Genomic DNA, 220,496 nt, shown 5'->3' with positions numbered 1-220,496 from the left:
CGTCGACATCGAGGTCATGGTTGTTCTCGGCGTTGGCGATCGCCGATTCCAGGCACTTCTTGACGTCGACCGCGATCCGCTTGCGCGAGAACTGCAGGTCGGCGAGCGCAGCGGACGCCTTGCGGCCGCGGATCAGCTGCGCCACCAGGTTCAGCTTCTGCGGGCTGACGCGCAGCATGCGGGCGACGGCCTTGGCCTCATTGTCCGCGAGGCTACGTTCGCGCTTTGGTTTGCTCATCGTCTATTCCTCAAGCCTTCTTGGCTTTCTTGTCGCCCGAGTGGCCGTGGAAGGTCCGGGTCGGCGAGAACTCGCCGAACTTGTGACCCACCATTTCCTCGTTGATCGCCACCGGCACATGCTTCTGGCCGTTGTAGACACCGAAGGTCAGGCCGACGAACTGCGGCAGGATGGTGGAGCGGCGGCTCCAGATCTTGATGACGTCGTGACGGCCGGACGCGCGGGCGGCATCTGCCTTCTTGAGCAGAGAACCCTCGACGAACGGGCCTTTCCAGACTGAACGAACCATGTCCGGCGTTCCTTACTTCTTCCGCTTGTGGCGGCTGAGGAGAATGAATTTGTTGGTCGACTTGTTGGTGCGGGTCTTCTTGCCCTTGGTCGGCTTGCCCCACGGAGTAACCGGGTGACGACCGCCCGAGGTACGACCTTCACCACCGCCGTGCGGATGGTCGATCGGGTTCATGACGACGCCGCGGTTGTGCGGACGCCAGCCGAGCCAGCGGGTACGACCGGCCTTGCCGATCGAGATGTTCATGTGGTCCGGGTTCGAGACCGCGCCGATCGTGCCGCGGCAACGGCCGTGCACCAGACGCTGCTCGCCCGAGTTCAGGCGGACGATGACGTAGTCCTGGTCGCGGCCGACGATCTGGGCGTAGGTGCCGGCGGAACGCGCCAGCTGACCGCCCTTGCCGATCTTCAGCTCGATGTTGTGCACGATGGTGCCGACCGGCATGTTGCCGAGCGGCATGACGTTGCCCGGCTTGACGTCGACATAGTTGCCGGCGACGACGGTGTCGCCCGCCGCCAGACGCTGCGGCGCCAGGATGTAGGCCAGCTCGCCGTCCTGATACTTGATCAGCGCGATGAACGCGGTGCGGTTCGGATCGTATTCGAGCCGCTCCACGACCGCCGGCACGTCCACCTTGTCGCGGCGGAAGTCGACGGTGCGGTAGGCCTTCTTGTGGCCGCCGCCGCGGAAACGCACGGTGATGCGACCGGTGTTGTTGCGACCGCCATTACCGAGCTTGCCCTCGGTCAGGGTCTTCACCGGCTTGCCCTTGTAGAGCGCCGAACGATCGACCATGACCAGCTGGCGCTGGCCCGGCGTCGTGGGATTGTAGGTTTTCAATGCCATCGTCGTTGCGCCTTATAGTCCGGTAGTCACGTCGATGCGGTGGCCCTCTTCCAGGGTCACGATCGCGCGCTTGGTGTCCGACTGCGAGCCGAGATTGCCGCGGAACACCTTGGTCTTGCCCTTGCGAACGAGGGTGTTGACGCTCTTCACCTTGACGTCGAACAGCTTCTCGACCGCTTCCTTGATCTGCGGCTTGGTCGCCTTGCTGGCGACCTTGAACAGCACCTTGTTGTGCTCGGAGGCGAGCGTCGCCTTTTCGGTCACGACAGGAGCGACGATCACGTCGTAATGGCGCGGGTCGATGTTCTTCATTTGAAGCGCGCCTCCAGCGCATCAACCGCAGCCTTGGTCAGCACCAGCTTGTGGCGGCGGAGAATGTCGTAGACGTTGATGCCCTGGATCGGCAGCACGTCGATGTTCGGGATGTTGCGGGCCGCGGTCGCGAAACCGGCGTTGAGCTCGGCGCCGTCGATGATCAGCGCGTTGGTGAGCCCGAGGCCGGAGAAGTGACCGAGCAGCGCCTTGGTCTTGGCGGCCTCGAGCGCGGCGTTGTCGATCACGATCAACCCGCCGTCCTTGGCCTTGGCCGACAGCGCATGCTTGAGCGCCAGCGCGCGCACCTTCTTCGGCAGGTCGGTCGCATGGGAGCGAACCACCGGACCGAACGCACGGCCACCGCCGCGGAACTGCGGCACGCGGGCCGAGCCGTGACGGGCGCCGCCGGTGCCCTTCTGCTTGTACATCTTCTTGCCGGTGCGCCAGACGTCGGCGCGGCCCTGGGCCTTGTGGGTGCCGGCCTGACGCTTGTTCAGCTGCCACTGCACGCAGCGCTGGATGAGGTCGGCGCGCGGCTCCAGGCCGAAGATCGCGTCAGAGAGCTGAACGGATCCGGCGTCCTTGCCTTCAAGGGTCGTGACTTTCAGTTCCATCTCACGCGCCCTCCTTCTCGGCCGCAGCCTCGACAGCCTCGCCGCCGGCAACCTTGAACTTGCCGGGCTTCGGGGCTTCCTTCGGCAGCGGCTTCTTGACGGCGTCGCGCACCGAGATCCAGCCGCCCTTGGAGCCGGGAACGGCGCCTTCGACGAGGATCAGGCCGCGCTCGACGTCGGTCTGCACCACGCGCAGATTGAGCGTGGTGATGCGGTCGACGCCCATGTGGCCGGGCATCTTCTTGTTCTTCCAGGTCTTGCCGGGGTCCTGACGGCCACCGGTCGAACCGATCGAACGGTGCGAGATCGACACACCGTGGGTGGCGCGCAGACCGCCGAAATTCCAGCGCTTCATGCCGCCGGCGAAGCCCTTACCGATCGAGGTGCCGGTCACGTCGACGAACTGGCCGACCACGAAATGGTCCGCCTGGATTTCCGCGCCGACCGGGATCAGCGCGTCCTCGGACACGCGGAACTCGGCGACCTTGCGCTTCGGCTCGACCTTGGCGACCGCGAACTGGCCGCGTTCGGCCTTGGGCATGTACACGGTCTTGCGGGCGCCCGAGCCGAGCTGAAGCGCGACATAGCCGTTCTTCTCGGTCGTGCGGTGGCCCAGCACCTGGCAGTTGCCCAACTTCAGCACGGTCACAGGGATATGTTCGCCGGTCTCCGTAAAGACCCGCGTCATCCCGACCTTTTGTGCGATCACTCCGGAGCGCATCGGCGTGCTTCCTGTCTTTCTGTCCGCAAGCGGCGGACGTAAAAATCCAAAACCTTAGAGCTTGATCTCGACGTCGACACCGGCGGCCAGGTCGAGCTTCATCAGCGCATCGACGGTCTGCGGGGTCGGGTCGACAATGTCGAGGAGGCGCTTGTGGGTGCGCATCTCGAATTGCTCGCGGCTCTTCTTGTCAACGTGCGGCGAACGGTTGACGGTGAACTTCTCGATGCGGGTCGGCAGCGGAATCGGTCCGCGAACCTGCGCACCGGTGCGCTTCGCCGTGTTCACGATCTCGCGGGTCGACGTATCGAGGATTCGATGGTCGAACGCCTTGAGACGGATGCGAATATTTTGGCCGTTCATTGCCGTATTCTTTCTTTAGTGAGTGGCGAGTAGCGAATAGCGAATGGTGACCCACCCGCTACTCGCCATTCCCTATTCGCGTAGTTACTCGATGATCGCGGCGACGACGCCGGCGCCGACGGTGCGGCCGCCTTCGCGGATCGCGAAGCGCAGCTTCTCTTCCATCGCGATCGGCACGATCAGGTGCACTTCCATCGCGATGTTGTCGCCCGGCATCACCATCTCGGTGCCTTCCGGCAGATGCACGACACCGGTCACGTCGGTGGTGCGGAAGTAGAACTGCGGACGGTAGTTGGTGAAGAACGGGGTGTGACGACCGCCCTCTTCCTTGGTGAGGATGTAGGCCTCAGCCTTGAACTTGGTGTGCGGCTTGACCGAACCGGGCTTGCACAGCACCTGGCCACGCTCGACTTCCTCGCGCTTGGTGCCGCGGAGCAGCGCACCGATGTTGTCGCCGGCCTGGCCCTGATCGAGCAGCTTGCGGAACATTTCGACGCCGGTGACGATGGTCTTCTGGGTGTCGCGGATACCGACGATTTCGATTTCCTCGCCGACCTTGATCACGCCGCGCTCGACACGGCCGGTGACGACGGTGCCGCGGCCCGAGATCGAGAACACGTCTTCAACCGGCATCAGGAACGGCTGGTCGATCGGACGCTCCGGTTGCGGGATGTACTCGTCGACATTGCGCATCAGCTCGAGGATGGCGTCGTGGCCGAGCTTCTTGTCCTTGTCTTCGAGGGCGGCGAGCGCCGAGCCCTTGATGATCGGAATGTCGTCGCCCGGAAATTCGTACTTCGAGAGCAGCTCGCGGACTTCCATCTCGACGAGCTCGAGCAGCTCCGGATCGTCGACCATGTCGCACTTGTTGAGGAACACGACCAGCGCGGGCACGCCGACCTGGCGGGCGAGCAGGATGTGCTCGCGGGTCTGCGGCATCGGGCCGTCAGCAGCCGACACGACCAGGATCGCGCCGTCCATCTGGGCAGCGCCGGTGATCATGTTCTTCACGTAGTCGGCGTGGCCGGGGCAATCGACGTGAGCGTAGTGGCGGTTCTGCGTCTCGTACTCGACGTGAGCGGTCGAGATCGTGATGCCGCGCGCCTTCTCTTCCGGCGCCTTGTCGATCTGGTCGTAGGCGGTGAACGTCGCGCCGCCGGTTTCTGCGAGCACCTTGGTGATCGCTGCGGTCAGCGAGGTCTTGCCATGGTCGACGTGACCGATGGTGCCGATGTTGCAGTGGGGCTTGTTACGCTCGAATTTAGCTTTGGCCATTTGACTCTCCGTTCAATCGTTGACTGCCATCAACGACAATCAGGCAAACTTCTTCTGGACTTCAGCCGACACGTTCGCCGGAGCTTCGGCGTAGTGATCGAACTGCATGGTGAAGGTCGCGCGCCCCTGGCTCATCGAGCGCAGGTTGTTCACGTAACCGAACATGTTCATGAGCGGCACCATCGCATTGATGACGTTGGCGTTGCCGCGCATGTCTTGGCCCTGGATCTGGCCGCGCCGGGAATTCAGGTCGCCGATGACCGAACCGGTGTAGTCTTCCGGGGTCACGACCTCGACCTTCATGATCGGCTCGAGCAGAACGGACTTGCCCTTCGTCAGCGCCTCGCGGAACGCAGCCCGCGACGCGATTTCGAACGCCAGCGCCGAGGAGTCGACGTCGTGGTACTTGCCGTCGACCAGCTGCACCTTGACGTCCACCACCGGGAAGCCGGCGACCACGCCGGAGCCCATCACGCTGTTGAGGCCCTTTTCGACGCCGGGGATGTATTCCTTCGGCACCGCACCGCCGACGATCTTCGATTCGAACTCATAGCCCTTGCCGGGCTCGTTCGGCTCGACGACGATCGACACTTCGGCGAACTGACCGGTACCGCCGGTCTGCTTCTTGTGCGTGTACTTGACTTCGGCCTTCTTGGTGACGCGCTCACGGAACGCCACCTGCGGCGCGCCGATGTTGGCGTCGACCTTGTAGGTACGCTTGAGGATGTCGACCTTGATGTCGAGATGCAGTTCGCCCATGCCCTTGAGGATGGTCTGGCCGGACTCGGTGTCGGTCGACACGCGGAACGACGGATCCTCCGCCGCGAGCTTGGCCAGCGCCACGCCGAGCTTTTCCTGGTCGGCCTTCGACTTCGGCTCGATCGCGATCTCGATCACCGGCTCCGGGAATTCCATTTTCTCGAGGATGACCGGCTTGTCGGGATCGCACAGCGTGTCGCCGGTGCGCGCTTCCTTCAGGCCCGCCAGCGCGACGATGTCGCCGGCATAGGCTTCCTTGATGTCTTCGCGGTTGTTCGCATGCATCAGCAGCATGCGGCCGATACGTTCCTTCTTCTCGCGGGTCGAGTTCACCACGCCGGTGCCCGACTGCAGAACGCCGGAATAGATGCGGCAGAACGTGATGGTGCCGACGAACGGGTCGTCCATGATCTTGAACGCGAGCAGCGCCAGCGGCTCCTTGTCGTCCGCCTTGCGTACGACTTCGTTACCGTCCTCATCGGTGCCCTTGATCGCGGGCACGTCGATCGGCGACGGCAGATAGTCGACGACGGCGTCGAGCAGCGGCTGCACGCCCTTGTTCTTGAACGCGGAGCCGCACAGCACCGGGTAGAACGCGCCGGTCAGCACGGCCTTGCGGATCAGGCGCTTCAGGGTCGCCTCGTCCGGCTCCTTGCCGTCGAGATAGGCGGCCATGGCGTCGTCGTCGAGCTCGACGGCGGCTTCCACCATCTTCTCGCGGTATTCCTTGGCCTGCTCGACCAGATCTTCCGGAATGTCGACATAGTCGAACTTGGCGCCGAGCGATTCATCGTTCCAGATGACGCCCTTCATCTTCACGAGGTCGACGAGACCCTTGAAGTTGCTCTCGGCGCCGATCGGAAGCTGGATCGCGATCGGCTTGGCGCCGAGGCGGTCGACGATGTCGGACAGGCATTTGAAAAAGTCGGCGCCGGTCTTGTCCATCTTGTTGGCGAAGACGATGCGCGGAACCTTGTACTTGTCGCCCTGGCGCCAGACGGTCTCGGTCTGCGGCTCGACGCCCTGGTTGGAGTCGAGAACGCAAACGGCGCCGTCGAGCACGCGCAGCGAACGCTCGACTTCAATGGTGAAGTCGACGTGGCCGGGGGTGTCGATGATGTTCAGGCGCTTGCCGTTCCAGAACGCGGTGGTCGCAGCCGAGGTGATCGTGATGCCACGCTCCTGCTCCTGCTCCATCCAGTCCATCGTCGCGGCACCTTCGTGCACTTCGCCGATCTTGTGGCTCTTGCCGGTGTAATACAGGATGCGTTCGGTGGTCGTGGTCTTGCCGGCGTCGATATGCGCCATGATACCGAAGTTGCGGTAGTCCTCGATGGCATGTTGGCGGGGCATGAGACTGTTCCTTAAATTCCGTTATTCGCCTTACCAGCGATAGTGCGAGAACGCGCGGTTGGCTTCCGCCATCCGGTGCACGTCTTCGCGCTTCTTGACGGCGTTGCCGCGATTGTTCGAGGCGTCGAGCAGCTCCGCCGAGAGACGCTCCGTCATGGTCTTCTCGTTGCGCTCGCGGGCGGCCGAGATCAGCCAGCGGATGCCGAGCGCCTGACGGCGCACCGAACGCACTTCGACCGGAACCTGGTAGGTCGCGCCGCCGACGCGGCGGGAACGGACCTCGATGGTCGGCATGACGTTCTCGAGCGCCTGCTCGAACACGCCGAGCGGCGGCTGCTTGGTCTTGGCTTCGATCATGCCGAGCGCACCGTAGACGATGTTTTCGGCGACCGACTTCTTCCCGGCGTACATCACCGAGTTCATGAACTTCGTAATGATGACGTTCCCGAACTTCGGATCCGGAAGAACTTCACGCTTCTCAGCAGAGTGGCGACGCGACATCTGATCGTTTCCCGCTTACTTCGGACGCTTTGCGCCGTACTTCGAACGGCGCTGCTTACGGTTCTTGACGCCCTGGGTATCCAGCACGCCGCGGAGGATGTGGTAGCGCACGCCGGGCAAGTCCTTGACGCGACCGCCGCGGATCATGACCACCGAGTGCTCCTGCAGGTTATGGCCTTCACCCGGGATGTAGCCGATCACCTCGAAGCCGTTGGTCAGGCGCACCTTGGCGACCTTGCGAAGCGCCGAGTTCGGCTTCTTCGGGGTCGTGGTGTAGACGCGCGTGCACACGCCGCGCTTCTGCGGCGACTGCTGCAGCGCCGGCACCTTCTTACGCGACTTCTGCACTTCACGCGGTTTTGCGATCAGCTGGTTGATCGTCGGCATGTAGCCTTCACCCTTTAGTTCGCGAAGCCTTGAATGGCTGCGCCAATTCTTCTCGGGAAAAGCCGTCCCGTACGGCCCGCTCGACGCGAATCAAATACCCGCGCAAAGCGAAATCGCGCCAACCACTCATCGCTGAGCGGAAAGCGCTTCGACGCCACAGAGGACCGCGATCCCGAACCGATCAGCGTTCGCTGTTCAGTCCGCCACCGAGGTCATGCATCCGAAATCAATCTCAAGAGGACGAGCTCAAGAGAACCAATATCGTCCTGGCATTGCCTAGCTATCATCGACAGCGTTTGAGCGGCATTCGTCGAGGTTGGTGCCCGTCCGGCTCCTGAAAAAGGGCCTTCGGGGTGTTCCGTTCCGACGCTGGCGAGCTCACCGCCTGTCGTTAAGTGGGCGCCTTGTATAATCGAGAGATAGTGAAGTCAAGCAAAACGACAAGCAAAGAAATGCCTCTGGCACTTGCGGATTTCGCATTTCTCCGACGCTCGGGGCAAGGCGAAATGTGGCAGCCGCCACGCCTCCCCTCGCTCCAATCCGAATCTCCGGCCTATCAGCGGAATCATATTTCATCCGGGTAAAATAAGAATAGAAACAACTCTCCCCAACTTAGTCCCGAAGGCAAACTTCGAAACTAAGCCTTTATTTGCCATTCGCAGCGCAAAAATCGCGGTCACGGCCACGGAAAGCTCTCATGCGGTACACCGACATCGCGATCATCGGCGGAGGTCTTGCGGGCTCGACCGCAGCCGCCATGCTCGGCCGTGCCGGGATACCGAGCCTCCTGATCGACCCTCACCAGGTCTATCCATTCGATTTCCGCGTCGAAAAGATCGGCGGCGACCTCCAGCTTGCGCGGTTCGCCAGGACCGGGCTGGCCGAATCCGTGCTCCGTTCGGCGACGCTGGACGGCGAGAACTGGATCGCGCGATTCGGCCACCTGCTCGATCGGCAGCCGAGCCGGCAATACGGCATCATGTACGACGACCTGATCGCGGCGATCCGGGCCGAAATCGCGGGGTCGGCGGAATTCGTCTGCGACAAGGTGGTCGAGGTCGCGACCAGCTCCGAGCGGCAGAAGATCGTGCTCGCTGGTGGCGAGGAGATCTCGGCGCGCCTCATCGTGCTCGCCAACGGCCTGAATGTCGGGCTGCGCCGGATGCTCGGCATCGAACGGCTGGTCACCAGCCACTGCCACTCGATCTCGCTCGGGTTCGATTTCGTCCCCGTCGGCCGCCCCGCCTTCCCGTTCGCGGCCATGACCTATTTTTCGGAGCGGCCAAGCGACCTCATCCCGTACATCACGCTGTTTCCGGTCGGAAACCGGATGCGCGCCAACCTCTTCACCTACCGCCCGGCCGACGATCCCTGGCTGCGGGCGATGCGGCGCAATCCGGTCGAGACGCTGAACGCCGCGCTGCCGCGGCTGCGCCGATTGACCGGCGAATTCGGCATTGCCGGCGACATCAAGATCAGGCCCGCCGACGTCTATGTCAGCACCGGCTATCGGCAGGCCGGCGTCGTGCTGGTCGGCGACGCCTTCGCCAGCACCTGCCCGGTCACCGGCACCGGGACCGACAAGGTGTTCACCGACGTGGCCCAGCTCTGCAACGTCCACATCCCGACCTGGCTCGCCACCGACGGCATGGGCGAGGAGAAGATCACCGCGTTCTACGACGATTCGGTCAAGACCGAATGCGACGCCTGGTCGAATGCCAAGGCGTTCGATTTCCGGCAGGTGTCGATCGGCACCACGCCGTACTGGCAGGCCCAGCGCTGGGCGCGTTTCCTCGGCTATCTCGGCCGGGGCTGGTTGCGCCGGCTGCACGGCCCGCCGGCGCCGGCAGCGACCCGACCGGCCAATCAATTCCGGCAACGTCCGCACGCCGCGGACCGGGCGTAAGACGAGATCATCAGGCGCTGCGCATCCGCACCGCGGGCGTCACGCCTCCTCGTCTTCGTCCTCGTCTTCTTCATCATCATCGTCATCATCCGCGTCGGCGTCATCCTCGTCGTCCGCGTCATGATGCGAGAGGCCCTGGTCGTCCCACAGCTTGCGGTAGACGCCGTTGCGGGCCAGCAGTTCCTGGTGCGAGCCGCGCTCGATCGCCCGGCCGCCGGATATCACGATGATCTCGTCCATCTCGACCACCGAGGTCAGGCGGTGCGTCGACCAGATCATGGTGCGGCCTTCGGCGACCTTGAGCAGCGTGCGGTTGATCGCGGCTTCGGTGGTCTGGTCGAGCGCCGAGGTGGCCTCGTCGAGCAGCAGCACCGACGGGTTGCGGATGATCGCGCGCGCGATCGCGATGCGCTGCCGCTGCCCGCCCGACAGCGTATCGCCGCGCTCGCCGACCGGCGTGTCGTAGCGTTGCGGCAGGCTCATGATGTAGCGATGGATCTCGGCCTTCTTCGCGGCGTCCTCGACTTCCGCGTCGGTGGCGCCTTCCTTGCCGAGCCGGATGTTCTCGCGGATCGACATGTTGAACAGCATGTTCTCCTGGAACACCACCGCCATGTTGGCCCGCAGCGACTCGCGCGTCACCCGGCGGATGTCGACGCCGTCGATGGCGACGCGGCCTTCGTCCGGCACGTAGAGCCGCAGGATCAGGTTGATCAGCGTGCTCTTGCCGGAGCCGCTGGGGCCGACGATCGCAATGCTCTTGCCGGCCTTGAGCTTGAGGCTGAGATTGTCGAGCACCGGCGTCTGCGCTCCCTCATACTGGAAGGTGACGCGGTCGAACGAGATGTCGTTGGTGATCCGCGGCAAGTCCGGCGCCCCGGGACGGTCGGCGCCGCGGGTCGGCTCGTCGAGCAGTTCCTGGATGTGCCGCACCGCCGCCGCCGACGAGATCGACACCGGGATGAAGTGCATGAGATGGGCGATGTTATACGACACCTCCCAGAATGCGCTCTCGAAGGTCACGAAGGTGCCGACCGTGATCTGGCCCTTGGTGGCGAGATAGGCGCCGATCGCCAGCACCACGAGGTGCAGCAGCAGCACCGCGATGGTGACGGTGCGCTCCACCATGGTCGACAGGAACATCGCCGAGGCGGCCTTGGCGCGGACGTCGCGGTTGCGCAGCGTGAACCAGCCGAGCGCCCGGCGTTGCAGGTTGAACGCCTTCACCACCGCTTGCGCGGCGACGTTCTCCTGCACGGTGCCGAGCAGCGCGGCTTCGTTCAGCTTCTGCTCGTAATTGGCCTGCACCGCCTTCGGCGTCAGGATCCGCGGCCCGATCAGCGTGATCGGAAACACCAGCAGCGCGACCGCGGCGAGCTGCCAGTTCAGGAACAGCATCAGGATGATGCCGGCGATCAGTTCGAGGCCCGGCAGCGCCGCGCTGTTGGCGAAGGTCTTGACCGAGCCCTCGAAGGCAGAAAGGTCGATCGAGAAGCGCGACAGGATCTCGCCGCGCTTGGTGCGCGCGAAATAGGCCGACGGCAGGTTCTGGACGTGCTCGAAGATCCGGGTCCGGACGTCGGCGATGATGCCGGCGGCAAGCCGCGCATCCCAGCGCTCGTACCAGACCGCGATGATCGAGGTGACGATGCCGGCCACCGCAAGCACGCCGAGGATCTTGTAGAGGGCCCCGAAATCCTCCTCGCCGAGCGCATCGTCGATCAGGAATTTCAGGCTGAGCGGCATGATGACGTTGAACAACGTCTCGACCAGCACGCCGAAGGCGACGAAAGCGAACGGCTTCCGGTAATTCGCCAGGATCGGCCTGATGAAGCCGAAGATCGTGGAGAGCGCGCCGGCGGCTTCCTTGGCGGTGTAGACGACGAGATCCTCGTCGTCATCATCGTCATCGAGCTCGAACTCGTCGTCCTCGTCCTCGTCATCTTCGTCGTCGTCAGCCGGAGCCGCGGCCGGCTTCGCGGAGGCCGCCGCCGCGGGCGGACCGGCCACGGCTACGGGCTTCTTCTTCAGCTCGGGATCGTCAGCCGGTCGATTCGGATCGTCCGATGCAGGAGGCCTTGATGCAGGAGGTCTTGGCGCCATGAAACCAACCGATGCTCCACGGCCGGCATGACCGCAAATCGAAACCGCAGGCGGCGAGCGCCGCGGCGCGATCCTATGCGATCAGGATGAATTCGGCAAAGCGTTTGGAACGGCCGCACCGCCCCACGATCGCGAGGACGCGCTGTCGCAGCCTTACAGTTGGTTGACGCAAGGTCGATCGCTTGCGTCAGAGCCGTCGATCGTTGCCGCTAGTCGTCGAGGTCGGACTCGACCTTGTCGAAGAACGAATAGCGCAGGCTGTCGGAGTCGGCGTACCACTGCCCCGGCCCCTTGTTGGCGGCCAGCGTCAGCGTCCACAACGCGTCGGTGCAGTCGCGGCGGTGCATCGACAGGTCGAAGCCGTTGCCGAAGAACAGTTCCGACCACTCCCACCAGGTGCCGAGCTTCTTCACCCCGCGCAACAGGTCGTAGCGATCGATCACCGCCGGCGCCATGTCCGAGGTCACTGACGCGAACACGACGCCGGTCTTGACCACGCGGTTGAGCTCGCGGACGCCGCGCACCACCTGCTTCTCGCCGAGATGGCACAGCGAGGTCTCGAACACGAAGTCGAACTCGTTGTCCTTGAATGGCATGTCGGCGATCGAACCGAGCTTGTTGTACTTCCTCAGCGCCTTCGGCGTCTTGCCGTGGATGTAGCGGTTGTTCTCGATGCCCCAGGCATCGATGCCGCGCTCGCGCAGCGCGCCGATCAGCTCGCCGCTGGCCGAGCCGGCGATCAGCAGCTTGTAGCCCTTCGCCCTGCCCCACACGGTCTTGATCAGGTCGGTCAGATAGGCCGGGTCGGTGAAGTCGCGCCAGACTTCGCTGTAGGGGCCGGCGCCGCGATAGTTCTCGAAATAGCTGCGGTCGATCTTGTCGGACCGCGCGCCCTCGTCCTGCGCGCGGGCGCGGCGCAGCCGCATCATCTCGGTGACGACGATGTCGGTCGCGGCATCGGAAGAATCCAGCAGCCCGTTCAGCGTCGAATCGAACAGATAGTCGCCGACGACCACGATGCCGGGATGCTGTTTCGGCTCGGGGCGATGGTTGGTCATGACGTCGCGCACCGGCAGGCCGCCCGGCAGCGCGTTGACCGAGGACAGCCAGCGATGGATCTTGCCCTCGAGGAAGTGCTCGCGGGCATCGCCGAGCGAGGCCGGCAGCGACTTCAACGCGGCGTCGATCAGCTCCTGGTCGGAGAGATTTGCGAAGGCCAGCGCATCGGAGCCCGCGATCAGCCAGTTCAGCACGCCGTGCCTGCCGACGTCGTGGCGCGCGCCCTCGTTGTAGACGCAGCAGCCGCCGAACGCTTCCGACATGAACCAGGCGCCCGGGATCTTCTCGCCCCAGAACGGCTCGTCGAACAGGATCGAGACGCGCAGATAATGCGCCGGCCGGTCGAAATAGGCGACGTGCTTGACCATCGACTTGCGCAGCTCTTCGCCGTCCCAGCGCATGGTCGCGAGCCAGGAGTGCGGCAGGCACACCAGCACGAGGTCGAAGTCGCGCGTCTCCGGCCCCTTGCCGTTCATCATGTTGAGCTGGTAGCGGCCCTGCTCGGTCTTGCCGACCTTGAGCACGCGATGGTTGAGCTGGATGTCGGCATTGACTTCGGAGCGCAGGCAATCGATCAGCTGCTCGTTGCCGTTCTGGATCGAATACAGGCCGATATAACCGTCGACGTCCATCACGTAGTTCTTCAGCGCGTTGAGGCCGTTGGTGTTGTGGCTCTCGGTCGCGAGATCGGAGCGCGCCATCACCTTGAAGAACCGCTTGGCGGTCGCGTCCTCGACCTCCTCGTCGAGGACCTGCTCGGCGGTCTTGTAGGCCCACGGATGCTCGTTGTCGTGGGATCCGACGCCTTCGTAATATTCGATCGGCGACACCAGCTCGGTGCAGCGCTTGCGGAACGCCTCGATCGCGGCCGCGGTCTTCGCCCCGTATTTGCGGCGCATGCCGGGAACGTCGGCCAGCAGCTCGCCGTCGAGCTGCACCTGCTCGGCATCCATCGGGATCGTCTGCAGCCCGAAATGCTGGATCAGCTCGCGCAGCGGGTCCGGACCCGTCATCGAGTAGTCATAGATCTCGGCAACGCCGGCCTCATACATCGCAGGCGCGCTGTCGAATTTGCGCGTGACGATCTTGCCGCCGAGGCGGTTCGACGCCTCGAAGATGGTGATGCGGCAGAGGTCGCCGAGTTTGCGCTTCAAATACCAGGCGCTCATCAGCCCCCCGGGGCCGCCGCCTACAATAGCCAAGTCGAGCATATCGATTCCGTCGTCTCCGGCGCGAGCCAAACGGCCGGTCTAAGTCACCCTAGCAAAGGCACTTTTTTGCCTGAAGGAAAGATGAACAAACTGCGTCCCTGCACCGCAGCAGGGAAAGAAAGCAGCAAAAAGGCCGGCTAAGCGCCGGCCTTCTCGCCATATCCGTAGTCTTGCGGATGCCTATTCCGCGGGCGGCAGCGCCAGCGGCTCGGCTTCCGGAGCCGTCGGCACGATCGCCGCCTGCTGCTTCTCGCGCTCGTCGAGGATCAGCTTGTCGCGCTTGACCGCGACTTCGCGGATCCGCGCCATCGAGGCGCCGGTGCCGGCCGGGATCAGGCGGCCGACAATGACGTTCTCCTTGAGGCCTTCGAGCGGGTCGATCTTGCCGTTGACGGCAGCCTCGGTGAGCACGCGCGTGGTCTCCTGGAACGACGCCGCCGAGAAGAACGAGCGGGTCTGCAAGCTCGCCTTAGTGATGCCGAGCAGAACCGGCGTACCCGTGGCGGGCTTCTTGCCCTCCTCCTTGGCCTTGGTGTTGAGCGCGTCGAACTCGATCTTGTCGACCTGCTCGCCCGAGATCATGTCGGTGTCGCCCTGGTCGGTGACCTCGACCTTCTGCAGCATCTGACGGACAATCACCTCGATGTGCTTGTCGTTGATGAGCACGCCCTGCAACCGGTAGACCTCCTGGATTTCGTTGACCAGATAGGCAGCGAGCTCCTCGATGCCCTTGATCGCCAGGATGTCGTGCGGCGCCGGATTGCCTTCGACGATGAAATCGCCCTTTTCGACGATGTCGCCGTCCTGAAGGTGGATGTGCTTGCCCTTCGGGATCAGGTACTCGCGCGGCTCCTCGGTCTTGTCCATCGGCTCGATCGAGATGCGGCGCTTGTTCTTGTAGTCGCGGCCGAAGCGGATCGTTCCCGCGGTCTCCGCGATGATCGCCGCATCCTTCGGCTTGCGAGCCTCGAACAGTTCCGCCACCCGCGGCAGACCGCCGGTGATGTCACGCGTCTTGGCGCTCTCGGTCGAGATACGCGCCAGGATGTCGCCGGGCATCACCTTGCCGCCGATGTCGACCGACAGAATGGCGTCGACCGACAGCATGTAGCGGGCATCGCCGCCACGCGCGAGCTTCATCACCTTGCCGTCCTTGCCCTTGACCACGATGGCCGGGCGCAGGTCCGAACCGCCGCGCGTCGTGCGCCAGTCGATGACCACGCGCTTGGCGATACCGGTCGATTCGTCGAGCGTTTCCGAGATCGACTGGCCTTCCACCAGATCCTCGAAACCGATCGTACCCTCGACTTCGCTCAGCACCGGGCGGGTATAGGGATCCCACTCGGCGATGCGCTGGCCACGCTTGACCATGTCGCCTTCGTCGACATGCATCTTCGAACCGTACTGGATACGGTGGGTTGCACGCTCGGTGCCGTCGGCATCGACGATCGCAACGACCATGTTGCGGACCATCGCGACCAGGCTGCCTTCGCTGTTGCGGGCGATGGCCTTGTTCTTGATCACGATCTTGCCGTCGAAGTTCGATTCGACGAACGACTGCTCGTTGAGCTGGGCGGCGCCGCCGATGTGGAACGTGCGCATCGTCAGCTGCGTGCCGGGCTCACCGATCGACTGCGCCGCGATGACGCCGACGGCCTCACCGTGGTTGACCGGGGTGCCGCGGGCCAGGTCGCGGCCGTAGCACTTGGCGCAGATGCCGTTGATCAGCTCGCACGTCAGTGCCGAACGGATCTTCACTTCCTGGATGCCGGCCTGCTGGATCGCGTCGACGTGGCTCTCCTCCATCAACGTGTCGCGCTTGACGACGACCTCGTTGGTGGCGGGATCGCGCACGTCATCGCAGGCCACGCGGCCCAGGATGCGCGAGCCGAGCGAGGCGACCACGGTGCCGGCGTCGACGATGGCGCGCATCTTGATGCCGAGCGTGGTGCCGCAATCGGTCTGCGTGATGATGCAGTCCTGCGCGACGTCGACCAGACGGCGGGTCAGGTAGCCCGAGTTCGCGGTCTTCAACGCGGTGTCCGCGAGGCCCTTGCGGGCGCCGTGGGTCGAGTTGAAGTACTCGAGCACCGACAGACCTTCCTTGAAGTTGGAAATGATCGGCGTCTCGATGATCTCGCCCGACGGCTTGGCCATCAGGCCGCGCATGCCGGCGAGCTGGCGCATCTGGGCCGGCGAACCACGCGCACCGGAGTGCGCCATCATGTAGATCGAGTTGATGTCGGCATCCGCGCCCGCCGCCGTCTTCTTGGTGGACGAGATCTCCTTCATCATCGCCTTGGCGACTTCTTCACCGGCCTTCGACCAGGCGTCGACGACCTTGTTGTACTTCTCGCCATGGGTGATCAGGCCGTCATTGTACTGCTGCTCGAAATCCTTCGCCAGCGTACGGGTCTGGTCCACGATCTTCCACTTCGACGCCGGCACGACCATGTCGTCCTTGCCGAACGAGATGCCCGCCTTGAAGGCGTTGTAGAAGCCGAGCGCCATGATGCGGTCGCAGAAGATCACAGTCTCCTTCTGACCGCAGTGACGGTAGACCTGGTCGATCACGCCGGAGATCTCGCGCTTGGTCATCAGCTTGTTGATGATGTCGTACGAGATCTTGGTGCTCTTCGGCAGCAGATTGCCGAGCATGACGCGGCCGGCGGTGGTTTCGATCCACCGCTTCGACATCTTGCCTTCCTCGTCCATGCCTTCCCACCGGTACTTGATCTTGGTGTGGAGGTGGATGACCTTCGAATGCAGGGCGTGCTCGAGCTCGGCCATGTCGCCGAAGATCTTGCCTTCGCCGGGCAGGCCTTCGCGCATGATCGAGACGTAGTAGAGGCCGAGCACGATGTCCTGCGACGGCACGATGATCGGCTGGCCGTTCGCCGGATGCAGGATGTTGTTGGTCGACATCATCAGGACGCGCGCTTCCAGCTGCGCTTCGAGCGACAGCGGAACGTGCACGGCCATCTGGTCGCCGTCGAAGTCGGCGTTGAAGGCGGCGCAGACCAGCGGATGCAACTGGATCGCCTTGCCTTCGATCAGCACCGGCTCGAACGCCTGGATGCCCAGGCGATGCAGCGTCGGCGCGCGGTTGAGCAGCACCGGATGCTCGCGGATCACCTCGTCGAGGATATCCCAGACCTCCGGACGCTCCTTCTCGACCAGCTTCTTGGCCTGCTTCACCGTGGTGGACAGGCCCTTGGCGTCGAGCCGCGAGTAGATGAACGGCTTGAACAGCTCGAGCGCCATCTTCTTCGGCAGGCCGCACTGATGCAGGCGCAGCTCGGGACCGACCACGATCACCGAACGGCCCGAATAGTCGACGCGCTTGCCGAGCAGGTTCTGGCGGAACCGGCCCTGCTTGCCCTTCAGCATGTCGGCGAGCGACTTCAAGGGCCTCTTGTTGGCGCCGGTGATGACGCGGCCGCGGCGGCCGTTGTCGAACAGCGCGTCGACGGCCTCCTGCAGCATGCGCTTTTCGTTGCGGATGATGATGTCGGGCGCGCGCAGCTCCATCAGCCGCTTCAGGCGGTTGTTGCGGTTGATGACGCGGCGATACAGGTCGTTGAGGTCCGAGGTCGCGAACCGGCCGCCGTCGAGCGGCACCAGCGGACGCAGGTCCGGCGGAATCACCGGAACCACCGTCATGATCATCCATTCCGGCTTGTTGCCGGAGACGCGGAAGGCCTCGACGATCTTCAGACGCTTGGCGAGCTTCTTGTGCTTGATGTCGGAGTCGGTCTCCGCCATGTCGGCACGCAGCGTCGCCTCGAGCTTCTCGAGCTCGAGACCCTTCAGCAGCTCGCGGATCGCCTCGGCGCCGATCATGGCGGTGAAGCTGTCCTGGCCGTATTCGTCCTGGGCCTTCAGATACTCGTCTTCCGACAGCAGCTGACGGTCCTTCAGCGCAGTCAGACCCGGCTCGAGCACGACGTAGTATTCGAAGTACAGGATCCGCTCGAGATCCTTCAGCGTCATGTCGAGCAGAAGGCCGATGCGCGACGGCAGCGACTTCAGGAACCAGATGTGGGCAACGGGAGCTGCCAGCTCGATATGGCCCATGCGCTCGCGCCGGACGCGCGACAGCGTCACCTCGACCGAGCACTTCTCGCAGATGATGCCCTTGTACTTCATCCGCTTATACTTGCCGCACAAGCACTCGTAGTCCTTGATCGGCCCGAAGATGCGCGCGCAGAACAGGCCGTCGCGCTCCGGCTTGAAGGTACGGTAGTTGATGGTCTCCGGCTTCTTGATCTCGCCGTAGGACCAGGACAGAATCTTCTCCGGAGACGCGATCGAAATCCGGATCTGGTCGAAGACCTGGGCCGGCGTCGTCGGATTGAAAAGATTCATAATCTCTTGATTCATGGTCTTCTCCTCGCGTGCCGATCGTCACCGGCAGCAAATTCGAAAGTTTTATTCAGCGCGCACCCCACTCAACGTCCGGGCGGGGCGCGAAGGCCCGGCGCTTGCGCGCCGGGCGTCAATCACAAGCGTTACTCGGCGGCTTCCGACGTCGGCGCCGGTCCCACCTTGGAATTGTGCAGGTCGACGTTGAGGCCGAGCGAGCGCATTTCCTTGACCAGCACGTTGAACGATTCCGGAATGCCGGCCTCGAAGGTGTCGTCGCCGCGCACGATTGCCTCGTACACCTTGGTACGGCCCGCGACGTCGTCCGACTTCACGGTCAGCATCTCCTGCAGCGTGTAGGCGGCGCCGTAGGCTTCCAGCGCCCAGACCTCCATTTCGCCGAAGCGCTGGCCGCCGAACTGCGCCTTGCCGCCCAGCGGCTGCTGGGTCACGAGCGAGTACGGACCGATCGAACGCGCGTGGATCTTGTCGTCCACGAGATGGTGCAGCTTGAGCATGTAGATGTAGCCCATCGTCACCTTGCGATCGAACGCATCGCCGGTGCGGCCGTCATAGACGGTCGACTGGCCGGAGGCGTCGAAGCCCGCGAGCTTCAGCATCTCCTCGATGTCGGCTTCCTTGGCGCCGTCGAACACCGGCGTCGCGATCGGCACGCCGTGGCTCAGATTGCGGCCGAGTTCGACCAGCTCGTTGTCGTTCAGCGACTTGATGGTTTCATCCTCGCCGTAGATCTTCTTCAGGGTCTCGCGCAACGGCTTGAGATCCTGCTTCTGATAGTAGGCGTCGATGGTCTGGCCGATGCGCTTGCCGAGGCCGGCGCAGGCCCAACCGAGATGGGTCTCGAGGATCTGACCGACGTTCATGCGCGACGGCACGCCGAGCGGATTGAGCACGATGTCGGCATGGGTGCCGTCCTCGAGGAACGGCATGTCCTCGATCGGCACGATCTTCGACACCACGCCCTTGTTGCCGTGACGGCCGGCCATCTTGTCGCCGGGCTGGATCTTGCGCTTCACCGCGACGAAGACCTTGACCATCTTCATCACGCCGGGCGGCAGCTCGTCGCCACGCTGCAGCTTCTCGACCTTGTCGAGGAAGCGCTGCTCGAGGCCCTTCTTCGACTCGTCGTACTGCTTCCGCATGGCCTCGATCTCGGCCATCAGCTTGTCGTTCGGCGAGGCGAACAGCCACCACTGCGACTTCGGATACTCGTCGAGCACCGCACGGGTGATCTTGGTGTCCTTCTTGAAGCCCTTCGGGCCGGCGATGCCCTGGCGGTTCTCCAGGAGCTCGGCGAGACGGTTGTAGACGTTGCGGTCCAGGATCGCCTGCTCGTCGTCGCGGTCCTTGGCCAGACGCTCGATCTCTTCCCGCTCGATCGCCAGCGCACGCTCGTCCTTGTCGACGCCGTGGCGGTTGAACACGCGGACTTCCACGATGGTGCCCTGCACGCCCGGAGGCACCCGCAGCGAGGTGTCGCGGACGTCGGAGGCCTTCTCGCCGAAGATGGCGCGCAGCAGCTTCTCTTCCGGCGTCATCGGGCTCTCGCCCTTCGGCGTGATCTTGCCGACCAGGATGTCGCCGGCGCGGACTTCCGCACCGATGTAGACGATACCGGCTTCGTCGAGGTTCTTCAGCGCTTCTTCCGAGACGTTCGGAATGTCGCGGGTGATTTCCTCGGGCCCGAGCTTGGTGTCGCGGGCCATCACCTCGAACTCCTCGATATGGATCGAGGTGAAGACGTCGTCCTTCACGATCCGCTCGGAGAGCAGGATCGAGTCTTCGAAGTTGTAGCCGTTCCACGGCATGAACGCGACCAGCACGTTGCGGCCGAGCGCGAGTTCGCCGAGATCGGTCGACGGACCGTCAGCGATGATGTCGCCCTTCTTGACGATGTCGCCGACCTTCACCAGCGGACGCTGGTTGATGCAGGTCGACTGGTTGGAGCGCTGGTACTTCATCAGCCGGTAGATATCGACGCCCGACTTGGTCGGATCGAGATCCTCGGTGGCGCGGATCACGACGCGGGTGGCGTCGATCTGGTCGATCACGCCCGAGCGGCGCGCGGCAATCGCCGCGCCGGAGTCACGGGCGACCACGCCTTCCATGCCGGTGCCGACGAACGGCGCCTCGGCGCGAACCAGCGGCACCGCCTGGCGCTGCATGTTCGAGCCCATCAGCGCGCGGTTGGCGTCGTCGTTCTCGAGGAACGGGATCAGCGCCGCGGCGACCGAAACCAGCTGCTTCGGCGACACGTCCATGTAGTCGACCTTGTCCGGCGTCACCGGCAGCACTTCGCCGGCGTGACGGCAGACCACCAGATCGTCGGTGAAGCGACCCTTGGCGTCGAGCGGCACGTTGGCCTGCGCGACGCGATAGCGGCCCTCTTCCATCGCCGACAGATAGACCACCTCGTCGGTGACCCGGCCGTCCTTGATCTTGCGATAGGGCGTCTCGACGAAGCCGTACTTGTTGACGCGCGCGAACGTCGCCAGCGAGTTGATCAGGCCGATGTTCGGACCTTCCGGCGTCTCAATCGGGCAGATACGGCCGTAATGCGTCGGATGCACGTCGCGGACTTCGAAGCCGGCTCGCTCGCGGGTCAGACCGCCCGGGCCGAGCGCCGACAGCCGCCGCTTGTGGGTGATCTCCGACAGCGGGTTGGTCTGGTCCATGAACTGCGACAGCTGCGAGGAACCGAAGAACTCGCGCACCGCGGCGGCCGCGGGCTTGGCGTTGATCAGGTCCTGCGGCATCACGGTGTCGATATCGACGCTCGACATGCGCTCCTTGATCGCGCGCTCCATGCGGAGCAGGCCGATCCGGTACTGGTTCTCCATCAGCTCGCCGACCGAGCGCACCCGGCGGTTGCCGAGGTGGTCGATGTCGTCGATCTCGCCCTTGCCGTCGCGCAGGTCGACCAGCGTCTTGATCACCGCCAGGATGTCTTCCTTGCGCAGCGTGCGATGGGTGTCGGGCGCATCGAGCTCGAGGCGCATGTTCATCTTGACGCGGCCGACCGCGGAGAGGTCGTAGCGCTCGGCATCGAAGAACAGCGACTGGAACATCGCCTGCGCCGAATCCAGCGTCGGCGGCTCGCCCGGACGCATCACGCGGTAGATGTCGAACAGCGCGTCCTCGCGCGTCATGTTCTTGTCGGCCGACAGCGTGTTGCGGATGTAGGCGCCGACATTGACGTGGTCGATGTCGAGCAGCGGCAGGTCCTTGTAGCCCTGCTCGTTCAGCACCTTGAGCGACTTCTCGGTGATCTCCTCGCCGGCCTCGGCGTAGATCTCGCCGGTCTTCGGGTTGACGAGGTCCTCGGCAAGATAGTTGCCGACGAGTTCCTCGTCCGACATCCGCAGCGCCTTGAGGCCCTTCTCCTGCAACTGGCGCGCCTGGCGCACGGTCAGCTTCTTGCCGGCCTCGAGCACCACCTTGCCGGTGTCGGCGTCGATCAGGTCGTTGACGGTCGAATAGCCGCGGAAGCGGTTGGCATCGAACGGCACGCGCCATCCGTCCTTGGTCCGCTTGTAGGTGATCTTCTTGTAGAAGGTCGACAGGATCTGCTCGCCGTCGAGACCGAGCGCGTACATCAGCGAGGTCACGGGAATCTTGCGGCGGCGGTCGATGCGCGCGAACACGATGTCCTTGGCGTCGAACTCGATGTCGAGCCAGGAACCGCGATACGGAATCACGCGCGCGGCAAACAACAGCTTGCCGGACGAATGGGTCTTGCCCTTGTCGTGGTCGAAGAACACGCCGGGCGAACGGTGCATCTGCGAGACGATGACGCGTTCGGTGCCGTTGACGACGAAGGTGCCGTTCATCGTCATGAGCGGGATATCGCCCATGTAGACGTCCTGCTCCTTGATGTCCTTGACCGACTTGGCGCCGGTTTCCTCATCGATATCGAACACGATGAGGCGCAGCGTCACCTTGAGCGGCGCAGCGAAGGTCATGCCGCGCTGGCGGCACTCGTCGACGTCATATTTCGGCTGCTCGAACTCGTAGCGCACGAATTCCAGCATCGAGGTGCCGGAGAAGTCCGAGATCGGGAACACCGAGCGGAACACCGCCTGCAGGCCCTCATCGAGGCGACCGCCGGCCGGCTCGTCGACCATCAGGAACTGGTCATAGGACGCCTTCTGAACCTCGATGAGGTTCGGCATCTCGGCGACTTCCTTGATGTGACCGAAAAACTTGCGTACGCGTTTGCGACCGGTGAATGTCTGCTGCGCCATCGTGGCCTCTCATTTTCGTCGCCTTTGTGGGGCGAACCTTCCGGGAGCGACTGCCATCGGCCCCGGGTTGAATTTCGAATCGTCCCGAAGGAACGAAGCGCAAAGTCAGGAATTAAATCCCCGGCCCGGCCCCCATTGCCTCCAAAACGCAAAACGACGCGCGGGGCGCATCACTGCACCCGCTCGTCCAAACGCTCCGCTTTACGGACTGAAAAAGCCCGAAATCTGACTGTCTCCCAACGGCTTCCGCCAGGGACCCTGCCGCCCCCGCCGCCTACCGTGTTTTTCCGCTGCCAACCCGATATGGGATGGCAATAAAGGAGATTCGAGGGTTAAGTCCACGGATCCCCACACTTTTTTGTGTCCAACGCGCCACGCGACAACCTGTCGCACGGCGTTTGCATGGCCCGGGAGCGCCCAGAGGCGCTCCCGGATCGCGTATTACTTGAGCTCGACCTTGGCGCCAGCCTTCTCGAGCTGGGCCTTGATCTTGTCGGCTTCTTCCTTGTTGACGCCTTCCTTGACGGGCTTCGGAGCGCCTTCGACGAGGTCCTTGGCTTCCTTCAGGCCCAGGCCGGTGATGGCGCGGACTTCCTTGATGACTTCGATCTTCTTGTCGCCGGCCGAGGCCAGCACGACGGTGAAGTCGGTCTTCTCTTCAGCCGGAGCAGCGGCAGCGCCACCAGCAGCCGGGCCGGCAACCGCGACGGCGGCAGCGGCGGACACGCCCCACTTTTCTTCGAGGAGCTTGGCGAGTTCGGCCGCTTCGAGCACGGTGAGGCTCGAGAGGTCGTCGACGATTTTCTGCAGATCAGCCATTGTTCAGTTCCTTAAACGTTTGGTTCGAACCAGGTTTGAGATTAGCGAAGGGGTCAGGCCGCTTCGCCCTTTGAGGCATGAGCCTGAATGACGCGTGCGAGCTTGGCCGCGGGCGCGTTGGAGAGCTGAGCAAGCTTGGTCGCCGGCGCCACGATGAGGCCAACGATCTTGCCGCGCAGTTCGTCGAGCGACGGCAGTGAGGCAAGCGCCTTCACGCTGTCGACATTCAGGACGGTTTTACCCATCGAGCCGCCGAGGATGACGAACTTCTCGTTCGCCTTGGCGAATTCGATGGCAACCTTTGGCGCCGCAACCGGATCGTTCGAGGTAGCGATCACGGTCGGCCCCTTCAGCAGGGAGCCGATGGCAGCGACGTCAGTGCCTTCAAGAGCAATTTTGGCGAGACGGTTCTTCGAGACCTTCACCGACGCACCCGCCTGCTTCATCTGCATGCGCAGCTTCTGCATCTGGGCCACAGTGAGGCCGGAATAATGAGCAACGATCGCAACCGACGTGGTCTTGAAGACCTCGTTAAGTTGTTCGACCGACTCTTTTTTTGCCGCTCGTTCCACAGCAAGCTCTTTCCGGTTGGCGGCCTTTCCGCGAAGGTCGGGACCGCCGGGTTGCACCCATCGTCCCGCCCTAAACCTGATCCGCAGGGTACAAGACCCTTCGGACATGCCGGGCAAGACGACATCTAGAAGCCTGCCCTCCCAGAGCCTTGCGGCCATGGGCTGTCGAGGTTCGAACCAAACCAGCTTCCCAGCCGCGACGGGTCGCGACGTGGAGCGCAAAATCCGGTCTTCACCCGTCTATGCAGGCCATGCGATTAAGCCGTTGAAAACACGAAGTTCTCGCGGGCGCCTGCAGTCTTGGACAGGATCGAGGCGCTTCAGCATGCTGAAGGCCCCTGCTCCCATTCCGTTCAGAGGCGACGGGTCTCCTTCCTTTCGAGCATCCTTGCGGGCATGCGGAAAGGAATGATCTCCTATCATCTCAGGTTTTCGGAATGCGAGCACGGACATGCCAGCAAGTGCCAGCACGCCCGGAAGGCGCTATGTAGCCGGTCCTGCCCGGCTTGCCAAGAGCAAATATTGGACCAAATTCATAGGGCGCCCGGGAACCGGTTCCGAGGCCCTAACCGCCAGCGCTCAGGTGCCGCCCACCTTATATGGCAGCGGCTTGCCGGCAAAGAACGCGTCGAGATTGGCGAGCACGCAGTCCTGCATCGCGACGTGCGATTCCAGGGTGTGGCCGCCGAGATGCGGCGACAGCACGACATTCGGCAGCGCCGTCAGCGCGCCGGGCGGATGCGGCTCCTGGGCGAACACGTCGAGGCCGGCGCCGGCGATTGTCCCATCGGTCAGTGCCGCGACCAGCGCGGTCTCGTCGAAGACGGACCCGCGCGAGATGTTGACGATAAAGCCGTCGCTGCCGAGCCGGCGCAGGATATCGGCGTTGACCGCATGCTCGGTCTCGGCGCCGGCGCGCACGGCGACCATCAATACGCTGCACCAATCGGCGAGCGCCTCCAGCGTCGGCAGGTAGTGATAGGGCACGTCGTGCTTCGAGCGGCTGAAATAGCCGACCTCGGTCTCGAACGCCGCGACGCGGGCGGCGATCTTGCGGCCGATCTCCCCCATGCCGTAGACGCCGACCTTGCGGCCGCGCATGCCGGCCTGCGGCCGCATCATCGGCGAGGGCTTTGCCCCGGCCCAATCGCCGCTGCGGACATAATTGTCAGCCACCAAGAGCCGCCGCACCGACGCCAGCATCAAGGTGACCGCCGTGTCGGCGACGGAGGCCGCATTGGCACCCGGACTGTGGCCGACCACGATGCCACGGCGGGCGGCGGCGGCGAGGTCGACGCCGTCATAGCCGGTGCCGTAGCAGACGATCGCGCCGAGCTGCGGCAGCATATCCATGGCCTCGCCTCGGAGCGACGTGCCACCCGCGGTGATCATGGCCCTGACGTCGGCGAGCTCGGCCGCCGGGAAAGCTTCGTCCAGCCGCTTGCCGGCTGCGTTCAACAGCTCATAGCGCTCGCCGAAGCGGATCAGTTGGGCCTTGGGAAAGCGCGAATAGACCAGGACCTTATCGGGCATTGTTCTTATTCCCTGCGAGAGGCTTCAGACATTGTCTTGACACGCATCTTCACGCGAACCGGCAGCTGCTTCGCGCTTTGGCAAAAAAAAAGGGCGGAACCGGTTGCCCGATCCCGCCCCTCTTTATCTCGTCACGCTCGAAGGCCTCAGCCGAGGATGGTGCCCGGCTCGACCTTCACGCCCGGGCCCATGGTGGAGGACACCGCAACGCGCTGGATGTAGGTGCCCTTGGAACCCGCCGGCTTCGCCTTGGAGACGGCGTCGGCCAGCGCCTTGACGTTCTCGACCAGCTTGTCCTCGGAGAACGAGGCCTTGCCGATGCCGGCCTGCACGATGCCGGCCTTCTCGACGCGGAACTCGACCGAGCCGCCCTTGGCGCCCTTCACGGCGTTGGCGACGTCCATGGTCACGGTGCCGATCTTCGGGTTCGGCATCATGCCGCGCGGGCCGAGCACCTTACCGAGGCGGCCGACCAGCGGCATCATGTCGGGGGTGGCGATACAACGATCGAAATCGATCGCACCGCCCTGCACCTTCTCGACCAGGTCTTCGGCACCGACGACGTCGGCTCCGGCGGCCTTGGCTTCCTCAGCCTTGGCGCCGCGGGCGAACACGCCGACGCGCAGCGTGCGGCCGGTGCCGTTCGGCAGGTTGACGACGCCGCGGACCATCTGGTCGGCGTGGCGCGGGTCGACGCCGAGATTGATCGCGATCTCGATCGTCTCGTCGAACTTCGACTTGGCACGCTCCTTGACCATCTTGATGGCATCCGCGAGCGGATAGAGCTTCTCGCGATCGACGCCCTCGCGGGCCTTCTTCAAACGCTTTCCGATTGCCATGGCCCGTTACCCCGCAACTTCCAGACCCATCGAGCGGGCAGAGCCCTCGACCATCTTCATGGCCGATTCGATGGTGTCGCAATTCAAGTCCTTCATCTTCTTCTCGGCGATCTCGCGCACCTGCGCCTTGGTCACCTGGCCGGCCTTGTCGCGGCCCGGCGCCTTCGATCCGGACTGGATCTTGGCAGCCTGCTTGAGGAAGTAGGACATCGGAGGGGTCTTCATCTCGAAGGTGAAGGACCGGTCCGCATAGATGGTGATGATCACCGGGATCGGGGTGTTCTTCTCTTCCTTCTGGGTCTGCGCGTTGAACGCCTTGCAGAACTCCATGATGTTCAGACCGCGCTGACCAAGCGCGGGACCGATCGGGGGCGAAGGATTCGCCGCACCGGCCGGGACCTGAAGCTTCAGGTATCCGGTCACTTTCTTTGCCATTTATCACTCCTGTTGTGCCGGACGGGGCCGGCGGTTTCAGGTTCCGTGGTTCGGTTGAAGGGGCTGGCGACCGCCTCCTCCCTCCCACGGCCTCTCAATTGACGCGGGGCATATACCCCACGCCGTCCGGTCAGACCACCTTTTCGACCTGACCGAATTCCAGTTCCACCGGGGTCGCGCGGCCGAAGATCGACACCGCGACCTTCACGCGCGAGCGCGCCTCGTCGATTTCTTCCACCACGCCCGAGAACGAGGCGAACGGGCCGTCGGCCACGCGCACATTCTCGCCGATTTCGAACGACACCGACGCCTTCGGACGCTCCACGCCCTCCTGCACCTGGTGCAGGATCCGCATCGCCTCGGATTCCGAGATCGGCATCGGCTTGTTTTCCGCGCCGAGGAAGCCGGTCACCTTCGGGGTGTTCTTGATCAGATGGAACGCCTCGTCGGTCAGCTTCATCTTCACCAGCACATAGCCCGGGAAGAACTTGCGCTCGGCGTCGATCTTGCGGCCGCGGCGCACCTCGGTGACCTTCTCGGTCGGCACCAGCACCTGCTCGAACAGCTCTTCCAGCCCGCGCTGCTTGGCCTGCTCGCGGATCGATTCCGCGACCTTCTTCTCGAAGTTCGAATAGGCGTGAACGATGTACCAGCGCTTGTCCATCAATTGAGTTCCCATGCTCATCAGTGGATGCCCAGTATCAGGGTGATGAGATAGCGGATGATCTGATCCGCGGCGAAGAAGAAGATCGAGGCCAGCGCCACCATCACGAACACCATGATGGTGGTGATGGTCGTCTCGCGGCGCGTCGGCCAGGTGACCTTGGCGGTCTCCGAGCGCACTTCCTGCAGGAATTTGAACGGGCTGAAAGCCATCGTGAGATCCGCGTCCGTCTCCGGACGATTGCAACGTTTCAAGGAATCCGAACAGCCGACCTTGCGGACCCAGCCCTCGTTTGGAAGGTTGAGCCGATAGACGAGCTCGAATGTTCGGGGAATTAGGCCGCGCCGGATATCCGCCATCAAAGCGGGCCGGCTGCGAGTGCCGGGTATCTACTGCGGGATCGGCCAAACGTCAAGGTCGCCGGGGTCGCGCCCGGCCCGGCCGGCTTTCGCTCGGACGGAACGGGCCACCTGAAATCAAGGACTTAGCCAGGGGCGCGCGCGAAGCTTGCCCCGCCTAGGCCAAGACGGGCTTCGGCGGCAGCAGCAGCGAGACCCGCAATCCGCTCGGCTCTCCCGGATTCAGTTCGATGCGGCCCCCGTGGCGCTTGGCGATATCCTGTGCAATCGACAGCCCGAGCCCGAAGCCGCTGCTGTCCTGCCGTGCGCTGTCTGCCTTGAAGAAGGGCTCGAACACCTTGTCGCGCAGCGCCGGCGGAATGCCGGGTCCGTCGTCAACCACCTCGATCTCGATGTGGTCGGATGCCGTGGGCCGCAGCGCCACCATGACCGTGCTGCCGTGCTTGACCGCGTTCTCCACGATATTGGTGACGGCGCGCGACAGCGCGCGGGGCCGGCAGGCATAAGGCAAGCGCGCCGGCCCCGCATAAGATACCGCGTGGCCGGTATCGGCGAACTCCGAACAGATGGTCTGCAGGAAACTCGGCAGGTCGATGCACGAGACCGCCTCCGAGCGCGCATCCTCGCGGAGATACTCCAGCGTCTCATTGATCATGCGCGTCATCTTGGCGACATCGCCCAGCATCGCCGGGCGCAGGTCATCGTCGCCGACGCGCTCGGCGCGCAGCCTGAGTCGGGTCAGCGGCGTCCGCAGGTCGTGACTGATTGCGGCCAGCATCCGGGTGCGGTCGTCGAGCAGCGCGCGGATCCGGGTGCGCATCTCGTTCAGGGCGTCGGCGACCAGGGCGATCTCGAGCGGACCACGCCGCCGCAGCACCTCGGGAGCCCGCGGCGAGCGGCCGAACGAGGTCGCGGCGCGCGCGACGTCCGCCAGCGGCGCGATCACCCAGCGCACCGCATAGATCGACAGCAGCAGCATGGAGATCAACACGATGATCGCCCCCGCGGCGACCGGGCGGACCAGAGTGGACCAGAGGCCGCCCTTGACCGCGACGTCGGCCATCAACGCGTTGCCGTCGTCGAGCCTCACGATCACCTGCGACGACGAGCCTGCCGGATGGCGCAGGTCTTCCAGCAACTCAATTCCGGGCTCGGCCGCCAGTTGCCGAAACGCTCTCATGGAAAACGGCCGCGTCTCTGCGGCGGTTCGAGGCACGAGTTCGCTCAAGGCGACGCGCCGGACGTCGAGACCGCCGCGCCTGGCTGCGGCGAGCAGGTCATCCGCATCGGCCGGCGTCTTCGAGGACCGCACAAGCTGCGTGAGCTCCGCGACCCGGCCCGCAAGAAACTTCTGCGTGTCGGTGATCGAGGGAGAATCGAACAGAAAAATGACGGTCACCGCAGCGAGCGTGATGCCGACCAATTCGGAGAGCGCGACGAGGCTCATGAGTTGCGCAGCGACGCTGCGCGGCATCAGCCGCTGCGCCCATCCCATCATATCTGCTCGACCGCCGGCGTGAACTGGTAGCCGCCGAGCCGCACCGTCTTGATCATGGAGCGGTCCTTCGGATCCGGTTCGATCTTCTGCCTGATGCGGCTGATATGAACGTCGACGCTGCGCTCGACCGATGCGATCAGGCCGCCGAAGGCCTGCTCGATCAGTTGCTCGCGTGACAGCACCCGTCCCGGGTTGCGGCAGAACGTCAGCAACAGGTCGAATTCGGCGCCGGTCAGCGTGATCCGGACGCCAGCGGGGTCATGCAGTTCGCGCGTGGTGGGATTGATGCGCCATCCGGCGAAGGTCATGGGACGCGGTCGGGAGCGCGACGCCGAGCCGCTCTCGACACGGCGTAGCAACGCACGGATGCGGGCCACCACCTCGCGCGAGTTGAAGGGCTTGGTGACATAGTCGTCGGCACCGAGCTCGAGGCCGAGGATGCGGTCGATGTCCTCGCTCCGCGCCGTCACCATGATGATCGGTATAGAGGACGAGGTGCGCAGGCGCCGGCAGATGCTCAATCCATCCTCACCCGGCAACATCACGTCGAGCAGGATGAGGTCAAAGCTCTGGCGCTTGAGTAGCCCGTCCATCTCCGCGCCGGAACCAACCAGCACCGGCTCGAAGCCGTTGTCCTCGAGCACCTCGGCCAGCATGCGCGCGATATCGCCGTCGTCCTCGACGCAGAGGATGCGTGCATTGGCGACGGGGAAGGTCACGAGATCGTCTTCCAGGATTTGCATCACGGGATTTTAGAGGCGTCTGCCGCGGCTGCGCAGCGCGCAAATATTGCGTTTTGTTAAGCGTGCGCGGCCAAATGTGGCCCAAATAGGTCGCGGGGTTTCGCGGCCTACATCTGACTTAATATCTCTTAATCCCGACCTCGGCGGCCCTGCTCTATCGTGCCTGCGATCGTTCGTGGGGTGCGCGATCGTTCGAGGGGTGATATGAAAGTGGAGTTTCCGCCGGGCGCTGCCGCTGCTGCGCAGAGCACGGGCCCGGCGCGACGCGATGGCAAGCCCGATCCATCGGTCTCACTTGCCGGTGCGGCGCTTGCGATGATCCTGTTGTCGGGCTGCGCCAGCGCACCGATGACACGGGGCGGATCATTGGCATCCTACGACAATCTTGCGCAGTCCGATGGTTTGCTGGCGAAATCGCTGGTTCGCGTCAACAAGGACGACGTGCTTGCCGCGAAGACCGTGCGGATCGTCCCGACGACGTTCGCGCAGTCAGCTTCGCCGACACTTTCGCCAGAGCAGCGGCACCTGGTCGCCAACGCGATCGACCGGACGCTCTGCGTCGGCCTCAGCGATCGGCTTCAGGTCGTTGGCCCCGATCAGCCCGCCGATCTGACCGCGCACGCGCTGGTCACGCAGGCGGCGCCCACGGACGAGGTCGCGGCGGGCGCCTCCAAGGTGGTGAGCTTCCTGCCGACCGCACTCGGCGCGGGCGTGCCGATACCGGTGCCGCGCTTGCCGGTCGGGCTTGGCAGCCTGACGGTCGAGGCCGAAGTGCGCGACCAGGCCAGCCGCCAGCAGGCGGCGATGATCTGGGCCCGCGGCGCCAATTCATTCACCAACTCGCCGATGGTCTCCAGCGCCGGCGACGCCTACGATCTCGCCTCCTCATTCAGCGAGGACTTCAGCAAACTCGTCGTCACCGGCGCGACGCCATTCGGCAAGGCGCCGGAGCTGCCGTCGTTCGACAAGCTCGGCGCCTCGCTCGGCGGCAAGCCGAAATACGCGGCCTGCGAGGCGTTCGGCCGCAATCCCGGCCTGGTCGGCATGGCAGCCGGGAAACTTGGCTTGCCGCCGGAATGGTCGGACAAGGCGCCCGCGACGGCCGGCCAATAGCAAGGCGTTATCCCGCGAAGCTCTTCTGCACCGCCTGATCCAGCGTGGCACCGCCGACATAGCGCTGCCGCAGCTCGCGCTTCAGCAGCTTGCCGCTCGGATTCTTCGGCAGGCTCTCCACGAAGATGATCCGCTTCGGCACCTTGAAGTGGGCCATCGACGCCGCGCAGTGCGTGATGACGGCCTCGGCATCGAGGTTGTGGCCGGCCTTCACCACGACGATCGCGGTCACCGCCTCGATCCAGCGCGGATCGGGCAGCCCGACCACCGCGACTTCCGACACTCCAGGCAGCCGATAGATCGTCTCCTCGACCTCGCGGCTTGCGACATTCTCGCCGCCGCTCTTGATCATGTCCTTCACGCGATCGACGACCGTGATGTAGCCGCCGGCATCGACGGTTGCGAGATCGCCGGAATGAAACCAGCCGCCGGCGAACGCCGCCGCCGTCTTGGCCGGATCGTTGTAGTAGCCGGACAACAGATGCGGCGAACGGTGCACGATCTCGCCGACCTCCCCGACCGCAACGTCGGTCATGTCTGGCCTGACCACCCGCGTCTCGACATTGATCGCAGGCTTGCCGGCGGAGCCAGCGTTCGGCAGCTGGTCATCAGGCGACAGCACGGTCGCGAGCGGCGCGATCTCGGTCTGGCCGTAGAAATTCCAGAACTTCACCTCGGGCAGCCGGCGCTGCAATTCGAGCAGCACCTCGACAGGCATGATCGAGGCGCCGTAATAGCCCTTGCGCAGCGTCGACAGATCGGTGCGGTCGAAAGCGGGCGAGCGCAGCATCGCGATCCAGATCGTCGGCGGCGCGAAGAACGAGTTGATCTTGTGCGCCGCGATCAGCGCCAGGACATTGTCCGGCACCGGCTTGCCGGTGATGAGACTGGTGGCGCCGAGATAGATCGCGGGCCCCAGGAACACGTCGAGCTGCGCGCAATGATAGAGCGGCAGCGCGTGCAGCACGATGTCGTCGGTCGCCATGCCGCCGTCGATGATGCAACTGACATACTGCCACATCACGGCTTCATGGGTGAGGATCGCGCCCTTCGGCAGCGACTCCGTGCCACTGGTGTAGATGATCTGCGCGGGATCGCGGCTGTCGACCGAGGCATCCGGCGCCGAGGCGTCGCCGTGCAGGAGGCTGTCGAAGGTCGTGATGCCTTCGGGTGCTGTGGCCGGATCCTCGCCCGGCAACCAGATCAGGGTTTCGACCGCCGAGCCCTTGGCGGCCGCAGCGTGCGCCGTCTCGACGAAATCGGGCCCGACCGCGAGCAGCTTGGCACCGGAATTGGCGAGGATGAAATTGATCTCGTCGGGATTGAGCATGAAGTTGATCGGAACCAGGATGGCGCCGATTCGCGCCACGGCGAAGCGCAGCGCGGCGAAGCCGTGCGAATTGCGCGACAGCACCGCGATGCGATCGCCCTTCGCGACGCCGAGCGCGAGCAAGCCGCGTCCCAGCCGGTTGCAGATCGCGTCCATCTCCGCAAAGGTCCATCTCACCTCGCCGCAGATCAGCGCGGTCTTGTCGGGATAGCGCTTGGCCGACCGGCGCAGCAGATCGCCGATACTGTGCTCGCGGGCGCGCTGGATGGTTGCTGCGATGTTGTCGCTCATTTGTCCCTCCCGAATGTGCTTTTTGTCGTTGTCTCGTTGTCGCCGCGCCGCCGCTACTGCCGCGCCGCGTAGGCGTGTTCCATGTAGGTGTGCTCGACCGAGCGATCGAGCGAGGCGATCTTCTCGAAGCCGCGCCGCCAGTCCTGCAAGTGCCGCCGCGTCCACAGCACGCCGGCCTCCCTGTCGCGCCGCCTGATCGCCTCGAGGATGTGGCGATGCGCCTCGACAAGCCGGGCGCCGCCCTCAGGCACGCCACCGACGATCATCTCGGTGGTCGGGAAGAACAGCTGCGCGGCCGGCTCGCGGGCGAGCTGCAACACGCGATTCTGCGAAGCCTTGGCCATCAGCACATGGAATTCCGCATCGAGCTCGGCGAGACCGGCGGGATCGCCGACCACATCCGCGCTGCGCGCGAGATTGCCGGCGAGCTCGGCGATGTTCTCGTCGGTCGCGCGCTCCACCGCGCCCTCAACGCTTGCGACCTCCAGCGTCATCGAGGTCTCGAACAACTCGCGGAACGTGACCTCGTGCAGGATCAGCGCGCGCGACAATCGCGTGGCGAGCTTGTTGTAGCGCGGCAGGCAGGCCTGCAATCGGCGGCTGGAATCGCGGCGGATCAGCCCGCCCTCCTCGAGCACGCGAATGCCTTCGCGCACCGTCGAGCGGTTGACGCCGAACTGTTCGACCAGCTGCTGCTCGGTGCCGATCGGCTCGCCCGGCTTGATCCGGCCGTTGATGATCTCGCGTTCGATCGCGTCGGCGACCTTTTGATAGGCCGGCGCGACATCGATCCGGCGGAACAGCGGCGTGGCGGCCACTTTGGGCTCCCGATTGTCGTTTGTCGGACAAAGTGTAGGCGAAGGCTGTTCGAGCGTCAAATGCGTCATTTTCGGCCGGATTGTCGCACCACGCTGGCCAGAATTGACACCGGAACCGGGCAAACCTAGCTTTGTCGGACAAACAGATAAGAACATCCGGGGAGGTCCATCGTCATGAGATCCATCGCAACGAGTCTGTCCGCGGCCGGGCTGCTCGCCGCCATGCTGGCGGGGCCCGCGCTTGCGCAGCAGACGCCGCTCAAGATCGGCGTGCTGACCGATTTCCAGTCGGTCTATTCCGACATCGGCGGCGCCGGGAACGTCGAGGCCACCAAGATGGCGATCGAGGAGTTCGGCGGCTCGATGTTCGGCAAGCCGATCGAGCTCGTCACCGCCGATCCCCTCAACAAGGCCGACGTCGCCGCCACCATCACCCGCAAATGGTACGAGGCCGAGGGCGTCGACATGATCATCGACATGCCGACCTCGGCGACCGCGCTCTCCGGCATGGAGATGTCGAAGCAGTTCGAGAAGATCATGATCGTGACGGATGCGGCGAGCTCCGACATCACCGGCAAATCGTGCTCGCCCTACACGCTGCACTGGACCTACGACACCTACGCCAACGCCCACACCGTCGGCAGCGCGATCGTGAAGAACGGCGGGGACACCTGGTTCTTCATCACCGCCGACTATCTGTTCGGCCACTCGATCGAGCGCGACACCGGCGACGTGGTCCGTGCCGCCGGCGGCAAGGTGGTCGGCAGCGCGCGGCATCCGCTCAACACGCCGGATTTTTCGTCTTTCCTGCTGCAGGCGCAGGCGTCGAAGGCCAAGATCATCGGCCTCGCCAATGGCGGCGGCGATACCATCAACGCGATCAAGCAGGCCGCCGAATTCGGCGTCGTCGCCGGCGGGCAGAACCTCGCCGGCGTCGTGATGTTCATCTCCGACATCCACAGCCTCGGGCTGAAGCTCGCGCAGGGCCTGATCATCACCGAGGCCTACTACTGGGACCTCAACGACCGCACCCGCGCCTTCGGCAAGCGCTTCTTCGAGCGCATGAAGCGGACGCCGACCATGAACCAGGCCGCGACCTACAGCGCCACCCTGCACTACCTCAATGCGGTGAAGGCCGCCGGCACCAGGGAGACCAAGCCGGTCTTGGCCAAGATGCGCGCGACCCCGGTGCGCGACGCCTTCACCGACAACGGCGTGGTGCGCGAGGACGGCCGCATGGTGCACTCGATGTTCCTGTTCGAGGTCAAGAAGCCCGAGGAATCGAAGGCGCCGTGGGATTACTACAAGGTGCTCGCCGAGGTGCCCGGCGATCAGGCGTTCCGGCCGATGAAGGACGGCGGCTGCCCGCTGATCAAATAGCTGAGAACGATCATGGCCGGGGTCCAAGACCTCGGCCAAGACATTCAAATTATTAGCTAAAAGCTGGCAGGAGTGGCAGGGCTCGAACCTGCGACCCCCGGTTTTGGAGACCGGTGCTCTACCAATTGAGCTACACTCCTGCAGGGAACCGGCGTCGCCGCCGGTTCGCGCCGTTTCAAGCACAGGGCATGGCCGGTTTGCAAGGGCGAAGCGGTGAAGCTTCTGTTCATTGCAAAACTTCTGCGCCAAAGTTCGGCGATCACCCCGCGTCGGCGCCACGCCGCAAGAATCAAGAACCAGGGAGAGACCATGAACGTCCAGACCGCCACCAAGCACGCCGCCAGCCCAACCACCCCGTCCCTTCCCCTCGCCAAGCCCGACTCGATCGGGCTGTCGAGCACGCGGCTGCAGGCGATGTCCGACACCTTCAAGCGCGAGGTCGACAAGGGAACCGCGCCCGGCTTCACCGTGCTGGTGGCCCGCCGCGGCCAGATCGGCTGGTTCGAGGCCATCGGCCGGCAAAGCCCGACCGCCGCGGCACCGATGACCCATGACTCGATCTTCCGCATCTTCTCGATGACCAAGCCGATCGTCTCGGTCGGCATCATGCAGCTCTTGGAGGACGGCCACTTCCTGCTCGACGATCCCGTCGCAAAGTTCATTCCGGAGTTCGCCGAGACCAAGGTCGGCGTCGAGCATAACGGCAAGCTCGAGCTCGTTCCCGTGCAGCGGCAGATGACGATCCAGGACCTGCTGCGCCACACCTCGGGTTTGACCTATGACCACACCGGCAGCGGCCCGGTGCAGGAGCTCTACAAGCAGTCGCGGCTGCGCAGCCGCAAGATCACCAATGCCGAGCACGCCACCATGCTCGCCGCCATGCCGCTGGTCTGCCAGCCTGGCGCCGAGTGGAACTACAGCCGCTCCACCGACATCCTCGGCCGCATCATCGAGGTCGTCAGCGGGAAGACGCTCGGCGCGTTCCTGACTGAGCGCATCCTCGCGCCGCTGCAAATGAACGAGACCGCCTTCCACACCGCCGAAGCCAATGCCGGCCGGCTCGCCGAGGCGTTTGCCAACGATCCCTGGACCAACGAGAAGGTGCAGCTGTTCAACATGCTGGAGAAGCCGGCGATGGAATCCGGCGGCGGCGGGCTGGTGTCGACCACGATGGACTATGCCCGCTTCGCGCAGATGCTGCTCAACGGCGGCACACTCGACGGCACCAGGATCATCGGCCGCAAGACGCTTGCCTTCATGGCCTCCGATCACCTTGGCGCCGGCGTCAAGGTCCAGGGCACCTTGGTGTCGCCCGGCCACAGCTTCGGTCTCGGATTCGCAGTGCGCACCCAGCAGGGCATCGCGCCGTTCTCCGGCTCGGTCGGCCAATATTTCTGGAGCGGCATGGCCGGCACGTTCTTCTGGATCGATCCGAGCGAAGACCTGATCGCGGTCTTCATGATGCAAGGCCCCGGCCAGCGCGAATACACCCGCTCGCTGGTGCGGAACGGGGTGTACGCCGCGGTGGAGTGAGGCGGATACGCCTCGCTCCACGTCCAACATTGTCATGCCCCGCGGATGCGGGGCATCCAGTACGCCGCGGCAGTCGTGATGAACCGAGAGGCCTCGGCGTACTGGATCACCCGCTTTCGCGGGTGATGACGAGTTGAAGGTATGGCGCGCTTTGCGCACCAACACGCGTCAGCTGATCGTCGCGCCACCGTCGATCACGACGGTCTGGCCGGTCATGAAGTCGCCGGCGCGCGAGCCCATGAGCACCGCGGCGCCGGCGATCTCGTCCGGCACGCCGATCCGCAGCAGCGGCGAGCGTGCGGTCGAGGCCTTCAGATTGTCGGGATTGTCCCACAGCGCCTTGGCGAAATCGGTCTTGATCAGGCCGGGCGCGATGCAGTTCACGCGGATGTTGTGCTTGCCGTATTCGCACGCGAGGTTGCGCGCGAGCTGCATGTCGGCGGCCTTGGAGATCGCGTAGGCGCCGAGGATGGTCGAGCCCTTCAATCCACCGATCGAGGAGACAATGATGATGGAGCCGTCCTTGCGCTCGATCATCTGCGGCACCACCATCGAAATCAGCCAGTTGTTGGCGACGATGTTGTTGTCGAGGATTTTCCGGAACTGATCGTCGGAGATGCCGGCGAGCGGGCCATAGTAGGGATTGGATGCCGCGTTGCAGACCAGCACGTCGATCTTGCCGAAGGCGCGGTTGCTCTCATCGACCAGGTTCTGCAGATTTTCCTTCGACGAGATGTTGGCCGCGATCGCAACCGCGGTGCCCTTGCCGTAAGTGTCGTTGATCTCGCTCGCGACCTGCTCGCAGACGTCGGCCTTGCGCGAGGAGATCACCACCTTGGCGCCGTGCTCGGCCATCCGCTCGGCGATCGCACGTCCGATGCCGCGCGTCGAGCCGGTGATGACGGCGACTTTTCCCTTCATGTCGAACAAGGTCATGGTTTTCTCCCTGATGTAAGGTGTTTGAATTCTATTTTGAGCTTAAGCAGCGTTGTCGTGTTGCGATAGCGTCATCACGCGAGCTTGCCCGCCGGCCGCACCTCGGGCCCGGACGGCTGATGCATCGCGGCGTGGCGGGGATCGGCGATCCAGGGCTGCTGGTTGACCATCGGCAGCCGCCAGGTCGACACGTTGGGCGCCGCGATGTGATCGAGCCGCGTCACCGAGACATTGTCGATGTCGAACGACAGGCCACGGTCCGGCTGGCCGCCCAGCGCAAGACCGACCGCGGCCCGGATCACGCCGCCATGGCCGACCGCGATGATGTCCTTGCCGGCCTCCGCAGCGGTGATCCGCACGATGGTGCGGCAGACGCGGGTGTAGAGATCCATGAAACTCTCGCCGCCGGGGGCCGGCTCGTTGACGTCGGCGAACCAGAGATTGCCCGGCGGACGACTGGCGAGGAAGGCGGCGCGGTTCATGCCCTGCCAGCGTCCGAGATGCAGCTCGGCGAAGTCGCGCTCCTGCGTCATGCTGCCGGGCTTCGGATAACCGGCGGCCCAGATCGCATCAGCGGTCTTGTGCGTGCGCTTCAGATTGCTCGAATACCACACGGCATTGCGCGGCAGCATCTTTGCGACCGCCTCGAACACTTCGACGTCACCGGTGTCGCAGTCGATATCCTCCTGCCCGTAGATGTTGCCGCCGTCGCTGCGCACCGGCGCGTGACGAACCCACCACCACCGCGTCACCGTCACGTCAGGCTTCTCTGGATTGGACATCGGATGAGCCCTTCAATAGTGTCCCGTCACGCTGTACGTCACGCCGCACCTCGTCTCAAGTGCATCGGACGTTTGAAATTTTGTTTGAATTCCGTCGCGCGGCAGACGCACGGAGGATCACGTGAACAGGGAGAAACCTATGGGCCGCCTCGAAGGCAAATCCGTCATCATCACCGGCGCCGGCAGCGGCATCGGCCGCGCGGCGTCGCTGCTGTTCACCAGGGAAGGTGCCAAGCTGATCGCGGTCGATCGCAGCGACGGCGTCAACGAAACCGCAAAACTGGTGCGCGACGCCGGCGGCACCATTGAGGCCGTCACCGCCGATGCCGGATCGGAGAGCGACGTGAAGGCCTTCATCGAGAAGGCGGTCTCGACATACGGCAAGCTCGATGCGATCTGGGCCAATGCCGGCGTGAGCGGCGGCCTCGTGCCGCTCGCCGACCAGACGCCGGAACATTGGCAGGAAGTGCTGCGCGTCAATCTGATCGGCCCGTTCCTCGCGATCAAGCATTCGATCCCGCACATGACCAGGCAGGGCCATGGCTCGATCGTCTGCACGGCCTCGGTCGCGGGCCTGAAGTCCGGCGCCAGCGGACATCCCTATGGCGCGAGCAAGGCCGGCGTCATCAGCCTGGTGCAGACCACCGCCTACTCGCTCTCCGGCACCGGCGTGCGCATCAATGCGATCTGCCCCGGCCTGATCGAAACCGGCATGACCAAGCCGGTGTTCGACCGCGCCAAGGAGCGCGGCACCCAGGACAAGATCGGCCAGCTCAATCCGCTGAAGCGCCCCGGCCAGCCGCACGAGCTCGCCGCGATGGGATTGTTCCTGGCAAGCGACGAAGCATCCTACGTCAACGGCCAAGCGATTCCGGTCGACGGCGGCCTCACCGCCTCGATGCCGTATACGGGCAAGCCGATCTAGCAGGGGTGCTCTCCGTTCGCGGTGCCGATTCCGGATCACGCGACAGCGGCGCCTACCACCGTCGTCCCGGCCGAGTGCGCAATTGCGCACGGGGGCCGGGACCCATAACCACCGCATTCCGTTGTGAACGAGATTTGTGGCCCCGGCGTCGCCCAACAATGCGCATTTGGGGTAACGGGTCCCGGTCTTCGCCGGGACGACGATGAAGATCAGTCTCGATTCAATTGCCACGCTTTCGGTGTCATCACCCGGCTTGACCGGGTGATCCAGTATTCCAGAGACGGCGGTGCTTGAGCCGAGAAGCCGCGGCGTACTGGATCGCCCGGTCGAGTGTTTAGACCGGACAGATCACTGACAGGTGTTCGGAGACATAGCTGACACGTCAAAATTGGCTGGATTGGTCGATTCGGGAGCCGTCCATGCCGTGGAGCGAGGTGTCAGTGATGGATCAGCGACGAGAGTTTGTGCGGCTTGCTCTGCAGGAAGGCGCGAACCGGCGAGAGCTGTGCCGGCGCTTTGGGATCAGTCCTGATGTCGGCTACAAGTGGCTGAGGCGGTGGCATGCCGGCGATCGGGAACTGGCCAATCAGTCCCGTCGACCGAAGACGATGCCCAAGCGCAGTGCGATCGCGCTGGAGGCGCAGGTGGTGGCGGTCCGCGACAAGCATCCGGCCTGGGGAGCGCGCAAGATCGCCCATTGCCTGAAGCGGGACGGGCAAGCTGTGCCAGTGGCCTCCACGGTGCATCGGATCCTGTGCCGACATGAGCGGATCAAGCCGAGTGAGAAGGCACCGCCCGGTCCGCCAGGCCATCGCTTTGAGAAGGAGGCTCCCAATCAGCTGTGGCAGATGGACTTCAAGGGCCACATGCCTCTCGGCAACGGGACGCGGTGCCATCCGCTGACCATGGTGGACGATCACTCGCGCTATGCTCTGTGCCTGAAGGCATGTGCCAATGAGCAGCGCCCCAACGTGCAGAAGCATCTGACCGATACCTTTCGCCGCTATGGCCTACCGGACGCCTTTTACATCGACAACGGCTCGCCCTGGGGCGATACGTCCGGCGCTCGCTGGACCGCGCTGAAGGTCTGGCTGCTCAAGCTCGGCATCCATGTGGTGCATGCCAGGCCGTGTCACCCGCAGGGCCGCGGCAAGAACGAGCGCTTCCATCGCAGTTTGAAAGCGGAAGTGTTTGCCCTGCGCTCGTTCCGCACTTTGCCGGAAGTCCAGCGTGCCCTGGATAGCTGGCGCACACTCTACAATTTGGAGCGGCCTCACGAGGCGCTCGGCATGGCTGTCCCAGCCGACCGCTACCGGCCGAGTTCTCGCGCCATGCCGAACCGTGTTCCGAAGGTCGAATACGATACCGGAGAGATCGTTCGCATCGTCTCCTCGACACGGAGCTACGTCGCCTTCCGGGGGCAGATGTGGAAAGTCCCGCAAGCCTTCTGCGGCGAGCCTCTTGCGATCAGACCGCTCAACCGCGACGGCAACTACGGAATCTTCTTCGCCAGCTGGCAGGTCGCATCAATCGACTTGACCAATGGCAGACCTGTCAGTGATGTGTCGGAACAGGCGTCAGCCATGTCTCCGGTCTAAACATCGAGCCGGGCGATGACAGTAGTGGTGGGGATATAGCTTCGCGTTCTCGCGACATGAATTGCCCGAGCTTTGCATTTCGTTCCGCCCTCTTCTCGAAGAGGGCGCAGGGAAAGCCGGGTGCCGATCGCACCCATGGGCCCCGAGCAATGGGGTAGAAAGCACGGGGGTAGGACCACAGGTGTAACCGGAGCAATCCGGCTTTCCCTGCGCGATGGCTTACGGCTTATACGTGCTCTCCCCGGCGAGACTTGGCTTTGTTGTCACCGTCTTCACAACGCGCATTTGCGCAATCGGAAGAGACACCTACCGCTAGGGCGTCAGGCCTGCACGATTTCGCCGTCCGCCTTGCGTGCTCTCGTCAGGCCACGCGCAGCGTCCACCGCATCTCGACCCGCGTTCGTGACGACCGCGAAGCGCCCCTCGTGTCGGGTGAGACGGGTACACCATACACCGAGTTGTCATTACGATAAACCGAATTATTTTTGCTGGGCAGGATTGACAGGTTTTGCTGAGTTGCCCGTCGTGTCGAATGAGCAACACCGGTCCGGCTTCGCAGGTCTGTCGCTATCGCCGCGCAACGCCCCCGGTCCCGGCCCGGATATTGCTTGGACCCGGCAGGCAAACCAGCTGTTATACTTCGCTGGCAAGATCGCCGTCGCAATTCCCAACACACTCCCGGCAAACGAACAGGCAATGCAAAATCCACGTTCCGACCGTATCCGCAAGCTATTGGCCGACCTCGTCGCCTTCGACACCATCAGTGACCGCAGCAACCTGCCTCTGATCGACTACATCGAGCGCTATCTCGCCGCGCTTGGCGTCGGCAGCCAGCGCATTGTCGACGACACCGGACAGAAGTCCTCGCTGTGGGTGACGATCGGCCCCGATGACAAGGCCGGGCTTGCTCTATCGGGGCATACCGACGTCGTGCCGGTCGCGGGACAGGACTGGAGCCACGACCCGTTCGAACTGGTCGAGCGCGACGGCCGGCTGTACGGCCGCGGCACCACCGACATGAAGGGCTTTGTCGCGGTGTGTCTCGCGATGGTGCCGGAAATGCTCGCGACCGACCTGAAGACGCCGATCAATCTTGCGATCTCCTATGACGAGGAGATCGGCTGCGTCGGCGTGCGGCCGATGCTGCGCGAGGTCGCGCGCAAGCCGATCCGGCCGCTCGGCTGCTTCGTCGGCGAGCCGACCCAGATGCAGGTGATCATCGGGCACAAGGGCAAGCACGGCGTGCGCGCCACCTTCCGCGGGCTCGCGCGACACTCCTCGATCGCGCCCGACGGCGTCAACGCCATCGAGTACGCGGCCGACCTGATCGCCGAGATCCGCCGCCGCGCCGGGCAGCTTGCCGCGAAGCGCGAGCGCGACAGTCTCTACGACGTGCCGCACTCCACGCTGCTGACCAGCGTCGTGCATGGTGGCGCCGCGCTGAACATCGTGCCCGATCACTGCACGGTGGATTTCGAATGCCGCGGCATCGGGATCACCGAGTCGCGCGAGGTCACCGATGCGATCGTCGCCTGGGCGAAGGCCGAGATCGAACCAAAGATGCGCGCGCGGCATCCGGATTGCGGCATCGACTTCGAGGAGATCCTCGATTACCCCGCGCTCGACACCGCGGCCGACGCGCCGATCGTCACTCTCGCCAAGCAGTTTGCCGGCCGCAACGACCACGCCAAGGTCGCCTTCGGCACCGAGGCCAGCCTGTTCGTGAGCATGGCCGACGTGCCGTCGGTGGTGGTCGGCCCCGGCTCGATCGCGCAGGCGCATACGCCGGATGAGTTCGTCGAGATGTCGCAGCTCGAGGCCTGCGGAGATTTCGTCGCCAGGCTGATTGCGCATTGCGCGAAGTGAGGCTGGACGTGTAGGGCGGATTAGTCTTACTGCGTCATAATTCTGCCTCCGCCGTCATTGCGAGGAGCGAAAGCGACGAAGCAATCCATCCAACCGCGTTTGCGGACCGATGGATTGCTTCGCTTCGCTCGCAATGACGGCTAGATTCGTTCACGGCTTCTCAGAATCGGCCGAAAACAGCGCGTGTGACGCAGTATCCGCCCTACAAATTCCCTACAGCCCATCCGGCGGCAGGCCCGGTCCCGTTGCGGCGGGGCGGAGCTTGTCGCGCTTGCGCTCGCGGTAGAAGGCATAGAGGCCGGAGGCCACGATGATCGCGGCGCCGGCTAGCATCGCACCGTCGGGCTTATGGCCGAAGGCGAGATAGCCGGTCAGCATCGCCCATGGCAGCGCGGTGTAACGGAACGGCGCCACCGCCGAGATGTCGCCCGTGCGCAGCGACACGATGATGCACTGATAACCGATCAGGATCAGGACCGCGGCGAGTGTGAGCAGGCCGAGCGCCTGGCCGGACGGCGCCTTCCAGCCGCCGAGCGGCACCAGTACGGCGGCGCCGGCCGTCGTCACCGTGACAGTCGTGAGCAGCGTGATGAACACGGTCGGCAATTGCTTCGGGATGCGGCGGGTGGCGAGATCGCGCACCGCGCAGAAGCCGACCGAGGCCAGCGCCAGCAGCGACGCCTGGCTGAAGCCTTCTGCACCGGGACGGACGATCACCAGCACGCCGATGAAGCCGGCCGCGATCGCAAGCCAGCGCCGCCAGCCGACCGGCTCGCCGAACACCAGCGCCGCGCCGAGCGTGATCACGAGCGGCAGCGCCTGGAAGATCGCCGACGCATTGGCGAGCGGGATCTGCGCGATCGCCGAGAGATAGGTCAGCGTGCCGCCGATCTCGCCGAGCACGCGCAGGCCGACCGGCCAGATCAGTAGCGCGCTGAAGCTACGCAGCGCATCGCGGTACCACGCGAGCGCCGCGACCAGCACCATCGCGACCAGGCCGCGGACCAGCAGGATCTCCCCGATATTGAGCTCCGCCGCCACCGCCTTGGTGATGGTGTCGTTGACCGTGAAGCTGGCCATGGCCGCAGCCATGAACAGGCTGCCGCGTAGATTCGAAGAGAGGGGCAAAACGAAAATGTCCGATCAGGACCAGGCGGGAAATATCGATCGGACTGAATTGCCAAAGCGGCGCAGCGAACTCAAGTCACAGATGACTACAGTGTGGAAACATGCCGCAGCCCGCAACAGCGGCGCGACCCCTGTGGATCGCGCCGCTTTGTCGGATCAGACCGCGCCGGCCTTCTGCGCGTATTCCCATGACGCCTTCGACAGCGGCACGGTGCGCGCGGCCGATTCGAGGGCCTTGGCATTCGCGGCGGTGCCGTCGCGGACGCGGCCCGCGATGCCCTGCGTGATGCCGGCGAGGCGGAACAGATTGTAGGAGAAGTACCAGTTGAGATCCGGCACGGCCATGCCGGTGACGTTGCAATAGATCTGCGCGGCCTCGTCCTGGCTCGGGATGTTCAACGCCTTGAGATCGGCATTGGCGAGGCCCGGCATGGTCCACTGCATCAACAGATAGGTGAAGTCGGCCATGGGATCGCCGAGCGTCGACAATTCCCAGTCCAGCACCGCCTGCACCCGCGGCTCGGTGGCGTGGAAGATCATGTTGTCGAGGCGATAGTCGCCGTGCACGACCGAGACCCGCTTCTGCTCGGGCACCGTCTTCGGCAGCCACTCGGCGAGCTTCTCGAATTCCGGAATGTGCTGCGTCTCGGACGCGCGGTACTGCTTGGTCCAGCGATCGACCTGGCGCGCAAAATAATTGCCGGGCTTGCCGAAATCGCCGAGGCCGATCTTCTCGGGATCGAGGACGTGCAGCTTGGCCAGCGTCTCGATCTTGCTGGTGAAGATTTTCCGGCGCGCGTCCGGCTGCTGGCTCGGCAGCGTCGGATCCCAGAATACCCGCCCTTCCTCCATCGACATGATGTAGAAGGCCGAGCCGATCACCGCATCGTCGGTGCACAGCGCGTAGGCTTTGGCGACCGGGAAGTTCTGCTTGCCGAGCGCCGCGATGACGCGGAACTCGCGATCCACCGCATGAGCCGACGGCAACAGTTTACCGAACGGCCGGCGGCGCATCACATAGTTGCGGCCGGGGGTTTCGAGCTTGTAGGTCGGGTTGGACTGGCCACCCTTGAACTGCAGGACCTTGAGCGGACCCTGATAGCCCTCGACGTGCTGCTTCATCCAGGCATCGAGGTTCGCCTCGTTGACACGATGGCGCTCCTCGACTTCCCGTGTTCCGGAAAATTCCTCGTCTTTCCTGACGCCGTCCGCCACGATGACGCTCCCTCAACTCGATTTTTCAGGGAGCGCGTTGGGCGCTCCCGCGATCAGGCTGGCCAGCCAGCCTGATTTGTCTTTTTCATTCTGAGCACGATGTGCGCGCGAACGCCATGCGTTCCGCATCATGCTCAATGTGACGTGTTTGCATACTTCCGAACTTCGAGCCTGGCAATGGCGCGATTATGCACCTCGTCCGGACCGTCGGCGAGACGGAGCGTGCGGATGTGGGCATAGGCGCGCGCGAGCCCGGCGTCGTCGGAGACGCCGCCGCCGCCGAACGCCTGGATCGCCTGGTCGATGATCTTCAGCGCCATGTTGGGCGCTGCGACCTTGATCATCGCGATCTCGGCCTGCGCGGTCTTGTTGCCGACCTTGTCCATCATGTCGGCGGCCTTGAGGCAGAGCAGACGGTTCATCTCGATGTCGGTGCGGGCCTCGCCGATGCGCTGCTCCCAGACCGAATGCTCGATGATCTTCTTGCCGAACGCGGTGCGCGAGGCGAGCCGCTTCACCATTTTCTCCAGCGCCTCTTCGGCCTGGCCGATGGTGCGCATGCAGTGATGGATGCGGCCCGGGCCGAGACGGCCCTGCGCGATCTCGAAGCCGCGGCCCTCGCCGAGCAGGATGTTCTCCTTCGGCACGCGGACGTTCTCCAGCAGCACCTGGGCATGGCCGTGCGGCGCGTCGTCGAAGCCGAACACCGGCAGCATCTTCTCGACCTTGATGCCGGGGGTATCGAGCGGCACCAGGATCTGCGACTGCTGCTGATGCTTGGCGGCGTTGAAGTCGGTCTTGCCCATCAGGATCGCGATCTTGCAACGGGGATCGCCGACGCCCGACGACCACCATTTGCGGCCGTTGATGACGTAGTGATCGCCGTCCTTCTCGATCCGGGTCTCGATGTTGGTGGCATCGGAGGACGCCACCGCCGGCTCGGTCATCAGGAAGGCGGAGCGGATCTCGCCGTCCATCAGCGGGCGCAGCCATTTGCGCTTCTGCTCCTTGGTGCCGTAGCGGATGAACACTTCCATGTTGCCGGTATCGGGCGCGGAGCAGTTGAACACTTCCGAGGCCCAGGAGATGTGGCCCATCTCTTCCGACAGCAGCGCGTATTCGAGATTGGTCAGTCCCGCGCCGTGGAATTCGTCATCCTCATGCGAGGACGGCGGCATGAACATGTTCCAGAGCCCTTCGGCCTTCGCCTTCTTCTTCAGGTCCTCGAGGACCGGGATCACCTTCCAGCGCGGCCCTTCGGCGTCCTGCTTCTCATAGATCGGCACCGCCGGGCGGACGTGCGTTTTCATGAAAGCCTGAACGCGCTCCAGCCATTCCTTCTGCTTGGGCGACATCGTGAAATCCATGGGACGCTCCTCGTTTCCTAGACTTGGGCCGTTTGGGTCTTGGCCTTTTGAACAACATTGTCCGCCCCGCCCCCGCGGCTCGCAAGGGCGTTCGCGGACGGATGGCGCTGGTGTGCCAGAACGCCGCCCCGCGATCTGCGGATTGACATTTCCGGCTCTTCAAACGATAGTTTCATACAAATGTTTGAAATGCAACTCCCTGTCGTCTTCGTCGTTCCGGCGCATCGCGCCGCGGAATAACGGAAAGGCTCTCAGCCATGGCCAGCGATCACACCCGATCCGCCATTCTCGCCGCCGCCGAACGGCTCTATGCCGATCGCGGCTTCGGCGATGTCACGCTGCGCGACATCGTCGCGGAGGCGAACGTCAACCTTGCGGCGGTGAATTATCATTTCGGCTCCAAGGACGAATTGATCGCGGAGCTGTTCGTCACCCGCAGCATCCAGACCAACCGCGAACGCCTCAATGAATTGAAGGCGGCGGAAGAAGCAGGCGGCGGCCGCGCCGCGATCGAGGACATCATGCGCGCCCTCGTCGGCCCCACTCTGCGCGGCTGCCTCGGGCCGGACCGCGAGGGCTCGACCGCAGCACGCTTCATGATCCGCGCCTCGATCGAATCGGTGCCGCCGATCCGCCGCATCAAGAACCGCGAGGTCGATCATTTGCGCAAGTTCGCCGCCGCGATGCGCCGCGCGATGCCGGGCCGCGACGATACCGAACTGTATTGGGGCCTGCACTTCGCGCTCGCGATGGCGCACCACACCATCCGCGAGAAGGAACGCCTGCTGCGGCTGTCGGAAGGCAAATGCGATCTCGACGACGTCCGCGCAATCGTCGATCGGGTGGTCACGGTATCGGTGATGGCGCTGACGATGGGCGACGCGCCGAGCAAGCCGGCCGCGCGGCCGGTGCTGGTGCACGGCCGGCTGACGCGGCAGGATTTGTAAGAGCCGCCTACACCATCGCGATGCAGTCGATCTCGATGTCGAACGGCCCGGTCCATTCCGGGATGCAGACGAAGATCCGCGCCGGCAGCTCGTCAGCGAAATATCTGCGGTAGATCGCGTTGAAGGTCGCGAAGTGTTTTGCCGAGGTGCAGAAGATGTTGCACTTCATCACATTGTCGAACGAGGCGCCGGCGACCGCGAGGCACTGTTTGAGCTGCTCCATGACGAGCTCGCTCTGCCGCTCGATCGATGCGCCGGCCGCGATCTCGCCGGTTGCCGGATCGAACGGCGGCAGGCCGGAGACGAACACCATGTTGCCGGCGCGGGTGACCGCGGACGCCGGCGCCTTCCAGCGCTCCAGCCAGCTCGAGATCGGTTCGACGCGGATCACTTCCCGTTTCATGATTGGCACCTGCGATGAGGGATCGATGGCGCCAATCTAGCAGGCTGGTGTCAATGATGCTTCGATACAGGTCGAAGTGTGCTGAACCCGATTGCTCTATCACCGTCATCCTGAGGAGGCCGCGCAGCGGCCGTCTCGAAGGATCGACCGCCACCAGCCGGGCCGCGCATCCTTCGAGACGCGCTACGCGCTCCTCAGGATGACGGTCTGAGAAATTGTAGTGAGCGGCCCCCCACGTCATCGTGCTGGCGAAAGCCAGGACGACACTGAATACATTCACACTCTCTCAGGATGACGGGAAAACTGCAGCGCGCGCGGTTTCGAATCCTACTCCTACAAAATCCCCTGCGCCTTCAGGCCTTCGACCTTGGCCTCATCATAGCCGATGGTCGCCAGCACGTCCTTGGTGTCGGCGCCGAGCAGCGGCGGGGCGCGGTAGTCGGTGATCGGGGTGCCCGAGAAGGTCAGCGCGTTGCGGATCAGCGACAGGTTCGGCTCGAAGGGATGGTCGACCTTCACCCGCATGCCGCGCGACTGCACGTGTGGATCGCTGAACACCTGCTCGAAGTTGTTGATCGGGCCGGACGGCACGCCGGCCTCCTCGAGCTTCTCCAGCCAATAGGCCACCGGCTGCTTCAGGAACAGGCCGGCGAAGATCGCCATGATCTCCTTGCCGTGCACGACGCGGTCGTTGTTCTTGACGAAGCGCTTGTCGTTGGCAAGCTCGGGTTCGCCGAGCACCGCGCAGGTGCGCTGGAACTGGCCGTCATTGCCGACCACCAGCATCAGCTCGCCGTCGGTGCAGCGGAACACGCCGGCCGGCATGCCGCCATTGCCCCAGGTGCCGCGGCGCGGCGGCATGTTGCCGTTGACAAGATAGATCTGGAGCCAGTGCGACAGCGAGGCGATCACGGTGTCGAACAGGCAGACGTCGACATGCTGCCCTTCGCCGTTGTTGGCGTCGCGATGGTAGAGCGCCGACAAAATGCCGATCGAGGTGTTCATGCCGGTCATGTAGTCGACGATCGAGGGGCCGACCTTCATCGGGCCCGCGCCGGGCTCGCCGTCGATATGGCCGGTGACGCTCATCAGCCCGCCCATCGCCTGCAGGATCGCGTCATAGCCGGCACGCGTGGCATAGGGGCCGGTCTGGCCGAAGCCGGTGACCGAACAATAGATGATGCCGGGGTTGATCTGCTTGATGGTGTCGTAGTCGAGGCCGTAGCGCTTGAGGTCGCCGACCTTGTAGTTCTCCATCATCACGTCGACCGACTTGGCCAGTTCGCGGATGATCGCCTGCCCTTCGGGCTTGGCGATGTTGACGGTGACGGACTTCTTGTTGCGGTTGGCGCAGAGGTAGAACGAGTTGTTGTTGTTCGCCTTGCCCTCGGGATCTTTGAGATAGGGCGGGCCAAAGGCGCGGGCGTCATCGCCGCCGCCGGGCCGCTCGATCTTGATCACCTCGGCGCCGAGATCCGCCAGCATCTGGGCCGACAGCGGGCCCGCGAGCACCCGCGTCAGGTCGAGAACTTTGATGCCCGAGAGTGGCAGAGCCGACATGAAGCATTCCTCCGATTTCTTGCTCAATCTTGATTGTCCGGCGCCGGACCGGGCCCTGCCCGTGTTCGCGGCCGCCAGCGCTTGCCGATACACCATTTTGCTGTCGCGAGCACTGCATTGTCGGCATGAAGCCATCTCCGGGCGGCCTATGTGCGGCGCACCGGCCGGAACCGGCCCTGCCCCGTCCTGCCGCCACGCGAAATTGTGAAGATCGCCGACACCGATTTGTCTCAGCGCCGGCGCTATCCTGCCGCGACGAGGAGGAGGACGCGATGCGGACGATCATGACGGTCGGACTGCTGACATTGGTTGCGGCCGCGATGCCGCCCGCCGAGGCGCGCGGCGGCCACGGCCATGGCGGCGGCCACAGCCACGGCATGCATGCCGGCGGCGGCAGTCGCGGCGGCGGATTTGCCGACGACAAGCGCCATGGCAACGATGCCTATACCAAGGCAGCCTCCGACGAGGAGGACCGCCTGCTCAACAGCAAGCTGAAGAGCATCTGCCGCGGCTGTTAGCGCGTGATCCGGAAAAGTGCGAAGCGGTTTCCGAAGAGATCATGCTCGCGTGCTTCGTACCGGCAGCGGAAATCAGGACGCGATCGCCTGCCGCGGTTGGGCGGTGGCCCCGATCAGCTTGCCGATCTCGGGCTTGCAGCCACCGCAATTGGTGCCGGCCTTCAGGCAGCGGCCGATCGCCTCGACGCTGGCGGCGCCCTTCTTGATCTCGGCTGTGATCTGGTGCCGCCCGACGCTGAAGCAGGAGCAGACGATCGGGCCGACATCCTCGCCCGCGCCGAACGGCCGTCCCGCCAGCAGCGACATCCGCGCGTTGGCCGAGAGCTGCTGTTCGGCAAACAGCCCGGTCAGCCAGGCCCGCGACGGCAGCGCGTGATCGGGCGCGATGAAGACGCAGCCCTCGAGCCGGCCGTCGCGCACTGCCGCGTAACGGAAGCGTCCCGCCGCGGGATCGCGATAGGCGATCCATTCGATCTCGACGCCGTCGAGGCCGAGCTGCGTCCTTGCCCAGTCGCGCCAGCTCTCCGGGCGGGCATCTAGCGCGAGCTCCAGCCGCGTGCCATCGCCGGCCTTGCCGTAAACCCAGTAGCCTGACGCCGGACGCTTGATCGCACCGCGGCTCAGGATGAAGGCGTGCCATTGCGGCGCGTAGGGATCGGCCTTGACCGGCGTGTGCTTGGATTCCGGCTGGCCGGACAAGGGATCAACCGCTGGGTTGACCAGCGCGTTGACGCGGCCCTCGCCGGCGAACTCCTCGTTCCAGTGCATCGGCACGAACACGCAGCCGCGGCGCTGGTCGGCGCTGACCACGACGCGCGCGATCATCTCGCCCCAGCTGCTGGTCAGCCGCACCAGCCCTTCGTTCTGCAGGCCGGCCTGGCGTGCATCCTCGGGATGGAATTCGGCATAAGGCTCGAAGATATGCGACAGCAGCCGTCCGGTTTTTCCAGTCCGGGTCATGGTGTGCCACTGATCTCTGATACGGCCGGTGTTGAGCACCAGCGGAAAGTCGCGGCTGGTGGCGTTGCGCGCCGCGCGCGGCGCGACCGGCACGAACCGCGCCTTGCGGTCGGGCGTGAAGAATTGCTGGCTCTCGAACATCCGCGGCGTGCCGGAAGGATGCTCCGACGTCACCGGCCACTGCATCGGCGCCAGCGCGTCATAGCCGTCGTCGTCGAGCCCAGCCAGCGCCGAGATGTCGAAATCGCGCTTGCCGTCATTCTCGAAGCCCGACAATTCGGCATGCTCGCGGAACACCTCGGCGGCCGACGCGTAGCCGAAGCCGGAATATCCCATGCGTTGCGCAACGTCGCAGATGATGCGCCAGTCGGCGCGCGCCTCGCCCGGCGCCGCCAGGAACGGCCGCTGCCGCGAGATCCGCCGCTCGGAATTGGTGACGGTGCCGTCCTTCTCGCCCCACGCCAGCGCCGGCAACAGCACGTCGGCAAGCCGCGTGGTGTCGGTATCGCGCATGCAGTCCGTCACCACGACGAGCTCGCAGGCCTCGAGCGCGGCGCGGGCGCGGTCGGCATCCGGCAGGCTCACCACCGGATTGGTCGAGATGATCCACACCGCCTTGATGCGGCCGTCGGCGATCGCGTCGAACATGTCGACCGCCTTCAGCCCGCCCTTCTCCGCAATCACGGGCGCGCGCCAGAACCGTTGCACCAGCTCGCGATGCGAGGGATTCTCGAGCTCCATATGCGCGGCGAGCTGGTTGGCGAGCCCGCCGACCTCGCGGCCGCCCATCGCATTGGGCTGCCCGGTCAGCGAGAACGGCCCCATGCCGGGACGGCCGATGCGCCCCGTCAGGAGATGGCAGTTGATGATGGCGTTGACCTTGTCGACGCCGCTCGATGACTGGTTGATGCCCTGCGAATACAGCGTGACGACGCGCTCGGTCTTGGTGAACCAGTCGAAAAACAATCCGACCGCGCCTTCGGTCAGGCCGCAGGTCGCAGCGGTCTGCGCCAGGCTCTGCCCGCCGACCTGCTTGAGCGCATCGACGATCCCGGTCGTGCAATTGCCGACAAAGGCGCGATCGACCGCATTGCTGCCGGCCAGAAAGGCGAACAGCCCGTTGAACAGCACGGAATCGCTGCCCGAGCGCAGCGGCAGATGCAGATCGGCGCCCTCGCAGGTCGCGGTGCGGCGCGGATCGATCACCACGATCTTGCACGCCGGGTTCTTCTCCTTGGCCGCCAGCATGCGCTGGTGCAGGATCGGATGGCACCAGGCGGCGTTGGAGCCGACCAGCACCAGAAGCTCGGCCTGCTCGAGGTCCTCGTAGCAGCCCGGCACGGTATCGCTGCCGAACGCGCGTTTGTGACCGGCGACGCTGGAGGCCATGCACAGCCGCGAATTGGTGTCGATATTGGCGGTGCCGACAAAACCCTTGGCGAGCTTGTTGATGACGTAATAGTCCTCGGTCAGGAGCTGGCCGGAGACATAGAACGCGACCGCGTCGGGCCCGTGCTCGCGGATGATCCGGCTATAGCCGTCGGCGACGCGATCGAGCGCGTCGTCCCACGCCGCCGGCGCGCCATCCACCATTGGTTCGAGCAAGCGCCCGTCGAGATCGATGGTCTCGGCGAGCGCCGAGCCCTTGCTGCAGAGCCGGCCGAAATTGGCCGGATGCTCCTTGTCGCCTTCGACCCGGACAGTGCCCGCCGCGTCCTTTGACGCGATGACGCCACAGCCGACACCGCAATAGGGACACGTGGTCTTGACCGGCATTGCCGCTTCGTTCCCTGACCGCTCAGCTCACCGCAGCCGCCTGCCGCACCGCCAGCCAGACCACGCCGTTCTCGACCTTGGCCGGATGGGTATGCGTGCAGCCCTCGTCGGGCGCGACCGCCTGGCCAGTGGCCAGCTCGATGACGAAATTATGCAGCGGACAGGTCACGCGCTTGTTGTGCACGATGCCCTGCGACAGCGGCCCGCCCTTGTGCGGGCAGCGGTCGTCGAGCGCGAACACCTCGTCGCTCTCGGTGCGGAACACCGCGATGTTGCCGCCAGGGGTGCGCACCACGCGCGAGCCGAGCCGCGGAATGTCGTCGAGCGCGCCGATTTCGATCCAGCTGGTCATGCGAGCTCCAATTCGGCGAGAGGCGCGAACTCGTTGCGGTCGACGCCGTGGCTGGCGCGCTCGGCCCACGGATCGGTCTGCGCGAACTGCTGCGAATAGGCGAAACGGGCGAACAGCGCCTTGCGGTTCGCGACGTCGTCGACCACCCGCTTCCGGATCTGCTCGAGACCGACGCGGTCGCACCATTTGTACATGCGCTCGAGATACCAGCCCTCCTCGCGATAAAGCTGGGTCAGCGCCACGATCACCTCGAGCGTCTCGTCCTCGGTCTCGACCTTGGTCAGAAACTCGGTGCCCTTGATGTGCAGGCCGGCGGCGCCGGCGAAATGGATCTCGTAGCCGGAATCGACGCAGACCACGCCGACGTCCTTGCAGGTCGCTTCCGCACAGTTGCGCGGGCAGCCGGAGACGCCGAGCTTGACCTTGGCCGGGGTCCAGGAGCCCCACATGAATTTCTCGAGTTTGACGCCGAGACCGGTGGAATCCTGGGTGCCGAAGCGGCACCATTCGGAGCCGACGCAGGTCTTCACCGTGCGCAGGCCCTTGGCGTAGGCGTGGCCCGACACCATGCCGGCGTCGTTGAGATCGGCCCACACCGCCGGCAGGTCCTCCTTCTTGACGCCGAGCAAATCGATGCGCTGGCCGCCGGTGACCTTCACGGTCGGGATGTTGAACTTCTCGGCGACATCGGCGATGGCGCGCAGCTCGCTCGGCGTGGTGACGCCGCCCCACATCCGCGGCACCACCGAATAGGTGCCGTCCTTCTGGATGTTGGCGTGGACGCGCTCGTTGATGAAGCGCGACTGCTGGTCGTCGCGATATTCGCCGGGCCAGGTCGCGAGCAGATAGTAGTTCAGCGCCGGACGGCAGGAATGGCAGCCGTTCAGGGTCTTCCACTCCATGAAGCGCATCACGGCCGGAATGGTCTTGAGCTGCTGCTCGACGATGACGCGGCGGACGTCGTCATGGCTGTGATCGGTGCATTTGCACAGCGGCTTGACCTTCGGCGCCGCCGAATAGTCGCCGCCGAGCGTGAACGCCAGCACCTGCTCGACCAGGCCGGTGCAGGAGCCGCAGGACGACGACGCCTTGGTATGGGCGCGGACGTCGTCGAGCGTGAACAGCTTCTTCTCCGAGATCGCCTTGACGATCGCGCCCTTGCAGACGCCGTTGCAGCCGCAGATCTCGGTCTCGTCGCTCATCGCGGCGACCGAGTTCTGGCCGCTGACGCCGCCGTCGCCGAGATTGGCGGCGCCGAACACCAGGCGCTCGCGCATATGCGAGACGTCGGTGCCGTCGCGCAGATGCTGGAAGTACCAGGGACCGTCGATGGTGTCGCCGTAGAGCACCGCGCCGACGATCTTCTTGTCCTTCAGGATGATGCGCTTGTAGACGCCGCGGTTGGCGTCCTGCAGCACGATCTCCTCCTTGTCCGGCCCCGGCGCGAAGTCGCCGGCCGAGAACAGGTCGATGCCGGTGACCTTCAGCTTGGTCGAGGTGACCGAGCCGTCATAGGTGGCAAAGCCCTTCATCGCGAGATGGTTGGCGCAGACCTTGGCCTGCTCGAACAGCGGCGCCACCAGGCCGTAGACCTGGCGGCGATGCTGCACGCACTCGCCGACCGCGTAGATGCGGCCGTCATAGGTCTGCATGGTGTCGGAGACGACGATGCCGCGCTCGCAATAGAGCCCGGCCTTCTTGGCGAGCTCGAAATTCGGGCGGATGCCGACCGCCATCACCACGAGATCGGCCGCTAGCTCGGTGCCGTCGCCGAAGCGCACGCCGGTGACGCGCTCCTCGCCCAGGATCGCCTGGGTCTGCGCCGGCATCTTGAACACCATGCCGCGCTCTTCCAGCGACTTGCGCAGGAGGCCGCCGGCGACCGGATCGAGCTGGCGCTCCATCAGGGTGTCGAGCAGATGCACGACCGTGACGTTCATGCCGCGCTTCATCAGCCCGTTGGCGGCTTCGAGGCCGAGCAGGCCGCCGCCGATCACGACCGCGTTGCGATAGTCGGTCGAGGCCTTGATCATGCGATCGACATCATAGATGTCGCGGAAGCCGATCACGCCCGGCAGGTCCTTGCCGGGCAGTGGCAGCATGATCGGATTCGAGCCGGTCGCGATCAGCAGCCGGTCATAGGGCACGCGATCGCCGGCGTCGGTGACGACTTCGCAGGTCCGGCGATCGATCATCGAGATCGTCTCGCCCTTGCGCAGCGTGATGTTGTTGTCCTCGTACCAGTCGACGGTATTGAGCATGATGTCGTCGACGGTCTTCTCGCCGGCGAGCACCGGCGACAGCAGGATGCGGTTGTAATTGCCGTAGGGCTCGGAGCCGAACACGGTGATGTCGTAGAGATCGGGCGCGCGTTCGAGCAGCGCCTCCACGGTGCGGATGCCGGCCATCCCGTTGCCGATCACCACGAGCTTCTGCTTGGTCACTTTGTCGAGCATGGTCTGCCTTTCAATTCCGACGACGGTGCTCAGCGACGCGGCGCGCGTCGTCGATCGACACCGATCAGGTTTGGAGTTGTTAGGAAGCCCAGCCGCGGGCGCAGACCGTCCTCAATGACGATCGATGTTCCGTTATTGACTGATATTCAAAACGCGTGCCAGTTCGCGGCGGACGAATCTCGCTGCAAAATCAATGGGTTTCTGGCGACCTCGAATCTGGCCGGCCGCGCGGCGCGACCGCAGCTGGCCGATTTTTTAGCCACGCCGATGATCTCTTGTGCAGCACAGCATCTGCGGCCGTGGTGACGATCGCGAACCCGCGATCGATGTGCCATCGCGCGCACATGGCGCATCGCACAAGAAAGCATCAGGGTGCGCGTTTGCGCGGCGGCCCTTGCTGCGAGCCACGCCAATCGCGCGCACCGAACGCGGTCCGCGATCTCTTTGCAACGTCTTGCGACTGCAAGGCAAAGCGACGCGATCGATTCGATGGCACGGTAATTGCTGACCTCTGTAGTTGACGGAGTGCGTCTCAACGACGAGCGCACTCATGCATTCACCCACATTCGATTTTATCTGCGCCCGGGATGGCCGCTGTTCAGCGGCTGCCTCTGCCGCATCACCGCGAGACGTGTGCGATGAAGCTAGCCGAGTTCAAGAAGGCAGGTCACTGGCCGACCCTGCTCGCTGCGTTCCTGTATTTCGACATCAGTTTCATGGCGTGGGTCGCGCTCGGGCCGCTGATCGTCTACATCGCACGCGATATGAATCTGGCGGTGAACGAGAAGTTCACTCTGGTCGCGATTCCCGTGCTCGCCGGCGCGCTGCTGCGCGTGCCGATGGGCATTCTCGCCGACATCATCGGCGCCAAGCGCACCGGCATCATCGCCCAGCTCATCGTGATCGCAGCGACCGCGTCGGTCTGGCATTTCGGATTGACCAGCAAGCTCGCGATCGAGCTGTTCGGGCTTGCGCTCGGCGTCGGCGGCGCCTCGTTCGCGGTCGCCCTGCCCCAGGCGAGCCGCTGGTATCCGCCGCAATATCAGGGCGTGGTGATGGGGATCGCCGGTGCCGGCAACATGGGCGTCGTGCTCGACACGCTGCTGGCCCCGAGCATCGCCGAACATTGGGGCTGGCAGGCCGTGTTCGGCTGCCTGTTGATCCCGATGCTGATGGTGCTCGCCTATTATGCGGTCGCGGCCAAGGACGCGCCGGGCGAGCGCAAGCCGATCTCGCTGAAGGCCTATGGCGCGCTCTTGAAGGATTCCGACAGCCGCTGGTTCATGTTCTTCTACTTCATCACCTTCGGCGGCTTCGTCGGCCTCGCCAACGCGTTGCCGCTGTATTTCACCGTGCAGTATCACGTCTCGGGCGTGGCGGCCGGCATGCTGGTCGCGCTGATCGTCGCGTTCGGTTCGGGCTTTCGCCCGGTCGGCGGCATGATCGCGGACCGCATCGGCGGCATTCGTTCACTGTCGATCCTGTTCGGCGTCGTGGTCGCCGCCTATCTGGTGATCGCCTTCATGCCGGAGGGCCCGACCGCGCCGACGCAGGCCGGCTGGGCGCTGACCGAGCTGCCGCGGATCGCCTGGGTCTCGGTGCTGCTGTTCTCGATCGGCGTGCTGGCGCTCGGCATGGGCAATGGCGCGGTGTTCCAGCTGATCCCGTTGCGCTTCCGCCACGAGATCGGCCTGATGACCGGGCTGGTCGGCTGCGCCGGCGGCGTCGGCGGCTTCTTCCTGGCGCAGACGCTCGGTTACGCCAATGGCATGACCGGCGGGTTCGGCGCCGGCTTCCTGTTCTTCGGCGCCCTGGCGTTGCTTGGCTTCATCGGACTTGCCATGGTCAAGGTCCGCTGGCGCACCACCTGGGGCGCGGTGTCGGGAGCGCGCGTCTGATCGCCCGCTCCGGAGAGGACGGGCCCGGACGTGGCATTGCAGCGCGATCTGCAAAGGGATCTCGGCGTTCGCTTCGGCTTTGCCAGCGAGACCGGCAAGCGCGCCGCCAATGAGGATTACGTCGCGGCCTGCCTCGGCCAGCCGGGCACACTGCATCGCGACGTGGTCGCCGCGGTCGCCGACGGCGTCGGCGGCCACAAGGGCGGACGCGAGGCTGCGGAGGTCGCGGTCCGCAGCTTCATCGACGCCTATTATTCGCTGCCGGAGACGCTCGGCGTCCGCCGCCGTGCCGCGCGGGCGCTGGAAGCCGCCAACAGCTGGATCTACGGCCAGGGCCGCGTCGATGTCGCGCGCAGCGGCATGGCCTGCGCGTTCTCCTCGATCATCCTGTCGCGGCGGCAATGCCATGTGATCCATATCGGCGACACCCGCGCCTATCGTCTGAGCGAGGGGCGGCTGGAACGCCTGACCCAGGATCACATCGCCGGCCGCGGCGACCTCGCCCACATGCTGAGCCGCGCCATCGGCTTCGAGGAATTCGCCCGCTTCGACACCACCTCGGTCGGACTTCGGCAACATGACCGTCTCCTGATCTGCAGCGACGGCGTTCATGGCGCGATCGGCGATCCCCGCCTCCAGCAGCTGCTCGAGGAGCGCACGCCGCCGGACGAATCGGCGCGCAGTATCGTCGATGCCGCGCTCGCGGCCGGCAGCAGCGACAACACGACGGCGCTGGTGCTCGACGTCGTCGACCTGCCGCCGGCGGATCGCGACGACCTCACCCACGCGATCGCGACGCTGCCGATCCTCGACCTGCCGGAGAGCGGCGAGGTGATCGACGATTTTGCGCTCGGCGACGTGCTGTCCGACGGGCGCTACAGCCGCCTGTTCAAGGCCGTCGACACGCGCGCCGGCCGCGAGGTGGTGCTGAAATTTCCGCATCCGCGGGTCGCAAGCGAAGGCTCCTATCGCCTCGCCTTCGTGCGCGAGGCCTGGGTTGCCGCGCGCGTGCGCAGCCTGTGGATCGGCGAGATCATCGAGGTGCCGGCGGAGCGCCAGACCAGGCTCTATTCGGCGATGCCGCTCTATGAGGGCGAGACGCTGGAGCAGCGGCTCAGCCGCGCGCCGCGGCTGTCGCTGACCGAGGGTATCGCGATCGCAACCAAGCTGGTGCGCGCCGTGACGGCGCTGCACCGCGCCGGCATCATCCATCGCGACATCAAGCCGGACAATGTGATCCTGCTGAAAGACGGCGGGCTGCGCCTGGTCGACCTCGGCGTCGCGCGCGTGCCGCTCTTGGAGGATTTTCCCGCCGAGGACATCCCGGGCACCGCAAGCTACATGGCGCCCGAGCTGTTCGGCGGCAACGCCGGCGACGAGGCGTCGGATCTGTTCGCGCTCGGCGTCACGGTGTATCGCATGTTCACCGCGAACTATCCGTTCGGCGAGATCGAGCCGTTCTCGCGGCCGCGGTTCGGCAAGCCGGCACCGCTGTCACGCTACCGGCCGGACCTGCCGGCCTGGCTCGATGCCGTGATCGGCAAGGCGCTCAGCGTCGAGCCCGCGCAACGCTTCGGCGACGCCATCGAGTTCGCGCATGAGCTGGAAAACGGCGCGACCTGGGCCGGCCCCGCCGTCGCCACCCGCAAATCGCTGCACGACCGCGATCCCGTGACGTTCTGGAAGGTGCTATGCGCGATCCTGGCGCTGATCGTCGTGGTGCTGCTGGCGCGGCATTAGGCTTCCGTCGTCATTGCGAGGAGCGATAGCGACGAAGCAATCCATCCAACCGCGTCTGCGGGCAGATGGATTGCTTCGCTTCGCTCGCAATGACGGCTGGATTGGTTCACAGTCGCTCAGGATCAGCGGAAAGGCGCTTGTGGCGCAGTAAGAATAACCTAAGACCCCGCGCGGCGGATGGTGATCCGGGTCTCGTCGGTCATGTCCTTGAGCTCCTTGTTCGGCTCGCGATAGAGATGCCGCTCGATCTCGACGGTCCGGCCGTCGGTGGTCTTGCTGCATGTCTCGTCGACGAAGACTCCGCCGACCTCCTGCTTGTCGGCGCCCGGCTTCGCCTCGACGCAGCTCCAGCCGTCCTCGCCGTAGCGCGACTTCGCTTGCAGGCCGAGCAGGAACGCCTTCTTGCGCAGATAGAGCCGCGCCTTCGGATCGGTCTCGATGGTCAGCGCGGCGATCTTGGCATCCTTGTCGATCATCACCGTCAGGATCGCGGGATGGCCGGCGACCATGGTGCCTTCGTGCGCGGTCTCGCGATCATACTCGAAGCGAATGCCGCGCAGCTGGTCCGGCCCTTCCGGGCAGTTCGACCATTGCGCCCATTCCGCCAGTCGGTGGGTGGTCTTCTCGCCGGCGCAGGTCAGGTTGATGTAGCCGGCGTCCGGAACGCTTGAAATCGCCATGCCGACATTGATGTCGCGCAGGTCTCCCGCGGTCGCCATCGCCGGCACCGCGGCCGTGACGGACGCAGCAAAAACCAAACCACGAATTGTCGATCTCTGCTTGCTCATGGCTTTGCCTTCTCGCTTGGGTCGGACGGCGCGGCGGCATGGCCGGCCTCCTTGTAGATGTTGCAGACGCGCGAGCCGTCGCCGAAGAAGGTGATGCATTCGTCGTAGTTCGGCTCGCCCTTGCCCTTGACGTGGGCGAGCACGTAGTCGGCGACCGCCTCGATCTCGTTCGGCCGCAGGAACACGTTCGCCTCCGGCGGCATGCGGTCGGCGACGTCCTGTCGGCTCATCTCGTAGCATTTCGTGGTGTCGTAGGAGCCGCGCACGAAGAACGGCATGCCGGTGCCCGGCCGCCCGCATGTCACGGTCTCGATGATCTGCTCGCGCGTCAGCTCGGTCTTGCGCAGCGACAGCGCGTCGCCGCCATAACCGCCGCCGCCGTTGCCGTGCCATTTGTGGCAACCCATGCAATTGCCGCGCTTGAACACCGCCTTGCCCGCATCGGTCGGATCGCTCGCCGACTGGGCCTGCGCCGTCGCCACGAATCCCATTACCAGCGCGCAGCCGAGCCACGCGCCAACCAGCCAGTTTTGCTTCATGTGTCTTGTTTCTTCTCTCGGCCAAATCGAACGCGGGAGACTCCGTTTCGGAGCCTCCCGCGCTTGCGACGTCAAAGGGCGAACACGTAGAGCATCGAGCCCGGCTGCATCCGCTTCAGCTCGGGGGTGGCATCGATGAACCACTTGTCCCAGGCTCCGCCGAGGCCGACCAGGATCGCGACATACTGCTTGCCGTCCACCGAGAACGTGATCGGGGGCGCGTTGACGCCACCGCCGGTGTTGAACTGCCAGAGCTGCTGCAGCGACTTCGCGTCGTAGGCGATCACCTCGCCGGACGGCTGTCCGGAGAACACCAGGTCAGGCGTCGCCAGGATGCCGCCGAGGTTCGGGAATTGCGTCTCCGCCTTCCCTGCCACCTTGCCGGTGGTGACGTCGATCGCGGTCACGCTGCCGGTGATCTTGACGTTCTGGCTCGGCCCGCCGCCGGTGAAGAACTCGCGCGCCTTCACCTTGTCCGGCGTCATCTCCTCGACCTTGATGTGGTTGCAGCTCTCGATCACCGGGATGTACCAGAGCTTCAGGTTCGGATTATACGCGGTCGGCGGCCAGTTCTTGCCGCCCATGTTGCCGGGGCAGATATCCGTTTCCTTGTTGGTGCGGCTCGGCGTGACCGACGCATTGTACTTCTGCACGCCCTGCTTCGGATCGTACTCCACCGGCTTGCCGGACTCGGGATCGAGCCCCTTGGTCCAGGTCACCTTCTTGACGAAGGGCAACCCCCAGACGAACTTGCCGCTGTTGCGATCGACCGCGTAGGCAAAGCCGTTGCGGTCGGCCTCGAGCGCGAGCTTCAGCGTCGTGTTGTTCGGACCGGGAACGTCGACCAGCACGTTCTCCGCCACGCTGTCATAGTCGTAGGGATCGTTCGGCGTGTGCTGGTAGTGCCACTTGATCTTGCCGGTGTCGGCGTCGAGACCAAGCGACGAGTCGGTATAGAGGTTGTCGCCGGGCCGGTATTCATTATCCCAGTCCGGTCCGGGATTGCCGACGCCCCAGACAATGGTGTTGGTCGAGGGGTCGTAGCTGCCGGTGACCCAGGTCGAGCCGCCGCCGCTCGCCTTGGCGTTCTTGTCGTCCTTCCAGGTCTCCGCCCCCGCCTCATCCTTGCCCGGGATGGTGTGGGTGCGCCAGACTTCCTTCTGGCTGTTCAGGTCGGTGGCGGCGATCCAGCCGCGAATGCCGTATTCCGCACCGGCCACGCCCGAAATCGCCTTGTCCTTGACGATCAGCGGAGCGCCGGTGATCACCTCGCCCTTGTCGGGATCGGCGACCTGACGCTGCCAGGCGACCTGCCCAGTCTCCTTGTTGGTCGCGATCAGGCGGCCGTCGAGCGTGTGCGAGATGACGAGGTTGTTCCACAACGCGACGCCGCGGTTGTCGACGCCGCAGCAGGCCACCGCGCCGGCCCAGTCGTGGTCGGTCTTGGGATCCATCTTCCAGACCAGCACGCCTTTGCCGCCATGCGCATCGATCTTGTAGACCGAGCCCCAGCCGTCGGTGACGTACATGAACCCGTTCTCGACGATCGGCGTTCCCTCCAGGCCGCCATGCGACCAGATTCCACCGCCCTCGACGCCGCCAAGCGCCATGGTCCAGGCGACCTTCAGGTTCTTGACGTTATCCTTGTTGATGTCGGTCAGCGACGAGAAGCGGGTCGCCGAATAGTTCTTGTGATGGTGCAGCCAGTTGCCTGCTTCCTTGTCAGCATTGAGCAGGCGATCCTGGTTGACGTCGTCGGCGAGCGCGAAAGAGCCCGCCAAGGTCGCTGCGGATGCTACGGCCGCCGCGAGCATATGAGATTTTACCCAATTCAACCTTGTCATGGATGTATTTCCTCCGGATCCAGCATTCTTCATTGATCGTATCGCCCGTCACATACGGGCGATCGCGCGAGAAGCCTTGAGTCCCGGCGATTGGCTGTGCCACCCGCCGCATTCCCAGTCACTTGTCTTGAGTTACTTGTCTTGAGTTACTTGTCTTGAGTTACTTGTCTTGGGTCACTTCTGGACCGTTACCTCCGTCTCGATGGTTCCTGCTTTCTGAAAAACGATCGCGCATTTGAACGTCTCGCCGGGAGCGAGCACCTGACGCAACTGCAGCAGCATGACGTGATAGCCGTCGCGCTTCAACTCGAGCGTAGCCTTTGCAGGCACCGGAATGTTCGGAATCGAACGCATGGCTGGTGTGCCTTCGCCGCGATCGACGGTGTGACGTTCGGAAAAATTCGCCACCGGACAACGGACACGGAGCAGCGCGTCGGCGCTGTCTGCCTCATTCTTGATCGTCATCGTCAAGGGAAGGTCCCCGCCCGCTTTGTCGACCGCCGGTACGCGCGCATCCACAATTGCCAGGGATTCGTTCGCGACGGCGTTGGGCATCACTCCGAACGTGCCGATCAGGCAGAATAATGGCAACGCGATCCATGAGCTGCACTTAACCGACCGGCACGCAACGACGCCATGCAACTCCCGCTCGAACGACATCAAGTTTTCTCCCATCGTGATTTTTGCGGCATTGTTTCATGCTTCGTCGCGCGCTGCCAGCGATTGAACGTCGGGAACTCGGCTTCCTGCGATTCGTGCTACATTTTTGCGCATGAGCGTTCTCGATACGCTAACGCAGGCAGAGCGCGATGCAGCACATACTGCACCGCGTGAGGTGATCGCATGTGCGCAACCAGCTCTGGTGGTTTGACGTCTTCGCATCGGATCACTGCGGCACCGGGTGCAGCCGCGCCAGCTGGTCGAGCGACAATCCGGCCTCGCGATCGCTCAACGGAAACCGGACAATAATGTCCTGACGCGCCACCTGCCCCCACAGCGCGTCCGACGACCATTTCTGCGGCTCAGGCCCGCGCGGGCCGTCGATCCAGATGAAATACCATTCCGCCATCGTGGCGCGCTCCCTTGCGGAAGATTGACCCTCCGCCGGCCAATCCGCAACGCCCGATTTCACAGCGTGGGAGCCAGCCGCGGTTCAGGATCTGTCGTAAGGCGTCCCGTCCTTGTGCAGGAAGCGGCCGTCGGAGCTCGGGCTCATCATGTCAATATCGGAGCAGGTGATGACATCGGCGCGCGAACGCGAGCCGACTTCGAGATAGGTCGCCGTCATCTGCGACCTGTTGATCATGTGATGCCCGTTGCCGGAGTTTTTCGGAAATGCCGCGCAATCGCCGGCGCGCAGCACCGTCTCGCCGCCGTCCTCCACCAGCACCAGCTCGCCCGCGAGCACATAGACGAACTCGTCCTCGTCCGAATGCCAGTGGCGCTGGCTCGACCAGTTGCCGGGCGGCAACCGCATCAGATTGACGCCGAAATCGGCGAGCCCGCCGGCATCGCCGAGCCGTTGCCGCACCCGCTCCGCGGACAACGCGGCGAACTCGGCCGGATAGCCGGTCCCCTTGCGTTCCGGCACGTTTGTCAGGTCGATCTTCGGCATGGCAGATCCTTCGCCATCAGGATATCGTCGTAGTAGCGGCCGTCGATCTTCAACGCGCGCTGCTCCAGCCCGTACGCGACGAAACCCATGCTCTCGTAGAGCCGAACCGCCGGCTCGTTGCCCTTCACGACGACGAGCTGCACCAGCTCGACCGTTTCAGCTGCAAGTTCGAGCGCGGCTTCGACCAGAAGCCGGCCGACACCGCCGCGCCGCGCCGCCGGCCGCACATACATGCTGACCAGCGCGCCCTTGTGCCGTTGCTTCGGCCCTTCCGCCGCCACGAAGCCGACGATCCCTGCGATTTCGTCGCCCCGGAACGCGCCGAGGATCACCGCGCCGCGCGTCAGCCGCTCCGCGAACCATTCGACGGGGTGCACGCTCTCCGTCTCATAGGCGCTGCCGAACGCCTCCGGACTCATGCGCAGCGCTTCGAGGCGGATGTCGCGATAGAGCGCCGCATCCGCGGGCAACAGGCGCCGGAGCTCGATGGATTGCATGTTCATTCGGTACCGCTACGCTCAGGCGTTATCGGCCGCAGGCCCATCGACGGGCCTGAGGCGATCATCGATATAGCGTCGCAGCGCCGCTGCGGCGTTCAGCATGTGCGCACGCATCCTGCGTGATGCGGTCTCGCCATCGCCTTCCGCGATCGCCTGCATGATGGCGTCGTGCTCATCCCGCGACTTGCGGATACGGTCGCCCTGCCGCAATTGCGTCCGGCGGAAGGCGCTGAGCCGCGCACGCACGTCCTGCGCCTGCTCCGCCATGAACGAGTTATGCGTCGCGCTGTAGATGCATTCATGGAATTGCCGGTTGAACGCATCATAGGCATCGACGTCATTCGCCTCGACCATCGCCCGCGAGGATTCGTGGAGCTCGATCAGATGGCTGCGCTCGAGCGGGGTCATGCGATAGGTCGCAAGCCTGACGCACATCGCCTCAACCTCGGCGCTGGTCTCGAACATGTCCATGATGCGCTCGGGCGTCATCCGCGCCACGACCAGGCCGCGGCGGCCGCGCACCTCGACCAGGCCGCTGACCACGAGCTGGCGAAGCGCCTCCCGCACCGGCGTGCGGGAGGCGCCAAAGCGATCGGCGAGCTGCTGCTCCTCCAGGGCCGAACCGGCAACCAGCGCGCCCGACGCGATCTCGTCGGTCAACGCGTTCCGGATCCGATCGGAGAGCAATCCCCCATCGTCTTCCGGATCGGTCGCGACCTTGAGCAAACCTGCCATTTAGCCTCCTGTGATCGCGCGCACCGCGAAGTAAAGGACAGACGGCGCGACCAGGCATCCCAATCCCGTATGGAACGTCGCCGTCAACGCCCCGTATGGCACCAGCCGCCGGTCGGTCGCGGCGAGCCCTCCGGAAACCCCGCTGACCGTCCCCATCAATCCGCCGAACACCATGGCGCTGCGCGGATTGTCGAGGCCGATCATCCTGGCGACGAACGGCGTGCCGATCATCACGATCACCGCCTTGAACACACCGGTCGCAATCGAAAGGGCGATAACCGGCGAGGATGCACCGATGGCCGCCCCGGTGACCGGTCCCACAATGTAGGTGACCGCGCCGGCACCGATCGTCGTCAATGATTCGGCATCAGTGTAGCCAAACGCCGCGGCGACGAGAACGCCGAGAATGAACGGGACCACGGTTCCCAGGCCGAGCGCGACCGCGCCGATCACGCCGGCCTTGCGCGCATGCACGACGTCGACCTCGAAGGCGGTGGCAACGATGGCAAAGTCGCGCAGCATCGCGCCGCCCATCAACCCGATCCCGGCCAGCGCCGGCAGGTCGGCGACGCCCTTCTCGCCGCCGGTGAAGAGGCCACCGAGAAAGGCCAGCGCGAGCCCCAGCATGATCGCGATCGCCGAGCCGTGAATGCGCCCGAAGGTGAAATATTTCGAGATCGCTCCGGAGATCCACATCAGGATCCCGACCGCGGCGAACGCGGTGATCAGCGAATTCGCGACGAGCACGTGAGACAGCATGGTCATGCGATCCTCCCGGACTTGAACTGAGGCACCGGCGCGGCAAGCGTCTCGGCCTCGCGCGCCTCGATCTCGTCCATCGTCTCGACCCGGCCGCTGAGCCGGCCGATCAGGGCGACCATCGCGAAGCACACCGCGACGGCACCGGCGCCGGCGATGATGACGATCGGACCGCCCTTCGCTGCGGCGACGACGTTCTGCTGCGCGGCCATGGCGACCACGATCGGAATGTAGAAGCTGCCCCAGAACTCGACGCCGGTCTTGAGCCCGTGGCTGAGCAGCTTGCGGCGCACCAGCCAGAGCCGGGCCGCGATCAGAAAAATCATCGCAATGCCGACGCCGCCGACATTGGCCTTCACGCCGAGGGCGACGCCGAGCAGGTCGCCCAGGAAGCCTCCCAGCAGGGTGCAGATCGCGAGCAGCGCGACACCGGAAATGGTCACGGGCGCCTCCCCGCGGTGAGCAGGGCGCCGGCAGCAGGACTTGGACGCTTCGTATGCATTCGCATCGTGAATTTCCTCCTGTGTATGCGAATATCCGTCGCTTATTGATTATCGTATACATTAATTGACAGAGCGACGCAATACGCATACATTGATCGGCATCGAAGCCCATCTCGCATGCCGAGGAGCCCGAAATGAGCGATTGGGGTATGCAAAAGGCCGCGCTGCGCGAGCGCCTCGCCGCCGGTCGGCGGCACGCCGACGGAAAGATCGTCCCGATCCCGCGGCTGCCTGCGTTCCTGAACGCAGTGATCCGGTCAGGTGATCGGGTGTGCCTCGAGGGTGACAACCAGAAGCAGGCCGACATCCTCGCCTCGGCGCTCGCAGACCTGGACCCTGCCGAGATCAGCGATCTCCACATGGTGCAGTCGGGCGTGGTGCTGCCGTCCCACCTCGACATCTTCGAGAAGGGCATCGCGCGGCGGCTCGACTTCTCCTATTCGGGCCCGCAATCGGCGCGCATGGCGCGGATGCTGTTCGGCGGCAAGATCGAGCTCGGCGCCGTCCATACCTATCTCGAGCTGTTCGCGCGCTACTTCATCGATCTGACGCCGAACGTCGCGCTGATCGCAGCCGTCAGCGCCGACAAGGACGGCAACCTCTATACCGGGCCGAACACCGAAGACACACCGACGGTGGTCGAGGCGACCAGCTACAAGAACGGCCTCGTCGTGGCCCAGGTCACCGAGATCGTCGACAAGGTGCCGCGGGTCGATATCCCCGGCGACCTCGTGCATTTCGTGGTCGAAGCCCGCCGGCCGTTCTATGTCGAGCCCCTGTTCACGCGCGATCCGGCGGCGATCACCGAGACCCAGATCCTGACCGCGATGCTCGCCATCAAGGGCATCTACGCGCCCTACGGCGTGCGCCGGCTCAATCACGGCATCGGCTTCAACACCGCCGCGATCGAATTGCTGCTGCCGACCTATGGCGAGAAGCTCGGCCTCAAGGGCAAGGTCTGCACCCACTTCGCGCTCAATCCGCATCCCACGATGATTCCGGCGATCGAAGCCGGATGGGTCGAGCAGATCCATTGCTTCGGATCGGAGGTCGGCATGGAGGATTATGTCGCGGCGCGCCCCGACGTGTTCTTCACCGGACCGGACGGCTCGCTGCGCTCCAATCGCGCGTTCTGCCAGACCGCAGGCCTCTATGCCTGCGACATGTTCATCGGATCGACCCTGCAGATCGACCTCGAGGGCCACAGCTCGACGGTGACGTCCAGCCGCATCGCGGGCTTCGGCGGTGCGCCGAACATGGGCTCCGACCCGCGCGGCCGCCGCCACCCGAGCGAACCCTGGCTCAAGGCCGGCGCCGAGGCCGCGCCGGATTCCGATGCCGCGCTGCGCCGCGGCCGCAAGCTGGTGGTGCAGATCGGCGAGACCTTCGGCGAGCGCAACGCCCCGCTGTTCGTCGAGCGGCTCGACGCGTTGGAACTGGCAAGCGCGCTCAAGCTCGATCTCGCGCCCGTCATGGTCTACGCCGACGACGTCACCCACATCGTCACCGAGGAAGGCATCGCCAACCTCCTGATGTGCCGGGACAAGGACGAGCGCGAGCAGGCGATCCGCGGTGTTGCCGGCTACACCGACATCGGCCGCGCCCGCGATTCCAGGCTGGTCGAGAAGCTGCGCGCGCGCGGCGTGATCCGGCGCCCGGAAGATCTCGGCATCGATCCGCTCGACGCCGATCGCCGCCTGCTCGCCGCCCGCTCAATCAAGGATCTCATGCTGGCGTCCGGCGGACTCTATCGTCCGCCCAGCCGCTTTCGCAATTGGTGAGGAGTTTTGCATGGAAACGCTCAGCTTCCGACTATCCGCCCCGAAACGCGCCGGTGGCACCCGCATGCAGGCGATCGTCGGCGTCGTCGCCTCCGGCAATCTCGAGGTGCTGCTGGAACGCGCAGCACCCGCCGACAGCTGCATGATCGACATCACGACCGCAGCCCACGGCTTCGGCGCGGTCTGGGACGCCGTGGTTCGCGATTTCGCGGCCCGCCGCCCTGCCGGCGGCCTGCGCATCTCCATCAATGACGGCGGCGCCCGGCCCGACACGGTCGCGCTGCGCCTCGCCCAGGGCGTCCGCAAGATCGAGGAGCCGGAACGATGACCGCAGCCACTGCCAACACGGATTCGCTGAGCTGGTACGAGGCGAGCGCCCGGCAGCGCATTGATGCGCTGCTCGATCCCGGCAGCTTTGCCGAGTTTATCGGCCCCGAGCAGCGCGAGATCAGCCCGCATCTTTCGATCTTCGACCTGCCTGAGCAGTTCGACGACGGCATCGTCGTCGGGCGCGGCCGCCTCGACGGCTCGCCGGTGCTGGTCGCGGCACAGGAAGGACGCTTCATGGGCGGCGCCTTCGGCGAGGTGCATGGCGCCAAACTGACCGGTCTGTTGCGCGCCGCGCGTGCGCTTCAGCAGGACGTGCTGATCCTGTTCGACACCGGAGGCGTGCGGCTTCAGGAAGCCAATGCCGGCGAGCTCGCCATCGCGGAGATCATGCGCGCGATCATCGAGGCGCGGCGCGCCGGCGTCAGCGTGATCGGTGTGATCGGCGGCCGCGCCGGATGCTATGGCGGCGGCAGCCTGATCGCCGGCACCTGCTCGCGCCTGATCGTCTCCGAACAGGGCCGGATCAGCGTCAGCGGCCCCGAGGTGATCGAGACCAACAGGGGCATTGAGGAGTTCGACTCGCGCGACCGCGCGCTGGTCTGGCGCACCATGGGCGGCAAGCACCGCTACCTGATCGGCGGCGCCGACATATTCGTCGACGACGAGGCATTGGCGTTTCGCCGGGCTGTGATCGACGCGCTCGAGGTCACACGCGGTTGCAGTTTGGCTGTTCTCGACGCCGAGCAGACACGCCTGGAGCGACGGCTGCAACGCTTCGGCGCGGCCAAGGACGCGGTCGAGATCTGGCAGGTGCTCGGCATCGACCAGCCGGCCGACATCCCCGCGCTTCCGACCGACGCATTTCTTCGCGCGGCGACCAACAGGGAGAACGCCGATGACGCTCGATGACATCCTGGCCGGCCTGTTCCCGAACGGCAGCAACATCGACATCAGCGGCGCGATGATTGCGGGATCGGCGATCCTTCCCGGTGCAGGCCCGGTCCACGTGCTCGGCATGACCCAGGGACAGCCGCTCGGCGTCGACGAGGCGATTGTGCTGGCAAGGCGTGTGCTCGAGATCGTCAAATCAGGCGATCGCGCGCCGATTCTGCTCCTGGTGGATTCGTCGAGCCAACGCATGAGCCGGCGCGACGAACTGCTCGGCCTCAGCGAATATTTGGCGCATCTCGCCAAGGCCTTGATGCTGGCGGAAGCGGAAGGACACCGCACCGTCGCCCTGCTCTACGGCGGCAGCGCAGCCGGCGCGTTCATCGCCACCGCCCTCGCAGCCGGCACGCTGGTCGCGCTGCCCGCCGCGCATCCCGCGGTGATGGATCTGCCGTCGATGGCGCGGGTCACCAAGCTTCCGATCGACGTGCTCAAGGCCAAGGCGGAAGCGACCCCGGTGTTCGCTCCGGGCCTCGAGAACATGGTGCAGACCGGCGGCATTCAGGCGGTCCTGGACGAGCACGCGCCGTTGGCGCCGCAGCTCGCCGCGATCCTCGAGCGTCCGCAAGGACCGGACCCGCGCGGCCGGCTCGGTGCCGAGCGCGGCGGACGGCGAAAGGCTGCAGAAATCGCCGACCGCGTCGTGACGCTCGCAGCGTCCGCGCCGCAGGAGATGCAACATGGCTGACGCATTGGATCGCCACACCATGGTGAAGGTCTCGGCCGCGGGATGGAGCGCAGCGATGCGCCGCTATCCCGAACTCGCCGTTGAACCGATCATCGCAGAATGGGCGCGCGCGGATCGTCCGCTCATCGTCCGGCGGCCGGCTTGCAGCGATGGGGCGGGCATGATTCCGCTCGGCCTGCCGCTGCCACCGAGCCACGGCAAACGACGCCTTGCGCTGGCGCTCGCGCCCGGCGACATCGTCGCATCCGCCCCGCCGCCCCTGCTCGCCGATGCCGCCGCCACAGCGCCGACGCAGTGGCGCGAGACGATCGCACACCTCGTCCGGCTTGTGCCGGAGACCCGAACCTTCGGCAGCCTGGCGTGGCAGCATCTCACCGGGCTGCCCTATCTGTCGGACAATTCAGACCTCGATCTGCTCTGGCCGCTGGCGTCAGCGCGGCAGGCGCAGAGCCTGCCGTCCGACATCGCTGCGATTGCAGCGCAGGCGCCGATGCGGCTCGACGGCGAGATCGTCGGTTGCGCCGGCGGTGTGCAGTGGCGCGAACTGACCGGCAGCGACGAGGACGAAGTTGTCGTGAAGGGCCCTGACGGCGTCACCGGCGCGACGCGCGCAGCGTTTCTGTCGGGGCGGACGTCGTGAACGCCGCGCTGAAATGGCAATCACGGCCGCGACGGGAGGCTGATGCGGAGCAGATCGGTCGGCTTGCCGCGCTGTGCCTGAAGCTCGAGGTCGCGACCTATCCGAAGCCGGGGCTGGTCAGCCATGTCGACAACGGCGCGCACGGGGATATGGACGCCGCGCTGCTGTGCCTGAGCGCCGACACGCTGGCGCCCTTCTTCCGCGATCTGGCGGCCGCCGGCGCCGAGGGTGCCGGCATGAACCGGTTGCGCGCCATCGGAGTTGCCGCGGAACGCGCCATGATGGCTGCGACCTCCGGCGTCAACACCCACCGCGGCGCGATCTTCGGACTGGGCCTGCTGTGCGCCGCAGCCGGATATCGCGGCGCGCTCGGCATCCGCAAGTCGCTGGGCGAACTGGTATCGCAACGTTGGGGCGATGCGATCCTCTCCGGCCCGGTCTCGCTGCGCAGCCATGGCGCGGTGGCCGCACGCCGCCACGGTGCCGGCGGCGCCCGATCGGAAGCAGCAGGTGGCTTCCGCTCCGTCTATGACATCGCCCTTCCCGCCCTGCATGCGGCGCGGACGCTGGCACCACATGATGAGGAAGCGGCACGGGTTCAGACCTGCATGACGCTGATCGCCGACGTCGCCGATACCAATCTCCTGCATCGTGGCGGCGCGGAAGGATTGCATTTCGCGCAAGCCAGCGCATCGGCATTTCTGGCCAGCGGAGGCGTCGGATCCTGTGGCTGGCGCGCGCGCGCCACCAACATTCATCGCGCATTCGTGGCGCGTAATCTGAGCCCCGGCGGCTCGGCCGACCTGTTGGCCATGGCGCTGTTCATCGATCGGCTGGAACGCTGATGCTTGCATTGATCTGCGGCGGACAAGGCACCCTCTCCGACACGATCTTCGATCTGGTCGACGGTCAGCCTGCGGCGGAGCCGGTATTTGCCGCCGCAACGGCCTGTCTCGGCGAGGACCCGCGGACGCTGGTCAGGGCAGCAAGCGCCGACCAACTGTCCGCCAATCGCGTCAGCCAGATCCTGACCGTCACATCGGCGCTCGCGATCCATGCCTGCCTCGGCGACCTGCTCACGCGGGAGACCGCCGTCACCGGCTACAGCGTCGGCGAGATGGCGGCCTGGAGCATTGCCGGAATCTGGACCGCCGACGAGGCCTTGCGGCTGACCGAGATTCGCGCACGGCTGATGGACAGCGCCGCGGGACCGGACGGCCGCCTCGGCTATGTCCGCGGGCTCGACGGGGCCACGCTCGACCGGCTGCTCGAAAAACACCGCTGCGAGATCGCGATCAAAAATCCGGACCTCCTGTTCGTGGTCGGCGGCGCCGAGCCGGATGTGATCGCGCTCTGCGAAGAGGCCGCAACAGCGGGCGCGCGCAGCGGGCTTCTCGCCGTGAAAATCGCTTCGCACACGTCACGCCTTGAGCAGGCCAGCGAGCCGCTGCGCCAGGCGCTCGACGCCGGCAAGCGCTTTCCCATCTCGGGTCGGCGCATCCTGCTCGCGGGTGGCGATGGTGAGCGCATCTTCACGCCAAGCCGTGCGACAGCGATGCTCGCACGCCAGGTCGCGCAACCGATCGACTGGGCAGCGACGCTGACGGCGCTCTCCGAACTGGGGATCACGCGGGTGCTGGACCTCGGTCCGGGGCATGCGCTCGCCGAGATGACGCAGGCCTTCCTGCCCTCGATCCGCTGCTACGCGGCCGACGGGTTTCACAGCATCGACGGCTTGCGAAGCTGGACGGCTCTCGACTAGCCGGCGACGCCGCGATCGAGATCAGTGGTTCTCCGAAGCCCTGAGCCCAGCGCGCATCCTGCGCCGATTTTATCCGTGTCCTTACGGTATGGCGCCATACCAGATCACGAGCGCGAAGATCACCAACAAGGCGACGGTGATGATCGCTTCGCTCGTGGGCATGTGCCTTATGGCCGCCTCCGCACGCGGGAGCAGGATGCTGTGATGGGGCGGTGGTTCTCATCAGCACAACGGCGCTCGTTTGAAATATTTGCGGGCGGCGTTGGCTCTAGCCCCAGGAAGGAAATGCAAAATCCCGGTAGCCTTAGCTTGCACAAGACGTGCGGCTGGAACATGCCCCAAAAGGGCTATCACCTTGAAACAATCGGGGGCTTTACATTCCGGAAGATCGGGAGTTCGGCCGCCCCTTCGCTCGCGATGTCGGCCGGCGTCGCGAGATCGCCAAGCGCCATGCCGTAGGCAACGCGGCCCCTAGCGCCACGAGCCGTCCGGCCCAAGCGGCAACGTCGGAGGGTCGCGCTTGTCCTCGTCAGGCTTCACCTTGAAGCCCTGCCGAAACGCGAACCAGATGAAGCCGACCAACCCGACCACGCAGATCGGCGCGAGAAACCAGTCAGGCATGTCGCAATCCTCCAGCAGCCTACCGACGTAAGTCTCGGCGATCCCGCGCTTAGTTCAAAATGCGGGATGCCCCGTCCGAATGAACCGTAGCGCCATTGTCCGGACGAATCCGAGGCGTTGCCGCAAGTGATGTCCGGCCAAGGTCGAACTGAGCCTAAGATGCCGCGAAAAACGCCATCCTGACTAACTTTATGAGTCTATCCAGATAAGCCTGTGTCGAAAACACGTCTTTCCCGAGTAAGACTGAATCGCTTGCGGAAGAAGTCTTCGATTGCCTGATTCCGGGTTGGCGGCCGGCCAGCGCAGAACTGGCGGGTGGACCGACTATAGCCAACTGGTCCGTTTTGGATGAAGCCATTGGCCTGGAAGCTGACGCGCCTCGCATCCAGCCCACTTGCCACAACCCGGGACAGCCACCCTCGTCGCGCGAAGAGCGAGAGCTTCCCAAGCAACGGATACCGCACCGGACAAGGCCTAGGAACGTCCCTAGCCGGCGGAGATTACCTCCCGCAATTGCTACCCGAGCCAGGAGGTTTTCCGTGAGGGATTTTGGCAGTGTGCAGGAAAATCTGGGAGACCGCGGCTTTTTCATCGCCCCGCTCGACGATCTCGTGACCTGGGCTCGATCCGGCTCCCTGATGTGGATGACGTTTGGGCTCGCTTGTTGTGCCATCGAGCAAATGCAGGTCTCGATGCCAAGATATGACATTGAACGTTTCGGAGCCGCACCTCGCGCGTCCCCACGACAGTCGGATGTGATGATCGTGTCGGGAACGCTCTGCAACAAGATGGCGCCGGCCCTGCGCAAAGTCTACGATCAGATGCCGGAGCCGCGCTACGTCATCTCGATGGGGTCCTGCGCCAATGGCGGCGGATACTATCACTTTTCCTACTCTGTCGTTCGCGGCTGCGATCGAATCGTACCGGTAGACATCTACGTCCCGGGGTGTCCGCCGACCGCCGAAGCTTTGCTCTACGGCATCCTCCTCTTGCAAAACAAGATCAGACGAACCGGCTCGATCGAACGTTAGAGCAGCTGTCCAGGGCGACCGCTACGTTCCGGTACAGAACGAAATGGCGATCGTCGATCGGCACAGCGATCGCTTGTCGGCTCCGCAGCAAGGCATAGCCCTTTTACTTAAGTTAACGCGTGGCGACACAGTGCGCGCTAAAACGTCTACGATCGAAAATGGCGAGATGGACGATGATGGTGAAACGGCGACGCCGATTCAAACAGCCAACGTCGCTAGCTCATCGACTGGCGCAGGAAATGGGACGCCTGCGCGAATTGGCGCGCGGGTTGCCGCCCGGAACGGAGCAAAGCATGCTCCTGCGCAAGGCCCATCAGGCCGAAACGGCGTTGCGCATCGACACATGGCTGGCTTCCCCGGGCACCTCACATCCAGTCGGCAAAATGTCCTTGATGGGCCGCACTCAACCGAAGCGCCGCTGATGCCCCCGCATTGTGGCTCGGCTAGAGACCCGTCGAGCGCAGCGGCGTTTTGACGTCGACCGTGGGAGGCCGGTCGCGCCGATTCACATAAGTGAATGCGGAGCCACGAGGCCGAGCACATCGTGGGTTGCTTGCTCGGTTTCGACCCTTCTGCAGGCGGACGGCCCTGGCACTGGCCCCCACGGCCCCCAATGGTGCCGGGGCCGTTTCCATTTGGCCGCGCAGCAACATGCCGCTTCATCCAACCTGGCCAGACATCGCCATCCGCCTCGCTGTGACAGTTCTGGCTGGCGCGATCATCGGCTTTGACCGCGGTGTCCGTGGACATGCCGCTGGCTTGAGAACCACAATCCTGGTCGGGCTTGCCGCCTCACTGTCGATGATTCAAGCAAACCTCCTGCTCAGTGTCGACGGAAAAGGCTCAACCTCGTTTGTCGAGATGGATCTCATGCGCCTTCCGCTCGGCATCCTGACCGGCGTCGGATTCATCGGCGGGGGCACGATTCTCAAGAAAGGCGACCTTGTCACCGGCGTGACAACGATTCATCCGCTCTTCCCGGCGCTGTCGATGCTCTCGCGATGGATTTCGTGCGCTGCGCCATCGGTCACCGAGACGGAATACCCAGCACCCAGGCATTCCTGTCGTTCCGCGGCAAGATCGATGGCGAGACGTCTTGCGATCGCGATGGCCTGATCCCGATCGGCGACCGGCCGGCCCATTGAATCGATCACGCGCTCACCGTTCACGAGGTGGAAGTAATATCCGGGCATCCAGTATTCTCCGCGGATCAGTGCGTATTTGATTCCTGCCATTTCTCCAGATCAGGCCTATGCTCGCCGGAGCGCTGTTCTTTCTCCGGATGCCCCTTCCATGGCGTGTTGGTCTGTCAATCGCTGGAACGACCGGAATCCCGCGTTATCGGTATTCCCCTCATCGGCACCTCCTGACGAGCAGAAACGTCAACGTCTTTCCTGCCACGATGTGTTCAAGGCCCCCCTGCGACCGCGCCCGCGATTACCATCGCGAGCGCGTCCAGATCGATCTCACCGTTCACCGACAATTCCGGAGAGCTCTGCACGCGAAGACGATCCGGGTGGTTCGCGGCCTGCCGTTTCAGTTCGGCGACGATGGAGTCCTTCAGCTTCTCTTCGAGCATCGATGAATGCCTCCCTATGACTGGGCTTCGTCCCGACCATGGACCTGCTCGGGCGGTGCCGTGGCTTCGATCGCGGTGAAGGGCTCGATAATGCGGTAGCTGTGCTTCGAGCTTGCAGGGACGAGCCAGGAATCCCCCTTCTGCAAGCGGACGGTCTGCCCCTCGAGCATGAGTTCAGCCACGCCGGCCATGACATATCCGACCGTCTCGTAATCCCGTTGCTCGACGGCACTCTGTTGAGGCTGCTCATTGTCCCAAAGCCGCATCGCGACGCGCTTGCCGGATGCGAGATAAGTCTGTCCCATCGCGCCTTTCGGAGCGGTGGCTTGGGAGACTTTCTTGATCGTGCTGTCGTTCATGCCGTTCTCCAAATCGATGGTCCGCAGCGACCGGCCCGGTCCGGCGCCGGCCGTGTGCACCGTCAGAGCCGGCCGGAGGCCGACACGCGCCATACGGTGTTGCCGACGTCGTCCGCGATCAGCAATGCACCGGACTTGTCGATCGCCAGTCCTACGGGGCGACCGCGGGATTTCTCGTTCTCGTTCAGGAAACCGGTCACGACATCCTGCGCTGGCCCGTTCGGATGGCCGTCAGCGAACGGCACGAAAACGACCTTGTAGCCGTTGAGCTGCGGCCGGTTCCAGCTGCCGTGCTCGCCGACAAAGGCGCCACCACGATAGGACGCCGGCAGTCCATCGCCGGTGTAGAATGCGAGCCCCAATGGCGCCACGTGCGAGCTCAGCGCGTAATCCGGAACGACGGCCTTGGCGACCAGGTCGGGCCGTTGCGGCTGCACCCGCGGATCGACATTCTGGCCGAAATAGCTGTAGGGCCAGCCATAGAAGGCTCCATCCTTCACGGACGTCAGGTAATCGGGCACGAGGTTCGGGCCGAGCTCGTCCCGTTCGTTGACGACGGCCCACAGCGCATGGCTTTGCGGCTCGAAGGTCAGGCCGTTCGGGTTGCGCAGGCCGCTCGCAAAGATTCGCCAGCGCCCCGTGGCCCGATCGACTTCGAGGATCGCTGCCCGGTTCTTCTCCGCCTCGATTCCGTTCTCTGTGATGTTGCTGTTGGAGCCGATACCGACATAGAGCAGCGAGCCGTCGGGGCTCGCAACCAGACTTTTGGTCCAGTGATGATCGATCGGCCCGCCGGGCAGCGCCGTCAGCGTCTGCCCCGGCGCCGTGATCTTGGTGTCGCCCTCGTGATACGGATATCGAACGATCGCATCGGTGTTCGCCACGTAGAGGTCGTTGCCGACCAATGCGATGCCGAACGGCGAGTTGAGGTGATCCAGGAACACGCCCTGCACCTCCGGCTTGCCGTCACCGTTGGTGTCACGCAGCAGCGTGATCCGGTTGCTGGCGCCGGTATCACCGCCGGAGGTCGCCCACGACTCCACCCACTTCATGATGAAGTCCTTCGGACGCTTGATCGGCTCGGTCCCCGGTGCCTTGGATTCAACAACCAGAATATCGCCGTTGGGAAGAACGTAGAGCGACCGCGGATGCTGCAAACCCGTGGCAAGCGCGTTGATCTGCAGGGTATCCGGCACTTTCGGCTTTTCACCCTGCTGCCATCCGACCACGGACGCGATATGCATCGGCGGCAGCAGATATTGCTGCTGCGCCGGCAGATCGGGACGGGCACCGACCTGGGTTTTCGGATCGGGCGCCGTCTCCTTGCTACAACCCGCGACGCAGAGCGCCATGCCGAGCGTGACCGCAAGCCCGATATGGCTGCCGTTGATTGGTACGATCCGCATCAGTCGATAACTCCAATCCTGTAGCGATGGACCATCGCCCCGCCGAGCCAGCCCGTGAACAGCATGACGAGGACAGTCAGCGCAGACAGCACAAGCCCGGCCGGAACGACCGACGTCCAGGCATCGCGGCTGTGAACCAATGCGTTGAACAGCGCGAGCAGCATCACCACGACGTTGCCGGCCATGTGGTACCAGGAATACGCCAGGCGGCGGATCCGGCGATCGCCCAGGAAGTCGATCAGGCCGGCGATCGCCGCAAGGCCGCCGATGATCAGCCCGGCGAACAGCAGCCAGGCCGAAAAGTCGGCCCACATCATCTCGGCCGTGCTCCAATAGGCGATATCGGTGACCAGCGCGCCGGTGAAGCACACGATCGGAAACGGCACCAGCATCGGATGAATCGGATGCATCGCGATCCGGGCTGTCGACACTGGATTGGCTGCACGCGTCGTGGTCCCGGCGACCTCTTGCGTCTGTACTTCCTGCTGCATTGCGCGTCTCCGAAAAATCGTCAACGACGCCTGCGAAATCGAGTTCCTAGGGCCGCGAAGCGGCTCAGACGCGCGATTGCGGAACCAAAGTGCGCCACAAGTCTAACGGGCCGGAAGCAGATCGGAACGCGGCGGTATGGAGCTCGGAAACGGCTTGGCCACCATGATGGTCGCACGCTCGTTGGTTTCCAATGCGATCTTCTGGGCAAGCATCACATCGCCCGCCACCAGCGAACCGATGGGCCGAAAACACCACCCCACGGCGACACTGCCTGTGTTGTCTATTTCGTAGACATTGGTCGAGGTCCCATAGCAAATGCGGTACCGCTTGCCGGAGTCGGAGCCGATCACGTCGAAGCGCTTGTATCGTTCGAATTCTGACCGTTGCTCGGACGTGAGCCATCGCGAGAGTAGCGCAATCCCGCGGGCCTCCTTCCTCTCATAGGCCTGCCACCGATCTCGTACCGCTCGCAACGTCGCCCATAGCGTTCCGACGTTGCGCCGGAGTGCCCCAAGAACCGCCGCATTGCGCGAACGGACCGTCATGCGATCAGCCGCCCACAAGCCTTGGGTAGAACAAGGTTTCCTTTGCGGCCGGATCCAGCGATCGCACGAGCACGGTCTCCCCGTCCGCTCGCCTTGCCGCCGCCGTGTAGCCTTCCGATATCAGCTCACCGAAGCGCGTCTCGGCCCGGGTCAACTGCTCGCGATCGGCGGGATCAAATTCGTAGCGGGTGTCGCCTGTCTGATCCATGATGAAAAGCTCTGCCATCCGGGTCTCCCTGATTGCCGTCGTGACAATTTTGACGGGATGCCGAAGTTCCTAGTCCAGCGCATCGGCTCGTCGACACAGGCTCACGGCGGCGCGCTTACATGTCAGGTCGCCGTAACGCTGCCGTTTCAGGCTGCAATCCAACAGCAGGAAAAACGACCCCAGCTCAGGGGTGGGAGCTGGGGTCCTTTGCGGCGTTCTGAGTTGAGCCGACGCCGGTTAAGGCGACTGTCAACGAATGTCAGGCTGCACCTTCGCGCCGGTTCCGGCATTAGCCTTTGTAAATGCGCGACGCAAAATCAGCCGTCTTTCCGTGCGCGCTTGCTCGTTGGCGCCATATGCCGGAGCGGCATGAAGCGCATCCCTGGCCACGATCCTCAGCTCTTCGATCGACGGACTGCCTCGACGCACCGCCTCCAGCAGGCTCGAGGCAACGCATGTCCTCGTTGCGCTATCGAATCGGGACAATGCTGCGCAGGTTTCATCGAGCACCGCGCGAAGCACAGCGGCCGTCCGTTCGTCGATCATTCCCGCCTCTCCTGCCGCTCATGCCAGGTTACACGCTAGCCGCAAAGGGCGGTCCTCGACTTCACGTATGTTAAGGCTGTCGTCGAATTTGGGCTCGGCGACGCCGCTCGACCGATGGCACGTTCGTCCAGCCGCGATGAGGGTCCGGGATCGGCGTATGCCGGCCAGGCAAGAAGAGCTGCAGTTACACGACGGTTACGCAAGCAGGAGGCCGATCGGCTGCCTGCGCGATACGCTTAGTCGCGACGCTTGGTATGCAGGTAATCGGACGTGAAGAGAGCCATATCCTGCAAGGCCTTCAGGTCGTTTATCGTAAGTGTCCGGTCCCGCAACACGATCAGCCCCGAACTACGCAGCTCTTGCAGGGTTCGATTGACATGAACCACGGACAGGCCGGTCGCGTCGGCCAAGTCCATTTGCGTCACCGGGAATGCATAGGAATTGTCATCGACCATTCCGACCGGCAGCAGTCGTTCGTGGAGCTCGCACAGGACATGCGCAACCCGTTCCAGCGCAACACGCCGCCCGACATTGACCGTCCATTCGCGTTGGACCGCGCTGTTGACCATGGTTTCGCACCACATGGCCTCGGCGAGCGAACGGTTGCCCGCCAACAACCGCTCGAACGCATCGCGCTTGATCTCGGCATAGCTGACCGGCGTTAGTGTACCGATGGAATGATCCATCACCGACAAAAGGTAGACGCAGGCATCGCAGGTATCGCCCGGCAGGATGAAGCTCACGATCTGGCGGCGGCCGTCCGCGAGCGTCTTGTAGCGGCAGAGCCAGCCCGACAGGATGATCCTGACACCGTCAACGGCATCGCCCTCGCTGATCAGGTCCTCGCCGGCTCCGGCTCGCCGCAGCCCATCCCGGATCGCCTGCTGCAGCAATGCGATTCCCTGCTCCGACATTTGCCGCAAGGCGCTGAGCCGCCGGATCACCGGCTGCGCGAGATTCCCTTCGATGATCGGGGGATGCATCTAGCTCCCCATGTTCGGGGTATGGACGACCCGCGCGCTCATCGGAATGGCGATCGTGGCGTGAAGTCCCGACGAATTGAACGCCAGCGTGGTCTTGCCCTTGAACTCGAACGCCAGCGTGCGCTCCAGCAATTCCGATCCGAATCCCTTGCGACGAGGCGACGAGACCGCGGGCCCCCCTCGCTCGCGCCAATCGAACATGAGCTGTTGCGGATCCGAATCGCCGTCGAAGCGCCATGAAACATCGATGCGGCCCGTCGCCTGGCTCAATGCCCCGTACTTCAATGCATTGGTTGCAAGTTCATGGATCGCCAGCGCAAAGGTCTCGGCCGCCTTGGGTTGCAATCGCACCGGCGGCCCGGAAACCTGGAGCTGTTCGCCTTCATGGGCATTGTAGGCGAGCAGTTCCTCGACCACGAGATATTCGAGATCGACGCCACTTTCCGGATCACGAGTCACCAGCGACTGGGTCCGCGCGAAAGCGTTGAGGCGGCCGTCGAGGTGCGATGAATATTCTTCGACGCTCGAGCTGGTCTCGGCCGATCGACGAGCGATCGAACGCACCACGCCGAGCGTGTTGCGGACCCTGTGCTGGAGCTCGGCGAGCAGCAGCCGTTGCCGCTCTTCCGCCCGGGTGATCGCAGTGACGTCGATGAAGGTGATCACGACGCCGGCGATGAAGTTATCGATGCTTCGGTACGGCAGGATACGCACGATATAGCGTGTCCCGCTGTCGGGCGCCGTCAGCTCGCGCTCGGCGCTGGCAAGCGTCCGCAGCACGCGCCGCACGTCCTCATAAAGCTCCTCGATCGGAATACGCGCCTTGATATGCGCGATCGGGCGGCCGACGTCGGTTTCGACGAGATGCAGCAACTGGGTGATCGCAGGCGTGAAATTCATCACCTTCAGATCGTTGTCCAGGAAGACCGTTGCGATCTGCGTGCTTTCGAGGAAGTTCTTCAGGTCGCTGGTGGCGCGGGTCAGTTCCTGCACGCGATGCGCCAGTTCGCCGTTGACCGTGGTCAGCTCCTCATTGACCGACTGCAATTCCTCACGCGAGGTTTCCAGCTCCTCGTTGGCGGATTGCAGCTCTTCATTGAGCGACTGATATTCCTCGTTGGAGGACTTCAGTTCCTCGTTGGTGCTTTCGAGCTCCTCGATCGTGGCCTGTAGCCGCTCGCGGATGGCACGCAGTTCGCTCTCGAGCCGCTCGACATGCTCGGTCCTGATTTGGACGTTGGGATTATTTTCGGCATGCTCCACGGCCCGGATCGGACCATCCTTGAACAGGACGACGAAATTGCGCTGGCTGGCGGGGCCGTCCTGGATCGGCTCGATCGTGATATCGACCAACACGCGATGCCCGTTGACACCGAGCTGCACATGCTCGGCATGCGCGGTTTCATTGGTTTCGGCTGCGCGTCCCAGCGCCGTGCGCAGTTCAAGCCTGAGATCACGATGCACAAGTTGAAGCAAATCAAGCGTCGCGGTACCTGCGGTCGGCTCGATATAGCGGCCGGTCCGTCCGGAAAAGTGCAGGATGTGGAAGCTGTCGTCGGTAATCACATAGGCCGGCGCATAGCGCTCGGCGATGCGTTGGGCGCGGCGCTCGAGGCCGACATCCGGACCCAGGGCGCGTACAGGCGGGATGTCGACGGTGGCCCGTCCGGCGGCCGTCGTGATGGGAAATTCCGGCGGAAGCCGGGTCCCGGTCTCGAGCTTCCTGAAAATGCGCGCGCGACGGTCGACCGGTGCAAACAACTTCGGATGCCGGGTGACATTCTCGGAATTGCCCAAGAACAGGAACCGGTCCGGCAGCAGGGCAAAGTGGAACAGCGGGATCACGCGGTTCTGAAGTTCTGCGTTAAGGTAGATGAGAAGGTTGCGGCACGAAATCAGGTCGAGCTTGGAGAACGGCGCGTCCTTGATCACGTTGTGCTGCGAGAAGATGCACATCTCGCGCAACTCCTTCACGACGCAATAGGTATCACCCTCCCGCACGAACCAGCGCGCCAGCCGCTCCGGAGACATGTCGTTTTCGATACTGGTGCGATAGCGCCCGACGCGCGCCGCGGCGAGCGCACGTCCGTCGATATCGGTCGCGAAGATCTGGACCTGGGGCACGGAGTCCAGACCGGCCATGTGCTCGCGCAGCAGAATGCCGATCGAATAGGCCTCCTCACCGGTGGCACAACCCAGCACCCAAAGGCGCACCTGCTGGCCTGCTCCCTTTCCTTCGAAAATTTTCGGGATGACCTGCGTTTCCAAGACATCGAATTCCTTCTTGTCGCGGAAGAATTCGGTCACGCCGATCAGAAGGTCGTTGAAGAGATGCTGCGCCTCGTCCTTGTCGTTCCTGAGGAAATCGACATAGGTTGAGATTTCGTCGATCTGCACCACCTGCATGCGGCGCTGGACGCGCCGCAGGAAGGTGTTCTGCTTGTAGCCGTGGAAGTCGTTGCCGGTCTTGTTGCGGAGAATATCTGCGATCCGCGCGAGCGAATTTGCCGCGGCCGCGAGGACTTCGTCGAAGCCCTGTTTCTCGTCAAGTCGGCGCAGATGGCGGGCGTAGACCTCGATGTGTTCCGGAATCTCGTCGGCGGGCAACACGAAATCGGCGATTGCCGCGGCCGAGTTGCCTTCCTCGTGCTGGTCGGACGGGGCGTTGGCGATGCGTTCAGCGATCGCCAGGCCGCCGTGGTCTTTCAACGTTGCCACGCCCAGGGTGCCGTCGCCGCCCGTGCCGGCCAGCACAACGCCGATCGATTGCTCGGCGCGCTCTTCCGCCAGCGATACCAGAAAGCTGTCGATGGTCGCCCGCTCGCCGTGGGCCTGCGCCGCCGGCCTCACGACGAAGCGGTCGCCGTGAAGTGTCGTGATCATGTCGGCCGGGCAAAGGTGGATCACGCCGCCTTGGGCGACCGTCCCATCCTTGATTTCGGACAGCTCTGCACTTTCCCGCTGCAAAACGGCACGCAACCGTGCGTCTTCCACGGCATCCCTGTACTGCATCACAAGCACGATGGCCTGGTCAGGATTGAGCCTCAGCTTGGAGAAAAACCGCTCGATGCTGTTGAGGGCGGCAGCCGAGGCGCCCACCCCCACGATCAGCGGCGCCTTGGACCGGCGCTCCCCGTCTTCGGTCTGCGTTTGCCCGACATCATCCATGATAGCAGCGGCTTCCGTTCTTCCGTGGGGCCTCGCCCCGCACCTACCTTTGATAGCAGAATTTGGCCCTATCCCAATGAGAATAAGCAGGAATCCATCGCTGGATCCTGGGAGCTCCGCCGGTCGCTGAATGGGGTCCGCGCCGGAACACGCCGGCTCGGCCGACCGGGTGTCGAACAGGCGTCCGAATCCGGAGCTGGGCGGTCACTTGCTTCCTCCACCCGGTGCTAAGGCGACGTAACCTTGCCCTCGAGATATGCGACCCGTTGCACGATCAGGGTGCGATGCCGCTCCCACTCGACCAGGGTTTGCTTGAGCAAAGACACCAGACGCTCGGCCTGCTCGGTATTATGGCCGGCCATCCGCAGCCAATCCAGAAGATCCTGCTGATTTCGGACACGTGTCCAGCCGTCCTCAATGTCGAGGTCCGCCTTCACCAGGAGCGCTTGCTCGAGCCGCAACATTTCGACCCAGTTCGCGTGATCGGCGATCGCCATCACCGTTCCTTCCGCGTCGGCGGCTTGGGATCGAGCGATTGTAGCACGACCCGGCGGATCATATCGGCATATTCGCGGTATTCGGCGGCGCGGGCGTCATACATTTCGGCCACTGCCAGGCGTCCGCTTTGGCGGCCATCGTCCGCCATCCGCTGTACGAGTTCGGCGCGCTCCCCAATGATCCGCAGCGCGACTCGAAGGGCCTCATCGACCCGGCTTTCCTGCTCCTTGGCGAGCGCATCGGCGGTATAGGCATGGCCGACCTGGCAGCGAAAGCGCAGCGGATGGCCCGCCTTGAGTTCTGAGAGGACACCCCCGCAACCCGGACAGGTCAGCGGCGCGGGATCGGCGACGTTGGCCAGGGTATCGCTGCCGACGCGTTCCCCGGCAGCAATCTGGACCTCCAGCTCGATCTCCGGCGGGATCGGGAGGGATGCGCCCGCCTGCTCCCGAACCAGATCGGAAAGCACATCGCCAAGCCGCGCCCCCGGGACGCAGAGATCAACCGTGGTCGCTTCCAGAGCCCGCAACGGCATTTCATCGGAAATCGCGTCCTTCGGGTCCTGGACCAGGGCAAGCCCGCCGCAACGCTTGATTACGGACAGTCCGGACGCCCCGTCGGACAACAGCCCGCTCAACACCACGCCGATAACGCGCGCTCCATAATGCAACGCCGCAGAGCGGAACAAGGGATCGATCGCGGGCCGTACCAGATTCTCGCGGGGCCCACGTCCAAGCACAATGTGGCCGTCGTGGATCAAGAGATGATGGTCTGGCGCGGCCAGATAGACATGGCCGTTTTCGATCACCATGCCGCTTTCCGCCTGCCGGACCGGCAGCTTGCCGGCCGCGCTCGCAACCGTGGAAAGAATGCCGATACCATGCGCAGGTATGTGCAATACGACGAAGATCGCGGCCGGCAAATCAGCCGGCAGCCGGCCGAGAATATCTCGCAACGGCGCCGTCGCCCCGGCCGAACCACCGATGACGATGATGTCATGATTGTGCATGGAACCTGACCTTGTCGATCTCATTTGCAACAAGGTGGGCTTTCGCCCTATGTTCCAATTTTGCGGTCATTCCCGACGGATATGTTGGTTGATATGTCGGAATCTGTAGCGCAGTTGCGCGATTTGCCATTGCTGGCCGGGCGCCGCATCCTCGTCGTCGAGGACGAATATTTCCTCGCCGACGGTATCGACCGCGCGTTCCAAGCGCTCGGGGCCGTCGTCGCAGGCCCCGTCGGAACGATCGGAGACGCCCGCCGCATCCTGCATGTCGGCGGCGTCATCGACGGTGCCGTGCTTGATGTGAACATTCGCGGTGAAATGATCTATCCGGTCGCGCGCGAATTGCTGGCACGATCCGTGCCGTTCGTATTCACATCCGGCTACGACAGGATTGTCGTTGGCAGCGAATTTGCGCACGTGCCGCTATTCGAAAAGCCAATCGATGTCCGCGCCATGGCTGATGGACTGGCCCGTGCGATCCTGCGACGGTGAGTTTGCCCGCGATCGCGCATCCGGACGATGGCGGAGCCAGGACCGGTGACAGTGCGACGCCGCTGCGACGCCGCGCCGGAAAGCGAGAACCGGACCGACCGGACGCCGGTCTATTCTTGGTGCCGGACTCCGGGTTTACGGCTGCTCCTCCTCGGGCAGGTCCCTCGCCCCGTCCCGGGGAACAGAAAGGCGCTGATCACCGAGAAATGTTCCCGGCTGACACGTCCTGAGGAGCCTCAGCGACCGCGCTATGATCGCTCTGGTTTGATCGATGGTCGCAGCGTCGTGCGCGACCATCCTGTCGGACAGGTGGATGTGACGGGTTTGAAAGAGCAGTGTCATCGGCGCCCGCGGGAACCGGCTGTTATCAGGCATCCAAATAAAACGGCGGAACCTGCGCCGCGGTTTCTCCGCTTCGCGAAGAAACCCGCAGGCTGTTTGCAAAGGCTACGTTCTGCGCGTCCGTTGCCGGCAAACCTACTCGCGCGCTCGGTTCATCTGCGTGCGGAGTGTCTCTATGGCTTCCGCACAATTGTGCGGCTTTGTGACCATGGGGACATCCGCATACTTCTCCGGCAGTGTGCGCCGATCATACCCGGTGTAGAGCGTGACTGGCTTCCCCATATCGAGGAGTTCGTCGATCAACCTGTAGGTCGACATACCATTGACGTTGATGTCAATCAGTGCTCCCGAAGCCGACGCCGTATGGTGTCGCGCTTCCTCAACCGAGTTGAAGGGGCCCACGACCAGGAAGCCCGCCTTGCGCGCGAGCGACGCACAGTCTTCAGCAATAAAATACTCGTCTTCCACGATCAGAATCGAACGCATGGCACTCGTCCTCGCCGAATGATGTTCGCGGATGATCCGAGTTAACTCCTCATCGGCGCCGGGGTTGCGCGCGCTCTAGGGAACCCTGCTGCTCTGCGGAATATGGCTATTGCCCTTGTAGCCATCACTTTTGATGCTTTGGACATATTCCAGGTGCGGCAGGCACCGGTCCACACCGGATTCAACAGGACCATTTTTAATACGCAAACGTTGACTGTCATTGTTGCACTCAGACGAGGTCCGCATGGCGGGTTACCGGCTCATAGCCCCGACCGCCCCCGACTCCGGTGATTACCGATGCCAAGAAGACGATCATGGAAAGGTAAGGCCCAAGTAGCGAGACAGTCGCAGAATGCGAAGAATGCCTATCAACGCTATCTCGATCTGGCCCGCACCACGGCATTGAGGGGCGACCTTGTGGCGGCTGAAAACTATCTTCAGCACGCCGAGCATTATCTTCGATCGATGCGGGAGCGGCAGTCCGCCGACAGCCCGCACAAGCAATAGGTCGAAGCACGTTGAACGCCCACGCCGCGCTTGGCGGCGCGTAGTGGTGAGCAAGTGATCTCCCGACCTCCGAACTGTCCACGAAGAGCTTGCCTTCTTGGGCGGCCTCTTTTCTTTCCAAGGCAGCTTGAGGCCTCGCTCACATGAGCTTCTTCAGTTGCTTGGCCGCGGCAACCGCCTCGGCTAGGGCGTCGCCGGCGTCAACCTCCTCGCGGCCCGTGAGATAGCCGACGGCGAACGCCTTGCGCGAAGCGGCATTGGCTCGCGCGAAATCATGCGCCCAGGACATATGCACGCGGATGTCATTGAGACTGCCCAGCGCCCCCTGCAACGCCTTGAGGCCGCGATCGATCTTGTGTCGTGCTTTGCGCCGGCGGTCGCCTGGATGGAGGCTTGCAAAGAATTCGTGCCCATAGCGCAGCTTTTTCACCGCGATCCTGAGCTTGTGGCGTTGCATCGCATCCAGCCGCCGGAGCCGTCGCGCCCGCTTGACGACCTTGCGCGTTCTCCTCTCGAGCTCTTGCTCCGCAAACGGTCGGACCGGCCGCTCTCGCAGCATGCGCCCAAGATCATCCTTGTCGTTGCGCCATTCGCCATCGATGAACCATAGCGCACAGTCAAGCAACAGGCGGCGAAACCGATCGCCCTCAACGGCGGCTCGCGCCTGGACGAAACCTGCACTGCGTGCCTTTTCGAGATCGTGTGCCAAGACCTCGAATTCGCCACTGTTCGGGTGGCGTTCGAGATATGGAGCAACCGTCTTGCTGACAAACACGTCCGTGTCGCGGCCCGGTCCGAGTTGCGCGGCCAGCCATTTCAGCTCCTTCTTGATGCCTCTGGTTTCGGCGCCTTGCAGCACGTCCTTGAACAACGAGAGCGCCGCACGCAAGCGGCGCACGCCGACGCGCATCCGGTGGATCCCTTCGCCGTCGCCTTGGCGCACCGCGAGCTCGTTGCCCGCGACCTCGCGAAGACAGGAAAAACCGATGACGGAGAAGGCATCGGCCACCGTCGCCTGCGGAGCAAGCGCGATCGCTTCGCCAAATACCGGAGCATTGACCGTCTCTTCCATCAGCGCGTAGCCCCGCTCGGCCTTGGCACGAGCACCGAAGGTAATAGAAGCCTCTCGTGCAAGCCTTCTCGCCAGCCGCGCGATATCGCGTCGTTCGCCCTGCTTCAGCTCGATCTCGATCTCGGCGATCTCGACACTGTCGTCCACGGTCGCGACGCGTCCCTCGTCGAGCGCGAGTTCGATATCGCTGTGGCCGACCTTCAACGCCATCGCAGTTCGTTCAACGGAGGTCTCGAAGATGGGCTGCAGATGGTGGGCGATCGCACTGGTGAAAATGGGTGCCAGGGCGGTGTCGCGTATCAGTTCAAGCCTTGGCTGGTCGCGATCGATCTCCGCCTCCCACTCCGATCGTGCCATCGGCTCGATCGCGTTCGCTTTGACGGTTTGCAGCCGTCGTTCGCCGATACGGCGAACACGCAAACTGGCGTCGTGCCGACGCAACGCAAGATCGGGCGTATCGAAATAGGTTGAGACGAGTTGTCGCCGCTCGACATTATCGCCCGCCATCTTCTTGAGCCACGGCAGCGCCCGCAGCCTTCGCAGACTCGTCTTCGATGTGGCAAGCTTGAGTTCAACTTCGGTAGCCACGAGTCACCACCAGTCCGAGCAAACGATCCGGGCGGCGAATGCCGCCGGTCAGTGCCTCCATCGCGCCGTCCTGCCCTCGGCCGTGTCGACGTCAGCCGAATGGCCTCTCGCGCCATCGTCACGAACCGCCCGGCGGGCGCGAGACTCACTTCTGCGCCAATCGATCAGGCTACCCGCGATGACGACGTCGATCTGCCTGTCCGTCAGTCCATGACGAACGACGATCCGACCGTCGATCTCGAGATCGTCGCCGGCCCGAAGCCGGCGCTGCAGCCCATCCATGCCCGTCAATTCGCGATCTTGGCCCGGCTATCGCCAATGTGCCCTGTGGCCTGGACGGCACGCCGTTGGCCGCAATCATCTCACCATCATTCGGCAAGTATCTCGGTGACCTCGTACAGATGAGGATCGATGTCGTCGGCAAGTCGTTCGAACCGGCCCCACGCCTTGCGGAATTCCGGCGATTGGTGCGCGGCCCGCAGCAGGTCACGGCTTTGCCACTGGACGTAATTCACGATCCGGCGCCCGTCGAGGCTGCGGTGCAGGCTGATCGAGATGAAACCTGGCTGACGCTGCATGAAGCGTGCACGCTCCGTCATCAGCGATAATGCTTCCGCCTGCTTTTCCGGTTCAGATTCGATGATCGTGATTTGCGTGACCGGCTGCTGGTCGAACTCGATCTGCGGCATGGCGATCTCCTTTCGCGCTTATCGATCAATCTCCCCAAAACGATGTCCAGCGAGCCGATGATCGCCGCGACGTCGGCCAGCAAATGGCCGCGGCAGAGCAAGTCCGTTGCCTGCAACTATGCGACGCGCAGGGCGAACAGCGCCTCCCACCCGTTCGAGGCCTGTTGCAAAGCTATCCCGCGCGCACCCATCGGCGTCGAAGCAAGAACAGCAAGATATCGAACGTGGTCCGAACCGCGATCGTTCCTAAGGCCACCCGGCCTCACCAGGCCGCTCGCGAGAGGTTGCACAGTCATCCCATCCCACGGCCAGCCCATGAACATGCGCATTTGCATTCCACGGGGATGAGGACGAAACGCTCAATGCGCATCTGGCCAACAGGACAGCGCATGCCTCGGTTTGGATTTGATCAAGGTGCCCCCCCGGGGCTCCTATCAACGTCGCCTCGCGCTGCTTGCGACCTTTGGGCGACCTCATCGAAAAAGTTCAAGCCTGAGTCGTTGTACGAGTTCGCAATCGGTCGTTGTACGCGCGTTGTATGATATTCTTCAAAACGACCACCTTTCGCGCGGGCAAATTCGCGAAACGGCTTTTAGAATAGATACTTAGTGGAATGGAGCGGGTGAAGGGAATCGAACCCTCGTATTCAGCTTGGAAGGCTGCTGCTCTACCATTGAGCTACACCCGCATCTCGCGTTCCCCTAACACGGCCGGGCGACGGCCTCAACTGCCTCGACCTGGGTCCCTGCGCGCCGGTCAACGAGAATATTTCGGCGCAATCCTGCCGGTTCCTGGCGCAGATGGAGCGGACGCAGGCCTTAACAGCGGCGGATTCGCTGCCTATATTGATAGTCCCATCAACAAAGAAAGGAGGTGATCCAGTGTCTTGTCTCAAGCGCTGTCACCTCGCTGGGATCGCCCGCTAGGCGCTGTGTAATCAGCCTGGCATCGGGGCGCTCTCAGCCCTGGACCAGCGAGACATCAATATCGGGGGCGCGGCGGAAGCGATTCCGCCGCGCCTTTTTGCCGGTCGGTTCCGCGCGACCATAGCGCGATGAGATTTGATTGAATCGTCATCGCGCTTTAGCTCCCTCGTTTGGGCATGATTTCCGCGCAAACGCCTTTGGCGTTTGTCGCGAGGGAAAACCGCTTCGCACTTTTCCGGATCATGCCTTAGGCGCCCGCGGGATAGCTTGTCGCAGCACAAAACCATCCGATCGGCGACATATGAATGTCGGCGTGGGTGGTTTTGAGACGTCCTTCGGACTGCCGCACCACAAATCAGGAGCTCACGCGATGCTTTATGCCATCCTGGCCTACCACGTCGAAGCCGAAGTCCAGGCGTGGAACGCCGAACAGGACGCAGCCGTAATGAGCGGCCTGCGCGAGGTCCACCAACGGCTCAAAGGCCGGCTCGGCCCGGCGGCCCGGCTCGGCGAGACCCGCAAGGCCAGCACGCTGCGCGGGCCCGGCCATGGCGTCGTGATCGACGGACCGTTCGCGGAAACCAAGGAGCAATTGCTCGGCTTCTATGTGATCGACTGCGCCGACGAAGCGGAGGCGATCGCGGCGGCGCGCGACCTGCGCAGCGTCAACCCCTCGGCCGTCTACGAGATTCGCGCGCTGAAGCTCTTTATCCCGGGCGCGGCGTTTCCCGAGACCGCAGGCCCGAGCGACGCGTAGAGCATGATCCGGAAAAGTGCGAAGCGGTTTTCCCTCGCGACAAACGCCAGCGGCGTTTGCGCGGAGATCATGCTTAAACAAAGTTGTTTCAGCGGCTGGAGCGTTTCGGCAGCTTCGGCAATTTGCTCGGGTCGAACTTCGGCAGCGGCAAATCCGGCGGCGGCTCCGGCGGCACGTCCTGGCTCGGCATCAGCGTCACCTCGAAAGCGAGATCGGGCACGGCATCGGCCCTGCCGGTGCAGGTCGCGATCGCGCCGCTGAAGACACCCTCGAGCCGCACCACGAGATCGTCGGTGCCGAACACGGTCGCATGCCCTTCGGAATGCCGCCTTGTGGTGAGAACCGCGGAGAAGCGTTCGCCGTCGACCTCATAGGTGCCGCTGTAAAGCATGATGGCATCGCTGCCCCACAGCCTGCCGTCGGCCACGTGGACGATGCCGGTGCCGTCAGCGAGCGACGTGCGAAACCACGCCGCATAGGTGCCGTTCTTGAGCATGGAGCCTGTCTCCACCTGCTCCGTTTCACCGCACGCGATTCTCGGCACCGTGGCGTTAACAGGGGGTGAAGGAACCTGGAATGAACGGGTTTGCTGCGCTCATTGCCCGTCGATCTGCCGTCCCATGATGGCGATCGCCTTCTGATAGACCCCTGCCGCGTTCCATGCCTCGATCGCCGCGAAATTGGGTTCCCCGGGCTGATAGCCGGCGCCGGCGCGCCAGCCGTTGGCGCGCAGGAAGTTCGCCGTCGAGGCCAGCGCATTGGCGGCGACGTCGAGATTGCCCACCCCATAGGCCAGCACGTTCTTCGGCATGAACTGGGTCTGGCCGATCTCGCCGTGCATCGAGCCGCGGGTGCTGCCGGACAGGCTGCCGCGGTCGATCAGCTTCAGCGCGGCATAGAGCTGCTCGGTGAAGAATTCCGGACGGCGGCAGTCATAGGCCAGGGTCGCGATCGACGACAGCATGTTCTGGTTGCCGCGCTGGCTGCCGAAGCCGCTCTCCATGCCCCAGATCGCGATCAGCGGTCCCGGCGGCACGCCGTAGCGCTGCTGGATCGAGGCGAACATCGCCGCCTGCGACTGCTTCAGCGAACGACCGCGCGCCACGATGGTCGCAGATCCGCGCTTGGCCATGAACTGCTCGAGCGAGAGGCCGAAGCTTCGCTGGCCGCGATCCGCGGCGATCGTCGCGCTGGCGTAATGCGCCTGCATCAGCGCGTCGATCGCGGTGGCGCCGACGCCCTTGGCTCTTGCCTCGCCGGCGAATTGCTCCTTCCAGGCTTCGAACCCGCCGGGCCCGTTGCCGCACTGCGCCGCTTTCGCCTCTGTGCCCAGCGTTGCAACCATCACGACGGTGGCGAGCGCCGACGCCGCAATCTGCCAGCCCCTGATCATCCGAAACCTCCTCCGAAAAAATGTGCCGCCGTCCCCGCGGGCGCGGCGCCGACGATGGCCGGATCGACATGACCCGGCGATGAACGATCCGCCTCAGATTCGGCCGCGAACCGTCACGATATGTCGGCCGCGGCGGATTGGCCATCCCGGCCAGACCACGCGAACCCGGGCATTTCGGCCTGCACCTGGAAGGCGACCCGGCGCGGCCTGGCCGGGCCGCGCGCAACTGCCTTGGCAACACGGCGCTTGACATTAACGTTAATGACAAGGTGCTAGGCCGGGCTTCGACAGGAGATTGCGATGAGGATTCAGGAAGCGGCCCGTCATCTTGGCGTGAGTGCCCGGGCGCTTCGGCATTATGAAGCGGCGGGGCTCATCGTGCCGCGCCGGACGTCGAACGGCTATCGCAGCTATTCGGCGTCGGAGATCGAACGCGCCGGCTGGGTGCGAGACCTGATCGCCTCGGGCTTCTCGACGCGGGAGCTGCGCAATCTTCTGGCCGCACTTGATGGCGGCGGACGTGCGCGCGTCAGCTGCTCGGCGGTGATGCAGGACAAGCTCGACCAGATCGATCGTGCGATCGCGACGCTGCGCAGGCGGCGCCGCGCCTTGTCGCGACGATTGACCGGATCGTGACCGCCGCAACACATGCAGACGTGAGGGCTCCATAATGAAGGTACTCAACATCCTGGCGAGGCGCTACCTGCCGTTGGAGGAGCTGGATCAGGCCGTTACGTTCCACGAGACCTTGATCGGCCAGACGGCGCGGCTTCGCTTCGACTATCCGGAGTATAACCTGAGGCTCGCGCAGGTCGCCTCGATCCTGTTCATTGCCGGAACCGAACAGAGCCTGAGGCCGTTCACGGCGACGCACCTGACATTCATGGTCGACGACATCGACGCCTTCGCCGCACATCTGCCCGGCGTCGGCGCAAAGATCCTGGACGGGCCCAAGCCGGTACCGACCGGCCGTAACATGCTGGTGGTGCATCCGGACCAGACGCGCGTCGAGTATGTCGAGCATCGCGACAAGCATCCGGCCGATGTGCTGCCGTGAGCCGGCAGCACAGGGATGGTTATCGAGATGCCCGACCGCGCTGCCGCTCGCAAGACGCCGCTAAGGCACGTCGCCTCGCCGGATCGGACCAACGGTCTGCGGGCGGTTGAGGAAGAACTCGCGGTTGCCGAGTGCGGCCTCGGCATACTGGTCGATCGCCACGATGATCGCCTGCACGTGGTGAAAGCACCAGCCTTCCCGCGTCGCCATGTGCCGGACCTCGGCCAGCGCCTTGATCCAGGGCGCGTGATCATCGCTGTCATGGAAATACCGAAGCGGCTCTCTCATCTTTCCTCCGGCAGATCACGTCATCGAGCTCGGCGCGCTTGCGCGACAGCAACAGCTGCGCGGATGCGCTGTCGCGCCCGGCCCGCCTGAGCTGAATCACCGATGAGTCGAGTGCGCGCAGCTCGGCGCGCAGCTGTTGCATCCTGACCGCGTCGTCACGCACGCGCTTCGCCGGCGACCAGCTCTCGCTTCGCCGCGCGAACGAAGATCGGTGCCGCGGCGCGCCGGCGCGCGGCAACGCTTGCATGCACGACGATCGGCTCGCGGTCGCCGAGCCTGCCCCGCTCCTCGACCAGACGGCTCATCACCAGGCGCATCTTCAGCAGGTCGCCGGCGACGAAAGCGCAGTCCTCATCCCGGTCGATCTGCTGGCGCATGATGGCTTCGGCCTCGAGCATGCTGACGCGCAGCGCTCTGATCTGCCTGCGAATTTCGCTGATACGGTTGTCCATGACGACCTCCTATTCACGGTGGAGGGCAATTAGAACAAAACAAGAACATGGAGTCAAGCAGTCAAGTCAAGCGGAGACGTCACCGATCATCGTCATCCGAACGCGAGCAGACCAGTTCCTGCCGCAGGAACCGGCGTGCTGACCAATTCAGCGAGACGCTTCGGACATCGTGCCGGATCATTGTGAGCGCCCCACTGCGAGCAACACCGCGAAGCTGAGCAGGCATCGCGACAGAGCGTCACAGCTGGCGGCCTCATTCGTTGGCAACGCGGACAAACAGCCGACACATGGCTGTGGAACGATATGTCAGCGAACTTGTCTAGTCTGGTAGACAAGTTAGAATGGAGTCGATTCTGTTTCTATCATTGCGCTGTCCATGACCAAGTCCTCCAAGCTGGTTGCCGCGAAGCGCGGCAAGGTTCTTCTGGTTCGACGCCGATCTGACGGGCTGTGGATGTTCCCCGGCGGCCGCAGGCGCGCGCGCGAGACCGGCAAGGACTGTCTGAAGCGCGAGATCAAGGAAGAGCTGCCGAAGCTCAAACTCGGCCGGCTCAGCCTCTGGAAGGAAGTCACGGCCAAGAACAAGCGCTCCGGCCGCAGGATGAGCGATGCGATCTTCATCGCCAAGAACGCCAAGGGACGGCTGGCGATCGGCGACAAGAAGGAGATCGACCGCGCCGCCTGGCAGAAGCCGCGCGGCCTCCGCCTGACGGCAACCTCGCGCTACATCCGTGATCGGCTGTTTCCGAGAAAGCAGCAACGCCGACGATAGACGGCGGGTGCCTTGCCGCCGCGGGCTTTGGCAGCTGGCGGCTGCCTCGGCATTCCCTGCTGATTTCTTGAGCTTCGCACCCAGGCGACGCGTGCTAGGAATGACGTGATCGGTCCGTACCGGACCACGTCGTCAGCCAGAATACCGTTGGAATGATCTTCCCCTCCAACCGCCACAGGCGGCTATTCAAAATTGTCTCCGCGCGCTGGCAACGCCGCGCGATCTTCCTGCTGGGCGGCATCGCGGTCGGTGCGGCGGCGGTCGCGCTCGCGCAGCTCGCCGACCTCGCGCAGGCCGCCTTCTCCGCGCTGGTCTCGCATCTCCGTTATGCCGCGCTGGTGCTGACGCCCGCAGGCTTCGCCCTCTCGGTCTTCCTGACCAACCGCTTCTTTCAGAACGCGCAAGGCAGCGGCATCCCGCAGGCGATCGCCGCGCGCAACCTGACCGACCAGACCGCGCGCGAAAACCTGGTTTCGCTGCGCATTGCGATCGGCAAGATCCTGCTGACCCTGCTCGGCCTGCTCTGCGGCGCCTCGGTCGGACGCGAGGGACCGACGGTGCAGATCGGCGCGTCGATCATGTTCGCGCTCGGCCGCTTCTCGCCCCGCCGCCAGCCCGGCCTGATCCTGGCCGGCGCGGCCGCCGGTGTCGCGGCGGCCTTCAACACCCCGCTTGCCGGCATCGTGTTCGGCATCGAGGAGATGAGCCGCGCCTTCGAGACGCGAACCTCCAGCCTGATCATCGGCGCGGTGATCGCGGCTGGCCTGACCTCGCTCGCGCTGATGGGCAACTACACGTATTTCGGCACCAGCGCGACCATGTTGCGCAACGGCATCGACTGGCTCGCGGTGCCGCTCTGCGGCGTGGCCGGAGGTCTGGCCGGCGGCCTGTTCAGCCGCATCCTGATCGCAATGGCGCGCGGATTCGCCAATCCGGTCGGGCGCGCGGTCAAGCGCTACCCGGTCGGCTTTGCCGCGATCTGCGGATTGGCCGCGGCGATTTGCGGGATCGCGTCGGACGGTGCGATCTACGGCACCGGATATCAGCAGGTCAAAGCCGCACTCGAGGCCGGCTCGCAACTGCCGGCGAGCTTCAGCGTGTGGAAATTCCTCGCGACGATCTTTGCCTCGATCAGCGGCATGCCGGGCGGCATCTTCGCGCCCTCGCTCGCGGTCGGCGCCGGAATAGGCTCCAACATCGCGTCGCTGTTTCACGGTGCGCCGCTACCCGCCATCATGCTGCTCGGCATGGTCTCGTATTTCGCCGGCGTGGTTCAGGCCCCGATCACGGCCTTCGTGATCGTCACCGAGATGACCGACAATCACGCGATGGTCGTCCCTTTGATGGCCGCGGCCCTGATCGCCCATGCGAGTTCGAAGCTGATCTGCAAGGAAGGCGTCTATCACGCCCTCGCCAAGGGGTTCGTCGAGCGGGCTGCGCCGCCGACGAGCCCTCACCCCCGATAGGCAAACAGCTCGATCGGCTCGCTGAAGCCGCGCACCGCATGCTCGCCGACATGTTCAAGCGCGACATCGCGCGCGACGAGGTCGGCGAAGGCGCGCGACAGCAGCACGTTTCTTCCGAGCTGCTTGGTGAGGGCTTCGAGCCGCGAAGCCATGTTCACCGCAGGGCCGATCACGGTGAAGTCGAGCCGGCTGCGCGATCCGATATTGCCGTACATGACATCGCCGACATGGACGCCGATCCCGTAGTTCATCGGCGCCCGGCCCATCATGCTGTTCTTCTCGCTCAGCGCCGCCATCGCCTCGCGCGCCTCGGACACCGCGCGCAGCAGGTTGGCGCAGGCGTTGGGGTCGCTGAGCGGGAAGATCGCGAGCAGCCCGTCGCCGATGAATTTCAGGATCTCGCCGCCATGCCGCGCGATCGGCTCCGACATCGCGTCGAAATAGTCGTTCAAGAGATCGATTACGTCGTCGCGCGGCCAGCTATCCGAGATCCGGGTGAAATCCCTGAGGTCGCAGATCATGATCGCGGCGCGCACCGTGGTGCCGCTGCCGCGCCGCGTCGCGCCGGCCAGGATCATCTCGCCGGCATGGGTGCCGACATAGGTCTCGAGCAGCGTCCGCGCCAGGCGGTTCTTCATCCGGATCTCGCTGACCAGCGCCAGCACCGGCAGCACCTGCTTCAGGCGGGCGACGTGGGCATCATCGAAGCCGCCGGGACGGTCGGTCGCAAACGTCACGACATGGCGCTTGCCGAGCGTATGCAGCAGCGGCCACGCCACATAGTCGGTCAGGCCCTGCGCTCGCATCTCGTCGTAGAGCGCGTGCTGCCGGCCGGGCGCCTCGAGCCGCTCGCGGACTTCCGCGGCGCCCTCCTGGATTTCGTAGACGGAGCTGCCGATATATTCCGAGCGCTCCCTGACCTCGTAGTCGACCCGCGAGATCTCGGCCTCGCGCTTGCCGTCGGTCCAGATGATCCGGGCGCCGAGCCATTGCGGATGCTGGATCAGGAGATTCATCGTCGCCCGCTTGATGGGAACGCCCGTGTTCTGCAACCGGATGCACAGCTCGGCGAAGATGTTGTCGATGAAGCGCTGGTCGCGGGTCTCGTTGGTCAGCCAGGCCACAACGTCGCCGTCGGACTGCGGCGTGACGGAATCGATGTTGGGCGCGTTCATGGCTGGCTCCGGAGCGGCGGGTTGGCAGGCCGATATGTCGTGCTTCCCCGCGGCAACGTCAACGCTGCCAGCGGCATCGTGATCGTGTGAAATCGGCACAGCCGTGCGCCGCGTGACGCGCTGATGACGGGAGCGCTGGGCCGGCGAGCCTGCCCTACCCGACCAGCCGGTCGACCTCGGCTTTGCCGGCCTTCATGACCAGCGGGATGTGCTCGCCCTGGCCGAGCAGGCACGACACATCGCGCAGCGGATTGCCCTCCACCACCAGCAGATCGGCGAACGCCTCCGGCGCGATCCGGCCGAGCTTGCCTTCCATGCCGAGCACCTCGGCGCCGATCATGGTCGCGCTGGCGATCACCGCCTGCGGGCCGAGCAGTTCGGCGCGGATCCGGAACTCGTCGCTCTGCAAACGGTGCGACGGTCCGAGCAGATCAGAGCCGTAACCCATCTTGACGCCGGCCTCGCGGTAAATCGCGAGCGAGCGCAGGCCGGCATCGCGCACCTCGGCGATCTTGGCGACGCTCGCCGCAGGCAGGCCGTACTTCGCGCCCTCATTGGCCAACGCCTCGTAGGTGACAAGCGTCGGCACCGCATAGGCGCCCTGCTCGGCCATCAGCCGCGCGGTCGGCAGGTCGACCAGATTGCCGTGCTCGATGGTGCGCACGCCGCAGCGGATGGCGCGCTCGATCGCCTCCGCGGTGTAGGCGTGCGCCAGCACATAGGTGTGCCGCGCCTTCGCCTCCGCAACGATGGCGCGGATCTCGTCCTCCGAATAACCATAGGCACCGATCGGATCGGTCGGCGAGGCGACGCCGCCGGAGGCCATGATCTTGATCTGGTCGGCGCCCATCTGCAGCTCCTCGCGCACCGCCTTGCGCACCGCATCGACGCCGTCGACGACGCGCGCGATGGCGCCGACCCGCACGCAGCAGGAGCAGGTCGGATCGGCCAGATAATCCGAGCGGGCCCTCCCGTCGCCGTGCCCGCCGGTCTGGCTCAGCGCGCGGCCGGAGACGAAGAGCCGCGGCCCGTCAGTGAGACCGGTGTCGATCGCCTGCTTCAGCGCATAGCCGGCGCCGCCGGCATCGCGGACGGTGGTGAAGCCGCGCTTCAGCATGCCGCGCAACAGCATGGTCGAGCGCAATGTCACCAGCACGTTGGCCATCCGGGCCTGCTGCGACAGATCGAGCTCGACCGCCACCGCATGCACATGCAGGTCGATCAGGCCGGGCATCAGGGTCTTGCCCCTGAGGTCGATGACGCGATCGGCCGACGCATCGATCGGACGGTCGGAGACCTCCTTGATCAGGCGGTCCTCGACCAGCACGTGGTGGCCTTCGAGGAGGTCGGGCCGCAGCGGATCGAGCAGCGCGGCATTCTTGAAGAGGATACTTGTCATAAGGGTCTCCTGTCAGGACGCAGCCCGCGTGATCACACGGCTTCGCTTGCGATGTCTTCCAGCGATCGATTGCGGGTCGGCACGCCCATCAGCACGACGGTCAACGCGCCGATCAACAGCACGCTCGTGGTGACGCCGAACACGCCGGCAAAGCCGAAGTTCGGATAGAGGTAGCCGACCAGGATGGGGGCTGCGATCGCGCCGATGCGGCCGATCGCGGATGCGAGCCCGGCCCCGGTGGTCCGGATCGAGGTGGGAAACACCTCGGCCGTGTAGGCATAGACGCCGGCATAGGTGCCGTTCATGAAGAACGACAGCAGCAGCCCGGCCGTCATGATCTCGCCATCGCTCTTGGCAAAGGCGAGCCCGAGCGCGCTGACGCCGCCGAGCAGCATATAGGTCGCGATCGTCGCCTGCCGCCCGATCCGCTCATTGAAGAACGCGGCGGTGAAATAGCCCGGCACCTGCGCGCAATACATCGCCAGCGAATAGCCAAAGCTCTTGGTGATGCTCATGCCGTTCTGGACCAGCAGGCCGGGAATCCAGACGAAGAAGGAGTAGTAGCTGAAGGTGATCGACAGCCACATGATCCAGGTCATGGTGGTGATGCGGGCCTGGCGGCCGGCCAAGAGCGCGGCGAAATTGCTCACGAGCGTTCCCGACGAGACGGCAGGTGCGGCCGGCTCTGCGACCGGCGGCGCCAGCACGCGGCCCTCGCGCGCAAAGCTTGCCTCGACCTTGTCGAGTACCGCCTCGGCTTCCCGCACCCTGCCCCGGCTTTCCAGCCAGCGCGGCGATTCCGGCAGCGATCTCCGCCACCACAGCAACATCACGACCGGCACCGCCGTGATCACAAGCACGATGCGCCAGCCGTTCTCATAGGCCGGCACGATGAAATAGCCGAGCAGAGCGGCGGCGACGAAGCCGAACGAGAAGAAGCCCGCCAGCGCGCCGGTGAAGGCGCCGCGGTAACGCCGCGCCACGAACTCCGCGAGATATGGCGCGATGATCGCGCTCTCCGCCCCGGTGCCCATGCCGGCGACGACGCGCGCGGCAAAGAACGCCGGCCAGCTGTCCACTGCCGCACTGACCAGCGAGGCCGCGCTGTAGAGCGCCAGCGCCGACATCATCACCGCGCGGCGGCCGATCAGATCGCCCAGCGTCCCCGCCAGCAGCGCGCCAAAGAGATAGCCGACGAAGGTGCTGCTGCCGAGCACGCCGGTCTCGACATTGGTCAGCCCCCAGGCGGTGCGCAGCACCGGCAGGATGAACGCCAGCACCGCGGCATCCATCGCGTCGAACAGATAGCCGAGGCCACCCATCAGCAGCAGGTGCACATGGAAACGTGCGAACGGCAGGCGCTCGATGCGCGCCGAGATCATCGACATGAAAGCCCCCTCCGCCTCCGCGGTCGGCACGCGCCACGGGGTCGGCGAGCGGAATGATAGACAAATCAATATTATGGGAATAATTTATAATCGTTATCTAGTACATCACCACTGTGAATATTTGCCGTGTCCTTCCGCACCCTCGACCTCAACCTGCTGAAAGTCTTCGAGGCGCTGATGACCGAGGGCAGCGTGACGCGCGCCGCGAGCGCGCTGACGATGACCCAGCCCGCGGTCAGCAACGCGCTGGCGAGGCTGCGCGACGCGCTCGGCGATCCCCTGTTCGTGCGCACGGCGAGCGGCATCCGCCCGACGCAGCGCGCGGCGGCGCTGTGGCAACCGATCGGCGATGCGCTGGAGCATGTCCGCCACGCGCTCGACGAGGACGCCTTCGATCCGCGGCGCACCGAGGCCGAATTCAGCCTGTCAATGTCGGATTATGTGTCCTCGCTGGTGATGCCGCGGCTGCTCAATCGTTTTGGTGAGATGGCGCCCTCCGCGCGCATCCACACGCTGCCCAACACCATCCTGGAGATCGGCGACCGGCTCGAGGACAACCGGGTCGATTGCGTGCTGAGCGTCTATGTCAACGAGGCGCAGCAGCCTCCGGCCGCGATCCGCTCACGCTCGCTGTGGACCGTGGAGTATGCCTGCATGATGCGGCGGGACCATCCGCTCGCGAACAGGAAGCGGCTCAATGCCCGCAGCTTCCTCAACGCCAAGCATGTCGATGTCAGCCTCGCCGGCAAGACGCTGCCGACCTACGACCAGTTCCTCGCCTCGCGCGGGCTGTCGCGCAACCTGGTCACGACGGTCAATCACTACAACGCCGCCTACGAGATCGTGCGCCAGTCCGACCTGATCGCCGTGCTGCCACGCGATCTCAGCGCGCAGTCCCGCCACGCGCCGCATCTGCACGCGATGCCGGTGCCGCTGCCGGCGCCGCCGCGCATCGTCAGCCTGTTCTGGCACCAGCGCAACGACACGGTTCCCGCGCAGCGCTGGCTGCGCGAGACGCTGGTGGAGCTGTTTGCGCGGATGGAGTGAGCGGCGAAAACCAGCCGGGCTCGCGGCCATCCTTCATCCCCGTAACGACACGGGGATGCCGATTAACGCTCTTGCGGCCGGAATTCTTCTTGGGCCCGCTTTCCGATTGACGATATCCGGGGCCCGGGTGGTAGGCTGCCGCCATTTCAGGTGGCCATTTGAATGCACGAGTTATTGAAACAATATCAGCTTCTGTTGCTGGTACTTTTGATCTTCCTGCCGCTTGAGCGACTGTTCAGTGCGCGGCCTCAGAAGATCTTCAGGCGCGGTCTGCTGACCGATATGGGCTTCCTGTTTCTCAACGGGTGGCTGGTGCTGGTCGGCGTGATCGTCGTCGTCGCCGTGGCCACGCTGGTGAATCAATTGATCGTGCCTTCGGCTGTGAAGCAGGCGGTTGCCGACCTTCCCTATCTGGTTCAAGTGCTTCTTGCGCTCCTGATCGGGGATCTCGGCGTCTACTGGACCCACCGCATCCTGCATGCCGTGCCGGCGATGTGGCAGATTCATTCCGTGCATCACGCCGTCGAAGAACTGGACTGGCTCGCTGCGGTTCACCAGCACCCGCTCGATGTGATCTTCATGAAGGCCGGTTCGCTGTTTCCGCTGTTCGCGCTCGGTTTCTCCGTCGAAGCGATCGGGAGTTACGTTCTCATCTATTCCTGGCAGGCGTGGCTCGCGCACGCCAATGTGCGCCTGAGCTACGGACCTCTGCGCCACGTGCTGGTGTCGCCGGAATTCCACCACTGGCACCACAGCAGCGAACAGCAGGCCAGAGACAAGAATTTCGCCGGACTGTTCTCGTTCTACGATGTGCTGTTTGGAAGCATCCATCTCCCGAAAGGCCAGAAGCCGCAGACGTTCGGCGTCGATCATCCGATGCCTCCGGGTTATCTGGCTCTTCTGGCTTACCCGTTCATGGCATGGGCCGGAAAGCAAAAGCGCGACGATCCGGCGGGCACCTAGGCAAGGGAATGGGATCGGTTCACGCGCGCCGCTTCACGGCGTGATCCTGCCGTCGAGCACGGCAAGCCGGAATGGCCGTATCTCGACGGTGTGCCAGACGTTCTCCGTGACATAGGGCTCGCGGGCCAGCCACGCGTCGAGATCCGCACGAGACGGAAACTCTGCAAGAATAACCGATCCGATCATGTCGCCGGCGGCGTCGAGGATGGCACCGGCCGCGCGCAGCTCGCCGCACTCGACCATCGGCTTGATGCCCGCAAAGTGCGCCGGGCGCACCGCGAGGCGGCGGGCCTTGGCGTCCTTGTCGGTCCCGTCATGGGCCAGCACGAGAAATTGCACGATGAATCTCCTTTCCTCAGAGCCGTTCAGCCTTTGCCCGGCAAGGTCATTCACCGGTTGCCCGGCCAGGATCGCCGGCGCGATGGACGAGCTCATAATGCCGCGCAAAGGAATCGTAGTCAGACAAAAGCTCGTGCGCGCGCGGCTCGATCTTGGCGACATCGATATTGCTTCCGGCGAACTGCTTGATGTCGTCAGCTGATGCCCAGTAGGTCACGGCCAGAAACTCGACCTTGTCGCCGAGGGTCCGGTTCAATAGCTCGGCGCCGCGATATCCGCGTATCTGCTGCAGCTGTGGGAACACCGTTTCGGCGACGTGCCTGAGATAGTCAGGCGCATCTCGCGCATCGGCGCGGCCACACCACAATCGTGCGATCATTGCTAGCTCTCTCCTTCGAACCGCGCCCTGATCTCCGGCCTCACGCGCGAGACTAGGGTGCCGCCGCGCCGCGCGTATTGGCAAAAATTGCATTGAGCCGGATGGACAAGATAGTTGACTCCGGCAAGTATTTGCCGGAGCGTCGAAACAGCGCCCGATCCCGGGCTCAAAGCGAGCATCGGCCATGGCCCGCCCCGATCCCCACAATACCGCGCGCTACTGGAACGACCCGGCGATGCCCGGCCTGTCGCTGATGTGCGCCGATTTCACGACCCAGGAATTCGCACCTCACGTTCACGACGGCTTCGTGGTGGCCGCAACCGAATCCGGCGGCGCCGAGATCAAGAGCCGCGGCGTGGTCGGCCGCGCCCAGACCTCCAAATTGCTGGTCTTCAATCCCGGCGAACCTCATTCGGGCTGGATGGGCCGCAGCAGCGAATGGCGCTATCGCGCATTTTACGTGCCGAAGCGCGCGATCGACGATCTCACCCGCGGGCTCGGCACTGACCGGCCCGGCTATTTCTGCCGCAACGAGTTCGGCGACGCGGACCTGATCGGCCGCTTGCTGCGCCTGCACCGCGAACTCGAACGCGGCACCGACCGCCTCCGCACCCGCGCGCTGTTCCTGGAGGGGTTCGCGACGCTGTTCGAGCGCCACGCCGACGGCAATCCGCCGCCGCCTGCAGCCCCGAAGGATCGAAGCCTGCTCGCATCGGTCGATGCGATTATGCAGGATCGCTATGGCGAGCACCTGACGCTCGACGATCTGGCGGACCAGGTCGGGCTGACGCCGTTTCAGCTGATCGGCCTGTTCAAGCGGACGGTATCATTGACGCCGCACGCCTATCTGACTCAGATCCGCCTGGCGCGCGCCTGCGATCACCTCGCGAGGGGCGATGCCATCGCCCATACCGCGATCGTCTGCGGCTTCTACGACCAGGCGGCCTTCACCCATCATTTCAAGCGCTGCTACGGCATCACACCCCGGCAATATGCCCGCGCCGCGGGCCGACATGACGAACCCGCAATTTTTGCCAATACAACGGCGCGGCTGCATCCGAGATAGGCGTGATCGAATTCGAACAAGCTCAAGGTGCACATCGCATGTCGCGGTTCTTCTACCATGAACATCCGGACACGCTGACGCTCGAGACCTGCGTCATCAGGGCCGAGCCGGGCCGCGTCATGCTGGCGGAGTTGCCGTTTTTCACCGGCGGCGGCGGCCAATTGCCGGACAAGGGCTCCATCCGCTGGAACGGTGGAGAGGCCGCCGTCACCGGCTTCGAACCCTCCTCTGGTGGAGGAATCTGGATCCTGCTGGCCAATCCGGTTGAGCCCTCGGGCAGCGTCGAAGCCGTGGTCGATCCCGAGTTCCGCCAGATGATGCGCGAGCTCCACACCGGCACGCACCTGCTCAACGCCATCGTCTACCAGCAGTTCAACGGTGCATTGGTCACCGGCGTGCAGATGAATCCGGACGGCACGGCCCGCATGGACTTCGACCTGCCGGACGCCGACAATGAGCGCCTGCGCGCGCTCGACGGCCCGATCAACGATGCGATCCGCCAGGACCTGGCGGTTAGCGACAGCTACATGCCGATCGACGATGCCATCGATCAGCATGGGCTGATCAGGACCCGCAGCGTTGCGCCGCCGCCGACACTAGACGGCAAGATCCGCATCGTCGAGATCGCCGGCCTCGATCGGCAGGCCTGCGGCGGCACCCATCTGCCCTCCACCGGAGGATCGCGCCTCGTCCGGGTGCTGAAGATCGACAACAAGGGCCGCCATAACCGTCGCGTCAAGATCGGGCTGGTCGGACTGGCGCCCGGCATCTGATTGCAACCTGCGCGCCTCCGCGCTCGGCGCAGGCGGGCTACATCACCGGCCAGAATATCCGGATCGACGGCGGCGCCTCCCGGCGCGTTCTGATCAGACAATCTTGCTGGCTTGCCTAGCCGTAGCTCGCGAAGCGAGACAGAGTGGCAATGACGGGTACAGCCCGCCTTCGCTCACTTCGCTACGATGGAATCTTGCTGGCTTGCCTAGCCGTAGCTCGCGAAGCGAGCGAAGGCTGGTGGGGGAGGCAGGACTCGAACCTGCGAAGCCATGAGGCGGCTGATTTACAGTCAGCTCCCTTTGCCACTCGGGACACTCCCCCGTCCAACAGCATCAGACCGGCCGCGCGAGTGGCGGCGGACCGGGTCATCGAAATGACGCTGATAACCGCGTCAGCCCCGAAGCGGGTACGCGGTCGGGCGCGTTTATGGGCGAAGGCGGTCCCCAAAGTCAACCAAGCGGGCGCCCAATTTGCCGGTTAAATTGCCATTCCGCGATATCAATGACACAAGCCTCACATGAGCGAGCGCGACCGCAAACCCAATTTCCGAGGCAAGGGCGGTAAGCCCTTCCAAAAAGGGCCGAAATTCGGCCGCCCGCCCGGCCGCCGGGAGCGCGAATCCGGTTCCGACGGACCGGTGATTCTATATGGCTGGCACACGGTGGCGGCGGCGCTGGCCAACCCGGACCGCCAGATCCGCAAGCTTTACCTCACCGAGAACGCCGCCAAGCGCCTCGCCGACGAAAACATCGCCACCCGCGTCACGCCGGAGCTGGTCCGGCCCGGCGATATCGACCGCCGCCTCACTCCCGATGCCGTGCATCAGGGCCTGCTGGCGGAGGCCGATCCCCTGCCCTCGCCCGGCATCGACACGCTGGCGCTGGAGGGCATCGTGCTGGTGCTCGACCAGATCACCGACCCGCACAATGTCGGCGCCATCCTGCGCTCGGCCGCGGCCTTCGCGGTGAAGGCGATCGTCACCACTGCGCGCCACAGCCCGGAAGCGACCGGCGTGCTGGCGAAGTCCGCCTCCGGCGCGCTCGAGCTGGTGCCTGTTGTCACGGTGCAGAACCTGGCGCGCGCGCTGACCGAACTGAACGAGCGCGGCTTCCAGACCGTCGGCCTCGACAGCGAGGGCACCGAGGATCTCGGCAAGGTTCCGCTGCAAGCGCCGCTCGCGCTGGTGCTCGGCGCCGAGGGCAAGGGCCTGCGCCAATTGACCCGCGACACCTGCCGCGTCGTCGCCCGCCTCGACATGCCCGGCGAGATCAAGAGCTTGAACGTGTCGAACGCCTGCGTGCTCGCGCTCTATATCGGCGCGAGCCGGCTCGGGCTGATGTGAACGAAAGCGCCCGCTCGCGTGAGCGAACGGGCGCTGATCTCTCGAACCGATGATCGGATCAGTAGTAGCGGCGCAGCACCGGATGGCCGTAGCGATGCGGCGCGTAGCCGTAGCGATAGCCATAGTGCGGGCGGTAGCCGTAGTGATGGCGGTAGCCGTAATGACGGTAGCCATAGTGGCGATAGCCGTAATACGGGCGGCCGTAGCCTTCGCGGTAATACGGACGCGGGGCCCAATTGCCCGGGCCGGTATAGGTCGGGCCCTGGTTGACGTAATAGTACTGCTGCGGCGCGCTGGGATAGGCCGCATCCGGGTCGGGCAGACGCTCGACCGCGCCGTAACCATAACCGCCGTAACCGCTATAGCCACCGCAGCCGCCGCAGCCGTAATTCACGACGGGCGCGGAATAGCCGCACGGGTTGAAGCCGCACGCCATTGCGGGCGCGGTCACCATGACGGCCACGGCCGCAATCAGTCCCTTGATCATTTGACGCATTACTCTCTCCTGTAGATCTTGCCTGTAGGTCTCTCTGTTCGTCGCGTAGCTCTTGGTGGCTATGAAGGGCCCTCTGCCTGAGGGCTCGATTTAGGGGCCTCTCGGTCGCGGTGACCGCATCGGCGGCCCCGGCAACGGCCGCGGCCCATTGAACTCGGGCGCGTAGATCACCGGCGGCGGATCGACCGGCACGTTGGACTGCGCCGGCAGCGGCGCGGAGTGCGCCGACCATGATTCGTGATAGCTCTCGGCCGGCTTGGGCAGCTTGCGGTTGGCCGGCGGCTCGATCTCGAGCCGACCGTAGCCCGGCATGCGGCCGAGGCTCGGATAATAATGGCCGACATTCGGCTCGGGATCGATCGGGCGGCCGCCATAGACGGTCGGCACCATCGAGTCGTTGCGGGCGAGCCCCATCGCACTTTCGACCACCGCATAGGAGGCGTCGACGCCGTTGATGATGATGGGTACGCCGGGCCGCGAGGGCACGACGATGTCGAAGCCGCCGCCGGCCAGCGCCGTCGAGGTCATCGCAGCCAATATCGCCAGCGCAAGACTTGCGCGCATGTTCACCCAGCCGTCCCGAATTGTTCCATCCGCAGCCTAATCCAATGGCTTGGCGGAAGGGTTAAGGACGCGGGCCAAACTGGCGGTAAGCCTAACGCGTAAGCATCGGCATCCGGTCAATGCAGCCGGGTGGGATCAGAAATCGTTAACGGCCGCCCGGTAAGCACCTGTGCGTCAGGCGAAGGCGTTCTCGATGATCGAATGAATGCCGATCGCGATCGTGACCGCGCCGACCGCCACCTGCAGGCCGCGATTGGCCCAGGTCAGCCAGCGTGCCGAGGCCGCCAGAGGCACCGCAATCACGCTGGACAGCACGCCCATACCGATCATCGAGCCGATACCGAATAGCGCGACATAGCCGAGGCCAACAGCAGGATTCGGGGCTTGCGACACGGTCAGCACCAGCAAGGCCGCCGAGCCCGCCATGCCGTGCATCAGGCCGACCAGCAGCGTGCGCCAGCGGAAGCCGTGCGCATGGCTGTGCGCGGCGCGGACGTGCGGCAGGGTCTCGCCGGCATGGCTGTGGGCGTGGAAATGCGTGGCACCGTCGCCATGCGAATGGGTGTGGAAGTGCACGCGGTCGCTCCACAGCCGCCACCAGACATGGGCGCCGAGGCCGACCAGCATGATGCCGACCGCGGTCTCGATCGGCGCCGCGACCGTTTCCGGAATCGCGCGCCCGAGCAGAATCGCCGCACCGGCAAAGATGAACAGCGTGAGCGTGTGGCCGAGACCCCAGGTCAGGCCGTGCTTGACGATGTCACCGACATGGGTGCGGCGCGCGGCGATGCTGGACACGGCTGCGATGTGATCCGGCTCCAGCGCATGCTGCATGCCGAGCAGAAAACCAAGACTCAAGATTCCGAACATCAACCCTCCGCGCCGGCGCGTGACGACAGATCAAACACCAGATCGCTGATCTTGTCAGGCCAGCGCATCCTCAGACAAGCACCTCGTCAAACAGGCCCTGCATCGCCGCCCAGGAGCGGCGATCGGCCCGCGCATCGTAGAGCGCCGACTTCATGATCGAGCCGTCCGCGGTCGGATTGGTGAAGCCATGCAGCGTGTTGCCGTAGCTGATCACCTGCCAGTCGGCAACCTTGCCGGCGCGCATCTCGCTCTCGAACGCGGTGACCTGATCGGGCGGCGCCAACGGATCGTCGGCGCCGGTCAATACCAGCACGCTCGCTTTCACCCGACCTTCCGCCGCAGGCTGCGTGGTCGAGAGCACGCCGTGGAAGCTGACGACGGCCTTGAGCTCGGCGCCATCGCGCGCGAGCTCGAGCGCAACGGTGCCGCCGAAGCAGAAGCCGATCGCCGCACATCTGGTGGCATCGACCTCGGGCAGTGCGGTAAGTGTCGCAAGCGCGGCGCGCGCCCGGGCGCGGAGTTTCGCCGCATCGGTGCGCAACTCGCCGATCAGCGCCATCGCCTGCGGCAGATCGGCAGCCTGTCGCCGATCGCCGAACATGTCGGCCGCGAACGCGACATAGCCGTGCGCGGCAAGCCTGCGCGCCCGCTCCATCGCGAAATCGCCGAGCCCGAGTCCCTCGTGGAACACCAGCACGCCCGGACGCTTTGCGCCGCGGTCGTTGAATGCGAGATAGCCGCGCAGATTGGCGTCGCCGCCGGCGTAGTCGATGTCACCTGTGTGCATGCAATTCTCGTCAAAAGCAGCATGATCCGGAAAAATGGGCACCGGTTTTCCGATACGGATCATGCTCAAACAAAATCGACCGTGATCCGGAACGCATCATGCGCGCGCGACCGGAACTTCACACTGGTTTGAACGCGGGGCAAGGCTGCGCCGGAACAGGCGCGGCACAGCGAGATTAGCTCACCACGATGACGAGAGGAGATCTTGCATGACACAACTGAAAATTCTTGGTGCGGCAGCCCTGCTCGCGACAGCCATGGCCGGCCCCGCGATGGCGCAACAGGCCATCGGCACCGCCGTGCGCTGCTCCAATGCCACACCGGACGCCCGATGCCAGACAATGACACCGGGCACCACCGCGACCGCGTATCATCACCGCGCCTACCGGCGCGATCGCGACTGGCAGAACCCGAGCTGGCAAGACAGCTACAATCGTTATGATCCCGGCCCGGCCGACGTCGCCGCCGGCGTGGTCGGCGGCGCGGTCGGCACCGCGGCTGCGATCGCCACCGCCCCGTTCGGCGGTCCCGACTATTATCGCGGCGCCCCGATGGGCAGCGAGGAATATGCGCGGCAGAACGGCCTTGCCTGCACCCCCGGCACCTGGTTCCGCGGCAGCGACGGCCTCCGGCACCCCTGCCAATAGCTCAGGCGAACGTGCAGCGATGCAAGGGGCGGCCTTCGGGCCGCCTTTTTGCCGTCCGGCCGGAGGCGAAATGCTCTGGCCGAGCCGAGCGGGCGCCACGCCTGAGCCAGCATCGAAAGCTGGTGCCGGCTGAGGGGATTGAACCCCCGACCTTCAGTTTACAAAACTGCTGCTCTACCGCTGAGCTAAGCCGGCGAAATGGCGTGATTTGCGCGCTCGCATAGCAGACTTGGTGCGGCAGAGCCAGAACCAAGGCCAAGCCTCGCCCCAAGCTTTGAGGCTTGCACTCACCGCAAAGGTTCCGCAAGATTGGGAACCGGGAGCCACAAACAGATTCGGGCGAACACCTGATGACGGAACAGCAGCTGCGGGCACGGACGTCTTTGCTGAAGGCAACGCTGTTGGTCTGCGCCCTGCTGATGGGTTACTCGGATCTCATCACCACCAATGAGATATTGCAGCGCGGAATGGGTGAGCTCAACCCGTTCATGCGGTTCACCCAGGAGTGGCTGGGCGAATGGTGGCTGATCGCCAAGCTGGGCCTGACCTATCTCGTGATGTGGATGCTTTGGCGCGGCAAGAGCGAACGCCAGATGGCCTATGTGGTCGCCTTCATCGCGACGCCGGTCTACAACAATCTGATCATCCTCGCGGGCACCCATTGAGCTGCCGCTAGCGCTGACCAGCGCGCTTCGCGTCGCATCGTTGTCACATCCCGTTGATGTTTCGAAACAATGTTCGGCAGGCGTGGCCGAGGATGGCGTTGGACAAGGCGCCGCAAACCGCCCTAAGCTTGCTTGATCCCGGCAACGAGGCCGCCAAGGCACGGTTCTGACGACGATGGACTGGTCCTACTATCTCGTGGGTGGTGCTGTTGTCCTGCTGCTGCTCGCCTATCGGCTGCACGGCGGGCTGTTCAGGAAGGACACGCTGCAGGACGAGCGGCTGAATCGACAGATCGACGAACGCATCGCGCGCATGGACTTCAAGCGCGAGAAGAAGCACGAGCCGTCCCAGCCATAAGACCGGCCAGCCGCGCCGCGCGGATTGTCAGTCAGCCGAGATCGACCGCCGGCCGCGGCAGCCGCGCCAGCTCGCAGGCGAATACGGCAGCTCCGAATCCGCCGAAGTGTGCTTTGACGCCGGCGCGACCTCCGGCACCAGATTCTTCGATGCCGCTGCCGACGCAGTCCGCTGCTGCAAATCCCCTGATGATCCCGTGAACGCCGACCGTCCTGCGGTCGATGTTGCCTTCAAACCGAAGTGCCTGGGCATCGAGTCCTCCATCCAGCTTCTTGTGGCTCACGCCGTGCGTCGTCCCCAGGTCCAATCCGAACACGTCGTTGCGATTCAATCAAAGCGCTTCGCTTGATTGCCCACAAGGACGGAGAGAGCCGTATTATTCCGGTCTTCAGCCGACGTTTCACGTCATCGATCGCGCGTGCCCGCAGTGCAGACTGTGCCACCTCGAGCGCGCAATCGATCACGGTCTGCGCCATGGTGAACTGTCCCGTTGCGCAACCTCCGGTCCAGGGTCGCGCCCGCCGCCCTCCCTTGGCAGGAATCGTGGGATCCTTCCCGTAGCATCACCCATGCCGTGCCTTGTTTCTGTTCTTGCAGCCCGAAACGCGGTATGCAGAATGTCGGATGGGACATCAGCCAATGACCTATTTGATCCTTGCCCGGGACGGCACCAGCCAGATCGTGCTGAAGCGCGACAGCGAAGACGCGGCCGAGAAGAAGGCGCGCGAGCTGAAGGAGATGGGATGGTTCGAGGTCGAGGTCCGCGAGGACCGGGCGGGCGCGGTCGGCGCCACGCCGACCGATCGGTCCCAGACCCTGCAATGAACCGCTTCCTCTGGTGAACCTTTTGCCGGACGGCCCTTACACATGTGTGAGGAGCCGACGATGTCCGACACAGCACATTACCGCTTCCAGTCCGATCAGGCGCGGCGGCTGGCCCGCCAGGTCACCGACGCCGCGGTGCGCGAGAAGCTGCTGGAAATGGCCGAGGAGTACGGCCGCTACGCCGACCTGATCGAGGCGCGCAGCACTGAACGCGCGCCCGCCGAGGCGACTGCTCACTAGGCGGCTCGCCGCTCCGACCCACTACTTTAGCGCGGGACCAAATCTGCGCGAAAATGCCTGAGGATTTGTTCGGAACATTATGCCCTCTCACGCGATTTTCTGCGCATGAGGGTCCGCGAAGCCAACCGCAATCTGCTGCTTCTGGGCAGTTTCACGCTGCTCAGCATGGCCGCGGCCGGCATCGTCGCCCTGCTCGATCCAGCGCCCGCGCCGGCAAACGCGGCACCACCGCCGGCGGCGAATCAGGCATCGGCTAGCGGGCAGACCCCAGTCCGGATCGTCGGTACCCCGTTCGTCCCGAACACCAATCCCCGCCAGCGCTGACTGCCCGACGTACCGCGCGATTGTCACAAATATGTCACCGCACCTGTGAAACAGGCGTCTTCGTCAACCATCACGATGGCGAGTGCTTGATTCCGCGCGGTTGCTTTGCTGGAATCCGCGCGCTCAAGGTGCGCCATGAAGTGGATGAAGGAACGCGATCTCCTGATCGCGCAGACAATGGCTTTCGTACAGTCGGTGAAGGGCAAGCTGCCCGACGCCGGGCTGCCGACGCCTGCCCCACGGACGGCCACGCCAGTGGCGCCTGCCCCGCCGCCCGCCGCCGCGGCGGCCACGGCCGAGGCCAAGCCCAGCCTGGATCACAAGCCGGCCGTGGACGAGACGACCCTTCTGGAGATGAAGGCCGCCCTGGAGATCAAGCCGGCGGCCGAGACCCGGATGGTGACGCCGTCCCCGCTTCCGGTGCCGACCGTGCTCGAGGGGCTGCCCGCTGCGCCGCCGCCTTTGGCAGTGACGGTCGTCGAGGTCCCGCCGCCCCCGGCGCAGCCGCCGCAATTCGCAAGACTCGACATCAGCGGCGACTTCGGATCCGAGGTGCGGGAGCGGGTTGCGAATTTCCGCGCCCAGCAGCAGCGCTTCCTCAGGGAGCGCGAGGAATATTGCACCACGACCATGGCCAAGGTCCGCGCTGCGATCCGCGACAACAGCGAGCTGCCGCGCTCCGGCAAGTAACCGGCATTCCTTCGTCCCTACCGTCTGCCGACCTCAGCCCTGCGCGCCCGATTTCACCGGCTCGGTCAGGAAGCGCCCGCTTGGTCGCGTCAGCGCCGGCTCCTCCAGGGCGTCGCCGGCAGGCTGCCTGCCTTCCGTCATCGATCGCAAGCTGGCGATCGCCTGGGTCATGCGTTCGGCGAATTTGGCCGCGGCGCCGTCGAGGAACGCCTTGTCCTTCGGCTTCGGCCTGGCGATCCGTAGCTCGAAACGCGACGTCCCGTCCGGGCGTTCCAGAACGGCCCGGGTCATGATGATGCGCGGCGCGCCGGGCACCGGCAGCGTGATCCCGACCGTGAAATAATCGACCGGACGCCAGTCGAGCGTTTCCTCGACATTGGTATGGTTGCCGTGGGCGCAATGATTTTTGGTGCCGACCCCGCGCCGCCCCTTGCCCGACTCCTCGACGATGTCGTCGGCGTCCCACCATTTCTGCCATTGCCCGGGCACGGTGATGAACTCCCACACCGTCTGCCGGGGCGCGGCGATGTCGAATTCGAGGATCGCGTAGGCATCGTCGCGCGTCACCTCCATCCGGACCTGCGCGTCGTCCTGCTGCCACGCCGCTTCGAGGTCGCGCGCCCACAGCGTCACGTCGCCGATGATGTCGATGGTCTCCTGATGCGGGATCAGCCCCTGCGCCGCCGGATCGACGCCCATGGCGCGGATCGCCGCATCGCTGTAGAGCACGTAGGCGCGGCCGCCGAGCTTCTCGCCGACGCTGTTCTTGAGCAGCCGGTGGACCAGGATGACGTCGCGGCCGGCAAGCTCCTCCCGGCCGCCCATCTTCTGCTTCACCATCTCGCCGTGATGGATCACGAATTTGAAATCGAGATCGCCCATCGCAACGCAGGCCTTGCACTCGCAGGTCGAGGCCTGGCGGACGTCGCGCAGGCGCCGGCGGAATTTGAAATAGGCGCCCTCGATCGCGTCCTGCAGCAGCGAGCCGTCGATGGTCCCGGTCGCGTAGACGAATGCGGCGTCGCCCTCGAACTTGGCGAGACGAAATGGCGGGCGCAGCCCCTTCACCACCACATCCATGAAATCGGCGATGATATCCTGCGCGTGGTCGAGCTCGACCGCTGCGAGGAAGTTGGTATAGCCGGAGATGTCGGCAATCGCGAAATATGCCGCTTCAGCTTTCGGAAGCATCGAGACCTCCAGCGCAATCGTTTCGTGACGATACGCAGTCTGTCATACCGAAGCGCCTGAGGTCGAGGGCGGTTTAGCGCCCGCCGATCTTCTCCAGCACCGGCAACAGGTATTTCAAGAACTCGCCGGGGTTTTCGCTCATCGGGAAATGGCCGAGGCCTTTCATGATCGTGGCCTCAGCTCCGGCGATGCTGTTCGCCACCGCCAGCGTCTCCTCCGGCGTGCAGGAATAATCGTATTCGCCCGACAGCAGGAACAGCGGGCAGCGTTTCGTGTCGATCTCGGCTATGCGGGCGCGGATGTCGCCGTCGATCTTGTAGAAATAGAGATCGCCCTTGAACACGCCGGGGCCGCCTTGCATGTAGTGCCACAGCGTCTCCCACCGCTCGCTGTCGGGCGCGTCGGGCCCGACCAGCCCAGAGACGATGGCAGCAGCCACCTCGCCGCCATGGACGTCCGGCCGGTGCAGGAAATTCAGATCGTAATAGGGATCGACATGCGCGCCGGCCTGCAGGCCGATGATGGCGCGGAAGCGCTCGGGATGCTCGAGCGCGAGATGCAGCGCGATCCGGCCGCCGATCGAGCAGCCGATCGCGATCGGCCTGTCGAGATCGAGCGCGTCGATCACGGCTAGGATCATCGCGGTGTATTGCGCCGAGGTCAGTTGGTACTCCTCGTCGTGCCAGCCTTGCGGCGGCGACGACTTGCCGTGCCAGGGCATGTCGAAGGCGATGACGCGATGATTGCGCGTCACGCGTGGGTCGTTCATCAGGCCGCGATATTTGCCGCCCGTCGGCGCCCGCGGTGTGCAGGCAGAGCAGCGGCGTGCCTTCGCCCGCCTCCTCGACATAGACGCGGTGCAGACGGCCGGACAGCTCGAGCTGCATGTAGCGGCCGACGATCGGCTCGAATTTGGCGCTCATGCCGCCGCTCCCTCGCCGCGCAGCTTGCCGAGCGCCTCCTTGAAGTATCGCAGGTTCGCCATGAAGATCTGCAACTCGCCCTCGGCCCTCAGCACGCGGCGCTTGATCAGCGCCATCAGGTCGTTGGAGCCCGGCGGCGGCCGCTGTTCACAGAACTTGCCCCACTCCTCCTCCGAGGTGCGCAGCGCGAAGGACGACGACGGCATCACGAACGGCCCCTTGGTCACCGCGACGATCCGGCCCTCATGGATCGCGATCAGCCAGGCGGTCTTGCCGATCTCGAGCAGGAATGTCGTCGTGAGGAAGCGGCCCCGCCGCACCAGGCCGGCGTCGCCATTGACCCGTTGCTTCAGCGTTTCGATCATATCAGCTCCCTCCGACGGCCGCCGAGCGGGTCGTTCTCCGGCAATGATGGAAGGAATGCGGGAGCCGTCAATCGGCGCCGGCGTCGCGCGGCCACGGCATTTTCGCGCGGACCGCTACATACGGATTTTGGCTGGAGCCGGGAAAGCGAGAGTCAAAGCCACGACCAGACCAGCGCCACGTTCGCGGCGCAGGCTGCGAGCAGCACAACCGCAAGCGCGAGTTGCACGCGTTCGTAGGGGGGCTGGTGGATCGCTCTCATGGAAGGAAACATCCGGCGATTCTACCCGGAGAGTCCCGGGGATTCTTTTTTCCGGGGTTTACCGCTCATTAAGGACTCAGGGCCCTTCGCGAAAGGGCCGAAATGACTCATATTTTCAGATGCTTGCCTGGAATCATCATTCACGGTTCCGTGATCGCAACGGCGAGCTCTGAGGAAACCCGGGGCCACCGGTGGCGTTGTCGTGGGTTGTTTGGGGAAACGACGAATGCCGTATGCGCTGTTCTATCAAGACGCCAAGCTGAGCAAGGCGTATCCGACCGAGGCCGACGTCTGGAAGCTTGCCAGGAAATCCGGGCTGGTGGTGGATACGGTCTCGGAAGAGGAAAAGTCCTCGCCCCGCCCGGTGCTGGATAATGACTACGAGATCCGGGCCTGCCAGCTCGAGCCGAACGAGGATCCGGTCAAGAACAAGGCCGATGCCGATCGCGAGGCGCGCCTGGAGCCGCGGTTGAACTGACGATGCTGCTCCGGCCGGTCCCGCATGGCGGGCCGGATGCCGAAAATGCGGTCCGCTTGCCTACGGCGTCGCCGTCGCCAGCGAAGCCTGCTCGGCGGCGAGCGACACGCAAATCTTCCGCCGATGCAGACCCCGGATCGCGCCCGTCACCTTGAGCACCTTGCCCGCCGTGCAGGACGCATCCTGCACCAGCACGACCTCATAGGGCGCGAGCGACAAAGGTTCGGATTTAAGGACAGTCTGGGCAACGCACGGTACAGCGACCGCAGAGAGGATCAGCCCTAACGCAAAACTACGCATGTTTGTTTGTCCACCAGCCCCGGCGTTCCCATAATAACGCATCACGATGAAAGTTCCGTGCAATGCAGGAATTATTTTTTGCATTGCACGATCAGGCGTGAATAGCGGCTGAACAAGCAAGCGTCAGGCCAAAAAAAATGCCAGGCCAACGAAAAAGGCCGGCCCGAAGGCCGGCCTTTCGATCTCGATGAGATACGATCAGTAGCGGGAACCCACCGGGCCGCCCCAGCCGAAGCGGTAGTTGACCCCGAGCTTGACGGTATGTTCGTCGTTCCGGAAGCTCGCGCCGACGATGTCGGCCGGACCGCTGGTGAAGGTGGTTTTGCCGAAATTGTAGTACTGGTACTCGGCCTTCGCCGACCAGTTCGGGGCGAACATGTATTCCAGGCCGGCACCGACCGTGTAGCCATCCTTGTGGCCGCCGTCGGTCGTGAAGGCCGTCGGCACGCCGCCGACCGAGGCCGTGATGTTGTTGTTGTCGCGCCAGGCGTAGCCGCCCTTAGCGTAGAGCAGCGCCGGACCCCAGGTATAGCCGAGCCGGCCGGTCACCGAACCGAGCTGGTCGGTGTTGCCGGTCACCACGGTTCCGGCGGGGAATGTCAGGCCGTTGTTCGAGGAGCTCGGCAGCCAGGAGTACTGCGCCTCGATGCCCATCACCCAGTTGGGGGCGAACTGATAGTCGAAGCCGCCCTGCACGCCACCCATGAAGCGCGCGTCGCTGCCCATCAGATTGTTGCCGTCGGTGAACGCGCCGCCGACATGGCCGCCGATGTAGAAGCCGGTCCAGTTGTAGACGAGCGCCGGTGCGGTATACGGCGGCGGTGCCTTGGTATAGGTGCGGGCCGGCATGTCAGCCGCAAACGCCGGGCCCGCAAGGGCGGCCAGCGCGACTGTGCCGAGCAAAAACTTCTTCATCTCTGATCCCCGTTACGAACGCTGCGCTGTTAAGCCAAACAACGTGACGCCAATTAGGTTGCTTTGGGGCAATGCCGGACCTGTGATGTTTCCAAGCTGTGACGGGGTCGCAACAACGCCCGTTTGTTCCCTGGCACAGAAGGTTTTTTCACCGGTTAAGCAGCCGCATTTCGGCTGCATGTAAGTCGCAAACGGCTAAGTTGAAGTTCAACGCTCCGCGAAAAGTGATCGGAGTTCGCTAACGTTTCGATCAGGCCGCCGGTCAGGGTTGCGACCAGCCACCGCGGTTTTAGCGCGCCATCTTCTCCAGTTCCGGAAATGCCGCGTAGGACGCGCCGGCGCACTGTTCGGCGGCATTGTCGAGGATGCGGTCGAGCCGGCCGTCGACGAACATGACGCCGTGCTCCCGGGCCGGCCGGTAATTGCCGTCGGCGTCCTTCGCGCTGTAGCGCAGGCACACCACGTAGCGCAGCCGGCCGCCGACCGTGCGCTGCGCCGGATCGGCAATCGCGGCCTCGCGGACTCCGACCGGGTTGTTCAGGTAGGTCCGCATGAAGGCGAGGATCTGCTCGCGGTAACGGTCCGGGAACGGCTGGTTGGCGACGCCGCGGTCATCGGTGAAGGTGGTCGGCCCGCCGCCATCGTCGCTGGTGAGGCAGCCGGCCAGCGGGATCGAGAGCAGCAGGATTGCCGCCAGTCGTGATGCAGTCCGCAAAGTCAGCTGTTTCATGTTGCCCCGGCCGCGTCTCATAGACCGGCGGGTGACGAAAGGGAATTCGCAACTCGGTTATTCCTGAACAGAAACGACCGGCGTCCGGGTCTCAGCCAATACCGAAACGCACTCCGGCCCGCCGCCATTGGGGAAGCAATGGACAAGCGGGCCGGTTCTGCATCCAAAGGAAGCAGCGGGGCAATGTGGATCGAACTACGTCCCTCGGATCAGGTTCAGTCGCGCTGATCAGCCGCGCTTGGCCGGCACGACGTGCTTGGTGGCGACCTTGGCCGGAATGTGCTTGGAGGCGTGCTTGGTCGCGTGCTTCGGCGACTTCACCTTCAGCATGCCCATGTGCTTGTGGTGGCGGTGATGGCGATAGTGCTTGTGGTGCATCCGGGCGTTGGCGTTGCGCACCTTCGAGGGCAGCTGCTCGCTCTTGACGACGGGGGCAGCCTTGGTCGCCGGGGCGGTCGTGGTCGCCGGCGCGGGGGTTGCGGTCTTGCCGGTCTCGGCGGCCAGCGCGGGCGCTGCGATCACGGACATGGCGAGCAGCGCGGCGGAAATCGTCTTCAACATGGTGGTCCTCCTCTGCGGGATCGAGAGGTCTCCGGCCGGATGGTCGGCCTCACCGATCAATGCATGCGAACTTAGGGGTCACGCACTGAACCCGTTCTGAAGGGCATGGACGGAATTCATTCATGTGAATGACATCTTGGTCATGTTGCCGCTGCGGCCGGCCGCTCGCCGACATCACGCAATCGTGGATTCGGCCGGGAATGTTCTGCACCCCTGGGTGTTCAAGTCATCAGGCTTCGGTGTAGGATTGCCGAGCACGATCAGGAACGATCAGGAGCAACCAGGAATGAGCAAGACGCCGCAGTTTCGTTGGAAAATTTTGGGCCTCGCAGTGCTCTCGATGACCCTCGCCGCCGCGCCGGTCGTCTCGGCCTATGCCGCGGGCAGCGACAATCCCTCGCCGCCGGCTTCCGACAGCGGCAGCAAGGGCAAGAAGGCGAAGAAGGACAAGAGCTCCGCGATCGACGATCAGAAGTTCCTGGCCGGCTATCGCGCAGCCTATACCACGATCTACGACAAGCACGATTACACCGCCGCGATCGAGCAGCTGAAGGCGCTCGGCCAGGACGACCGTGCCGACGTCGCCAACCTGATCGGCTACTCCTATCGCAAGCTCGGCGACTACAAGGTCTCGCAGATCTGGTACGAGCGCGCGCTGAAGGCCGACCCGGCCCATGTTCGCACCTGGCAGTATTACGGCCTCTGGCAGGTCGAACAGGGCAACCGCGACCAGGCGCAGTATCACCTGAACCGCATCGCCCAGCTCGCCGGCACCAACAGCGACGAATACCGCTCGCTCGCCGCAGCGCTGGAGAAGCCCCCGGGCACCGGCCTGGTTTACTGAACGGTCGACCGTCTCCCCAATCGAGCCGGCGTGGTCACAACGACCACGCCGGTTTTTTTGCAGCCGTTGCAGCGTAGGTGGAGCGACTTGTCCGCCGTAGCTCGAAGAGCGAAGGCGGAAGCGATACCCATCATGCCTCCGCGCTGATCGAAGGTGATGGGTTTCGCTGCGCTCTAGCCATCTTGGGAGCTAGTGGCCGCTCGCGCAGCATAGGCATCGAGCACATCGTCGGCGCTGTAAGACGGACGCGCCGCGAAATCGTCGCGCAGGCCGAGCCGCGCCGATGTCCTGAGCCGCGCGGCAGTCGCTTCGGTCATGATCGGTAGCAGGCCGATTTCCCGCAGCCCCTCCGCGACGCCGTCCATCTCCACGGCACGGCGCTCGGCGTGCAGCACATCGGTGCGCACGCACATGTCGACGAATTTGCTGTAGCGCGTCGCGTCCATCGGTTCGCAAATGCCGCGCAGCGCTTCGCTGCGAACCCCCGCGAGCGAGGCTGCGGTCAGCGCTTCCACGATCAGCGCCTCCATGCCCTTCGTCACGACGCTGCGCAGCATCTTCACCGCTGCCGCGGTGCCGGCCTCCGGGCCGGCAAGCTCGATCGTAAAGCCCAGCGGCGCGAACGCCTCGGCAAAGCGCGCGGCGCCGTTGCCCGAGCAGTACAGCGGCACTGCCGCGCCATAGATGCTGACCGCGCCCATCAGATTGGCATCGACATAGGCGCCACCATTCGCCGCCACGGCCTCGCCGACTGATCGCTTGATCCTCGGCGTGGACGCGTTGACGTCGACCACCAGCATGTCAGGCCGAACCAGGCTGGCGATGGCTTGGCCCACTGGCGCGGCCGTCGCGACCACGACCGCCGAGAACACGATGTCGGCGCGCGCCATCAGCGCTGGCAGGCTGTCGACCAGTTCGACCCCGCAGGCGGACGCCATGCCCCGGAACGCATCCGAATACGGCGGACGATTGGTGTTGCCCTCGCAAAACACCAACGGCGCCGCACCGTCCTTGCTTGCGAGGTGGGCGGCGAAGCACTGCGCTGCCTCGCCGAAGCCGACAAAGCCGATGCGCATGCGGGTCATCACAACCTCTTGCGTCATGCAACTCTCACGAAGCAAGAACCGTGCCCGGATGCGACGGTTTCTCACGATCCGGCGGCGATCCCGACCTCGCGCCGGCGGCCGAGAATGGCGACCATGACCAGCGCGCCGACCGAACAGGCGAAGGCGAGCTCCAGCACGGCGTTGCTGCCGAACCGGGTCAGCAGATAGGCGAGCGCCGGCGGCGAGGCCGCCGAGATCAGGTTGAGCGGCAACGCGATATGCGAGGTCGTCTTGGCGAACGCACTCTTGTCGTAGAACACCAGCGGGATCGTCGCCCGCGCCACTGCGCACCGATCGCACTCTTCGCGTTCCGCCCGGCCACTCGTTCAGCATGATGTAGGCGGCCGTGCTCAGCGCCGCGCTTCCGGCCATCCCAAGTATCGTCCAGGCGATGAAGTAACCCGCCGCGTCATGCGCGCAGGCGAGAGCGATGAACCCGAGCGCGGCGACCGCGCTGCCGGTCATCATCACCCGCCGCGCGCCGACCCGCCGGAACGGTTCCACCAGCAGCGGGCCGCACAGGCCCATGGTTACGTAGAGCGTCGAGGTGCCGCCGAACACCAGCGGCAGCGAAAGGTGGAGATCGGCCGCAATCCGGTGGCCGGCAATCGCCGGCAGGCCAAGCGTGCCCCAGCCGACGATCTGCGCAACCGCTAGGACGACCAGCACGCGGCCGATCTGCCGATCCATCCCAAGGAGCTGTCCAAGAACCTGTCCAAGAACCTGCGCCCGGCTCGCCCCGGCCATGACCAGCCCATCGCATTCAATCAGAACGCTGGGCTAACCGACCTGGCGTGACAGGATCAAGACAGTGGCGCGTCGCACCGCTTCGGGAGGTGTTTAATCAAGAAGAGTTCCAAAGAATACGAACGATTGCAGATAGTTACGGGTAGTGCTCGAGGCGCCGGTCCGGCTTCTGCGGAAGGCTCGTGCCGACCGTGCCGCCATCGGCGGTGTCCGCCGGCCTTGCCGGGCGCGCGGCCCGCTCGATCGGCGGCGCGCCCTCGCCCGTCTTCCCTGTGTCGTTCAGCGCCTGGCCGGTGGTGGTCAATTTGGTGGCCTGCCCGGTCCCGGCCGAAGGGCCGGAGCTCTGCGCCAACACGGTTCCCGACAGCACCAGAGCCGCCATCAGTATCGCCGCGTTGACTGTCATGGGGAGCCTTCTGCACATCGACAATGCACAGCAACGCGCCACGACCGATCGCGTTCCAACGCCGGCGCATCGCCGGCGCGGCAGAGTTAATATCAATCACCGGCGGCGGATCGCCCCGGCGGGGACGGCTCAACCGGAGTCCACGAAGCCAACATGCAACTGCTCTCCACCCTGACCTGCCCGGCCTGCGGCTTCGCCAAGGCCGAGACCATGCCGACCGACGCCTGCCAGTTCTTCTACGACTGCGCGGACTGCGGCATTCGCCTCAAGCCCAAGGCCGGCGATTGCTGCGTGTTCTGCTCCTACGGCTCGGTGCCGTGCCCTCCGGTCCAGGCGAACGGACAATGCTGCGGCGATGCCGCGTGTGGCGGCCGATGATCGGCTTGCGAACAGTGCGACCGGCATCGCGCGCCGAACGCCGCGACCCCGGTCATCGCCTCACTTCGTCTTCTGGATCGCCGTGACGGTGTAGCCGCCGTCGCCTTCCTGGGCTTCGAACTTGACCTTGTCGCCGACCTTCACCTGCTTGAGCAGCGCGGGATCCTTGACCCGGTAGACCATGGTCATCGGCTCATCCATGCCGAGGCTCCTGGCCGGGCCGTGCTTGAGCGTGATCTTGCCCGCGCCCTCGTCGATCTTCTTGACCTCGCCGTTGATCGCTGCGGCCTGCGCGAACGTCGCGCCCAGCGTCAGCGCCAGCGCGGCGGCGCCAGCGCCTGCAATCCGGATCATCCTGTTCATCATTGTCGTCCTTCTCGTTGCTGGTTTCATTTCACGATGACGCGGCCGGTCATCCCGTACTCGCGGTGATCGGGGATCAGGCAGGCATATTCGAACGTCCCGGCCTTGGTGAACTTCCAGACGATCTCCGCGCTCTTCTTCGGCGCCACGCGAACGCCGTTCGGATCGTCGTGCTCCATGTGCGGATGCTTCTTCATCACCTCCGCATGCTTCAAATTCTCCGCGGTGGTCGCCAGCAGGAATTCGTGATCCTCGGTGCCGGCATTCCTGATCACGAATCGGATCTGCTCGCCGCGCTTGACCTCGACGCGGAACGGCGTGAACTCCATCTCCTTCATCTCGATCTCGACCGTGCGCGACGGCTTGCCGGGATCGCCGGGCTCGCCCGCCGAATAGGATTGGTGATCGTGCTTTTCGTGGCCGCGCGACGGCACGGCGGTGAGCGACAGCGCAGCGAGCGCGATGCCGATCGTGGTGATGTTCTTCACTGGAGTCTCCATTTTTGATTTGCTGCGTGTTGTTCGTGGGCGATGGGCGTGATCCGCTACATCTTCATTCCCCTCATCGATGGCTTGGCGTTTCGCTCGGGCGCGGCCGGTGGCTGCCGCGCGGGCTCGGCGGCCGGCGCGTCGACCTCGTAGGCAACGGTGCCCGGCGGATAATTGTAGGGACCGGGATCGCTGTAATCGTCGCGGCCGAGCCCCTCGCGGATCTTCATCACCGTGAACATGCCGCCCATCTCGATCGACCCGAACGGCCCGATGCCGGTCATCATCGGCAGCGTGTTGTCGGGCGCGGGCATCTCCATGTTGCCCATCGCCATCCCGGTCGATCCCATCACCATGGCGTCAGGCGCGAGCTTGCCGACCACCTTCGCGAGATCCTGCCGCGACACGCCGATGAAATTCCTGACGTCGTGACCCATCGCGTTCATGGTGTGGTGCGACTTGTGGCAGTGGAACGCCCAGTCGCCCGGATTGTCGGCGAGCATGTCGAAGGCCCTGACCGCACCGACCGGCACGTCGGTCGTGGTCTCCGGATATTGCGCACTCTCCGGCACCCAGCCGCCGTCGGTGCAGGTCACCCTGAAATTGTGCCCGTGCACATGGATCGGATGGTTGGTCATGGTCAGGTTGCCGATCCGCACCCGGATCCTGTCGCCGAGCCGGATCGGCATCGGATCGATGCCGGGATAGACCCGGCTGTTCCAGGTCCACATGTTGAAGTCGGTCATCTCGTTGACCTTCGGCAGGTACGTGCCAGGGTCGATCAGGTAGCTGCTCATGATGAAGACGAAGTCGCGGTCGACCGGGCGGAATGCCGGGTCGCGCGGGTGCACGATGAACATCCCCATCATGCCCATCGCCATCTGCACCATCTCGTCGGAATGGGGATGGTACATGAAGGTCCCGCTGTGCTTGAGCTCGAACTCGTAGACGAAGGTCTTGCCCGGCTTGATGTGCGGCTGGTTGAGACCGCCGACACCGTCCATGCCTGCCGGCACGATCATGCCGTGCCAGTGCACCGTGGTGTGCTCCGGCAATTTGTTGGTGACGAAGATGCGCACCTTGTCGCCCTCGACCGCCTCGATGGTCGGGCCCGGCGCCTGGCCGTTATAGCCCCAGAGATTGGCCTTCATGCCGTCGGCGAATTCGCGCACCACGGGCTCGGCGACGAGATGGAATTCCTTCCAGTCGCCGTTCATCCGCCACGGCAGCGTCCAGCCGTTGAGCGTGACCACGGGCCGGTAGTCGGGCCCGCTGGTCGGATGCAGCGGCGGCTGCGTCACCGCCTTGTCCATGGTTGGTGCTTCCGGGATGGCAGCGGCCTGCACCCGGCCGGTGACTGCGCTCGCCGTCACCAGCGCCGCGCTGCCGAGAAATCCACGCCGTGAGAACATCGTGTTGTCTCCATTCAATGATCGCTGGCGGCGGGTGCGGCCGAAGCGACGGACGATGGTGCCGATGCTGCGCCGGCCGAACCGCCGCCGTTGATCGCGGTTTGCAGATCGGATTGCGCCAGCCAGAAGTCACGCCTGGCGTCGATCGCCGCGCGCAGCGAGGCGAGCCGCTGCCGCGCTTCGGTCAGCAGCGCGAACACGTCGACCTGCATGCTGGAGAAGCGCAGCTGCATCTCCTCGGTGATGATCTGCCGCAGCGGCAGCACCTCGCGCTGGTAGTGGCGCGCGATGTCGTAGGTCGAGCGGTAGACGCGGTAGGCGTCGCGCGCCTCGGAGCGGACGTTGATCGCCTTCTCGGTCAGGCGGTTCATCGCCTGCCGGTAGGTCTCGGCCGCCTGCCGGACCCGCACCTCGCCGCCATCGAAAATCGGGATCTGGAACTGGACGTCGAAGCCGCGTTCCCTGAACGGTGGGCCTTCGGGATCCTGCGTCCGCCTGTCGATGCCGGCGACGTCGAGCAGCGTGACGAAGCGGGTCGCCTCGGTGAGATCGAGCGCCTTGGCGAGGGCTATGATTTCCATCCGCGCGATCTGCAGATCGACGCGGTGACCGACCGCGGCGACCTCGATCGACGGCTGTTGCAGTGGCCGCTTCGGCAGCAACGGCAGCCGGTCCGCAATCCGGAAGCCGAGATCGCCGTCCCACAATCCGAGCAGGCGCGCCAGCCGCTCGCGCGCGCTCGCCGCGTTCTGCCGCGCGCTGGCGAGGTCAGCCGTGATCTCGGCGTAGAACACCTGCTCGCGGGCCTGGTCGAGCTTGTTCATGCCGCCGGTCTCGCCGAGCTTTTTTGCAAGTTGCGCAGTCGACTCCGCGGTCGCCTTCGCATCCGTCAGCAGCGCGACCGTCTCGTTGGCGGCGACCGCGGCAACGTGGCTGCGCCGGACCTCGGCGGCGAGCCGCAGGGTGGCGAGCGCGGCCTTGAGCTGCGCCTGCCGGAAACGCTCGCGTGCGATCTCGGAGCGGACCGGCAGCGTCGCCAGCGCCAGGATGTCGCCGACCACCTGCCGCTCGACCTCGCTGGCGCCGTTGCCGGTGATGCGCTGTAACGAGAAGGTCGGGTTCGGCGGCAGGCTGTCGGCGACCAGGTCGGTCTCCGCCAGCGCCAGCTCGTTATAGGCCGCCTGCAAACCCTTGTTGTTCAACAGCGCGACCTGCACGGCGGCATCCGCCGTCAAATTGCGCGCCAGCAGCCGCTTCACTAGGGCATCGGTGGTCGCGGCCTCGTCCGCGGAACGCACGAAGGCGACGTCCTTGCCGATCGCCCTCTCCGTCACTTCGGAGACCACGCCCATGCCGGTGTCGGGCGAGAACGACGCGCAGCCCGCGAGCGCGGATGTCAGCAGCAGGATCGGCGCAATGGCCAGATGTCGCATGGCGCCCTCCTACCGGTCCGATTTGGCCGGCGGCGTCACGCCGTCATTGCGCTCGCGCCAGGGTAGCGGCGTCGCCGGACGCAGGCTTTCGTAAGGCGCAATCGTCGAGCGGTAGCCGACACCGGCCGTGCGCGCCGACGGATTTGCCGGATCGCCCGCGACGGCGACCGGCCGTCCATCGGCGATGCAGCCGGCGAGCGGCGCGGCCGCGAGCATGACGGCGGCGATCCGCGGCACGAATGTGGGTAGCGCGCGCCGGCCACGCTGCGTGGCTACGGCGGCGAGCCTCGCCCCGAGATGCGAAAACATGGGTCTGTCCCGATCATCAGTGAATCACAGGCATGCGCACGCGAGCCCGCGGCGCAGCCACGATGTCAGCTCAGGATCAGGCGATGGGGGGACGATAGAGTAGCGCCGGCGCCTCGCTGCGCAGGCTCTGAATGGCCTCGGCGAGACGGGTCGCGATCGGGTGCAAGGGACCGGCGACCAGGGGAAGATCGGCCGGCAGCGCCGATACGCACATCAAGGCGCAGCACGGGCCCGGCATGTTCTTGCCGTCGTGGCTGTGCGTTGCGGGTTGAGCACCATCGTCCGCGTGATGCATGTGCATGCCGCCATGATCGTGGGCGGCATGATCATGCGCGACATGCTCGGCATGTGCCATCGGCATCGCGGCATCATGCATGTGCACCGCGACGGCCGGCTGGACCTCGTCGGTCAGGCATGGAAACGGCGCCCCGAATGCCAGCGCAAATGGCGGCGCGATCACGCAGAACAGATAGGCCAGGATGATGGAACATCCCGCCCGCACCCGCCCTCGCCTGTTCAACCGCACCAACACCCGCCCGATCGCTCCGATTCATCCGCGCCGCAAGCTACCGCAAATCAATACATACCCCCTAAGGGTATCGTTCATCCAGCCCAAATCGCAAGCAGGCTTCGTGTTCCGATCACAACCGTGCTTGCTGTCGCACGGCGGCCACAGCGGCCTCTGGTTCGGGAACCTTGGCCCGGATCTCGATCCCCTTCACCACGGCGAAGATCGCGGGAATCACGATCAGCGTCAGCAGGGTCGACGAGATCATGCCGCCGATGACAGGCACCGCGATGCGCTGCATGATCTCGGAACCGGTGCCGGTGCTCCACATGATCGGCAACAGCCCGGCCATGATGGCGACCACCGTCATCATCTTCGGCCGCACCCGCTCGACCGCGCCTTCGATGATCGCGCGATTGAGATCGTCGCGATCGACTGGCCGTCCCTCGGCGGCGCGACGCGCCGTGATCTCGGCCAGCGCGTGGTTGAGGTAGATCAGCATCACGACGCCGGTCTCGGCGGCGACGCCGGCGAGCGCGATGAAGCCGACCGCGACGGCGACCGACAGGTTGAAGCCGAGCACCCACATCAGCCAGAACCCGCCGACCAGCGCGAACGGCAGCGACAGCATCACGATCATGGTCTCCGCCACCGAGCGGAAGTTGAGATAGAGCAACAGGAAGATGATCAGAAGCGTCACCGGCACCACGATCCTGAGCCGCGCCGTGGCGCGTTCGAGATATTCGTATTGCCCGCTCCAGACCAGATAGGTGCCGGGCGGAAACTGCACGCCGGCCTGCACCGCGCGCTGCGCATCCGCGACATAGCCGCCGAGATCGCGATCGCGGATGTCGACATAGATGTAGGTCGCGAGTTGCCCGTTCTCGGTCCGGATCAGGGTCGGCCCGCGCGCCGGTTTGATATCGGCGACCTCGCCGAGCGGCACCGCGCCGCCGGCCGGCATCGGCACCAGGATGTCGCTGGCGATCGCGGTGGGATTGTCGCGCAGGTCGCGCGGATAGCGCATGTTGACGGTGAAGCGCTGGCGTCCCTCGACCGTCGTGGTCACGCTCTGGCCGCCGAGCGCGGTCGCAATGGTGTCCTGCACGTCCTGCACCGCGATGCCGTAGCGCGCCAGCGCCTCGCGGTTCGGCGTGATCTCGAGATAGTAGCCGCCGAGGCTGCGCTCGGCATAGGCCGACGAGGTGCCGGGCACGCCCTTCACGACCTGCTCGACCTGGCGGGCGAGCTTGTCGATCACAGTGAGATCGGGACCGATCACCTTGACGCCGACGGGGGTGCGGATGCCAGTCGACAGCATGTCGATGCGCGCCTTGATCGGCATGGTCCAGGCATTGGAGACGCCGGGGAATTGCAGCGCCTTGTCCATCGCGGCGATCAGGCCGTCGAGCGTGAGGCCCTTGCGCCATTGCTCCTTCGGCTTGAGGTTGACGACGGTCTCGAACATCTCCGACGGCGCCGGATCGGTCGCAGTCGCCGCGCGGCCGGCCTTGCCGTAGACCGAGCCGACCTCCGGAAAGCTCCGGATGATCCGATCCTGCATCTGCAACAACTCCGCCGCCTTGGTCACCGAAATGCCCGGCAGCGTGGTCGGCATATAGAGCAGCGTGCCCTCGTTGAGGTCGGGCATGAACTCGGTGCCGAGTTGCCGCGCCGGCCAGACCGAGACGGCGATGGCACCGAGCGCGAGCAGGATCACCAAGCTCTTGGCCCGCAGCACGCCGTTGATGACGGGACGGTAGATCCAGATCAGGAAGCGGTTGATCGGATTCCTATGCTCGGGGATGATCCTGCCGCGGACGAAGATCACCATCAGCGCCGGCACCAGCGTCACCGACAGCAGCGCCGCCGCCGCCATCGCGAACGTCTTGGTGAAGGCGAGCGGCGCGAACAGCCGCCCCTCCTGCGATTCCAGCGTGAAGATCGGCATGAACGACACGGTGATGATCAGCAGGCTGAAGAACAGCGCCGGTCCGACTTCCGCCGCGGCCTCGATCAGGATCGCGACCCGCGACCGGCCCGGCTCGGCCCGCTCCAGATGCTTGTGCGCGTTCTCGATCATCACGATCGCCGCATCGATCATGGCGCCGATCGCGATCGCGATGCCGCCGAGGCTCATGATGTTGGAGCCGATGCCGAAAAACTTCATCGCGCCGAACGCCATCAGCACGCCGACCGGCAGCATCAGGATCGCGACTAGCGCGCTGCGGACATGCAGCAGGAATACGATGCAGACCAGCGCGACCACGACGCTCTCCTCGAGCAGTGTGCGCTTCAGCGTCTCGATCGCCGCATAGATCAAATTGGAGCGGTCATAGACCGGCACGATCTCGACCGATGTCGGCAGGCTGGTTGCGATCTCCTTGAAGCGCTTCTTGACGTTCTCGATCACGTCGAGCGCGTTGACGCCGAAGCGTTGCAGCACGATGCCGCTGGCGACCTCGCCCTCGCCGTTGAGCTCGGCGATGCCGCGCCGCTCGTCGGGGCCGAGCTCGACGCGCGCGACGTCGCGCAGCAGCACCGGCGTGCCGTTGTCGGCCTTCAGCACGATATTGCCGAGGTCGTTGATGTCCTTCAAATAGCCCTTGCCGCGGATGACATATTCGAACTCGGAGAGCTCGACGGTGCGGCCGCCGACATCGGCATTGCTGGCGCGGATCGCATCGCGCATCCGCTGCATGGTGATGCCGCGGTCGCGCATCCGCTGCGGATCGAGGATCACGTTGTACTGCTTGACGAAGCCGCCGACGCTCGCGACCTCGGCGACGCCTTCCGCCCTGGCCAGCGCGAATTTCAAATTCCAGTCCTGGATGGTGCGCGTATCGGCCAAATTGAGCTGCTTCGACATGACAGCATATTGGTAGACCCAGCCGACCCCGGTCGCGTCGGGACCGATGGTCGGCGACACACCGGCCGGCAGCCGCGCCGCGGCGCCGTTGAGGAATTCGAGCACGCGTGAGCGCGCCCAGTAGATATCGGTGCCGTCCTCGAAGATGACATAGACGAAAGAGACGCCGAAGAACGAGAAGCCGCGCACGACCTTCGACTTCGGCACCGTCAGCATCGCCGTGGTCAGGGGATAGGTGACCTGGTCCTCGATCACCTGCGGCGCCTGGCCGGGATATTCGGTGTAGACGATGACCTGGGTATCGGAGAGATCTGGGATCGCATCGAGCGGCAGATGCACCAGCGCATAGAGGCCGGCGGCCGCCGCAAAGCCAGTGCCGAACAGCACCAGCAGCAGATTGCGCGCCGACCAGGCGATAACGCGGGCGATCATGGCTTGCCTCCAGCCGTCATCCCGCCCTCGCTTGCCGCCTGCTTCGTGCCGGCTTCGGCAAAGCCCTTGATCGCCGCCTTCAAATTGCTTTCGGCATCGATCAGGAAGGTCGCCGACGTGACCACCGCGTCGCCCTCCGCGATCCCGTCGCGGATTTCGACATAGCCCTCGCCGCGCCGCCCGAGCTTGACTTCGCGCGGCTCGAAGCGGCCGTTGCCGCGGTCGAGCAGCACAGTCTGCCGGCTCCCGGTGTCGAGGATGGAGTTGTCGGCCACGGTGAGCACCGGCGCCGCACTGCCGGTGTCGATCTCGGCGTCGACATACATGTCCGGAAGCAGCGCGAGATCGGCATTCTGCAACTCGATCCGCACCCGCGCGGTGCGCGTCTCCTTGTTGACCAGCGGATAGATCACGCTGATCCGGCCGGTGTAGCTGCGGCCCGGATAGCTGCGCGCGCGGACTGTGACCTGCTGCCCGACCACGATGCTGCCGAGGTCGCGCTCGGCGACATCGACAAGCGCCCACACCACCGACACGTCGGCGATCCGGAACAGCACGTCGCCGGGCTGCGCCCGCATGCCCTCGACCGCCGCACGCTGCAACACGACGCCGTCGCGCGGCGACAGCCACTGGATCGCGAGCGGAACGGTGCGGTTCTTCTCCATCTCGGCGATGACAGGTTCGGGGACGTCGAGGTTGGTCAGCCGCTGCTTGGAGCCGCGCCCATAGGGCTCGACGCCGGCGGTCGCCTTCGAGCTGATGGTCGCGACATATTCGGCCGCGGCGGACGAGATCGCCGGGCTGTAGATCTCCATCAGCGGCTGGCCCTTCGCCACCCGACTGCCGGTGGTGACGTCGGCGACCTTCTGCACATAACTCTCGGCGCGCATCGCGATGACGGAGACGCGACGCTCGTCGAGCTGGATCGTGCCGGGCGCCCGGACCAGCGTGCGGATGCGGCGCATCTGCGCGGCTTCCGACGCGACGCCGGTGCGCTGGATCTTGCCCGGCGACAGCGTGATCGAACCATCGTCGCTGTCCTCGCCGTCGTAGGCGGGGATGTAGTCCATCCCCATGGAATCCTTCTTCGGCACCGGCGAGGTATCGGGAAGGCCCATCGGGTTACGGTAATATTTGACCTTGCGCTCGGCCTTCGCGGCCTTCACCTCCGCCGGCTGCGCAGGCTCACCGGCCTCGCTGTCGGCATCCGGATAGACCGGCAGATAGTCACGCCCGTCGGACGTCTGTTTTGGCGTCGCCGAATAAAACGGCTTGCCGTCGGGATCGCGGTAATAGCTCGGCGCGGCGCTCTCCGCCGCATGCGCGGCGGAGACGATGACAGCGGTCGCCGGCCGCGGCGGCAGGCCGTGGCCGACCCATGCGGCGCCTGCCGCTGCAACGATCGCAGCGGCAGCGCCGGACCAGATGAGGCGGCTCATTTCTCGGCCGTGACGACGAGCTTGTTCTCGACCGAGCCAGTCTCGCCCTGCACCTTGGCGCCGAGCGACAATTGCCAGCGGCCGGCCATGCCGAAGGTCGCCTTGAACCGGTAGGTGCCGGGCTCAGTGCCCGGCATCGGCGTCACCTTGGTGGCCATCTCCTGCATGCCGTCCGGCGCCATGTCGAGCCGGGTCGAGAAGATGACCGCGTCGGGCACGGCCTTCCCGGTGGTCTTGTCGACCAGCCGCACCGTCACGATGCGATCGGCGCCGGCCTTGACGGTCGGCTGCACGAGCTGGAATTCGTAGTTCTTGATCTCGGCGTGGGCAGGTGCGCCGGCCAGGGCAACGCCGATCAGCGCGGCCGCAGCGGCGCGCGCGAGCTGGAAAAACTTCATTGGTGTGATCCTCGATAGGTCTGATGAACCGCGTCGGCGGCATGCGACGCCACGCGCGCCATCGGCGCACGCGTCAGCGATCTGGCGCTTGCGCGCCCCTCAGACCAGGGTTCGAGGTGGATGATCGGGAGGCTTGGCGCCGAGATCGTCGAGCAAACGATCGTCACGCGCGGCGAACCGGCTCAGCTGCGGATCACGCTTGACCAGCGACGCCGTGCCGGCTGGCACAGGCAGCGGAACGCTCAGCATGCAGAGCGCGAGAAACGGACAATCTCCGCAGCCCTTGCTCCTGGTTTGGTCCGGACAGCACGGCATGTTGTCGGCCATTGCCGGCCCGGACATGTCATGATCTGACATGGCATGATCGGCCGGCATCGCGGCGGCCGAGGCATCCGGCATCATCCGGGCAAACGCTGGCGCCACGGGCGCGAGCAACAGCCCGGCCGCGACTAGCAACAGAATCCAGAGATTGGCGAGCCGCCTCAGATGCATGCCCGCTTGTCGCACGGATCAGCGGAACCTGCAAATCCGTGCGACTTCACGATCGCGCCACTGCTGCGCCTCAGGCCTGCTTCAACACCGCCGGATCGACCGGCATCTTGCGCAGCCGCTTGCCGGTGGCTGCGAAGATCGCGTTGCTGATGGCGGGCACGATGCCCGATGTCCCGGTCTCGCCCATGCCGCCGGGCGGCTCGGTGCTCGGCACGATATGGACCTCGATGGCCGGGGCCTGATCGATGCGCAGCATCTGGTAGCTGTCGAAATTGCTCTGCTCGACGCGACCGTCCTTCAGCGTGATGTCGCCATAGAGCGCGGCGGTGACGCCGAAATTGATGCCGCTCTGCAGCTGCGCCTGCACCGTGTCGGGATTGACCACGGTGCCGCAGTCCATCGCGCAGACGACGCGGTGGACGCGGACCGAGCCGTCCTTGGCCACCTCGACCTCGGCAACCTGCGCGAGGTAGCTGCCGAACACGAATTGCAGCGACACCCCGCGTCCCCGGCCGGCCGGCAGCGCGCCGCCCCAGCCGGCCTTGGCCGCCGCCAGTTCGAGTGCTGCCCTGGCGCGCGGCGACTTGCCGAGCAACGCCTTGCGGTAGTCGACCGGATCCTGCTTGGCCGCCGCCGCCATTTCGTCGATCACGCTCTCGGTGACGAACACGTTGTGCGACGGCCCGACGCTGCGCCAGAACGCAGTCGGAATGCCGGGTGGTTCGACCCGGACATATTCGACGTGGAAGTTCGGGATGTCGTAGACGAGATCGATCGCGCCTTCCGTCGTGTCGGGATCGAGACCGTTGCGGAACGCCGGCGGCGCCCAGCGCGCCAGCACGGACGAGCCGGCAAAGCGATTGTTCCACGCGACCGGCTTGCCGGATGCATCGAGCCCGACCGAAATCCGGTCACACCAGTACGGCCGGTACATGTCGTGCTGAATGTCCTCCTCGCGGGTCCACACCAGCTTGACCGGCGCATCGACCTGCTTGGCGACCTGCACGGCGCGAATGACGCCATCGACCTCGAGCCTGCGGCCAAAGCCGCCGCCCAGCAAATGATTGTGCACCACCACCTTCTCCGGCGGCAGGTCCAGCATCTTCGCGGCCACCGCCTGCACCCGCGAAAGCGCCTGGTTGCCGACCCAGATCTCGCACCCATCGGCACGAACATGCACGGTGCAGTTCATCGGCTCCATCGTGGCATGGGCGAGGAACGGCAGCTGATAGGTGGCCTCGACCTTGGTCGCGGCAGCTGCCATCGCCTTGTCGGCATCGCCGATATTTTGCGCGACCGCGCCCGGCTTCGTGGTGGCGGCTTCGAGCTCGCGCGCGATATCCGCCGTGGCGAGCCTGGCGTGGGGTCCCTCGTCCCACTCGACCGTGAGCGCCGCTAGACCTTTCTTCGCCGCGCCCATGTGATCGGCCACCACGGCGACTGCGTCATCGAGCTTCACGATCTGGCGCACGCCGTTGACGGCTTTTGCCGCCGCGTCGTCCACGCGCTTCACCCGTCCGCCGAACACCGGCGACTGTGCCAGCGTCGCGATCTTCACGCCGGGTGGACGCGCGTCGATGCCGTAGACCGCCGTGCCGTTGATCTTCGAGGGCGTATCGAGCCGCTTGGCCGGCGTGCCGATCAGCCTGAACTCGGCCGGGCGCTTCAGCGTCACGTTCTCCGGCACCGGCATCTGCGCCGCATCGGCCGCGAGCTCGCCATAACTCAACTTGCGTCCCGAGGCCGCGTGATGCACCTCGCCGTTCTCGGCGCGGCAGGAGGCGGGCTCGACGTTCCAGCGCTTCGCCGCGGCTGCGACCAGCATCGCCTTCGCGGTGGCGCCGGCTTTCCGCATCGGCTGCCAGGCGCCGCGCATCGCGTTGGAGTTGCCGGTAGCCTGCACGCCGAGCAACGGGTTGGCGTAGAGCTTGTCGCTCGGCGGCGCGTGCTCGAGCTGCACCTGCGTCAGTCCGATCTCGAGCTCCTCGGCGATCAGCATCGGGATCGAGGTGTAGGTGCCCTGCCCCATCTCGACATAGGGCATGGTCAACACGACCTTGCCGTCGCCGCCGATCCGAATGAAGGCGTTCGGCGCGAAGCCGTCGGCGGCCGCGGCCTCGCTCTCACGGCCCGCGAACGGCAGGCTCACGCTGAGCAGCAGGCCGCCGCCGGCGATCGCGCCGGCGCGAAGGAAGTTGCGCCGCGACAGGTCGGTGGCGCGCTCTGACAAATTGTCCATCAGCGTCATGGCTCAACCTCCCGACTGCGCGGCCTGCTTGATGGCTTCGCGAATGCGCACATAGGTGCCGCAGCGGCAGATGTTGCCCGACATCGCATCGTCGATATCCGCATCGGTCGGCTTCGGCTTGCCGGCCAGCAAGGCCGCCGCCGACATGATCTGCCCTGACTGGCAGTAGCCGCATTGCGGCACCTCATGCGCGAGCCATGCGTCCTGGATCTTCCTGCCGGCCGGCGTGCCGCCGACCGCCTCGATGGTCGTGATCTTGGAGTCGCCGATGCTGTCGATCGTCGTGATGCAGGAGCGCACCGCGGCGTCATCGAGATGCACCGTGCAGGCACCGCACAGCGCCATGCCGCAGCCGAACTTGGTGCCGGTCATGCCGAGCACGTCGCGCAGCACCCACAGCAGCGGCGTGTCGCCGTCGGCATCGACCTGATGACTGGTCCCGTTGATCGTGATCTGGAAAGGCATCCTGACACTCCTGTCCTGGTTCGAGCCCTCGCGCGGGATCGCGTCCCTCGGGGCGAATTCGGCGGTATTTCGAAGCAGTCGAATGCATCATCGCGCCGATTGCTCACTTATGGTAATAAATAGAAATCTTATGCCTCATAAGCGGCGCTTTGGTCCACAATGAAATAACCATTGGTTTATAATCATGGATCGACTGACCAGCATGTCCGTGTTCGCCCGCGTCGCGGATCTCGGCTCCTTCACCGCGGCTGCCAAGGAATTGCGGATGTCGCCGACCATGATCGGCAAGCATATCCGTTTTCTCGAGGACCGGCTCGGTTCGCAATTGATCAACCGGTCGACGCGACGACAGGGCCTCACCGAGCTCGGCCGCAGCTATCTCGATCATTGCAAGCAGCTGCTGGAGCAGGCCGAGGCCGGCGATGCGCTGGTCGAGGAGGCTCTGAGCGCGCCGCGCGGCAAGCTGCGCGTGGCGACCTCGGTCGCCTTCGGATCGTACAGCCTGGCGCCCGCGCTGGTCCGCTTCATGAAGCGATATCCGGAAGTGTCGGTCGACCTCATCCTCAGCGACAGGATGGTCGACCTGCTCGAGGAAGGGCTCGATGCCGCGATCCGCGTCGGCACGCTGACCGACTCCAGCATGATGTCGCGCTCGCTGTCGCCCTACACGGCCGTGGTGTGCGCCGCGCCCGGCTATCTCGCCGAACGCGGCACGCCGATCCATCCGGCTGACCTCGCGCACCATGAATGCCTGCGTTATCCCGGGTGGTCCGACGGGCAGCGATGGAGCTTCCTCGGGCCGCAAGGCGAAGTGCATGTCGATGTCACGAGCCGCCTGTTCATCAACAGCGCGTTCGGCATCCGCTACGCGGCGCTCGCCGGCGCCGGCATCGTGCTGATGCGCGACGAGCTGCTGGCCGACGACATCGCCGCGGGCCGGCTCCAGGTGCTGCTGCCGAACTACACGACACAGGCCCGCGCGCGCCAGATCCTGTGGCCGAAGCACCGCAAGATGACGCCAAAGCTGCGGGCACTGATCGACTTCATCGTGGAGACCTATGGCTAATCATGTCGCGAGAACGCGAAGCTGTCCTCGTCTTCAGCTGTCATCGCCCGGCTCGCCGCCTCCGCTGAAGCTTCGGCGAGCCCAAGACCGCAAGCCCGTCGAAGCCTTGGCGAAGACGGGACCGGGCGATCCAGTACGCCGCGGCCCCTCGGCTCAAGCACGACCTTTCGCGGGTGATGACACCGGCGGTGGTGGCCATGCAATCGAGAACCATCCTCGCTAACTCGCCAGACCCCTCTCACCGCATCAGCGCCTCGACCTCCTTGCGGAATGCCTGGCGGGAGCCGTCGCGGGAGTAGAACATGTGGCCTCCGGGATAGACCACGAGCCGGGTGCGGCTCGGACCCGCGAAGGCGGGCAATTGATCGAGGATGATCTTCGAGGCGAAGTATGGCGTTGCGAGATCGAACAGGCCGTGGCCGATCAAGAGTTTCAGCTTCGGATCTAGCGCCAGCATCTGGCGCAGCTGCGTCACCGACTCCGCCGGATTGATGCCATGGCCGAACTCCCATGCCTTGTTCACGCTTTCGCTGAGCAGCTGATAGGAGCCGTCCGGCCGCCAGTTCAGTTTGCGCGTGGTGAGGTCGACCGCGGCGCTGGTCAGCGGCGCCATCAGGGGATCGCCGGAGGGGTCGTTGAAATGGAAGTAGCTCGAATCCGGATAGGGATCGAAACCCTCGACCGAGGCGTCGTAGCGACCGGTCACCTTGCCGTTCTTGCGATCGAACTCGCGGCGGAATTCGCCGATGTCGAACCGGCCGGCGAGCCGGCGGCTCACCGCCTGATCGATCCCGGTCAAGCTTGCGACCTTGTCGGCGAGCCGCGTGGTGGCCTCGGTGTCGGCCTGCCCCTTGATGAGATCGAGCAGGAAATCGCCTTGCGCATAGCGTTCGACGTCGGCGAGATCCTCGCGCGTCACCGGTCCATTGGCCTGGCGTGCGACCGCCGTCATGGTCGGCAGGCTCGCGACATATTGCAGGATGCTCGATCCGGTGTATTCGCGGAAATCCAGCACCGGCGAGATCAACACCAGGCCGCGCGGGCCGACGCCCTGCTGCATTTGCAGATTGCGCACCACCTTGGGCCCGCGAATGCCGCCATAGCTCTCGCCGGTGACATATTTCGGCGAGGTCAGCCGGTCGTATTTCTCCAGCCAGCGGCGGATCACCAGCGCGACCGAATTGGCATCGCCATCGACGCTGAAGAAACGCTTGCGCGCCTCCTCGGACGTGGTGACGAAGCGGCTGTAGCCGGTGCCGACCGGATCGATGAAGACGAGATCGGTGAAATCGAGCCAGGTGTCGGCATTGGGTTGCAGATCGGGCGAGGCCGAGGACACCGCGCCATCGCCATCGAACGACAGCCGCCACGGCCCGACATTGCCGAATTGCAGCCAGGCCGACGCGGAGCCCGGACCGCCGTTGAACAGGAACGTCACCGGGCGGTTCGCCTTGTCGGCGCCGTCGAGCTGGTAGGAGGTGTAGGCGATGTCGGCGAGCGGTTCGCCCTTGTCGTCGAACACGCGGATCGAGCCCGCGGTCGCGCTGAAGGTCAGCGTACGACCAGGCAGCGCCACCGATTGCTTCGTGGTGGAATCCGGCGGCAGGCGGTGTTGCTCGGCGGTCGATGCGTTGGCCGGCGCGTTGGCGCCAGCCCCCGTCTCGCCGCGCCCGGCCCGCCCCTTCTGGCCGCCTGGGTTCTGGCTGCTCGGGTTCTGACCGTTTGGCATCTGCACACTCGGCGACGGCGATGGCTGCGGGGCCTCGTCCTCGGCCCTCACAGCGGTTGCGAGGCAGGCCACCAACAACGCCGCGGCGAGCCGTGTCGCAAAACTGTTAGCCATGCTGTTCACTCCCTGGGCCGGCGTTTACGCATTCCACCCTTAAACTGCGGTAGCTTGGCGACACCGGTATGGCATGTGGTTCGTTCCCGGACCATCTCGACAAGGTCGCCGGGGATGTATAGACGAGCGCGGCGTATTCCGGGCCAAACGAGTTCGTGAGCGATGGCTAGCCCCAAGCGGTATGACAAGATCGCCTTTGTCGCCAGTGCGAGCGCGGAAGCGCAGACCGCGCTGGTTGAGCTGACCGCAATGTACGGCAACCATCTCCCGGCCGATGCCGATGTCGTGGTTGCGCTCGGCGGCGACGGCTTGATGCTGCAGACGCTGCACGCCAACATGCGCAGCAACAAGCCGATCTACGGCATGCATCGCGGCACCGTCGGCTTCCTGATGAACGAATATTCGACGCATGATCTGCGCACCCGGCTTGCCGCCGCGCGGGAGTCGCTGATCAATCCGCTTCTGATGCGCGCGACCGACATCCACGGCGCCGTGCATCTGCATCACGCCATCAACGAGGTGGCGCTGTTCCGGCAGACCTACCAGGTCGCCAAGCTGCGCATCCTGATCGACGAGCACGAGCGGATGCCCGAGCTGATGGCCGACGGCATCCTGGTGGCGACGCCGGCCGGATCGACCGCCTACAACCTCTCGGCCCAGGGCCCGATCCTGCCGATCAATGCGGCGCTCCTGGCGATGACCCCGATCAGCGCGTTCCGGCCGCGGCGTTGGCGCGGCGCGCTGCTGCCGAACTCCGCCTTCGTGGTGATCGAGGTGATCGAGGGCGAGAAGCGCCCGGTCGCCGCGGTCGCCGACCATGACGAGGTGCGCGACGTCCGCCGGGTCGAGATCCTCTCCGACAAGACGATCGCGATGCGGATGCTGTTCGATCCCGGCCACTCGCTGGAAGAGCGCATCCTGCGCGAGCAGTTCGGCTACTGACGGTGCCGCGCGCCGCTCCTGCTCCCTTGCGGCAACCAATCATTAACTCCGGGCGGGATATGGTTAACGTCGGGTAATACCGCGTTTGGCCCGGTATGCCCCTTCGGGACCGGACCATGTATCGCATTGATTTCAACAAGCTGCGGTTCTTGATTTGCGACGACAATCCGCACATGCGCCGCATCCTGCGGACGCTCCTGCATTCGTTCGGCGCGCGCGAAGTCTATGAGGCCGAGGACGGCGCCACCGCGCTCGAGATGTACACGCACTATGTGCCCGACATCGTGATCACCGACTGGTCGATGCCGATCTTCGACGGGCTCGAGCTCGCGCAGATGATCCGGCAGCCGGAATCCAAGGGCAATCCCTACGCGCCGATCATCATGCTGACCGGCCATTCCGAGAAGCGCCGCGTCACCGTGGCGCGCGATGCCGGCGTCACCGAATTCCTGGCCAAGCCGATCTCGGCCAAGGGCCTCTACCAGCGCATCATGAACGTGGTCGCCAATCCGCGCCCGTTCATCAAGACCAAGACCTATTTCGGCCCCGACCGCCGCCGCAACACCACCAACACTTACATTGGCCCCGAGCGCCGCGGCAGCGGCGAGGTCGAGGTGCTGCAACAGCCGTCGCTGCTCGAAAAGGCGCGCTCGTCTATTTAGGATATCGCCATGGCGAAAGACAAACCTGGGACGATGGAGGTCAAGAGCTTCGGCACGCACCACGTGATCACGCAGCCGAACCCGCTGCGCAAGATGCTGCTGCGCGTCCCCGAAAGCGATCTCGACGATCCCGTGGGCCGCGCCGAAAAGGCGCTCGCCGGGCTGTCGGGCGAGTTCAAGGAATGGATGACGATCGAGGCCGACCGCCTCTCCGCCGCCCATGCCACCGTGCTGCGCGAGGGCTTCAACGACAAGACCCGCGAGGAACTGTTCCGCGCCGCGCACGACATCAAGGGCGATGCCGCGACGTTCGGCTATCCCTCCGCTGCGGCGGCGGCCGAGAGCCTGTGCCGCATCATCGAGCACGCGCCGGATCTTTCCGCGGTGCCGTCTCAATTGATTGCCCATCACATCAACGCCGTGCAGGCGATCGTGCGCAACCGCACCAAGCTCGACACTGCTGTTGTCGCCGGCGTGCTGAGCAAGCAGCTCCGCGGCATCGCCGATGAATTCCTGACCCACGCCAACCGCGACCGGCCCGAGCATCTCGAGGCCATCCTCGCGCCGAGCATCGTGCCCGGCGAATAGCGCTGCTGCCGGCTGCCCGCGTTACGGCAGCCTCTCAAACATCTATCATTTGCTGGAAACGCGGCCCTCTCAGGCCGCGATGAGATCGTCGTCGTGGGGCAGCACTGCGATCGCGTCTTCGGCGGCGAGCTCCTCGCAGAACATCCGCGCGTCCTCGCGAGCCGATTCCGTCGCGAAGCGGCGCAGCAGGATCAACAGCGGCTCGGCCGCCGAATGATCGGTCTCGCAACGGGTCAGCACGCGCTCGACCATGCGGCGATGCAGTCGCGCCGCGCCGTCGCCGCTGTCGACATAGCCGACCTCATGGCTGGCCTCGAGTGCGACGCGGAACGCGGCGTAAGTGGATTCCGGCAGGCCGGCGCGGCGCAGCAGCGCCTGCAAGCCGTTGCCGCCGCGGTCGTTCAGCAGCGCGGAGACGCGGCCATAGGGCAGCCCGGACAGTTCGGCGAGCGCAGCTCCGAACAGATCGAGATTGCCGGAGAGCAGCGCGCGCAGGATCAGCCCGGCGGTGAGTTGACCGGTGGCGCGCAGATGCGTGATCAGATTCTGCATGTCGTCGCCGAAGGCGCGCGCGGCGATGTTCACCGTCGAGCGCTCCTTGGCCTCGCCGGCAATGCGGTCGGCGCGATCGGCGCCGAGCCAGTTTCGCGCCACGACGAATTGCGCCAGCGTATCGGAGAGCTTTGCGACCAGCGCCAGCCGCGTCGCGGACGGCAGGTCTTCCAGCGCCAGCATCGATTCCCTGATGGCCGCGAGATGGCCGTGGCGTTCGACGATGCGGTCCCAGGAGAACGGCGCCAGGCCCGCATGGGGATTCTCGATCAGCTCGAGCGCGGCCGCGGCCGAACCGACCTCGGCGATCGCCGCTGCAACCGAGGCCGGCAGATTGATCCGGCGCGCGATCGCGCATTGCATCTCGTCGGAGCCAGTCGCGACGATGTCGACCAGGTCGGCATCGATCAGGAGCGGCGAATGCTCCAGCACCGGCAGCGCGATCGCCGGCTGATCGGCCGACAGCGCCTGCACGATCGCGGCCGGCGCCTCCGTGCTGTGGGCGAACACCTCGGCCATCGCCTGGCGCACCAGCGGCGACGGGTCGTCGAGCAGCATCAGCAGCGCGCCTTCGGCCGCGATGCGGTCGTCCTCGGTGAGATCTGAAATGAGCCAGGCCCGGGCCAACGCCCGCGTCGCCTCTGCCCGCTCGCCTGCCGGAGCGGTCCTAATCCAACTAATGAACTGCCGAACGATCATGGTCCTGCCGGCTTACGCAACGAAACGGCATCGACATACGACGCCACTACAAGGAAAAATAAACCATGACGCTTAACAAAGGGTTCACCATAAACGTTTGGGATTATTGACGTTTCGTTAAGACGGCTCGCCCCCGGGGCTCGGCGCCAACGGTAGGACGTTTGCACAATTTCGGAATAATGGAAGTGTGGCGCTGATTTGCCCGACATGTCAAGTCGTCATTCGGCCGACGACGACCCGCGCCGGCTCCTTTGCATGGGGTTGTTCTTCGGTATTTTGGAATCGGTTGATAGCGGGGCTGATCCGATCAGCTAACTGCTGCTGTAGCTGCCGCTGGGATCGCTGAACAGATCGAGCCGCCCGGGCGCGCGGACCTTTGGCGTCGCCGACGCCGTCAGCGAGCCGGAATTGCCCCACAGTTCCTGCACCGCGGGCGAGATCGGCTCCGAGCGGTCGCCGACCTGGTAGAGCGAGCGGAAGGCCGGCGCCGACTGCGTCGATGCGGAAGTCGCGCCCGCACCGGTCGGCGTGACCGTTCGGGCACTCGGGAAGCTCGAGAGGAACGACGCGGTGTCGGTGGCCGGCGCCTGTGTCGGCGCCGCGCTTGCGATCGCGTACGGGCTCATGGTATCGCCGCCGCCCGCCGCGGCGTAGGCGGTGCGGGTGTCGGTCGAATTCGCCGCCGCGGCGTAGCGCGTGGTCAGCACCGAATAGACCTGGCTGACGCTGCGCGCGCTGCCCGACTTGTCGTAGAAGATCGACTGGTTCGCCGCCGCCGCCTTCGGGAACATCGTCGCCGCATTGGCGCTCGGGCTGTCCTCGGCGCTCGAGATCAGCTTGCCGGCACCGCCGACGCCCATGAAATGCGCCATGTACAGCTCGGCATCGGTCGGACGACGGCCGAGCGTGCCGGTGAGCTTGAAGCTGTTGGATTGCGTCAGCACCGCCGCCATCGACGACGCCGCATCCGGATCGTCGCGCAGCTTCATCACCGCGCTCCGTGCGGAGGGATCGCTGACCGAATAACTGCCGTCGGAATTCCTGGTGATGGCGTCGGCATATTGGCCGTAGCCGAGCTGGCTCCCGGCTTCCTTGACGGTGCCGAGCCAGGTCTGGTCGATGAACTGATAAAGCCCATGCGCCGACGAGGTGGTGGCGCCGGCCCGCGGATTGAAATTGGATTCCATCTTCGCGGTGGTGAGCAGGTATTCGAAGCTCGTGCCGGTGGTCGCGGCCGCCTGCTTGATCGAGCTCGCGACCTTCAGGCGCGACGGATCGACACCTGCCGAAGCCGTCGCAATGGAGAGGTCGACCGCCATCTGTCCGGGTGCCTTGCCGGGTGCCGGCAATCGGCACCCACATCCCGTTAACCTGCCGTAATTATGGTTAACGCGGCGTTAAGAACGGCTATCCCGAGCAAGTCGGCGGCCGCTGTTACGTCCGATAGACCTGCGCCGGATCGAACAGCCGATCGGCATCGACAAAGGACAGGCTGATCTCGCCGCCCTCGCCCTTCACCGCGCGATAGAAGCAGGAGCGCCGTCCGGTGTGGCAGGCGGCGCCGATCTGCTCGACCTTGATCCACACCGCATCCTGATCGCAATCCATCCGGATCTCGACCACGCGCTGTGTCTGGCCCGAGCTTTCGCCCTTGCGCCACAGCGCATTGCGCGAACGGCTGAAGTACCAGCCTTCGCCGGTCGCGATGGTCTTGCGCAGGGCTTCGTCGTTCATGTGCGCGACCATCAGCACCTCGCCGGTCGCGGCATCGGTCGCGACGCAGGTCACAAGACCGGTCGCGTCGAATTTGGGCTGGAACGCCAGCCCCTCTTCGCGATCGTGATCGTGGGTCGATGCGGACACGGAGAACCTCGCTCAGGACAGTGCGAGGTTACCGGTTCGGTCCTCGCACCAGGGACAGGAAACGCTGCTGCTCCGCTGGATTGTCGCGAAACATGCCGGTGAACCGGCTGGTGAAGGTCGACGCGCCATGCTTGGCGACTCCGCGCACCGACATGCAGGTATGCTCCGCCTCGATCAGCACCGCAACGCCGCGCGGCTTCAGCACCTCGTCGATCACCGCGGCAATCTGCGCGGTGAGATGCTCCTGGGTCTGCAGACGACGCGCGAAGATGTCGGTCAGCCGCGCCAGCTTGGACAAGCCCACGACGCGCTCCACCGGCGTATAGGCGATATGCGCCTTGCCATAGAACGGCATCATGTGATGTTCGCATTGCGAGGTGAACTCGATGTCGCGCACCAGCACGAAATCGTCGTAGCCGGCGGTCTCGCCGAAGGTGCGGTTGAGCACCTCGGCCGGGCACTGATGGTAGCCCTGATAGAGCTCGTCATAGGCCTCGACGACGCGGCGGGGCGTGTCGAGCAGGCCCTCGCGGCCGGTGTTCTCGCCGATATAGGCGAGCAGCGTCTTGACGGCGTCCTCGGCTTCCGCCCGCGACGGGCGCGGCTGGTCGGCACGGACGGCCGCCGCCATGAATTCTGAAGGGTCGAGCTCGCTGGACTTAACGTCAGATGTCTTGGCGTCAGCCGGCTTGTTGGGGCGAATCGGTTTGATCAAGGCGTCCATGTCTTCTCCGTTCGACCGGCCCTGGCATCTGCCGCAGGTCCGGATGTGTCACCGGGCAGACGGGGCGGATCATTGAACCCGCCGGGCGCCTGAGTCCCATTCTTGTCGCACCATCGTGGCGTATGTGGGCCGCGGTGGTTGCATGGCCGGGCTATGTTTCCGGCGCTGCCGTCCATATATAGGACGGTGAAACCCAGCCGCCAAGAGCGCCCGGCTCGGCCGGAACCAGGCTTCTGTCCCCATGCTGAACGACATTTACAACAAGCGGATCATCGAGTTGGCCGGCAATATTCCGCGCCTCGGACGGCTCGCCGACCCCGACGCCAGCGCCACCGCGCACTCGAAATTGTGCGGTTCGACCGTCAAGGTCGACCTCAAGATGGACGGTCCAGTGGTGACCGACTTCGCCCATGACGTGAAGGCCTGCGCGCTCGGCCAGGCCTCCTCCTCGATCATGGCGAGCCACGTGGTGGGGCTCCACCGCCGACGAGTTGCGCGACTTGCGCGAGACCGTTCGCAAGATGCTGAAGGAAAATGGCCAGCCCCCGCAGGGCGGCAAATGGGCCGACATCGCGCTGCTCGAGCCGGTACGCGACTACAAGGCTCGTCATGCCTCGACGCTGTTGACCTTCGATGCTGTGGTCGACGCGATCGGCCAGATCGAGGCCAAGGCAAAGCAGCCGGCGTAAGCCCGTCGCCAGACTGAATTTACTGAGACGGCTGGGCCGGCGCCGGCGCTGCGGTGCCGCCGGTCCGCGCGACGGCCTCCGCGGTCTTGGTCGCCTTTGCGGTCTGCGGCAACGCCTCACCCTCCATCGCGCTGCTCACGAAGCGATCGTTGTTCTTCGGCTTCGCTTCGGCAACGGGGGTTGCATTGTCCTGCCGCGGCAGCACGTCGGCAACCGCATCCGTGGTGACGAGATTGGTCAGCCGCAATTCGGCCGCCGACAATTCGTGCAGGTCTTCCCATGGCGGTACGCTGAGCGCGAGCGACAGCAGCTCGCCGGCTCCGCCCATGTCGAAGGTGTATTTGGCAAGGCGCCCGATATCGCGCTCGACGATCATCAGGTCCTGTGCGGTGTAGCTTGCGGCCTTGGCGTCGTCGGCGCGGTCGCCCATCCAGATCTGATGCACGCGGACATGGGCAGCCGGTGGCACGTAGCGGGTCTTGCCGGACAACAGCAGGAACACGCACATCGACTCGCAATAGGCATCCGGCAGCACGCTGGCGCGGTCGCCCTGCGCGGCCTGATTGACGACGCTGGTGCCGACGGTGGTCAGCGCACCGAGACCGCGGAAGCGGCGGCCGAGCGCGATCGCGTCGTTGACCGAGCCGCCGCTGGAGTCGAGCACGATGGTGGCGCCGTTGAGCTGGCGGCTGCGCGCGAACTCGTCGAAGTCCTTGGGGCTGTCGGCGGTGATGATACCGACCGCCGATACCCAGCCCCGGCAATTCGGCTGGCACGCGACCCAGCTGAACTTCATCGGCAGCTTGCGCTCTTCGAGGGTGGAGCTCGCCCGTGCGGAACTTCCCGCCGTCGTGACGGCGCCTGATACTGCGAAGCAAAGAGCTACGGCGCCGGTGAGCGCCCAACTGCGCAACGAGAGCGACTTAACGAGCCTCAATTTGGTTCCTTCCCCCGAGCCCTGGTGATGCGAGCGGTGGCAATGGCCCCATGGCACTGCGCCACGATTCCGTCATCGGCGCGTTATGGGAACGGTAGCGCTGCTGACCTGGACCGTCCATAGGCCCCTTGCTGCAGCGCCATTTGCGCTGTGCAATAATCACGAACTGTGGCGTAAATATCTGCAATTGAACAGTTCCTTCGCTTGGAACCCCCGCAAGATTACGTACATACTTGCGTATGCCGTCGACAGATCATTCAACTTCCCCCCATCCGCGAAGCATGGACTGTGCCACTAGCGCGCGCCGCTTGCCGCGCAATTTCGGCCGCGCCCTGATCTGGATTTACCGGCACACACTGTCGCCGCTGATCGGCTACAACTGCCGGCATCTGCCGACCTGCTCGGTCTATGCCGACGAGGCGATCGAGCGCTTCGGATTGTGGGGCGGCGGATGGATGACGCTGGCGCGGCTGCTGCGCTGCCAGCCGTGGGGCACGTCGGGGATCGATAACGTACCGGCGGCCAAGCCACCGGGCGCGCACTGGTATCTGCCCTGGCGCTACGGCCGCTGGCGTGGCGTCAACGACGCCTGATCGATTGCTGCGGCGCTTCCAAGCGCAGGGCGCATTGCTGGTCCGGCGGAACTGTGGCGATACCTTGCACATTGTTGCTCTGCCCTCGGGGTCCCCTTTGGGGAGGAAACAACAATGCGCTGGAAAATCAGCCACAATGGTCATGATCCTCGGCAGATCGATTTGCTGGCGGTGCTAGCCCTGCTCGTCTTGATCGTCGGTGCCTACGGCTACTTCACCCACAATTCGAGCAAGCCGAGCACGACTGCATTCATCGTGCCGAGCCAGAGCGTGAAGTGGTGAGGCACATGCTCACTCGGCCGCGGCAGTGCGCACCGCGCGCGGCCGTGTGATGACCACCACCACCAGGGCCGCCGCAACGAAGGCCGTGGCCACGTAGCCCGCCCCATACAGCCATTCGCGCGCGAACAGCAATCCGCCGATCGCAGATCCGATAGCCTGGCCGATATACAGCACCGAGGTATTGAGCGAGACCGATGCCGAGGCGAGCGACGGAGCGGCACCGACCAAGCGCACCTGCTGCATCGAATTGGTCGACGCGAAGCCGAGCCCCCACACCGCAACCGAGGCCGCCATCAGTGCATAGGCGCCGGCGCTCAGCGCCCAGCCGGCGACGCCGGCGAGCAGCATCGCGGTGAACAGCACCGACGTCTTCCATGCGCCCCAGGAATCCACGATGCGGGTTGCGATCGCGATGCCGACGAAGCCGAAGATGCCGTAGAGCGCGAACACGATGCTGATGGCGTCCGCATTGGCGCCGGTCAGCTTGGCGAGCAGCGGCCCCATGAAGGTGAACACCACGAACTGGCCGGACATCTGCAACGTCGTCACCGACAGCAGCAGGATGACGGTCGGATTGCGACCGAGCTCGGCCCAGGTCCGCAAGTCGACTGGCGCGCCTTGCAACTTGCCGGGCAGCCGCCACCACAGCAGCAGCGAGCTCACGAGCCCGGTCAATGCGATCGCGCCATAGGTCGTGCGAAAGCCGTAACGGCTGGCGATGAAGGTGATCAACGGCAGCCCGATCGCAGCCGCAAGCGACCAGCCGAGGAAGATGTAGGCGATCGTGCTGCCGCGCTTCTCCACCGGCACGATCAGCGCCGCAGTGCCGGCCGCCTGCGGCGTGTAGAGCACGCCGACCGCGAGCATGACCAGGCGAATGATCAGGAGACTATTGTAATCAGGCGCGAAGGCCGATGCCGCATTGGTCAGCATCAGCACCAAGAGCGTCGCCGTCAGCAACGCGCGCCGTTCGAGCCGGCTGGTCAGCCACGCGGTCACCGGCGAGCCCACGCACAGCACGATGGCGCCGAAGGTGATCAGAAGACCCGCGGTGTGGATCGTGACGCCGAGCCCGTCCGACAACTCCGCCAGCATGCCTGCCGGCGCCAGCACCGAGCAGCCGGTGACGATGTTGCCGAGCATCAATGCGGTGGGAGCGAAGCGTTTCACGCCGCGGTGTTAGCAGACTCCGAGATCAATGCAACTGCATCTAAATGCATGGCACGTGATCACTTGGCGCCTCTTGCGCCTATGGCGAGGGCGACGCGACCGGCGCCGCATTGACGCTCGGCGACACAACAACCGGCGGAAACGGGCCGGCAGGCTTCGGGCGGACGACCGCCGCCGGACACGACGCCAGCAGTTGCGTCCATCCTTGCTCCAGCCCGGTGGTGTCGATATCAAATTTCGCGAAGCTCGGCTGCGGGTCGGACTTGGTATCGGACTTAGCGTCCGACTTGCCGTCCGACTTGGCATCCGACACCAGCGTACTTTCGCCGACCTGCAGATGCGGGGCCGCCAGCATCGCCTTGACGGCGTCCGAGGATACCGAATCGCTCCACACCTCATATTTGCCAAACCGCGCCGGCACTCTGCCGAATGCCACGGTCTTGGCGGCGCCGGCCATCATCACCACCGTGCTCTTGCCCGCAGTGCCCTCGTCGAACTCGCGCACGAACATCAACCGCCCGCGATCCCCGTTCTCGCAGAACAGCCGCCACTCCATCATGCGGAATGCGCTGCCGTCGCCCTTCTTCTCCTGCGCGATCTTGCGGACATAGGGCCGCGCTTCCTTCTCCACCGCCCAGAGCGTTTCCGGCAGCGGCCGCGTATCGATGCCAAATCGATAGAGCTCCGGCCGCGTCAGCACGTGCAGGTTCTCGAACTTCACGCTCCGGATCAGTTCGCTGAGCTCATGACTGATTCCCATCGCAGCCAGGAACTGGTCGCGATCGCGATCGGCGCTCACCATCTCGCGCCGCCTGAAGTCCGCGACGACCTGCGCAGATGGATGCCCGTGGACGACGAACATCAGCTTGGAATTGTGGACGCCGACCACCGAATCTGGCGCCACCTCGCGGTTGGTCGCACCCAGGAACAGATAGGCGCAGGCTGACACGCACATCGCGTTGCGCGTGGTGAGTTCGGCCTCGACCTCGCCCTTCGCAGCCTTGATCTTCAGGCAGGCGGCATCGACCTGCGTGCCCTTGGAGCAGGCCGGCACGGTGGTCCGGCCGATCCGGGCGATCGCCTTGTGTGCGCGCAGAAACCGCGCGATCCCATAGGACTGCTCGACGTTTCCGCCCGGCGAATGCAGATAGATCGGAAGCTGCCTGTCCTTGATGGGAAAAAGGAAGCTGCGAATCCGCTGCGCGGCTTCCCGATCGATCTCGCCTTCGATCGCGATCCAGCGATCGCAACCGGCGCCGCAAGCATTCGGCGGTCCCTTGGCGAGATAGACGGTCAGCTTCTTCGCAAATCCGGCCTTCTCGACCGGGGTGTCTTCCGCCCGCAAGGTCCCCGGGATCAGAAGCAACGCCACGAAAAACAGGAGACGGGAAAACATGAACCTTGCGGATCGCGCGATGGCGGAAAATGGACGCCGGACGTTAGACGATGATCGGCAGCGTCGCAACGCTCGCCGGCCCCGGATGCAGGCGAGCCTGCCTCGATTCCGCGCGGCCGGCGGCCCATTTTCTTGATATTGCCGGATTGCAGGCGTCAAATCCCCTGCTATACCGCTGCTTTCCGCTTACCTGCGCTCGTTCGCAGGAGTGAGCTACAGGAGACATCATGGCCGATACGCCACCCAAATCCGAATCCGGATTCCAATACAGCCTCTCTAACCTCAAGCCCGCAGAACCTGTGAACAAGATCGCCCTCACCTTCCCTGATGGAGCGAGGCGCGATTTCCCGAAAGGGACCACCGGCCTCGACATCGCCAAGGGCATTTCGCCCTCGCTCGCCAAGCGCACCGTCGCGATGGCGCTCGACGGCACGCTCGCCGACCTCAACGACCCGATCGAAGCCGACGCCAAAATCGAACTGATCGGCCGCGAAGACCCGCGCGCGCTGGAACTGATCCGGCACGATGCCGCGCATGTGCTGGCGGAGGCCGTGCAGTCGCTGTGGCCGGGCACCCAGGTCACGATCGGTCCGGTGATCGAGAACGGCTTCTACTACGACTTCTACCGCAACGAGCCGTTCACTCCGGAAGATTTCGCCGCGATCGAGAAGCGGATGCGCGAGATCATCGCACGCGACAAGCCCTTTACGAAAGAGGTTTGGGATCGCGAAAAAACAAAACAGGTGTTCCGCGACAAGGGCGAGGCCTTCAAGGTCGAGCTGGTCGACGCGATTCCCGGCAACGAGCCGATCAAGATCTACTTCCAGGGAGACTGGTTCGATCTCTGCCGCGGGCCGCACATGACCTCGACCGGCAAGGTCGGCAACGCCTTCAAGCTGATGAAGGTGGCCGGCGCCTACTGGCGCGGCGATTCCAACAATCCGATGCTGACCCGCATCTACGGCACGGCGTTCGCCAAGCAGGAAGACCTCGACGCCTATCTCAGGCAGATCGAGGAGGCCGAGAAGCGCGACCACCGCAAGCTCGGCCGCGAGCTCGACCTGTTCCACTTCCAGGAGGAAGGCCCCGGCGTGGTGTTCTGGCATCCGAAGGGCTGGACCATCTTCCAGCAGCTGATCGCCTATATGCGGCGCCGGCTGCTCGGCGACTACAACGAGGTCAACGCCCCGCAGATCCTCGACAAGGTGCTGTGGGAGACCTCGGGCCACTGGGACTGGTACCGCGAGAACATGTTCGCGGCGCAATCCGCCGGCGACGAGGCCGAGGACAAGCGCTGGTTCGCGCTGAAACCGATGAACTGCCCGGGCCATGTCCAGATCTTCAAGCACGGGCTGAAAAGCTACCGCGATCTGCCGCTGCGGCTCGCCGAGTTCGGCGTCGTGCATCGCTACGAGCCGTCGGGCGCGATGCACGGTCTGATGCGGGTGCGCGGCTTCACCCAGGACGACGCCCATGTGTTCTGCACCGAACAGCAGCTCGCCGAGGAGTGTCTCAAGATCAACGATCTGATCCTGTCGACCTACGCCGATTTCGGCTTCGATGGCGAGCTCACGGTCAAGCTCTCGACGCGTCCGGAGAAGCGGGTCGGCACCGACGAGATGTGGGATCACGCCGAGCGAGTGATGGCCACCGTGCTGTCGGAGATCAAGGCCAAGGGCAGCAACCGGATCCGGACCGAGATCAATCCCGGCGAAGGCGCGTTCTACGGGCCGAAGTTCGAATATGTGCTGCGCGACGCGATCGGCCGCGACTGGCAGTGCGGCACCACCCAGGTCGACTTCAACCTGCCGGAGCGGTTCGGCGCGTTCTACATCGATCACGACGGCTCGAAGAAGGCACCGGTCATGGTGCATCGCGCGATTTGCGGCTCGATGGAGCGCTTCATCGGCATCCTGATCGAGCACTATGCCGGCAACTTCCCGCTCTGGCTGGCGCCGACGCAGGTCGTGGTCACGACCATCACCTCCGAAGGCGACGAGTACGCCAAGGTGGTGGCGGCGGCGGCGCGCCGCGCGGGCTTGCGGGTCGAGATCGACCTGCGCAACGAGAAGATCAACTACAAGGTCCGCGAGCATTCGCTGGCCAAGATCCCGGCCCTGCTCGTCGTCGGCAAGAAGGAAGCCGAGACCCATTCGGTCTCGGTCCGCCGCCTCGGCAGCGAGCGCCAGACCGTGATGCCGACCAGTGAGGCGATCGCCGCGCTGGTGGATGAAGCGACGCCGCCGGACGTGAAGCAGGCGCGATCCGCCGCCTGATCTTCATAATCGGTCTAAACTGGCTTTCGCAGGCTTGGTCGTGCCCCCATCTTGGGGGCACGACTCCCCTTGAAGGACATTTCCGTGCCCGATGCCATTGAACTCCTGAAGACACGCCGCTCGATGAAACCGCGCGAGATGACCGGCCCGGGCCCGTCCGCGGCCGAGCTCGAAACCATCCTGACGATCGGCGCGCGCGTGCCCGATCACGGCAAGCTCGCCCCCTGGCGCTTCATCGTGTTCGAGGGCGATGCCCGCGCACGCGCCGGCGACGTGATCGCAAGAGTCTTCGCCCGCAAGAACCCGGGCGCGCCGGCCTCCGATATCGAGGTCGAGAAGAAACGGCTGACCGACGCGCCGCTGGTGATCGGCGTGGTCTCCTTCACCAAGCCGCACCCCAAGGTGCCGCCGTGGGAGCAGGAATTGTCGGCCGGTGCGAGCGCGATGAACATCGTCACCGCAGCCACCGCGCTCGGCTACGGCGCCTGCTGGCTGACCGGCTGGTTCGCCTTCGACCGCGACGTGCTCGACGGCCTCGGCCTCAAGCCGGACGAGAAGCTCGCCGGGCTGATCCACATCGGCCGGCCGACCAAGCCGAGCGAGGACCGCCCGCGCCCGGCGCTGTCGGATATCGTGACGCGGTTTTAGACTGGGCGCGACCTTGTAGCGGGACCCTCGTTCCCGGGTGTCGCTTCGCTCACCCGGGCTACGAAGCCGTCATCGCGCAGCTATGCCGCCTTCGACGCGCGCTCCGCAAATCGGGTCAACAAGGCCGCGATCTCGTGTCCGGGCCTTGCGGCGCTGAACAGGAAGCCCTGCACCTCATTGCAGCCTTCGGCGCGCAGCCAGTCGAGCTGGTCGGTCGTCTCGACGCCTTCCGCGGTCGTGGTGATCTTGAGGCTGCGGCCGAGGCCGGAGATCGCGCGCACGATCGCGACGCAGTCGGAGCGCTGCGCCAGGTCCTTGACGAAGGAGCGGTCGATCTTGATCTTGTCGAACGGGAAGCTGCGCAGATAGCTCAGCGAGGAATAGCCGGTGCCGAAATCGTCCATCGAGATGCTGACGCCGAGCTCGCGCAGCTGATGCAGGATCGCGAGGTTGGCTTCGGTCTCGGCGAGAAAAACCGACTCGGTGATCTCGAGCTCGAGCCGGCGCGCCGGCAGACCGGAATGCGCCAGTGCCGAGATCACGGCCTGGACCAGATTGCGGCTGCGGAACTGGACCGGCGACAGGTTGACTGCGACCTTGACGTCGGCCGGCCACTTCATCGCCTCGGCGCAGGCCTCGCGCAGCACCCACTCGCCGAGGGCTACGATCAGGCCGATGTCTTCGGCAACCGGGATGAACTCCGCGGGCGAGACCATGCCCTTCTGCGGATGCCGCCAGCGCAGCAATGACTCGAAGCCCGAGATGCGGTCGGCTGCGATGTCCACCAGCGGCTGGTAGTGCAGCTCGAATTCGCCGTTGTTGAACGCCGCGCGCAGGTCGCGCTCCATGTCGCGGCGCTTCTGCGCCTGCTGATCCATCTCCGGCTCGAAGAAGTGGTGCACGCCGCCGCCCTCGGCCTTGGCGCGGTACAGTGCCATATCGGCATTGCGCATCAGTTCTTCCGAGCTCGTGCCGTCGCCCGGCGACAGTGCGATCCCGATGCTGGCGCCGACCACGACTTCGAGCCCGTCGATATTGTAGGGTGCGCTCAGGGCATCGATCAGCCGTTCGGCGAAGGCGCTGGCCTCGTTCGGCGAAACGTCGTCGGCCAGCACGATCGCGAACTCGTCGCCGCCGAGCCGCGCCGCCACATTGTCGTCGCGAACCGCCTCGCGCAGCCGCTCCGCCACCAGCTTGAGCAGCCGGTCGCCCATCGGATGCCCGAAGGAGTCGTTGACGTTCTTGAACAGGTCGAGGTCGACGCACATCACAGCGACGCGCTTGTTGCCGGAGCGGCCGCGCTCCAGCGCCTCGCCGAGGCGCTGCTGGTAGAAGTCGCGGTTCGGCAAATTGGTGAGGCCGTCATGGTGCGCCATATGCGCGATCCGCGCTTCGGCGGCGCGGCGCTCGGTGATGTCGACCACCGCGACCAGATAGCCGTCGCGCCCCTCGAACGCCACCTTGCGTCCGAAGGTCAGCACATGGATCTCGGTACCGTCGGCCCTGATGTGCCGCCAATCGCGGCTCGATTGATAGACGTCGCCGATTTCGCGCAGCGCGGCGCTGTGCACGCTCCACTCGTCCACGGGCCAAATCTCGCGCAGCGTCATGCCGAGAAATCTCTCCCGGCTGTAGCCATAGTGCTGGACGGCCGCGTCGTTGACGCTGAGGAATTCCATCGTGCCGGCGTCGAACACCCACATCGGCATCGGGTTGTTCTCGAACAGCAGGCGGAACGACACCTCGCGCTGCTTCAGCGCGGTGACGTCGGAGACCGTGAGCGACAGCATGTCGCCGAACGCCGTGACGCCGAGCCGCAGGCAGCGATCGCCGCTGTCGATCTCGAACTGCCCGCCGGGCCCGCTGCCGACAAATCCGCGCAGACGGTCCATCACCACAGGCGCCGCCAGCGGATTGCCGCCGGCGCTGAGTCTGCGCCACAGCAATTCGGTCGCCGGCTGCATCAGCAGCCTTGCGGCGCCCTGGTTGAGATGCACGACCTGAAAATCGGCCGGCTCGCCCTGCGCGTCGCGGACCGCGGCGAGCGACAGCACGCCTTCGTCGGTGGCCGAGAAGATCGTATCGAGAAGATTGTACTGCGCATTGCGCTCGTTGACGTAGACGCCGACCAGGATACCGCCCCAGCGCGACCGCGTCGGCAGCGCCAGCACGTCGAAGGTCCGCACCAGGCCATCGCGCACGCAATGCGCCGAGGCAAGATAGGGCCGGCAGTTCGCGCGCGCGTTTGCGGCGGCTTCGCTCAGCGCGGTGGCGCAGTCCGGCGGCAGCGCGCTGAGCGGAATGTCCCAGCGTTCGTCGTTCAGCCAGCTCTGGACGTAGCGGCCGGTATGGGACGCGCACAGCACGCCATCGACGTCGCGCAGCAACACGATGTGATCCGCGAGCCGGCCGAGGCTGCCGAGCATCACGTCCTCATAGTGCGGCAGCTTCTCGCCGGGACGAACCGCGGCCTGCCACTTGCGTTGCAGCACCGGAACGTCGGCGAACATCTCTGAATTGAACTTGGCCGATGTCTTTGATTTCTTGTTGGCCATGACCATGGCGCGCCCCACGCAAACGTAGTCCCCGTGGCATCCAAGTCATGCCGCCGCTTAATGCCATGTAAAAATAGTGCGGCCGCGCGTCATCGCGAGCGATTATGACGGCTCAACTTTGCGCGATGGTTAGTTGGCGTTAGAGACTATGACGGTTGCATGAAATGCAACCCGGCCGGACCTCAGCGCGCCACGACCTCGACTTCGCCATCGACGCCGTTGACGACGTTGAACGGACGCTCGAACACCTTGCCCTCGTTCTTGGCGATCGCACGATACTCGCCTTCGGACAGCACGACGCGCGGGAACGCGCCGATCGATTCCTTGATCACGTCGCCGCCCGGCGTGATCACCGACCACGCGGTGTTGGCGAGCGCCTCGCCGCCCTTCTCGCTGACCAGCTTGAGCGTGATGACCGCGGCGCGATGGGTGACGGTGACGTCGGTCAGCTTGCCCGCCGCGACGCGGATGTCGGAGCGCACCACCGAGTTGGCATCGCCATAGTTGGAGACGATGTAGTAGGTGCCCTCCGGCAGCAGCGCGACGTCGCCGGCGGACACGTTGGGCACCAATGGGCCGCGGTCCGAGCCGTCGAACTGGCTGCCCTTGTAGATCGCGAACGAAATCTGGTTGGCCGGGATCTTGCTCGAGCCGACCCGGCCTTCGATCCGCAGGCCTCCGGCCGGCAGCACAAAGGACTCGCGATCGGTCTCCGACTTCAGGCTGACGGCGCGCACCGCGCTGACGAGGCCGAGCGCGACATGGACCACGTAGTTGCCGGGCGGCAGCACGAGGTTGGGCGTCGCCCCGCGCTCCTCGCGGATCAGCTTGTAGGTGCCGTTGTCGTCAGGCTTGTCGGCGAACACCCGCCAGACCAACCCGGCATTGATGACCGGCAGGTCCTTGCCGTACCGCGCCGTCAGCGCCAGCACCGCCTGGCCTGCGGTCGGGGATCCGGCCGGCGGGGTCACCGGCGGCACGGTCGCAATCGAGGGCTGGACGATGGTCGGCTGGCTCAGCGGACCGGGCAGAACCGGCCCCGAACCGGCCCCGGACGGCGGCGCCAGGTTGAGCGCCGGGCCGGTCGGTACCTCCGGCACCGAAGCCGGCGGGATCGGGGGCGGCCGGTCGCTGAAGAACTGCGCCGATACGGAAGCAGGGATCATGGCGAGCAAAAATGCCGCAAGCGCCAATAGCGGACGAAGCCGCATGCCCCGCCCGCATCCGCCGATGCCGTTGCCCCTCGAAGTCATCACCATGCTTTTCAACGAAAACGCGGCAAATTCAAGCCTTCGTCCGGGGAGCGTCCAAGGGTTTGTCACGGTCCTGCCGGCGCACGCCCTGGTTTGGAACCGCCCGATCAAGCCAATGTTAGCCTTGGGCCAGCCTTGGCGTCGCGGTCCAGTCACATTCCCTGCCTACCGCGGACCACCGGGGCATGAATCATGCCTCTGGGGAATAACCATGAAGATGGACGACGCTGGCGCAGCCAAACCGCGCCGCCTAGTCTCGCGCTGGCAGGAGATTTGTCGTGTTGGATAGCTGGATGGGCCGAGGCCACAAGAGCTCCGACGGCCCCGACAAGGTCGGACTGGGATCGGTTCGCCGACCGGTGATTGGGCTCGCGCTCGGCGGCGGCGCCGCGCGCGGCTTTGCCCATATCGGTATCATCAAGACCCTGCTCGCCCATGGCATCGTCCCCAATGTGGTCGTCGGCACCTCGATCGGCTCGGTGGTCGGCGGCGCCTATGCGGCCGGCCATATCGAAACGCTGGAGAAATGGGCCCGCGGCCTGCAGCCGCGCAGCGTGCTCGGCTATCTCGACATCCGCCTCAACGGCTCCGGCCTGATCGGCGGCGCCAAGCTGGCCGCCGAGATCGAGGCGGCGCTGGGAAAATCCATGATCGAGGATCTCCCGGTCAAGTTCGCGAGCGTCGCGACCGAGGTGCGCACGGGCCACGAGATCTGGTTGACCCAAGGTCCCCTGGTCGATGCCATGCGCGCCTCCTACGCCCTGCCCGGCATCTTCGCGCCGGTGCTGATCGGTGATCGCTGGCTGGTCGACGGCGCGCTGGTCAACCCGGTGCCGGTCTCGGCCGCACGCGCACTCGGCGCAGAGATCGTCATTGCGGCGAACCTCTCCAGCGACGTGTTCGCGCATTCGACCACGATCTACAATCACGGCGCGGTGCCGACGCCGGAGGTCACGGTCGCGGTGACCGCCGAGGCAGAGCTGGAGGCGGAGCCGCCGAAGCGCCGCTTTGGCCGGTTCTTCTCGGCCGAACGCACCGTGAAGCGGGAGTTTTTCGGCAGCGCCACCCGGCCCGGCATCTCCAGCGTCATGGTCGACGCTTTCAACATCATGCAGGACCGCATCACCCGCGCGCGCCTCGCCGGCGATCCGCCTGACATGCTGATCTCGCCGCGGGTCGGGCAGATCGGCTGGTTCGACTTCCACCGCGCCGACGACCTGATCGCACACGGCATCCGCGCCGCCGAACGCGCCATCGGCGCGATCGAGGAAGCGATCGACATCCTGGCCCCGCCGTCGAGCGGCGCGGGCAGCACCGGGAAATAGTCTCAGGCGGTCTTGATGTAGTCGCGCAGTGCTTCCTGCTCGCGCTCATATTCCTGCACGCGGCTCTTGACGATGTCGCCGATCGAGATCAGCCCGACCACCTTGCCGTCCTCGACCACCGGGAGATGGCGGAACTTGCCTGTCGTCATCATCTCCATGATGCCGCTGACCGTATCGGACTGGCGGCAGCTCACGACCTTCCTGGTCATGACCGCGCTCACCGGCTCATCCAGCGCGCCCGCGCCCCGCTCCGCGAGCACGCGGACGATGTCGCGCTCGGATAGGATGCCTTCCATCCGGCCCTGCTCCATCACCAGCACCGCGCCGATCTTGCGCTCGCCGAGCAGCTTGACCGCGGCCGACAGCTTCGCGTCGGGCGCGACGCTCATGACCTGATGGCCCTTTGCATCGAGAATGGAACGTACCGTCATTGTCGCCTCCCTGAATCCGCTCGCGCCCCGCTTCGACGGGATCGCGCCTGTTCGCCAGAGTCTTCAATCAACAGTTCCGCGCCGATTTCGGTTCCGGGGGCGCGGCAGTAGCTGGGCTCGATGTGTCGGCCCGCTTTGTTTCTGCGTCGCAAAGATGATGGAGGAATTCGATCCGAGCCGCAAGCGGCGATCAGACGCGGCCGGAGTGATCCACCGACGACGCATCTGCAGCATCGTCTCGCGCGCGCGGGATCGGATCGAACAGCGAGAACAGCAACAGCCCGGCGAGGAAGCCGCCGATGTGGGCCTGCCAGGCGACGACCGTGTCCTCACCTCCGAGCGACAGCGACGTGGCGCCGAACAGGATGTTGACGCCGAACCAGATCGCCAGGAAGGCGAGCACCCGACCGTTGCGCAGCGCCCCGCCACAGCGACAGCGCAGGCACCCTGGCCGCCGCCTCGGCATCGCCGCGGTTGAACGACAGGAAGCTGCCCTTGACGAAGGCGAAGCGCATCGCCGCCGCCATCGTCCCCGACACCGACGCCGATGCGCCGATCATCGGCGCGATCGCGTGCTCATGGGTCAACAGATGCGCGAGCGCGCCGGCCGCCGCCGTCACCGCCATGAAGACGAAGAAGCGCACCGCGCCGAAGCGCCGCGCCAGCGCGCTGCCGAACGGCAGCAGCCACAGCACATTGAAGCCGATATGGGTGAGGTTGGCATGCAGCAGCGAATAGGTGACGAAGCTCCAGACCTTGGCTCCGTCCCCGCCCGGGAAGGTGATGTCGAGCAGCGTCGAATCGTAGCGCTTCGGGATGAAGCCGAACACGTCGATGGTCCAGTTCTCCAGCTCCGGCGGCAGCAGCACCCGCAGATGGATCACCGCGATCAGCAGGATGTAGGCGGTGAGCGCCGGCGGCAGGGTCAGGATCGGCTCACGCGGCGCCTCCGGCGGCGGCGCGAGCGGGGATTCGGGATGGGAGTCCAAGGGGTCGGCGACCTCGAATGCGACTGTGAAGCCAGAGATAGGCGGCTTTCACGCCCCTGTGCAAGTGCACAATCCCGAAATCGGACACCGGCTGTCGCCGCGATACTGGAATAGAAACCAAAGAAAAGGGAGGGTGCTGAGAACACCCTCCCTGCTCGGCTGGCCTTGTCATGCCCCAGAGGGATCGGGAGACCATCCCCACCCCTCCCCGCACGGTGACCAAACTGTTTGACGCCGCCTGTGTACCAACCACGCCGGCGCTTGGGGCAGCCAGCGAACGGGAACGCGCGGACCCTACGCGCAGGTTCCGCCTACGCCAAGGACATAGTTAAATTTACGTTAACAACACAAAGCTGCCGATAAGCCGCCCAAACCGCGGCCACGGCATGGACGCTGCACAGCCTTCCCTGCACAACAGAGAAGGGAAGGCGTCTGAGCAAAACCGGGACAGATGTGTCCCGCCGAGACAGGTGCCGGGCAAGGTTCATTAGATGAAGCACAGCTCCAGCCGCGAATACTTCGCTTATTGGAATGCGAAGCGCGGTACCGCACGCGCACCTGACCGGAGTGAGTTCGAGCCGTCCGCGGTGCGCGAGCTGCTGTCCGACATCTTCGTGCTGTCCTATGACGGCGAGACCCGCTTCCCGTTCCGCGTTGCCGGCACCCGCACCTCCGCCCTGCTCGGCTGCGACCTCAAGAACCAGAGCTTTTCGGCGCTGTTCAGCGGCGAGAGCCGCGGCGAGATCGAGGACATCATCACCTGCGTCGTCGAAGAGACCCTGCCGGCCATCGCCGGCATCACCGCCACGACCGAGGCCGGCGCCAAGGCGCATCTTGAATTGCTGCTGCTGCCGTTCACTGCCCGCGTCCATATGCCGGCAAGCCTGACCGGCCTGCTCGCCCCGTTCGAGGAGGACGTCACGAGGCTGCACGATTTGGTACTGACCTCGTGGCGCTACCTGCATCCCCAGGAGCGGTTCGTGCCGCGGACCCTGCGCAAGCTCGCGATCGCGCGCGGCCTGATGGTCTACGAAGGGCTGCGCTAACCGCCCCCACCCACCCGCCGGCGGAATGGCGTGGACCGGTCGCTTGCGCCGCGCGCTGTGGAACTCTATTAGCTGTTGGGCCGCCACAGCGGGAGTGACCCGCTCATTGCAGCTGCGGCGGGGCTCGGCATGTTTCGGAATTCGATCAGGCAGAAGATCGTCGGCATCGCCGCGGGACTGATCGTCCTCGCGGTGATCACCTCGCTGCTGTCCATGGTGATGGCGGGCCAGGTCGGCCATCTCCTCGACGAGCTCACCAACCGCTACATCCCCGCCTACGGCCACCTCGCCCGCGTCAACATCCGCTCGCTGGAGCGGTCGCTGGCGATGCGCCGGATGATGATGGCGAAGATGCAGGCGCCGGGCGAGGACGGCGGCTACGCGGCGGCGCGCAGGACGTTCGACGAGATCGAGCCGACCATCAAGCGCGAGGCCGACGCCGCGCGCGTGCTGATCGATGCGATCATCGCCGATCCCTCGACGCCATCAGACAATGCTGCGCTCGGACGTCTCGATGACCGCATCGACAACGCCGTCAACGACCTGCTGATGCGCCTCAACGCAGAGAACAAGACGCTGCTCGAGCAACTCGATGCCCAGGAGTTCGCGGCCGCGAAAGCGACCACGCTCCGCGCCGACGCCCTGCGCGACGATTTCAACAACCGGATCGAGAGCATCCGCACCGACATGCTGGCGCAGGTCGCATCTGCCGCAGCCAAGGTGATGAGTGCCCAGCAGCGGGCGATCATCATCTCCGGCGTCGTCACCGCGATTGCCGCGATCCTCGGCTTCGTGTTCGCGATGCTGGTCGGCAGCGGCATCACCCGTCCGGTGATGCGCCTGCTCGAGAGCACCCGCGAGGTCGAGGCCGGGCGCCTCGATGGCGCCATCGCCATCACGACCCAGGACGAGATCGGCCAGCTCTCGGCCGCTTTCAACCGCATGATCGAGACGCTGCGCCACAACCAGCGCATCCGCGAGACCTTCGGCCGCTACATCAATCCGCGGATCGCCGAGGGCCTGCTCGAGCAGCCGGCGATCGCCGCCACCGAAGGCCAGCGCCGCGTCATGACGGTGATGTTCTGCGACATGAAGGGTTTCACCCACCTGAGCGAAGGCGTGACCCCGAGCGGCCTCGTCAAGATCATGAACCTCTATCTGTCGACGATGTCCGCGCCGGTCCATGCGCATCGCGGCATCATCGACAAATATATCGGCGACGCCATCATGGCATATTGGGGTGCCCCCTTCGTCGAGGAGGCCGAGCAGACCCATCTGGCGGCGCTTGCCGCCATCGACATGATCGGCCAGGTCAACAAGCTGCGCAAGGATCTGCCCGAATTGCTCGGCGTGCGCGCGATCCCCGCCGACTGCGACATCCGGATCGGGATCGCGACCGGCGAGGCGCTGGTTGGCAGCATCGGTTCCGAATTCATGATGAGTTACACCGTGCTGGGCGACACCGTGAACCTCGCCTCGCGGCTGGAAGGCGCCAACAAGTTCTACGGCAGCCGCAGCCTGATCTCGGACGCCACCGCCGCGGCCTGCACCGCGGCCATCGAGCTGCGCGAGATCGACCGCCTCGTCGTGGTCGGCCAGACCCAGCCGGTCGCCGTGTTCGAGATCATCGGCAAGAAGGACGAGCTGACGCCGGCGCAGGCCGAGTTGCGGCGGCATTACGCCGATGGTCTCGCCGCCTATCGCGCGCAGCGCTGGGACGATGCCGACCAAGCCTTCTCCGCCGCGCTGGCCGCCGTGCCGGGCGACGGACCGTCGCTGGCGATGCAGGCACGCGTCCGGGATTTCCGCCTCAATCCGCCGCCGGCCGATTGGGACGGCGCTTGGCATCTGGAACGCAAATAGCGGCAACCAAAGCCGGATATCGCCGCGCAATTCACGCAACCGTGCAATCTTAGAAATATTTTTCCGGCTTCCGCTACCGGAAAGCGAACGGTATCATCTCCGGACTTTCCACGGCGTCACGTGCAAATGAGCTATTTCCGGCGTGTCCTGAATTCCAGCGTGAACAAGTTTCTTGAAGTGCCGGCAGGTCTCGGTTGCCGCATCGTCGCGTTACCACAGGTCGCCTCCCGCCTCGACGCCAGCTACGAAAAGACAAAGCAGCAATACGCGCGACATGTCCCCGCGATCGGCGGGAACGACCAGGCAATTGTCGAGGGACTGAGGACCAGCGGCGTTTTCGTCACGTCACTGGAGCAATTGAACCTTCCGGGTACGGAGCATTTCCTGCAACAGGCCGACGCGCTTGAGCGACAACATTTGCCCCTCCGGCGATCCTTTCAGGCCGGAGCAGACGCCATCATGGCTCATCGCCAAATCTACCACTGGGGACTCCATGGTCGGCTGCTCGACATTGCCGAGAACTATCTCGGCGTGCCGGTCGGTTACGACGGCATCAACATCTTTTTCACGCTTGCCGACGGACGCGAGAACGGCGTCCGTCTCTGGCATCGCGACGGCGAAGATCGTCGAATGCTCAAGATTGCCGTCTACATTCACGACGTGGACGAAGGCAACGGCCCCTTCCAGGTCTTGCGGCGCCGGATTCCCGCGTACGACCATTTGCCCAGCGGGAGGTTTCCGGAGTTGACCCAGCACCAGTTGGAAGAAACCCTGCCCGATTTCGACATGGCTCGTGACGTTGTCACATGCACCGGAAAACGCGGCACTGTCATATTCTCCGACACCGCGTCATTCTACCACCGCGGGATGCCGGCGATCAGGCGCGACCGCTACGCGATCTTCTTGAACTATATCGGGCGCGTGCCGCTGCGACCATTTCGTTGCGAGCGAAGCATGGTCTCCCGCGCGCAAATCCATCAACTCGCGAAAGAGCTCCCCGCGCGCCAGCGGGACTGCGTGCTGTGGAGAAACGCCTTGCCGCTTGTCGCCTGCATCCTTCCGCCGGCGCCGACCTATAGCGACCTGTGACCGCGCTGCTGGACGCCGCCGCGCGTTCGATCGACCCGTTGGCAATCCGGGCTGCGGCCGGTCATCCGCAGGTTCGCGCCAATTGCGCCTCGATTGCCGCCTTGTCGATCACCGACCACACTTCCACGATCTTGCCATCGCGGAATTGGTAGAACACGTTCTCGGCAAAGGCGACGCGTCTGCCGTTGACGTTGAGACCGAGGAACGTCGCCGTCGGCGAACAGTCGAACGCCAGCCTGCTCGCGACATGGGACACATCTGCGATCAGCAGCGCGATGTTGAAGCGAAGGTCAGGGATGTCGCAATAATCCTGCTCCAGCATCGCGCGATAGCCGGACAAGCCGATCCGCCGGCCGTTGTGGCACACGTCGTCGCCGACGAACTGACCGAGCCGCGGCCAATCCTGCCGATTCAGACAGGCGATGTAGCTTCGGTAGATCTCGGCGAGGTCCTTCTTCATCATCGATCGTCCTTGTCGCGCGGCGTGTCCGGATAGCCGTTGAGGTCGGGTACATTCTAACACCGATGTTAGTTTCGAATCCGCTGTTCGATGCTCGGCCGGCATGCAAGCGCGAGGTCCGGAAGCGACAGGGCGATTGCCGCACCGGCAACAATTTTTCAGAACGCGCGGAATGTCTCTCGCGATCGGGAGTTAGTGCTTCAGACCAACGACTATTCACGTCGAATCGGGAGGTGCGTATGATCAAGTCGCCGATGAAGCTGGCAACGCTTGCGTCAATTCTGACGGCACCGATCGTCCTGTTCCCACCGCACACCACCCTCGCCGCCGGCGGCGGTGGTGGTGGCGGCGGAGGAGCAGGCGGCGGAGAACTCTACGGGTCGAGCTACAGCACTCCCGCGCCGGCCTATCCCCAGGAGAAGGGCAGAAAGACCACGCACCGGGTCAAGAAGCCCGCGAAGCAATCGAGCTTCGACGACCCGGCATTCCGCGAGGGCTATCGCGCGGCCTATGCGACGATCTACGAACGCAACGACTACGCCGCCGCGATCGATCAGTTGCACGCGCTCGGCAACGACGATCATCCGAACGTCGCCAATCTGATCGGTTACTCCTACCGCAAGCTCGGCGACTACAAGCAGTCGCAAGTCTGGTACGAGCGCGCGCTGAAGGCCGACCCGAACCACGTGCTGACCTGGAACTACTACGGCCTCTGGCAGATCGAACAGGGCAACCGCGACCAGGCGCAGTATCATCTGAGCCGGATCGCCGAGATCTGCGGCACAGACTGCGAGGAGTATCGGACGCTGGCGGCGGCGCTGGAGAAGCCGCCGGGCACGAACCTCGTGTACTGAGCGCGTCGTGTAGCGCGCATGAGCGGAGCGACGTGCGGGGGGAACGACCCCGGACGTCGCTGTCGCTCATCCGGGGGCTGCCCTTGAGCCGCGCTGGTCGCACGTCCGCTTTTGCGGCGGGTCTTTGCCGCTTCGACCGGCATGAGCGCGGCGGCCGCGCCCTGAGCGACGAGGCGCCGAAAAACCAATTCGATATCCTGCGCCTCCCATTGTCATCTGTTTGTCATGAATTGTGCCGACACGTCAGCGCCGGACCAGTTCGGGGACACGCATGGACTATTTCAAACGCTTCAACTTCCTGTTCGCAGCGCCGGTTTTCGAGGCCGACGACCTCGAAGGCATCCGATTCAACCAGATCATCACCGAGATCGAGCGCTCCGGCTTCGAGGTGGTGCGCGCCCGCAAGCTGGAAGATGCCGAAATCGCGGTGCAGACCGATGCCGCGATCGGCTGCATGGTGGTCGACTGGGGCAAGAAGGGTCTTGAGGGCAAGACCGCGGCCCTGATCAACCTGATGCGCCGGCGCGGCCTCGACTTCCCGATCATCCTGCTGATCCGCCGCAAGCGGTTCGAGGACCTGCCGGTCGAGGTGCTGGATTTCATCGACGGCTACGTGTTCCTGTCCGAGGAAACCCCGCCCTTCATCGCCAAGAACCTGATCTCCAGGCTCAAGCAGTATGCCGAGAACCTGAAGACGCCGTTCTTCGGCGCGCTGGTCGACTATGCCGAGGAAGGCAACCAGCTTTGGACCTGTCCGGGCCACAATGGCGGCGTGTTCTACAGCCGCAGCCCGATCGGCCGGGTGTTCGTCGAGCATCTCGGCGAAGCCGTGTTCCGCGACGACCTCGACAATTCCGTGCTCGATCTCGGCGACCTGCTCACCCATGAGGGGCCGGCGCTGAAGGCGCAGAAGGAAGCGGCGCGGATCTTCGGCGCCGAGAAGACCTATTTCGTGCTCAACGGCACGTCGACCTCCAACAAGGTCGCGTTGGGATCGTTGGTCACCGACGGCGACCTCGTGCTGTTCGACCGCAACAACCACAAGGCCGCCCATCACGGCGCGCTTTTGATCGGCGGCGGCGTCCCGGTTTATGTGCCGACCGTGCGCAACGCCTGGGGCCTGATCGGCCCGATGCGCTGGGACCTGCTCGATGAGGGCACGCTGCGCGACCACATCCGCAAGCACCCGCTGGTCAAGGACGAGAATGCCTGGAAGAAGGAGCGCCCGTTCCGCGTCGCGGTGGTCGAGCAGTGCACCTATGACGGCACCATCCACTCGGCCGAGATGATCCTGAAGCGGATCGGCCATCTCTGCGACTACATCCTGTTCGACGAGGCCTGGGCCGGCTTCATGAAATTCCACCCGATCTATGCCGGCCGCTTCGCGATGGGGCTCGCCAATCTCGGCCCCGAGGCGCCCGGCATCATCGCCACCCAATCCACCCACAAGCAGCTCGCGAGCTTCTCGCAGGCCTCGCAGATCCACATCCGCGACCGCCACATCAAGGGCCAGAAGCGCCGGGTCGAGCACCGCCGCTTCAACGAAAGCTTCATGCAGCACGCCTCGACCTCGCCGTTCTATCCGATCTTCGCCTCGCTCGACGTCGGCGCACAGATGATGAAGGGGCGCTCCGGCGAGGTGCTGTGGGACGACACGATCCGGCTCGGCATCGAGCTGCGCAAGAAGATCCGCGCGGTGAAGCGCGAGTTCGAGGAGAAGGAGACGCGCGCGGAACGGCGCTGGTTCTTCGAGCCGTTCGTGCCGGACCGGGTGAAGATCCCCGATGTCGCCCGCGAAGGCGGCGTCCACAACGTCGCCTGGGAGACGATCTCGACCGATCAGCTCGCGACCAATCCGTCCTACTGGCAGCTCAGTCCGGGCGAAACCTGGCACGGCTTCCCCGAGCTGACGGACAGCTTTGCCATGACCGACCCGAACAAGCTCACTTTGTTGACGCCGGGCTTCGATCACGCCACCGGCGCCTATGCCGATCACGGCATCCCCGCGCCGATCGTGGCGCAATATCTGCGCGAGAACCAGATCGTTGCCGAGAAGAACGACCTCAACTCCCTGCTGTTCCTGCTGACGCCCGGCGTCGAGGCCAGCAAGGCCGGCACGCTGGTATCCGGGCTCGTCGCCTTCAAGAAGCTGCACGACGACAACGCGCTGGTCGAGGACGTCATCCCGGAATTCTTCCGCCGCCGTCCGCAACGCTACACCGGGGTGCGGCTGCGCGATCTCTGCGGCGACATGCATCGCTTCTTCCGCGACGGCAACGTCAGCATGCTACAGGCCAAGCAATTCCTGCCCGAGCATCTCCCCGAGATCGCGATGTCGCCGCGCCAGGCGGCGCAATATCTGATCCGCAACGACGTCGACTACCTGCCGATCGACCAGATCTTCGGCCGCATCGCCGCGACGCCGTTCGTGGTCTATCCGCCGGGGATCGCCACCATCGTGCCCGGCGAGCGGCTGTCGGAACGCAGCAAGCCGATGATCGATTACCTCAAGATGTTCGAGGCGAGCTTCAACGCCTTCCCCGGCTTCGAGGTCGAGGTGCAGGGCATCTACAAGGAGATCGATGAATCCGGCCGCGTCCGCTTCTACACCTATGTAGTGTCCGAATAGACGAACGGACGCAACGCAATGGAGAATGATCACAAGATCACCGTCCGCGCCTCGCGCGACAACGACGTCGATGCGATGCTGTCGATTTACCGCCACCATATCCGCCACGGCATCGAGGAGAGCGTGGACGACAGCGGCACGCCGGAGCCCGACGATCTGCGCGACCGCCGCAAGAACCTGCGCAGCACCCGCCTGCCCCACCTCGTCGCGGTTTGCGACGGCGAAGTGGTCGGCTACGCCTATGTGGTCCAGTTCCGCAAGCGCCCGGCCTATCGCTACACGGTGAAGCATTCGATCTATATTCACCACCGCTTCACCGGCCAGGGCGTCGGCGGCAAGCTGTTGCAGGAATTGGTCGACACCTGCGCCGCCGCCGGCTTCCGCCAGATGATCGGCTACATCGACAGCGACAATGCGGCCTCGCTCGCGTTGCACGACCGCTTCGGCTTCGCCCGCGTCGGTCATTTGCCGGGTGTCGCCTATCGCTACGGCCGCTGGTCCGACACCGTGATGGTGCAACGCTCGCTCGCCGCCGGCTCGACCACGCCGCCGCCGCCCGCACCGCTGTCGCGGCGGTGATGGGGGCGTAGGCGCTTTTTCAATCGTCTTCCCGGCGAAAAGCCAGGACCCATACGCCGCAGCGTTGTTGTGAACGGGACTCGTCGTTCCAGGATCGTTTTTTACAATGACCATGTGGGGTAATGGGTCCCCTTGCTTTCGCCAGGACGACGATGAGGATGGTTCTCGATTCAAGATATCAAACAACGCGCTGTCATCACCCGCGAAAGCGGGTGATCCAGTATTCCAGAGGCAGCAGTGCTTGAGCCGAGAAGTCGCGGCGTACTGGATCGCCCGGTCAAGCCGGGCGATGACGGTTGAGGATGGGATTAGCTGCGCTCTACCGTGAACGTGCCGCCCGCACTCTACTCCAGCGTGAAGCCGACCCGCAGCGTCACCTGGTAGTGCGCGACCTTGCCGCCCTCGATGTGGCCCCCGGGTCTGCACCACCTCGAACCATTTCATCTCGCGGATCGTCTTCGAGGCGCGGCTCACCGCGTTCTCGATCGCCGCCTCGATACTCTTGTCCGATGATCCGACCAGTTCGAGGATCTTGTAGACGTGGTCCTTGTCGTGCGTCGTGGGCATGTCGACCTCCTCTGTGGATGCGCGATCCGGACGATCTGCAGGTCAATCCGGACAGTCTTCGCCTGATGCAGACCGGCAGTCGCCGAACGAATGCTGCGCGGCAACAGACCGATTGATTTGAATCAACGTGTCGCGGCGCGTTTGGTGCCAGCATGCATTTCGTGCCATCGAGGCAGCTGTCTTTTTCCGTGCCTTGACCTATGGTAGCATGGTTTGGCCAAGCATTCGGGAGCGATACGATGTCTACAGCGTCCAGCTCGCCCGCCACACCTCCTCATAGCCTCGGATCCGGGCTTGCCCACCTTCGCGCCAAGTGGGGCTGGATCGTTGCCCTCGGCGTGATCTACCTGATCGCGGGCGTTCTCGCCTTCGGCAGCGTCTTCTTCGCCACCGTCGTCAGCGTGCTGTTCGTTGGCGCCATGATGATCGTCGCGGGCGCCGCCGAGATCGTGAATGCGTTCCAGTTCAAGACGTGGGGCAAGTTTCTGTTCTGGCTGCTGCTCGGCGCGCTCTATGTCGTCGCGGGCTTCATCACGTTCGAGAACCCGCTGCTCGGCGCGGCGACGCTGACGCTGTTCCTCGGCATCGCCCTCGTCGTCTCCGGCATCGTCCGCATCTTCCTGGCCTTCGGCATGAACTCGGAAGCGCCGTGGGGCATGGTCGCAATATCAGGCCTGATCACGCTGGTGCTCGGCGCCATGATCCTGGCGCGCTGGCCGGTGTCGAGCCTCTACGTGCTCGGCATCTTCCTCAGCGTCGACCTGATCTGCGCCGGTGTGAGCTGGATCAGCATGGGCATGGCGCTGAAGCGCAGGGCGTGAAGGTGCCCTCGTCGGCCCAGGCACGATCATAGGGCGGATAAGTCACTGCGTCACAGGCACTTTTTCGCTGATCCTCCTGCCGTCATCGCGAGCGAAGCAAACCGATCCTTCTGCCCGCGAACGCGGTAGACAAAAACCGGAAGCGCATGCCGATACCGACGGCTACCGCCTGATCTCCTCGACCACACGCACCAGCGGGCGGTCGGAAATCTGGATCGGGCCGGAGAACGGCGTGCTCATTTCCAGGATCAGATAGATCGCGGCCGAGACCAGCGCCGCCGCGGCGACATAGGTCGAGATCACGACCGCGTTGCGCGGCGCGCGAAAGCCGAGGGTGGCGAACATCAGCGTCAGCCAGCCGACCAGGATGCAGATCAGCGGCGACGGGAACGAACCGTCGGACTGCTCGACGAAGGTCCAGCGCTGCTGCACCGCCTGGCGATAGACCGACCGCGCGTCGTTCCACAGCGCGACCTTCTGCTCGTCGTCGAACCGCAGCTCGCGGAGGCTGGTGCCGACCTCGTCGAGCAGATGTTCGGACACCTCGTTCGCCCGCGAGATCGGCACATCCTTGAGCACCTGCTCGACATAGGCGAGCAGCCGCCTGCGCGGCTCGTCGGCGCTCGGCCCGAGCGGCCGCAGGCTGCGATCGAGCAGGATGAGGTCGGTGGCGAACACATGCAGATTGCGGTCGACCGCCACATAGGTGTTGGCCGAGTTGTTCATCATCAGGCCGAGCAGCAGCGACGGCATGGTGAAGAACAGCGTCGCGACCAGCCGCACCGAGGTGTTGGTCTCGTCGCTGCGGTGATGGTCGGCGAACCGGACATGGATCGCCATGGTCCCAAGCGCGGCGCCGCTCAGCAGGATGAAGATCAGGACGGCGACGACGAATGCGACCACGGCTTGCGGAGACCTGCGAGAGAATCAGGTGCGTAGGATAGCAAGGGACGCGGTGCATGTCCGGTTGACTGGCCCTGCCAAGGCGCTATCCAGTCCGGACCGTTTCTGGCGCGCCGGGTGCGCCCGAGGCGGAGCGCAGCGGCGCCCGGGGGAGAGAGACAAGTGCATTTTGTCGACGACAGCGAGGTCAACCGCGTCCTGAGCTTTCCGATCCTGATCGCGGCGATCGAGGCCGCGCACCGCCGGCCCAAGATCGCGGTGCGCGACGGCTATCTCGGCGACGACAGGGGCCAGCAGCTGGTGACGCGCAGCGCCGTCGATGCCGGACGCTTCATGATGACCAAGCTCTACACCAGCTTCCCGGGCAACCTCGCCGACGGCAAGCTGCCGGCCGTGCAGGCGGTCTGCGTGCTGTTCGACGGCAACAATGGCCAGCCGCTCGCGGTGATGGATGCCGCCGAGATCACCCATTGGAAGACCGCCGCGGACTCCGCGCTCGGCGCCAAGCATTTGGCCCGGCCGGATGCCGAGACGCTGCTGGTGGTCGGCGCTGGCGAAATGGCGCGCTGGCTGGTGCGCGGCCACCGCACGGTGCGGCCGCAGTTGAAGCGGGTGCGGGTCTGGAACCGGACGGTGGAGCGCGCGCAAGAACTCGCCACGCTGCTTGAGGGCGACGGCATCGCCGCCGAAGCCGTCACCGATCTCGATGCCGCAACGCCCGAGGCCGACATCATCACCACCTGCACCCGCTCGCGCGAGCCGCTGGTCAAGGGCGCCAATTTGCGGCCCGGCACCCATCTCGACCTGGTCGGCGGCTTCACCCCCGAGACCCGCGAGTCCGACGACGAGGCGGCCCGGCGTTCGCGTATCTTCGTCGACCGCCGCGAATCCGCCTTCGACGGCGTCGGCGACATCCTGGCCCCGATCGCCAGCGGCGCGATCAAGGAAAGCGACGTGCTCGGCGATCACTACGATCTCGCCAGCGGCAAGGTCGCCGGCCGGCAGTCGGATAGCGACATCACCTTCTTCAAGAACGCCGGCGGCGGGCATCTGGATCTAATGACCTGCGAGACGGTGTTCGCGCAATTGGGGAAGGAGTTGAAATAACGACGGAGACGTAGGGCGGGTTAGGCGAAACCGTAACCCGCCGCGGCTCGATCCGCGGAAAGACGGCGGATTTCGCCTTCGGCTAATCCGCCCTACCTACTAGGTCTCCCGCAACCAGACCTCGCCGATCGAATGGTCGGCGCGCTTGCGCAGCACGACGTCGGCCCGCGTCCGCGTCGGGAGAATGTTCTCCCTGAGATTGGCGCGATGATGCTCGCGCCACAGCCGCTCGGCAACCTCGCGCGCGTCGCTGGGCGGCAGGTCCCTGTAGTGGTGGAAATAGGACGCCGGATTCCGGAACGCGGTCGGCTGCAGCTTGAGAAAGCGCTCGACATACCAGGACTGGATGTCGGCCTCATCGGCATCGAGATAGATCGAGAAGTCGAAGAAATCCGAGACCACCACCGGCGCCGTGCCGCGCGCCAAGAGCACGTTGAGGCCCTCGAACACCAGGATATCCGGCTGCCGGACGACCTGACGTTCCGATGGCAGGATATCGCCGATCAGATGCGAGTACACCGGCAGCTCGAGCTCCCCTTCGCCCGCCTTGGCGGCCGCGAGGAAGCGCAGCATCCGCGGCAGATCGTAGCTGTCCGGAAAACCCTTGCGCCGCATCAGGCCGCGCTCCTCGAGGACGCGGTTGGCGTGCAGGAATCCGTCGGTCGTCACCAGCTCGACCCGCGGGTGATCTGCCCAGCCAGCCAGCAGCGCGCACAGCACGCGCGCAAAGGTGCTCTTGCCGACACCGACGCTGCCGGCCAACGCGACGATGTAGGGAGAACGGCGGGCCGGCCGGCCGAGGAATTCCGCCTTGACCTGCATCAGATTGCGCGCCGCCGAGAAATGCAGGTTCAGCAGGCGCATCAGCGGCAGATACACGTCGCTGACTTCGGCTGATGTGATCGGCCCATTCAGACCGCGAAGCGCCGCGAGATCGGCGTCCGACAGCGTCAGCGATGTGCTGTCGCGTAACGCCGCCCAATCGTTGCGGCTGAAGATCATGTAGGCGGACAGCTCGTCGGGCTGGGTCATCCTCATCCGTCGCGGTGAGCCTGATGCTCAGAACCGTAGGGCGGGTTAGCGAAGCGTAACCCGCCGCAACACAATGCGCGGATAGACGGCGGATTACGGCTTTCGCCTAATCCGCCCTACTCTTATTCCGCGGCCTGCTGCGTCGGCGCGTCCAGCACCGCCGACACCTTCGGCGGCGACATCGGCAGGCTGTAGAAGCGCTTGCCGAGCGCGTTGTGGACGGCGTTGGCGACCGCGGCCATGACCGGCACCAGCGGCACCTCGCCGACGCCCTTGACGCCCTGCGGATGCTTCGGGTTCGGCACTTCGACCAAGGCGCAGTCGAGCATCGGCAGGTCGGAGCAGACAGGCATGCGATAGTCGAGGAAGCCGGGATTATCGACCTTGCCGTCCTTGTTGTAGATGTACTCCTCGTTCAGCGCCCAGCCGATGCCCTGCGCGACGCCGCCCTGCAGTTGCCCCTCGACATAGCTCGGATGCACGGCCCGGCCGACATCCTGCACGGCGGTGTAGCGGATCACGCGCACGATTCCGAGCTCGACATCGACCTCGACGTCGCAGATATGCGTACCGAAGCCGCCTTCCGCACCTTGGGTGTTGAGCTGCACGCTGGCGCCGATCGGGCCGCCCTGCGACGGCGCCTTCTCGGCGAGGTCGGCGAGCGTCAGCGGCTCGAACTGGCCGGCATTCGGGCTGACCGGATGCGCGGCGCCGTTCTCCCACTTCACGGCTTCCGGATCGATCTCCCAGATCTTGGCGGCGCGCTCGCGCAAGGTCGCGATCACCTTGTCGGCCGCCTGCGTCACCACCATCGAGGAGGCGAACAGCACGCGGCTGCCGCCGGTCAGGTTGGAGAAGCCGACCGTTTGCGTATCGCCGATGATCACGGAGACGCGCTTGTAGTCGATGCCGAGCAATTCGGCGCAGATGTTGGCGATGCCGGCGCGCGAGCCGCCGATGTCGGGGTGCCCCGTCGTGACGACGACATTGCCGTCCTCGGTGATGTTGACTTGGGCTGAGGATTCACCGCCGGCATTGAACCAGAAGCCGCTAGCGACGCCCCTGCCCTGATACTGGCCGAGCGGCGCCGCATAATGCGGATGGTTCTGTGCGGCTTGCAGCGTCTCGATATAGCCGATGCGCGGGAACACCGGGCCGTGCGCCGCCTTGGTGCCTTCCTTGGCCGCGTTCTTCAAACGCAGCGCCAGCGGATCCATCTTGAGCGCTTCCGCGAGTTCGTCGAGCACGCATTCCACCGCATAGGCGCCGATCGGCGCGCCGGGCGCGCGATAGGCCGCGACCTTGGAGCGGTTGGAGCAGACGTCAAAACCTTCCGACAGCACATGCGGAATGTCATAAGGAGCGAAGCTGCACCCGACCGCGCCGCGGATCGGCGAGCCCGGGAAGGCCCCGGCCTGTAGATAGAAGCTGCCGTGGGCGGCGACGATGATGCCGTCCTTTCTGGCGCCGATCTTCACCGTGCTTTTGGAGCCCGAGGTCGGTCCCGTCGCGCGCATCACCTCCTCGCGGGTCATCACCATCTTGACCGGGCGGCCGGATTTCTTGGCAAGCAAGGTCGCGAGCGGCTCGAGATAGACGATGGTCTTGCCGCCAAAGCCGCCGCCGATCTCGGCGGGAATGGCACGAATGTCGCTCTGCGGGATGCCGGTCAGCATCGAGGTCATCGCGCGCACCATGAACTGGCCCTGGCTCGACGACCAGATCGTGGTCTTGCCGTCGGCCGCAACCGAGATCAGGCAGGCATGCGGCTCGATATAGCCCTGGTGCACCGGGCGCGTCGTGAAGGAGCGCTCGATCACGACATCGGCTTCCTTGAAGCCTTGCGCGATGTCGCCCTTCTTGGACTCGATACGGCCCATGATGTTCGACGGCTTGCCGTCGAACTTGTTGAACTCGTGCAGGATCGGCGCATCAGCCTTCAGCGCGTTGTCTATCTCGATCGCCCAGGGCAGCACCTCGTAGTCGACCTCGATCAGCTTGCAGGCTTCGGCGGCGATCGCCTCGGTGGTCGCGGCGACGGCGGCAACGGGATGGCCGGGGAATAGCGCCTTGTCGCGCGCCATCACGTTGCGGCACATCCAGCGCATATCCTGAATGCCGAGCATCAGGGCGCCCTTCTCGATCGGGAAATCGACGATGTCACGCGCGGTGACCACCGCCTTGACGCCGGGCAGCGCCTCGGCCCTGGCGGTGTTGATCGACTTGATGCGGGCATGCGGATGCGGGCTGCGCAGCACCTTGCCCCAGATCATGCCGGGCATGGTGGTGTCGGCGGCAAACGCCGCGCGCCCGGTAACCTTGTCGACGCCATCGGGCCGGATGGTGCGCTGGCCGATCCATTTGTTGTTGACGACGTTCATGCGCGTGCCTCCCGCATTTCAGCCGCGGTCTCCATCACCGCGCGGACGATCTTGTCGTAACCAGTGCACCGGCACAGATTGCCGGCGAGCCAGAAGCGGACTTCCTCTTCGGTCGGATTGGAGTTCTTGGCGAGCAGCGCCTCGGAGGCGACCAGCATGCCCGAGGTGCAGATGCCGCACTGGAGTGCGGCGTGCTCGAGGAATTTCTGCTGCAAGGGATGCAGCCTGTCGCCCTTGGCCATGCCCTCGATCGTCCGGATCTCGTGGCCCTCGGCTTCGGCCGCCAGCATCAGGCAGGAGCAGACCAGCCGGCCGTCGAGGGTGATCGAGCAGGCGCCGCAATCGCCGGACGCGCAGCCCTCCTTGGAGCCGGTGAGCCCCAATTGCCCGCGCAGGGCGTCGAGCATGGTCTCATACGGCTCGCACAGGAATTCGACCGGCTCGCCGTTGACGGAGGTGGTGACGTGCAGTTTCGGCATGGTGCTAGTGTCCTCCCGCGCGCTGGGCGGCGATCGCAGCGGTGCGCTTGAGCAGCACGCCGGCGGTTTTGGTCCGGTAGGCGATGGTGCCGCGCTTGTCGTCGATCGGACGGCAGGCGGCGCGACATGCAGAGCTGGCTGCTTCGAGTGCGGCATCGTCGAGCTTCGAGCCGACGAGCGCTTGCGCGGCCGACGCGACCAAAAGCGCGGTCGGCGCCACCGCGCCGAGACCGACGCGGGCCGCGGTGCAGACACCATCCTTCAGGGTCAGGCTGACGCCGATACCGACCACGGCGATGTCCATCTCGGTGCGTGGGATCATCCGCAGATAAGCGTCGCCCGAGCCTTTGGGCCGCGGTGGCAAGGTGAAGCTGATGAGAATCTCGCCGTGCTTCAGATTGGTCCGTCCCGGTCCGGCCGGCACGTCCTCGACCTTCATCTCACGGCGGCCGTTCGGCCCCTGCACGGTGACGACCGCACCAGCTGCGATCATCGCCGGCACGCTGTCGCCGGCGGGCGAGCCGTTGCAGAGATTGCCGCCGGCGGAGGCCCGGCCCTGCACCTGCTTGGAGCCGATCAGGTTCACGGCCTCGAGCACGCCGGGCCACACCTTGCCGAAGCGCGCGTGCTCGGCGAGCGCCATGCCGGAAACGGCGGCGCCGACGCGAAAACCGCCATCGGCGGTCTCGGTGATCTCGGTCATCTCGCCGATCTTCTTGATGTCGACGATCAATCCCGGCCGCACCAGGCCGGAGCGCATTTGCACCAACAAATCGGTGCCCCCTGCCATAATGCGGGCGGCACTTCCGGCGGCAGCAAATGCGCCAATCGCTTCATCAAGCGTGCGCGGTGCTACGTATCGGATATCGGTCATGGCTGTTCTTCCGGTCTCCCTCGACTGCTTGTTCCCCTGAATTTCCGGGATGTGGCCTTATTGCTGGCCGGCAGGATAGTGAGCCTACACGGCGGATCGGGGTCCGAACAGCCTGCGAGGTGTGGCAGGAAGCGCAGGCTCCTATGCAGGATGCGCGCTTGCGCGGCGTCGAAGCGGCGCGCCGCGGCCGCGCACTGTGCGATCACGCGATAGTGTTGCGCGCGGCACAAATCCCTCATCTGCGCGCGCCATCATGCGACATGCAGTGTCGCTCATCCGTCCGCGGCCAGTGCCGGCCGTGGGTCATCGCCCTCGCCGCCATGCTGATGGTTTGGGCGGCAGCGGAACGTTCAGGCGCCGCAGCGGCGAGCAATGACGTCTGCGTCACCTGCATCCGCATCCGGGTCGGCACCCCCACCATCGTCCGCGGCCCCGCGGCCGATATCGCCGACAACCGGTTCAACGAGATCGCGCTGCCGAACGGCCGCTTTCGCGGCTTCGACGCCCATGGCGAGACCCGCGCGATCGATGGCGCCCGGCCGTCGACCATGGCAGGCCCCGCCCGCGTGGTGTTGCGGCCGGGTCCACCCGGCAGTGTCGATTCCTGCGGGCAATGGCTGAACCATGCGGAGCGCCGCGGCACGAGCGTGCTCGGCTTCATCCATGACGAAACTGCGTGCAATTATCCGGCGGGCCAGACCCACAAGTCGATGGCGCTGGCGACCTCGGCCGACGACGGGCTGACCTGGAAGAGCCTCGGCCAGATCATCACCGGCACCGACCGTCCGACACCGGGCAAGAACACCGGCGAAGGCGACTGCACCGCGGTCGATGCGCATGACGGCTTCTTCTACGCCTACTGCTTCCGGCCGCGCGATGCCGGGCTGATCGTCGCGCGGGCGCCGGTGACGGATCCCGCGCCGGGCAAATGGAGCAAATTTTTCGATGGCCGCTGGGACCAGCCCGGGCTCGGCGGCGAGGCTACGCGGCTGATGGCAGGCTCAGGCGTCAGCGTCGCGCGTTGGACGACGAGCGACGAGCTCATATTGACCGGCTGGGTCCCGGGCGGCCTCGGCCTGTTCCTGACCCGTGATCACGTGACGCTCAAGGCGATGCCGGAGCCGCTGCTGGCCCTTGATCCCGGCGTCTGGCAGCGCCCGGCGCCGTCGGAACTCGTCACCTACCCCGTGCTGCTCGACGCCACCAATGGCGGCAACCAGCTCTCCAACACATGGATGCTGGTGCACGCCTGGTCGCCGCCGGGCGGCGGGCATGCGGACCACTATCTGGTGTTCAGGCCGATCGAAGTGACGCGCAGCGACACGCCGTCCGGCGCGCAGGTCGGCGTGCAGCTCGCGCGCTGGTACAATTCAGGGCTGCACGACCGCTGGTCCACCACGGGACCCGTTCCCGGCAACGGTAGCGCGTACCGGCTCGAAGCGCGATCCGGCTATCTGATGACGACAGCCCATGCCGACGCGCCGACGACGGAGTTGGAAGATTGCGTCAGTGAGCGCCCTGGCCATCCCGATCATCTGCTGGCGGAGAAAGGCTTTTGCGAATCCCGCGCCTATCACCGGCTGCGCACCGCCGGCTGGGTCTATGCGCAAGCGCGCCCCGAAACGCTTCCGCTGTACCAATGCTACAGCGCGCGGGAACAATCGCACTTCGCCTCGAACGCGGCGGATTGCGAGAAGCTCGGCGAGAACGAACGCCTGCTCGGCTACGCCCTCAAGCAGTAAACGCTTACGCAGCGCAATGTCGCAGCCGGATCGGTTTGTGATGGCCCGGCCCTTGCTTGCTTTAGCCAGCGGATTGGTGAAGCATGCCGGTCGCTGTGGCATGCGTGTGCCGGCGCAACGACAAATCGGGAGACGGCGAATGGTCGATGTTTCGCGCAGAACGCTCCTCAAGCTCGCGGCCAGCGTGCCGCCTGTGATCGCAGCCCCGGCGATGCTTTCGTCGCGCGCCCTCGCCGCGGCCAAGGGCAAGACAATCACGGCCGTGATGCATTCGGACCTGCGCATCATCGATCCCGGTTTCACCACCGCCTACATCACCCGCGACCATGGCTACATGGTCTACGACACGCTGCTCGGCATCGATTCAGCCTTCAAGGTCAGGCCGCAGATGGCGGACTGGACCGTCTCGGACGACAAGCTCAGCTACACCTTCACGCTGCGCGACGGCCTGAAATGGCACGACGGCGCGCCGGTCACCTCCGAGGACTGCGTTGCTTCGCTGAAGCGCTGGGGCACGGTCGACGGCGGGGCGCAGAAGCTGGCTGAATTCACCGCATCGCTCGAGACCAGCGGGGCGAAGACGATCGTGCTCAAGCTCAGGGAGCCCTACGGCCTGGTGCTGGAGACGCTGGCAAAGCCGTCCTCCTATGTCGCCTTCATGATGCCGAAACGGTTGGCGGAGACGCCGCCCGGCAAGCAGATCGCCGAGCAGGTCGGCTCCGGCCCGTTCAAATTCGTGACGGCCGAATTCCAGCCCGGCGTCAAGGCAGTGTATGAGCGCAACGCCGACTATCTGCCGCGCAAGGAGAAGCCGGATTGGCTGTCGGGCGGCAAGATCGCGAAGGTCGATCGCGTCGAATGGGTGACGATGCCCGACGCGCAGACCGCGATCAACGCGCTGCAATCCGGCGACGTCGATTTCCTGGAACAGCCGTCGGTCGACCTGCTGCCGATCCTCGAGGCCAACTCCGATCTGTCCGTCGGCGTACTGAACAAGTTCGGCTTCCAGATCGAAGGCCGGATGAATTTCCTACATCCGCCGTTCGACAACCCCAAGATCCGCCGTGCCGCGTTCCTGGCGCTGAACCAGAAGGACGTGCTCGACGCCACCATCGGCAACCCGAAATTCTACGAGATCTGCGGCGCCTATTTCGCCTGCAACACACCGCTAGCCAGCGACGCCGGTGCGGAGACGCTGATCAAGGGCAACGGCATGGCGGAAGCGAAGAAGGCGCTGGCGGCCTCGGGGTATGACGGCACGCCGGTCGTGATCATGATCCCCGGCGACAACCAGACGCTGAAGGGGCCGCCGACCGTGACGGCACAGAAGCTGCGCGAGGCCGGCTTCAACGTCGACGCGCAGGTGATGGACTGGCAGACCCTGGTGAGCCGTCGCGCCAGCCAGAAGCCGCCCAAGGACGGCGGCTGGAACATGTTCTTCACCTTCACCGGCGCCACCGAGGTGATGAATCCGGTCGGCAACAATTTGATCGCCGCCAACGGCAAGCGCGCCTGGTTCGGCTGGCCCGAGGACGCCAGGCTCGAGCAGTTGCGCGACGCCTACGCCCGCGCGACGTCGCCCGAGGAGCAGAAGAAGCTCGCAGTCGAGATTCAGAAGCAAGCCTATGAACAGGTGATCTATATCCCGCTCGGCCAGTTCCGCGCCGCGAGCGCCTGGCGCAAATCGCTCACCGGCGTGCTGGAAGGCCCTGTGCCGCCGGTGTTCTGGAACATCGACAAGACCGAATAGCCGCAGCCGCGCACAGCCAAAATCAAAAATGTCGAAAACAACCCCATGCAAAGGAGCCGGCGGCTGCCGAAGTTCGACAAAGCAGCACGACAGGGCAGCTTGACACGTCGGGCAACTCAGGGGTACATTTCCAATATTCCGAAATCGCGCTCCACAAGGAGCGCGACCTCCCAGGCGAAGAACCCCCGCCGGACAGGAACGTGGCTCGCTCATCAGTCAGGAATATGCCTACGCCACGTCGGGCAAAACGCCCGACGACATTGCGAGACCGTGTGCGGCGTGAATGCTATGGATTCTGCTCGCTGAACCGGCGGTCGCGAGAACCGGCATGGAAGCACGCAGATTCGATCACAAGGGAATGCCTGCGCGGCAGCAGGCAACCAACGGCCGGCGCGGCGCCTGGTCGACGGTCGGACCCCGCCTGCCACAACCCGGTGCCCTTGATGACTCGTCCCCATGACCGCCGACCGCGGAGCCGCGCGATGCGCAAGGGCTGGTGCAAACCGACAATCGGCGTAGCGATCATCAGCCTCGGTCTGTTCGCCGCGACCGAGCTGTTCGCCGAAGGCCGCAAATACGATCCCGGCGCCAGCGACACCGAGATCAGGATCGGTCAGACCATGCCCTATAGCGGGCCGGCGTCGTCAGTCTCGGTCATCGGCAAGCTCCAGGCCGCCTATTTCCGGATGATCAACGACCACGGTGGCATCAACGGGCGCAAGATCAAGCTGATCTCCTATGACGATGCCGGCACCCCACCGAAGGCCGTCGAACAGACCCGCAAGCTTGTCGAAGGCGACGAGGTGCTGTTCACCTTCCAGACGCCCGGCACCGCCTCCAACGTCGCCGTTCAGAAATATCTCAACGACCGTCGCATCCCGCAGCTGTTCGTGGGCGGTCGCTCGACGCGTTTCGAAGACGCCGCCGACTTTCCATGGACCATGGGATTCGCGCCAAACCTGCGGACCGAAATTCGCGTCTACGCGCGGTTCATCCTCGACAATTATCCGGACGCCAGAATCGGCCTGCTCTACCAGAATGACGAAAGCGGCAAGGACTATCTCGCCGGCTTGAAGGACGGACTCGGCGCAAAGGCCGCGCTGATGGTTGCGTCCGAAGCGCCTTACGAAATGACGGACCCGACCATCGACTCGCAGGTGGTGCGGCTCAAGGCAGCCGGCGTCAACGTGCTGATCGACATGGCGGCGCCGAAGTTCGCCGCCCAGGCGATCCGCAAGGCGGCGGAGCTCGGCTGGAAGCCGATACACATGCTGGGCGTCGGCTCGTCCTCGATCGACGCGGTGCTGGCGCCCGCGGGACTTGAGAACGCCAAGGGGTTGATCTCGGCGAGCTCGTTCAAGGAGGCCGCCGACCCGAGCTGGGCCGACGACGCAGGTATGAAGAAATGGACCGCCTTCATGGCGTCGTACTATCCGGAGGGCGACCGAAAGAGCATCTTCACAACCTACGGCTATAGCGCCGCCGAGTTGCTGGTGCGCGTGCTGCAACAATGCGGCGACGACGTCTCGCGCGACAACGTCATGCGCCAGGCCGCCAGCCTGCACAACGTCACGCTCGACCTGCTGCTGCCCGGACTTGCCATCAACACCAGCCGCGCCGACTATCGTGTGATCAAGGAGTTCCGCATGATGCGCTTCAGCGGCGAACGATGGGAGCCGTTCGGGCCAATCGTCGCCGATTAGAGCAGCATGGGCTTCGATTGAAGCAGAGCCAACGCACCGGCTCGCCGCCTTGACGCGTGTCCTTTCGCACGACTCCGCGCCTCGTTTCGCGCGACGGCGCTGTTGCAATTGCCCATCATTCGCACGCGAATGATTTACGCGATAATTGGGACTCGAGGTCTGCCTCTGAGGGAAGTGGCAGTTACCAGGATCGGTCGTCATCGATGGCTTTTGAGCCTACTAAGGCACCACGCATCAGGCCTTTTTCCGAGCAAGCCGGTCGAAAAGTGCTAGACTTTGGCTATGACCTGCGGCGGCTGCCATGATGGGCCCCGCACAGATGGCGTGATTCATTACCATTCTCGGCGGCGCGAGTGCACGCTGACAGTCGCTATCACGCCGCAGCAAGCCAAGGCGAACCTATCGCACTAATAGGCCATCCACACATTCGCCTGTGCGCCGCAGTCCGGAAGTCGATACAGAGGCAACGCTATTCTGGAACAGGAGAGAGCCATGTCGGCCAAGCTATTCGGCAGAGGCCTGCACGCTTTGGCACTATTCGGTTTGGCAGCTAATCTAGGAGGGATTTCGATATCCGTAGCCGCCGCCGAAGCTCAGACGAAACCGATACAAGAACCCATTACGGGTAACGAAGATCTTGGAGACCTGAGCCAGCCCGAACAGGCATTGGCTCAGTTCTACCGCGGCTTCAATACTCGTGATCTGAAGATGATTGACGATAACTTTGCTCATTCCGATGAGGTTGCGATCGATAATCCTCTCGGAGGCATTCGGCGGGGAGCAGATCAGCCGCACGTGATGTATGAAGGAGTCTTCAGGAGTCCGGCGGACGTTCACGTTGTATTTTGGGACTACACCATACACCGCGCGGGCGATGTATTCTGGGCTGTTGGGCGTGAGCGCGGTACCTATCGTGACGGTGATGTCGAAAAAAATCTAAATATTCGCACGAGTCGCATCTTTCAACTGATCGATGGGCGCTGGCGACAGATGCATCATCACGGATCAATCGAAGATCCCAAACTTCTCGGCGACTATCAAAACGCAGTTCGATCTGCAGCGGCGAAAGCCCGCTGACGCGTCTTGAAATCGTTCGCGCCAATCGGGCCAGAAATCGCTCAATGATCGCTTCTGGCCCGTGGAAGCGTTCATTCGGACCAATTTCGACCTCGCCTTTTGAGGGCAAAGCGGACCGCGCGCGCTATGAGCACGCGCCCTACCCCGGGTGCCACCAGCGGCCGTCGATCACGACGCCTTCGGATGCGACCTTACGGCCGCCGGTCAGGTGTTCGCCGACCACGTCCATAATCGAACTCGCCTTCCCTGATTGAGATCTGCATTGCTCAATGCTTCGGGTTACGCCCGCGGATATGGTCAAAGCCTTGCTTGATCGCGGCGAAGCGCATGTCGACCACCGGCTCGAATTCGAGGTCGGTGAAGATGTAGGGCCAGTCGTTTTCGATGCCTTCGCGGACGAGTTCACCGACATACATGGGATCGATGCCCTCTGAGATGCGTTGCCGGAGCAGATTGATCTGCTCGGCAATTGGGCCCGACGTCGGCAAGGGACGGACCGCCCCCTCGAAGCGCTTGGGGAGGTTGCGCCCTGAGTTCACGATTTGCGTGCGGATGAACCCGGGACACAGCACCGATACGCCGATCCCGCGGGGCGCGAGTTCGGGTCGCAGTCCCTCGGACAGCGCGACGACGCCATACTTCGAAACGTTGTAGGCCGTGCTTCCCCCTGAAATCAGGCCAGCGAGCGAGGCCGTATTGACGATCTGTCCACCCTCGCCGTGCCGTTCGATCAACGGCCCGAAAATCTCGATCCCCCAAATGGTCGCCATCAGGTTGACGCCCAGAGTCCAATTCCAGGACGCGTCGGTCCAGGTGCCATAAGGCCCACCGCCGCCGACGCCCGCGTTGTTGACGAGGATATGCACCTTGCCGTAGCGGGCCGTCGTGGCTTCGGCAGCCGCCACGAGTTCGGCCTTGAGTGAGACGTCCGCTTTCACGCCGTCGACATCGGCATTGGTGCGCCTCAGTTGCTCGAGCGCCGCGGACAACGCCGCGTCCTCAATATCGCAAAGCATGACTTTCGCCCCCGCCTGGGCGAGAGCGGTCGCGATCCCCAATCCAATGCCCGACGCTGCACCGGTCACGAACGCGGTCTTTCCAGCCAATTCCTTCACGCGCATTCTCCCCGTGCAAGCGGACACCGTCGGCGCAAGGCGCCTCGTCACCGAACTCCATATGACCGCACTTTCAAGCGATTGGGAAGCGTGCGGGACGTCCGCTCTTGGCCCTGAACCAACATTGATCAAGACTAGCTTCGACGTCACCTTTTGAGGGCAAGGCCGATGCTTTGAGCGCGCACCCTACCTCGGATGCCACCAGCGGCCGCCGATCACGACGCCTTCGGAAGCGATCTTGCGGTCGCCCGTGAGATGTTCGCCGACCACGTCGACATAGTCGAACTGGCCTTCCCTGATCGAGAGCAGCGTGGCGTCGCCGACGCTGCCCGGCTTGAGGCTGCCGAGCTCCGGCCGCCGCAGCGCCGTCGCGGCATTGACGGTGGATGCCGCGATCACGTCGGGTAGCGACATCCCCATGCAGAGGAATTTCGACATCGTCGTCACCTGGTCGAAGGCCGGGCCGTTGATGCAGAGCTGGTGGATGTCGGAGGAGATGGTGTCCGGATAGAAGCCGTTGGCGAGCATCGCGCGCGCGGTCTTGAACGCGAACGAGCCCTTGCCGTGGCCGATGTCGAACAGCACGCCGCGCTCGCGCGCCTCCAGCACGCTCCTTTTCACCGTGCCCTGCGCGGTCGCCGGCGTGTTGGGGAACGGGCGGAAGGCATGGGTCAGCACGTCGCCCTGGCGCAGCCGCGCCAGCACCTCCTCATAGCTCGGCGGCGGATGGTCGATATGCGCCATCAGGGGCATGCCGACCTGCTCCGCGACCTCGAGCGCGATCTCGAACGGCACCAGCCCGGACGTGCCGGACGCGTGCAGCCCGACCCGGACCTTGATGCCGACGATCAGGTCGCGGTTCTCGTCGGCGACGCGCGCGGCGTCGACCGGGTTCATCAGCCGCAGCTCTTCGCTCTCCCCGACCATCACGCGGTCCGAGAAGCCGAAGATGCCGGCATGCGAAACGTGCAGATAGGCCAGGATGCGGACCTGGCTCGGCTCGATCACATGCTTGCGGAAGCCGGCGAAATTGCCGGGACCGGCGCTGCCGGTGTCGACCGAGGTGGTGACGCCGGAATTGCGGCAGAATTCCTCGGCGTCGATGCCGAGCGAGGTGCCGCCCCAATAGACATGGGTGTGCAGGTCGATGATCCCCGGCGAGACGATCAGCCCCGACACGTCGCGGACCTCGGTCGCGGGATCGGCCTTCAGCTCGCGGCCGACCGCGGCGACCTTGCCGCCGGCGAAGGCGACGTCGGTCACCGCATCGAGCTTTTGCGACGGGTCGATCACCCGTCCGCCGCGCAGAATCAAATTGAAAGGCATCGTGTTCTCCGGATTTCCGTCCGGCACGATGGTCGACTTCGCCGCCGTCTGCAAGCCGTTCAGCCGACGCGGGCCTGTTGCGAAACCGCCGCCGCTGTCGCGTGACCCGCGCTCGCGTCTGCGGTCAACTCCGTCCCCGTGGCCGACGCGACGATGGCCGCAATGGCCGGGTGATGCGCGGCCTCCGAGGCAGCAATGCTCTGCTGCGCCCAGCGGTAGGAGGATTCGAAGATTTCCTGGTGGCGATCGAAATCGGTCACGTCGATGCCGTCGGGCGTCGGCGGGCGCATCACCATGTCGAGCGGCGTGGTCGGCAACGTATCGTAGCGCTGATGCGCGACGAGGCTGCGCCACAGCACGTTGACGGCACTTGGAGCTGCCGGAAGCGATTTCCGCCGGAATGGCGTTAGCAGCGAGGCGAGCAGCTCAAGCCGCCCCGGCAGCGCGGCATAGTCGACCTCGAACATCTCGGTCGCCGGCTCGCCGAAATGCACCACCAGGTTCGGGCCGCTCTTCAGCTGGTGCATCTGCGCCAGCGGAACGTTGTCGACGAGGCAGCCGTCCACCAGCATCGAACCGTCCCTGGTGTAGAACGGCGGCAGCAGGCCGGGGATCGCGCTCGATGCCCGCACCGCCTGCCAGAGCAGCCCGGTGCGGATCAATTCGAGACTGTGGGTCGACAGATTGGTCGCCACCGCCGCGAATGGCCGCCAGCAATCCTCGATCCGGCAATGCTGGCCATACTGCTCGGCCAGCGCCGCATCGAACGCCTTGTGGTCCAGCAGCGCGTAGCGCGGCCAGGTCGGACGACGGAAGCTGCGGCTGGAGACGAAGATCTCGTGTGTGCCGCGCTCGAGATGCTCGGCGTCGTAATTCTTGGCAAAACCCGCCGCCATCGCCGAGCCGACGCTGGTCCCGACAAAGATATCGAACATCGCGCCGCGCTCGCGAAACGCCTTGTAGATTCCGACATGCGCGGTGCCGAGGCTGCCGCCGCCGCCGGCGACGAACCCGACGGCGCGACCGCACAGGAAGCGCACCAGGCTGTCGATATCGATCTGGTCCTCGAGCGCGACATGGTGGTGCATGTAGCAAGGCAGCCTTGCCAGCCACGCCGCGGTGCCGCCGACCTCGTGATGCCTGACATCATGAACACGAACCAGGCGGCGCGCCGACGCCGGATGCACGGCGCAGGCGACGCTTTCGATCTCGGTCAGGTCGGGCGCAGGCGCATCGCCCCGGCAGGCCAATACCACGAGGTCGGCCTGGCGAATGGTCTTTCTTGCCCATTCCGATGCGTCGGCGCCGCCGAAATAAGCCACCAGCGGCGCGTCATACTCGATCCGGTTGAGCCAGTCGGCCACCTCGGAAGCGTCCAGCGCGCGGCCGGGAAACATCGCCTGGACGCGCGCGAGATCGACGATCTCGGCCCCCGCAGCGGCAAGGCTACGGCGCAGGCGCTGCTCGAAGCCGGCAGGCACCGGCTCGCGTCCGCCCGCAATCAGCGCGACGGTGCGCGCCTTCGGCGACGCCCGAAGCGGCAAAAGGCGCGCGGTCTGGACGGCAAACCGCTGGGCCAGCGCGGCAAGCAACGCCTCGACGATCCCGGGCGTTTCCTGGACAAGCCGCGCATAGGCTGCGCGCGTCAACACCAGCACGCTGCTGTCGCGGATCGCGATCACATTGGCGGTGCGCGGGATGTTGGCGAAGAAGCCGATCTCGCCGACCAGCTCGCCGGCGCGAAGCTCGGCAATCGGCTCAGAATGATCGGTTCGGTACACCGCGAGCGCGCCGTGCAGCACCAGGAACAATGCGTCGGACGCGCCGCCCTGCTCGACCAGCAGCTCGCCGCGCACGAGGTCGCGCCGGGTCATGGCGCCAAAGGCGACCCGCCGCTGCTCCGCGCTGAGCGTTCGGAACAGCGCGAAATCCTCGGACAGGTTTCCCCGCGCAAACGTTGCGCTCGGCGGCACGCGGTTCGATTGCATGATCAGATGTTAGCGCCGGGTAGTCTTCCCGGCGAGTGATATCAGAGCAGGATCGGCAGCACCCGGCCGCTATTCCCTTGGGAGCACTGCAACAGGAAATGCGGCACTCCCACGTGCTGGCCTCACTCGACCAGCTCCGGCCATGGCACGATGGTCGACTTCACCGTCTTCATCGCCATCGCGTCCGCGACCGCCTGCGCGACGCCGTCCTCGGTGAACGGATAGATCGTCTGCATGTCGAGCCAGGGATATTTGTTGCGCGTGCGGTAGAGCATCTCGACGCCGAGCGGCAGATCGTTGCCGGTAAAGCCCCAGGAGCCGAGCACGTTGAGGTCCTTGGTGCAGATGCGGTGCCACGACGTGTTGATCGAGCCGGCATCGGTGAACTGGCCCATCTCGACATAGGTGCCGCCGTCGCGCAGCATCTCGATGCCCTCGGGACCAGCCGTCGGATGGCCCGCGCAGTCCATCACGAGATCGGCGCCGAAGCCGCCGACGATGTCGCGCACCGCCTTGATGCGCTGCTCCGCTGTGTCGTGCCGCTCGATATCGACGGTCGCCTCGGCACCGAATTTTCGGGCGAGCACGAGGCGCGGCGTCTCCGGCGCGCCGACGCAGATCACGCGCCCTGCCCCCATCTCCTGGGCCGCGGCAACCGCGAGGATGCCGATCGGCCCGGAGCCCTGGATCACCACCGTGTCGCCCCAGGAGAAACCGCCGGCGCGGGTGGCGCGGTTGAAGGCGCGGATGCAGGAGGTCAGGGGCTCGGAGAGCGCGCCGAGCCGCAGCGACATGTCGTCGGGCAGTTTGTAGATCTTGGTGCCCGGCAGCATGTCGAGATCGACATAGACATATTCGGCCCAGCCGCCCCACATGTGCGGCGGTTTGTCGAAGCCGAGATAGCGGCCGTAATACACCGGCGTCAGGCACTTGTTGGCGCTCGCGGGATAGTGGATGCAGTAATAGCAGCGGCCGCACGGCATCAGCGGCGGGATCATCACTTTGGATCCGACCTTGAGCGGTTTGCTCATGAAGTCCTCGGTGAATTCCGGCCCGCATTCGACGATCACGCCGCCGAGCTCATGGCCGAGCGTGAACGGCCAGGGCAGCGGCTTCGGCCAATGTCCCTTCAAAATGTGCAGATCGGTTCCACAGACGCCGCAGGCACCGACCTTGATCAAGGCCGCCTTTTTGCCGATATGCGGCCATGGCACGGTCCGGATTACAGGCTTGGCTCCAGGTCCTTCATGCGTGCAGACGCGGATCTGCTCCATCGGTTCGTCCTCCCTGTCCTTGTCGTTGGGCCGGGCTCGGCCGCACCGACCTTAGGTCAGGACGATCAGGATGTCATATCGGGATGTCATGAAGGCCTGTCATGAAGGCGTGCGCGATGCGTCAGATCCTGACGGGAGTATTTTTCCGCGCGGAAGCATCGCAAGGAAGCATCGATTGTGAACGCAGCCCGAGGCGGATAGGCTTGTAGCATTGCGGGGACCGACATCATGAATCCTGGTATCGAAGGCATCGTTGGCATGTACGTCAAGCTGGGAGAGCTCGACACGCTGCAACGCATGAAAGAGCATCGGCAGAGCCTGCTCGACCAATGCGTCGATACGGCGCATTTCAGCTTCGACTTGACGCGATCGATCTACCGCAGCGACCTCGAGGTGATCGAAGCCGGCATCGAGAGCCTGTATGGCGAGATCAGCGGCCATGTCGACGTCTTCAATGAAACGAGGATCGCCGGCTGGGCGCTGTACAACCAGCATCCCGACAAGCGGGTCCCGATCGACATCTACGTCAACGGCGAGCTCGTCGCCGAAGTCGTCGCCGATCGGTTCCGCAATGATCTTCTCAAGCTCAACAAGGGCGATGGGCACCATGGCTTCATGTTCGAGCCGCCGAGCGGGTCCTACCAGCCGCCCCTGCAGCTCGAGATCCGCGCGGCGAAACGGAAGGTCCTGAAAGCGGTGACCGTCGAGCCAGCGGTGGACGCCGAAGCCAAATAACGCCGCCGCGCTCTTTCACGATGTCGCTTTTGGCTGCGACATGGCGGACGTGCGTGGCGGATTGACAGCAACGGCGGCTCCATTCCAACCTGCGGTGCAACGTCAGGCAATGGAATGAAACTGCAACCCGGGTCGGAACGAATCTTCGCGGACGACGGCACCGACCCGGTGGACGGGCGCGTCCAATGGGCGCCGGCGAAGTCGCTGTGGCTCGGCAGCATGACCACGGTCGCGATCATCTTCGGTCCACCGCTGTTCTCGTGGAGCGCATTCGCACTGTTCATCGTGACCAGCGCGATCACGCTGTGCTTCGGGCATTCGGTCGGCATGCACCGGCGCCTGATTCATGCGAGCTTCGACTGTCCGCTGTGGCTCGAGCGGCTCTGCGTCTATCTCCGCACGCTGGTCGGGATGGCCGGCCCCTACGGCATGGTGCGGCTGCACGATCACCGCGACTGGGCTCAGCGCCAGGCGGCATGCCACGCCTATTCCCGCCACGCTGCCGGCTTCTGGCGCGATGCCTGGTGGCAAATGCACTGCACGCTCGCGCTGAAACACCCGCCGGCCTTCCGGCTCGAACCGCGGCTCGCCGACGACCGCTTCTATGCGTTCGTCGAGCGAACCTGGATGTGGCAGCAATTGCCCTGGGCGATGTTGTTTTTTGCGATCGGCTCGTGGAGCTGGCTGGTGTGGGGGATCTGCGTGCGGGTCGCCGTCTGCGTCACCGGTCACTGGCTGATCGGTCACTATTCGCATCGCAGGGGCGGACAGACCTGGATCATCGACGGCGTCGCAGCCCAGGGCTACAATGTCGGTATCGCCGGGCTGATCAGCATGGGCGAGAGCTGGCACAACAATCACCATGCCTATCCGGACTCGGCGAAGCTCGGGCTGCTGCCGGGCGAGATCGATCTCGGCTGGTGGCTGATCAAGGCGTTCGAGGCCGCAGGCCTCGCGCGCAACATCAAGACGCCGGACAGCCTTGCGCCGCGCCCGGGTTCACGCCGCGTCGACGGCGATCCGGATGCGGTCGCTGCGACATAGCAGCTGCGCATTGTTTCCGTCATCCGCACGCCAGATCGCCATTGCAGACCAAGCGCCTCGTCGCTATAGCAGCAGCGTCGGAAAAGGCAGACTTGGTTTGGTAAGCCCAAGTCCTTTCGCACCGAAATCGTGTCGGAAGCGAAAGCTCTGGTCTCCTGCGCAATGCGAGAGGTCCCCACGACGAACACCGGGCGCTGTCCAGGCGCCCATTGTTCGTCCGTGTGGTTCTCAACCCGACGAACCGCTCCGGCCGAACAAAGACGCAGGAGCAGTTCATGCACAATCACCACCCCCTCCCCGATCATGTCGTGATCGCCGGTGCCGGCCCCGTCGGCCTGCTGCTTGCCTGCGAGTTGCGGCTCGCGGGGCTGTCGGTGCTGGTGCTGGAGCAGGCCGCCGACCCGCGGTCGCCGCTGAAGCGGCTGCCGTTCGGCATGCGTGGCCTTTCGGCACCCACCATCGAAGCGCTCGATCGTCGCGGGATGCTGGAGGACATCGCGCCGCAGCGGCGTGCGAACGGCACACCCGGCGCCGCGCATTGGGAGCAACAGCCGCGCCGCCCGGCGGGCCATTTCGCCGGCATCCAGTTCTACCACGATGACATCGACAGCTCGAAATGGCCGTTTCGCCTGCCCGGTCCGGCCGGTACCAGCATGGCGATCGACATCGAGTCGCTCGAATCCACACTGGCCGCGCGCGCGATCGCGATGGGAGTTGAGATCAGACGCGGCCTCGGCGTCGAGACGTTTGAACAATCTGATGATGGCGTGATCGTTCACGCCGGTGGCGAGACGTTCCACGGACGCTGGCTGGTCGGTTGCGACGGCGGCCGCAGCACGGTGCGCAAGACTGCCGGCCTCGAGTTCGCCGGCACCGATCCCGAGTTCACCGGCTATTCGGTCGAGGTCGAGATATCAGATCCGGACAAGCTTCGCGTCGGCCGCCATTACACGCCATCTGGGATGTACACCTTTGCGCAGCCCGGCACGATCGCGATGGTCGATTTCGACGGTGGCGTCTTCCACCGCACCCAGCCGATCACGCGGGAGCATGTGCAGACAGTGCTGCGCCGCATCTCCGGCACCGACGTGACCTTGACGGCGCTGCAGCTCGCCACCACCTGGACGGATCGCGCCTGCCAGGCGACGGCCTACCGCAGAGGGCGCGTGCTGCTCGCCGGCGACGCCGCGCACATTCATTCGCCCCTCGGCGGTCAGGGGCTCAACCTCGGGCTCGGCGACGCAATGAACCTCGGCTGGAAGCTCGCCGCCACGATCCGTGGCGACGCGCCGGCGGATTTGCTCGACAGCTATTGGCGTGAGCGGCATCCGGTCGGCGCGCAAATTCTCGACTGGTCGCGCGCCCAGGTCGCGCTGATGCGGCCGAGCCGCAGTTCGCGCGCGCTCGAAGCCATCATGCGCGATCTGATCGCGACATCGGACGGCGCCACATATTTTGCCGAGCGCGTGTGGGGCGTTTCGCTGCGCTACGATCTCGGCGGCCGTCATCCGTTGACAGGCCGCAGCGCACCCGACTTCGAGCTCGCCGGCGGGACGAGGCTCGGCGAGTTGCTTCGAGATGGACGCGGCCTGTTGCTGGACTTCGACCCGCGTGCTCCCCTGCAAGCGCTCGCCGATCGCTGGCGTGGGCGGATCAGCTATGTCGCGAGCGATGCCAGGGATCGGCTGGGCTTGCGCGCGGTGCTGGTGCGCCCCGACGGCTTTGTGGCTTGGGCCACAGACATCGAGCCGGATCTGGAGGAGACTGCGCAAGCGGCTGCGCGATGGTTCGGAGAACCCGAAGCTGCATGCGAATGTGCCTAACGCCCCTGGATGCGGTGCCTGTGAACTTCGCTTGCTTCACTTGCACCGTGTACGGGTTCCCCGCCTCAACCGTAACGCCCTGTTAACCCTATCAGCCTTACGGTCGTCGGGGCTCCGAATGGACGGTGGCCAGGTTTTGGTGTGATGTCGTTTGCACAGAAGAAAACTACCGTCGTCCCCGTAGCCGAGGAGCGGCGGCGCTTTCAACGCGTCAAGGTGCACCTGCTCGGCCGCTACATGCTGCCCGACCGGCGCGAGTTTCCCTGCCAGATTATCAACATGTCCCCGGGCGGCCTCGCGCTGCTGGCCCCCGGCATCGGCAATGTCGGCGACCGCGTGATCGCGTATCTCGATCATATCGGCCGCGTCGAGGGCCGCATCACCCGCATCATCGACAACGGCTTTGCGATGACGATCGGCGCCACCGCGCGCAAGCGTGACAAGCTCGCCGCCCAGCTGACCTGGCTCGCCAACCGCGACATCCTCAATTTGCCCGAGGATCGCCGCCACGACCGTATCGTGCCCCGCAACCCGATCGCCCTGCTCACCCAGGAAGACGGCACGCGGATGACCTGCCGCATCATCGACCTTTCCTTGTCCGGTGCTGCGATCGCCGCCGAGAACCGCCCGCCGCTGAAATCGCTGGTCATGCTCGGCCGAGTGCAGGCGCGCGTGGTGCGAAATCTCGAGGAAGGCTTCGCGCTCGAGTTCGTCCACGAGCAGTCCGCGGAAACCCTCGAAGAGAGCGTTACCGCGAGGTAAAGCGAAAAACCGCTCAAGACCCCTGCTTTCAGCCCGCGAAGGCGGCCTCCGGTACACCGGTGGCCGCCTTCGATGCGTTTGGCCCGGTGAAATCGGCGGTTAACGGCCGGCATGTTTGACGCAACGGACCGCGCCGGCGCAGGGCTTGCCGGGTTAATACGTAAAACTTGAATCAATTGCAGTTGTTTCGAATTTTACGCGAATTCGATTCAAGTACAGTTCGAATTCGCCGCAGCTTTTACCAGTATTCGCGTCAAATCTACTTTGCACACTTAGCGGCGGCGAAAAAACTTTGTGCGAAACGTGGACCCAACAAGAAGAACGGGGGCCACGATGTTTGGGTTCAGGGGACAGGGGAAAGGTTCGGCGGTTGCCGCCATCCTGTTTGCGACGTGCGTGTCGGCCAAGGCCGGCGACGTGGTCTACGCCAGCCTCGGTGACGTTGCGCGTTCGCCGATCGGCTGGGTCGAATTCTGCGCCGACAATCCCGCCGAATGCCGCGGCGGCAAGACGCAACCGCGCGACATCGTGATGTCGCAGACCGCTTGGCGCGACCTCGTGCGGGTCAACAAGTGGGTCAACGAATCAATCAAGCCGATGACCGACATGGATCATTGGGGCGTGATCGAGAAATGGTCGTTGCCGACAGACGGTTACGGCGACTGCGAGGACTACGTGCTCCTGAAGCGCAAGATGCTGATGGACGCCGGCTGGCCCCGCGAGGCGCTGTTGATCACGGTGGTCCGCGACAAGAAGGGCGAAGGCCACGCAGTGCTGACGGTGAAGACCGACAAGGGCGAGTTCGTGCTCGATAACCAGAACGAAAGCATCGTCGCCTGGACCGAGACCGGCTACCGCTTCGTCAAGCGGCAATCGCAGAGCGATCCAAATGTATGGGTCTCGCTCGGCGACAACCGCCCCGCAGTTTCAACCGCAAGCTCGCGCTGAGCAGAACAGGGAATTTCGAGTTCGCGACCCGGTCACATCCCCACCCCTCCCCGTCCCAGACCGGTTCGCGCGCGGCCAGGCTTCCCCCAAAGCCTGGCCGCAACTTTTTGCGGGGCACGACAACGCATTTGCGCAGCGCTAATCCGGCGCGCCACGCAGGCGAACGCCGTTCCCTATGCGAATTGCGAAACGAGCCAGGTGACATAGCCGAAGTTCAGCGGTGGAAAGAACATCGCAGCGCTCTTCAAGACCACTCCGGTGCATGCAACGACTCCACCGCAATCGGTCCAGCCCGTCGACAGGGAGTGTCCGACGGCGAACAGTCCCAGCGCAAACGAAATGCTCTTTCGCCCATCTGTCGCCGTCATTGTCTGATCGATGGCGTCGAGCATCGGACCGAAACCGGCCGCGACAGGCCACCAGATCGGCCAGATGATCGTGCATATGATTTGCTTGATGCCCATCGGGTGCTCGCGGTCGCGGTAGAACACGCCAATCGTGAAAAGGCAGCCCAGCACGTACGCGATGAAAAATGGCAACAGAATTTTGCCCGCCACTGTCGAATCCCCCAGTTTAATTATCGCGAACCTATCAAGGTGCGCTTCAAAAGCTTTTTGAAAAAAATAGCAAAACGGCCCGCATCCTAACCGCAGGTCGGACGGGACTGCAAACCCAATTGCAGCACGCACACGCCATTAGAACCTTCGAATGACGCTGGCGTGAAGGAAGCTATCCCAATACTGACAGCAGATCTGCCTTGATCTCACGTTGATGATGCGAAATCGCGAGCTCAGCTTCAAAAGCGCGATCGAGAAATGCCGCCGTCTCCTCGGTGATGCCAACGATCTTGTTGGTGGCCTGTCGATAGAGCTCGTTCCAATCCTTGAAGGGCTTCAACTCGTCGCGTCCCAATGGACGCGTCGCCAACGCGACGCGCCTCAGCGCGATGCTGACGCGCGGCGTTTGCCTTTCGATATCGGGCTTGCGCGCCACCGGTGCGGCCGACGTCATGACCCCGCGCGCGATCAGGTCCTTGCCGCTCTCATTCTCGCTCGCGAACCGGAACACGATGTCGCCGGCGGCGATGAGCTTGCCGTACATGGTCTTCTGCGCGTTGAAGGCGAATGCTCTCGCCCGCGGATCAGAAATCTCGGCCTTGATCGCAAACGCCATTGCCCGCCTATCCGTCCAATCGCCCGCTCGCGCCATCTCGCTTGACATCCTAGCATTCGAGCGTTTGAATTGAATTCAATTCAGAATTGGATGAACCATGACCGTTGCCACCGCTGGAACGCGGGACCGGCTGCTCGCCGCGGCCCAGGACGAACTGATCGAGGGGCTCGGGCATCTCGAGATGCAGGCCGTCGCCAGGCGAGCGCGGGCCTCGGTCGGGCTCGCCTATCACCACTTCGGATCGAAAGCCGGCCTGATCGCCGCGGTCGTCGAGACGTTCTACGACCAGCTCGATCAGGCAGCGTTCGGCGGCGCCAGGCTGCCGACGGCGGACTGGGGGGCCAGAGAGAAAGCCCGGATCGGCGCCTATGTCGCGTTTCACTACGAGCATCCATTCGCTCCGCTCGTGATCGGACCGCTGAGCCGAGCACCCGAGGTGCTGGATGTCGAGACCGCTTTCACCGCCCGACAACTCGCAGCCGGGGCGCGGATGCTCGAGGCGGCACAGCGCGACGGGATCGTCGCCACCGACATCGACCCGCATCTCACCATCGCGTTGATGATCGGTGGCATCCGACAGGCATTGATCGGCGCGCTGACCGACGAGCGTCGCCGCGATCCGGCCGTCCTCACCGACGACATCTGGACCTTCATGGCCGCGGCGCTGCGCCTGCCTGCGGAGGCTCCGCCGGCGAACTCAAAGGCCATGCGGCGCAGCCGTCCCTAACGTTCAGCTACAACTCCAAGGTCGGTGGCCATCTTGTTCAATCCGCACGATTTTCACACGCCGCAATCGTCCTACGGCAAGCCGGATCTTCTGCGCTCGAGCGAGGGCGGCTATTTCGGTCCCGGCAATGCGCAATTGCCGGCGCCACCGATGCTGATGATGGATCGCATCACCGAGATCAGCAGCGACGGCGGCGCCTTCGGCAAGGGCCATGTCGCCGGCGAGCTCGACATTGCACCCGAGCACTGGTTCTTCGCCTGTCACTTTGCCGGCGATCCCGTGATGCCGGGCTGTCTCGGGCTCGATGCCATGTGGCAGATCATCGGCTTCTGGCTGGGCTGGTCGGGCTCGCCGGGCAAAGGCCGGGCGCTTGGGGTCGGCGAGGTCAAGTTCAGAGGGCACATCACGCCTGATGTCAGGCTGGTGCGCTATGAGGTCGACGTGCGCCAGGTCCGGCGCGGACGTCTGGTGCTGGGCATCGCCGATGGCCATGTGCTTGCCGACGGCGCCTGCGTCTATCTGGCGAAGGACATGAGGGTCGGCCTGATCGCGCCGACGCCCTGACCGCGCGCATATCGGACAGTCCCGTTTTGGGGCAGCAGCCGCGGAATCTGCGGCTATTTTTGCACTTCCCGCGCCACCTGCTTGAATCCCCGGGGGTTTTGCCCACGTCGCGGTTGTGCTATTCGGAACCTTTCAATTGAACATCCGGTTCTGGTCGCATGGTCGAACTTGCCCCCCGGAATGCGCAAGCCAGCAGCCTGACCGGCGTGCAGCCGATCGCGATCGGCGCCGTGGCGCTGGTGCTCGTGCTGTTCGGGATCGGCTCGATCGCGCTGTGGCGCAGCTTCAGCGGCAACGTGCCCGAGACCGACCGGATGGTCGCCGCCCGTCAATTGCAGGCGCGCACCGCGCAAGTCTCCGAGGCCCTGGTGGAAAAGACCAAGGGAATGGAGGTGACCCAGCAGGAATCGATCGATCAATTGCAGGAAGTGCAGGACCAGCTGCTGACCATGCGCAAGCAGTTCGCCCTGCAACAGGCCGACGCCAAGAGGCTCGCCGACCAGGTCGCCGCATTGACCGAACAGGTCGAGGGTCTGCGCCAGTCGCTGGCAAGCGCACAGGCCAACGAGCCGGCCGCCGAACCCGAGCCGCGCAAGCGCTCGAAGGCCACAAGGAGCGCCAACCGGAAACGCCACCGGTCGCGCGGCTGACAATCTTGCGTGCCGCCGGCGCAGCGATCGGTCGGCCATCAAATTGCGCCAATTCCCGAACAAGATCAGCAGCTAAGGTGGAACTTTCGGAACTCCAGGCCAGCCGCGGCGGCCTCGCATGAGTGCCCGTTAGCGTGAATTAATCCGGACTCTGTGAACTGGTTCACATATCGGGCTTCGAATCCGAGTCATCCTTCAACGACCGGATGGCGTGAGCCGATTTCAATATCCGGGGCTGGCAAGGTCGTTGACGGTATACTACGTCGACGGCCTTGTTTTTTGGGCTTCTTTTTTGGGCCTCGGCTCACGGGATCGGATTGCGCGGATGCCGTCAGCGGCGCGGCACGTCTCACGGTCCCCACCAAATCCGAATCTCAGCCGGCGTGACCGGCCTATTTGCTGCGATCGCGCAGCACGCGATTGCCCCGCAGCCGCAGCCGCGCAAGCTTCGGCTCGAGCTCGTGGAGCATATAGATCAACGCAACGGCAAGACTCGAAACAACCACCATGAACAGCAATGTCAGATCAGGAATGGTCAGCATCTCTGAGGCCCTCTAAGGGCCCGGCTCCAAACGCAGCCGGGCCATTTGTCGTCGCGGTGGGTTCACGCACCAACTGCTGCAAAGCATGCTGCTGCAAGGCATAAGCAAGCTGCATACCAGTGCGCGGCCGCCGACGCGGTCGCGGGGCATCGAAACACCGGCCGCGCCGATCATTGCAAGACCATCAGCATGGCGATCGAATGGAACGGCCATGCGTCAGCGGATGGCTCAGTTGCAAACCTGCACGTGCCGGACGCGCCAGCCATACGGCGTCATCACGCTGCGGCGCACGATGTAGCAGCCTCCCGTCACCATAGCCATAGCCGTCGTCATAGCTATAGCCGGCATAGTAGGGGTTGCCGTAGTAGCCGTCATAGTAGTCGTAGGCGCCATAGCCGAGCCCGAAGCCGATCGCAGCCGCGGCGAGCGGATAGCCGTAGCCCCAGCCGCGCCGATAGTAGCCACCGTGCCAGCCGCCGCCACCATGCCAGCCGCGGCCAGCCCAGCCGCCGCCGATCGCAGCCGAACGGAAGCCACCGCCTGCCCCCATGGCGCGGAATGCACCACCATGGAAGCCGCCGAAACCGCCGCCGCCGCGGAAGCCACCGCCTCCGTGGAATCCGCCACCGCCGAAGCCGCCGCGTGCCGACGCGGCGTCGACCGTGAACAGGGCAGCCGATGCCGTCGCCAGCAAGGCAATCATCGTCTTACGCAACATCACCCGTACTCCTCTTTCCAAAGCTTGTCGTCGCAAGCCTCATCCGCCGCGTCCCGCGCATGCTAACCCAATGTAGAACCGAGGCTTCGGCCGCGCGGCAATGTCGCGCTCACTTCTGCGCGACCCGTGTTCATCAAGGTCCCGGCCTCAAAGGTTAACAGCCGCGGCAGATGCCTTTGGTCCGACGATCGACTTCCTTGTTCTCGTCAGCGATCGCTTTGTCGACGCTCTCTGTCGTCGTTGCTGAGCCGGTGGTCATGCCTTTGCCAGTGTTGGGGCCGCCGGAGGATTGCGCGGTCCCGGCAGTGTTGGTCCCGGCTGGCGGTGACGTGGTCTGCGGTGATGTCGGGCTGGCCGATGACGGGCCGCCGGTCCCGGCGCCGCTCTCGGTCCCCTGGGCGACGGCAACCGCTGGCGCCAACACAATCGCAATTGTCGCGAGCGCAGTGGTGATGGATAATTTGTGCATGGCAATGCTCCCTTTCCGATACCAACGAGACCGCAAAACGCCGGTTCCCACAGGCGTTGGAGCAATACAGTTTGGGAGCAATGCAATTTGCGCAAGCTGATCGAGTTCGACGACGACACGTTCGACAAGCTGAAGCAGCTCGGCCGCGACCGCATGGCGACCTTGCAGGAGCTCGCCGACGAGGCTTTCGCCGACCTCCTCAAGAAGCACGGTATCCCGATCGACCTGAGAGATGCGCTGCGCAAGAGCGCAAAACTTCAGGAAGCAGCGAGACCGCAGGGAGCAGCGAAGCCACGCGCAGCACCGAAAGGCGCACGCAAGCAGGGCCGCAAGCGCTGAAAGATCAGCCGATCTTCTTCAGTCCGGCTTTGTACTGCGGACCCCTGATCGCGTAGGATTTCGCCGGCCGCGACAGCGCCTCGGCCTGCGCGGCGTCGAGTGTCCGCACCGCGCGCGCCGGCGCGCCGATGATCAGGGAGTTTTCCGGAAACTCCTTGCCCTCGGTGATGACCGAGCCGGCGCCGACCACGCTGCCGCGCCGGATGCGCGCGCCGTTCATCACGATCGATCCCATGCCGATCAACACGCCGTCTTCCAGCGTGCAGCCGTGCACGATCGCATTGTGGCCGATCGTGACGTTGTTGCCGATGGTCAGCGGAAAGCCGGGATCGACGTGCAGGGTCGAATTGTCCTGAACGTTGGAGCCCTCGCCGATCTCGATCCACTCATTGTCGCCGCGCACGACCGCGCCGAACCAGACGCTCGCTCTCGGCCGGAGGCGGACCTTGCCGATCACAACGGCATTGTCGGCGATGAAGGTGCTGCCGTCAGCGGGAAGATCGGGCCCCTGCCCGTCGAGTTCGTAGATCGCCATGGATGTCTCCCTGGAGCGTTTTCGAGCGAAGTGGACGCCGGTTCGCGTGAAGAAAACGCGTCAAAACGAAAATCCGGAGCTGCGTGTTCTGATTCAACCAGAACCGAAGCTCTCGTCCGGACGACCTTGGCACAGCGACGGATGTTGATTCAAGCAAGTGCAGCCATGATCCGGGCGCGGATCGTGACCGGTCAGCCGAACACGCCCGCAGCGCGCAGCGTCATCATGAAGAAGGTGCCGGACATCAGGCTCCAGAAGCCGGAGATGACGGTTGCCATCATCACGAACTCGAAGCGGCGGCGTTCGATCCGCGCGCCGCGCAGCGTGTTGCGCATGATGATGAACGGTGCGGCGAAGACCAGGAACGGGACCGCGGCAAAGGTCTTCGGCGCCACGCCCTCCTGCAGCAGGCCGAAGCCTGCCGGGCGCTCCGCCATCGCCTGATAGCCGCTGGCCAGTGCGCCGGCGAGCGCGAAGCCGATGAACAGAGAGAACAGCGAATTCAGGGTATCGGGCGACATCGGAACTTCCGCTACGCTACGGGCCACTCACGCCTGCTTCGCAGAATTGGCCGCCGGCCGCCACATCATCCTTAAGGAAAGGTTAATCGGGCGCGTCCGAGGCGGCGCTTGCGCATGGCGATTCAATGAGGGATTCCATTGGAATCGTACGGAAATTCCTCGCCACGTGGCATATTCGGCAGATGATTCGGCCACCCTCGACCTGGTCTTTGACTCGTTCATGACGCTTCTCTCGACGGCCCAGCATCTCGCCCGCGATACCCGCCGCAACCCGCGCGCGCACCTCGTTCCGATCATCGCCTCGGCCGTCATCGCGGCCAGCGCGATTGCGCTTATCGCCTATCTGTTGTGGCCGACCTACACCACCGTGCCGGCGAGCGATCCGTCGCGGCTGCCGGTGAGCGTCGGCGGCACGCTGTTCAACGTGCCGACCATGGCGGTGCGCATGAAGATCCAGCGCCATTCCGGGCCGCAGGAACGCGTCGATCTGAGCTTCCTCTACCCGTCCCTGGAGGTGCCCAGCGCGCCGAAGCACTACAGTGCCGATACCGTCGAGGACAAGGTGCAGCCGATCGACCGGATCTTCGTGTCGATCTCGGCGCATCACGATTCACTCGCGCCCGACATGCGCGTGCGCACGATCTATCCGCGCTATCTCGACGAGCGCGCGACGACCGACGACGGCCTGACCGCGCATGCGTTCCGCGACGGCACGCCCTATGGCGGCGAGGACCTGTTCAGCGCGGCCGAGCCGCAGCTGATCGCACGCTGCACGCGCGATACGTCGACGCCCGGCATGTGCCTGAGTGAACGGCGCATCGAGGGCGCCGATCTGATCTTCCGCTTTCCGCGCAGCTGGCTCGCACAATGGCGCGACATCGCCACCGCGATGGATCGCCTTTCCGCGCAAATGCACAGCGCGAAGGGGTAACTCCGTCATTGCGGCGGAGCGACTGTCCATCGAAGGATCGTCGCTTCCTGCAATGACGATCTGAGGCTGCCCAGCCCTTACTCGGCCAGATCTTCTTCCAGGATGGCCATCTGGAACTGGAACGAGCGATCATCGTCCTCGTCGTCGACGAACAGCACCCCGATGAACTCCTCGCCGATATAGACTTCGGCCGAGTCGTCCTTCTTGGGCCGCGGCACCACGCGGATCTTGGGATTGCTGAACACGCGCTTCAGATACGCGTCGAGCTTCCTGACTTCCTGAACGTCCACGGCCGTCTCCAATCGGGTCGATGATTTTCGGGGGAGTTTTAGGACGAGACGCCGAAGATCGCCAGAGCCTTTTCAGGCTTGGCGACGTGATGTTGCGCACACGCAAAAATGCGCGGCCGATCAGAAAGCGAACGAAATCAAAGCCCGATCGCGTTGAGCATCTGATCCATGGTGCGCGACGGCTCGGCACAGCCGGCTTCGCCGACGATTTTCGCCGGCACGCCCGCGACCGTGACGTTGTGCGGAACAGGCTTGACCACGACGGAGCCCGCCGCGATGCGCGCGCAATGACCGATCTCGATATTGCCGAGGATCTTGGCGCCGGCGCCGATCAGCACGCCGTGGCGGATCTTCGGATGGCGATCCTCGTTCTCCTTGCCGGTGCCGCCGAGCGTGACGCCATGCAGGATCGAGACGTCGTCGTCGATGACGGCGGTCTCGCCGCAGACGAAACCGGTGGCGTGATCGAGAAAGATGCCGCGGCCAATCCGGGCCGCCGGATTGATGTCGGTCTGGAACACCGCCGACGAGCGGCTCTGCAGGTAGAACGCAAAATCCTTGCGGCCGTTCTGATAGAGCCAGTGCGCCAGACGATGGGTCTGCAGCGCGTGGAAGCCCTTGAAGTAGAGCAACGGATCGATGAAGCGCGAGGTCGCCGGATCGCGGTCATAGACCGCGACGAGGTCGGCGCGGAAGGCGTTGCCGATGTCGGGCTCGTCGCGCAAAGCCTCGCCATAGGTCTGGCGGATCAGGTCGCCCGACAGCGCGGCGTGATCGAGCCGTTCTGCGATGCGATGGACCACCGAATCTTCCAGGCGCTCATGATGCAGCACGGTCGCATAGATGAAGGATGCGAGCTCCGGCTCGCGCCGCAGGATGTCTTCCGCCTCGCCGCGGATCCGATCCCAGATCGGATCGAGCGCCGCCAGCTTGCCCCCCTGCGGATTGACCTGATGAACTGCCATGGCTGCTCTCGCAATTCGGTTGTTCTGATGTGCGTTATAGCACGATGGACCCGGCGCGTCCCGGGAAGGCTCGGTACGGTAAACCCCAGCCGAACGTCCCGGACCGGCGTCTAGGGGAGTTGGTCGGGATTTTGCCGAAATCAAGCCGTGCTTCTGCAACTATTGGCGGATTTCGTCGCCAGTGTGGTTTTGGGCATGGTCAGCCCCAATAAAGGGGGAAACATCATCAATACCCGGAGTTTGGGCGCCCGCCTGACCGATGCACGGTCGGTCTGGATCGCCACCATTGCCATCCCCCTCCTCCTGCTCGCCCCTGCCTTCTGGAACGGCTATCCGCTGCTCCAATGGGATACCGGCGGCTATCTGGCCCGCTGGTATGAGGGCTATCTGGTGCCGAGCCGGTCCACCGTGTTCGGGATCTACCTCCATCTCGGCGAGACATCGGGCTTCTGGCTCAACCTCGGTGTCCAGACGCTGGCGACGCTTTGGATCCTGCAGCTGACGCTGCGCGTGCTCGACCTCGCCCGGCCGGTCCGGCTGATCGCGATCAGCCTTGCGCTGATCGCCACCACCGCGCTGCCCTGGCTTGCCAGCATGCTGCTGACCGACATCTTCGCCGGCCTGTCGGTGCTCGCGCTCTTCATACTCGTGCTCTGCGGCGACAGGATCGCGACGCCGGAGAAAGCGGTGCTGTTCGGCTTCACCGCATTCTCGGCCGCAACCCACAGCGCGACGCTCGCCGTGCTGCTCGGCCTGTGCTGCGTCGGCTGGATGCTGCGTCCGTGGCTCGGCCGGCGCATCCCGGTCGCAAGCCTCGTGCAAGGCAGCCTGACCATAGTTGCGGGCGCGGCGATGCTGCTGGCGGCTAATTTTGCGCTGTCCGGACAGCTCGCCTGGACGCCCGGCGGCATCGGCGTCGCCTTCGGCCGCATGCTGCAGGATGGCATCGTCACGCAATATCTGCGCGACCATTGCGCGAAGGAGAAGTTGAAGCTCTGTCCCTATCGCAACGAGTTGCCGCCGACCGCCGACGACTTCCTGTGGGGCCACAGCATGTTCAACACGCTCGGCCGCTTCCAGGGACTGAACGACGAGATGGGATACATCGTGCAGCGTTCGCTGGCCGAATATCCGGCATGGCAGGCCACGGCGGCGCTGAAGGCAACCGCCGACCAGCTGATGCATGTCGCGACCGGCGAAGGCACCAACGGCTGGATTCCGCATACCTATGGGATCATCGAGCGCTACATTCCCGCGCAGGTCGCGCCGATGCGCGCGGCGCGACAACAAAAATGGCATCTCGACTTCACCGCGATCAACCGCATCCACGTGCCGGTCGCGCTGGCCTCAATGCTGCTGGTCGTGCTGCTGTTCGGCCGCGGACTGTGGCAGCGGCGGTGCGACGACATCACGGCACTGGCGGGCACCGTCACGCTCGCTTTGCTCGGCAATGCCGTCGTCTGCGGCGTGATCTCGGGTCCGCACGATCGCTACGGCGCGCGCCTGGTCTGGGTTGCGACCTTCGTGGTGCTGATCGCAGCCGCGCGTGCCTTGGCCAGGGATGACGAGAACGACGACGAACTACTTCCGCCGCGACAGGAAGTCGATGACCCCGGTCTTGTAGACCTTGTCGCCGACCGCGCGCATATGATCGCGGTTCGGAATGTCGAGCACCTCCGAACCCGGAATGACCCGGCCGAGCGCTGACGCCGAACCCGCGATCTCATCCTTGCTGCCGACCGCGATCAGCACCGGCACGCCGATCCCAGCGGCCTCCTCGCGCGTCATCAGCCGGCGCGAGCCGCGCAGGCAGGCCGCGAGCGCGCGGCGATCGGAACGGGTCTGATCGGCAAAGGCGCGAAAGGTGCGGCCGACCGGATCGGTGACATCATCGAGCGACGGCGCCTCCAGCGCCAGCGCGACGTTCTCGCCCGGACCGCCGCCCTCGATCAGCCCGATGCCGATGCCACCGAGGATCGCCGAGCGCACCCGATCGGAATGTTCGCGCGCCAGGATCGCGGTCATCCGCGAGCCCAGCGAATAGCCCATGATGTCGGCGCGCGCGATTCCGAGATGATCCATCAGCGCGATCACGTCGCTTGCCATGATCGCGATCTCGTACTGCGCGGCGTCGTAGAGCTTGGCGGATTCGCCGTGGCCGCGATTGTCGAGCGCGATGACGCGACGGCCGGCCTTGACGAGATCCGACACCCAGGTCGGATAGATCCAGTTGACGTTCTTGCTCGAGGCAAAGCCGTGCACGAGCACGATCGGTTCGCCTGCGCCTTCGTCGATATAGGCAATTTCAACATCGCCGTGGTGGAAACTCGGCATCATGCATTCCGTCGTTGCTTGGGATTGTTTCTTGGGATTGTTTCTTGAGATTTTCGATTGGCGATCGACAGGCGACCGCAACCCTACCCTTGGGCGGGCATACTCGCCAGCGTTGCCTGCGCAGCCATCTGCCGCTTCAGGCGCAACGCCTTGCTTCGTCTGAGCCACCACGCGGTGGTCCGCTCGGTGGTGGCCTTGATCGACGACAGCAAGCCGAACAGCGCAAGCAGCGCGCCGAACAGCCACATGGAGAGGTCGAATGCACCGGCCGCGAGCAGCAGCGCGCCGCGGCCGAGCAGCTTGATGATGGCGCGGGTCTGCCCACCCTTCACCTCGGCGATGCGGGCCGCGCGCGCGATCTCCTGTGGGTTCTCCGCGACCTTGAGCGTGTCCCGCGCCGCGCGAACCCCGGCCGCCTCACCAATGCGTCCAACATCCTTGGCGGTGCGCACCAGCGCGCCGGCCTTCTCGGCGCGGAATGCCGCGCGGATCGCGGTTGCAGTTTCCATCGGCCGCAGCACCGAGCCGGAGGCGACCGCCTCGCGCAGCGCCGGCTGGTCGACGACGTCGCGGGTCGAGCGACCGGCCCATGCGATCATGCCCTCGCTCAGCCGTCCGGCCTTACGCGTGTCCTTGACCAGCGTCAGCCCGGCGCGCAGCGGCGCAGCGCCGCCGACCGAGACATACGTCGCCGCGGTCACGGCGAGCCCGGCGGCCGCAAGGCCGAGCACCAGCTGGTCGGTGTCCTCGCCCATCACGAGGTGCTTGCCCTCGCGCACCACATCCCTGACGTCGCCGAACACGAACAGGTCGCCCGCGACGGTGCCGGACAGGCTTGCGACGTCGTCGGCATTGCCGGTCACGAGGCCGGTGGCGAATCCCTTGGCGAAATGCGTGGTGGATGATTGCTCGGCGCGCGCATCATCGACACGCTTGGTGAGTTCGTCACTGAGCGCGATGTTCTTGTCGCCCGCGAGCGCGACGAAGCTCACCGCAAGGTCAGCGTCGCCTGCGGCGAGTGCCGCCTCGATATTGTCCGAGATCAACGCCGGGTTGTTGCGCAGAACGGAATTGAGCCTGATGTCGGCAAGCGCCGCGGGATCGTCCCGCACAGCGAGCACGGTGCCGGCGTCACGGGCATGCGGCCAAATGGCTGCGCCGACGGCGGCGCTTGCCGCCAGGCCGACCACCGCGAAACTGAGGCGGACCCCGTTCATCCCGCTGAAAACCTCTAGTTTTATTCGCCTTGTTCAAGCCGCTTTGGACATAGTGTGCCGTTTTTGAGACACAACGGCTCCGACCAAAGAAGGGCTTCTCTGGGACGACAAGATTGTGTCGAATTTGCATGAGCAAATGAGCCATCGGGGCTCTAGGAATCAACCGTTCCCGCCAGTATGGTGCGCGGCATTTCGCGATGCCGCATGCTGTTTGCGTCTGCCCGTCGTTGCCATCAAGGTGAGAATATGTCCGACCACGTCGTCCCGCACTTCCATAACGATGCCGGTGTCTCGGTGATCGAGATCGGATCGCAGGAGTTCATGTGCGTGGGCGCCAATCCTCCGTTCGACCATCCGCACGTGTTCCTCGACCTCGGCAACGACAACGAGATCATCTGCCCGTACTGCTCGACGCTCTATCGCTTCGCGCCCGACCTCGCTGCCGGCGAAGCACGCCCGCCGGAATGCGTGCTGAAAGACAAAGTCGCCTGACCGGTCCGTGGCGCTGACGCGAACCGTCATCGTTGCCGGTGCCGGGATCGGAGGACTGACGGCGTCGCTGACCTTGGCGGCACAAGGCTTTCGCGTCGTGGTGCTGGAGAAGGCCGAGCGGCTCGAGGAAGCCGGCGCCGGCCTCCAGCTCTCTCCCAATGCCAGCCGCATCCTGGTCGAGCTCGGGCTCAAGGAACCGTTGGCGCGGCGCGCGGTCACGCCTGAATCCGTCACCATCCTGAGCGCGCGGGCCGGCGGCGAGATCGCCCGGATGCCGCTCGGCCAGGCGGCCGAGTTCCGCGCCGGCGCGCCCTATTGGGTGATCCACCGCGCCGATTTGCAGGCCGCGTTGCAGGCCGCCGTCAACGACCATCCCGATATCGAGCTGCGGCTCGGCTGCCAGTTCGAGGACGTGACCAAGCACGCCAAGGGCCTGACGGTCATGCAGCGCCGCGGCAATTCACGGCAGGAGGAATTGGCCGTCGCGCTGATCGGCGCCGACGGCATCTGGTCGTCGGTGCGCGGACATTTGTTTCCGGATGTACAACCGCAATTCTCCGGCCTGATCGCCTGGCGCGGCACGCTGGACGCAACCGCCCTGCCGCGTGAATACACCGCGCCGCGCGTGCAGCTGTGGATGGGGCCGGACGCCCATCTCGTCGCCTATCCGATCTCGGCCGGACGCCAGATCAATGTGGTCGCGATCGTGTCCGGCACCTGGAACCGGCCGGGCTGGAGTGCGCCCGGCGACATCAACGAGATCAAGCGCGCGTTCGCCACTGCGCGCTGGCCCGCCACGGCGCGGATGCTGATCGGCGCAGTCGACGGCTGGCGCAAATGGGCGCTGTTCACCCTGCCCCATATCGGCCGCTGGAGCGAAGGCGCGGTGACGCTGCTCGGCGACGCCGCGCATGCCATGTTGCCGTTTGCCGCCCAAGGCGCCGGCATGGCGATCGAGGATGCCGCCGTGCTCGCCAAGGCGCTGAGCGACAGCACCGGTGAGAACACCGGAAATATTTCCGCCGCGCTGAAGCGCTACGCGCAGATGCGGCGCGCGCGCGTGGCGAGGGTGCAGCGCATGGCTCGGCAGCAGGGCCGCATCTATCATTTGAGCGGAGCCGCGGCGATCGCGCGCGATCTCGCGATCCGCGCCATCGGACCGGAGCGCATGCTGGCGCGGCAGGACTGGATCTACGACTGGCGCGCCTGAGCGATCGTGCCCTGCGCGCCAACGCGCCCGAAGCGCCGATCTCAGTGGACGAGGCCGCGCGGTGCGCGAGGGCCCTTCGGCGCCGGCGTGGGGGCTACGGGCGCGGCCGGCGGGGTGTCCGGCGGGGCTTCGTGGCACTTGCCCTTGCGCCAGGCCTCTTCCGCAAGCTTCTGCTGGGAGTGGATCGAGATCAGCTCGTTGCGATAGACCATCTCCGAGACCACGGTACCGCCGACGCCGGTCTCCGCCTTGGCCATCAGCCTTTCCTGCTCCGTCGCACGGGACTTGAGGCCCGTGCGCTCGGCCTCGAGCTGCTTGCAGTCATACAGTTCGTATTTGGCGGGATCGGCAAATGCCGACGGCACATTGTCGCCGATCTGCGCGCAGCCGGAAACCGCCGCGGCCGAGACGAGCAGCGTAACGATGGCTGCCGCGCGCAACGGATTTGGGCGGCTTGGGAAACGAACGGACATTCGGCTTTCTTAGTCGGACAGTGTTGAGATTGCCTAAAGCAGCCACCGGTGTCCGGATTGAGGCTCAATCGCGGCGGCGCGCTGCTTATCCCAATGCGGCGCGGCCGACGCAAATGGAATCGCAGGCCGCAAGCTTAAGCCTTTGAAAGCTCACCTGTTAGCACCGGATAATGACAATTCCACTCCGCGCCCAAACGCGCTAGAAATCCGCGCGCCTGGCGCAACGCGGACGTGGCGGAACTGGTAGACGCAAGGGACTTAAAATCCCTCGATGGCAACGTCGTGTGGGTTCGAGTCCCACCGCCCGCACCAGCCTTCGCTCGCTTCGCGAGCTGCGGCTTGGCAAGCCCGGCAACTTCTTCGTCAGCGATGGCTGCCCGCCAGCATCAATCAAACCCCAGTCCGATCCGCCGCTCCTTCTTCCACATCACCCGGCAGCTGTGGCGCTCGCCGTCGATGGCGAGGACGAAGCGATCGGGAAACCACAGCGGCGAGTTGACCTCGATGCAAGCACCTTGAGGCGAGAGATTGCGGACCGTGCAGGGGATCGCCTCGCTGCCGAATTCGATCGCCCCCGACTTGAGGACGCGGCGACGCGAGCCGGCACGCCGCTCGTCGGTTGGCATTGGCTGGTGCGCGTTGGCTGGTGCGGGCCTGGTGGGGTCGTCGGCCATGAACCGGTCGGGGGTACGTACACAGACTGTCACGTTACGGCGCAATACTGACGAGAACCTTAAGGCGCGTCCAGCAGAGCTGGCATGCCAATGCTGTGGCCAAACCGCCTGCGCAGGCACATGCGGTATTGCGATGCTCGCATCACCTCATCGTGTTGTCCGATTGTGGCGGGGTTCACACGCCGCGATCGCCACGGGGTGTAGCCTTCGCGCATTGGAAATTCCGGCCGCGCATGTCGTGGCCGCGGCATTTCGACATCAATTTTGCCCGGAGATCGGCGATGGCGATTGCAAAGGCGCGCGATCATGGCGCCTCCAATCTCGAACACGGTGACGACGCGGCCCATTGCAGCAACGGGCTCAATGTACAGCAATTCCGTGACGCAACGCCCGACGAGCGCGCGATCTACCGGCGATGGATTCGCGGCGTGATCATGGTGTACGGATTGCTGGCACTTGCCGCGGGGGCCGCAGTCTGGATCAACGGCGCCGGCACCGGGCAGACGCAGCTCACCAGCTTGTCCAGTCCGAGCGGCGTGAGATCAGGCCACGCCAATTAGCTGTCGCAAAGAAAAATGGCCGGGACGAGCCCCGGCCATTTGTTTTGCGTCGAGCCGAGGCTTACTCGGACTTGTCGATGTTCCAGAAGATCGGCGTTGCCGGGCCGTCGAGCACGCCGGTCAGCGACTTCCGCCAGGCGCTCGGTCCCTGATACTGGCCGAGCGGAATGTAGATGACCTGCTCGTAGGCTTCCTTCTGAATATCGGCCGCGATCTTCTTCTGCTCGTCGAGCGAAGACGCGCGAACGAAGGCATCCTTCAGCTTCTCGATCTTGGCGTCCTCGGCCCAGCCGAACCAGCCGCCATTCTTGCCCTGCCCGCCAATCGAGAGATTGGCGATCGGGTTGGAGACGTCGGCGCTGACCCAGTTGGTGAAGAACATGTTCCAGCCGCCCTCCTTCGGCGGCTTCTGGCTGGCGCGGCGGGTCACGACAGTCTGCCAGTCGGTCGCTTGCAGGTCGACTTTGAAGCCGGCGTCGCGCAGCTGCTGGGCGACGACAATCGGCTGCGCCTTGAGCGTGGTGACGTCGCCGGGCGCCATGATGACGACGGGCGTGCCGTCATAGCCCGACTCGGCGAGCGCCTTCTTGGCCGCCGCCATGTCGCCGCCCTTCAACAACGTCTCGCCGCCGACATCGGTCGCGAACGGAGTATCACAGATGAAGAACGCGACGCAGGTCTTGTAATATTTGGGATTGCCGATCAGCGCGTCGAGCACCTGCTTCTGGTTGATCGCCAACAGTGCCGCCTGGCGAACCTTGATGTTGTCGAAGGGCGGGTAGAGGAAGTTCATGCGGCCCAGCGTCTGGAAACCGGCCTTGTTCAGCGTATCGATCTTGATGTCCTTGTCGGCTTCCAGGACCGATAGCGTGTCAAGCGACGGGTTCTCCAGGAAATCAATATCGCCGGACTGCAGCGCATTCATCGCGGTCTGGGCGTCGGCCATCGTGACCCACTCGACGCGGTCGACCTTCACCACCTTGCCGCCCGCGGTCCAGCTTGCCGGCTCCTTACGCGGCACGTAATCCTTGTTCTTGACGTAGACCGCCTTCACGCCCGGCTGGAATTCAGCCTGCACGAACTTGAAAGGGCCCGAACCGATCTGCTCCGGAATCGGCTTGTCCGGCGGCGTTTCGGCCAGCCGCTTCGGCATCATGAACGCGACGCGCGACGACGGCTTGCCGATCGACTCCAGCACGAGGCCGTAGGGTTCCTTCAGCTTCAGCGTGATCGTCTTTGCGTCGGTGGCTTCGATGCTCGCCGTGAAGTCCATCAGCTTCTGGCCCATGCCGTCGACCTTGGCCCAGCGCTTCAGCGAAGCGACGCAGTCTTCGGCCGTCACCGGCGCTCCATCGTGCCACTTCAGGCCGTCGCGCAGCGTGAACGTGTAGGTGAGCTTGTCGTCGGAGACCTTCCAGTCCGCCATCTGCGGCTGGATCTTGAAGTTGGCATCCGTCGCCAGCAGCGTGTCGTAGATCATGTAGCCGTGGTCGCGCGTGATATAGGCTGTGGTTAGAATCGGATCGATGACGCGCAGGTCCGAATGCATCACCGCGGTGATGGTCTTGTCCGCGGCCCATCGCCTGCGGCGCAAACGACAATTCCTGCGGTGCGAATGACAGCGCAAGCGCCGACAACGCAGCCGCGAGCGTGCGGCGTTTCCAACGCGAGATAGGGAACATGCAAATCTCTCCTGACGTGTAACTGGTCAAAGCCGGCTTATTCGTTATGCATGCGGTCCGTTATTTAGGCGAACTAACATGCTGTATGGCTTGTGAAATCGAGACTTGCACCAAGCGCCAAGCGCGTCAATCGGTTTCGATCCGGATCGGACGTACACAAACGAATGAGGCCGCGGGCCGGATTTTGGCTTTACAAAATCGTCGGCGGAGATTTTCGTGAGCGCCGCGCGATGCCGGCGCCGTCAGAACAACAAGAGAGAACAACGATGAACCCCGCCAATCTCCCCTTTGACTCCGAAGCGATGCTGCAGGGCCTGCGCAGCTGGGTGGAATGCGAGAGCCCGACCTGGGACGCGGCTGCGGTCGAGCGCATGCTCGATCTCGCCGCGCGCGAGATGGCGGTCATGGGTGCGACGATCGAACGCATCGCCGGACGCCAGGGCTTTGCCGGCTGCGTCCGCGCCCGCTTTCCGCATCCGAAGCAGGGTCAGCCCGGCATCCTGATATCAGGCCATCTCGACACCGTGCACCCGGTCGGCACCATTGAGAAGCTCAAATGGCGCCGCGAAGGCAACAAATGCTTCGGGCCCGGCATCTTCGACATGAAGGGCGGCAACTATCTGTCGATCGAGGCCATCAGGCAATTGGCCCGCGCGTCCTTCACGACGCCGTTGCCGATCACCGTGCTGTTCACACCCGATGAAGAGGTCGGCACACCGTCGACGCGCGACATCATCGAGGCGGAAGCCGCGCGCAACAAATATGTGCTGGTGCCGGAGCCCGGCCGGCCGAACAACGGTGTCGTCACCGGCCGCTACGCGATCGCGCGCTTCAATCTGGAAGCCACCGGCAAGCCGAGCCATGCCGGCGCGACGCTGTCCTCCGGCCGCTCCGCGATCCGCGAAATGGCCCGTCAAATCATCGCCATCGACGGCATGACCACCGAGGACTGCACCTTCTCGGTCGGCATCGTGCATGGCGGCCAGTGGGTCAATTGCGTCGCCACGACCTGCACCGGCGAAGCGCTCAGCATGGCCAAGCGGCAGGCCGATCTCGATCGCGGCGTCGAACGCATGCTGGCGCTGTCCGGCACCGCCAACGACGTAACCTTCAAGGTGACGCGCGGCGTCACGCGCCCGGTGTGGGAGCCGGATGCCGGCACCATGGCTCTATACGAAAAGGCAAAGGGCCTTGCGGCCGGGATGGGCCTCGATCTTCCGCACGGCAGCGCCGGCGGTGGATCGGACGGCAACTTCACCGGTGCGATGGGCATCCCCACGCTCGATGGTCTCGGCGTTCGCGGCGCCGATGCACATACGCTCAACGAGCATATCGAGGTCGACAGCCTGGCCGAGCGCGGCCGCCTGATGGCGGCGCTGCTGGCGACGCTGGACTGATTGCACTGCACAACACGTTGGCACTGCCGGATCGAAATTTAGCCTTGTCCAATTTTAAGGCTTCGCCTACGGTCCGGCCGTCCAACGCGACGATGCGGGAGAGATCGAGGCGACAACATTCGTGTTGTCAGCTTCGGCGCCGATGGAGCAACCGCCCCGGAAACTCTCAGGCAAAAGGACTGTATCGTCAGGACGATCTGGAGAGAGACGGACATGGCCGCAGATCAAGGGCCGTGACGTCCACCGAAGGGGATAGTTCGCGTCCGGGCCCCGGCCCGGTGCGGATCAAGCTCTCAGGTACCGTGACAGATGGGGCGTCGAAACACCCGGTTTCACCGGTGGTTCGGCGACTCTAACAACACGGGAGCCTGAAGACCATCATGCCTCACATTGCGATCATTGGCGCCGGCATCACCGGCGTGACGACGGCCTATGCCCTGCTCGAACGCGGCTACAAGGTGACTGTGCTCGACAGGCATCGCTACGCCGCGATGGAAACCTCATTCGCCAATGGCGGACAGTTGTCCGCCAGCAACGCCGAAGTCTGGAACAGCGCGGCGACCATTCTCAAGGGGCTGCGCTGGATGCTGAGAAGCGACGCGCCGCTCTTGATGAACCCGAAGCCGAGCTGGCACAAATATTCCTGGATCGGCGAGTTCGTCGGTGGCATCGCGCGCTATCGCAGCAACACCATCGAGACCACGCGGCTCGCCATCGAAGCGCGCAAGCATCTGTTCTCGATCGCCGAGCGCGAGAACATCGCCTTCGATCTCGAACGCCGCGGCATCCTGCACGTCTATCACGACAAGGCCGGCTTCGAGGCAGGCCTGCGGGTCAACACCTTGCTGCAGCAAGGCGGGCTCGACCGCCGGCCGGTGACACCGGACGAGATCCGCAGCATCGAACCCGCGCTGCAAACCGCCTGCTATGGTGGCTTCTTCACGCCGTCCGACGCCACCGGCGATATCCACAAGTTCACGCGCGGCCTCGCCGAGGCTTGTGCGCGGCGCGGCGCGAGCTTCATCCATGAGGCCGACGTCGACACGGTCGCGCGCGGCGACGACGGCTTCCGCATCGGCTGGAACGAAACCGCGTCGCACGATGCCGAGCCCGCGACGCGGCACGAATTGCAGGCCGACGGCCTCGTGATTTGCGCGGGCGTGGCGAGCCGCCGCTTCGCGGGCTTACTCAACGACCGCGTCAACGTCTATCCGGTGAAGGGCTATTCGATCACGGTGCAGCTCGATGCGCCGCAAAGCCGGGACGCCGCGCCGACCGTCAGTCTGCTCGACGAAGCCGCCAAGATCGTCACCAGCAGGCTCGGCGCCGACCGCTTCCGCATTGCCGGCACCGCCGAGTTCAACGGCTTCAACCGCGATATCAGGGCCGACCGCATCCAGCCGCTGGTGGATTGGGTGCGCCATCATTTCCCCGGGGTCGATACATCCAAAGTCGTGCCGTGGGCGGGGCTGCGTCCGATGATGCCGAACATGATGCCCGGTGGTGCGCGCCGGCCGGATTCCAGGCGTGTTCTACAACACCGGCCACGGTCATCTCGGCTGGACGCTATCCGCCGCGACCGCGCAGATGGTCGCAGGCGCGATCGACGACTGGCGCGATCTCGATACGCCGCCGATGGCGCCGGCGTTCGGTCGCGGGCTCGACGATGTACCTGCCAATGCTCGCAAGGCTGAAATCAATCCACCTTCCAGTGGACTGCTTCGCACGTCATCGGAGGACTAATCACACCAGCAGGACCGACTAGCTGCACCGCAAAAACCGCAGCACCGATGGCACGGGACTTGCTCAACTTATACCCTGTGTTTGCTACCATCTGTGCTACGGTCCGGTGTGCAACGGTCCCGCTGGGGACTTCATCGACCACAACCCAACGGATCCAATTTGCTCGGATATCTGCTTCGCCGCATCCTCGCCGCCATTCCCGTGATGGGCGTGGTGGCCCTGTTCGTGTTCCTGCTGCTGCGGCTGACGCCGGGCGACCCCGCCGCCATCCTCGCCGGCGACAATGCGACGCCGGAACAGCTTGAACGCATCCGGACCTCGCTCGGTCTCAACGAGCCGATCTACATCCAGTTCTACACCTGGGTCGCGAAGCTGCTGCATGGCGACCTCGGCGTCTCGCTGATCTCGAACAAGCCGATCCTCGAGATGATCGGCCCGCGCCTCGAACCGTCGATCTCGGTCGCGCTCGCCACCATCATCCTCTCGATCCTGGTCGCAGTGCCGCTCGGCGTCATTGCGGCATGGAAGCACGGCACCTGGATCGACCGCTGCGTGATGGGGCTGTCGGTGCTCGGCTTCTCGGTGCCGGTGTTCGTGATCGGCTATGTGCTGATCCAGGTGTTTGCGATCTACCCGTTCCGCTGGGTCCCGGTGCAGGGCTTCAAGAGCATCTCGGCCGGCTTCGGTCCGTTCTTCGAACGCATCATCCTGCCGACCTGCACCCTCTCCTTCATCTATGTCGCGCTGATCGCGCGCATGACGCGGGCCTCGATGCTTGACGTGTTGGGTGAGGACTACGTCCGCACCGCGCGCGCCAAGGGCATCGGCGAGACCGGCGTGCTGCTGCGCCATGCGCTGCGCAACGCCGCGGTCCCGGTCATCACCGTGATCGGCTCCGGCTTCGCGCTCTTGATCTCCGGCGTCGTCGTCACCGAAAGCGTGTTCAACCTGCCCGGCATCGGCCGCCTCACCGTCGACGCGGTGCTGGCGCGCGACTATCCGGTGATCCAGGCGATGATCTTGTTGACGTCGGGCATCTATGTCGCAGTCAATCTCTTGATCGACGTCGCCTACACCCTGCTCGATCCTCGTATCCGGTACTGAGCAATGGCGATCGAAACCCTTCCCGAAGCCTCGATTCCCGTCACCCGGCCGTTCCGCGTCAAGTTCGGCTTCCTGACCTCGACGCCGATCATCGCGGTTGCGACGATCTGTCTTGCCCTCATCATCCTGATGGCGATCTTCGCGCCGCTCCTTGCGCCGCATGATCCACTCTTGCTGACGCCGTCGCAGCGACTGAAGCCGTCGAGCGCGCAATATCTGCTCGGCACCGACGCCTATGGACGCGACCTGTTGTCGCGCGTCATCTACGGCGCGCGGATCTCGCTGGTGATCGGGCTCGGCGCCGCCGTCTGCTCGATCGCCATCGGGCTCGTGATCGGCCTGGTCGCCGGCTTCTTCCGCTGGGTCGATGCGGTGATGATGCGCGTGATGGACGGCCTGATGGCGATTCCCGCCATCCTGCTTGCGATCGCCGTGGTGTCGCTGTCCGGCGCCAGCATCTGGACCGTGATGGTCGCGATCACCATCCCCGAGATCCCGCGGGTGGCGCGGCTGGTGCGCTCGGTGGTGCTGACCGCACGCGAGGAGCCCTATGTCGAGGCCGCGATCTCGCTCGGCTCCAGCCTGCCCAAGATCATGTGGCGGCATCTGATGCCGAACACGATCGCGCCGCTGATCGTGCAAGGCACCTATGTCTGCGCATCCGCGATCCTGACCGAGGCGATCCTGTCGTTCCTCGGCGCCGGCATCTCGCCGGAAACGCCGACCTGGGGCAACATCATGGCCGAGGGCCGCGCCTTCTTCCAGGTCAAGCCGTCGCTGATCTTCTGGCCGGGACTGCTGCTCTCGATCGCCATTCTCAGCATCAATCTGATCGGCGACGCCGCCCGCGACGCGCTCGATCCCCGCATGAAGCAGCGTGAGGGCAAGTGACGGCTTCAGCGCTTCTGAAGCCGTCATTGCGGGGCGATGCGAAGCATCGAACCTCAGATGCGCAGTGCGCATCGGGGAATCTCGAGATTCCGGGTCTGGTGCTGGCGCACCATCCCGGAATGACATTGGATAGTTCCCGTTGCTTCGCTCCTCACAGCCGCGCCAAGAGAGCCTGACATGACCAACGTCGTCCTCGACATCAACAACCTCGTCGTCGGCCTCGGCCGCAAGGCCGATGCGCACCGTATCATCGACGACCTCTCGCTAAGGGTGCACGAGGGCGAGACGCTGTGCCTGGTCGGCGAAAGCGGCTCGGGCAAGTCGGTGACCTCCCTGACCACGATGGGCCTGTTGCAGAAGGGCACGCTGGTGCCGTCGGGCGGCAGCGTCAAACTGGTCGGCGAGGAGCTGCTGACCGCCACCGACCGGCGGCTGCGCCAGTTGCGCGCCACGCGGATGGCGATGATCTTCCAGGAGCCGATGACCGCGCTCAATCCTGTCGTGCCGGTCGGACGCCAGATCGACGAGGTGCTGCGCGCTCATACCGATCTCGACGCCCGCGCGCGGCGCCAGAAGATTTTGGCAATGATGGAGCATGTGCGGCTGCCAGACGTGCAGCGCATCTTCTCCTCCTACCCTCACCGCCTCTCCGGCGGCCAGCGCCAGCGCATCATGATCGCGATGGCGCTGGTTCTGGAACCGAAGCTCCTGATCGCCGACGAGCCGACCACGGCACTTGACGTTACTACCCAGAAGCAGATCCTCACGCTGATCCGCGACCTGCAACGCGATCACGGCACCGCTGTTCTGTTCATCACCCACGACATGGGCGTGGTGGCGGAGATCGCCGACCGCGTCGCGGTGATGCGCCACGGAAGGCTGGTCGAGGCCGGCCCGCTGCAGGAGGTGCTGCGCACGCCGAAGATGGAGTACACCCGCAACCTCCTGTCCTCGGTGCCGAGCCTCGTGCCGCGCGCGCCACGCCCCGACACGAAAGAGCCGGTGGTGCTGGAAGCCAACGAGCTCAGCAAGGTCTACCGGGAGCGCTCGCTGTACGGCAAGGCCCGCGAGGTCTCCGCCGCCAGCAACGTCACGCTGACGCTGCGCAAGGGCCGCACGCTCGGCATCGTCGGCGAAAGCGGCTCCGGAAAATCCACGGTGGCGCGCTGCATCGTCCGCCTGATCGATCCGACCTCCGGCGGCGTGCGGCTTGCCGGCCGCGAGATCTCCGAGCTGTCGCGGCGGCTGTTGCAGCCGCATCGCCAGAAGATCCAGATCATCTTCCAGGACCCCTACCGCTCGCTCAATCCGCGCGTCACCGTCGGCGAGAGCATCGCGGAGGGCCCGATCAATTACGGCATGCCGCGCAAGGATGCGCTGGCACGGGCCCGCGAGCTGCTCGAGCTGGTCCATTTGCCGCCCGACGCGATCTCGCGCTACCCGCACCAGTTCTCCGGCGGCCAGCGCCAGCGCATCGCGATCGCACGTGCGCTGGCGCTCGATCCCGACGTGCTGGTGGCGGACGAAGCGGTGTCCGCGCTCGACGTCTCGGTGCAGGCGCAGGTTCTGGAGCTGCTCGACGAAATCCAGCGGCGGCTGGGCATCGCGCTGCTGTTCATCACGCATGATTTGCGCGTCGCCGCCCAGATCTGCGACGACGTCGCCGTGATGCAGCGCGGCCGTGTCGTGGAACAGGGACCGGCGGCGGAGGTGCTGACCAACCCGCAGCAGGCCTACACCCGCGCGCTGCTCGATGCGGCGCCGGGCCGCGGCTGGGATTTTGCGAACTTCCGTCCCGTTTCGGAAGCCATTGTGGCAACGGCCTAGGTCTTTAATTGTCCCGTAGCCCGGATGGAGCCAACGGGTCGCGCGAACGCGCGCCCGATGACAGGCTCCGCGAAATCCGGGGCGATCGATCCGGCGCGCAGGTCCCCGGATTGCGCTTCGCTTCATCCGGGCCACCACGGCGCTCCGCTCGCAATGACGGACTGCGCTGAGGGCATGCAAATCCGGCAGTGCTCCGCGGCTTGCGCTTGGCGCGACGACACGCTTAACGTCGCGCGCGAGAGCATGACCTGGAAGGTGGGCACTGGTTTTCCCGAAAGATCGCGCTCCAACCAACGAGGCCGGATCGTGGTGCGAACCATTCCAGTCGCACCTTGATCGAAGAAACGTATCGAGACCAACTTGATGACCCGCATTGCCGTTGGCGGCTTCCTGCACGAGACCAACACCTTCGCACCGACGAAGGCAACCTATGACGACTTCGTGCATGGCGGCGGCTGGCCGTCGATGACGCGCGGCGCCGAGGTGCTCAAGGTGATGCGCAACATCAATGCCGGCCTCGCCGGCTTTGTCGAGGCGGCGGAAGCCAATGGCTGGGAGCTGGTGCCGACGATTGCGACCGGCGCGACCCCGTCGGCACATGTGACGAAGGATGCCTTCGAGCGGATCGTCAAGGACATGGTCGACGGCATCGTCGCCGCCGGGCCGATCGATGGCGTCTATCTCGACCTGCACGGCGCCATGGTGACCGAGCACTATGACGACGGCGAAGGCGAAGTCCTCGCCCGCGTGCGCAAGGCGATCGGCAAGGACGTTCCGCTGGTTGCGAGCCTCGATCTGCATGCGAACGTCTCGCCCGAGATGATCGAACATGCCGATGCACTGATCGCCTACCGCACCTATCCGCATGTCGACATGGCCGACACCGGCCGCGCCTGCGCCAGGCATTTGGCCCTGTTGCTCAAATCCGGGCAACGTCTCGCCAAGGCGTTCCGGCAGCTGCCGTTCCTGATCGCGATCAGCTGGCAATGCACCAACGACCAGCCGGCCAAGGGCATCTATCAGAAGCTTGCGGCGCTCGAGAGCGACGCGGTTCCGACGCTGTCGTTTGCGTTCGGCTTTCCCGCCGCCGATATCAGGGACTGCGGCCCGAGCGTATTCGCCTATGGCCGGACCCAGGCCGATGCCGACGCCGCCGCCGACAGCATCGCCGCGCTGGTCGAAAGCCACGAGAACGATTTCGACGGCCCGATCCATACGCCCGACGAGGGCGTGCGGCTGGCGATGAAGCTAGCGGCATCGGCGTCGAAGCCGATCGTGATCGCCGATACCCAGGACAATCCCGGCGCCGGCGGCAATTCCGACACCACGGGCATGCTGCGTGCGCTGGTGCGCAACGGAGCAAGTGCCGCCACCGGCGTGATCTGCGACCCGCAATCGGCGCGCGCGGCGCACGCGGCCGGCGTCGGTGCGACGGTCACGCTCGATCTCGGCGGCAAGTCCGGTATTCCGGGCGATGCGCCTTACCGCGAGACCTTCCTCGTCGAGAAGCTTTCCGACGGCCGGTTCGTCGCGCCGGGGCCATTCTACGGCGGCCGCGACATGGATATGGGACCTTCGGCCTGCCTGCGGATCGGCGACGTGCGCGTGGTGGTCGGCTCCTACAAGGCGCAGCTTGCGGACCAGGCGATGTACCGCTATGTCGGCATCGAGCCGACCACGCAGAAGATCCTGGTCAACAAGAGCTCGGTGCATTTCCGCGCCGATTTCGAGCCGATCGCCGAAAAGCTGCTGATCTGCGCCGCGCCCGGGCCGATGCCCGCCGATCCCGCCACGCTGCCGTGGAAACATTTGCGGCCGGGCATTCGTATCAAGCCTAACGGCCCGACTTTCACACCCGCCTCCCCATCACGCACAAACGGATAGAGACCATGCCGACCATTGAGCGCATCGACAGTTTTGCCGACGAACTCACCGCCATCAGACGGGATCTGCATGCGCATCCCGAGATCGGCTTCGAGGAGGTGCGGACGTCGGGCATCGTCGCCGAGAAGCTGACGAGCTGGGGCATCGAAGTGCATCGCGGCCTCGGCGGGACCGGCGTGGTCGGCGTGCTCAAGGGCAAGGGCAACAGCACCAAGAAGATCGGCCTGCGCGCCGACATGGACGCGCTGCCGATGGAAGAGAACACCAACCTGAAGTGGCGCTCGACCATTCCCGGCCGCTTCCATGGCTGCGGCCATGACGGCCACACCACGATGCTGCTCGGCTCGGCGCGTTATCTCGCCGAGACCCGCAATTTCGACGGCACCGTGCACTTCATCTTCCAGCCGGCCGAGGAAGGCCTCGGCGGCGCGCGCGCCATGATCAAGGACGGCCTGTTCAAGCAGTTCCCCTGCGACGAGGTCTACGGCCTGCACAACGCGCCCGACCTCAACCATGGCGAGATCGCGATCCTGCCGGGCCCGGCGATGGCCGCAGCCGACTTCTTCGACATTAGGATCCAGGGCTATGGCGCCCATGGCGCGATGCCGGAGCGCTCCAAGGACGCGGTGGTGATCGCCATGACGCTCGGACAGGCGTTGCAGTCGATCGTCAGCCGCAACGTCGATCCGCTGCAGGCTGCGGTGCTGTCGATCACCCAGATCCATTCCGGTTCGGCCTACAACGTCATTCCCGGCGACGCCTGGATGTGCGGCACGGTGCGCTGCTTCTCCGAGGAGATCCGCGCGCTGATCCGCAAGCGCATGCGCGAGATCGCTGCCGGCTTTGCCGCCGCGTATGGCGCCGAGATCTCGGTCGAGATCCGCGACGGCTTCAGCGTGCTGGTCAATCAGGAAGAGCAGTCCCGCGTGGTCGAGGACGTCGCGCGAACTGTGGTTGATCCGGCCAAGGTGATCACCCGCTCGACGCCCAAGATGGGCAGCGAGGATTTCGCAGACATGATGCAGGCTGTTCCCGGTGCGTATTTCTGGGTCGGCCACGATGGTTCAGTGCCCGTGCACAATCCCGGTTACGTTCTCGACGACAAGATCCTGCCGATCGGCGCCAGCATGTTCGCGCGCATCATCGAGAAACGCATGCCGGTAGGTGCGCATGCATAAGCCGAAAGCGGACGCCATCACATCGCTGCACGATCTCTCCGCCGTCGACCTGCTCGCCGGCTATCGTGCCAAGCAGTTCTCGCCCTCCGAGGTGCTGGAGGAAATCATCTCCCAGGTCGCGACCTGGGAGCCGCACATCAAGGCGCTCTACCTGTACGACCCGGATGGAGCGCGCAAAGTCGCCAAGGCGTCGACCGAGCGCTGGCAGCAGGCCGAGCCGGCCGGCACGCTCGACGGCGTGCCCGTCACCATCAAGGACAACGTCGCGACCAAGGGCCAGCCGGTGCCGCTGGGTGCTGCGAGCGTCAAGCTCACGCCTGCGGAAAAGGATGCGCCGCCCGCCGCGCGGTTGCGCGAAGCCGGCTGCGTGATCTTCTCCAAGACCACGATGCCAGATTACGGCATGCTGTCGTCCGGGCTGTCGTCGTTCCATCCCCTGACCCGCAATCCCTGGGATGTCAGCAAGAACCCCGGCGGTTCGAGCGCCGGCGCTGGCGCGGCCGGCGCCGCCGGCTACGGGCCGCTGCATCTCGGCACCGACATCGGCGGCTCGGTGCGGCTGCCGGCCTCCTGGTGCGGCCTCGTCGCGCTGAAGCCGAGCCTCGGCCGCGTGCCGATCGACCCGCCCTATGTCGGCCGCGTCGCCGGGCCGATGACCCGCACCGTCGACGACGCCGCGCTGATGATGAGCGTGCTGTCGCGCCCCGACCGCCGCGACGGCATGAGCCTGCCGGCGCTGGAAGTGAACTGGAAGGCGCTGGAGAAGTCGCCGCGCAAGCTGCGTATCGGGCTGATGCTCGATGCCGGATCCGGCCAGAAGGTCGAGAAGGAAGTCCGCGAGGTCGTGGTCAAGGCGGCCAAGGCGTTCGAGTCCGCCGGCGCCGTGATCACTGAGATCGACGGCATCCTGACGCCCGAGATGCTCGAAGGCCTCGATAATTTCTGGCGGGCGCGGACCTGGGACGAGCTGTCGAAATTGTCCGAGGCCGAGCGCGGCAAGACCCTGCCCTACATCCTCAACTGGGCCGAGGCCGGCGCCAAACTCTCCGGCGTCGATGTGGTGCGCGGCTTCAACCAGACGATGGCGATCCGCGCGGCCGCCGCAAAACTGTTCTGTGAGGTCGACTATGTGATCTCGCCGGTGTCGCCGGTGGTGAACTTCCCGGCGGAGTTTGCAGCACCACTCAACGACCCCGCGAAGCCGTTCGAGCACATCTGCTTTACCGTGCCGTGGAATATGTCGGAAAATCCGGCGCTGTCGATCAACGCCGGCTACGACAAGAAGGGCTTTCCGATCGGCGTCCAGATCATCGGCCGCCGGTTCGACGACATCGGCGTGCTCGGCATGGGCAAGGCATTCGAAGGCCTGCGCGGCCCGCAGAAGCCGTGGCCCGCGCCACCGAAGAAGTAGCGCCTCAACGCAAGTGCGGATGCGCGGAGCCAACCTCGCGCATCCGACTTCTTCAC

216 protein-coding genes, 5 tRNA genes, 10 pseudogenes and 2 riboswitches (1 of these 233 cut by a window edge) are annotated in these 220,496 nt (G+C 64.8%); of the genes and pseudogenes, 90 read left to right on the top strand and 141 right to left on the bottom strand.

What is annotated here, in order from left to right:
• From rplV to rpsL, 11 genes are all read right to left on the bottom strand, one after another.
• Positions 1-238 carry the 5' portion of a 50S ribosomal protein L22 gene (gene rplV, locus ACVW17_RS24010; RefSeq protein WP_018272136.1) on the bottom strand. It extends 149 nt beyond the left edge of the window, so 238 of the gene's 387 nt are visible here — the first part of the coding sequence; the start codon lies at positions 236-238; its stop codon lies off the left edge, out of view.
• 10 nt (positions 239-248) lie between these two features.
• The gene (gene rpsS / locus ACVW17_RS24005; RefSeq protein ID WP_018272137.1) at positions 249-527 is read right to left on the bottom strand and encodes a 30S ribosomal protein S19; all 279 of its coding nucleotides are present in this window, start codon (positions 525-527) and stop codon (positions 249-251) included.
• A gap of 12 nt (positions 528-539) precedes the next feature.
• The gene (gene rplB, locus ACVW17_RS24000; RefSeq protein WP_050402252.1) at positions 540-1,373 is read right to left on the bottom strand and encodes a 50S ribosomal protein L2; all 834 of its coding nucleotides are present in this window, start codon (positions 1,371-1,373) and stop codon (positions 540-542) included.
• 12 nt (positions 1,374-1,385) lie between these two features.
• The gene (locus tag ACVW17_RS23995; protein WP_376964080.1) at positions 1,386-1,685 is read right to left on the bottom strand and encodes a 50S ribosomal protein L23; all 300 of its coding nucleotides are present in this window, start codon (positions 1,683-1,685) and stop codon (positions 1,386-1,388) included.
• Entirely contained in the window at positions 1,682-2,302 is a 621-nt protein-coding gene (gene rplD, locus ACVW17_RS23990) for a 50S ribosomal protein L4 (RefSeq protein WP_456754197.1), read from the bottom strand. The genes ACVW17_RS23995 and rplD overlap by 4 nt, the downstream gene beginning before the upstream one ends.
• 1 nt (position 2,303) lies before the next feature.
• Positions 2,304-3,023: a 50S ribosomal protein L3 gene (rplC, locus tag ACVW17_RS23985; protein ID WP_456754196.1), complete on the bottom strand. Its 720-nt coding sequence runs from the start codon at positions 3,021-3,023 to the stop codon at positions 2,304-2,306.
• A gap of 54 nt (positions 3,024-3,077) precedes the next feature.
• Entirely contained in the window at positions 3,078-3,386 is a 309-nt protein-coding gene (gene rpsJ, locus ACVW17_RS23980; protein ID WP_002712302.1) for a 30S ribosomal protein S10, read from the bottom strand.
• Positions 3,387-3,470: 84 nt separating this feature from the next.
• Positions 3,471-4,661, bottom strand: a complete 1,191-nt coding sequence (gene tuf, locus ACVW17_RS23975) for an elongation factor Tu (RefSeq protein ID WP_021081658.1) — start codon at positions 4,659-4,661, stop codon at positions 3,471-3,473.
• Positions 4,662-4,700: 39 nt separating this feature from the next.
• Positions 4,701-6,773 (bottom strand): elongation factor G, encoded by a 2,073-nt coding sequence (gene fusA / locus ACVW17_RS23970; protein WP_456754195.1) that lies wholly within the window; start codon positions 6,771-6,773, stop codon positions 4,701-4,703.
• Positions 6,774-6,803: 30 nt separating this feature from the next.
• The gene (gene rpsG, locus ACVW17_RS23965; RefSeq protein ID WP_050402248.1) at positions 6,804-7,274 is read right to left on the bottom strand and encodes a 30S ribosomal protein S7; all 471 of its coding nucleotides are present in this window, start codon (positions 7,272-7,274) and stop codon (positions 6,804-6,806) included.
• Between the two features lie 15 nt (positions 7,275-7,289).
• Entirely contained in the window at positions 7,290-7,661 is a 372-nt protein-coding gene (gene rpsL, locus ACVW17_RS23960; RefSeq protein ID WP_028168167.1) for a 30S ribosomal protein S12, read from the bottom strand.
• Positions 7,662-8,358: 697 nt separating this feature from the next.
• Here rpsL and ACVW17_RS23955 point away from each other — a divergent pair.
• Positions 8,359-9,567, top strand: coding sequence for an FAD-dependent oxidoreductase (locus ACVW17_RS23955; protein WP_456754194.1), 1,209 nt, complete (start codon positions 8,359-8,361; stop codon positions 9,565-9,567).
• 39 nt (positions 9,568-9,606) lie between these two features.
• Here the strand turns inward: ACVW17_RS23955 and ACVW17_RS23950 are convergent, their stop codons facing one another.
• The 13 genes from ACVW17_RS23950 to ACVW17_RS23890 all read right to left on the bottom strand — a co-directional run bounded on the left by ACVW17_RS23950 (position 9,607) and on the right by ACVW17_RS23890 (position 30,032).
• Positions 9,607-11,670 carry an ABC transporter ATP-binding protein gene (locus ACVW17_RS23950; RefSeq protein ID WP_456754193.1) on the bottom strand — a complete coding sequence of 688 codons (2,064 nt, stop codon included), beginning with the start codon at positions 11,668-11,670 and terminating at the stop codon, positions 9,607-9,609.
• 209 nt (positions 11,671-11,879) lie between these two features.
• The gene (locus ACVW17_RS23945; RefSeq protein ID WP_456754192.1) at positions 11,880-13,940 is read right to left on the bottom strand and encodes an FAD-dependent oxidoreductase; all 2,061 of its coding nucleotides are present in this window, start codon (positions 13,938-13,940) and stop codon (positions 11,880-11,882) included.
• Between the two features lie 180 nt (positions 13,941-14,120).
• A complete protein-coding gene (gene rpoC / locus ACVW17_RS23940) occupies positions 14,121-18,323 on the bottom strand; it encodes a DNA-directed RNA polymerase subunit beta' (RefSeq protein WP_456754191.1) in 4,203 nt (1,400 codons plus the stop codon).
• A gap of 128 nt (positions 18,324-18,451) precedes the next feature.
• Positions 18,452-22,570 (bottom strand): DNA-directed RNA polymerase subunit beta, encoded by a 4,119-nt coding sequence (rpoB, locus tag ACVW17_RS23935; protein ID WP_456754190.1) that lies wholly within the window; start codon positions 22,568-22,570, stop codon positions 18,452-18,454.
• A 441-nt stretch (positions 22,571-23,011) separates the two neighbouring features.
• Positions 23,012-23,389 carry a 50S ribosomal protein L7/L12 gene (gene rplL, locus ACVW17_RS23930; RefSeq protein WP_456754189.1) on the bottom strand — a complete coding sequence of 126 codons (378 nt, stop codon included), beginning with the start codon at positions 23,387-23,389 and terminating at the stop codon, positions 23,012-23,014.
• A gap of 53 nt (positions 23,390-23,442) precedes the next feature.
• Complete coding sequence (gene rplJ, locus ACVW17_RS23925) at positions 23,443-23,961, bottom strand: 50S ribosomal protein L10 (protein ID WP_146991572.1); 519 nt, start codon at positions 23,959-23,961, stop codon at positions 23,443-23,445.
• A gap of 579 nt (positions 23,962-24,540) precedes the next feature.
• Positions 24,541-25,494 (bottom strand): 2-hydroxyacid dehydrogenase, encoded by a 954-nt coding sequence (locus ACVW17_RS23920; RefSeq protein WP_456754188.1) that lies wholly within the window; start codon positions 25,492-25,494, stop codon positions 24,541-24,543.
• A gap of 146 nt (positions 25,495-25,640) precedes the next feature.
• Complete coding sequence (rplA, locus tag ACVW17_RS23915) at positions 25,641-26,333, bottom strand: 50S ribosomal protein L1 (protein WP_456754187.1); 693 nt, start codon at positions 26,331-26,333, stop codon at positions 25,641-25,643.
• Positions 26,334-26,339: 6 nt separating this feature from the next.
• Positions 26,340-26,768 carry a 50S ribosomal protein L11 gene (gene rplK, locus ACVW17_RS23910; protein ID WP_016840552.1) on the bottom strand — a complete coding sequence of 143 codons (429 nt, stop codon included), beginning with the start codon at positions 26,766-26,768 and terminating at the stop codon, positions 26,340-26,342.
• A 130-nt stretch (positions 26,769-26,898) separates the two neighbouring features.
• On the bottom strand, positions 26,899-27,432 hold the full coding sequence (gene nusG, locus ACVW17_RS23905; protein ID WP_044538613.1) for a transcription termination/antitermination protein NusG: 534 nt from the start codon (positions 27,430-27,432) through the stop codon (positions 26,899-26,901).
• Positions 27,433-27,452: 20 nt separating this feature from the next.
• Positions 27,453-27,644: a preprotein translocase subunit SecE gene (secE, locus tag ACVW17_RS23900; RefSeq protein WP_016840554.1), complete on the bottom strand. Its 192-nt coding sequence runs from the start codon at positions 27,642-27,644 to the stop codon at positions 27,453-27,455.
• Positions 27,645-27,948: 304 nt separating this feature from the next.
• A complete protein-coding gene (locus ACVW17_RS23895) occupies positions 27,949-29,265 on the bottom strand; it encodes an ATP-binding protein (protein WP_456754186.1) in 1,317 nt (438 codons plus the stop codon).
• 20 nt (positions 29,266-29,285) lie between these two features.
• Positions 29,286-30,032: a response regulator gene (locus tag ACVW17_RS23890; RefSeq protein WP_456754185.1), complete on the bottom strand. Its 747-nt coding sequence runs from the start codon at positions 30,030-30,032 to the stop codon at positions 29,286-29,288.
• A gap of 204 nt (positions 30,033-30,236) precedes the next feature.
• Between ACVW17_RS23890 and ACVW17_RS23885 the strand changes: the two genes are divergently transcribed.
• On the top strand, positions 30,237-31,145 hold the full coding sequence (locus ACVW17_RS23885) for a DUF3313 domain-containing protein (protein WP_456754184.1): 909 nt from the start codon (positions 30,237-30,239) through the stop codon (positions 31,143-31,145).
• Positions 31,146-31,152: 7 nt separating this feature from the next.
• Here the strand turns inward: ACVW17_RS23885 and ACVW17_RS23880 are convergent, their stop codons facing one another.
• Together ACVW17_RS23880 and ACVW17_RS23875 are read right to left on the bottom strand one after the other, a co-directional pair.
• Entirely contained in the window at positions 31,153-32,766 is a 1,614-nt protein-coding gene (locus ACVW17_RS23880; protein WP_456754183.1) for an acyl-CoA synthetase, read from the bottom strand.
• Positions 32,767-32,819: 53 nt separating this feature from the next.
• Entirely contained in the window at positions 32,820-33,584 is a 765-nt protein-coding gene (locus ACVW17_RS23875) for a FadR/GntR family transcriptional regulator (RefSeq protein ID WP_456754182.1), read from the bottom strand.
• 174 nt (positions 33,585-33,758) lie between these two features.
• On the opposite strand from ACVW17_RS23875, the gene ACVW17_RS23870 reads away from it, so the two are divergent.
• A complete protein-coding gene (locus ACVW17_RS23870) occupies positions 33,759-34,964 on the top strand; it encodes an ABC transporter substrate-binding protein (protein WP_456754181.1) in 1,206 nt (401 codons plus the stop codon).
• Positions 34,965-35,028: 64 nt separating this feature from the next.
• On the opposite strand, the gene ACVW17_RS23865 is transcribed toward ACVW17_RS23870, so the two are convergent.
• A tRNA-Trp gene (locus ACVW17_RS23865) sits at positions 35,029-35,104 on the bottom strand.
• Between the two features lie 169 nt (positions 35,105-35,273).
• Here ACVW17_RS23865 and ACVW17_RS23860 point away from each other — a divergent pair.
• Positions 35,274-36,497 (top strand): serine hydrolase domain-containing protein, encoded by a 1,224-nt coding sequence (locus ACVW17_RS23860; protein WP_456754180.1) that lies wholly within the window; start codon positions 35,274-35,276, stop codon positions 36,495-36,497.
• A 168-nt stretch (positions 36,498-36,665) separates the two neighbouring features.
• Here the strand turns inward: ACVW17_RS23860 and ACVW17_RS23855 are convergent, their stop codons facing one another.
• Both ACVW17_RS23855 and ACVW17_RS23850 read right to left on the bottom strand, forming a co-directional pair.
• Entirely contained in the window at positions 36,666-37,433 is a 768-nt protein-coding gene (locus ACVW17_RS23855; RefSeq protein WP_456754179.1) for an SDR family NAD(P)-dependent oxidoreductase, read from the bottom strand.
• A gap of 74 nt (positions 37,434-37,507) precedes the next feature.
• Entirely contained in the window at positions 37,508-38,215 is a 708-nt protein-coding gene (locus ACVW17_RS23850; RefSeq protein WP_456754178.1) for a histidine phosphatase family protein, read from the bottom strand.
• A gap of 139 nt (positions 38,216-38,354) precedes the next feature.
• On the opposite strand from ACVW17_RS23850, the gene ACVW17_RS23845 reads away from it, so the two are divergent.
• From ACVW17_RS23845 to argE, 3 genes are all read left to right on the top strand, one after another.
• The gene (locus tag ACVW17_RS23845) at positions 38,355-39,140 is read left to right on the top strand and encodes an SDR family NAD(P)-dependent oxidoreductase (protein WP_456754177.1); all 786 of its coding nucleotides are present in this window, start codon (positions 38,355-38,357) and stop codon (positions 39,138-39,140) included.
• Positions 39,141-39,559: 419 nt separating this feature from the next.
• Positions 39,560-40,738, top strand: a complete 1,179-nt coding sequence (locus ACVW17_RS23840) for an IS481 family transposase (RefSeq protein WP_456749619.1) — start codon at positions 39,560-39,562, stop codon at positions 40,736-40,738.
• 696 nt (positions 40,739-41,434) lie between these two features.
• Entirely contained in the window at positions 41,435-42,604 is a 1,170-nt protein-coding gene (argE, locus tag ACVW17_RS23835) for an acetylornithine deacetylase (protein ID WP_456754176.1), read from the top strand.
• Between the two features lie 213 nt (positions 42,605-42,817).
• Here argE and ACVW17_RS23830 read toward each other — a convergent pair whose 3' ends face one another.
• From ACVW17_RS23830 to ACVW17_RS23820, 3 genes are all read right to left on the bottom strand, one after another.
• Complete coding sequence (locus ACVW17_RS23830) at positions 42,818-43,732, bottom strand: DMT family transporter (RefSeq protein ID WP_456754175.1); 915 nt, start codon at positions 43,730-43,732, stop codon at positions 42,818-42,820.
• A 156-nt stretch (positions 43,733-43,888) separates the two neighbouring features.
• Complete coding sequence (locus ACVW17_RS23825; RefSeq protein WP_456754174.1) at positions 43,889-44,947, bottom strand: phosphotransferase family protein; 1,059 nt, start codon at positions 44,945-44,947, stop codon at positions 43,889-43,891.
• A 134-nt stretch (positions 44,948-45,081) separates the two neighbouring features.
• Entirely contained in the window at positions 45,082-46,314 is a 1,233-nt protein-coding gene (locus ACVW17_RS23820) for an acyl-CoA dehydrogenase family protein (protein WP_456754173.1), read from the bottom strand.
• Positions 46,315-46,571: 257 nt separating this feature from the next.
• On the opposite strand from ACVW17_RS23820, the gene ACVW17_RS23815 reads away from it, so the two are divergent.
• The gene (locus ACVW17_RS23815; RefSeq protein WP_456797928.1) at positions 46,572-47,261 is read left to right on the top strand and encodes a TetR/AcrR family transcriptional regulator; all 690 of its coding nucleotides are present in this window, start codon (positions 46,572-46,574) and stop codon (positions 47,259-47,261) included.
• A 7-nt stretch (positions 47,262-47,268) separates the two neighbouring features.
• On the opposite strand, the gene ACVW17_RS23810 is transcribed toward ACVW17_RS23815, so the two are convergent.
• Together ACVW17_RS23810 and ACVW17_RS23805 are read right to left on the bottom strand one after the other, a co-directional pair.
• Positions 47,269-47,664 carry a Rid family hydrolase gene (locus tag ACVW17_RS23810; RefSeq protein WP_456754172.1) on the bottom strand — a complete coding sequence of 132 codons (396 nt, stop codon included), beginning with the start codon at positions 47,662-47,664 and terminating at the stop codon, positions 47,269-47,271.
• Positions 47,665-47,997: 333 nt separating this feature from the next.
• Positions 47,998-49,224: a CaiB/BaiF CoA transferase family protein gene (locus ACVW17_RS23805; protein WP_456754171.1), complete on the bottom strand. Its 1,227-nt coding sequence runs from the start codon at positions 49,222-49,224 to the stop codon at positions 47,998-48,000.
• A 272-nt stretch (positions 49,225-49,496) separates the two neighbouring features.
• Here ACVW17_RS23805 and ACVW17_RS23800 point away from each other — a divergent pair, with 272 nt between their 5' ends.
• The gene (locus ACVW17_RS23800) at positions 49,497-49,742 is read left to right on the top strand and encodes a hypothetical protein (RefSeq protein ID WP_456754170.1); all 246 of its coding nucleotides are present in this window, start codon (positions 49,497-49,499) and stop codon (positions 49,740-49,742) included.
• 72 nt (positions 49,743-49,814) lie between these two features.
• Here ACVW17_RS23800 and ACVW17_RS23795 read toward each other — a convergent pair whose 3' ends face one another.
• Genes ACVW17_RS23795 through nirB form a run of 3 tightly spaced genes read right to left on the bottom strand, consistent with a single transcriptional unit; the run spans position 49,815 to position 55,286 of the window.
• Positions 49,815-52,478 carry a nitrate reductase gene (locus tag ACVW17_RS23795; protein ID WP_456754169.1) on the bottom strand — a complete coding sequence of 888 codons (2,664 nt, stop codon included), beginning with the start codon at positions 52,476-52,478 and terminating at the stop codon, positions 49,815-49,817.
• Between the two features lie 22 nt (positions 52,479-52,500).
• Positions 52,501-52,830: a nitrite reductase small subunit NirD gene (gene nirD / locus ACVW17_RS23790; RefSeq protein ID WP_456754168.1), complete on the bottom strand. Its 330-nt coding sequence runs from the start codon at positions 52,828-52,830 to the stop codon at positions 52,501-52,503.
• Positions 52,827-55,286 carry a nitrite reductase large subunit NirB gene (nirB, locus tag ACVW17_RS23785; RefSeq protein ID WP_456754167.1) on the bottom strand — a complete coding sequence of 820 codons (2,460 nt, stop codon included), beginning with the start codon at positions 55,284-55,286 and terminating at the stop codon, positions 52,827-52,829. The genes nirD and nirB overlap by 4 nt, the downstream gene beginning before the upstream one ends.
• A 114-nt stretch (positions 55,287-55,400) precedes the next feature.
• Here nirB and ACVW17_RS23780 point away from each other — a divergent pair, with 114 nt between their 5' ends.
• The 3 genes from ACVW17_RS23780 to ACVW17_RS23770 all read left to right on the top strand — a co-directional run bounded on the left by ACVW17_RS23780 (position 55,401) and on the right by ACVW17_RS23770 (position 58,924).
• Positions 55,401-55,592 (top strand): hypothetical protein, encoded by a 192-nt coding sequence (locus ACVW17_RS23780; RefSeq protein WP_456754166.1) that lies wholly within the window; start codon positions 55,401-55,403, stop codon positions 55,590-55,592.
• 332 nt (positions 55,593-55,924) lie between these two features.
• Positions 55,925-57,184 (top strand): MFS transporter, encoded by a 1,260-nt coding sequence (locus ACVW17_RS23775; protein WP_456754165.1) that lies wholly within the window; start codon positions 55,925-55,927, stop codon positions 57,182-57,184.
• A gap of 30 nt (positions 57,185-57,214) precedes the next feature.
• Positions 57,215-58,924, top strand: coding sequence for a protein kinase domain-containing protein (locus tag ACVW17_RS23770; protein WP_456754164.1), 1,710 nt, complete (start codon positions 57,215-57,217; stop codon positions 58,922-58,924).
• 158 nt (positions 58,925-59,082) lie between these two features.
• On the opposite strand, the gene ACVW17_RS23765 is transcribed toward ACVW17_RS23770, so the two are convergent.
• The 10 genes from ACVW17_RS23765 to madL all read right to left on the bottom strand — a co-directional run bounded on the left by ACVW17_RS23765 (position 59,083) and on the right by madL (position 66,147).
• Positions 59,083-59,712: a hypothetical protein gene (locus ACVW17_RS23765; protein WP_456754163.1), complete on the bottom strand. Its 630-nt coding sequence runs from the start codon at positions 59,710-59,712 to the stop codon at positions 59,083-59,085.
• Positions 59,709-60,251, bottom strand: a complete 543-nt coding sequence (locus ACVW17_RS23760; RefSeq protein WP_456754162.1) for a c-type cytochrome — start codon at positions 60,249-60,251, stop codon at positions 59,709-59,711. The genes ACVW17_RS23765 and ACVW17_RS23760 overlap by 4 nt, the downstream gene beginning before the upstream one ends.
• 71 nt (positions 60,252-60,322) lie before the next feature.
• On the bottom strand, positions 60,323-62,065 hold the full coding sequence (locus ACVW17_RS23755; RefSeq protein WP_456798991.1) for a PQQ-dependent dehydrogenase, methanol/ethanol family: 1,743 nt from the start codon (positions 62,063-62,065) through the stop codon (positions 60,323-60,325).
• A 204-nt stretch (positions 62,066-62,269) separates the two neighbouring features.
• Complete coding sequence (locus tag ACVW17_RS23750; protein ID WP_456754160.1) at positions 62,270-62,755, bottom strand: copper chaperone PCu(A)C; 486 nt, start codon at positions 62,753-62,755, stop codon at positions 62,270-62,272.
• Between the two features lie 226 nt (positions 62,756-62,981).
• Positions 62,982-63,164: a hypothetical protein gene (locus tag ACVW17_RS23745; RefSeq protein ID WP_212014982.1), complete on the bottom strand. Its 183-nt coding sequence runs from the start codon at positions 63,162-63,164 to the stop codon at positions 62,982-62,984.
• An 84-nt stretch (positions 63,165-63,248) separates the two neighbouring features.
• Entirely contained in the window at positions 63,249-63,710 is a 462-nt protein-coding gene (locus ACVW17_RS23740) for a cupin domain-containing protein (RefSeq protein WP_456754159.1), read from the bottom strand.
• Complete coding sequence (locus ACVW17_RS23735) at positions 63,692-64,213, bottom strand: N-acetyltransferase family protein (RefSeq protein ID WP_456754158.1); 522 nt, start codon at positions 64,211-64,213, stop codon at positions 63,692-63,694. The genes ACVW17_RS23740 and ACVW17_RS23735 overlap by 19 nt, the downstream gene beginning before the upstream one ends.
• A gap of 15 nt (positions 64,214-64,228) precedes the next feature.
• Positions 64,229-64,945, bottom strand: a complete 717-nt coding sequence (locus ACVW17_RS23730) for a GntR family transcriptional regulator (protein ID WP_456754157.1) — start codon at positions 64,943-64,945, stop codon at positions 64,229-64,231.
• A complete protein-coding gene (madM, locus tag ACVW17_RS23725) occupies positions 64,946-65,710 on the bottom strand; it encodes a malonate transporter subunit MadM (protein WP_456754156.1) in 765 nt (254 codons plus the stop codon).
• Entirely contained in the window at positions 65,707-66,147 is a 441-nt protein-coding gene (gene madL / locus ACVW17_RS23720) for a malonate transporter subunit MadL (protein WP_456754155.1), read from the bottom strand. The genes madM and madL overlap by 4 nt, the downstream gene beginning before the upstream one ends.
• A 194-nt stretch (positions 66,148-66,341) precedes the next feature.
• On the opposite strand from madL, the gene mdcA reads away from it, so the two are divergent.
• From mdcA to ACVW17_RS23685, 7 genes are read left to right on the top strand one after another with little or no spacing between them, the layout of a single operon-like run.
• On the top strand, positions 66,342-67,988 hold the full coding sequence (mdcA, locus tag ACVW17_RS23715; protein ID WP_456797927.1) for a malonate decarboxylase subunit alpha: 1,647 nt from the start codon (positions 66,342-66,344) through the stop codon (positions 67,986-67,988).
• A gap of 10 nt (positions 67,989-67,998) precedes the next feature.
• Positions 67,999-68,316, top strand: a complete 318-nt coding sequence (gene mdcC, locus ACVW17_RS23710; protein ID WP_456754154.1) for a malonate decarboxylase acyl carrier protein — start codon at positions 67,999-68,001, stop codon at positions 68,314-68,316.
• Entirely contained in the window at positions 68,313-69,227 is a 915-nt protein-coding gene (locus ACVW17_RS23705; RefSeq protein WP_456754153.1) for a biotin-independent malonate decarboxylase subunit beta, read from the top strand. The genes mdcC and ACVW17_RS23705 overlap by 4 nt, the downstream gene beginning before the upstream one ends.
• Positions 69,214-69,954 carry a biotin-independent malonate decarboxylase subunit gamma gene (gene mdcE, locus ACVW17_RS23700; RefSeq protein ID WP_456754152.1) on the top strand — a complete coding sequence of 247 codons (741 nt, stop codon included), beginning with the start codon at positions 69,214-69,216 and terminating at the stop codon, positions 69,952-69,954. Before ACVW17_RS23705 ends, mdcE begins: the two co-directional genes overlap by 14 nt.
• Positions 69,947-70,594 carry a malonate decarboxylase holo-[acyl-carrier-protein] synthase gene (gene mdcG / locus ACVW17_RS23695; protein WP_456754151.1) on the top strand — a complete coding sequence of 216 codons (648 nt, stop codon included), beginning with the start codon at positions 69,947-69,949 and terminating at the stop codon, positions 70,592-70,594. Before mdcE ends, mdcG begins: the two co-directional genes overlap by 8 nt.
• On the top strand, positions 70,591-71,439 hold the full coding sequence (mdcB, locus tag ACVW17_RS23690) for a triphosphoribosyl-dephospho-CoA synthase MdcB (protein WP_456754150.1): 849 nt from the start codon (positions 70,591-70,593) through the stop codon (positions 71,437-71,439). The genes mdcG and mdcB overlap by 4 nt, the downstream gene beginning before the upstream one ends.
• On the top strand, positions 71,439-72,356 hold the full coding sequence (locus tag ACVW17_RS23685; protein WP_456754149.1) for an acyltransferase domain-containing protein: 918 nt from the start codon (positions 71,439-71,441) through the stop codon (positions 72,354-72,356). The genes mdcB and ACVW17_RS23685 overlap by 1 nt, the downstream gene beginning before the upstream one ends.
• Positions 72,357-72,827: 471 nt before the next feature.
• Here ACVW17_RS23685 and ACVW17_RS23680 read toward each other — a convergent pair whose 3' ends face one another.
• The gene (locus ACVW17_RS23680; RefSeq protein ID WP_456754148.1) at positions 72,828-72,977 is read right to left on the bottom strand and encodes a hypothetical protein; all 150 of its coding nucleotides are present in this window, start codon (positions 72,975-72,977) and stop codon (positions 72,828-72,830) included.
• 569 nt (positions 72,978-73,546) lie between these two features.
• Between ACVW17_RS23680 and ACVW17_RS23675 the strand changes: the two are divergent.
• From ACVW17_RS23675 to ACVW17_RS23665, 3 genes and pseudogenes are all read left to right on the top strand, one after another.
• Positions 73,547-74,008: pseudogene (locus tag ACVW17_RS23675) on the top strand (NuoB/complex I 20 kDa subunit family protein); the annotation flags it as partial.
• Between the two features lie 173 nt (positions 74,009-74,181).
• Positions 74,182-74,430 carry a hypothetical protein gene (locus tag ACVW17_RS23670; protein ID WP_456754147.1) on the top strand — a complete coding sequence of 83 codons (249 nt, stop codon included), beginning with the start codon at positions 74,182-74,184 and terminating at the stop codon, positions 74,428-74,430.
• A gap of 229 nt (positions 74,431-74,659) precedes the next feature.
• Positions 74,660-74,986, top strand: a pseudogene (locus ACVW17_RS23665) (MgtC/SapB family protein); the annotation flags it as partial.
• Here ACVW17_RS23665 and ACVW17_RS23660 read toward each other — a convergent pair.
• The 12 genes from ACVW17_RS23660 to ACVW17_RS23605 all read right to left on the bottom strand — a co-directional run bounded on the left by ACVW17_RS23660 (position 74,974) and on the right by ACVW17_RS23605 (position 84,801).
• Positions 74,974-75,150: a hypothetical protein gene (locus tag ACVW17_RS23660; RefSeq protein ID WP_456756516.1), complete on the bottom strand. Its 177-nt coding sequence runs from the start codon at positions 75,148-75,150 to the stop codon at positions 74,974-74,976. The pseudogene ACVW17_RS23665 and the gene ACVW17_RS23660 overlap by 13 nt on opposite strands.
• Before the next feature lie 266 nt (positions 75,151-75,416).
• Entirely contained in the window at positions 75,417-75,587 is a 171-nt protein-coding gene (locus ACVW17_RS23655; RefSeq protein ID WP_456754146.1) for a hypothetical protein, read from the bottom strand.
• A 14-nt stretch (positions 75,588-75,601) separates the two neighbouring features.
• Positions 75,602-75,946 carry a cupin domain-containing protein gene (locus tag ACVW17_RS23650; RefSeq protein WP_456754145.1) on the bottom strand — a complete coding sequence of 115 codons (345 nt, stop codon included), beginning with the start codon at positions 75,944-75,946 and terminating at the stop codon, positions 75,602-75,604.
• Positions 75,947-76,008: 62 nt separating this feature from the next.
• On the bottom strand, positions 76,009-77,298 hold the full coding sequence (locus ACVW17_RS23645; protein WP_456756515.1) for a PQQ-dependent sugar dehydrogenase: 1,290 nt from the start codon (positions 77,296-77,298) through the stop codon (positions 76,009-76,011).
• 53 nt (positions 77,299-77,351) lie between these two features.
• On the bottom strand, positions 77,352-77,762 hold the full coding sequence (locus ACVW17_RS23640) for a DUF2231 domain-containing protein (RefSeq protein WP_456756514.1): 411 nt from the start codon (positions 77,760-77,762) through the stop codon (positions 77,352-77,354).
• A 183-nt stretch (positions 77,763-77,945) separates the two neighbouring features.
• Positions 77,946-78,389, bottom strand: a complete 444-nt coding sequence (locus ACVW17_RS23635; protein WP_456754144.1) for a hypothetical protein — start codon at positions 78,387-78,389, stop codon at positions 77,946-77,948.
• A gap of 4 nt (positions 78,390-78,393) precedes the next feature.
• Positions 78,394-78,615 (bottom strand): hypothetical protein, encoded by a 222-nt coding sequence (locus ACVW17_RS23630; protein WP_456754143.1) that lies wholly within the window; start codon positions 78,613-78,615, stop codon positions 78,394-78,396.
• A 231-nt stretch (positions 78,616-78,846) separates the two neighbouring features.
• Positions 78,847-79,143, bottom strand: a complete 297-nt coding sequence (locus ACVW17_RS23625; protein ID WP_456754142.1) for a hypothetical protein — start codon at positions 79,141-79,143, stop codon at positions 78,847-78,849.
• Between the two features lie 236 nt (positions 79,144-79,379).
• Positions 79,380-80,126 carry a Crp/Fnr family transcriptional regulator gene (locus ACVW17_RS23620; protein WP_456754141.1) on the bottom strand — a complete coding sequence of 249 codons (747 nt, stop codon included), beginning with the start codon at positions 80,124-80,126 and terminating at the stop codon, positions 79,380-79,382.
• Entirely contained in the window at positions 80,127-83,294 is a 3,168-nt protein-coding gene (locus ACVW17_RS23615; RefSeq protein ID WP_456797926.1) for a CheR family methyltransferase, read from the bottom strand.
• 227 nt (positions 83,295-83,521) lie between these two features.
• The gene (locus ACVW17_RS23610) at positions 83,522-83,791 is read right to left on the bottom strand and encodes a hypothetical protein (RefSeq protein ID WP_456754140.1); all 270 of its coding nucleotides are present in this window, start codon (positions 83,789-83,791) and stop codon (positions 83,522-83,524) included.
• The gene (locus ACVW17_RS23605; RefSeq protein WP_456754139.1) at positions 83,791-84,801 is read right to left on the bottom strand and encodes a chemotaxis protein CheB; all 1,011 of its coding nucleotides are present in this window, start codon (positions 84,799-84,801) and stop codon (positions 83,791-83,793) included. The genes ACVW17_RS23610 and ACVW17_RS23605 overlap by 1 nt, the downstream gene beginning before the upstream one ends.
• A gap of 93 nt (positions 84,802-84,894) precedes the next feature.
• Between ACVW17_RS23605 and ACVW17_RS23600 the strand changes: the two genes are divergently transcribed.
• Positions 84,895-85,293: a response regulator gene (locus ACVW17_RS23600; protein ID WP_456798990.1), complete on the top strand. Its 399-nt coding sequence runs from the start codon at positions 84,895-84,897 to the stop codon at positions 85,291-85,293.
• Positions 85,294-85,770: 477 nt separating this feature from the next.
• On the opposite strand, the gene ACVW17_RS23595 is transcribed toward ACVW17_RS23600, so the two are convergent.
• Positions 85,771-86,121, bottom strand: coding sequence for a response regulator (locus tag ACVW17_RS23595; RefSeq protein ID WP_456797925.1), 351 nt, complete (start codon positions 86,119-86,121; stop codon positions 85,771-85,773).
• 297 nt (positions 86,122-86,418) lie between these two features.
• Here ACVW17_RS23595 and ACVW17_RS23590 point away from each other — a divergent pair, with 297 nt between their 5' ends.
• Positions 86,419-86,628, top strand: coding sequence for a DUF4167 domain-containing protein (locus ACVW17_RS23590; RefSeq protein WP_456754136.1), 210 nt, complete (start codon positions 86,419-86,421; stop codon positions 86,626-86,628).
• Between the two features lie 139 nt (positions 86,629-86,767).
• Here the strand turns inward: ACVW17_RS23590 and ACVW17_RS23585 are convergent, their stop codons facing one another.
• The 4 genes and pseudogenes from ACVW17_RS23585 to ACVW17_RS23570 form a co-directional block, all read right to left on the bottom strand.
• A complete protein-coding gene (locus ACVW17_RS23585) occupies positions 86,768-88,288 on the bottom strand; it encodes a CYTH and CHAD domain-containing protein (RefSeq protein ID WP_456797924.1) in 1,521 nt (506 codons plus the stop codon).
• Positions 88,289-88,656: 368 nt separating this feature from the next.
• A complete protein-coding gene (locus ACVW17_RS23580) occupies positions 88,657-88,977 on the bottom strand; it encodes an antibiotic biosynthesis monooxygenase family protein (protein WP_456797923.1) in 321 nt (106 codons plus the stop codon).
• Positions 88,978-89,003: 26 nt separating this feature from the next.
• A pseudogene (locus ACVW17_RS23575) lies at positions 89,004-89,093 on the bottom strand (NADH-quinone oxidoreductase subunit D-related protein); the annotation flags it as partial.
• 498 nt (positions 89,094-89,591) lie between these two features.
• Positions 89,592-89,665 (bottom strand) — tRNA-Gly (locus ACVW17_RS23570).
• Between the two features lie 608 nt (positions 89,666-90,273).
• Here ACVW17_RS23570 and ACVW17_RS23565 point away from each other — a divergent pair.
• Entirely contained in the window at positions 90,274-90,660 is a 387-nt protein-coding gene (locus ACVW17_RS23565; protein ID WP_456754133.1) for a YciI family protein, read from the top strand.
• An 88-nt stretch (positions 90,661-90,748) separates the two neighbouring features.
• On the opposite strand, the gene ACVW17_RS23560 is transcribed toward ACVW17_RS23565, so the two are convergent.
• Together ACVW17_RS23560 and ACVW17_RS23555 are read right to left on the bottom strand one after the other, a co-directional pair.
• The gene (locus ACVW17_RS23560) at positions 90,749-91,156 is read right to left on the bottom strand and encodes a hypothetical protein (RefSeq protein ID WP_456754132.1); all 408 of its coding nucleotides are present in this window, start codon (positions 91,154-91,156) and stop codon (positions 90,749-90,751) included.
• A 99-nt stretch (positions 91,157-91,255) separates the two neighbouring features.
• Entirely contained in the window at positions 91,256-92,005 is a 750-nt protein-coding gene (locus ACVW17_RS23555) for a lytic murein transglycosylase (protein WP_456756513.1), read from the bottom strand.
• A gap of 348 nt (positions 92,006-92,353) precedes the next feature.
• On the opposite strand from ACVW17_RS23555, the gene ACVW17_RS23550 reads away from it, so the two are divergent.
• Positions 92,354-92,689 carry a MerR family transcriptional regulator gene (locus ACVW17_RS23550; RefSeq protein WP_456797922.1) on the top strand — a complete coding sequence of 112 codons (336 nt, stop codon included), beginning with the start codon at positions 92,354-92,356 and terminating at the stop codon, positions 92,687-92,689.
• Positions 92,690-92,723: 34 nt separating this feature from the next.
• A complete protein-coding gene (locus ACVW17_RS23545; RefSeq protein WP_456797921.1) occupies positions 92,724-93,110 on the top strand; it encodes a VOC family protein in 387 nt (128 codons plus the stop codon).
• A 60-nt stretch (positions 93,111-93,170) separates the two neighbouring features.
• On the opposite strand, the gene ACVW17_RS23540 is transcribed toward ACVW17_RS23545, so the two are convergent.
• The 3 genes from ACVW17_RS23540 to ACVW17_RS23530 are packed head-to-tail and all read right to left on the bottom strand — an operon-like array spanning position 93,171 to position 93,850.
• Complete coding sequence (locus ACVW17_RS23540; protein WP_456754129.1) at positions 93,171-93,398, bottom strand: hypothetical protein; 228 nt, start codon at positions 93,396-93,398, stop codon at positions 93,171-93,173.
• Positions 93,370-93,561 (bottom strand): hypothetical protein, encoded by a 192-nt coding sequence (locus tag ACVW17_RS23535; protein ID WP_456797920.1) that lies wholly within the window; start codon positions 93,559-93,561, stop codon positions 93,370-93,372. The genes ACVW17_RS23540 and ACVW17_RS23535 overlap by 29 nt, the downstream gene beginning before the upstream one ends.
• A complete protein-coding gene (locus ACVW17_RS23530; protein WP_456754128.1) occupies positions 93,554-93,850 on the bottom strand; it encodes a hypothetical protein in 297 nt (98 codons plus the stop codon). Before ACVW17_RS23530 ends, ACVW17_RS23535 begins: the two co-directional genes overlap by 8 nt.
• Before the next feature lie 376 nt (positions 93,851-94,226).
• On the opposite strand from ACVW17_RS23530, the gene ACVW17_RS23525 reads away from it, so the two are divergent.
• Together ACVW17_RS23525 and ACVW17_RS23520 are read left to right on the top strand one after the other, a co-directional pair.
• Positions 94,227-94,622, top strand: a complete 396-nt coding sequence (locus tag ACVW17_RS23525) for an NUDIX hydrolase (protein WP_456754127.1) — start codon at positions 94,227-94,229, stop codon at positions 94,620-94,622.
• Positions 94,623-94,774: 152 nt separating this feature from the next.
• Positions 94,775-96,088: a chloride channel protein gene (locus ACVW17_RS23520; RefSeq protein ID WP_456754126.1), complete on the top strand. Its 1,314-nt coding sequence runs from the start codon at positions 94,775-94,777 to the stop codon at positions 96,086-96,088.
• Here ACVW17_RS23520 and ACVW17_RS23515 read toward each other — a convergent pair.
• The 3 genes from ACVW17_RS23515 to ACVW17_RS23505 all read right to left on the bottom strand — a co-directional run bounded on the left by ACVW17_RS23515 (position 96,076) and on the right by ACVW17_RS23505 (position 100,050).
• Positions 96,076-97,263, bottom strand: a complete 1,188-nt coding sequence (locus tag ACVW17_RS23515) for an adenylate/guanylate cyclase domain-containing protein (RefSeq protein ID WP_456754125.1) — start codon at positions 97,261-97,263, stop codon at positions 96,076-96,078. The genes ACVW17_RS23520 and ACVW17_RS23515 overlap by 13 nt on opposite strands.
• A gap of 154 nt (positions 97,264-97,417) precedes the next feature.
• On the bottom strand, positions 97,418-98,662 hold the full coding sequence (locus ACVW17_RS23510) for an amidohydrolase family protein (RefSeq protein ID WP_456754124.1): 1,245 nt from the start codon (positions 98,660-98,662) through the stop codon (positions 97,418-97,420).
• A 32-nt stretch (positions 98,663-98,694) separates the two neighbouring features.
• Complete coding sequence (locus ACVW17_RS23505; protein ID WP_456754123.1) at positions 98,695-100,050, bottom strand: MFS transporter; 1,356 nt, start codon at positions 100,048-100,050, stop codon at positions 98,695-98,697.
• A 117-nt stretch (positions 100,051-100,167) separates the two neighbouring features.
• Here ACVW17_RS23505 and ACVW17_RS23500 point away from each other — a divergent pair, with 117 nt between their 5' ends.
• Positions 100,168-101,097 carry a LysR family transcriptional regulator gene (locus ACVW17_RS23500; RefSeq protein WP_456756512.1) on the top strand — a complete coding sequence of 310 codons (930 nt, stop codon included), beginning with the start codon at positions 100,168-100,170 and terminating at the stop codon, positions 101,095-101,097.
• A gap of 162 nt (positions 101,098-101,259) precedes the next feature.
• Positions 101,260-102,060 (top strand): sterol desaturase family protein, encoded by an 801-nt coding sequence (locus tag ACVW17_RS23495; RefSeq protein ID WP_456754122.1) that lies wholly within the window; start codon positions 101,260-101,262, stop codon positions 102,058-102,060.
• 33 nt (positions 102,061-102,093) lie between these two features.
• Here ACVW17_RS23495 and ACVW17_RS23490 read toward each other — a convergent pair whose 3' ends face one another.
• Both ACVW17_RS23490 and ACVW17_RS23485 read right to left on the bottom strand, forming a co-directional pair.
• A complete protein-coding gene (locus ACVW17_RS23490; protein ID WP_456754121.1) occupies positions 102,094-102,495 on the bottom strand; it encodes a YciI family protein in 402 nt (133 codons plus the stop codon).
• Entirely contained in the window at positions 102,446-102,778 is a 333-nt protein-coding gene (locus tag ACVW17_RS23485; protein ID WP_456754120.1) for an antibiotic biosynthesis monooxygenase family protein, read from the bottom strand. Before ACVW17_RS23485 ends, ACVW17_RS23490 begins: the two co-directional genes overlap by 50 nt.
• Positions 102,779-102,962: 184 nt before the next feature.
• Between ACVW17_RS23485 and ACVW17_RS23480 the strand changes: the two genes are divergently transcribed.
• Both ACVW17_RS23480 and ACVW17_RS23475 read left to right on the top strand, forming a co-directional pair.
• Complete coding sequence (locus ACVW17_RS23480) at positions 102,963-103,844, top strand: AraC family transcriptional regulator (RefSeq protein ID WP_456754119.1); 882 nt, start codon at positions 102,963-102,965, stop codon at positions 103,842-103,844.
• A 38-nt stretch (positions 103,845-103,882) separates the two neighbouring features.
• Entirely contained in the window at positions 103,883-104,617 is a 735-nt protein-coding gene (locus ACVW17_RS23475) for an alanyl-tRNA editing protein (RefSeq protein WP_456754118.1), read from the top strand.
• A gap of 236 nt (positions 104,618-104,853) precedes the next feature.
• Here ACVW17_RS23475 and ACVW17_RS23470 read toward each other — a convergent pair.
• Positions 104,854-104,939: transfer RNA gene (locus ACVW17_RS23470), tRNA-Tyr, on the bottom strand.
• A 196-nt stretch (positions 104,940-105,135) separates the two neighbouring features.
• Here ACVW17_RS23470 and ACVW17_RS23465 point away from each other — a divergent pair.
• Positions 105,136-105,960 carry a TrmH family RNA methyltransferase gene (locus ACVW17_RS23465; RefSeq protein ID WP_456754117.1) on the top strand — a complete coding sequence of 275 codons (825 nt, stop codon included), beginning with the start codon at positions 105,136-105,138 and terminating at the stop codon, positions 105,958-105,960.
• A gap of 58 nt (positions 105,961-106,018) precedes the next feature.
• Here the strand turns inward: ACVW17_RS23465 and ACVW17_RS23460 are convergent, their stop codons facing one another.
• The 4 genes from ACVW17_RS23460 to ACVW17_RS23445 form a co-directional block, all read right to left on the bottom strand.
• Positions 106,019-106,456 carry a hypothetical protein gene (locus tag ACVW17_RS23460; protein ID WP_456754116.1) on the bottom strand — a complete coding sequence of 146 codons (438 nt, stop codon included), beginning with the start codon at positions 106,454-106,456 and terminating at the stop codon, positions 106,019-106,021.
• A 90-nt stretch (positions 106,457-106,546) separates the two neighbouring features.
• Positions 106,547-107,020 carry a hypothetical protein gene (locus ACVW17_RS23455; RefSeq protein ID WP_456756511.1) on the bottom strand — a complete coding sequence of 158 codons (474 nt, stop codon included), beginning with the start codon at positions 107,018-107,020 and terminating at the stop codon, positions 106,547-106,549.
• 174 nt (positions 107,021-107,194) lie between these two features.
• Entirely contained in the window at positions 107,195-107,890 is a 696-nt protein-coding gene (locus ACVW17_RS23450) for a HoxN/HupN/NixA family nickel/cobalt transporter (protein ID WP_456754115.1), read from the bottom strand.
• Positions 107,891-107,960: 70 nt separating this feature from the next.
• Entirely contained in the window at positions 107,961-108,677 is a 717-nt protein-coding gene (locus ACVW17_RS23445) for a dienelactone hydrolase family protein (RefSeq protein ID WP_456754114.1), read from the bottom strand.
• A gap of 208 nt (positions 108,678-108,885) precedes the next feature.
• Between ACVW17_RS23445 and ACVW17_RS23440 the strand changes: the two genes are divergently transcribed.
• Entirely contained in the window at positions 108,886-109,323 is a 438-nt protein-coding gene (locus ACVW17_RS23440; protein ID WP_456754113.1) for a hypothetical protein, read from the top strand.
• Positions 109,324-109,443: 120 nt separating this feature from the next.
• Here the strand turns inward: ACVW17_RS23440 and ACVW17_RS23435 are convergent.
• Positions 109,444-109,518, bottom strand: a tRNA-Thr gene (locus ACVW17_RS23435).
• Positions 109,519-109,673: 155 nt separating this feature from the next.
• Here ACVW17_RS23435 and ACVW17_RS23430 point away from each other — a divergent pair.
• Both ACVW17_RS23430 and ACVW17_RS23425 read left to right on the top strand, forming a co-directional pair.
• Positions 109,674-109,988 (top strand): DUF5658 family protein, encoded by a 315-nt coding sequence (locus tag ACVW17_RS23430; protein WP_456754112.1) that lies wholly within the window; start codon positions 109,674-109,676, stop codon positions 109,986-109,988.
• A gap of 175 nt (positions 109,989-110,163) precedes the next feature.
• Positions 110,164-110,346, top strand: a complete 183-nt coding sequence (locus ACVW17_RS23425) for a hypothetical protein (protein WP_456754111.1) — start codon at positions 110,164-110,166, stop codon at positions 110,344-110,346.
• Positions 110,347-110,377: 31 nt separating this feature from the next.
• On the opposite strand, the gene ACVW17_RS23420 is transcribed toward ACVW17_RS23425, so the two are convergent.
• Complete coding sequence (locus tag ACVW17_RS23420; protein WP_456754110.1) at positions 110,378-110,677, bottom strand: hypothetical protein; 300 nt, start codon at positions 110,675-110,677, stop codon at positions 110,378-110,380.
• Between the two features lie 308 nt (positions 110,678-110,985).
• Between ACVW17_RS23420 and ACVW17_RS23415 the strand changes: the two genes are divergently transcribed.
• The 4 genes from ACVW17_RS23415 (at position 110,986) to ACVW17_RS23400 (ending at position 112,425) form a co-directional block, all read left to right on the top strand.
• The gene (locus ACVW17_RS23415; RefSeq protein WP_456754109.1) at positions 110,986-111,171 is read left to right on the top strand and encodes a hypothetical protein; all 186 of its coding nucleotides are present in this window, start codon (positions 110,986-110,988) and stop codon (positions 111,169-111,171) included.
• A gap of 60 nt (positions 111,172-111,231) precedes the next feature.
• Positions 111,232-111,411, top strand: coding sequence for a hypothetical protein (locus tag ACVW17_RS23410; protein ID WP_456754108.1), 180 nt, complete (start codon positions 111,232-111,234; stop codon positions 111,409-111,411).
• 105 nt (positions 111,412-111,516) lie between these two features.
• Positions 111,517-111,735, top strand: coding sequence for a hypothetical protein (locus ACVW17_RS23405; protein WP_456754107.1), 219 nt, complete (start codon positions 111,517-111,519; stop codon positions 111,733-111,735).
• Between the two features lie 135 nt (positions 111,736-111,870).
• Positions 111,871-112,425: a hypothetical protein gene (locus tag ACVW17_RS23400; protein ID WP_456754106.1), complete on the top strand. Its 555-nt coding sequence runs from the start codon at positions 111,871-111,873 to the stop codon at positions 112,423-112,425.
• Between the two features lie 33 nt (positions 112,426-112,458).
• Here ACVW17_RS23400 and ACVW17_RS23395 read toward each other — a convergent pair whose 3' ends face one another.
• The 3 genes and pseudogenes from ACVW17_RS23395 to ACVW17_RS23385 all read right to left on the bottom strand — a co-directional run bounded on the left by ACVW17_RS23395 (position 112,459) and on the right by ACVW17_RS23385 (position 114,904).
• The gene (locus tag ACVW17_RS23395; protein WP_456754105.1) at positions 112,459-113,616 is read right to left on the bottom strand and encodes a DUF2652 domain-containing protein; all 1,158 of its coding nucleotides are present in this window, start codon (positions 113,614-113,616) and stop codon (positions 112,459-112,461) included.
• 73 nt (positions 113,617-113,689) lie between these two features.
• Positions 113,690-114,539: pseudogene (locus tag ACVW17_RS23390) on the bottom strand (alpha/beta fold hydrolase).
• Positions 114,536-114,904 carry a hypothetical protein gene (locus ACVW17_RS23385; RefSeq protein WP_456754103.1) on the bottom strand — a complete coding sequence of 123 codons (369 nt, stop codon included), beginning with the start codon at positions 114,902-114,904 and terminating at the stop codon, positions 114,536-114,538. The pseudogene ACVW17_RS23390 and the gene ACVW17_RS23385 overlap by 4 nt, the downstream one beginning before the upstream one ends.
• Before the next feature lie 486 nt (positions 114,905-115,390).
• On the opposite strand from ACVW17_RS23385, the gene ACVW17_RS23380 reads away from it, so the two are divergent.
• Complete coding sequence (locus ACVW17_RS23380; protein ID WP_456754102.1) at positions 115,391-115,642, top strand: hypothetical protein; 252 nt, start codon at positions 115,391-115,393, stop codon at positions 115,640-115,642.
• Positions 115,643-115,702: 60 nt separating this feature from the next.
• Here ACVW17_RS23380 and ACVW17_RS23375 read toward each other — a convergent pair whose 3' ends face one another.
• The 4 genes from ACVW17_RS23375 to ACVW17_RS23360 form a co-directional block, all read right to left on the bottom strand.
• Complete coding sequence (locus ACVW17_RS23375; RefSeq protein ID WP_050625828.1) at positions 115,703-115,942, bottom strand: DUF6719 family protein; 240 nt, start codon at positions 115,940-115,942, stop codon at positions 115,703-115,705.
• A gap of 198 nt (positions 115,943-116,140) precedes the next feature.
• On the bottom strand, positions 116,141-116,857 hold the full coding sequence (locus ACVW17_RS23370) for an outer membrane protein (protein WP_456754100.1): 717 nt from the start codon (positions 116,855-116,857) through the stop codon (positions 116,141-116,143).
• Between the two features lie 289 nt (positions 116,858-117,146).
• Entirely contained in the window at positions 117,147-117,587 is a 441-nt protein-coding gene (locus ACVW17_RS23365; protein ID WP_456754099.1) for a hypothetical protein, read from the bottom strand.
• Between the two features lie 228 nt (positions 117,588-117,815).
• Entirely contained in the window at positions 117,816-118,148 is a 333-nt protein-coding gene (locus ACVW17_RS23360) for a His-rich protein BRANT (protein ID WP_456797919.1), read from the bottom strand.
• A 286-nt stretch (positions 118,149-118,434) separates the two neighbouring features.
• Here ACVW17_RS23360 and ACVW17_RS23355 point away from each other — a divergent pair, with 286 nt between their 5' ends.
• Positions 118,435-118,992: a tetratricopeptide repeat protein gene (locus tag ACVW17_RS23355; RefSeq protein WP_456754097.1), complete on the top strand. Its 558-nt coding sequence runs from the start codon at positions 118,435-118,437 to the stop codon at positions 118,990-118,992.
• Positions 118,993-119,165: 173 nt separating this feature from the next.
• Here ACVW17_RS23355 and ACVW17_RS23350 read toward each other — a convergent pair whose 3' ends face one another.
• Both ACVW17_RS23350 and ACVW17_RS23345 read right to left on the bottom strand, forming a co-directional pair.
• Entirely contained in the window at positions 119,166-120,095 is a 930-nt protein-coding gene (locus ACVW17_RS23350; RefSeq protein WP_456754096.1) for a DUF1932 domain-containing protein, read from the bottom strand.
• A gap of 44 nt (positions 120,096-120,139) precedes the next feature.
• Positions 120,140-120,382, bottom strand: a complete 243-nt coding sequence (locus tag ACVW17_RS23345; protein WP_456754095.1) for a hypothetical protein — start codon at positions 120,380-120,382, stop codon at positions 120,140-120,142.
• A gap of 127 nt (positions 120,383-120,509) precedes the next feature.
• On the opposite strand from ACVW17_RS23345, the gene ACVW17_RS23340 reads away from it, so the two are divergent.
• Complete coding sequence (locus ACVW17_RS23340) at positions 120,510-120,755, top strand: hypothetical protein (protein ID WP_456754094.1); 246 nt, start codon at positions 120,510-120,512, stop codon at positions 120,753-120,755.
• A gap of 226 nt (positions 120,756-120,981) precedes the next feature.
• Here ACVW17_RS23340 and ACVW17_RS23335 read toward each other — a convergent pair whose 3' ends face one another.
• A complete protein-coding gene (locus tag ACVW17_RS23335; protein WP_456754093.1) occupies positions 120,982-121,251 on the bottom strand; it encodes a hypothetical protein in 270 nt (89 codons plus the stop codon).
• Between the two features lie 153 nt (positions 121,252-121,404).
• Between ACVW17_RS23335 and ACVW17_RS23330 the strand changes: the two genes are divergently transcribed.
• The gene (locus ACVW17_RS23330) at positions 121,405-121,629 is read left to right on the top strand and encodes a GDCCVxC domain-containing (seleno)protein (RefSeq protein ID WP_456754092.1); all 225 of its coding nucleotides are present in this window, start codon (positions 121,405-121,407) and stop codon (positions 121,627-121,629) included.
• Positions 121,630-121,689: 60 nt separating this feature from the next.
• Here the strand turns inward: ACVW17_RS23330 and ACVW17_RS23325 are convergent, their stop codons facing one another.
• The 12 genes from ACVW17_RS23325 to ACVW17_RS23270 form a co-directional block, all read right to left on the bottom strand.
• Positions 121,690-121,992, bottom strand: coding sequence for a copper-binding protein (locus ACVW17_RS23325; RefSeq protein WP_456754091.1), 303 nt, complete (start codon positions 121,990-121,992; stop codon positions 121,690-121,692).
• 26 nt (positions 121,993-122,018) lie between these two features.
• A complete protein-coding gene (locus ACVW17_RS23320; protein WP_456754090.1) occupies positions 122,019-122,492 on the bottom strand; it encodes a cupredoxin domain-containing protein in 474 nt (157 codons plus the stop codon).
• 44 nt (positions 122,493-122,536) lie between these two features.
• Positions 122,537-123,892 (bottom strand): multicopper oxidase family protein, encoded by a 1,356-nt coding sequence (locus ACVW17_RS23315; RefSeq protein WP_456754089.1) that lies wholly within the window; start codon positions 123,890-123,892, stop codon positions 122,537-122,539.
• Positions 123,893-123,906: 14 nt separating this feature from the next.
• Complete coding sequence (locus tag ACVW17_RS23310; protein WP_456797918.1) at positions 123,907-125,325, bottom strand: TolC family protein; 1,419 nt, start codon at positions 125,323-125,325, stop codon at positions 123,907-123,909.
• 9 nt (positions 125,326-125,334) lie between these two features.
• Positions 125,335-125,634 carry a hypothetical protein gene (locus tag ACVW17_RS23305; RefSeq protein WP_456754087.1) on the bottom strand — a complete coding sequence of 100 codons (300 nt, stop codon included), beginning with the start codon at positions 125,632-125,634 and terminating at the stop codon, positions 125,335-125,337.
• Between the two features lie 76 nt (positions 125,635-125,710).
• Positions 125,711-126,136 (bottom strand): hypothetical protein, encoded by a 426-nt coding sequence (locus ACVW17_RS23300; protein WP_456797917.1) that lies wholly within the window; start codon positions 126,134-126,136, stop codon positions 125,711-125,713.
• A gap of 139 nt (positions 126,137-126,275) precedes the next feature.
• On the bottom strand, positions 126,276-129,443 hold the full coding sequence (locus tag ACVW17_RS23295) for an efflux RND transporter permease subunit (RefSeq protein WP_456754085.1): 3,168 nt from the start codon (positions 129,441-129,443) through the stop codon (positions 126,276-126,278).
• The gene (locus tag ACVW17_RS23290) at positions 129,440-130,882 is read right to left on the bottom strand and encodes an efflux RND transporter periplasmic adaptor subunit (protein ID WP_456754084.1); all 1,443 of its coding nucleotides are present in this window, start codon (positions 130,880-130,882) and stop codon (positions 129,440-129,442) included. Before ACVW17_RS23290 ends, ACVW17_RS23295 begins: the two co-directional genes overlap by 4 nt.
• Positions 130,879-131,280 carry a FixH family protein gene (locus ACVW17_RS23285; protein WP_456754083.1) on the bottom strand — a complete coding sequence of 134 codons (402 nt, stop codon included), beginning with the start codon at positions 131,278-131,280 and terminating at the stop codon, positions 130,879-130,881. Before ACVW17_RS23285 ends, ACVW17_RS23290 begins: the two co-directional genes overlap by 4 nt.
• 99 nt (positions 131,281-131,379) lie before the next feature.
• Positions 131,380-131,772, bottom strand: a complete 393-nt coding sequence (locus ACVW17_RS23280) for a hypothetical protein (RefSeq protein ID WP_456754082.1) — start codon at positions 131,770-131,772, stop codon at positions 131,380-131,382.
• Between the two features lie 70 nt (positions 131,773-131,842).
• Positions 131,843-134,020, bottom strand: coding sequence for a molybdopterin cofactor-binding domain-containing protein (locus tag ACVW17_RS23275; RefSeq protein WP_456754081.1), 2,178 nt, complete (start codon positions 134,018-134,020; stop codon positions 131,843-131,845).
• 3 nt (positions 134,021-134,023) lie between these two features.
• A complete protein-coding gene (locus tag ACVW17_RS23270) occupies positions 134,024-134,485 on the bottom strand; it encodes a (2Fe-2S)-binding protein (protein WP_456754080.1) in 462 nt (153 codons plus the stop codon).
• Positions 134,486-134,669: 184 nt separating this feature from the next.
• On the opposite strand from ACVW17_RS23270, the gene ACVW17_RS23265 reads away from it, so the two are divergent.
• Complete coding sequence (locus tag ACVW17_RS23265) at positions 134,670-135,551, top strand: LysR substrate-binding domain-containing protein (RefSeq protein ID WP_456754079.1); 882 nt, start codon at positions 134,670-134,672, stop codon at positions 135,549-135,551.
• A gap of 238 nt (positions 135,552-135,789) precedes the next feature.
• Here the strand turns inward: ACVW17_RS23265 and ACVW17_RS23260 are convergent, their stop codons facing one another.
• Positions 135,790-137,394, bottom strand: a complete 1,605-nt coding sequence (locus tag ACVW17_RS23260) for a S10 family peptidase (protein WP_456754078.1) — start codon at positions 137,392-137,394, stop codon at positions 135,790-135,792.
• 162 nt (positions 137,395-137,556) lie between these two features.
• Between ACVW17_RS23260 and ACVW17_RS23255 the strand changes: the two genes are divergently transcribed.
• The 3 genes from ACVW17_RS23255 to ACVW17_RS23245 all read left to right on the top strand — a co-directional run bounded on the left by ACVW17_RS23255 (position 137,557) and on the right by ACVW17_RS23245 (position 139,586).
• Positions 137,557-138,336, top strand: a complete 780-nt coding sequence (locus tag ACVW17_RS23255; RefSeq protein WP_456754077.1) for an NAD kinase — start codon at positions 137,557-137,559, stop codon at positions 138,334-138,336.
• A 116-nt stretch (positions 138,337-138,452) separates the two neighbouring features.
• Positions 138,453-138,998, top strand: a complete 546-nt coding sequence (locus ACVW17_RS23250) for a response regulator (protein ID WP_279709728.1) — start codon at positions 138,453-138,455, stop codon at positions 138,996-138,998.
• Between the two features lie 9 nt (positions 138,999-139,007).
• Complete coding sequence (locus tag ACVW17_RS23245) at positions 139,008-139,586, top strand: Hpt domain-containing protein (RefSeq protein WP_456797916.1); 579 nt, start codon at positions 139,008-139,010, stop codon at positions 139,584-139,586.
• Positions 139,587-139,655: 69 nt separating this feature from the next.
• Here ACVW17_RS23245 and ACVW17_RS23240 read toward each other — a convergent pair whose 3' ends face one another.
• The 4 genes from ACVW17_RS23240 to folE all read right to left on the bottom strand — a co-directional run bounded on the left by ACVW17_RS23240 (position 139,656) and on the right by folE (position 143,424).
• Complete coding sequence (locus ACVW17_RS23240; RefSeq protein WP_456754075.1) at positions 139,656-140,837, bottom strand: DUF2336 domain-containing protein; 1,182 nt, start codon at positions 140,835-140,837, stop codon at positions 139,656-139,658.
• Between the two features lie 311 nt (positions 140,838-141,148).
• Entirely contained in the window at positions 141,149-142,156 is a 1,008-nt protein-coding gene (locus ACVW17_RS23235) for a transglycosylase SLT domain-containing protein (protein WP_456756510.1), read from the bottom strand.
• Between the two features lie 115 nt (positions 142,157-142,271).
• Positions 142,272-142,700: a phosphoribosyl-AMP cyclohydrolase gene (gene hisI, locus ACVW17_RS23230; RefSeq protein ID WP_456754074.1), complete on the bottom strand. Its 429-nt coding sequence runs from the start codon at positions 142,698-142,700 to the stop codon at positions 142,272-142,274.
• 28 nt (positions 142,701-142,728) lie between these two features.
• Positions 142,729-143,424, bottom strand: a complete 696-nt coding sequence (gene folE, locus ACVW17_RS23225; protein WP_456754073.1) for a GTP cyclohydrolase I FolE — start codon at positions 143,422-143,424, stop codon at positions 142,729-142,731.
• Between the two features lie 241 nt (positions 143,425-143,665).
• Here folE and ACVW17_RS23220 point away from each other — a divergent pair.
• Positions 143,666-144,113, top strand: a pseudogene (locus tag ACVW17_RS23220) (iron-sulfur cluster assembly scaffold protein).
• 19 nt (positions 144,114-144,132) lie between these two features.
• Here ACVW17_RS23220 and ACVW17_RS23215 read toward each other — a convergent pair.
• Positions 144,133-145,050 carry a hypothetical protein gene (locus tag ACVW17_RS23215; RefSeq protein ID WP_456754072.1) on the bottom strand — a complete coding sequence of 306 codons (918 nt, stop codon included), beginning with the start codon at positions 145,048-145,050 and terminating at the stop codon, positions 144,133-144,135.
• A 281-nt stretch (positions 145,051-145,331) separates the two neighbouring features.
• Here ACVW17_RS23215 and yidD point away from each other — a divergent pair, with 281 nt between their 5' ends.
• Positions 145,332-145,643, top strand: a complete 312-nt coding sequence (gene yidD / locus ACVW17_RS23210) for a membrane protein insertion efficiency factor YidD (protein ID WP_456754071.1) — start codon at positions 145,332-145,334, stop codon at positions 145,641-145,643.
• Positions 145,644-145,757: 114 nt separating this feature from the next.
• The gene (locus ACVW17_RS23205; protein WP_456754070.1) at positions 145,758-145,925 is read left to right on the top strand and encodes a hypothetical protein; all 168 of its coding nucleotides are present in this window, start codon (positions 145,758-145,760) and stop codon (positions 145,923-145,925) included.
• A 9-nt stretch (positions 145,926-145,934) separates the two neighbouring features.
• Here the strand turns inward: ACVW17_RS23205 and ACVW17_RS23200 are convergent, their stop codons facing one another.
• Together ACVW17_RS23200 and ACVW17_RS23195 are read right to left on the bottom strand one after the other, a co-directional pair.
• Positions 145,935-147,068: an MFS transporter gene (locus ACVW17_RS23200; protein ID WP_456756509.1), complete on the bottom strand. Its 1,134-nt coding sequence runs from the start codon at positions 147,066-147,068 to the stop codon at positions 145,935-145,937.
• Between the two features lie 106 nt (positions 147,069-147,174).
• A complete protein-coding gene (locus ACVW17_RS23195) occupies positions 147,175-148,491 on the bottom strand; it encodes a hypothetical protein (protein ID WP_456754069.1) in 1,317 nt (438 codons plus the stop codon).
• A gap of 227 nt (positions 148,492-148,718) precedes the next feature.
• On the opposite strand from ACVW17_RS23195, the gene thrS reads away from it, so the two are divergent.
• Positions 148,719-150,767, top strand: a complete 2,049-nt coding sequence (gene thrS / locus ACVW17_RS23190; protein WP_456754068.1) for a threonine--tRNA ligase — start codon at positions 148,719-148,721, stop codon at positions 150,765-150,767.
• A gap of 84 nt (positions 150,768-150,851) precedes the next feature.
• Positions 150,852-151,415, top strand: coding sequence for a nitroreductase family protein (locus ACVW17_RS23185; protein WP_456754067.1), 564 nt, complete (start codon positions 150,852-150,854; stop codon positions 151,413-151,415).
• Positions 151,416-151,495: 80 nt separating this feature from the next.
• Here the strand turns inward: ACVW17_RS23185 and ACVW17_RS23180 are convergent, their stop codons facing one another.
• Positions 151,496-153,976, bottom strand: coding sequence for a putative bifunctional diguanylate cyclase/phosphodiesterase (locus tag ACVW17_RS23180; protein WP_456754066.1), 2,481 nt, complete (start codon positions 153,974-153,976; stop codon positions 151,496-151,498).
• A gap of 176 nt (positions 153,977-154,152) precedes the next feature.
• Positions 154,153-155,223, bottom strand: a complete 1,071-nt coding sequence (locus tag ACVW17_RS23175) for a hypothetical protein (protein ID WP_456797915.1) — start codon at positions 155,221-155,223, stop codon at positions 154,153-154,155.
• 278 nt (positions 155,224-155,501) lie between these two features.
• Between ACVW17_RS23175 and ACVW17_RS23170 the strand changes: the two genes are divergently transcribed.
• The gene (locus ACVW17_RS23170) at positions 155,502-156,548 is read left to right on the top strand and encodes a patatin-like phospholipase family protein (RefSeq protein WP_456754064.1); all 1,047 of its coding nucleotides are present in this window, start codon (positions 155,502-155,504) and stop codon (positions 156,546-156,548) included.
• A 2-nt stretch (positions 156,549-156,550) separates the two neighbouring features.
• On the opposite strand, the gene ACVW17_RS23165 is transcribed toward ACVW17_RS23170, so the two are convergent.
• Positions 156,551-156,979, bottom strand: coding sequence for a CBS domain-containing protein (locus ACVW17_RS23165; protein WP_456754063.1), 429 nt, complete (start codon positions 156,977-156,979; stop codon positions 156,551-156,553).
• A gap of 190 nt (positions 156,980-157,169) precedes the next feature.
• Positions 157,170-157,968, bottom strand: a pseudogene (locus tag ACVW17_RS23160) (rhomboid family intramembrane serine protease).
• A gap of 491 nt (positions 157,969-158,459) precedes the next feature.
• Here ACVW17_RS23160 and ACVW17_RS23155 point away from each other — a divergent pair.
• From ACVW17_RS23155 to ACVW17_RS23145, 3 genes are all read left to right on the top strand, one after another.
• A complete protein-coding gene (locus ACVW17_RS23155; RefSeq protein WP_456754061.1) occupies positions 158,460-159,014 on the top strand; it encodes a PAS domain-containing protein in 555 nt (184 codons plus the stop codon).
• Between the two features lie 129 nt (positions 159,015-159,143).
• Positions 159,144-160,877, top strand: coding sequence for an adenylate/guanylate cyclase domain-containing protein (locus ACVW17_RS23150; RefSeq protein WP_456754060.1), 1,734 nt, complete (start codon positions 159,144-159,146; stop codon positions 160,875-160,877).
• A 126-nt stretch (positions 160,878-161,003) separates the two neighbouring features.
• Positions 161,004-161,966, top strand: coding sequence for a hypothetical protein (locus ACVW17_RS23145; RefSeq protein ID WP_456797914.1), 963 nt, complete (start codon positions 161,004-161,006; stop codon positions 161,964-161,966).
• Positions 161,967-162,027: 61 nt separating this feature from the next.
• Here the strand turns inward: ACVW17_RS23145 and ACVW17_RS23140 are convergent, their stop codons facing one another.
• Positions 162,028-162,429: an ester cyclase gene (locus ACVW17_RS23140; protein WP_456754058.1), complete on the bottom strand. Its 402-nt coding sequence runs from the start codon at positions 162,427-162,429 to the stop codon at positions 162,028-162,030.
• 236 nt (positions 162,430-162,665) lie between these two features.
• Here ACVW17_RS23140 and ACVW17_RS23135 point away from each other — a divergent pair, with 236 nt between their 5' ends.
• The 3 genes from ACVW17_RS23135 to ACVW17_RS23125 all read left to right on the top strand — a co-directional run bounded on the left by ACVW17_RS23135 (position 162,666) and on the right by ACVW17_RS23125 (position 166,488).
• The gene (locus tag ACVW17_RS23135; RefSeq protein WP_456754057.1) at positions 162,666-163,280 is read left to right on the top strand and encodes a tetratricopeptide repeat protein; all 615 of its coding nucleotides are present in this window, start codon (positions 162,666-162,668) and stop codon (positions 163,278-163,280) included.
• A 271-nt stretch (positions 163,281-163,551) separates the two neighbouring features.
• Complete coding sequence (locus ACVW17_RS23130) at positions 163,552-165,909, top strand: Orn/Lys/Arg family decarboxylase (RefSeq protein ID WP_456754056.1); 2,358 nt, start codon at positions 163,552-163,554, stop codon at positions 165,907-165,909.
• A gap of 18 nt (positions 165,910-165,927) precedes the next feature.
• Positions 165,928-166,488, top strand: a complete 561-nt coding sequence (locus ACVW17_RS23125; protein ID WP_456754055.1) for an N-acetyltransferase family protein — start codon at positions 165,928-165,930, stop codon at positions 166,486-166,488.
• Between the two features lie 344 nt (positions 166,489-166,832).
• On the opposite strand, the pseudogene ACVW17_RS23120 reads toward ACVW17_RS23125, so the two are convergent.
• Positions 166,833-167,055, bottom strand: a pseudogene (locus ACVW17_RS23120) (dodecin).
• A 239-nt stretch (positions 167,056-167,294) separates the two neighbouring features.
• On the opposite strand from ACVW17_RS23120, the gene ACVW17_RS23115 reads away from it, so the two are divergent.
• Complete coding sequence (locus ACVW17_RS23115) at positions 167,295-167,876, top strand: HdeD family acid-resistance protein (protein ID WP_456754054.1); 582 nt, start codon at positions 167,295-167,297, stop codon at positions 167,874-167,876.
• A 162-nt stretch (positions 167,877-168,038) separates the two neighbouring features.
• Here ACVW17_RS23115 and ACVW17_RS23110 read toward each other — a convergent pair whose 3' ends face one another.
• Positions 168,039-168,779 (bottom strand): bestrophin-like domain, encoded by a 741-nt coding sequence (locus tag ACVW17_RS23110; protein ID WP_456797913.1) that lies wholly within the window; start codon positions 168,777-168,779, stop codon positions 168,039-168,041.
• A 162-nt stretch (positions 168,780-168,941) separates the two neighbouring features.
• Here ACVW17_RS23110 and ACVW17_RS23105 point away from each other — a divergent pair, with 162 nt between their 5' ends.
• On the top strand, positions 168,942-169,886 hold the full coding sequence (locus tag ACVW17_RS23105; RefSeq protein ID WP_456754053.1) for an ornithine cyclodeaminase family protein: 945 nt from the start codon (positions 168,942-168,944) through the stop codon (positions 169,884-169,886).
• A 99-nt stretch (positions 169,887-169,985) separates the two neighbouring features.
• Here the strand turns inward: ACVW17_RS23105 and coaA are convergent, their stop codons facing one another.
• From coaA to ACVW17_RS23085, 4 genes are all read right to left on the bottom strand, one after another.
• Positions 169,986-170,918, bottom strand: coding sequence for a type I pantothenate kinase (gene coaA / locus ACVW17_RS23100; protein ID WP_456754052.1), 933 nt, complete (start codon positions 170,916-170,918; stop codon positions 169,986-169,988).
• 122 nt (positions 170,919-171,040) lie between these two features.
• Positions 171,041-173,299: a xanthine dehydrogenase family protein molybdopterin-binding subunit gene (locus ACVW17_RS23095; protein WP_456754051.1), complete on the bottom strand. Its 2,259-nt coding sequence runs from the start codon at positions 173,297-173,299 to the stop codon at positions 171,041-171,043.
• Positions 173,296-173,778: a (2Fe-2S)-binding protein gene (locus ACVW17_RS23090; protein ID WP_456754050.1), complete on the bottom strand. Its 483-nt coding sequence runs from the start codon at positions 173,776-173,778 to the stop codon at positions 173,296-173,298. Before ACVW17_RS23090 ends, ACVW17_RS23095 begins: the two co-directional genes overlap by 4 nt.
• A 4-nt stretch (positions 173,779-173,782) precedes the next feature.
• Positions 173,783-174,643 carry an FAD binding domain-containing protein gene (locus ACVW17_RS23085; RefSeq protein ID WP_456756508.1) on the bottom strand — a complete coding sequence of 287 codons (861 nt, stop codon included), beginning with the start codon at positions 174,641-174,643 and terminating at the stop codon, positions 173,783-173,785.
• A 335-nt stretch (positions 174,644-174,978) separates the two neighbouring features.
• Between ACVW17_RS23085 and ACVW17_RS23080 the strand changes: the two genes are divergently transcribed.
• From ACVW17_RS23080 to ACVW17_RS23065, 4 genes are all read left to right on the top strand, one after another.
• Positions 174,979-176,394, top strand: a complete 1,416-nt coding sequence (locus ACVW17_RS23080; RefSeq protein ID WP_456797912.1) for a hypothetical protein — start codon at positions 174,979-174,981, stop codon at positions 176,392-176,394.
• A gap of 139 nt (positions 176,395-176,533) precedes the next feature.
• Positions 176,534-178,144 (top strand): ABC transporter substrate-binding protein, encoded by a 1,611-nt coding sequence (locus tag ACVW17_RS23075; protein WP_456754048.1) that lies wholly within the window; start codon positions 176,534-176,536, stop codon positions 178,142-178,144.
• Between the two features lie 482 nt (positions 178,145-178,626).
• A complete protein-coding gene (locus tag ACVW17_RS23070) occupies positions 178,627-179,847 on the top strand; it encodes an ABC transporter substrate-binding protein (RefSeq protein WP_456754047.1) in 1,221 nt (406 codons plus the stop codon).
• A 492-nt stretch (positions 179,848-180,339) separates the two neighbouring features.
• Entirely contained in the window at positions 180,340-180,924 is a 585-nt protein-coding gene (locus tag ACVW17_RS23065; RefSeq protein ID WP_456754046.1) for a YybH family protein, read from the top strand.
• Positions 180,925-181,190: 266 nt separating this feature from the next.
• On the opposite strand, the gene ACVW17_RS23060 is transcribed toward ACVW17_RS23065, so the two are convergent.
• The 4 genes from ACVW17_RS23060 to ACVW17_RS23045 form a co-directional block, all read right to left on the bottom strand.
• On the bottom strand, positions 181,191-182,045 hold the full coding sequence (locus ACVW17_RS23060) for an SDR family NAD(P)-dependent oxidoreductase (RefSeq protein WP_456754045.1): 855 nt from the start codon (positions 182,043-182,045) through the stop codon (positions 181,191-181,193).
• 180 nt (positions 182,046-182,225) lie between these two features.
• On the bottom strand, positions 182,226-183,365 hold the full coding sequence (locus ACVW17_RS23055) for an amidohydrolase/deacetylase family metallohydrolase (RefSeq protein ID WP_456754044.1): 1,140 nt from the start codon (positions 183,363-183,365) through the stop codon (positions 182,226-182,228).
• 59 nt (positions 183,366-183,424) lie between these two features.
• Positions 183,425-185,353: a patatin-like phospholipase family protein gene (locus ACVW17_RS23050; protein WP_456754043.1), complete on the bottom strand. Its 1,929-nt coding sequence runs from the start codon at positions 185,351-185,353 to the stop codon at positions 183,425-183,427.
• 122 nt (positions 185,354-185,475) lie between these two features.
• Positions 185,476-186,627, bottom strand: coding sequence for a zinc-binding dehydrogenase (locus tag ACVW17_RS23045; RefSeq protein ID WP_456797911.1), 1,152 nt, complete (start codon positions 186,625-186,627; stop codon positions 185,476-185,478).
• Positions 186,628-186,855: 228 nt separating this feature from the next.
• Here ACVW17_RS23045 and ACVW17_RS23040 point away from each other — a divergent pair, with 228 nt between their 5' ends.
• The 5 genes from ACVW17_RS23040 (at position 186,856) to ACVW17_RS23020 (ending at position 191,939) form a co-directional block, all read left to right on the top strand.
• Entirely contained in the window at positions 186,856-187,362 is a 507-nt protein-coding gene (locus ACVW17_RS23040) for a hypothetical protein (protein ID WP_456754041.1), read from the top strand.
• 114 nt (positions 187,363-187,476) lie between these two features.
• A complete protein-coding gene (locus ACVW17_RS23035) occupies positions 187,477-188,406 on the top strand; it encodes an acyl-CoA desaturase (RefSeq protein ID WP_456797910.1) in 930 nt (309 codons plus the stop codon).
• Between the two features lie 275 nt (positions 188,407-188,681).
• Entirely contained in the window at positions 188,682-190,229 is a 1,548-nt protein-coding gene (locus ACVW17_RS23030; protein WP_456797909.1) for an FAD-dependent monooxygenase, read from the top strand.
• A gap of 144 nt (positions 190,230-190,373) precedes the next feature.
• Positions 190,374-190,991, top strand: a complete 618-nt coding sequence (locus ACVW17_RS23025; RefSeq protein WP_028336124.1) for a PilZ domain-containing protein — start codon at positions 190,374-190,376, stop codon at positions 190,989-190,991.
• Positions 190,992-191,324: 333 nt separating this feature from the next.
• Positions 191,325-191,939 carry a transglutaminase-like cysteine peptidase gene (locus ACVW17_RS23020; protein WP_456797908.1) on the top strand — a complete coding sequence of 205 codons (615 nt, stop codon included), beginning with the start codon at positions 191,325-191,327 and terminating at the stop codon, positions 191,937-191,939.
• A gap of 173 nt (positions 191,940-192,112) precedes the next feature.
• On the opposite strand, the gene ACVW17_RS23015 is transcribed toward ACVW17_RS23020, so the two are convergent.
• Together ACVW17_RS23015 and ACVW17_RS23010 are read right to left on the bottom strand one after the other, a co-directional pair.
• Complete coding sequence (locus tag ACVW17_RS23015) at positions 192,113-192,496, bottom strand: hypothetical protein (RefSeq protein ID WP_456754037.1); 384 nt, start codon at positions 192,494-192,496, stop codon at positions 192,113-192,115.
• Between the two features lie 172 nt (positions 192,497-192,668).
• A complete protein-coding gene (locus ACVW17_RS23010) occupies positions 192,669-193,112 on the bottom strand; it encodes a hypothetical protein (RefSeq protein WP_456797907.1) in 444 nt (147 codons plus the stop codon).
• 97 nt (positions 193,113-193,209) lie between these two features.
• On the opposite strand from ACVW17_RS23010, the gene ACVW17_RS23005 reads away from it, so the two are divergent.
• The 3 genes from ACVW17_RS23005 to ACVW17_RS22995 all read left to right on the top strand — a co-directional run bounded on the left by ACVW17_RS23005 (position 193,210) and on the right by ACVW17_RS22995 (position 195,053).
• Positions 193,210-193,839, top strand: coding sequence for a TetR/AcrR family transcriptional regulator (locus ACVW17_RS23005; RefSeq protein WP_456797906.1), 630 nt, complete (start codon positions 193,210-193,212; stop codon positions 193,837-193,839).
• Between the two features lie 24 nt (positions 193,840-193,863).
• On the top strand, positions 193,864-194,403 hold the full coding sequence (gene fabA, locus ACVW17_RS23000) for a bifunctional 3-hydroxydecanoyl-ACP dehydratase/trans-2-decenoyl-ACP isomerase (RefSeq protein WP_456797905.1): 540 nt from the start codon (positions 193,864-193,866) through the stop codon (positions 194,401-194,403).
• Between the two features lie 158 nt (positions 194,404-194,561).
• Complete coding sequence (locus ACVW17_RS22995) at positions 194,562-195,053, top strand: hypothetical protein (protein WP_456754033.1); 492 nt, start codon at positions 194,562-194,564, stop codon at positions 195,051-195,053.
• Positions 195,054-195,445: 392 nt separating this feature from the next.
• Here the strand turns inward: ACVW17_RS22995 and ACVW17_RS22990 are convergent, their stop codons facing one another.
• From ACVW17_RS22990 to ACVW17_RS22980, 3 genes are all read right to left on the bottom strand, one after another.
• A complete protein-coding gene (locus ACVW17_RS22990; protein WP_456797904.1) occupies positions 195,446-195,595 on the bottom strand; it encodes a hypothetical protein in 150 nt (49 codons plus the stop codon).
• A 184-nt stretch (positions 195,596-195,779) separates the two neighbouring features.
• Positions 195,780-196,313, bottom strand: a complete 534-nt coding sequence (locus ACVW17_RS22985; protein ID WP_456797903.1) for a hypothetical protein — start codon at positions 196,311-196,313, stop codon at positions 195,780-195,782.
• 154 nt (positions 196,314-196,467) lie between these two features.
• A complete protein-coding gene (locus ACVW17_RS22980; protein ID WP_456797902.1) occupies positions 196,468-196,782 on the bottom strand; it encodes a hypothetical protein in 315 nt (104 codons plus the stop codon).
• A gap of 87 nt (positions 196,783-196,869) precedes the next feature.
• Here ACVW17_RS22980 and ACVW17_RS22975 point away from each other — a divergent pair, with 87 nt between their 5' ends.
• Complete coding sequence (locus tag ACVW17_RS22975) at positions 196,870-197,121, top strand: hypothetical protein (RefSeq protein WP_456797901.1); 252 nt, start codon at positions 196,870-196,872, stop codon at positions 197,119-197,121.
• 4 nt (positions 197,122-197,125) lie between these two features.
• Here ACVW17_RS22975 and ACVW17_RS22970 read toward each other — a convergent pair whose 3' ends face one another.
• Both ACVW17_RS22970 and ACVW17_RS22965 read right to left on the bottom strand, forming a co-directional pair.
• Positions 197,126-197,656 (bottom strand): gamma carbonic anhydrase family protein, encoded by a 531-nt coding sequence (locus ACVW17_RS22970; RefSeq protein WP_456754028.1) that lies wholly within the window; start codon positions 197,654-197,656, stop codon positions 197,126-197,128.
• A 191-nt stretch (positions 197,657-197,847) separates the two neighbouring features.
• Entirely contained in the window at positions 197,848-198,177 is a 330-nt protein-coding gene (locus ACVW17_RS22965) for a DUF6949 family protein (RefSeq protein WP_456754027.1), read from the bottom strand.
• Positions 198,178-198,397: 220 nt separating this feature from the next.
• Between ACVW17_RS22965 and ACVW17_RS22960 the strand changes: the two genes are divergently transcribed.
• The gene (locus ACVW17_RS22960; RefSeq protein WP_456797900.1) at positions 198,398-199,108 is read left to right on the top strand and encodes a hypothetical protein; all 711 of its coding nucleotides are present in this window, start codon (positions 198,398-198,400) and stop codon (positions 199,106-199,108) included.
• 77 nt (positions 199,109-199,185) lie between these two features.
• On the opposite strand, the gene ACVW17_RS22955 is transcribed toward ACVW17_RS22960, so the two are convergent.
• The gene (locus ACVW17_RS22955) at positions 199,186-199,398 is read right to left on the bottom strand and encodes a DUF3126 family protein (protein WP_021077729.1); all 213 of its coding nucleotides are present in this window, start codon (positions 199,396-199,398) and stop codon (positions 199,186-199,188) included.
• Between the two features lie 137 nt (positions 199,399-199,535).
• Positions 199,536-200,363, bottom strand: a complete 828-nt coding sequence (cysE, locus tag ACVW17_RS22950) for a serine O-acetyltransferase (protein ID WP_456754026.1) — start codon at positions 200,361-200,363, stop codon at positions 199,536-199,538.
• 195 nt (positions 200,364-200,558) lie between these two features.
• On the opposite strand from cysE, the pseudogene ACVW17_RS22945 reads away from it, so the two are divergent.
• Positions 200,559-201,929 (top strand): annotated as a pseudogene (locus ACVW17_RS22945) (hypothetical protein); the annotation flags it as partial.
• Between the two features lie 15 nt (positions 201,930-201,944).
• Here ACVW17_RS22945 and ACVW17_RS22940 read toward each other — a convergent pair.
• Positions 201,945-202,697, bottom strand: a complete 753-nt coding sequence (locus ACVW17_RS22940; protein ID WP_456797899.1) for an alpha/beta fold hydrolase — start codon at positions 202,695-202,697, stop codon at positions 201,945-201,947.
• An 83-nt stretch (positions 202,698-202,780) separates the two neighbouring features.
• Positions 202,781-203,914 carry a hypothetical protein gene (locus tag ACVW17_RS22935; protein WP_456754025.1) on the bottom strand — a complete coding sequence of 378 codons (1,134 nt, stop codon included), beginning with the start codon at positions 203,912-203,914 and terminating at the stop codon, positions 202,781-202,783.
• Positions 203,915-204,160: 246 nt separating this feature from the next.
• On the opposite strand from ACVW17_RS22935, the gene ACVW17_RS22930 reads away from it, so the two are divergent.
• Both ACVW17_RS22930 and ACVW17_RS22925 read left to right on the top strand, forming a co-directional pair.
• A complete protein-coding gene (locus ACVW17_RS22930; RefSeq protein WP_021077734.1) occupies positions 204,161-204,406 on the top strand; it encodes a zinc-finger domain-containing protein in 246 nt (81 codons plus the stop codon).
• 7 nt (positions 204,407-204,413) lie between these two features.
• Positions 204,414-205,616 (top strand): FAD-dependent monooxygenase, encoded by a 1,203-nt coding sequence (locus ACVW17_RS22925; protein WP_456754024.1) that lies wholly within the window; start codon positions 204,414-204,416, stop codon positions 205,614-205,616.
• Positions 205,617-205,657: 41 nt separating this feature from the next.
• Here ACVW17_RS22925 and ACVW17_RS22920 read toward each other — a convergent pair whose 3' ends face one another.
• Positions 205,658-206,089, bottom strand: coding sequence for a twin-arginine translocation pathway signal (locus ACVW17_RS22920; protein WP_456754023.1), 432 nt, complete (start codon positions 206,087-206,089; stop codon positions 205,658-205,660).
• Between the two features lie 225 nt (positions 206,090-206,314).
• Here ACVW17_RS22920 and ACVW17_RS22915 point away from each other — a divergent pair.
• Positions 206,315-206,401: transfer RNA gene (locus ACVW17_RS22915), tRNA-Leu, on the top strand.
• 74 nt (positions 206,402-206,475) lie between these two features.
• Here the strand turns inward: ACVW17_RS22915 and ACVW17_RS22910 are convergent.
• Positions 206,476-206,763: a PilZ domain-containing protein gene (locus ACVW17_RS22910; protein WP_456754022.1), complete on the bottom strand. Its 288-nt coding sequence runs from the start codon at positions 206,761-206,763 to the stop codon at positions 206,476-206,478.
• A 281-nt stretch (positions 206,764-207,044) separates the two neighbouring features.
• Here ACVW17_RS22910 and ACVW17_RS22905 point away from each other — a divergent pair, with 281 nt between their 5' ends.
• On the top strand, positions 207,045-207,323 hold the full coding sequence (locus ACVW17_RS22905) for a hypothetical protein (RefSeq protein WP_456754021.1): 279 nt from the start codon (positions 207,045-207,047) through the stop codon (positions 207,321-207,323).
• A gap of 61 nt (positions 207,324-207,384) precedes the next feature.
• Here the strand turns inward: ACVW17_RS22905 and ACVW17_RS22900 are convergent.
• Positions 207,385-209,005: pseudogene (locus ACVW17_RS22900) on the bottom strand (ABC transporter substrate-binding protein).
• Positions 209,006-209,271: 266 nt separating this feature from the next.
• Between ACVW17_RS22900 and ACVW17_RS22895 the strand changes: the two are divergent.
• From ACVW17_RS22895 to ACVW17_RS22860, 8 genes and pseudogenes are all read left to right on the top strand, one after another.
• Positions 209,272-210,402 (top strand): M20/M25/M40 family metallo-hydrolase, encoded by a 1,131-nt coding sequence (locus tag ACVW17_RS22895; protein ID WP_456754019.1) that lies wholly within the window; start codon positions 209,272-209,274, stop codon positions 210,400-210,402.
• A gap of 85 nt (positions 210,403-210,487) precedes the next feature.
• A riboswitch (glycine riboswitch) is annotated at positions 210,488-210,594 on the top strand.
• A gap of 3 nt (positions 210,595-210,597) precedes the next feature.
• Positions 210,598-210,713, top strand: a riboswitch (glycine riboswitch).
• A 69-nt stretch (positions 210,714-210,782) separates the two neighbouring features.
• Positions 210,783-212,145, top strand: a pseudogene (locus tag ACVW17_RS22890) (D-amino acid dehydrogenase).
• Between the two features lie 159 nt (positions 212,146-212,304).
• A complete protein-coding gene (locus ACVW17_RS22885; RefSeq protein ID WP_456754017.1) occupies positions 212,305-213,249 on the top strand; it encodes an ABC transporter permease in 945 nt (314 codons plus the stop codon).
• Positions 213,250-213,252: 3 nt separating this feature from the next.
• On the top strand, positions 213,253-214,140 hold the full coding sequence (locus tag ACVW17_RS22880) for an ABC transporter permease (RefSeq protein WP_456754016.1): 888 nt from the start codon (positions 213,253-213,255) through the stop codon (positions 214,138-214,140).
• 177 nt (positions 214,141-214,317) lie between these two features.
• Positions 214,318-215,967 carry an ABC transporter ATP-binding protein gene (locus ACVW17_RS22875; RefSeq protein ID WP_456754015.1) on the top strand — a complete coding sequence of 550 codons (1,650 nt, stop codon included), beginning with the start codon at positions 214,318-214,320 and terminating at the stop codon, positions 215,965-215,967.
• Positions 215,968-216,330: 363 nt separating this feature from the next.
• Positions 216,331-217,851, top strand: coding sequence for a M81 family metallopeptidase (locus ACVW17_RS22870; RefSeq protein ID WP_456754014.1), 1,521 nt, complete (start codon positions 216,331-216,333; stop codon positions 217,849-217,851).
• 5 nt (positions 217,852-217,856) lie between these two features.
• A complete protein-coding gene (locus tag ACVW17_RS22865) occupies positions 217,857-219,029 on the top strand; it encodes a M20 aminoacylase family protein (RefSeq protein WP_456754013.1) in 1,173 nt (390 codons plus the stop codon).
• Positions 219,022-220,440: an amidase gene (locus ACVW17_RS22860; protein ID WP_456754012.1), complete on the top strand. Its 1,419-nt coding sequence runs from the start codon at positions 219,022-219,024 to the stop codon at positions 220,438-220,440. Before ACVW17_RS22865 ends, ACVW17_RS22860 begins: the two co-directional genes overlap by 8 nt.
• The last annotated feature ends 56 nt before the right edge of the window (positions 220,441-220,496 follow it).

It is taken from the genome of Bradyrhizobium sp. USDA 4473 (assembly GCF_054063335.1).
This window is presented reverse-complemented; position numbering and strand designations above follow the sequence as displayed.

Bases quoted from the DNA above. Each gene is read 5' to 3' on its own strand.
- ACVW17_RS23030 (WP_456797909.1), top strand. From the start codon at position 188,682: ATGCACAATCACCACCCCCTCCCCGATCATGTCGTGATCGCCGGTGCC.
- ACVW17_RS22905 (WP_456754021.1), top strand. From the start codon at position 207,045: ATGGCGATTGCAAAGGCGCGCGATCATGGCGCCTCCAATCTCGAACAC.
- rplL (WP_456754189.1), bottom strand. From the start codon at position 23,389: ATGGCTGATCTGCAGAAAATCGTCGACGACCTCTCGAGCCTCACCGTG.
- ACVW17_RS23605 (WP_456754139.1), bottom strand. From the start codon at position 84,801: ATGCACAATCATGACATCATCGTCATCGGTGGTTCGGCCGGGGCGACG.
- secE (WP_016840554.1), bottom strand. From the start codon at position 27,644: ATGGCTTTCAGCCCGTTCAAATTCCTGCAGGAAGTGCGCTCGGAGACC.
- madM (WP_456754156.1), bottom strand. From the start codon at position 65,710: ATGACCATGCTGTCTCACGTGCTCGTCGCGAATTCGCTGATCACCGCG.
- ACVW17_RS23600 (WP_456798990.1), top strand. From the start codon at position 84,895: ATGTCGGAATCTGTAGCGCAGTTGCGCGATTTGCCATTGCTGGCCGGG.
- rplC (WP_456754196.1), bottom strand. From the start codon at position 3,023: ATGCGCTCCGGAGTGATCGCACAAAAGGTCGGGATGACGCGGGTCTTT.
- ACVW17_RS23005 (WP_456797906.1), top strand. From the start codon at position 193,210: ATGACCGTTGCCACCGCTGGAACGCGGGACCGGCTGCTCGCCGCGGCC.
- rpoC (WP_456754191.1), bottom strand. From the start codon at position 18,323: ATGAATCAAGAGATTATGAATCTTTTCAATCCGACGACGCCGGCCCAG.
- ACVW17_RS23080 (WP_456797912.1), top strand. From the start codon at position 174,979: ATGGTTTGGGCGGCAGCGGAACGTTCAGGCGCCGCAGCGGCGAGCAAT.
- ACVW17_RS23205 (WP_456754070.1), top strand. From the start codon at position 145,758: ATGCGCTGGAAAATCAGCCACAATGGTCATGATCCTCGGCAGATCGAT.
- ACVW17_RS22965 (WP_456754027.1), bottom strand. From the start codon at position 198,177: ATGTCGCCCGATACCCTGAATTCGCTGTTCTCTCTGTTCATCGGCTTC.
- ACVW17_RS23445 (WP_456754114.1), bottom strand. From the start codon at position 108,677: ATGCACACAGGTGACATCGACTACGCCGGCGGCGACGCCAATCTGCGC.
- rplA (WP_456754187.1), bottom strand. From the start codon at position 26,333: ATGGCAATCGGAAAGCGTTTGAAGAAGGCCCGCGAGGGCGTCGATCGC.
- ACVW17_RS23495 (WP_456754122.1), top strand. From the start codon at position 101,260: ATGCACGAGTTATTGAAACAATATCAGCTTCTGTTGCTGGTACTTTTG.
- ACVW17_RS23520 (WP_456754126.1), top strand. From the start codon at position 94,775: ATGATCTTCCCCTCCAACCGCCACAGGCGGCTATTCAAAATTGTCTCC.
- ACVW17_RS23350 (WP_456754096.1), bottom strand. From the start codon at position 120,095: ATGACGCAAGAGGTTGTGATGACCCGCATGCGCATCGGCTTTGTCGGC.
- ACVW17_RS23800 (WP_456754170.1), top strand. From the start codon at position 49,497: ATGCGGACGATCATGACGGTCGGACTGCTGACATTGGTTGCGGCCGCG.
- ACVW17_RS23125 (WP_456754055.1), top strand. From the start codon at position 165,928: ATGGAGAATGATCACAAGATCACCGTCCGCGCCTCGCGCGACAACGAC.
- ACVW17_RS23760 (WP_456754162.1), bottom strand. From the start codon at position 60,251: ATGAAGCAAAACTGGCTGGTTGGCGCGTGGCTCGGCTGCGCGCTGGTA.
- ACVW17_RS23530 (WP_456754128.1), bottom strand. From the start codon at position 93,850: ATGGACAACCGTATCAGCGAAATTCGCAGGCAGATCAGAGCGCTGCGC.
- ACVW17_RS23755 (WP_456798991.1), bottom strand. From the start codon at position 62,065: ATGCTCGCGGCGGCCGTAGCATCCGCAGCGACCTTGGCGGGCTCTTTC.
- ACVW17_RS23805 (WP_456754171.1), bottom strand. From the start codon at position 49,224: ATGTCGGCTCTGCCACTCTCGGGCATCAAAGTTCTCGACCTGACGCGG.
- ACVW17_RS23955 (WP_456754194.1), top strand. From the start codon at position 8,359: ATGCGGTACACCGACATCGCGATCATCGGCGGAGGTCTTGCGGGCTCG.
- ACVW17_RS23645 (WP_456756515.1), bottom strand. From the start codon at position 77,298: ATGGCGCTCTGCGTCGCGGGTTGTAGCAAGGAGACGGCGCCCGATCCG.
- ACVW17_RS23380 (WP_456754102.1), top strand. From the start codon at position 115,391: ATGCCGTATGCGCTGTTCTATCAAGACGCCAAGCTGAGCAAGGCGTAT.
- ACVW17_RS23305 (WP_456754087.1), bottom strand. From the start codon at position 125,634: ATGTTTTCGCATCTCGGGGCGAGGCTCGCCGCCGTAGCCACGCAGCGT.
- ACVW17_RS23515 (WP_456754125.1), bottom strand. From the start codon at position 97,263: ATGAACGCGCCCAACATCGATTCCGTCACGCCGCAGTCCGACGGCGAC.
- ACVW17_RS23320 (WP_456754090.1), bottom strand. From the start codon at position 122,492: ATGGAGACTCCAGTGAAGAACATCACCACGATCGGCATCGCGCTCGCT.
- ACVW17_RS23795 (WP_456754169.1), bottom strand. From the start codon at position 52,478: ATGCCGGTCAAGACCACGTGTCCCTATTGCGGTGTCGGCTGTGGCGTC.
- ACVW17_RS23950 (WP_456754193.1), bottom strand. From the start codon at position 11,670: ATGGCGCCAAGACCTCCTGCATCAAGGCCTCCTGCATCGGACGATCCG.
- ACVW17_RS23200 (WP_456756509.1), bottom strand. From the start codon at position 147,068: ATGCTCGGCAACATCGTCACCGGCTGCTCGGTGCTGGCGCCGGCAGGC.
- ACVW17_RS22930 (WP_021077734.1), top strand. From the start codon at position 204,161: ATGTCCGACCACGTCGTCCCGCACTTCCATAACGATGCCGGTGTCTCG.
- ACVW17_RS23510 (WP_456754124.1), bottom strand. From the start codon at position 98,662: ATGACAAGTATCCTCTTCAAGAATGCCGCGCTGCTCGATCCGCTGCGG.
- ACVW17_RS23245 (WP_456797916.1), top strand. From the start codon at position 139,008: ATGGCGAAAGACAAACCTGGGACGATGGAGGTCAAGAGCTTCGGCACG.
- ACVW17_RS23290 (WP_456754084.1), bottom strand. From the start codon at position 130,882: ATGAGCCGCCTCATCTGGTCCGGCGCTGCCGCTGCGATCGTTGCAGCG.
- ACVW17_RS23640 (WP_456756514.1), bottom strand. From the start codon at position 77,762: ATGCATCCGATTCATCCGATGCTGGTGCCGTTTCCGATCGTGTGCTTC.
- thrS (WP_456754068.1), top strand. From the start codon at position 148,719: ATGGCCGATACGCCACCCAAATCCGAATCCGGATTCCAATACAGCCTC.
- ACVW17_RS23130 (WP_456754056.1), top strand. From the start codon at position 163,552: ATGGACTATTTCAAACGCTTCAACTTCCTGTTCGCAGCGCCGGTTTTC.
- ACVW17_RS23050 (WP_456754043.1), bottom strand. From the start codon at position 185,353: ATGCAATCGAACCGCGTGCCGCCGAGCGCAACGTTTGCGCGGGGAAAC.
- ACVW17_RS23285 (WP_456754083.1), bottom strand. From the start codon at position 131,280: ATGAAGTTTTTCCAGCTCGCGCGCGCCGCTGCGGCCGCGCTGATCGGC.
- ACVW17_RS23415 (WP_456754109.1), top strand. From the start codon at position 110,986: ATGACCTATTTGATCCTTGCCCGGGACGGCACCAGCCAGATCGTGCTG.
- nirB (WP_456754167.1), bottom strand. From the start codon at position 55,286: ATGCTCGACAAAGTGACCAAGCAGAAGCTCGTGGTGATCGGCAACGGG.
- argE (WP_456754176.1), top strand. From the start codon at position 41,435: ATGCAAAATCCACGTTCCGACCGTATCCGCAAGCTATTGGCCGACCTC.
- ACVW17_RS23395 (WP_456754105.1), bottom strand. From the start codon at position 113,616: ATGCTTCCGAAAGCTGAAGCGGCATATTTCGCGATTGCCGACATCTCC.
- ACVW17_RS23995 (WP_376964080.1), bottom strand. From the start codon at position 1,685: ATGAAGAACATCGACCCGCGCCATTACGACGTGATCGTCGCTCCTGTC.
- mdcG (WP_456754151.1), top strand. From the start codon at position 69,947: ATGGCTGACGCATTGGATCGCCACACCATGGTGAAGGTCTCGGCCGCG.
- ACVW17_RS23655 (WP_456754146.1), bottom strand. From the start codon at position 75,587: ATGCTCGAAGAGAAGCTGAAGGACTCCATCGTCGCCGAACTGAAACGG.
- ACVW17_RS22865 (WP_456754013.1), top strand. From the start codon at position 217,857: ATGCCGACCATTGAGCGCATCGACAGTTTTGCCGACGAACTCACCGCC.
- ACVW17_RS23945 (WP_456754192.1), bottom strand. From the start codon at position 13,940: ATGCTCGACTTGGCTATTGTAGGCGGCGGCCCCGGGGGGCTGATGAGC.
- ACVW17_RS23820 (WP_456754173.1), bottom strand. From the start codon at position 46,314: ATGGATTTCACGATGTCGCCCAAGCAGAAGGAATGGCTGGAGCGCGTT.
- ACVW17_RS23450 (WP_456754115.1), bottom strand. From the start codon at position 107,890: ATGTTCGGAATCTTGAGTCTTGGTTTTCTGCTCGGCATGCAGCATGCG.
- nusG (WP_044538613.1), bottom strand. From the start codon at position 27,432: ATGGACAAGCGCTGGTACATCGTTCACGCCTATTCGAACTTCGAGAAG.
- ACVW17_RS23525 (WP_456754127.1), top strand. From the start codon at position 94,227: ATGACCAAGTCCTCCAAGCTGGTTGCCGCGAAGCGCGGCAAGGTTCTT.
- rpsL (WP_028168167.1), bottom strand. From the start codon at position 7,661: ATGCCGACGATCAACCAGCTGATCGCAAAACCGCGTGAAGTGCAGAAG.
- folE (WP_456754073.1), bottom strand. From the start codon at position 143,424: ATGGACGCCTTGATCAAACCGATTCGCCCCAACAAGCCGGCTGACGCC.
- ACVW17_RS23850 (WP_456754178.1), bottom strand. From the start codon at position 38,215: ATGTCCAATCCAGAGAAGCCTGACGTGACGGTGACGCGGTGGTGGTGG.
- ACVW17_RS23625 (WP_456754142.1), bottom strand. From the start codon at position 79,143: ATGATCGACGAACGGACGGCCGCTGTGCTTCGCGCGGTGCTCGATGAA.
- ACVW17_RS23145 (WP_456797914.1), top strand. From the start codon at position 161,004: ATGAGCTATTTCCGGCGTGTCCTGAATTCCAGCGTGAACAAGTTTCTT.
- coaA (WP_456754052.1), bottom strand. From the start codon at position 170,918: ATGACCCAGCCCGACGAGCTGTCCGCCTACATGATCTTCAGCCGCAAC.
- ACVW17_RS23330 (WP_456754092.1), top strand. From the start codon at position 121,405: ATGCAACTGCTCTCCACCCTGACCTGCCCGGCCTGCGGCTTCGCCAAG.
- ACVW17_RS23565 (WP_456754133.1), top strand. From the start codon at position 90,274: ATGCTTTATGCCATCCTGGCCTACCACGTCGAAGCCGAAGTCCAGGCG.
- tuf (WP_021081658.1), bottom strand. From the start codon at position 4,661: ATGGCCAAAGCTAAATTCGAGCGTAACAAGCCCCACTGCAACATCGGC.
- ACVW17_RS23135 (WP_456754057.1), top strand. From the start codon at position 162,666: ATGATCAAGTCGCCGATGAAGCTGGCAACGCTTGCGTCAATTCTGACG.
- ACVW17_RS23325 (WP_456754091.1), bottom strand. From the start codon at position 121,992: ATGAACAGGATGATCCGGATTGCAGGCGCTGGCGCCGCCGCGCTGGCG.
- ACVW17_RS23235 (WP_456756510.1), bottom strand. From the start codon at position 142,156: ATGGCGGTCGACCTCTCCATTGCGACGGCTTCGGCAGGTGTCGATCCG.
- ACVW17_RS23315 (WP_456754089.1), bottom strand. From the start codon at position 123,892: ATGTTCTCACGGCGTGGATTTCTCGGCAGCGCGGCGCTGGTGACGGCG.
- ACVW17_RS23310 (WP_456797918.1), bottom strand. From the start codon at position 125,325: ATGCGACATCTGGCCATTGCGCCGATCCTGCTGCTGACATCCGCGCTC.
- ACVW17_RS22920 (WP_456754023.1), bottom strand. From the start codon at position 206,089: ATGTCCGTTCGTTTCCCAAGCCGCCCAAATCCGTTGCGCGCGGCAGCC.
- ACVW17_RS23595 (WP_456797925.1), bottom strand. From the start codon at position 86,121: ATGCGTTCGATTCTGATCGTGGAAGACGAGTATTTTATTGCTGAAGAC.
- ACVW17_RS23505 (WP_456754123.1), bottom strand. From the start codon at position 100,050: ATGTCGATGATCTCGGCGCGCATCGAGCGCCTGCCGTTCGCACGTTTC.
- ACVW17_RS23680 (WP_456754148.1), bottom strand. From the start codon at position 72,977: ATGCCTGACTGGTTTCTCGCGCCGATCTGCGTGGTCGGGTTGGTCGGC.
- ACVW17_RS23075 (WP_456754048.1), top strand. From the start codon at position 176,534: ATGGTCGATGTTTCGCGCAGAACGCTCCTCAAGCTCGCGGCCAGCGTG.
- ACVW17_RS23090 (WP_456754050.1), bottom strand. From the start codon at position 173,778: ATGCCGAAACTGCACGTCACCACCTCCGTCAACGGCGAGCCGGTCGAA.
- rplK (WP_016840552.1), bottom strand. From the start codon at position 26,768: ATGGCAAAGAAAGTGACCGGATACCTGAAGCTTCAGGTCCCGGCCGGT.
- ACVW17_RS23870 (WP_456754181.1), top strand. From the start codon at position 33,759: ATGAGATCCATCGCAACGAGTCTGTCCGCGGCCGGGCTGCTCGCCGCC.
- ACVW17_RS23620 (WP_456754141.1), bottom strand. From the start codon at position 80,126: ATGCATCCCCCGATCATCGAAGGGAATCTCGCGCAGCCGGTGATCCGG.
- yidD (WP_456754071.1), top strand. From the start codon at position 145,332: ATGGACTGTGCCACTAGCGCGCGCCGCTTGCCGCGCAATTTCGGCCGC.
- ACVW17_RS23740 (WP_456754159.1), bottom strand. From the start codon at position 63,710: ATGCCGAAGATCGACCTGACAAACGTGCCGGAACGCAAGGGGACCGGC.
- rpoB (WP_456754190.1), bottom strand. From the start codon at position 22,570: ATGGCGCAGCAGACATTCACCGGTCGCAAACGCGTACGCAAGTTTTTC.
- ACVW17_RS23400 (WP_456754106.1), top strand. From the start codon at position 111,871: ATGAAGTGGATGAAGGAACGCGATCTCCTGATCGCGCAGACAATGGCT.
- ACVW17_RS23035 (WP_456797910.1), top strand. From the start codon at position 187,477: ATGAAACTGCAACCCGGGTCGGAACGAATCTTCGCGGACGACGGCACC.
- rpsS (WP_018272137.1), bottom strand. From the start codon at position 527: ATGGTTCGTTCAGTCTGGAAAGGCCCGTTCGTCGAGGGTTCTCTGCTC.
- ACVW17_RS23385 (WP_456754103.1), bottom strand. From the start codon at position 114,904: ATGATCGAAACGCTGAAGCAACGGGTCAATGGCGACGCCGGCCTGGTG.
- ACVW17_RS23765 (WP_456754163.1), bottom strand. From the start codon at position 59,712: ATGAGCAAGCAGAGATCGACAATTCGTGGTTTGGTTTTTGCTGCGTCC.
- ACVW17_RS23365 (WP_456754099.1), bottom strand. From the start codon at position 117,587: ATGAAACAGCTGACTTTGCGGACTGCATCACGACTGGCGGCAATCCTG.
- ACVW17_RS23150 (WP_456754060.1), top strand. From the start codon at position 159,144: ATGTTTCGGAATTCGATCAGGCAGAAGATCGTCGGCATCGCCGCGGGA.
- ACVW17_RS23275 (WP_456754081.1), bottom strand. From the start codon at position 134,020: ATGACGCTGATGGACAATTTGTCAGAGCGCGCCACCGACCTGTCGCGG.
- ACVW17_RS22960 (WP_456797900.1), top strand. From the start codon at position 198,398: ATGACGCTTCTCTCGACGGCCCAGCATCTCGCCCGCGATACCCGCCGC.
- nirD (WP_456754168.1), bottom strand. From the start codon at position 52,830: ATGACCAGCTGGATCGAAATCGGCGCGCTCGACGACATTCCGCGGCTC.
- ACVW17_RS23705 (WP_456754153.1), top strand. From the start codon at position 68,313: ATGACCGCAGCCACTGCCAACACGGATTCGCTGAGCTGGTACGAGGCG.
- ACVW17_RS23115 (WP_456754054.1), top strand. From the start codon at position 167,295: ATGTCTACAGCGTCCAGCTCGCCCGCCACACCTCCTCATAGCCTCGGA.
- ACVW17_RS22940 (WP_456797899.1), bottom strand. From the start codon at position 202,697: ATGCCGAGTTTCCACCACGGCGATGTTGAAATTGCCTATATCGACGAA.
- ACVW17_RS22910 (WP_456754022.1), bottom strand. From the start codon at position 206,763: ATGGCCGACGACCCCACCAGGCCCGCACCAGCCAACGCGCACCAGCCA.
- ACVW17_RS23635 (WP_456754144.1), bottom strand. From the start codon at position 78,389: ATGACGGTCCGTTCGCGCAATGCGGCGGTTCTTGGGGCACTCCGGCGC.
- ACVW17_RS23070 (WP_456754047.1), top strand. From the start codon at position 178,627: ATGCGCAAGGGCTGGTGCAAACCGACAATCGGCGTAGCGATCATCAGC.
- ACVW17_RS23455 (WP_456756511.1), bottom strand. From the start codon at position 107,020: ATGCGCGCAAGTCTTGCGCTGGCGATATTGGCTGCGATGACCTCGACG.
- ACVW17_RS23425 (WP_456754111.1), top strand. From the start codon at position 110,164: ATGGACTGGTCCTACTATCTCGTGGGTGGTGCTGTTGTCCTGCTGCTG.
- mdcA (WP_456797927.1), top strand. From the start codon at position 66,342: ATGAGCGATTGGGGTATGCAAAAGGCCGCGCTGCGCGAGCGCCTCGCC.
- ACVW17_RS23045 (WP_456797911.1), bottom strand. From the start codon at position 186,627: ATGGAGCAGATCCGCGTCTGCACGCATGAAGGACCTGGAGCCAAGCCT.
- ACVW17_RS22860 (WP_456754012.1), top strand. From the start codon at position 219,022: ATGCATAAGCCGAAAGCGGACGCCATCACATCGCTGCACGATCTCTCC.
- ACVW17_RS23065 (WP_456754046.1), top strand. From the start codon at position 180,340: ATGTCGGCCAAGCTATTCGGCAGAGGCCTGCACGCTTTGGCACTATTC.
- ACVW17_RS23560 (WP_456754132.1), bottom strand. From the start codon at position 91,156: ATGCTCAAGAACGGCACCTATGCGGCGTGGTTTCGCACGTCGCTCGCT.
- ACVW17_RS23410 (WP_456754108.1), top strand. From the start codon at position 111,232: ATGTCCGACACAGCACATTACCGCTTCCAGTCCGATCAGGCGCGGCGG.
- ACVW17_RS22870 (WP_456754014.1), top strand. From the start codon at position 216,331: ATGACCCGCATTGCCGTTGGCGGCTTCCTGCACGAGACCAACACCTTC.
- ACVW17_RS23750 (WP_456754160.1), bottom strand. From the start codon at position 62,755: ATGTCGTTCGAGCGGGAGTTGCATGGCGTCGTTGCGTGCCGGTCGGTT.
- ACVW17_RS22995 (WP_456754033.1), top strand. From the start codon at position 194,562: ATGGTCGAACTTGCCCCCCGGAATGCGCAAGCCAGCAGCCTGACCGGC.
- ACVW17_RS23860 (WP_456754180.1), top strand. From the start codon at position 35,274: ATGAACGTCCAGACCGCCACCAAGCACGCCGCCAGCCCAACCACCCCG.
- ACVW17_RS23650 (WP_456754145.1), bottom strand. From the start codon at position 75,946: ATGAACGACAGCACGATCAAGAAAGTCTCCCAAGCCACCGCTCCGAAA.
- ACVW17_RS23040 (WP_456754041.1), top strand. From the start codon at position 186,856: ATGAATCCTGGTATCGAAGGCATCGTTGGCATGTACGTCAAGCTGGGA.
- ACVW17_RS23485 (WP_456754120.1), bottom strand. From the start codon at position 102,778: ATGATCGCACGATTGTGGTGTGGCCGCGCCGATGCGCGAGATGCGCCT.
- fusA (WP_456754195.1), bottom strand. From the start codon at position 6,773: ATGCCCCGCCAACATGCCATCGAGGACTACCGCAACTTCGGTATCATG.
- ACVW17_RS23440 (WP_456754113.1), top strand. From the start codon at position 108,886: ATGACACAACTGAAAATTCTTGGTGCGGCAGCCCTGCTCGCGACAGCC.
- ACVW17_RS23295 (WP_456754085.1), bottom strand. From the start codon at position 129,443: ATGATCGCCCGCGTTATCGCCTGGTCGGCGCGCAATCTGCTGCTGGTG.
- ACVW17_RS23340 (WP_456754094.1), top strand. From the start codon at position 120,510: ATGCGCGCAGGCGAGAGCGATGAACCCGAGCGCGGCGACCGCGCTGCC.
- ACVW17_RS23745 (WP_212014982.1), bottom strand. From the start codon at position 63,164: ATGGCGGAATGGTATTTCATCTGGATCGACGGCCCGCGCGGGCCTGAG.
- ACVW17_RS22880 (WP_456754016.1), top strand. From the start codon at position 213,253: ATGGCGATCGAAACCCTTCCCGAAGCCTCGATTCCCGTCACCCGGCCG.
- rplD (WP_456754197.1), bottom strand. From the start codon at position 2,302: ATGGAACTGAAAGTCACGACCCTTGAAGGCAAGGACGCCGGATCCGTT.
- ACVW17_RS23555 (WP_456756513.1), bottom strand. From the start codon at position 92,005: ATGGTTGCAACGCTGGGCACAGAGGCGAAAGCGGCGCAGTGCGGCAAC.
- ACVW17_RS23140 (WP_456754058.1), bottom strand. From the start codon at position 162,429: ATGATGAAGAAGGACCTCGCCGAGATCTACCGAAGCTACATCGCCTGT.
- ACVW17_RS23060 (WP_456754045.1), bottom strand. From the start codon at position 182,045: ATGCGCGTGAAGGAATTGGCTGGAAAGACCGCGTTCGTGACCGGTGCA.
- ACVW17_RS23265 (WP_456754079.1), top strand. From the start codon at position 134,670: ATGGATCGACTGACCAGCATGTCCGTGTTCGCCCGCGTCGCGGATCTC.
- ACVW17_RS23335 (WP_456754093.1), bottom strand. From the start codon at position 121,251: ATGACAGTCAACGCGGCGATACTGATGGCGGCTCTGGTGCTGTCGGGA.
- ACVW17_RS23465 (WP_456754117.1), top strand. From the start codon at position 105,136: ATGAGCGAGCGCGACCGCAAACCCAATTTCCGAGGCAAGGGCGGTAAG.
- ACVW17_RS23840 (WP_456749619.1), top strand. From the start codon at position 39,560: ATGCCGTGGAGCGAGGTGTCAGTGATGGATCAGCGACGAGAGTTTGTG.
- rpsJ (WP_002712302.1), bottom strand. From the start codon at position 3,386: ATGAACGGCCAAAATATTCGCATCCGTCTCAAGGCGTTCGACCATCGA.
- ACVW17_RS23855 (WP_456754179.1), bottom strand. From the start codon at position 37,433: ATGACCTTGTTCGACATGAAGGGAAAAGTCGCCGTCATCACCGGCTCG.
- ACVW17_RS23360 (WP_456797919.1), bottom strand. From the start codon at position 118,148: ATGTTGAAGACGATTTCCGCCGCGCTGCTCGCCATGTCCGTGATCGCA.
- mdcE (WP_456754152.1), top strand. From the start codon at position 69,214: ATGACGCTCGATGACATCCTGGCCGGCCTGTTCCCGAACGGCAGCAAC.
- ACVW17_RS23195 (WP_456754069.1), bottom strand. From the start codon at position 148,491: ATGTTTTCCCGTCTCCTGTTTTTCGTGGCGTTGCTTCTGATCCCGGGG.
- ACVW17_RS23375 (WP_050625828.1), bottom strand. From the start codon at position 115,942: ATGCGTAGTTTTGCGTTAGGGCTGATCCTCTCTGCGGTCGCTGTACCG.
- ACVW17_RS23270 (WP_456754080.1), bottom strand. From the start codon at position 134,485: ATGCCTTTCCAGATCACGATCAACGGGACCAGTCATCAGGTCGATGCC.
- ACVW17_RS23355 (WP_456754097.1), top strand. From the start codon at position 118,435: ATGAGCAAGACGCCGCAGTTTCGTTGGAAAATTTTGGGCCTCGCAGTG.
- ACVW17_RS23685 (WP_456754149.1), top strand. From the start codon at position 71,439: ATGCTTGCATTGATCTGCGGCGGACAAGGCACCCTCTCCGACACGATC.
- ACVW17_RS22875 (WP_456754015.1), top strand. From the start codon at position 214,318: ATGACCAACGTCGTCCTCGACATCAACAACCTCGTCGTCGGCCTCGGC.
- ACVW17_RS23095 (WP_456754051.1), bottom strand. From the start codon at position 173,299: ATGAACGTCGTCAACAACAAATGGATCGGCCAGCGCACCATCCGGCCC.
- ACVW17_RS23545 (WP_456797921.1), top strand. From the start codon at position 92,724: ATGAAGGTACTCAACATCCTGGCGAGGCGCTACCTGCCGTTGGAGGAG.
- ACVW17_RS22990 (WP_456797904.1), bottom strand. From the start codon at position 195,595: ATGCTGACCATTCCTGATCTGACATTGCTGTTCATGGTGGTTGTTTCG.
- ACVW17_RS23175 (WP_456797915.1), bottom strand. From the start codon at position 155,223: ATGACTTCGAGGGGCAACGGCATCGGCGGATGCGGGCGGGGCATGCGG.
- ACVW17_RS23880 (WP_456754183.1), bottom strand. From the start codon at position 32,766: ATGAGCGACAACATCGCAGCAACCATCCAGCGCGCCCGCGAGCACAGT.
- ACVW17_RS23670 (WP_456754147.1), top strand. From the start codon at position 74,182: ATGATGGTGAAACGGCGACGCCGATTCAAACAGCCAACGTCGCTAGCT.
- mdcC (WP_456754154.1), top strand. From the start codon at position 67,999: ATGGAAACGCTCAGCTTCCGACTATCCGCCCCGAAACGCGCCGGTGGC.
- ACVW17_RS23590 (WP_456754136.1), top strand. From the start codon at position 86,419: ATGCCAAGAAGACGATCATGGAAAGGTAAGGCCCAAGTAGCGAGACAG.
- ACVW17_RS23280 (WP_456754082.1), bottom strand. From the start codon at position 131,772: ATGCATCTGAGGCGGCTCGCCAATCTCTGGATTCTGTTGCTAGTCGCG.
- ACVW17_RS22895 (WP_456754019.1), top strand. From the start codon at position 209,272: ATGAACCCCGCCAATCTCCCCTTTGACTCCGAAGCGATGCTGCAGGGC.
- ACVW17_RS23180 (WP_456754066.1), bottom strand. From the start codon at position 153,976: ATGGTCATGGCCAACAAGAAATCAAAGACATCGGCCAAGTTCAATTCA.
- ACVW17_RS23020 (WP_456797908.1), top strand. From the start codon at position 191,325: ATGTTTGGGTTCAGGGGACAGGGGAAAGGTTCGGCGGTTGCCGCCATC.
- ACVW17_RS22980 (WP_456797902.1), bottom strand. From the start codon at position 196,782: ATGCACAAATTATCCATCACCACTGCGCTCGCGACAATTGCGATTGTG.
- ACVW17_RS23240 (WP_456754075.1), bottom strand. From the start codon at position 140,837: ATGATCGTTCGGCAGTTCATTAGTTGGATTAGGACCGCTCCGGCAGGC.
- ACVW17_RS23730 (WP_456754157.1), bottom strand. From the start codon at position 64,945: ATGGCAGGTTTGCTCAAGGTCGCGACCGATCCGGAAGACGATGGGGGA.
- ACVW17_RS23480 (WP_456754119.1), top strand. From the start codon at position 102,963: ATGGCCCGCCCCGATCCCCACAATACCGCGCGCTACTGGAACGACCCG.
- rplB (WP_050402252.1), bottom strand. From the start codon at position 1,373: ATGGCATTGAAAACCTACAATCCCACGACGCCGGGCCAGCGCCAGCTG.
- ACVW17_RS23610 (WP_456754140.1), bottom strand. From the start codon at position 83,791: ATGGCGATCGCCGATCACGCGAACTGGGTCGAAATGTTGCGGCTCGAG.
- ACVW17_RS23010 (WP_456797907.1), bottom strand. From the start codon at position 193,112: ATGGCGTTTGCGATCAAGGCCGAGATTTCTGATCCGCGGGCGAGAGCA.
- ACVW17_RS23735 (WP_456754158.1), bottom strand. From the start codon at position 64,213: ATGAACATGCAATCCATCGAGCTCCGGCGCCTGTTGCCCGCGGATGCG.
- ACVW17_RS23155 (WP_456754061.1), top strand. From the start codon at position 158,460: ATGAAGCACAGCTCCAGCCGCGAATACTTCGCTTATTGGAATGCGAAG.
- ACVW17_RS22970 (WP_456754028.1), bottom strand. From the start codon at position 197,656: ATGGCGATCTACGAACTCGACGGGCAGGGGCCCGATCTTCCCGCTGAC.
- ACVW17_RS23055 (WP_456754044.1), bottom strand. From the start codon at position 183,365: ATGCCTTTCAATTTGATTCTGCGCGGCGGACGGGTGATCGACCCGTCG.
- ACVW17_RS23025 (WP_028336124.1), top strand. From the start codon at position 190,374: ATGTCGTTTGCACAGAAGAAAACTACCGTCGTCCCCGTAGCCGAGGAG.
- ACVW17_RS23660 (WP_456756516.1), bottom strand. From the start codon at position 75,150: ATGGGCCGGCCGGTCGCCGATCGGGATCAGGCCATCGCGATCGCAAGA.
- ACVW17_RS23460 (WP_456754116.1), bottom strand. From the start codon at position 106,456: ATGCGTCAAATGATCAAGGGACTGATTGCGGCCGTGGCCGTCATGGTG.
- ACVW17_RS23550 (WP_456797922.1), top strand. From the start codon at position 92,354: ATGAGGATTCAGGAAGCGGCCCGTCATCTTGGCGTGAGTGCCCGGGCG.
- ACVW17_RS23255 (WP_456754077.1), top strand. From the start codon at position 137,557: ATGGCTAGCCCCAAGCGGTATGACAAGATCGCCTTTGTCGCCAGTGCG.
- ACVW17_RS23260 (WP_456754078.1), bottom strand. From the start codon at position 137,394: ATGGCTAACAGTTTTGCGACACGGCTCGCCGCGGCGTTGTTGGTGGCC.
- ACVW17_RS23920 (WP_456754188.1), bottom strand. From the start codon at position 25,494: ATGCCCGATAAGGTCCTGGTCTATTCGCGCTTTCCCAAGGCCCAACTG.
- ACVW17_RS23370 (WP_456754100.1), bottom strand. From the start codon at position 116,857: ATGAAGAAGTTTTTGCTCGGCACAGTCGCGCTGGCCGCCCTTGCGGGC.
- cysE (WP_456754026.1), bottom strand. From the start codon at position 200,363: ATGGCAGTTCATCAGGTCAATCCGCAGGGGGGCAAGCTGGCGGCGCTC.
- ACVW17_RS23165 (WP_456754063.1), bottom strand. From the start codon at position 156,979: ATGACGGTACGTTCCATTCTCGATGCAAAGGGCCATCAGGTCATGAGC.
- ACVW17_RS23430 (WP_456754112.1), top strand. From the start codon at position 109,674: ATGACGGAACAGCAGCTGCGGGCACGGACGTCTTTGCTGAAGGCAACG.
- ACVW17_RS23845 (WP_456754177.1), top strand. From the start codon at position 38,355: ATGGGCCGCCTCGAAGGCAAATCCGTCATCATCACCGGCGCCGGCAGC.
- ACVW17_RS22935 (WP_456754025.1), bottom strand. From the start codon at position 203,914: ATGAACGGGGTCCGCCTCAGTTTCGCGGTGGTCGGCCTGGCGGCAAGC.
- ACVW17_RS23810 (WP_456754172.1), bottom strand. From the start codon at position 47,664: ATGAAACGGGAAGTGATCCGCGTCGAACCGATCTCGAGCTGGCTGGAG.
- ACVW17_RS23630 (WP_456754143.1), bottom strand. From the start codon at position 78,615: ATGGCAGAGCTTTTCATCATGGATCAGACAGGCGACACCCGCTACGAA.
- ACVW17_RS23890 (WP_456754185.1), bottom strand. From the start codon at position 30,032: ATGCAAATCCTGGAAGACGATCTCGTGACCTTCCCCGTCGCCAATGCA.
- ACVW17_RS23895 (WP_456754186.1), bottom strand. From the start codon at position 29,265: ATGCCGCGCAGCGTCGCTGCGCAACTCATGAGCCTCGTCGCGCTCTCC.
- ACVW17_RS22985 (WP_456797903.1), bottom strand. From the start codon at position 196,313: ATGTTGCGTAAGACGATGATTGCCTTGCTGGCGACGGCATCGGCTGCC.
- ACVW17_RS23885 (WP_456754184.1), top strand. From the start codon at position 30,237: ATGAAAGTGGAGTTTCCGCCGGGCGCTGCCGCTGCTGCGCAGAGCACG.
- ACVW17_RS23405 (WP_456754107.1), top strand. From the start codon at position 111,517: ATGAGGGTCCGCGAAGCCAACCGCAATCTGCTGCTTCTGGGCAGTTTC.
- ACVW17_RS23580 (WP_456797923.1), bottom strand. From the start codon at position 88,977: ATGCCGCAGATCGAGTTCGACCAGCAGCCGGTCACGCAAATCACGATC.
- ACVW17_RS23775 (WP_456754165.1), top strand. From the start codon at position 55,925: ATGAAGCTAGCCGAGTTCAAGAAGGCAGGTCACTGGCCGACCCTGCTC.
- ACVW17_RS23615 (WP_456797926.1), bottom strand. From the start codon at position 83,294: ATGGATGATGTCGGGCAAACGCAGACCGAAGACGGGGAGCGCCGGTCC.
- ACVW17_RS23490 (WP_456754121.1), bottom strand. From the start codon at position 102,495: ATGAGCTCGTCCATCGCGCCGGCGATCCTGGCCGGGCAACCGGTGAAT.
- ACVW17_RS23475 (WP_456754118.1), top strand. From the start codon at position 103,883: ATGTCGCGGTTCTTCTACCATGAACATCCGGACACGCTGACGCTCGAG.
- ACVW17_RS23250 (WP_279709728.1), top strand. From the start codon at position 138,453: ATGTATCGCATTGATTTCAACAAGCTGCGGTTCTTGATTTGCGACGAC.
- ACVW17_RS23780 (WP_456754166.1), top strand. From the start codon at position 55,401: ATGACGATCGATGTTCCGTTATTGACTGATATTCAAAACGCGTGCCAG.
- rpsG (WP_050402248.1), bottom strand. From the start codon at position 7,274: ATGTCGCGTCGCCACTCTGCTGAGAAGCGTGAAGTTCTTCCGGATCCG.
- ACVW17_RS23540 (WP_456754129.1), bottom strand. From the start codon at position 93,398: ATGAGAGAGCCGCTTCGGTATTTCCATGACAGCGATGATCACGCGCCC.
- ACVW17_RS23815 (WP_456797928.1), top strand. From the start codon at position 46,572: ATGGCCAGCGATCACACCCGATCCGCCATTCTCGCCGCCGCCGAACGG.